Annotated in this window: 199 protein-coding genes, 9 tRNA genes, 1 pseudogene and 1 riboswitch (1 of these 210 cut by a window edge); of the genes and pseudogenes, 125 read left to right on the forward strand and 84 right to left on the reverse strand. The window is 58.7% G+C overall.

The window, feature by feature from the left end; all coding sequences use genetic code 11:
• Window positions 1-171 precede the first annotated feature (171 nt).
• Window positions 172-1143 carry a rhodanese-like domain-containing protein gene (locus tag AC2I9W_RS11630; RefSeq protein ID WP_486410126.1) on the forward strand — a complete coding sequence of 324 codons (972 nt, stop codon included), beginning with the start codon at window positions 172-174 and terminating at the stop codon, window positions 1141-1143.
• A gap of 69 nt (window positions 1144-1212) precedes the next feature.
• Here the strand turns inward: AC2I9W_RS11630 and AC2I9W_RS11635 are convergent, their stop codons facing one another.
• The 5 genes from AC2I9W_RS11635 to hemH form a co-directional block, all read right to left on the reverse strand.
• Window positions 1213-1386, reverse strand: coding sequence for a hypothetical protein (locus AC2I9W_RS11635; RefSeq protein WP_486410127.1), 174 nt, complete (start codon window positions 1384-1386; stop codon window positions 1213-1215).
• A 14-nt stretch (window positions 1387-1400) separates the two neighbouring features.
• A complete protein-coding gene (locus AC2I9W_RS11640) occupies window positions 1401-2498 on the reverse strand; it encodes a YeeE/YedE thiosulfate transporter family protein (RefSeq protein WP_486410128.1) in 1098 nt (365 codons plus the stop codon).
• Between the two features lie 143 nt (window positions 2499-2641).
• Window positions 2642-3598 (reverse strand): sulfurtransferase, encoded by a 957-nt coding sequence (locus AC2I9W_RS11645; protein WP_486410129.1) that lies wholly within the window; start codon window positions 3596-3598, stop codon window positions 2642-2644.
• Between the two features lie 293 nt (window positions 3599-3891).
• On the reverse strand, window positions 3892-4443 hold the full coding sequence (locus AC2I9W_RS11650; protein ID WP_486410130.1) for a hypothetical protein: 552 nt from the start codon (window positions 4441-4443) through the stop codon (window positions 3892-3894).
• Between the two features lie 146 nt (window positions 4444-4589).
• Entirely contained in the window at window positions 4590-5687 is a 1098-nt protein-coding gene (hemH, locus tag AC2I9W_RS11655; protein WP_486410131.1) for a ferrochelatase, read from the reverse strand.
• Window positions 5688-5758: 71 nt separating this feature from the next.
• Between hemH and AC2I9W_RS11660 the strand changes: the two genes are divergently transcribed.
• The 3 genes from AC2I9W_RS11660 to AC2I9W_RS11670 are packed head-to-tail and all read left to right on the forward strand — an operon-like array spanning window position 5759 to window position 7664.
• Window positions 5759-6508: an HAD family hydrolase gene (locus AC2I9W_RS11660; RefSeq protein ID WP_486410132.1), complete on the forward strand. Its 750-nt coding sequence runs from the start codon at window positions 5759-5761 to the stop codon at window positions 6506-6508.
• 45 nt (window positions 6509-6553) lie between these two features.
• Window positions 6554-7402 (forward strand): DUF2189 domain-containing protein, encoded by an 849-nt coding sequence (locus tag AC2I9W_RS11665; protein WP_486410133.1) that lies wholly within the window; start codon window positions 6554-6556, stop codon window positions 7400-7402.
• 46 nt (window positions 7403-7448) lie between these two features.
• Window positions 7449-7664, forward strand: a complete 216-nt coding sequence (locus AC2I9W_RS11670; protein WP_486410134.1) for a DUF2788 domain-containing protein — start codon at window positions 7449-7451, stop codon at window positions 7662-7664.
• A gap of 105 nt (window positions 7665-7769) precedes the next feature.
• Here AC2I9W_RS11670 and AC2I9W_RS11675 read toward each other — a convergent pair whose 3' ends face one another.
• The 4 genes from AC2I9W_RS11675 to hpnC form a co-directional block, all read right to left on the reverse strand.
• The gene (locus tag AC2I9W_RS11675; protein WP_486410135.1) at window positions 7770-8015 is read right to left on the reverse strand and encodes a hypothetical protein; all 246 of its coding nucleotides are present in this window, start codon (window positions 8013-8015) and stop codon (window positions 7770-7772) included.
• Between the two features lie 148 nt (window positions 8016-8163).
• Window positions 8164-9510, reverse strand: a complete 1347-nt coding sequence (hpnE, locus tag AC2I9W_RS11680) for a hydroxysqualene dehydroxylase HpnE (RefSeq protein ID WP_486410136.1) — start codon at window positions 9508-9510, stop codon at window positions 8164-8166.
• A gap of 8 nt (window positions 9511-9518) precedes the next feature.
• Entirely contained in the window at window positions 9519-10358 is an 840-nt protein-coding gene (gene hpnD, locus AC2I9W_RS11685; RefSeq protein ID WP_486410137.1) for a presqualene diphosphate synthase HpnD, read from the reverse strand.
• A 137-nt stretch (window positions 10359-10495) separates the two neighbouring features.
• Window positions 10496-11407 (reverse strand): squalene synthase HpnC, encoded by a 912-nt coding sequence (hpnC, locus tag AC2I9W_RS11690; RefSeq protein WP_486410138.1) that lies wholly within the window; start codon window positions 11405-11407, stop codon window positions 10496-10498.
• A gap of 159 nt (window positions 11408-11566) precedes the next feature.
• Between hpnC and AC2I9W_RS11695 the strand changes: the two genes are divergently transcribed.
• The 13 genes from AC2I9W_RS11695 (at window position 11567) to AC2I9W_RS11755 (ending at window position 25442) form a co-directional block, all read left to right on the forward strand.
• Window positions 11567-12835: an efflux RND transporter periplasmic adaptor subunit gene (locus tag AC2I9W_RS11695; RefSeq protein ID WP_486410139.1), complete on the forward strand. Its 1269-nt coding sequence runs from the start codon at window positions 11567-11569 to the stop codon at window positions 12833-12835.
• Window positions 12832-16041 carry an efflux RND transporter permease subunit gene (locus tag AC2I9W_RS11700; RefSeq protein ID WP_486410140.1) on the forward strand — a complete coding sequence of 1070 codons (3210 nt, stop codon included), beginning with the start codon at window positions 12832-12834 and terminating at the stop codon, window positions 16039-16041. The genes AC2I9W_RS11695 and AC2I9W_RS11700 overlap by 4 nt, the downstream gene beginning before the upstream one ends.
• A gap of 84 nt (window positions 16042-16125) precedes the next feature.
• Window positions 16126-16212, forward strand: a tRNA-Leu gene (locus AC2I9W_RS11705).
• Window positions 16213-16528: 316 nt separating this feature from the next.
• Complete coding sequence (tig, locus tag AC2I9W_RS11710; RefSeq protein WP_486410141.1) at window positions 16529-17839, forward strand: trigger factor; 1311 nt, start codon at window positions 16529-16531, stop codon at window positions 17837-17839.
• Window positions 17840-17975: 136 nt separating this feature from the next.
• Window positions 17976-18584 (forward strand): ATP-dependent Clp endopeptidase proteolytic subunit ClpP, encoded by a 609-nt coding sequence (gene clpP / locus AC2I9W_RS11715; RefSeq protein ID WP_158390613.1) that lies wholly within the window; start codon window positions 17976-17978, stop codon window positions 18582-18584.
• A gap of 176 nt (window positions 18585-18760) precedes the next feature.
• Complete coding sequence (gene clpX, locus AC2I9W_RS11720; protein ID WP_158390615.1) at window positions 18761-20023, forward strand: ATP-dependent Clp protease ATP-binding subunit ClpX; 1263 nt, start codon at window positions 18761-18763, stop codon at window positions 20021-20023.
• Window positions 20024-20172: 149 nt separating this feature from the next.
• Window positions 20173-22587: an endopeptidase La gene (gene lon / locus AC2I9W_RS11725; RefSeq protein ID WP_486410142.1), complete on the forward strand. Its 2415-nt coding sequence runs from the start codon at window positions 20173-20175 to the stop codon at window positions 22585-22587.
• 110 nt (window positions 22588-22697) lie between these two features.
• A tRNA-Gly gene (locus tag AC2I9W_RS11730) sits at window positions 22698-22773 on the forward strand.
• Window positions 22774-22830: 57 nt separating this feature from the next.
• Window positions 22831-22906 (forward strand) — tRNA-Gly (locus AC2I9W_RS11735).
• Window positions 22907-22963: 57 nt separating this feature from the next.
• A tRNA-Gly gene (locus tag AC2I9W_RS11740) sits at window positions 22964-23039 on the forward strand.
• 15 nt (window positions 23040-23054) lie between these two features.
• Window positions 23055-23128: transfer RNA gene (locus AC2I9W_RS11745), tRNA-Cys, on the forward strand.
• Window positions 23129-23538: 410 nt separating this feature from the next.
• Window positions 23539-24339, forward strand: a complete 801-nt coding sequence (locus tag AC2I9W_RS11750) for a MetQ/NlpA family ABC transporter substrate-binding protein (protein ID WP_486410307.1) — start codon at window positions 23539-23541, stop codon at window positions 24337-24339.
• A 5-nt stretch (window positions 24340-24344) separates the two neighbouring features.
• Window positions 24345-25442, forward strand: a complete 1098-nt coding sequence (locus tag AC2I9W_RS11755) for a DUF6817 domain-containing protein (RefSeq protein WP_486410143.1) — start codon at window positions 24345-24347, stop codon at window positions 25440-25442.
• Window positions 25443-25564: 122 nt separating this feature from the next.
• Here AC2I9W_RS11755 and AC2I9W_RS11760 read toward each other — a convergent pair whose 3' ends face one another.
• Window positions 25565-26470, reverse strand: a complete 906-nt coding sequence (locus AC2I9W_RS11760; protein ID WP_486410144.1) for a LysR substrate-binding domain-containing protein — start codon at window positions 26468-26470, stop codon at window positions 25565-25567.
• A gap of 192 nt (window positions 26471-26662) precedes the next feature.
• On the opposite strand from AC2I9W_RS11760, the gene phnD reads away from it, so the two are divergent.
• From phnD to AC2I9W_RS11790, 6 genes are all read left to right on the forward strand, one after another.
• The gene (gene phnD, locus AC2I9W_RS11765) at window positions 26663-27538 is read left to right on the forward strand and encodes a phosphonate ABC transporter substrate-binding protein (RefSeq protein WP_486410145.1); all 876 of its coding nucleotides are present in this window, start codon (window positions 26663-26665) and stop codon (window positions 27536-27538) included.
• Window positions 27535-28392, forward strand: coding sequence for a phosphonate ABC transporter ATP-binding protein (gene phnC, locus AC2I9W_RS11770; RefSeq protein ID WP_486410146.1), 858 nt, complete (start codon window positions 27535-27537; stop codon window positions 28390-28392). Before phnD ends, phnC begins: the two co-directional genes overlap by 4 nt.
• Entirely contained in the window at window positions 28389-29222 is an 834-nt protein-coding gene (gene phnE / locus AC2I9W_RS11775; protein WP_486410147.1) for a phosphonate ABC transporter, permease protein PhnE, read from the forward strand. The genes phnC and phnE overlap by 4 nt, the downstream gene beginning before the upstream one ends.
• Before the next feature lie 137 nt (window positions 29223-29359).
• Window positions 29360-30445 carry an iron-containing alcohol dehydrogenase PsrA gene (psrA, locus tag AC2I9W_RS11780; protein WP_486410308.1) on the forward strand — a complete coding sequence of 362 codons (1086 nt, stop codon included), beginning with the start codon at window positions 29360-29362 and terminating at the stop codon, window positions 30443-30445.
• 105 nt (window positions 30446-30550) lie between these two features.
• Window positions 30551-31438 (forward strand): phosphonoacetaldehyde hydrolase, encoded by an 888-nt coding sequence (phnX, locus tag AC2I9W_RS11785; protein ID WP_486410309.1) that lies wholly within the window; start codon window positions 30551-30553, stop codon window positions 31436-31438.
• A 153-nt stretch (window positions 31439-31591) separates the two neighbouring features.
• Window positions 31592-31846 carry a VF530 family protein gene (locus tag AC2I9W_RS11790; protein ID WP_486410148.1) on the forward strand — a complete coding sequence of 85 codons (255 nt, stop codon included), beginning with the start codon at window positions 31592-31594 and terminating at the stop codon, window positions 31844-31846.
• 26 nt (window positions 31847-31872) lie between these two features.
• Here the strand turns inward: AC2I9W_RS11790 and AC2I9W_RS11795 are convergent, their stop codons facing one another.
• From AC2I9W_RS11795 to AC2I9W_RS11810, 4 genes are all read right to left on the reverse strand, one after another.
• Window positions 31873-32955, reverse strand: a complete 1083-nt coding sequence (locus AC2I9W_RS11795; RefSeq protein WP_486410149.1) for a porin — start codon at window positions 32953-32955, stop codon at window positions 31873-31875.
• 408 nt (window positions 32956-33363) lie between these two features.
• Window positions 33364-34215, reverse strand: coding sequence for an S-formylglutathione hydrolase (fghA, locus tag AC2I9W_RS11800; protein WP_486410150.1), 852 nt, complete (start codon window positions 34213-34215; stop codon window positions 33364-33366).
• Window positions 34216-34458: 243 nt separating this feature from the next.
• A complete protein-coding gene (locus AC2I9W_RS11805; protein ID WP_486410151.1) occupies window positions 34459-35580 on the reverse strand; it encodes an S-(hydroxymethyl)glutathione dehydrogenase/class III alcohol dehydrogenase in 1122 nt (373 codons plus the stop codon).
• 276 nt (window positions 35581-35856) lie between these two features.
• Window positions 35857-36675: a hypothetical protein gene (locus tag AC2I9W_RS11810; RefSeq protein WP_486410152.1), complete on the reverse strand. Its 819-nt coding sequence runs from the start codon at window positions 36673-36675 to the stop codon at window positions 35857-35859.
• Window positions 36676-36845: 170 nt separating this feature from the next.
• On the opposite strand from AC2I9W_RS11810, the gene AC2I9W_RS11815 reads away from it, so the two are divergent.
• The 3 genes from AC2I9W_RS11815 to AC2I9W_RS11825 all read left to right on the forward strand — a co-directional run bounded on the left by AC2I9W_RS11815 (window position 36846) and on the right by AC2I9W_RS11825 (window position 40746).
• Window positions 36846-37868: a GlxA family transcriptional regulator gene (locus AC2I9W_RS11815; RefSeq protein ID WP_486410153.1), complete on the forward strand. Its 1023-nt coding sequence runs from the start codon at window positions 36846-36848 to the stop codon at window positions 37866-37868.
• A gap of 258 nt (window positions 37869-38126) precedes the next feature.
• Window positions 38127-39464 carry a GntP family permease gene (locus tag AC2I9W_RS11820; RefSeq protein WP_486410154.1) on the forward strand — a complete coding sequence of 446 codons (1338 nt, stop codon included), beginning with the start codon at window positions 38127-38129 and terminating at the stop codon, window positions 39462-39464.
• Window positions 39465-39594: 130 nt separating this feature from the next.
• A complete protein-coding gene (locus AC2I9W_RS11825) occupies window positions 39595-40746 on the forward strand; it encodes a glycerate kinase (protein ID WP_486410155.1) in 1152 nt (383 codons plus the stop codon).
• Between the two features lie 87 nt (window positions 40747-40833).
• Here the strand turns inward: AC2I9W_RS11825 and AC2I9W_RS11830 are convergent, their stop codons facing one another.
• From AC2I9W_RS11830 to AC2I9W_RS11870, 9 genes are all read right to left on the reverse strand, one after another.
• Entirely contained in the window at window positions 40834-41286 is a 453-nt protein-coding gene (locus AC2I9W_RS11830) for a helix-turn-helix domain-containing protein (protein ID WP_486410156.1), read from the reverse strand.
• A 49-nt stretch (window positions 41287-41335) separates the two neighbouring features.
• Entirely contained in the window at window positions 41336-42637 is a 1302-nt protein-coding gene (locus tag AC2I9W_RS11835) for a DEAD/DEAH box helicase (RefSeq protein WP_486410157.1), read from the reverse strand.
• 334 nt (window positions 42638-42971) lie between these two features.
• Window positions 42972-44282: a citrate synthase gene (locus AC2I9W_RS11840; RefSeq protein ID WP_486410158.1), complete on the reverse strand. Its 1311-nt coding sequence runs from the start codon at window positions 44280-44282 to the stop codon at window positions 42972-42974.
• A 30-nt stretch (window positions 44283-44312) separates the two neighbouring features.
• A complete protein-coding gene (locus tag AC2I9W_RS11845; RefSeq protein ID WP_158390658.1) occupies window positions 44313-44606 on the reverse strand; it encodes an FAD assembly factor SdhE in 294 nt (97 codons plus the stop codon).
• Complete coding sequence (locus AC2I9W_RS11850) at window positions 44606-45310, reverse strand: succinate dehydrogenase iron-sulfur subunit (RefSeq protein ID WP_158390660.1); 705 nt, start codon at window positions 45308-45310, stop codon at window positions 44606-44608. The genes AC2I9W_RS11845 and AC2I9W_RS11850 overlap by 1 nt, the downstream gene beginning before the upstream one ends.
• Before the next feature lie 27 nt (window positions 45311-45337).
• Window positions 45338-47143 carry a succinate dehydrogenase flavoprotein subunit gene (sdhA, locus tag AC2I9W_RS11855; protein WP_486410159.1) on the reverse strand — a complete coding sequence of 602 codons (1806 nt, stop codon included), beginning with the start codon at window positions 47141-47143 and terminating at the stop codon, window positions 45338-45340.
• Between the two features lie 33 nt (window positions 47144-47176).
• A complete protein-coding gene (sdhD, locus tag AC2I9W_RS11860; RefSeq protein ID WP_486410160.1) occupies window positions 47177-47539 on the reverse strand; it encodes a succinate dehydrogenase, hydrophobic membrane anchor protein in 363 nt (120 codons plus the stop codon).
• A gap of 41 nt (window positions 47540-47580) precedes the next feature.
• Window positions 47581-48006 carry a succinate dehydrogenase, cytochrome b556 subunit gene (gene sdhC / locus AC2I9W_RS11865; RefSeq protein WP_486410161.1) on the reverse strand — a complete coding sequence of 142 codons (426 nt, stop codon included), beginning with the start codon at window positions 48004-48006 and terminating at the stop codon, window positions 47581-47583.
• A 145-nt stretch (window positions 48007-48151) separates the two neighbouring features.
• Window positions 48152-48943, reverse strand: coding sequence for a GntR family transcriptional regulator (locus tag AC2I9W_RS11870; protein WP_486410162.1), 792 nt, complete (start codon window positions 48941-48943; stop codon window positions 48152-48154).
• A gap of 227 nt (window positions 48944-49170) precedes the next feature.
• Between AC2I9W_RS11870 and AC2I9W_RS11875 the strand changes: the two genes are divergently transcribed.
• The 6 genes from AC2I9W_RS11875 to AC2I9W_RS11900 all read left to right on the forward strand — a co-directional run bounded on the left by AC2I9W_RS11875 (window position 49171) and on the right by AC2I9W_RS11900 (window position 58502).
• Window positions 49171-50157, forward strand: coding sequence for a malate dehydrogenase (locus tag AC2I9W_RS11875; RefSeq protein WP_486410163.1), 987 nt, complete (start codon window positions 49171-49173; stop codon window positions 50155-50157).
• A gap of 10 nt (window positions 50158-50167) precedes the next feature.
• Window positions 50168-50971, forward strand: a complete 804-nt coding sequence (gene tam, locus AC2I9W_RS11880; protein WP_486410164.1) for a trans-aconitate 2-methyltransferase — start codon at window positions 50168-50170, stop codon at window positions 50969-50971.
• Window positions 50968-51972, forward strand: a complete 1005-nt coding sequence (locus AC2I9W_RS11885; protein WP_486410165.1) for an HpcH/HpaI aldolase/citrate lyase family protein — start codon at window positions 50968-50970, stop codon at window positions 51970-51972. The genes tam and AC2I9W_RS11885 overlap by 4 nt, the downstream gene beginning before the upstream one ends.
• 30 nt (window positions 51973-52002) lie before the next feature.
• On the forward strand, window positions 52003-52551 hold the full coding sequence (locus tag AC2I9W_RS11890; protein ID WP_158390676.1) for a hypothetical protein: 549 nt from the start codon (window positions 52003-52005) through the stop codon (window positions 52549-52551).
• A 100-nt stretch (window positions 52552-52651) separates the two neighbouring features.
• A complete protein-coding gene (gene acnB, locus AC2I9W_RS11895) occupies window positions 52652-55237 on the forward strand; it encodes a bifunctional aconitate hydratase 2/2-methylisocitrate dehydratase (protein WP_486410166.1) in 2586 nt (861 codons plus the stop codon).
• Window positions 55238-55580: 343 nt separating this feature from the next.
• Entirely contained in the window at window positions 55581-58502 is a 2922-nt protein-coding gene (locus AC2I9W_RS11900) for an aconitate hydratase (RefSeq protein WP_486410167.1), read from the forward strand.
• An 89-nt stretch (window positions 58503-58591) separates the two neighbouring features.
• Here AC2I9W_RS11900 and AC2I9W_RS11905 read toward each other — a convergent pair whose 3' ends face one another.
• Window positions 58592-59383 carry a hypothetical protein gene (locus AC2I9W_RS11905; RefSeq protein WP_486410168.1) on the reverse strand — a complete coding sequence of 264 codons (792 nt, stop codon included), beginning with the start codon at window positions 59381-59383 and terminating at the stop codon, window positions 58592-58594.
• A 212-nt stretch (window positions 59384-59595) separates the two neighbouring features.
• On the opposite strand from AC2I9W_RS11905, the gene AC2I9W_RS11910 reads away from it, so the two are divergent.
• Genes AC2I9W_RS11910 through AC2I9W_RS11920 form a run of 3 tightly spaced genes read left to right on the forward strand, consistent with a single transcriptional unit; the run spans window position 59596 to window position 62385 of the window.
• Entirely contained in the window at window positions 59596-60195 is a 600-nt protein-coding gene (locus AC2I9W_RS11910) for an RNA polymerase sigma factor (protein ID WP_486410169.1), read from the forward strand.
• A 1-nt stretch (window position 60196) separates the two neighbouring features.
• On the forward strand, window positions 60197-60916 hold the full coding sequence (locus AC2I9W_RS11915; RefSeq protein ID WP_486410170.1) for a hypothetical protein: 720 nt from the start codon (window positions 60197-60199) through the stop codon (window positions 60914-60916).
• Window positions 60913-62385 carry a caspase family protein gene (locus tag AC2I9W_RS11920; protein WP_486410171.1) on the forward strand — a complete coding sequence of 491 codons (1473 nt, stop codon included), beginning with the start codon at window positions 60913-60915 and terminating at the stop codon, window positions 62383-62385. The genes AC2I9W_RS11915 and AC2I9W_RS11920 overlap by 4 nt, the downstream gene beginning before the upstream one ends.
• Window positions 62386-62413: 28 nt before the next feature.
• Here AC2I9W_RS11920 and AC2I9W_RS11925 read toward each other — a convergent pair whose 3' ends face one another.
• The 5 genes from AC2I9W_RS11925 to AC2I9W_RS11945 all read right to left on the reverse strand — a co-directional run bounded on the left by AC2I9W_RS11925 (window position 62414) and on the right by AC2I9W_RS11945 (window position 70398).
• A complete protein-coding gene (locus tag AC2I9W_RS11925) occupies window positions 62414-65119 on the reverse strand; it encodes a CHAT domain-containing protein (RefSeq protein ID WP_486410172.1) in 2706 nt (901 codons plus the stop codon).
• A gap of 3 nt (window positions 65120-65122) precedes the next feature.
• Window positions 65123-67306 carry a TonB-dependent receptor plug domain-containing protein gene (locus AC2I9W_RS11930; RefSeq protein ID WP_486410173.1) on the reverse strand — a complete coding sequence of 728 codons (2184 nt, stop codon included), beginning with the start codon at window positions 67304-67306 and terminating at the stop codon, window positions 65123-65125.
• A 479-nt stretch (window positions 67307-67785) separates the two neighbouring features.
• Window positions 67786-68199, reverse strand: a complete 414-nt coding sequence (locus AC2I9W_RS11935; protein ID WP_486410174.1) for a DoxX family protein — start codon at window positions 68197-68199, stop codon at window positions 67786-67788.
• Window positions 68200-68246: 47 nt separating this feature from the next.
• Window positions 68247-69152 (reverse strand): DMT family transporter, encoded by a 906-nt coding sequence (locus AC2I9W_RS11940; protein ID WP_486410175.1) that lies wholly within the window; start codon window positions 69150-69152, stop codon window positions 68247-68249.
• A gap of 298 nt (window positions 69153-69450) precedes the next feature.
• The gene (locus tag AC2I9W_RS11945) at window positions 69451-70398 is read right to left on the reverse strand and encodes a LysR substrate-binding domain-containing protein (protein WP_486410176.1); all 948 of its coding nucleotides are present in this window, start codon (window positions 70396-70398) and stop codon (window positions 69451-69453) included.
• A gap of 219 nt (window positions 70399-70617) precedes the next feature.
• Between AC2I9W_RS11945 and AC2I9W_RS11950 the strand changes: the two genes are divergently transcribed.
• Window positions 70618-71133 (forward strand): hypothetical protein, encoded by a 516-nt coding sequence (locus AC2I9W_RS11950; protein WP_486410177.1) that lies wholly within the window; start codon window positions 70618-70620, stop codon window positions 71131-71133.
• Between the two features lie 84 nt (window positions 71134-71217).
• On the opposite strand, the gene AC2I9W_RS11955 is transcribed toward AC2I9W_RS11950, so the two are convergent.
• The 3 genes from AC2I9W_RS11955 to AC2I9W_RS11965 all read right to left on the reverse strand — a co-directional run bounded on the left by AC2I9W_RS11955 (window position 71218) and on the right by AC2I9W_RS11965 (window position 73789).
• Window positions 71218-72078 (reverse strand): plasmid replication/partition related protein, encoded by an 861-nt coding sequence (locus AC2I9W_RS11955; protein WP_486410178.1) that lies wholly within the window; start codon window positions 72076-72078, stop codon window positions 71218-71220.
• A 157-nt stretch (window positions 72079-72235) separates the two neighbouring features.
• A complete protein-coding gene (trhP, locus tag AC2I9W_RS11960; protein WP_486410179.1) occupies window positions 72236-73603 on the reverse strand; it encodes a prephenate-dependent tRNA uridine(34) hydroxylase TrhP in 1368 nt (455 codons plus the stop codon).
• Window positions 73604-73651: 48 nt separating this feature from the next.
• Entirely contained in the window at window positions 73652-73789 is a 138-nt protein-coding gene (locus AC2I9W_RS11965) for a hypothetical protein (protein ID WP_486410180.1), read from the reverse strand.
• 369 nt (window positions 73790-74158) lie between these two features.
• Here AC2I9W_RS11965 and AC2I9W_RS11970 point away from each other — a divergent pair, with 369 nt between their 5' ends.
• Window positions 74159-75574, forward strand: coding sequence for a DUF1329 domain-containing protein (locus AC2I9W_RS11970; RefSeq protein WP_486410181.1), 1416 nt, complete (start codon window positions 74159-74161; stop codon window positions 75572-75574).
• 118 nt (window positions 75575-75692) lie between these two features.
• Here AC2I9W_RS11970 and tolA read toward each other — a convergent pair whose 3' ends face one another.
• The 9 genes from tolA to AC2I9W_RS12015 all read right to left on the reverse strand — a co-directional run bounded on the left by tolA (window position 75693) and on the right by AC2I9W_RS12015 (window position 82818).
• Window positions 75693-76868, reverse strand: a complete 1176-nt coding sequence (gene tolA / locus AC2I9W_RS11975; protein WP_486410182.1) for a cell envelope integrity protein TolA — start codon at window positions 76866-76868, stop codon at window positions 75693-75695.
• Window positions 76869-76946: 78 nt separating this feature from the next.
• Entirely contained in the window at window positions 76947-77381 is a 435-nt protein-coding gene (locus tag AC2I9W_RS11980) for an ExbD/TolR family protein (RefSeq protein WP_486410183.1), read from the reverse strand.
• A gap of 153 nt (window positions 77382-77534) precedes the next feature.
• A complete protein-coding gene (tolQ, locus tag AC2I9W_RS11985; RefSeq protein ID WP_486410184.1) occupies window positions 77535-78239 on the reverse strand; it encodes a protein TolQ in 705 nt (234 codons plus the stop codon).
• A complete protein-coding gene (ybgC, locus tag AC2I9W_RS11990; protein ID WP_486410310.1) occupies window positions 78236-78652 on the reverse strand; it encodes a tol-pal system-associated acyl-CoA thioesterase in 417 nt (138 codons plus the stop codon). Before ybgC ends, tolQ begins: the two co-directional genes overlap by 4 nt.
• Window positions 78653-78657: 5 nt before the next feature.
• The gene (locus tag AC2I9W_RS11995) at window positions 78658-79851 is read right to left on the reverse strand and encodes a pyridoxal phosphate-dependent aminotransferase (RefSeq protein ID WP_486410185.1); all 1194 of its coding nucleotides are present in this window, start codon (window positions 79849-79851) and stop codon (window positions 78658-78660) included.
• A gap of 188 nt (window positions 79852-80039) precedes the next feature.
• Window positions 80040-80579, reverse strand: a complete 540-nt coding sequence (gene nusB / locus AC2I9W_RS12000) for a transcription antitermination factor NusB (RefSeq protein ID WP_486410186.1) — start codon at window positions 80577-80579, stop codon at window positions 80040-80042.
• Window positions 80572-81045 carry a 6,7-dimethyl-8-ribityllumazine synthase gene (gene ribH / locus AC2I9W_RS12005; protein WP_486410187.1) on the reverse strand — a complete coding sequence of 158 codons (474 nt, stop codon included), beginning with the start codon at window positions 81043-81045 and terminating at the stop codon, window positions 80572-80574. The genes nusB and ribH overlap by 8 nt, the downstream gene beginning before the upstream one ends.
• Before the next feature lie 18 nt (window positions 81046-81063).
• On the reverse strand, window positions 81064-82185 hold the full coding sequence (gene ribBA, locus AC2I9W_RS12010) for a bifunctional 3,4-dihydroxy-2-butanone-4-phosphate synthase/GTP cyclohydrolase II (RefSeq protein ID WP_486410188.1): 1122 nt from the start codon (window positions 82183-82185) through the stop codon (window positions 81064-81066).
• Between the two features lie 333 nt (window positions 82186-82518).
• On the reverse strand, window positions 82519-82818 hold the full coding sequence (locus AC2I9W_RS12015; RefSeq protein ID WP_158390718.1) for a 2Fe-2S iron-sulfur cluster-binding protein: 300 nt from the start codon (window positions 82816-82818) through the stop codon (window positions 82519-82521).
• A 576-nt stretch (window positions 82819-83394) separates the two neighbouring features.
• Here AC2I9W_RS12015 and AC2I9W_RS12020 point away from each other — a divergent pair.
• The 3 genes from AC2I9W_RS12020 (at window position 83395) to AC2I9W_RS12030 (ending at window position 87978) form a co-directional block, all read left to right on the forward strand.
• Entirely contained in the window at window positions 83395-84309 is a 915-nt protein-coding gene (locus AC2I9W_RS12020) for an SDR family NAD(P)-dependent oxidoreductase (protein WP_486410189.1), read from the forward strand.
• A gap of 307 nt (window positions 84310-84616) precedes the next feature.
• Complete coding sequence (gshA, locus tag AC2I9W_RS12025; RefSeq protein WP_486410190.1) at window positions 84617-86143, forward strand: glutamate--cysteine ligase; 1527 nt, start codon at window positions 84617-84619, stop codon at window positions 86141-86143.
• A gap of 173 nt (window positions 86144-86316) precedes the next feature.
• Window positions 86317-87978, forward strand: a complete 1662-nt coding sequence (locus tag AC2I9W_RS12030; protein WP_486410191.1) for a methyl-accepting chemotaxis protein — start codon at window positions 86317-86319, stop codon at window positions 87976-87978.
• A gap of 33 nt (window positions 87979-88011) precedes the next feature.
• Here the strand turns inward: AC2I9W_RS12030 and AC2I9W_RS12035 are convergent, their stop codons facing one another.
• A complete protein-coding gene (locus AC2I9W_RS12035; protein WP_486410192.1) occupies window positions 88012-88230 on the reverse strand; it encodes an oxidoreductase-like domain-containing protein in 219 nt (72 codons plus the stop codon).
• Window positions 88227-88451 (reverse strand): hypothetical protein, encoded by a 225-nt coding sequence (locus AC2I9W_RS12040; RefSeq protein ID WP_486410193.1) that lies wholly within the window; start codon window positions 88449-88451, stop codon window positions 88227-88229. The genes AC2I9W_RS12035 and AC2I9W_RS12040 overlap by 4 nt, the downstream gene beginning before the upstream one ends.
• A gap of 192 nt (window positions 88452-88643) precedes the next feature.
• Between AC2I9W_RS12040 and ylqF the strand changes: the two genes are divergently transcribed.
• The gene (gene ylqF, locus AC2I9W_RS12045) at window positions 88644-89645 is read left to right on the forward strand and encodes a ribosome biogenesis GTPase YlqF (RefSeq protein WP_486410194.1); all 1002 of its coding nucleotides are present in this window, start codon (window positions 88644-88646) and stop codon (window positions 89643-89645) included.
• A gap of 145 nt (window positions 89646-89790) precedes the next feature.
• On the forward strand, window positions 89791-92082 hold the full coding sequence (locus AC2I9W_RS12050; RefSeq protein ID WP_486410195.1) for a putative bifunctional diguanylate cyclase/phosphodiesterase: 2292 nt from the start codon (window positions 89791-89793) through the stop codon (window positions 92080-92082).
• Between the two features lie 68 nt (window positions 92083-92150).
• Here AC2I9W_RS12050 and AC2I9W_RS12055 read toward each other — a convergent pair whose 3' ends face one another.
• Window positions 92151-93350, reverse strand: coding sequence for a M20 aminoacylase family protein (locus AC2I9W_RS12055; RefSeq protein WP_486410196.1), 1200 nt, complete (start codon window positions 93348-93350; stop codon window positions 92151-92153).
• Window positions 93351-93680: 330 nt separating this feature from the next.
• On the opposite strand from AC2I9W_RS12055, the gene AC2I9W_RS12060 reads away from it, so the two are divergent.
• Entirely contained in the window at window positions 93681-94700 is a 1020-nt protein-coding gene (locus AC2I9W_RS12060; RefSeq protein WP_486410197.1) for a DHH family phosphoesterase, read from the forward strand.
• Between the two features lie 130 nt (window positions 94701-94830).
• On the opposite strand, the gene AC2I9W_RS12065 is transcribed toward AC2I9W_RS12060, so the two are convergent.
• Window positions 94831-95589, reverse strand: a complete 759-nt coding sequence (locus AC2I9W_RS12065; RefSeq protein ID WP_486410198.1) for a pseudouridine synthase — start codon at window positions 95587-95589, stop codon at window positions 94831-94833.
• A gap of 268 nt (window positions 95590-95857) precedes the next feature.
• On the opposite strand from AC2I9W_RS12065, the gene rarD reads away from it, so the two are divergent.
• Together rarD and AC2I9W_RS12075 are read left to right on the forward strand one after the other, a co-directional pair.
• Window positions 95858-96748, forward strand: coding sequence for an EamA family transporter RarD (gene rarD / locus AC2I9W_RS12070; protein WP_486410199.1), 891 nt, complete (start codon window positions 95858-95860; stop codon window positions 96746-96748).
• 70 nt (window positions 96749-96818) lie between these two features.
• Window positions 96819-97814, forward strand: coding sequence for a diaminopimelate dehydrogenase (locus AC2I9W_RS12075; protein WP_486410200.1), 996 nt, complete (start codon window positions 96819-96821; stop codon window positions 97812-97814).
• Between the two features lie 104 nt (window positions 97815-97918).
• On the opposite strand, the gene AC2I9W_RS12080 is transcribed toward AC2I9W_RS12075, so the two are convergent.
• The gene (locus AC2I9W_RS12080) at window positions 97919-99166 is read right to left on the reverse strand and encodes an MFS transporter (protein ID WP_486410311.1); all 1248 of its coding nucleotides are present in this window, start codon (window positions 99164-99166) and stop codon (window positions 97919-97921) included.
• A gap of 391 nt (window positions 99167-99557) precedes the next feature.
• Here AC2I9W_RS12080 and AC2I9W_RS12085 point away from each other — a divergent pair, with 391 nt between their 5' ends.
• Entirely contained in the window at window positions 99558-99905 is a 348-nt protein-coding gene (locus tag AC2I9W_RS12085) for a MoaF-related domain-containing protein (protein WP_486410201.1), read from the forward strand.
• Window positions 99906-100293: 388 nt separating this feature from the next.
• On the opposite strand, the gene AC2I9W_RS12090 is transcribed toward AC2I9W_RS12085, so the two are convergent.
• Window positions 100294-101118: an META and DUF4377 domain-containing protein gene (locus AC2I9W_RS12090; RefSeq protein ID WP_486410202.1), complete on the reverse strand. Its 825-nt coding sequence runs from the start codon at window positions 101116-101118 to the stop codon at window positions 100294-100296.
• Window positions 101119-101568: 450 nt separating this feature from the next.
• Between AC2I9W_RS12090 and AC2I9W_RS12095 the strand changes: the two genes are divergently transcribed.
• On the forward strand, window positions 101569-102045 hold the full coding sequence (locus tag AC2I9W_RS12095; protein ID WP_486410203.1) for a DUF2242 domain-containing protein: 477 nt from the start codon (window positions 101569-101571) through the stop codon (window positions 102043-102045).
• 72 nt (window positions 102046-102117) lie between these two features.
• Here AC2I9W_RS12095 and AC2I9W_RS12100 read toward each other — a convergent pair whose 3' ends face one another.
• The 3 genes from AC2I9W_RS12100 to AC2I9W_RS12110 all read right to left on the reverse strand — a co-directional run bounded on the left by AC2I9W_RS12100 (window position 102118) and on the right by AC2I9W_RS12110 (window position 106692).
• Window positions 102118-102990, reverse strand: coding sequence for a peptidoglycan DD-metalloendopeptidase family protein (locus AC2I9W_RS12100; RefSeq protein ID WP_486410204.1), 873 nt, complete (start codon window positions 102988-102990; stop codon window positions 102118-102120).
• 241 nt (window positions 102991-103231) lie between these two features.
• Window positions 103232-104653, reverse strand: coding sequence for a YdgA family protein (locus AC2I9W_RS12105; RefSeq protein WP_486410205.1), 1422 nt, complete (start codon window positions 104651-104653; stop codon window positions 103232-103234).
• 221 nt (window positions 104654-104874) lie between these two features.
• Window positions 104875-106692 (reverse strand): glutamine--tRNA ligase/YqeY domain fusion protein, encoded by a 1818-nt coding sequence (locus AC2I9W_RS12110; protein WP_486410206.1) that lies wholly within the window; start codon window positions 106690-106692, stop codon window positions 104875-104877.
• A 199-nt stretch (window positions 106693-106891) separates the two neighbouring features.
• Here AC2I9W_RS12110 and AC2I9W_RS12115 point away from each other — a divergent pair, with 199 nt between their 5' ends.
• The 5 genes from AC2I9W_RS12115 to AC2I9W_RS12135 all read left to right on the forward strand — a co-directional run bounded on the left by AC2I9W_RS12115 (window position 106892) and on the right by AC2I9W_RS12135 (window position 110168).
• Window positions 106892-107260 (forward strand): hypothetical protein, encoded by a 369-nt coding sequence (locus AC2I9W_RS12115; protein WP_486410207.1) that lies wholly within the window; start codon window positions 106892-106894, stop codon window positions 107258-107260.
• A gap of 118 nt (window positions 107261-107378) precedes the next feature.
• The gene (aroQ, locus tag AC2I9W_RS12120) at window positions 107379-107822 is read left to right on the forward strand and encodes a type II 3-dehydroquinate dehydratase (protein WP_486410208.1); all 444 of its coding nucleotides are present in this window, start codon (window positions 107379-107381) and stop codon (window positions 107820-107822) included.
• Window positions 107816-108766, forward strand: a complete 951-nt coding sequence (locus AC2I9W_RS12125) for an alpha/beta fold hydrolase (protein WP_486410209.1) — start codon at window positions 107816-107818, stop codon at window positions 108764-108766. The genes aroQ and AC2I9W_RS12125 overlap by 7 nt, the downstream gene beginning before the upstream one ends.
• A complete protein-coding gene (arfB, locus tag AC2I9W_RS12130) occupies window positions 108763-109173 on the forward strand; it encodes an alternative ribosome rescue aminoacyl-tRNA hydrolase ArfB (protein WP_486410210.1) in 411 nt (136 codons plus the stop codon). The genes AC2I9W_RS12125 and arfB overlap by 4 nt, the downstream gene beginning before the upstream one ends.
• 302 nt (window positions 109174-109475) lie before the next feature.
• Window positions 109476-110168, forward strand: coding sequence for an alpha/beta hydrolase (locus AC2I9W_RS12135; RefSeq protein WP_486410211.1), 693 nt, complete (start codon window positions 109476-109478; stop codon window positions 110166-110168).
• Here the strand turns inward: AC2I9W_RS12135 and AC2I9W_RS12140 are convergent.
• From AC2I9W_RS12140 to AC2I9W_RS12150, 3 genes are all read right to left on the reverse strand, one after another.
• Complete coding sequence (locus tag AC2I9W_RS12140; protein ID WP_486410212.1) at window positions 110162-110494, reverse strand: DMT family transporter; 333 nt, start codon at window positions 110492-110494, stop codon at window positions 110162-110164. The genes AC2I9W_RS12135 and AC2I9W_RS12140 overlap by 7 nt on opposite strands.
• A gap of 148 nt (window positions 110495-110642) precedes the next feature.
• Window positions 110643-111449 (reverse strand): type I methionyl aminopeptidase, encoded by an 807-nt coding sequence (gene map, locus AC2I9W_RS12145; protein WP_486410213.1) that lies wholly within the window; start codon window positions 111447-111449, stop codon window positions 110643-110645.
• Window positions 111446-111712 carry a ParD-like family protein gene (locus tag AC2I9W_RS12150; protein WP_486410214.1) on the reverse strand — a complete coding sequence of 89 codons (267 nt, stop codon included), beginning with the start codon at window positions 111710-111712 and terminating at the stop codon, window positions 111446-111448. The genes map and AC2I9W_RS12150 overlap by 4 nt, the downstream gene beginning before the upstream one ends.
• A gap of 384 nt (window positions 111713-112096) precedes the next feature.
• Between AC2I9W_RS12150 and AC2I9W_RS12155 the strand changes: the two genes are divergently transcribed.
• Window positions 112097-113473, forward strand: a complete 1377-nt coding sequence (locus AC2I9W_RS12155; RefSeq protein WP_486410215.1) for an NAD(P)/FAD-dependent oxidoreductase — start codon at window positions 112097-112099, stop codon at window positions 113471-113473.
• Between the two features lie 56 nt (window positions 113474-113529).
• Here the strand turns inward: AC2I9W_RS12155 and AC2I9W_RS12160 are convergent, their stop codons facing one another.
• The gene (locus AC2I9W_RS12160) at window positions 113530-115194 is read right to left on the reverse strand and encodes a phospholipase D family protein (protein ID WP_486410216.1); all 1665 of its coding nucleotides are present in this window, start codon (window positions 115192-115194) and stop codon (window positions 113530-113532) included.
• Between the two features lie 118 nt (window positions 115195-115312).
• A complete protein-coding gene (locus tag AC2I9W_RS12165) occupies window positions 115313-116290 on the reverse strand; it encodes an NADPH:quinone oxidoreductase family protein (protein WP_486410217.1) in 978 nt (325 codons plus the stop codon).
• A gap of 125 nt (window positions 116291-116415) precedes the next feature.
• Here AC2I9W_RS12165 and surE point away from each other — a divergent pair, with 125 nt between their 5' ends.
• From surE to AC2I9W_RS12325, 32 genes are all read left to right on the forward strand, one after another.
• Window positions 116416-117201 carry a 5'/3'-nucleotidase SurE gene (surE, locus tag AC2I9W_RS12170; RefSeq protein WP_486410218.1) on the forward strand — a complete coding sequence of 262 codons (786 nt, stop codon included), beginning with the start codon at window positions 116416-116418 and terminating at the stop codon, window positions 117199-117201.
• On the forward strand, window positions 117198-117983 hold the full coding sequence (locus tag AC2I9W_RS12175; protein ID WP_486410219.1) for a protein-L-isoaspartate(D-aspartate) O-methyltransferase: 786 nt from the start codon (window positions 117198-117200) through the stop codon (window positions 117981-117983). Before surE ends, AC2I9W_RS12175 begins: the two co-directional genes overlap by 4 nt.
• A 13-nt stretch (window positions 117984-117996) precedes the next feature.
• A complete protein-coding gene (locus tag AC2I9W_RS12180) occupies window positions 117997-118842 on the forward strand; it encodes a peptidoglycan DD-metalloendopeptidase family protein (RefSeq protein WP_486410220.1) in 846 nt (281 codons plus the stop codon).
• 2 nt (window positions 118843-118844) lie between these two features.
• Window positions 118845-119921, forward strand: a complete 1077-nt coding sequence (locus AC2I9W_RS12185; RefSeq protein ID WP_486410221.1) for an RluA family pseudouridine synthase — start codon at window positions 118845-118847, stop codon at window positions 119919-119921.
• A gap of 99 nt (window positions 119922-120020) precedes the next feature.
• Entirely contained in the window at window positions 120021-121232 is a 1212-nt protein-coding gene (gene scpB, locus AC2I9W_RS12190) for an SMC-Scp complex subunit ScpB (RefSeq protein ID WP_486410222.1), read from the forward strand.
• Complete coding sequence (locus tag AC2I9W_RS12195; protein ID WP_486410223.1) at window positions 121229-122767, forward strand: pseudouridine synthase; 1539 nt, start codon at window positions 121229-121231, stop codon at window positions 122765-122767. The genes scpB and AC2I9W_RS12195 overlap by 4 nt, the downstream gene beginning before the upstream one ends.
• A gap of 122 nt (window positions 122768-122889) precedes the next feature.
• Window positions 122890-123315 carry a nucleoside-diphosphate kinase gene (gene ndk, locus AC2I9W_RS12200; protein WP_486410224.1) on the forward strand — a complete coding sequence of 142 codons (426 nt, stop codon included), beginning with the start codon at window positions 122890-122892 and terminating at the stop codon, window positions 123313-123315.
• A gap of 129 nt (window positions 123316-123444) precedes the next feature.
• Window positions 123445-124566, forward strand: coding sequence for a dual-specificity RNA methyltransferase RlmN (gene rlmN, locus AC2I9W_RS12205; RefSeq protein WP_486410225.1), 1122 nt, complete (start codon window positions 123445-123447; stop codon window positions 124564-124566).
• Between the two features lie 25 nt (window positions 124567-124591).
• On the forward strand, window positions 124592-125443 hold the full coding sequence (gene pilW, locus AC2I9W_RS12210) for a type IV pilus biogenesis/stability protein PilW (RefSeq protein WP_486410226.1): 852 nt from the start codon (window positions 124592-124594) through the stop codon (window positions 125441-125443).
• Complete coding sequence (locus AC2I9W_RS12215; RefSeq protein ID WP_486410227.1) at window positions 125436-126434, forward strand: RodZ domain-containing protein; 999 nt, start codon at window positions 125436-125438, stop codon at window positions 126432-126434. The genes pilW and AC2I9W_RS12215 overlap by 8 nt, the downstream gene beginning before the upstream one ends.
• A gap of 156 nt (window positions 126435-126590) precedes the next feature.
• The gene (gene ispG / locus AC2I9W_RS12220) at window positions 126591-127859 is read left to right on the forward strand and encodes a flavodoxin-dependent (E)-4-hydroxy-3-methylbut-2-enyl-diphosphate synthase (protein ID WP_486410228.1); all 1269 of its coding nucleotides are present in this window, start codon (window positions 126591-126593) and stop codon (window positions 127857-127859) included.
• 235 nt (window positions 127860-128094) lie between these two features.
• The gene (hisS, locus tag AC2I9W_RS12225; protein ID WP_486410312.1) at window positions 128095-129363 is read left to right on the forward strand and encodes a histidine--tRNA ligase; all 1269 of its coding nucleotides are present in this window, start codon (window positions 128095-128097) and stop codon (window positions 129361-129363) included.
• Window positions 129364-129410: 47 nt separating this feature from the next.
• A complete protein-coding gene (locus AC2I9W_RS12230; protein ID WP_486410229.1) occupies window positions 129411-130088 on the forward strand; it encodes a YfgM family protein in 678 nt (225 codons plus the stop codon).
• Between the two features lie 2 nt (window positions 130089-130090).
• Entirely contained in the window at window positions 130091-131266 is a 1176-nt protein-coding gene (gene bamB / locus AC2I9W_RS12235) for an outer membrane protein assembly factor BamB (protein ID WP_486410230.1), read from the forward strand.
• 15 nt (window positions 131267-131281) lie between these two features.
• Entirely contained in the window at window positions 131282-132622 is a 1341-nt protein-coding gene (der, locus tag AC2I9W_RS12240) for a ribosome biogenesis GTPase Der (RefSeq protein ID WP_486410231.1), read from the forward strand.
• A 104-nt stretch (window positions 132623-132726) separates the two neighbouring features.
• Complete coding sequence (hfq, locus tag AC2I9W_RS12245) at window positions 132727-132978, forward strand: RNA chaperone Hfq (RefSeq protein ID WP_486410232.1); 252 nt, start codon at window positions 132727-132729, stop codon at window positions 132976-132978.
• Window positions 132979-133044: 66 nt separating this feature from the next.
• Entirely contained in the window at window positions 133045-134247 is a 1203-nt protein-coding gene (gene hflX, locus AC2I9W_RS12250; RefSeq protein WP_486410233.1) for a GTPase HflX, read from the forward strand.
• 71 nt (window positions 134248-134318) lie between these two features.
• Window positions 134319-135710 carry an FtsH protease activity modulator HflK gene (gene hflK, locus AC2I9W_RS12255; protein ID WP_486410234.1) on the forward strand — a complete coding sequence of 464 codons (1392 nt, stop codon included), beginning with the start codon at window positions 134319-134321 and terminating at the stop codon, window positions 135708-135710.
• A gap of 11 nt (window positions 135711-135721) precedes the next feature.
• Entirely contained in the window at window positions 135722-136612 is an 891-nt protein-coding gene (gene hflC / locus AC2I9W_RS12260) for a protease modulator HflC (protein WP_486410235.1), read from the forward strand.
• A gap of 59 nt (window positions 136613-136671) precedes the next feature.
• A complete protein-coding gene (locus AC2I9W_RS12265; RefSeq protein WP_486410236.1) occupies window positions 136672-136860 on the forward strand; it encodes a DUF2065 domain-containing protein in 189 nt (62 codons plus the stop codon).
• 93 nt (window positions 136861-136953) lie between these two features.
• Entirely contained in the window at window positions 136954-138102 is a 1149-nt protein-coding gene (locus AC2I9W_RS12270) for an ATP phosphoribosyltransferase regulatory subunit (protein WP_486410237.1), read from the forward strand.
• A gap of 37 nt (window positions 138103-138139) precedes the next feature.
• Window positions 138140-139516 (forward strand): adenylosuccinate synthase, encoded by a 1377-nt coding sequence (locus AC2I9W_RS12275; RefSeq protein ID WP_486410238.1) that lies wholly within the window; start codon window positions 138140-138142, stop codon window positions 139514-139516.
• 42 nt (window positions 139517-139558) lie between these two features.
• Window positions 139559-140083, forward strand: a complete 525-nt coding sequence (locus AC2I9W_RS12280) for a phosphoribosyltransferase (protein WP_486410239.1) — start codon at window positions 139559-139561, stop codon at window positions 140081-140083.
• Window positions 140084-140361: 278 nt separating this feature from the next.
• Window positions 140362-141558: a YncE family protein gene (locus AC2I9W_RS12285; protein WP_486410240.1), complete on the forward strand. Its 1197-nt coding sequence runs from the start codon at window positions 140362-140364 to the stop codon at window positions 141556-141558.
• A 26-nt stretch (window positions 141559-141584) separates the two neighbouring features.
• A complete protein-coding gene (locus AC2I9W_RS12290) occupies window positions 141585-142409 on the forward strand; it encodes a polysaccharide deacetylase family protein (RefSeq protein WP_486410241.1) in 825 nt (274 codons plus the stop codon).
• A gap of 20 nt (window positions 142410-142429) precedes the next feature.
• Complete coding sequence (locus AC2I9W_RS12295; RefSeq protein WP_486410242.1) at window positions 142430-143410, forward strand: sterol desaturase family protein; 981 nt, start codon at window positions 142430-142432, stop codon at window positions 143408-143410.
• A gap of 14 nt (window positions 143411-143424) precedes the next feature.
• A complete protein-coding gene (locus AC2I9W_RS12300; RefSeq protein WP_486410313.1) occupies window positions 143425-144309 on the forward strand; it encodes an EI24 domain-containing protein in 885 nt (294 codons plus the stop codon).
• Between the two features lie 317 nt (window positions 144310-144626).
• Window positions 144627-146042, forward strand: coding sequence for a type I glutamate--ammonia ligase (gene glnA / locus AC2I9W_RS12305; RefSeq protein ID WP_158390837.1), 1416 nt, complete (start codon window positions 144627-144629; stop codon window positions 146040-146042).
• A 178-nt stretch (window positions 146043-146220) separates the two neighbouring features.
• The gene (locus AC2I9W_RS12310) at window positions 146221-146739 is read left to right on the forward strand and encodes a hypothetical protein (protein ID WP_486410243.1); all 519 of its coding nucleotides are present in this window, start codon (window positions 146221-146223) and stop codon (window positions 146737-146739) included.
• A gap of 35 nt (window positions 146740-146774) precedes the next feature.
• Window positions 146775-147884 carry a nitrogen regulation protein NR(II) gene (glnL, locus tag AC2I9W_RS12315; RefSeq protein WP_486410244.1) on the forward strand — a complete coding sequence of 370 codons (1110 nt, stop codon included), beginning with the start codon at window positions 146775-146777 and terminating at the stop codon, window positions 147882-147884.
• 46 nt (window positions 147885-147930) lie between these two features.
• Window positions 147931-149457, forward strand: coding sequence for a nitrogen regulation protein NR(I) (gene ntrC, locus AC2I9W_RS12320; protein WP_486410245.1), 1527 nt, complete (start codon window positions 147931-147933; stop codon window positions 149455-149457).
• 226 nt (window positions 149458-149683) lie between these two features.
• Complete coding sequence (locus AC2I9W_RS12325) at window positions 149684-150445, forward strand: hypothetical protein (protein WP_486410246.1); 762 nt, start codon at window positions 149684-149686, stop codon at window positions 150443-150445.
• 12 nt (window positions 150446-150457) lie between these two features.
• On the opposite strand, the gene xth is transcribed toward AC2I9W_RS12325, so the two are convergent.
• The 8 genes from xth to AC2I9W_RS12365 all read right to left on the reverse strand — a co-directional run bounded on the left by xth (window position 150458) and on the right by AC2I9W_RS12365 (window position 158342).
• Entirely contained in the window at window positions 150458-151234 is a 777-nt protein-coding gene (gene xth, locus AC2I9W_RS12330; RefSeq protein ID WP_486410247.1) for an exodeoxyribonuclease III, read from the reverse strand.
• 81 nt (window positions 151235-151315) lie between these two features.
• On the reverse strand, window positions 151316-152398 hold the full coding sequence (locus AC2I9W_RS12335) for a metallophosphoesterase (protein ID WP_486410248.1): 1083 nt from the start codon (window positions 152396-152398) through the stop codon (window positions 151316-151318).
• A gap of 207 nt (window positions 152399-152605) precedes the next feature.
• Window positions 152606-153109, reverse strand: a complete 504-nt coding sequence (locus AC2I9W_RS12340; RefSeq protein ID WP_486410249.1) for a dihydrofolate reductase — start codon at window positions 153107-153109, stop codon at window positions 152606-152608.
• Window positions 153110-153234: 125 nt separating this feature from the next.
• On the reverse strand, window positions 153235-154062 hold the full coding sequence (locus tag AC2I9W_RS12345) for a thymidylate synthase (RefSeq protein WP_486410250.1): 828 nt from the start codon (window positions 154060-154062) through the stop codon (window positions 153235-153237).
• 200 nt (window positions 154063-154262) lie between these two features.
• Window positions 154263-155480 (reverse strand): GGDEF domain-containing protein, encoded by a 1218-nt coding sequence (locus AC2I9W_RS12350; protein ID WP_486410251.1) that lies wholly within the window; start codon window positions 155478-155480, stop codon window positions 154263-154265.
• Window positions 155481-155908: 428 nt separating this feature from the next.
• The gene (locus AC2I9W_RS12355) at window positions 155909-156769 is read right to left on the reverse strand and encodes a sensor histidine kinase (RefSeq protein WP_486410252.1); all 861 of its coding nucleotides are present in this window, start codon (window positions 156767-156769) and stop codon (window positions 155909-155911) included.
• 12 nt (window positions 156770-156781) lie between these two features.
• A complete protein-coding gene (locus AC2I9W_RS12360; RefSeq protein ID WP_486410253.1) occupies window positions 156782-157546 on the reverse strand; it encodes a response regulator transcription factor in 765 nt (254 codons plus the stop codon).
• A 250-nt stretch (window positions 157547-157796) separates the two neighbouring features.
• Window positions 157797-158342 (reverse strand): hypothetical protein, encoded by a 546-nt coding sequence (locus AC2I9W_RS12365; protein ID WP_486410254.1) that lies wholly within the window; start codon window positions 158340-158342, stop codon window positions 157797-157799.
• A 22-nt stretch (window positions 158343-158364) separates the two neighbouring features.
• Between AC2I9W_RS12365 and AC2I9W_RS12370 the strand changes: the two genes are divergently transcribed.
• The 3 genes from AC2I9W_RS12370 (at window position 158365) to AC2I9W_RS12380 (ending at window position 159846) form a co-directional block, all read left to right on the forward strand.
• Window positions 158365-158733: a hypothetical protein gene (locus tag AC2I9W_RS12370; RefSeq protein WP_486410255.1), complete on the forward strand. Its 369-nt coding sequence runs from the start codon at window positions 158365-158367 to the stop codon at window positions 158731-158733.
• 70 nt (window positions 158734-158803) lie between these two features.
• Window positions 158804-159490, forward strand: coding sequence for a hypothetical protein (locus tag AC2I9W_RS12375; RefSeq protein ID WP_486410256.1), 687 nt, complete (start codon window positions 158804-158806; stop codon window positions 159488-159490).
• A 23-nt stretch (window positions 159491-159513) separates the two neighbouring features.
• Window positions 159514-159846 (forward strand): hypothetical protein, encoded by a 333-nt coding sequence (locus AC2I9W_RS12380; protein WP_486410257.1) that lies wholly within the window; start codon window positions 159514-159516, stop codon window positions 159844-159846.
• Between the two features lie 164 nt (window positions 159847-160010).
• Here AC2I9W_RS12380 and AC2I9W_RS12385 read toward each other — a convergent pair whose 3' ends face one another.
• Window positions 160011-161456 (reverse strand): FAD-binding oxidoreductase, encoded by a 1446-nt coding sequence (locus AC2I9W_RS12385; protein ID WP_486410258.1) that lies wholly within the window; start codon window positions 161454-161456, stop codon window positions 160011-160013.
• Between the two features lie 143 nt (window positions 161457-161599).
• Here AC2I9W_RS12385 and AC2I9W_RS12390 point away from each other — a divergent pair, with 143 nt between their 5' ends.
• A complete protein-coding gene (locus AC2I9W_RS12390; RefSeq protein WP_486410259.1) occupies window positions 161600-162559 on the forward strand; it encodes a LysR family transcriptional regulator in 960 nt (319 codons plus the stop codon).
• On the opposite strand, the gene AC2I9W_RS12395 is transcribed toward AC2I9W_RS12390, so the two are convergent.
• Entirely contained in the window at window positions 162531-162962 is a 432-nt protein-coding gene (locus tag AC2I9W_RS12395; protein WP_486410260.1) for a DUF2069 domain-containing protein, read from the reverse strand. The two genes, AC2I9W_RS12390 and AC2I9W_RS12395, sit on opposite strands and share 29 nt — an antisense overlap.
• 743 nt (window positions 162963-163705) lie before the next feature.
• On the opposite strand from AC2I9W_RS12395, the gene AC2I9W_RS12400 reads away from it, so the two are divergent.
• Both AC2I9W_RS12400 and AC2I9W_RS12405 read left to right on the forward strand, forming a co-directional pair.
• Window positions 163706-164962 carry a YihY family inner membrane protein gene (locus tag AC2I9W_RS12400; RefSeq protein WP_486410314.1) on the forward strand — a complete coding sequence of 419 codons (1257 nt, stop codon included), beginning with the start codon at window positions 163706-163708 and terminating at the stop codon, window positions 164960-164962.
• A gap of 217 nt (window positions 164963-165179) precedes the next feature.
• A complete protein-coding gene (locus AC2I9W_RS12405) occupies window positions 165180-167018 on the forward strand; it encodes an AMP-dependent synthetase/ligase (protein ID WP_486410261.1) in 1839 nt (612 codons plus the stop codon).
• A gap of 50 nt (window positions 167019-167068) precedes the next feature.
• On the opposite strand, the gene AC2I9W_RS12410 is transcribed toward AC2I9W_RS12405, so the two are convergent.
• Genes AC2I9W_RS12410 through AC2I9W_RS12420 form a run of 3 tightly spaced genes read right to left on the reverse strand, consistent with a single transcriptional unit; the run spans window position 167069 to window position 167986 of the window.
• Entirely contained in the window at window positions 167069-167425 is a 357-nt protein-coding gene (locus AC2I9W_RS12410) for an Mpo1-like protein (RefSeq protein ID WP_486410262.1), read from the reverse strand.
• Between the two features lie 29 nt (window positions 167426-167454).
• Complete coding sequence (locus AC2I9W_RS12415; protein ID WP_486410263.1) at window positions 167455-167718, reverse strand: hypothetical protein; 264 nt, start codon at window positions 167716-167718, stop codon at window positions 167455-167457.
• A 37-nt stretch (window positions 167719-167755) separates the two neighbouring features.
• Window positions 167756-167986, reverse strand: coding sequence for a hypothetical protein (locus tag AC2I9W_RS12420; protein WP_486410264.1), 231 nt, complete (start codon window positions 167984-167986; stop codon window positions 167756-167758).
• Between the two features lie 11 nt (window positions 167987-167997).
• On the opposite strand from AC2I9W_RS12420, the gene AC2I9W_RS12425 reads away from it, so the two are divergent.
• Window positions 167998-168810, forward strand: a complete 813-nt coding sequence (locus tag AC2I9W_RS12425; RefSeq protein WP_486410265.1) for an alpha/beta fold hydrolase — start codon at window positions 167998-168000, stop codon at window positions 168808-168810.
• Here AC2I9W_RS12425 and AC2I9W_RS12430 read toward each other — a convergent pair.
• From AC2I9W_RS12430 to AC2I9W_RS12445, 4 genes are all read right to left on the reverse strand, one after another.
• Complete coding sequence (locus AC2I9W_RS12430; RefSeq protein ID WP_486410266.1) at window positions 168796-169698, reverse strand: PoNe immunity protein domain-containing protein; 903 nt, start codon at window positions 169696-169698, stop codon at window positions 168796-168798. The two genes, AC2I9W_RS12425 and AC2I9W_RS12430, sit on opposite strands and share 15 nt — an antisense overlap.
• A gap of 17 nt (window positions 169699-169715) precedes the next feature.
• Window positions 169716-170525, reverse strand: coding sequence for an alpha/beta fold hydrolase (locus AC2I9W_RS12435; protein ID WP_486410267.1), 810 nt, complete (start codon window positions 170523-170525; stop codon window positions 169716-169718).
• Window positions 170526-170591: 66 nt separating this feature from the next.
• The gene (locus AC2I9W_RS12440; RefSeq protein WP_486410268.1) at window positions 170592-171014 is read right to left on the reverse strand and encodes a GNAT family acetyltransferase; all 423 of its coding nucleotides are present in this window, start codon (window positions 171012-171014) and stop codon (window positions 170592-170594) included.
• Complete coding sequence (locus tag AC2I9W_RS12445; protein ID WP_486410269.1) at window positions 171014-172312, reverse strand: O-acetylhomoserine aminocarboxypropyltransferase; 1299 nt, start codon at window positions 172310-172312, stop codon at window positions 171014-171016. The genes AC2I9W_RS12440 and AC2I9W_RS12445 overlap by 1 nt, the downstream gene beginning before the upstream one ends.
• A 252-nt stretch (window positions 172313-172564) precedes the next feature.
• On the opposite strand from AC2I9W_RS12445, the gene AC2I9W_RS12450 reads away from it, so the two are divergent.
• The 3 genes from AC2I9W_RS12450 (at window position 172565) to AC2I9W_RS12460 (ending at window position 176154) form a co-directional block, all read left to right on the forward strand.
• Window positions 172565-173017: a CBS domain-containing protein gene (locus AC2I9W_RS12450; protein WP_158390880.1), complete on the forward strand. Its 453-nt coding sequence runs from the start codon at window positions 172565-172567 to the stop codon at window positions 173015-173017.
• Window positions 173018-173167: 150 nt separating this feature from the next.
• Window positions 173168-174265 (forward strand): chorismate synthase, encoded by a 1098-nt coding sequence (gene aroC, locus AC2I9W_RS12455; RefSeq protein WP_486410270.1) that lies wholly within the window; start codon window positions 173168-173170, stop codon window positions 174263-174265.
• A gap of 107 nt (window positions 174266-174372) precedes the next feature.
• Window positions 174373-176154, forward strand: coding sequence for a bifunctional metallophosphatase/5'-nucleotidase (locus tag AC2I9W_RS12460; protein ID WP_486410315.1), 1782 nt, complete (start codon window positions 174373-174375; stop codon window positions 176152-176154).
• 149 nt (window positions 176155-176303) lie between these two features.
• Here AC2I9W_RS12460 and nrdR read toward each other — a convergent pair whose 3' ends face one another.
• The 3 genes from nrdR to AC2I9W_RS12475 all read right to left on the reverse strand — a co-directional run bounded on the left by nrdR (window position 176304) and on the right by AC2I9W_RS12475 (window position 179234).
• Window positions 176304-176789 carry a transcriptional regulator NrdR gene (gene nrdR / locus AC2I9W_RS12465; protein ID WP_158390883.1) on the reverse strand — a complete coding sequence of 162 codons (486 nt, stop codon included), beginning with the start codon at window positions 176787-176789 and terminating at the stop codon, window positions 176304-176306.
• Between the two features lie 32 nt (window positions 176790-176821).
• A complete protein-coding gene (gene glyA, locus AC2I9W_RS12470) occupies window positions 176822-178069 on the reverse strand; it encodes a serine hydroxymethyltransferase (RefSeq protein ID WP_486410271.1) in 1248 nt (415 codons plus the stop codon).
• 33 nt (window positions 178070-178102) lie between these two features.
• Window positions 178103-178255: riboswitch (ZMP/ZTP riboswitch) on the reverse strand.
• Window positions 178256-178367: 112 nt separating this feature from the next.
• Window positions 178368-179234, reverse strand: a complete 867-nt coding sequence (locus tag AC2I9W_RS12475; protein ID WP_486410272.1) for a lytic transglycosylase domain-containing protein — start codon at window positions 179232-179234, stop codon at window positions 178368-178370.
• 875 nt (window positions 179235-180109) lie between these two features.
• Here AC2I9W_RS12475 and AC2I9W_RS12480 point away from each other — a divergent pair.
• The gene (locus AC2I9W_RS12480) at window positions 180110-184012 is read left to right on the forward strand and encodes a DUF748 domain-containing protein (RefSeq protein ID WP_486410273.1); all 3903 of its coding nucleotides are present in this window, start codon (window positions 180110-180112) and stop codon (window positions 184010-184012) included.
• A 215-nt stretch (window positions 184013-184227) separates the two neighbouring features.
• The gene (locus AC2I9W_RS12485; protein WP_486410274.1) at window positions 184228-186888 is read left to right on the forward strand and encodes a DUF349 domain-containing protein; all 2661 of its coding nucleotides are present in this window, start codon (window positions 184228-184230) and stop codon (window positions 186886-186888) included.
• 155 nt (window positions 186889-187043) lie between these two features.
• Here AC2I9W_RS12485 and AC2I9W_RS12490 read toward each other — a convergent pair.
• Window positions 187044-187128, reverse strand: a tRNA-Leu gene (locus AC2I9W_RS12490).
• Window positions 187129-187315: 187 nt separating this feature from the next.
• Here AC2I9W_RS12490 and AC2I9W_RS12495 point away from each other — a divergent pair.
• Window positions 187316-188275 (forward strand): annotated as a pseudogene (locus AC2I9W_RS12495) (IS481 family transposase); the annotation flags it as partial.
• Between the two features lie 61 nt (window positions 188276-188336).
• Here AC2I9W_RS12495 and AC2I9W_RS12500 read toward each other — a convergent pair.
• From AC2I9W_RS12500 to AC2I9W_RS12510, 3 genes are all read right to left on the reverse strand, one after another.
• Window positions 188337-188421: transfer RNA gene (locus tag AC2I9W_RS12500), tRNA-Leu, on the reverse strand.
• Between the two features lie 130 nt (window positions 188422-188551).
• Window positions 188552-188636 (reverse strand) — tRNA-Leu (locus AC2I9W_RS12505).
• Between the two features lie 142 nt (window positions 188637-188778).
• A tRNA-Leu gene (locus AC2I9W_RS12510) sits at window positions 188779-188863 on the reverse strand.
• Between the two features lie 34 nt (window positions 188864-188897).
• On the opposite strand from AC2I9W_RS12510, the gene rnr reads away from it, so the two are divergent.
• Window positions 188898-191549 (forward strand): ribonuclease R, encoded by a 2652-nt coding sequence (gene rnr / locus AC2I9W_RS12515; RefSeq protein ID WP_486410275.1) that lies wholly within the window; start codon window positions 188898-188900, stop codon window positions 191547-191549.
• Between the two features lie 66 nt (window positions 191550-191615).
• On the opposite strand, the gene AC2I9W_RS12520 is transcribed toward rnr, so the two are convergent.
• Together AC2I9W_RS12520 and AC2I9W_RS12525 are read right to left on the reverse strand one after the other, a co-directional pair.
• Complete coding sequence (locus tag AC2I9W_RS12520) at window positions 191616-193208, reverse strand: NAD(P)H-hydrate dehydratase (RefSeq protein WP_486410276.1); 1593 nt, start codon at window positions 193206-193208, stop codon at window positions 191616-191618.
• Window positions 193209-193307: 99 nt separating this feature from the next.
• Window positions 193308-194696 (reverse strand): amidase, encoded by a 1389-nt coding sequence (locus AC2I9W_RS12525; protein WP_486410277.1) that lies wholly within the window; start codon window positions 194694-194696, stop codon window positions 193308-193310.
• A gap of 228 nt (window positions 194697-194924) precedes the next feature.
• Here AC2I9W_RS12525 and rpsB point away from each other — a divergent pair, with 228 nt between their 5' ends.
• The 21 genes from rpsB (at window position 194925) to kdoO (ending at window position 217319) form a co-directional block, all read left to right on the forward strand.
• Complete coding sequence (rpsB, locus tag AC2I9W_RS12530; protein WP_158390891.1) at window positions 194925-195677, forward strand: 30S ribosomal protein S2; 753 nt, start codon at window positions 194925-194927, stop codon at window positions 195675-195677.
• A gap of 108 nt (window positions 195678-195785) precedes the next feature.
• On the forward strand, window positions 195786-196679 hold the full coding sequence (tsf, locus tag AC2I9W_RS12535) for a translation elongation factor Ts (protein ID WP_486410278.1): 894 nt from the start codon (window positions 195786-195788) through the stop codon (window positions 196677-196679).
• Between the two features lie 92 nt (window positions 196680-196771).
• Window positions 196772-197494, forward strand: a complete 723-nt coding sequence (gene pyrH, locus AC2I9W_RS12540; RefSeq protein WP_158390893.1) for a UMP kinase — start codon at window positions 196772-196774, stop codon at window positions 197492-197494.
• A gap of 35 nt (window positions 197495-197529) precedes the next feature.
• Window positions 197530-198090 (forward strand): ribosome recycling factor, encoded by a 561-nt coding sequence (frr, locus tag AC2I9W_RS12545; protein WP_486410279.1) that lies wholly within the window; start codon window positions 197530-197532, stop codon window positions 198088-198090.
• A 23-nt stretch (window positions 198091-198113) separates the two neighbouring features.
• Window positions 198114-198851 (forward strand): polyprenyl diphosphate synthase, encoded by a 738-nt coding sequence (gene uppS, locus AC2I9W_RS12550; RefSeq protein ID WP_486410280.1) that lies wholly within the window; start codon window positions 198114-198116, stop codon window positions 198849-198851.
• 15 nt (window positions 198852-198866) lie between these two features.
• On the forward strand, window positions 198867-199724 hold the full coding sequence (locus tag AC2I9W_RS12555) for a phosphatidate cytidylyltransferase (protein WP_486410281.1): 858 nt from the start codon (window positions 198867-198869) through the stop codon (window positions 199722-199724).
• On the forward strand, window positions 199721-200899 hold the full coding sequence (gene ispC, locus AC2I9W_RS12560; RefSeq protein WP_486410282.1) for a 1-deoxy-D-xylulose-5-phosphate reductoisomerase: 1179 nt from the start codon (window positions 199721-199723) through the stop codon (window positions 200897-200899). The genes AC2I9W_RS12555 and ispC overlap by 4 nt, the downstream gene beginning before the upstream one ends.
• A gap of 102 nt (window positions 200900-201001) precedes the next feature.
• A complete protein-coding gene (gene rseP / locus AC2I9W_RS12565) occupies window positions 201002-202372 on the forward strand; it encodes an RIP metalloprotease RseP (RefSeq protein WP_486410283.1) in 1371 nt (456 codons plus the stop codon).
• Between the two features lie 43 nt (window positions 202373-202415).
• Complete coding sequence (gene bamA / locus AC2I9W_RS12570) at window positions 202416-204731, forward strand: outer membrane protein assembly factor BamA (protein ID WP_486410284.1); 2316 nt, start codon at window positions 202416-202418, stop codon at window positions 204729-204731.
• Complete coding sequence (locus AC2I9W_RS12575) at window positions 204731-205237, forward strand: OmpH/Skp family outer membrane protein (RefSeq protein ID WP_486410285.1); 507 nt, start codon at window positions 204731-204733, stop codon at window positions 205235-205237. Before bamA ends, AC2I9W_RS12575 begins: the two co-directional genes overlap by 1 nt.
• 17 nt (window positions 205238-205254) lie before the next feature.
• The gene (gene lpxD, locus AC2I9W_RS12580) at window positions 205255-206256 is read left to right on the forward strand and encodes a UDP-3-O-(3-hydroxymyristoyl)glucosamine N-acyltransferase (RefSeq protein ID WP_486410286.1); all 1002 of its coding nucleotides are present in this window, start codon (window positions 205255-205257) and stop codon (window positions 206254-206256) included.
• Window positions 206256-206696 carry a 3-hydroxyacyl-ACP dehydratase FabZ gene (gene fabZ, locus AC2I9W_RS12585; protein ID WP_003053425.1) on the forward strand — a complete coding sequence of 147 codons (441 nt, stop codon included), beginning with the start codon at window positions 206256-206258 and terminating at the stop codon, window positions 206694-206696. Before lpxD ends, fabZ begins: the two co-directional genes overlap by 1 nt.
• A gap of 6 nt (window positions 206697-206702) precedes the next feature.
• Window positions 206703-207500: an acyl-ACP--UDP-N-acetylglucosamine O-acyltransferase gene (gene lpxA, locus AC2I9W_RS12590; RefSeq protein ID WP_486410287.1), complete on the forward strand. Its 798-nt coding sequence runs from the start codon at window positions 206703-206705 to the stop codon at window positions 207498-207500.
• A 63-nt stretch (window positions 207501-207563) separates the two neighbouring features.
• Entirely contained in the window at window positions 207564-208760 is a 1197-nt protein-coding gene (lpxB, locus tag AC2I9W_RS12595; RefSeq protein ID WP_486410288.1) for a lipid-A-disaccharide synthase, read from the forward strand.
• Complete coding sequence (rnhB, locus tag AC2I9W_RS12600) at window positions 208723-209454, forward strand: ribonuclease HII (RefSeq protein WP_486410289.1); 732 nt, start codon at window positions 208723-208725, stop codon at window positions 209452-209454. Before lpxB ends, rnhB begins: the two co-directional genes overlap by 38 nt.
• A gap of 141 nt (window positions 209455-209595) precedes the next feature.
• Window positions 209596-210387, forward strand: a complete 792-nt coding sequence (locus tag AC2I9W_RS12605; RefSeq protein WP_486410290.1) for a TrmH family RNA methyltransferase — start codon at window positions 209596-209598, stop codon at window positions 210385-210387.
• Between the two features lie 171 nt (window positions 210388-210558).
• A complete protein-coding gene (gene carA, locus AC2I9W_RS12610) occupies window positions 210559-211731 on the forward strand; it encodes a glutamine-hydrolyzing carbamoyl-phosphate synthase small subunit (protein WP_486410291.1) in 1173 nt (390 codons plus the stop codon).
• Between the two features lie 153 nt (window positions 211732-211884).
• Window positions 211885-215133 (forward strand): carbamoyl-phosphate synthase large subunit, encoded by a 3249-nt coding sequence (gene carB / locus AC2I9W_RS12615; RefSeq protein ID WP_486410292.1) that lies wholly within the window; start codon window positions 211885-211887, stop codon window positions 215131-215133.
• 227 nt (window positions 215134-215360) lie between these two features.
• The gene (greA, locus tag AC2I9W_RS12620) at window positions 215361-215837 is read left to right on the forward strand and encodes a transcription elongation factor GreA (protein ID WP_486410293.1); all 477 of its coding nucleotides are present in this window, start codon (window positions 215361-215363) and stop codon (window positions 215835-215837) included.
• Between the two features lie 131 nt (window positions 215838-215968).
• Window positions 215969-216388, forward strand: a complete 420-nt coding sequence (locus AC2I9W_RS12625) for a DUF4149 domain-containing protein (protein ID WP_486410294.1) — start codon at window positions 215969-215971, stop codon at window positions 216386-216388.
• Window positions 216389-216434: 46 nt separating this feature from the next.
• Complete coding sequence (kdoO, locus tag AC2I9W_RS12630; RefSeq protein WP_486410316.1) at window positions 216435-217319, forward strand: Kdo hydroxylase KdoO; 885 nt, start codon at window positions 216435-216437, stop codon at window positions 217317-217319.
• A gap of 73 nt (window positions 217320-217392) precedes the next feature.
• Here kdoO and AC2I9W_RS12635 read toward each other — a convergent pair whose 3' ends face one another.
• Both AC2I9W_RS12635 and AC2I9W_RS12640 read right to left on the reverse strand, forming a co-directional pair.
• The gene (locus tag AC2I9W_RS12635; protein WP_486410295.1) at window positions 217393-218151 is read right to left on the reverse strand and encodes a glycosyltransferase; all 759 of its coding nucleotides are present in this window, start codon (window positions 218149-218151) and stop codon (window positions 217393-217395) included.
• 60 nt (window positions 218152-218211) lie between these two features.
• The gene (locus AC2I9W_RS12640; RefSeq protein WP_486410296.1) at window positions 218212-218682 is read right to left on the reverse strand and encodes a YhbY family RNA-binding protein; all 471 of its coding nucleotides are present in this window, start codon (window positions 218680-218682) and stop codon (window positions 218212-218214) included.
• 32 nt (window positions 218683-218714) lie between these two features.
• Here AC2I9W_RS12640 and AC2I9W_RS12645 point away from each other — a divergent pair, with 32 nt between their 5' ends.
• The 5 genes from AC2I9W_RS12645 (at window position 218715) to ppk1 (ending at window position 226375) form a co-directional block, all read left to right on the forward strand.
• A complete protein-coding gene (locus AC2I9W_RS12645; RefSeq protein WP_486410297.1) occupies window positions 218715-219377 on the forward strand; it encodes an RlmE family RNA methyltransferase in 663 nt (220 codons plus the stop codon).
• Between the two features lie 247 nt (window positions 219378-219624).
• Window positions 219625-221547: an ATP-dependent zinc metalloprotease FtsH gene (ftsH, locus tag AC2I9W_RS12650; protein ID WP_486410298.1), complete on the forward strand. Its 1923-nt coding sequence runs from the start codon at window positions 219625-219627 to the stop codon at window positions 221545-221547.
• 61 nt (window positions 221548-221608) lie between these two features.
• Window positions 221609-222457 (forward strand): dihydropteroate synthase, encoded by an 849-nt coding sequence (gene folP, locus AC2I9W_RS12655; RefSeq protein ID WP_486410299.1) that lies wholly within the window; start codon window positions 221609-221611, stop codon window positions 222455-222457.
• Window positions 222458-222495: 38 nt separating this feature from the next.
• Complete coding sequence (gene glmM / locus AC2I9W_RS12660; protein WP_486410300.1) at window positions 222496-223830, forward strand: phosphoglucosamine mutase; 1335 nt, start codon at window positions 222496-222498, stop codon at window positions 223828-223830.
• A gap of 478 nt (window positions 223831-224308) precedes the next feature.
• Entirely contained in the window at window positions 224309-226375 is a 2067-nt protein-coding gene (ppk1, locus tag AC2I9W_RS12665; RefSeq protein WP_486410317.1) for a polyphosphate kinase 1, read from the forward strand.
• 211 nt (window positions 226376-226586) lie between these two features.
• Here the strand turns inward: ppk1 and AC2I9W_RS12670 are convergent, their stop codons facing one another.
• Window positions 226587-226636: the 3' portion of a Ppx/GppA phosphatase family protein gene (locus tag AC2I9W_RS12670; protein ID WP_486410301.1), read on the reverse strand. The gene runs 1432 nt beyond the window's last position; only the last 50 of its 1482 coding nucleotides appear in the window; its start codon lies beyond the right edge, outside the window; the stop codon is at window positions 226587-226589.

Below are 226636 nucleotides of genomic sequence, written 5' to 3' on the forward strand. Positions count from 1 at the left end.
CTTTTTTTATGGGCCAGCAGTAGGCTATGTTGTCGTGCATGAAGCCGTCTGTCTCAGTTCAAGCTGCTTTTGTCTGCCTCGGTTTGCAGCACAACAACCTCTGCCTTTCGAGGATGTTTTGTGCTCGCTAGCATCGGAACCCATCCGGGTGCAGGACAAGGGGCAAGACATATGGGCTGGTTGGTGGATCTGATTCGAGAGCATGGCTTTGGCATCGTGTTTCTCAATGTGCTGATTGAGCAGTTGGGGGCCCCTATTCCCGCCTATCCGGTGCTGGTGGTGACGGGTGCGCTGGAGGGAGGCAGCCTGGCGCGGCTGCTTTGGCTGACCGCCATTGCGGTCACGGCAGCCCTGATTGCCGATGTTTTCTGGTATCACGCGGGCAAGACTTATGGGCACCGGGTACTGGGCCGCATCTGCCGCATTTCTCTCTCGCCAGACGCCTGCATTCGCCAGACCGAATCCGTCTATGGCCGCTGGGGTGCCAAGTCCTTGCTGGTGGCCAAGTTTGTGCCAGGCTTTGCATCCATTGCCAGCGCTCTGGCTGGCGTGGTTGGCACGCCGCTGCGCACCTTTGTCTTGTTTGACACCGTGGGCGCGCTGATCTGGGTAGGCTCGGCTGTCTTTCTGGGCTCGCTGTTTTCCTCCACGGTGCAGGACTTGCTGGATGTGCTGACTGCGCTGGGCAAGTGGGGGCTGCTGCTGATCTCGATTGCCTTTGTGGTGTTTGTCGCCCGCAAGTGGTGGCAGCGCCAGCGCGTGGTGCGCTCGCTGAAGATGCCGCGCATTTCCGTGCAGGAGCTCGCGGGCCTGAACGCGCAAGGCATACACCCGACGGTGATTGATGTGCGCGAGCCCATGCTCTATGGCATGGGCCATATTCCGGGAGCGTACTCCTGGGCCCAGCGTCCCGAAAAGGGCAAGCCCGCCTATGACCGCTTGCTGCCGCGCGAGCAGCACCAGCATGGGCTGGTGGTGTATTGCGACTGCCCCAATGAAATATCTGCAGCACGCGTGGCGCGGCAGTTGCAGCGGGCGGGATTCACCAATGTGCGCCCCTTGGTGGGCGGTCTCACGGCTTGGGAAGCGGCAGGGCTGAATGTGGAGGCCCAGCCCGATCAGGTGGTGGATGCCCAGACATGAAAAAGCGGCAAGCCCTGATGGAGCTTGCCGCTTTTTTTGATGGGTGAACGTGAATGGGTTGCTTGCTTCTTATTTGCCGGCCGGCATGGAGCAATGCCCGCCCTGAGCCGCCTGGCCGGAGCCTGCAGCGATCAGCGGCGCTTCAAAGCGCAGATCAATGGCGGGCGAGCTGTGAAAATCCCAGGCCAGAAAAACGACAAGCGCGGTCCAGAACACAGCGCGCAAGGTAGTTTGTGTAGTCATTGCAATTCCCTTGCTCAGAAGCCAAAGTGGCGGCGAATGCGCAGGCCAAAGATGGTGCCCGCGAAGGCCAGCGGCACCCAGATCCAGCCATGGATGGAGCCTGTGGAGATGCCCGAGAGCATGGCGCCCACATTGCAGCCAAAGGCCAGGCGCGAGCTGTAACCCAGCACCAGGCCCGCGACCAACGCGACGATCCACTGCGTGCCAGTCAAGGCCTTGGCAGCCGTGGTCTTGCCAGCCGCAATCCACAGCGCGCCACCCAAAATGCCGATATTGGTAATGCTGGTCACATCCAGCAGCACGGTTTCGTGCAGGCGAGCGGCGTTGCCGGGCTGGCTCCAGAACCAGTTGTTGGCCAGATCGACAGCGCCCGTGGCATTGGCCACCTTGGCGGCCCACAGGCCAAAGCCATAGACCACACCCCAGGGCTGGCCCGCGATGATGAGGTTGAGCGTGGCCAAAATGGCCAGCAGCACGGCGCCCACCAACCACTTGCGTGCCAGCAGCGGCTTGGCTGGGCGGTTGAGCGCGGCATTGGCTTTTTTCACATACAAAGCCACGCCTGCAGCGACCACGGCCAGCGCCGCCAGTGTGGCGATCAGCGCGGGTGCCCAGCCCCATTCGGCGACCAGGCCTACGGGGGCGGTGTTGCCCAGGTCCAGCCACCAGCCCAGGTGCAGACTGCCCAGAAAGCTGCCAATGGCAAACATGGGCAGGATGGCGGTGTTCATGGGAATGCCCATGCCCGCCTTGTACAGCGTGCCGCTGCCGCAGCCGTCCGCAATCTGCATGCACAGGCCAAAGACAAAGGCCCCAACCAGCAGGCTGATGCTGGGTGGGCCGAGCGCTGCCGTCAGCTCAGGGAAGTGGCCAAGCAAAGGCATGGCCAGCGCAGCGGCCAGGGCCAGCAGCAGCAATTGGCCAAAGATGCCGCTGCCGTCTTTTTCCTCAACCAGCATGCGCCAGCCTGTGGTAAAGCCAAAGCGCTTGCCAGCCAGCACAGCACCCAGACCAATGCCCACGGCAAACAGAGCGGCCTGGCGTACAGACACTGACCACAGCAGCCAGCCAAAGAAAACGGCCAGCAGCGCCGTTATGGGAAGTCGTTTCATATTGGTTTTCTTGAATATCTGAACAGCTTCAGTGCGCGATGTTTAAAACGCCCATTCGCTAAGTCAGAGACGCCAAGCAAGCGCCGCCGCGAAGCGAAGGTGACGTCCCCTCAGGGGGAAGGCGCGAAGCGACTCAGGGGGTGTCATTTAAAAGTTTTTTCCCACCACTTCTTGGCATCGTAGGCAAGGGATTCGGCGCGGCCGGGTTGGTTGGCCATGCGCGGCGCATCCTTTTGCTGGGTCCAGTCCACCATGGAGCCAGCGTACAGCTTCACATTGGGCAGGCCCGCCATTTCGGACAGGCCAAACCAGTCGGTCGCCGCCCAGTGGCCAGTGTTGCAAAAGGCCACCATGTCCTGGCCCTGCTGGCGCTGGATTTTTGCGGCAATGTCCTTGGCCTTGCTGGCGTCTACAAACAAGGTGGTGCCGGGCACAAACCACTGGTTGAAGTCCAGCTGCTGGGCGCCGGGCAGCGTGCCCGACACCTTGGCAGCGGGGGCGCGTGTCTTGCCTTGATAGAACGCATCGGGGCGCGAGTCCACCAATGCTGCGTTGGACAGGTCGATGTGCTTGCCCACATCCTGCTGCGTGGCCAGCCAGCTGGCATCGAACGTCGGGGCGTAGGAGCTGGGGGCGATCTGCACCGTGGTCTTGCCCACGGGCTTGCCTGCGGCCTCCCAGGCCTTCATGCCGCCGTTGACGATGGACAGCTCCTTGAGGCCCAGGCTTTTGAGCGTCCAGTACACGCGGGCCATGGCGCCAAAGTCTGTGGCGTCGGCACCGCTGGAAATGACGATGGCGTGCGTCTCTGGCGTCAGACCCAGCGCCTGCACCAGGGCCACCAGCTTGGACTGGTCGGGCAGCTCGCCGGGATTGGTGGCAGGGCCGCGCCATTTGCCGTAAGGGGCGTTGGCGGCCTTGTCGATATGCCCGGCCTCAAAAGACTTGGGGTCGCGGATATCGATCAGGCGAACGTCGGCTTGCTGTAGCAGGGGCTGTAGCTGCTCCGGCGTGAGCAGAGGTTGTGCGGCAAGGGCGCAGCTGCTTGCGCCCAGGCTCAAGCCTAGGCCCAGTGCATAGATGGTCAGAGAGTTTTTCATGGCAGGAGTCGGCGCAGGCCGAGTCGTCAGAGGGCGTGGCTACGCCTGAGGGCTCTATTGTCCGGCCGGATGGCCGCGAGACCAACCAAGAAAAACTTGTCTGCTTATTGCCTGGAGTTATGAAAGATTCTGTTGCTATCTGTGGCAATAAACTCCATTGAAAAGCTTGCAAATGCTTTTGTATCAATCGTTTTCAGCTATTGAAATAGGAGTTTTAAGGGGTGCGGTGTTATCAAGAGCACCGCAATGGGCTGATGCCCATGTGGCTTGTACGGTCGAAAGTGCCAGCCGACTTATTCACCCAGCGTAATTCGTCCGAACTGGGTATCCACCGACGCTTCAATCACCTTGTCGCATAGCACACGCACTTTTTTGGCCTGACCGAATTTCAGCGTAAAAGGCATGTCCACGGGCACCATGACTTTTTGAATATGCGAGTGCTGGCAGTTGCCGCGATTGATTTCCAGATCGTAGATCATGAGTTCGTCGGCTCTTGAGCGGATGACCATGATGTAGTCCGGCTTGCCCGGCGTATACACATGCTCCAGCGTGATCGAGACCGGCTGGCCTTCACCGAACCAGGGCTCGGTGCCGGGCGCGGAATATGGCTCTTCGATGCCGGCGGCTTCACGGGCTGCGGCCTCTGCCTGCCCTCCGGTGACTGGCTCGTCGGGGGCAGGGTGTTCAAACTCAGGCTCTGGCGCACTGGCTGGAGTGGCCTGAGCGATGGTGTCCGTGCCAGCCAGTGCGCCTGTAGACGGGCTAGGCGGTGTTGTTTCCGGCTGGCAAGCTGCAAGAGTGAAGGTAACAGCGGCGGTGAGCCACAAAGAGCGCAGAGCAATCATGAGAAATTTCGAAGACTTGACAAGAAGGCCACAGGCAAAGTGGCCTCAAGAGGGCGAAGGTCTGCCGGGCCATCGCAGGCCCCCAAAAGCGTGAGAAGCCAGAGAAGAGGGGAACTAGCCCTCATGGTTGTTGGCGTAGTCGCTGCTTACTGCCCCGCACCCAAAGCTTTGGCGCGTTCGGCGCGGGCTTTGAGGTTGGCTTCGTCCTCGCGCTGCGTTGGCCAGCCTTGCAGGTGCTGCTGGGCAATGTCGCTGAGGGCGGTGATCCACGGCGCGCTGTCGTTGAGGCAGGCGATGTACTCGAACTGCTGTCCGCCCGCGTGCAAAAAGGCTTCGCGTGCCTCTTGGTTGATCTCTTCCAGCGTTTCCAGGCAGTCGCTGGTAAAGCCGGGGCAGACCACATCGACGCGTTTGGTTCCGCTCTGGGCCATAGCAATTAGGGATGGCTCGGTGTAAGGCTCCAGCCACTTGGCCTTGCCAAAGCGCGACTGAAAGGTGACCAGGTACTGGTCGGCATTGAGCTGAAGTCGCTCGGCCAGCAGGCGTGCCGTTTTGTGGGATTCGCAGTGATAGGGATCGCCAAGGTGCAGGGTGCGCTCGGGCACCCCGTGAAAGCTCATCACCAGCTTCTCGCCCCGGCCATGACCGCGCCAGTGCGCCTCAATGCGCTGAGCCAGCGCTTCGATATAGCCCGCATCATCGTGGTAGCGGTTGACAAAGCGCAGCTCGGGAATGTGACGCTGGGTCTTGGCCCAGTCATAGACGGCATCGAATACGCTGGCCGTGGTCGTGCCCGAGTACTGGGGGTAGAGCGGCAGAACAAGAATGCGCGTCACGCCTTCTTTTTTGAGGGCATCGAGTTGCGCCGCAACAGATGGTTTGCCATAGCGCATGGCCGGCAGCACATGCACGTTATGGCCGCGCTCGCCCAGCCAGCCGCGCAGCAGCGTGGCCTGGCGTGTGGTCCAGTGCAGCAGGGGAGAGCCTTCGGTCTCATCCCACACGGTGGCGTACTTGGCCGCTGACTTGGCAGGGCGGGTGCGCAAAATGATGCCATGCAAAATGGGCCACCAGGCCAGCTTGGGAATCTCGACTACGCGGTCGTCTCCCAGAAACTCTGCGAGATATGGGCGAACGGCTGCTGCAGTGGGCGCATCGGGAGTGCCCAGATTGCACAGCAGAATGCCGGTGCGGGCAGATTGATCGTGACGGAAAGGTGGTTCGGGCACAAAGCGTGAAGGCATGCGCTTATTGTCTCAGCTAAGAGGTAGGTCCAGTATTCCTGAGACTTTGCCGGCCAGCTATTCTTGAGGCCATGCATTTCCAAGAAAGACTTGAATCATCGCTGACTGCCTTGCAGGCGCTGCGTCACAACGGACAGATTCGTGCCATCAGCCTGGACCTTGATGACACCCTGTGGCCTATCTGGCCCACGATTGCCAAGGCCGAGGCCGCTTTGCTGCAATGGCTGCAAGCGCATGCACCTGCCACGGCATTGCACCTGGGAGATACGGTCAAGGTTCGGGCTTTGCGACAGGAGATCGTGAATCTGCGCCCCGACCTTCAAGCTGACTTGAGTGCTCTGCGGCGAGAATCGATCCGGCTGGCCTTGCAAAGAGCGGGAGATGATCCTGCGCTGGCTGAGCCCGCTTTTGATGTGTTCTTTGCGGCACGCCAGCGCGTCGACCTGTTTGAGGATGCCTTGCCAGCGTTGGAGTTTCTCTCGCAGCGCTGGCCTGTAGTGGCCTTGTCCAATGGGAATGCAGATGTGCATGTGGTGGGCATTGGTCAGCACTTCAAGGCCAGCCTGTCGGCTAGTGGCAGCGGAATGGCCAAACCGGAAACCCGTTTTTTTCATGCGGCGGCTGATGCGGCAGGAGTGGCTCCTGAACAGGTGCTGCATATTGGTGACGATGCTGCACTGGATGTCCAGGGAGCCATGGATGCGGGTATGCACGCGGTCTGGCTCAACCGCGGCCAGTTAGCATGGCCTTACGTGGGAGCTGAACCCCACGTCACAGTCGCCAGCCTTTGGCAGTTGTGTCAGGGGCTGGCAGATCGTTGACCGGGACGAGCGCAAGCTTTGCGGGTCAGCGAAAAGGAACAGCCTATGCCTACCTGCCTGTCTGCCCGCTTTCTCAATCCGCCGCCACTGGCTCCAGTGCAAACCATTGGCTGGCGTCAGCCTTTTGTATGGCTGTCCAGAGCTTTTCAGGACATCTCTAACGCTCCGTTAATCAGCCTGGCGCATGGTCTGGCCTTGATCCTGATTGGTGCAGCAATCCTGACCGTGGGGCACAATCGCTTCTGGCTGATGGCTGGAGCCTTGTCAGGCTTTCTGGTCGTAGGGCCACTGGTGGCGACCAGTCTCTATGCCGTAAGTCGGGCACTGGAGCGTGGCGAAGCGGCTGACTGGGGCCTGATAGCCCGCACCTGGACTCAATGGCAAAGCTGCCATGCCACAGGCCAGGGTGGCTACTGGTGCATGGTGAAGTTCGGCACCTTGCTTGCGCTGGCCGCGACGGGCTGGGTGATGGTTTCAGCCTCGCTGATTACCGTGATGTCGCCCGTGCCTGTGCAGACACCTCAGGATTTCATTGCGCATGTGGTGCTGGCAAAAGATGGCCAGTTGTTCATGCAATGGATGGCTTTGGGCAGCTTTCTGGCTGCTCCGATTTTTGCGTCCAGCGTGGTGGCCATGCCGCTGATGCTGGACAGGCGAGTGACCGTGCGCCAGGCCGTGTTGACCAGTTGGTCCGTGGTGCTGGCCAACCCGGGCCCTATGGCCTTGTGGGCGGTGCTGATTGTGATGTTGACTTTGCTGGGCCTTGGCAGCTATTTGCTGGGGCTGGTGCTTGTGATGCCTTTGCTGGGACATGCCAGCTGGCACGCCTATCGAGATCTGGTGGATGCTTCTGCATTCCCCGCAAGAGATGAAGAGATGGCGTCTGCTGCTTGAGCATTGAGCGACCAGGGTCCGGCAAGGCTGTAAGGACCTGGTTGTCGTGATATTCGGTTATACGGAAGAGCAGCTTGCCCACTTTTTCCTGACATGGGGCGTGGGCGCCTTCATCTTGTTCATGGTGTTCATCATCCTGCAGCTAGCGCGCCAGTCCAAGGCAGGCAAGTTCGGCACCTTTGTGATCTTTCTCGGTCTGGGAGTCGGCTTTGTAGGCTACCTGGCCAAGATCATTATTCAGTGGTGGATTGAACGTAATTGATGTCGGTACGCTCCTGCCCCATCTTCATGGGCATGGAAGAGAGGCAGGGGGCGCATTACGCATGTGCACTGATGGACCGGTCAGCTGCTAGGCTGTGAGAGCCGCTTACCGACACCAGCTTATGCCTTGAGAGCTTGCACTTTGCGGCTGGCTGGTCATGAGGCGCTGCCAGGGTGCTGCTTGAGCATGCACCGTACTTTCGGCCTCTTCGTCAGATACCCATGGCACTGAGATGCAGGCCGAGCCGTCAGGAAGGTGCTCATTGGCAGCCATAGATCCCGCACTGCTCAGCAGGTGGCGGCGCGAAATATTCAGAAATTCGCGTGTGGATGGATCAAGTGTGGATGCCATATTGTCTCCGTTGCTTCGTGTTTTATGAGGCTATGCGATTGCTTCGCTAGCCATGGTTGCAACTGTGACTGTCAAACGGCTGTCACACCTGATGCAGTAGGACTATCTGACGATCAGGATTGTCCCTATAGGGTTTCCTATGAGGAGCTCAATTCTGGTCCGCACGGACTAGCCCATCCACGGCCTGCAAGCCGGATCGCACGGCACCTTCCAAGGTGGCGGGATAGGGGCCTGCGATGTAGTCGCCGCAGGCCCAGAGCGAGCGCCCAAGCGCGATGCCGGGGCGCTCTATACCCGGTCTACAGGCGAAGGTGGCGCGCTTTTCCACCACGGTTTGCACGGCCTCAATGTCCTGCCAGCCCAACTGCTTCAAGGCTTGCTCCAGTACCTGCTGCTGCAGTGTTTCGCGGTCTGTGCGGCAGTCGCTGATCACAAAGGCCATCAAGCCTTGTTGATCTTCAGCGGAGGGGTGCAGGTGGCCTCGGTCAAACACAAATTGCGCGGGAGCCTTTTCGCTGGGGTGCAGTGCAGTCCATGGCAGGCCTTGAGCAAGGCGATGGCTGGTGCGGGCATACACCGTGGCAATAGCGGTGTGCTCCAGTGACTGCGCAGTCTGAGCCCAGTCCTGATAGCGCACGCCAATGCGAGCGGGCAGGCGCTCATCTTCGGCAGCTAGCAGAGCCAGGCGTGCAGCCTCTTGTGGCGAGCAGGCCAGCAGCACGGCATCAAAGCGCGACTGCTCTAACTCGGCAGCAATGGCGGTATTGGCGCTGCGCAGCAGCCATTGCTGGCCTTGAGGAATCAGCTCCTGAATGCGGCTTGCCGTGTGCACTGTGTGACCGCGGGCTTGTAGCCACTGGGCGGCAGGCACAGGAAAAAGATCACCCAGGCCGCAGAGAGGCACCAAAAAATGCGAGCCTCCCGTGCCCGCAAACAGAGCGTCTTGCAGCACGCGCAAGAAGATGCTGCCACTGGCTTGCGCGGCGGGCAGGTTGAGGGCGGAGACGCACAGTGGCTCAATGAATTCATCGAACAGGCGCTGTGGCAGGCCGCTGCAGATATCGGCCACCGTGGCGGTGTCTGCGCAGCGAAAGCCTTGCACACGCCAGCGTACGGCGCGCGCCAGTAGAGCGGCGCGTTCGCGCAGCGACCAGCCGCTGGCACTGGCAATGCCTGCCAGTGCATCGAGAGGTGCGGGCAGCTTGGGAAATGAAAGGCCGCTGCCATCGGCATAACGCATGGCCAGTGGCTTGCGCAGCATGGCTTGCTCGGGCTCTATGCCTACGGCGCGCATCAGCCGCAGGCTGTCGGTATAGGCACCAATCAGAATGTGCTGACCGTTGTCGACCACCGTGCCGTCCGCCAGTGCCAGATTGCGGGCACGGCCGCCCAGATGGCGGCTGGCTTCAAAAACCGTGGGGTGATGACCGCTGAGCGAGAGCTGTACTGCGGCGGCCATGCCGGCCCAGCCGCCACCGATGATGGCAACCTTCATGGTCACTTTTACATTCGGCCCAGCGCTTGCATCTTCCACACCAGCCACAGCTTGCGCAGCGGTGTGAGGCTGATGCGCTGGTGCAGCACCTGGAAGTTCTCGGATTCGATCTCGCGCAGCAGCGTGCGGTAGATGCTGGCCATCATCAGGCCGGGCTTTTGGGCGCGGCGGTCTGCTTCGGGCAGCATGGCCAGGGCCTTGTCATAAAGGCCGTGGGCGCGCTCGGCCTGAAAGCGCATCAGGGCGGTGAAGCGCTCGGAGTATTCGCGCTTGTTGATCTCGTGCGCCTTCACATCAAACTGTTGCAGCTCGCTGATGGGCAGGTAGATGCGGCCACGCATGGCGTCTTCGCCCACGTCGCGGATGATGTTGGTCAACTGCAGGGCCTGACCCAGTGTGTGGGCGTATTCGGTGGTGCGCTCGTCGGTCTGGCCGAAGATGCGGGCGGCGACTTCGCCGACCACGCCGGCAACCAGGTGGCAGTAGCGCTGCAAACCGGCATAGTCGAGGTAACGGGTCTGGTCCAGATCCATCTGGCAGCCTTCGATGACTCCTTGCAGGTGACGCTCTTCAATGCCATAGGTCTGGGCATGGGGCATCAGCGCCTGCATCACGGGGTGGGTTGACTGGCCAGCAAAGGCCTTGTGTACCTCGCTCTTCCACCAGGCCAGCTTGGTGGCGGCGACGCCGGGGTCGGTGACCTCATCGACTACATCATCCACTTCGCGGCAGAAAGCATAAAAAGCCGTGATAGCGGCGCGACGCTCCTTGGGCAAAAAGAGGAAGGCGTAATAGAAGCTGCTGCCAGAAGAGGCAGCTTTGTCTTGGACGTACTGATCCGGATTCATAGGGGAAGCATTGTCCCATGGTGCAGGCACTTGGCTGATGCAACCGTGAAATGCGCGGTATGCCTATCATCAAAAGTCTTTCGCTTTTTCAGTATTGATAGCTTGAGGCGCTGGTGTATCAAGGGTTTGAGGCTGTTTTAGCTTAATTTTTTTGAAGCAGACATGCGCCATGCGTTCCAAAGTAGCACGGGGATATCGGCCTTGCCCAGCTTGATGCGCTGGTAGAGGTTGCGGCCTTGCATGGCATCCAGTCTGTCCAGAATGCGCAGTCCCCCTTGAATGACCAGGCGCAACTCCCAGCCCACACGCCCTGGCAACTGGTGCACCAGCGGCGCGCCTTGATTCATCAGGCTGCGGGCTTGGTGATTGAGCTCGGCCAGCAGTGTTTTCAGTGCCGGTGTCAAGGCGCTTGCTTCGGGTTGGATAGCACTGCGTGCAATGTGGTGGCGGGCCAGGTCGGACTCAGTCAGGTAATGGCGCTGACGTGGCAAGTCCTGGCTCAGGTCCTGCCAGAAGTTGATGAGCTGCAGGGCGGTGCAAATGGCGTCGCTTTGCACCAGGGCTCTGGGGCTGACAACGCCATACAGGTGCAGCAGCAGGCGGCCCACGGGGTTGGCCGAGTGACGACAGTAGTCCAGCAACTGGGCCATGTCGGCGTAAGGCGTCTGGGCTGCCGTCATGCGCACGTCCTGCTTGAAGGCACTGAGCAGGTCCGCCAGCAGCGGCTTGGGCAATTGGTGGACCTGCATTTGCACGGCCAGAGGGGCAAAGACCTGAGGCCAGGCCGTATGGGCGAGCATGGTGGCCTCCCCTGCCGTGTTGAGCTGCTCCAGATCTTGGGTATATTGCTGCAGCAGTGTCAGGCGTTGCTCCGGGCTGCAGTCGCCCTCGTCGGCCAGATCATCCGCGGTGCGTGCAAAGTGATAAATGGCGGCGATGGGCGCCCGCAGGCGGGGCGGGCACAGCCAGGAGGCCACGGGAAAGTTCTCGTAATGCGTGATGCTGGCAGGAGTCTGCGAGGCGGTGCTTGCGGTAGGTACTTGGTTCACGGGCCCTATTGTGAACCGGGAGCGGGTGGGCAACGACTCTGGCCGGGGTGAGAGAAAAAGCCCGCATGAAAAATGCACGAGCGTGCACAATCAGCGCTGATTGATGTGCAGCAGCCCGCCGGGTGGCTGTGCTTTTTTAATTTACAAGCCCAGAGCACCATGGCTGTTTTGTCTTCTCGCCGTTTCGCAAATTTGTCTTTCTCGGGGCGCTCGGCTGCGCCCTTGCTGGCGCTGTCTCTTGTGGCGTCGGCCACCTTGCTGGCCGCCTGCTCCAAAAAGGAAGTTGCCCCCGAACCCGTGCGCGCCGTCAAACTGGTGACAGTGGGGCAGGGGCAGATCGAGTCGGCGCAAGAGTACACCGGCGATGTACGGGCCAGGGTGGAATCGCGCCTGGGCTTTCGCGTGGGTGGAAAGCTGACCAAGCGGGAGGTGGAGCTGGGTCAGCATGTCAAGGCGGGGCAAGTGCTGGCACGCCTGGATGCGCGTGACTATCAGCTCAGTGCCGAGGCGGCGCGCGCTCAGGTGAGCTCGGCCACCACACAGCGTGATCTGGCCGAGGCCAATGCCAAGCGCTTTCGCACGCTGCGTGCACAAAACTTCATCAGTGCGGCGGAGATGGAGCGTCATGAGGCCAATCTGAAGGCGGCCCAGGCCACGCTGGATCAGGCCCGGGCGCAGTTGTCGGGTCAATCCAATCAGGAAAACTACACCCAGCTGCTGGCTGATGCCGATGGCGTTGTCACCAGTGTGGATGCCGAGCCGGGCCAGGTCGTGGCCGCAGGTACGCCGGTGGTACGTATTGCGCAAGATGGTGCGCGTGATGCGGTGTTCAGCGTGCCTGAGGACAGGCGCTCAGCGATGAAGCCCGGCCAAAGCGTTCAGGTGCGGTTGTGGTCCGATGAGTCGAAGGTCCTGGCGGGCCGTATCCGTGAAGTGGCCGCCAGCGCAGATCCGGTGACCCGCACCTTTGTGGTCAAGGCGCAGCTAGATGCAACGCCATTGCCAGCTTTGGGCTCTACCGTGCATGTGACGCTGGAGAGCATGAGTGTGGATGGCGGTTCGGTGGGCGCCAAAGTCATCAAGCTGCCGACCACGGCTTTGCGTCAGGAGGGAGGTGGGGGGCAGGGAACAGCCGTCTGGCTCTATGACAAGGACAGCAGCACAGTAAAGATGCAAGCGGTGCAGATTGCCAGTGCGGACGGGAATGAGGCCATCATCGCCTCGGGACTGCAGCCCGGCATGCAGGTGGTGGCCACGGGCGTGCATGTGCTGACAGATGGACAGAAGGTGACGGTTTACCGGGATAAGTATGCCAAACCAGAGAAGGATTTAGCATCAAATCAGCCTCAAACGAATACAGGTAAAGCGCTGATAGCTCCTGAATCAGAAGCATCTCAGCCAGCCGGCTCTGTGGAGGCGGCTCAATGAGCGGCGCGGAGCACAAAAAGGCCACCGGCGCGCATTTCAACCTCTCTCGCTGGGCACTAGATCATGTGGCGCTGACGCGCTACTTCATGGTGGTGCTGATGCTGCTGGGCTTTGCGGCGTTCTTTCAGCTGGGGCAGGACGAAGATCCGCCGTTCACCTTTCGCGCCATGGTCATCAGAACCTACTGGCCCGGTGCCACTGCCGAGCAGGTCGCCCAGCAGGTGACGGACAAGATCGAGCGCACGCTGCAGGAGGTGCCTTATGCCGACAAGATCAGCAGCTACTCCAAGCCTGGTGAGTCGCAGGTCATCTTCCAGCTCAAGGACTACTCGCCGCCTAAAGAGGTTCCTCAGCTTTGGTACACGGTACGCAAAAAAGTAGGGGATATGCGCTACACCCTGCCGCAAGGGGTGCAAGGACCTTTCTTCAATGATGACTTTGGCGATGTCTATGGCGTGATCTATGCGCTGCAGGCCAAGGGCTTTAGCTATGCGGAGCTCAAAACACTGGCCGATGACGTGCGCCAGCAATTGCTGCAGGTGCCTGACGTTGCCAAGGTAGAGCAGTTTGGCGTGCAGGATGAGAAGGTCTATGTGGAGCTCTCGCAGCGAGCCACACAGATGGGGCTGAATCTCAAGCAGGTGCTCGATCAGCTCAACCAGCAAAACGCCGTGGTCTCTGCGGGCACTTTGCAGACGCCTGCCGAAACGATTGCCCTGAGGGTGCAGGGCCAGTTCAACGATCTGGAGCAGTTGCGCGCCATGCCCATCATTGGCCAGGGCGGGGCACAGCTGCGCCTGGGAGATATTGCCGAGGTGCACCGGGGTTATGCCGATCCGGCCAATGTCATGGTGCGTTTTCAAGGTGAGCCCACGCTGGCCTTGGGCGTTTCCATGGTCAAGGGCGGGGACATCATTGCGCTAGGAAAGGCTTTGACGCAGGCGACGGACCGCATTGCCAAAAGCCTGCCTGTGGGGGTGACGCTGAGCAATATGCAAAATCAGCCCAAGGCGGTGGCAGATTCGGTCAGCGAGTTTCTGCATGTGCTGATCGAGGCTGTGGTCGTGGTGCTGGCCGTGAGCTTCTTAAGCCTGGGGCTGCACAAGCGCGAGGGCCAGCATCCGCTGTGGAAGCGCTGGTATATCGACCCTCGCCCGGGTCTGGTGGTGGGCATCACCATCCCTTTGGTGCTGGCGGCCACCTTCTTGGCCATGTGGTACTGGGATATCGGGCTGCACAAGGTGTCGCTGGGCTCGCTCATCATTGCGCTGGGATTGCTCGTGGATGACGCCATCATCGCCGTGGAGATGATGGTGAGAAAGATGGAAGAAGGCTACGACAGGTACAGAGCCGCCACCTTTGCCTACGAAATCACGGCCAAGCCCATGCTGACTGGTACGCTGATTACAGCAGCAGGCTTCTTGCCCATAGGCATGGCCAAGTCCATGACGGGGGAGTACACCTTTGCCATCTTCGCGGTCACGGTGATTGCGCTGGTGCTCAGCTGGTTTGCCTCGGTGTATTTCGTGCCCTATCTGGGCTTGCTGCTGCTGAAAAAACCGCCGCATGCGGCCAAGCTGCCGCCTGAAGTGGCTTCGGGTGAAGTCTCTGCCGAAGAGGCGGGCATCAATACCAATGCCGGTGAGCACGAGCTGTTTGACACCCCTTTCTACAACCGCTTTCGCCGCATGGTGAATTGGTGCGTGCAGCACCGCTGGCTGACGATTGGCGCAACGGTGCTGGTCTTTGTGCTGGGCTTGGCTGGTATGGGCAAGGTGCAGCAGCAGTTCTTCCCGGATTCCAGCCGGCCCGAGGTGTTGATGGATATCTGGTTCCCCGAAGGCACTTCGCTTCAGGCCAACAAAGAGGTGACTTTGCGGGTCGAGCAGCGCATGTTGCAGCTCGAAGGCGTGGAGTCGGTCAGCGAGTGGATTGGCTCGGGCGTGCCGCGTTTTTACCTGCCGCTCGATCAGGTCTTTCCGCAAAACAATGTCTCGCAGTTCATTCTGGTCGCCAAGGACTTGAAAGCGCGCGAGGCGATTCGGAAGATGCTTCCGGCGCTGATGGCCGAGGAATTCCCGGAGGTGCGTGCGCGCTCCAAGCTGCTGCCCAATGGCCCTCCCGTGCAGTATCCGGTGCAGTTCCGGGTTCTGGGCTCTGATCCGGCCAAGCTGCGCAGCTATGCCGATGACGTAAAAAAGCTCATGCAGAGCAGCGCCAATATGCGCGGAGTGAATGACAACTGGAATGAGTCCGTCAAGGTTATCCGTTTGCAGGTCGATCAGGACAAAGCCCGAGCCTTGGGCGTGAGCAGTCAATCCATTGCAGAGGCCACCGGTGCCAGCTTTAGCGGGACTACGGTTGGGCAGTTCAGAGAGGGTGACAAACTCATCGATATCGTGATGCGTGCGCCCAAGCTGGACAGAGATGAGATTACCGATGTGGCAGGTGTCTATGTGACGGCAGCCAGCGGGCAGTCGATTGCGCTGACGCAGATTGCCAAACCTGTCATGGTCTGGGAGCCGGGGGTCATGTGGCGTGAAAAGCGCAACTTCGCGATTACCGTGCAAGGCGATGTACGAGAGGGAATGCAGGGCGCAACGGTGACCAATGAATTGCTGCCGGCTTTGCGCAAGATGGAGGAGGGCTGGCACATGGCCGGTGACAGCGCTTACCGCATTGAGGTGGCTGGCGCAGTGGAAGAAAGCTCCAAGGGGTCGGGCGCCATCGTGGCCGGTATCCCGGTTCTGCTGTTTCTGACCTTCACGCTGCTCATGCTGCAGTTGCGCAGCGTCAGCCGCTCTTTGCTGGTCTTTATTACCGGGCCATTGGGCATTCCGGGAGTGGCGGCGGCTTTGCTATTGCTCAATCGCCCCTTCGGTTTTGTAGCCTTGCTGGGGGTGGTGGCTTTGATGGGCATGATTCAGCGCAATTCGGTGATTTTGATTGACCAGATCGAATCGGGCCGTGCACGCGGGGTGCCAGCCTGGGAGGCGATTGTGGAGGCTGCGGTGCACCGCCTGCGCCCCATTGTCTTGACGGCGGCAGCGGCTGTGTTGGCCATGATCCCGCTCTCGCGCAGCGTGTTCTGGGGGCCTATGGCTGTCGCCATCATGGGCGGGCTGATTGTGGCGACGGTATTGACCCTGCTGGCATTGCCTGCCATGTATGCCGCAGCGTTCAGAATCCGAAAGGAGAGGGCCTGAGCGCGCTTTGTGCGGAAGGCTGCTAATTTGCGGCTAGAATCTGCGTCTTGACCTCAGTAAGCGTAAATTTGCGCATTACTGACCGCGCGGGTGGCGAAATTGGTAGACGCACCAGGTTTAGGTCCTGACGGTGGCAACACCGTGCCGGTTCGAGTCCGGCTCCGCGCACCAGACATTGGTAGCTTCTGCTGCTTAAGGCCCGTAACCTCAATCAGTTACGGGCTTTTTCTTTGCAGCGTTAGCCTATAAAGGCAAACCCCCTGATGTGTGACGACGGAGCCTGCGCAGCGCCTCGTTATAATGGTCGGCTTCGCCTGCTCCTGATTTGAATAAATGCCCAGCGCCAGACGCTGATGCACATGCCGGGGCTGGCTCTGGAAAATTTGTGGTGCCGCATGTCGCCTGATGTGCGCGCACTGTGACTTTGCGCAATACGGTGTGGGTTGCTCGGCAATCTGCACGGTCCTCATCCCTCTTAGGAAAAATCATGGCCGTTAACGTTGAAACTCTTGAAAAGCTCGAGCGCAAGATCACGCTGAGCGTGCCCCTGTCCTCTATCCAGTCCGAAGTGGATGCTCGCCTGAAGAAGGTGGCGCGCACTGTGAAGATGGACGGCTTCCGTCCCGGTAAGGTGCCCATGAGCGTTGTGGCTCAGCGCTATGGCTACTCCGTGCAGTACGAAGTGCTCAACGACAAGGTGGGTGAGGCTTTTGCTGCTGCCGTGAACGAAGCAGATCTGCGCGTTGCAGGCCAGCCCAAGATCACTGAAAAGGAAGGCGCTCCTGAGGGCGAAGCACAATTCGAAGCTGTGTTTGAAGTGATGCCTGAAGTGAAGATTGGCGACTTGGCTGCTGCTGAAGTGGAAAAGCTGGTCGCCAATGTGGACGATGCTGCTATTGACAAGACCGTGGATATTCTGCGTAAGCAGCGCCGCACCTTTGTGGAGCGTGCCGCTGGTGAAGCCGCTGTGGACGGCGACCGCGTGACCGTGGACTTCGAAGGCAAGATCGACGGTGAGACTTTCTCTGGTGGCAAGGCTGAAGACTTCCAGTTCCTGGTCGGAGAAGGCCAGATGCTCAAGGAATTCGAAGACGCAACTCGCGGTATGAAGGCCGGAGAGTCCAAGACTTTCCCTCTGGCTTTCCCTGCCGACTACCACGGCGAAGACGTGGCCGGCAAGACCGCCGACTTCCTCGTGACACTGAAGAAGGTTGAAGCTGCTGAATTGCCCGAAGTCAACGAAGAATTCGTGAAGACTCTGGGCGTGGAAGGCGGCTCCGTGGAAGCCCTGCGCGACGACATCAAGAAGAACCTGGAGCGCGAAGTGAAGTTCCGTGTTCAAGGTCGCAACAAGCAGGCTGTGATGGATGCTCTGGTGTCCGTGTCCGAGCTGGACCTGCCCAAGGCTTCCGTGCAAGCGGAAGTGGGTCGTCTGCTGGAAGGCGCTCGTGCCGAGCTGCAGCAGCGTGGTATCAAGGATGCAGCCAAGGCTGAAATTCCTGAAGACATCTTCCTGCCCCAAGCCGAGCGTCGCGTGCGTCTTGGCCTGGTGGTGGCTGAGCTGGTCAAGGCTAACAATCTGCAAGCTACAACCGAGCAGATCAAGTCTCATGTGGACGAGCTGGCTTCCAGCTACGAAAAGCCTGAAGACGTGGTGCGCTGGTACTTCGGCGACCGCAACCGTCTGGCCGAAGTGGAAGCCGTTGTGATCGAAAACAACGTGACCGAGTTCGTGCTGGGCAAGGCCAAGGTTTCGGAAAAGACAGTGTCCTTCGACGAACTGATGGGCCAGGCCTAATACCTGACCTGTCGCCAGTACATGCCCTACTAGGGCATGTGCGGATAAGTTGAATGGCGGGGCTTGTGCTTTTACGCGCAAGCCCCATTTTCATTTCAGAATGCGGCTACAGTAGGCGCATAGCACTGGAGAAAACATGAGCGCATTGGATACATTGGGTCTGGGCATGGTGCCCATGGTCGTTGAACAGTCGGGTCGCGGTGAGCGCTCCTATGATATTTATTCGCGCCTGCTCAAGGAGCGTGTGATTTTCCTGGTGGGTGAGGTCAATGACCAGACGGCCAATCTGGTGGTGGCGCAGTTGTTGTTCCTGGAAAGTGAAAATCCTGACAAGGACATTTCCTTCTATATCAACTCCCCCGGCGGTAGTGTTTCGGCAGGCATGGCGATTTTTGACACCATGAACTTCATCAAGCCCGATGTGTCTACGCTGTGCACAGGCATGGCTGCCAGCATGGGTGCTTTCCTGTTGTCTGCTGGCGCCAAGGGCAAGCGCTATGCTCTGCCCAATGCTCAGGTCATGATTCACCAGCCTCTGGGTGGTGCACGTGGTCAGGCAACCGAAATCGAAATTCACGCCCGTGAAATTCTCAAGACGCGCGAGCGCTTGAACAAAATTCTGGCAGAGCAGACCGGCCAGCCGCTGGAGCGCATCCAGCGGGACACCGAGCGTGACTATTACCTTTCCGCTGAAGAGGCCAAGGACTATGGCCTGGTTGATCAGGTAATCAGCAAGCGTTCTTGAAATGCATAGCACCACCCCTAGGCTCTGCTTGGGCTAGAGGTTGATTGCATTGAAAAAATTGGGAGTGCTTGATGGACTCCCTACACTTGCTCGGCGGCGTTGGCCCCTGAAAGGCAGCGCCGCCTTGTCTTTGGTTATCATTAATTTTCGTTTTTTCGTAACGAGGCACAGCCCCCATGGCCGATAAAAAAGGCTCTTCCACCGAAAAGAATTTGTATTGCACCTTCTGCGGCAAAAGCCAGCACGAGGTCAAAAAGCTGATCGCCGGCCCGTCCGTGTTCATCTGCGACGAGTGCATCGACTTGTGCAATGAGATCATTCGTGACGAACAGCCTGCTGCTGATGCCAAAGAGGGACGCGGCGATCTGCCTACGCCTGCCGAAATCAAGGCCAATCTCGACAACTATGTGATTGGTCAGGAGCAGGCCAAGCGCACACTGGCCGTGGCGGTCTATAACCACTACAAGCGTCTGAATCACAAAGACAAGGCTGGCAAGGATGATGTGGAGCTGAGCAAGAGCAATATCTTGCTGATTGGCCCCACAGGCTCCGGTAAGACCTTGCTGGCGCAAACGCTGGCGCGTCAGCTCAATGTGCCTTTTGTGATGGCCGATGCCACCACATTGACCGAAGCCGGTTATGTGGGCGAAGACGTTGAAAACATCATCCAGAAGCTGCTGCAAAGCTGTGAGTACGACGTGGAACGTGCGCAGCGCGGCATTGTCTACATTGATGAGATCGACAAGATTTCGCGCAAGTCGGACAACCCCAGCATCACCCGTGACGTATCGGGCGAGGGCGTGCAGCAGGCGTTGCTCAAGCTGATTGAAGGCACGATGGCCAGCATCCCCCCGCAGGGCGGCCGCAAGCATCCCAATCAGGATTTTCTGCAGATCGATACAACGAACATTCTGTTTATCTGTAGCGGTGCGTTTGCAGGGCTGGAAAAAGTCATCGAGAACCGCACGGAGGCGTCCGGTATCGGCTTTGGAGCCACCGTTAAGAGCAAGAAGCAGCGCTCCATCTCCGAGATGTTCCTGGAAATCGAGCCAGAGGATCTGATCAAGTTCGGCATCATCCCTGAACTGGTGGGCCGCATGCCTGTGGTGACTGCATTGGCAGAGCTCAGCGAAGATGCTTTGGTGCAGATTCTGACCGAGCCCAAGAATGCGCTGGTCAAGCAATACAGCAAGCTGCTGGCCATGGAGGGGGTTGAGCTGGAAATTCGCCCCGCAGCTCTGAAGGCCATTGCCCGCAAGGCGCTGGCCCGCAAGACAGGTGCTCGTGGCTTGCGCTCCATCGTTGAGCAATCTCTGATCAGCACCATGTTTGAGCTACCTACCGCTGAAAACGTGGAAAAAGTGGTGGTTGAAGAAGCCACCATTGAAGACGGTAAAGAGCCGTTGCTGGTCTATCGCGAGGCGGCTAAAAAGGCCTGATGCTGCTCTGATGTGCAAAGTACCTTTGAGGGGGCTTTGCCGTTTGAACTCTCAAAGGCAATACCCCTGTTTTAGCAAAACCATTTGCAGGCGGGGGTTGAAATACACCGGTAAGCGGACCATCTTCCGCTGAGAAACCGAGGATATCTATGTCTGGACAAACCCCTTTGCCTTCTACCGAGCTGAACCTGCCACTGTTGCCTTTGCGCGATGTTGTGGTGTTTCCGCACATGGTGATTCCGCTGTTCGTGGGGCGGGCCAAGAGCATCAAGGCTCTGGAACTGGCCATGGAAGGCGACCGCCGCATCATGCTGGTGGCGCAAAAAACGGCCTCCAAGGATGAACCGGCTGCCGAAGATATGTTTGATGTGGGCTGTGTGTCCACTATCTTGCAGATGCTCAAATTACCCGACGGTACCGTGAAGGTGCTGGTCGAGGGGCAGCAGCGTGCGAACGTCAAGCAAGTTGAGGATGAGGACTCTCACTTCACCGCTACAGTGATGCCTGTGGAGCCGGAAGATGGTGCCCATGAGCAAAGCGAAATTGAAGCGCTGCGTCGTGCTGTCACCCAGCAGTTTGATCAGTACGTCAAGCTCAATAAGAAAATTCCTCAGGAAATTCTGACTTCCATCGCCAGCATTGACGATGCAGGTCGCCTGACCGACACCATTGCAGCGCATCTGCCTCTCAAATTGGAGAGCAAGCAAGCAGTGCTGGATTTGGTGGATATCAAGGCCCGTCTGGAAAACCTGTTCGAGCAACTCGAGCGTGAAGTAGATATCCTCAACGTCGACAAGCGCATCCGTGGTCGCGTCAAGCGTCAGATGGAAAAGAACCAGCGCGACTTCTATCTGAATGAGCAGGTCAAGGCCATTCAGAAAGAGTTGGGCGAGGGCGAAGATGGCGCAGACATCGAAGAGATCGAGAAAAAGATCAAGCTCGCCAAGATGCCTGCCGAGGCTCGTAAAAAGGCCGAGGCTGAGCTCAAGAAGCTCAAGCTGATGTCGCCCATGTCGGCTGAAGCATCGGTTGTGCGCAATTACATAGAAGTGCTGACGGGCCTGCCCTGGGCCAAGAAGACCAAGATCAAGCACGACCTGACCAATGCCGAGGAAGTGCTGAACGAAGATCACTTCGGCCTGGAAAAGGTCAAGGACCGTATTCTTGAATATCTTGCCGTGCAGCAGCGCGTGGACAAGGTCAAGGCGCCGATTCTGTGTCTGGTAGGCCCTCCTGGTGTGGGCAAGACCTCGCTGGGGCAATCCATTGCTAAGGCTACGGGCCGCAAGTACGTGCGCATGGCGCTGGGTGGCATGCGTGACGAGGCAGAGATTCGTGGCCACCGCCGCACCTATATCGGAGCCATGCCCGGCAAGGTGCTGCAGAGCCTGGAAAAGGTGGGTACGCGCAATCCTCTGTTCCTGCTTGATGAGATCGACAAGCTGGGCATGGATTTCCGTGGTGATCCATCGAGCGCACTGCTGGAGGTGCTGGACCCCGAGCAGAACAACAAGTTTGGCGACCACTATGTGGAAGTCGACTTTGACTTGTCCGATGTGATGTTTGTGGCGACCTCCAACTCCATGAACATTCCTTCGGCGCTGCTGGACCGTATGGAAGTCATTCGTCTGTCGGGTTACACCGAAGATGAAAAAACCAATATCGCTATCCGATACCTGCTGCCCAAGCAACTCACCAACAACGGTGTGAAGGAAGGCGAGCTGGAGGTGACCGAAGCTGCGATTCGCGACATCGTGCGCTATTACACCCGTGAAGCCGGTGTGCGTTCGCTGGAGCGTGAACTGTCCAAAATCTGCCGCAAGGTGGTCAAGGGTCTGCAGCTCAAGAAGCTGGAACCCAAGGTTGTGGTGTCTGCTGACAACCTGAATGACTATTTGGGTGTGCGCAAGTTCAGCTATGGCCGTGCCGAACATGCCAATCAGGTTGGTCAGGTGGTTGGCCTGGCCTGGACGGAGGTGGGCGGCGATCTGCTGACCATCGAAGCTGCCACTATGCCCGGCAAGGGCGTCATTACACGCACAGGCTCTTTGGGTGATGTGATGAAGGAGTCGGTGGAAGCCGCTCGCACCGTGGTGCGCAGCCGTTCGCGTCTGCTGGGTATCAAGGATGAGGCTTTTGAGAAAAAGGATATCCACGTCCACGTGCCAGATGGTGCAACGCCCAAGGATGGTCCTAGCGCAGGTGCAGCCATGACTACGGCTTTTGTCTCCGCCCTGACAGGTATCCCTGTACGCGCCGATGTCGCAATGACCGGTGAAATCACTCTGCGTGGTGAAGTCACTGCGATTGGTGGCCTCAAGGAAAAGCTGCTGGCAGCTTTGCGTGGCGGCATCAAGACGGTGCTTATTCCTGAAGAGAATGCCAAGGACTTGCAGGACATTCCGGATAACGTGAAGAGTGGCCTGGAGATCGTTCCTGTGAAGTGGATTGATCAGGTTCTCAAGGTGGCGCTGGAGCGTATGCCCGAGCCTTTGCCGGAAGATGCGGTGCCAGCTGTTGCGGCGGAGAATGCGAAGCCGACGGAGGCTGCCATCAAGCATTGACCTGATTTTTTTGAAAATTGTGGCGTTTTTCCTGAGTGGGCTTGGAACTGCGCTACAATTCACTTCATCGCAGCAAACGACGTTGTAGAATGTCAGGCTTCGGTAGATATGCGGGAATAGCTCAGTTGGTAGAGCGATACCTTGCCAAGGTATAGGTCGACGGTTCGAACCCGTTTTCCCGCTCCAGGTTTTCAGAATCTGTAGCAATGCAGGTTCGCATCAGAAAGCGAAAGCTTTTTGAATGCGGGAATAGCTCAGTTGGTAGAGCGATACCTTGCCAAGGTATAGGTCGACGGTTCGAACCCGTTTTCCCGCTCCAGGTTTTTAGAATCTGTAGCAATACAGGTTCGCATCAGAAAGCGAAAGCTTTTTGAATGCGGGAATAGCTCAGTTGGTAGAGCGATACCTTGCCAAGGTATAGGTCGACGGTTCGAACCCGTTTTCCCGCTCCAGGTTTTTGTGATAGCGGCGCGATAGCAAAGCGGTTATGCCCCGGATTGCAAATCCGGTTAGACCAGTTCGACTCTGGTTCGCGCCTCCAGATTTTCTTCGGAAAATCAGCAAAAAGGCCTCCCTTTTGGGAGGCCTTTTTGTTTTGTCTTTGTCCATGAAAGAGATGCCTTGTGCTTCGGCTTGATGCAGTCGATTCTCGGTGCTTGCCTGAGAGCTGCTTCAGGCTCAGCTTGCCAAAGCCATGGGATGACAGCTGTCTCTGAGGGGGTGCAAAACTCTTTAATTGATAGCTTTCAACGCTTGCCTGGAAAGGGCTTAAGCTTATTTTTATTAAATATTTACTGGGCTGAGTGGTCTGGGCTTCTGTTTTGCGATGGGGATAAGCCCCGTGTGCACTGATGGGGCTCGCTTTATGCGTTAAGTTCCAAGCCACTGCCCCTGAGTGTGTACATGCTTTGTGGGCGCATGTTTTCCTGGAATTTGTCTTGAAAGGTGCCCATCGTGCACAAGCGTTTTCTCGTAAAAGCTCTGGCTGCAGCCGCTTTCTTCCCTTTTTCCTTCGTGGCCCAGGCGCAGGATCTGGCTGTGACTATTGGAGTGACGGCCGGCCCTCACGCCCAGATTGCAGAAGTGGCCAAGCAGGTAGCGGCCAAGCAGGGGCTGAAGGTCAAGCTGGTCGAGTTTGGTGACTTCATCCAGCCCAATGCGGCGCTGTCCACCGGCGATATCGATGCCAATATCTACCAGCATCAGCCTTTTCTGGATGCGCAGAACAAGGATAGAGGCTACAAGCTTGTGCCCGTAGCCAAGGCTGTGAACCAGCAAATGGGTGTGTACTCCAAGAAGGTCAAGAATCTGGCCGACCTCAAGAGCGGCGCACGCGTGGGCATTCCCAATGACCCGACCAATGGATCGCGTGCGCTGATGGTGCTGGCCAAGCAGGGCCTGATCACGCTCAAGGCCAATGCCGGTGCACGCGCTTCGGTGCTGGACATCACGGCAAACCCCAAGAAGCTCAAGTTCATCGAGCTGGAAGCCGCCCAGTTGGCTCGTGCGCTGGACGATCTGGACGCTGGTGCGGTCAACAGCAGCTACGCAGTGGCAGCAGGCCTGTCGCCCCAGGCCGATTCGCTGGCACTGGAAGATGTGAACACACCTTATGTGACCGTGCTTATCGTCACGCGCGCCGGTCATGAGCAGCACAAGGGGCTGCCAGCCTTTGTGAAGGCCTACCAGTCGCCTGAGGTCAAAGCCTTTGTCGAAAAGACCTTCAAGGGCGCCTACACAACCGCCTGGTGATGCCCATGACTTTGCCTTTCAATGCATTGCAAGCCGATCTCTTCGAGCGGGCCAAGGCCTTGCTGGATGAGGAATGGCTGAGCCGTGATGCCGATCTGGCGCCGCTGCTGCCCGTGGTCCTGGCCCGCGGCGTGGGCCAGGACTGGCACAAGGCCGGAACGTTTCGCCACCATCTGGTCGGCGTGGCGCGCTCTTTGGCGCTGTGGCAGCAGCCCAGAGAGGTGCGCCTGCTGGGCCTGCTGCACAGCGTGTATGGCAATGCTTTTGTGGACCTGGTCAAGTTCGATGCGAGCAATGAGCGTGAGCATCTGAAAAGCCTGATCGGCGAGCAAGCCGAGCATCTGGTCTATCTGTTTTGCACCATGAGCCGCACCCAGTTCGTGCAAAAGCTGCTGGCTGGCGATATCGCGGCGGATGGCAGCATGCAGATTGAACGCAACGGCCCCGAGCCGCGCCAGAGTCTGACTCTGAGTGCCTATGAAGTGGCCGCGTTTGCAGTTGTCAGCATGGCCGACAGCATGGAGCAGTGGTTCAGCTGGCAGGAAGACATTTACTCGCGTTTTCCCGCCGTGGACAACAGCCGCCAGCAAGCGGTGCACTGGGCTGCTTCGCTGTGGCCTGGCCCCATGCGGCCTAGCAGCCGCATGCTCAGCCAGATCAGCGGTCTGGGTCATGCGCTACAGCACGCTGCGCTCAAAACTCAGCTGCCATTGCCGCCGGTATTTGCCAGCTGCAGTCAGTTGCTCAGTGCGGACAGCGAGGCCGCGGCAGTGGCGCTGTACTGGTCGGTGATTCAGCTCAATCAGCCCCTGGTGGATCTGGATGCGGCTACAGCGACGCTGGAGCAGGCAGTAGCACTCAACCCCTGGGTGGGTGAGCCGCAAATGGTGCTGGCCCAGCTCTACCTCAGTGCAGGCCGCCATGCCGAGGCGGCCCAGGCGGCGGAGAGTGCTTTGCAGTGCTTTAGCTGCTGGGGCAATGCCTGGGACAAGCGTGTGCAATGGGATGCCTGGATGGCCTGGACGCGGATTTTGCGGCAGTCAGCAGAGCAGGGAAGCTGGCCTGCTCGTCTGGATAAGCTCAACAACATGGCTCTGCGCTAGCCGCTAGCGCGTGTTAAAGGCCGAGGTCTTGAAGGATCTCGGCCTTTTTTGTTTGGACGTTTGTTGGGTTGTTGCATGCATCGGCCACAAGAGTTGCTGACAAAAAACCTATTTTGAGGAGTTCAGAGGTTTTGATGCAAAAGCGAGGCCGGACTGACGCTGCTCTCGCTACTGCTTTCAATGGCCTTGAGAAATGAGCCCACCAGCAAGCTCTCGCTGCGCTCTTTCATGCAATAGACATAAGTTGTAGTGCTGGCCGGGTTGCCAGAAATGCGAACGGGTCTGAAGCGTGGGTCTGCAATGAACTCGGCTTCTGACACGGCACCAATGCCCAGGCCGCGGGCCACGGCCTCGCGTATGGCTTCGCGGCTGCCGATTTCTAGCTGAGTACGAGGCTTCACGCCTGCCGCTTGCAGTGCTTTTTCGATGGCTGTTCGGGTGGTGGAGCCTTGCTCACGCAGCAGCAGTGGCAGGCCGTTCAACTCTTCAATGCCTACCTGCTCGCGTCTGGCCAGAGGGTGGTCTACATGGGCAAACAAGATGATGGCGTGGCGGGCGTATTCACGCACCAGCAGCTCGGGGCGTTCATACAGACCGGCCAGTACGGCTACGTCCGTGGTGTAGTTCTCCAAGTCGTGCAGAACCTGCTGAGAGTTGCCCATGCGAATCGACAGCTTCATGCCTGGGTGGCGGGTGCTATAGGCCGCCACCATCTCGATGACATGAAATGGCCCCACGGCTCCGATCTTGAGCTCGCCCTGGTTGAGCTGGCCAGAGTCGCGCAAAAAAAATTCGGTTTCGGACTCCAGCGCCAGCAGCTTTTGTGCCAGTGTCATCAGCTTGTGGCCCGCTTGCGAGAGCGTCATGCGATAGCCCTGGCGGTGAAACAGCTCTATCTGGCTCTGGCGCTCCAGCGTGGCGATCTGACTGGAAATGGTGGGCTGACTTACGCCCAGAGCGCGGGCAGCTGCGCTCAGGCTGCCTTGCTGGGCCACGGCGATAAAGGCTCGGTAACGGGCGGTGCTCATGCAAATCTCATCTCAAGGTTTGATCTATGGAAGCTGTCAAAACTGATTCTGAAGCTTTCACATGACAGTCACATGTCGTCCCTAACATTTGCATCAAAGCACTGCATTGACGGTGCGAAGGCCACAAAAACAGGTGCATTGCAAGACGCAATTCAAGACACACCTGACCATGCATTTGCAAAGGATGACTTCATGACGATGACCCGCAAAACTTGGCTCAAAACCGCAGCCGCCAGCCTGACTCTGGTCGCCACCACTGGCGTGATGGCGCAGCAGCCCACGGAGCTGCGCGTGGGCTTGATTCCCTCCGAAGATGCGCAGGCCATGATGCGCGCCAGCCAGCAGGTGATGGACCAGCTGGCTGCCAAGACCGGCATGAAGGTCAAGCCTTTTGTGGCCAATGACTACAACGGTGTGATCGAGGCCATGCGCTCGGGCAAGATTGATGTGGCTTACTTTGGCCCCTTCTCCTATGTGCTGGCCAGCCAGCTGGCGAATGCCGAGGCCTTTGCCATTCCTGTGGCCAAGAAGTCGGGGCGCAGTGCTTACAACAGCATCATCATCAGCAAAAAAGACAAGGGCCTGAGCACCGTTGCCCAGCTGCAGGGCAAGACCTTTGCCTTTGTCGATCCCAGCTCGGCATCGGGTCACCTGTTTCCCAAGGCGGGGCTCAAGGTCGATGGCATTGATACCGACAAATACTTCTCCCGCGTAATCTTCTCGGGCTCGCATGACGCCAGCATCATGGCCGTGGCCAACGGCAAGGTGGATGCAGCGGCCGTGGCCGATCCCATCTTCCAGACGGCTGTGGCCAAAGGCCATGTGAAGGCGGAAGACTTCCAGATCATCTGGCGCTCCAAGGACATCCCCGAGTCGCCCATGGCCTGGCGCAAGAACCTTGATGAAGCCACCAAGAAAAAAGTGGCGGCTGCTCTGGCCGACATCAAAGGCCTTCCCTGGGGTGACCGTGGCGAGCTGAACGGTTTTGCGCCCACCAACGATCAAGCTTATGACGTGGTGCGCCAGACGGCCAAGGCGCTGAATCTGGACCTGGGGAAGATGAAATGATCACCATCCGCAATCTGCGCAAAAGCTATGGCAGCAACCATGTGCTGCACGGTATCGACATGGATGTGAAGGCCGGCGAGTTTGTGGTGATGCTGGGCCTGTCCGGTGCAGGCAAGTCCACCTTGCTGCGCTGCATGAATGGACTGAACCAGCCCGACAGCGGCACCTTGCAGGTGGGGGATATCAACCTCATGCAAAAGCATTCACGTCGCGAGCTGGCCCGCCATGTGGCCATGGTCTTCCAGCACCACAACCTGGTGCAGCGCCTGTCGGTGCGCAAGAACGTGCTCACAGGGCGGCTGGGGCAGGTGGGGACGCTGGCCTCGGTACTGCAACTGTTCAGGCAAAGTGATATTGATCTGGCCGACGAATGCCTGCAGCGTGTGGGTCTGGCCCACAAGGCCGACGAGCGCACCGAGGCGTTGTCTGGCGGGCAGATGCAGCGCGTGGGCATTGCACGGGCTCTTGCCCAGCAGCCTCAGGTGATTCTGGCTGACGAACCTGTAGCCAGCCTGGACCCCAAGACTGCACGCAGCGTGCTGCAGTACCTGCGCGATGCTACGCGTGAGCTGGGCATTGCTGTGGTCTGCAATCTGCACCAGGTGGATTACGCCAAAGAGTTTGGCGATCGCATCGTCGGCCTGTCCCAAGGGCGCATGGTGTTTGACGGTGTGCCAGCCCAGCTTGATGAGGCCGCACTGAATGCCATCTACAGCCACGAGCCGCAGGCTGCAGGTCACTCTGCCGAGCAGGGCGAAGTGGTGCCGACAGGTGGTGCCGGAGCAGGTCATTGGTTGCCTGGAGCGATGGCGCCCGTGATGACTCCCGTGACTCCCGCAGGAGGTCTGCAATGACTCATACCTTGAAACAAGCAGATCGCTGGCAGTGGACCGCAGGGCGACCTGAAGGCACGGGCGGCTGGCTGGGTTATGCCGCGCTGGCACTGGCCATTGGCTGGGTGCTGCACTGGAGTGCAGGTGGCGCGCAAATGAGCTGGGGTGAGCTGGCTGGCGGCATGCCGCAGATTGCGGACTTTCTGGCGCGCTCCGTACCGCCGGACTGGGAAATTCTGCCGCGCCTGTGGGCTCCTGCGCTGGAGACGATTCAGATCGCCATCTGGGGTACTTTGCTCAGCGTGATTCTGGCATTGCCGCTGGCCTTTATTGCCGCCAGCAATCTGCACAGCTGGCACTGGTTGCGCCGCATCACACGCCAGTTCATGAATGTGGTGCGCAGCATCAACGAGCTGATTCTGGCCCTGGTATTTGTCTCAGCCGTTGGCCTGGGCCCTTTCCCCGGTGTGCTGGCACTGGCTCTGCACGGCATGGGCATGCTGGCCAAGTTCTTTGCCGAGGCGATTGAGGAGATCGACGACGGCCCGCTGCAAGCCTTGCGCAGCGCCGGTGCCAGTCAGTTGCAAGTCATTGCCTTCGGCGTGGTGCCTCAGGTCATCACCGCCTGGATTGCCGTGGTTCTCTACCGCTTCGAGGTCAATCTGCGCTCTGCCACTGTTCTGGGCATGGTGGGGGCGGGCGGTCTGGGCTTTGAGCTGGTCAGCAGCCTCAAGCTGTTCCGCTATCAAGAGACCGCGACCTGCATCATCGTCATCACGGTGATGGTGATTGCGGCCGACATGGCTTCCAACTGGCTGCGCAGCCGCATTCAGCAAGGCGCACGCCACTGATGCCGCCGAGCGACTGAAACAGACCGGCTGAGCACTTGCTGCTCAGTCGTTCGAACTCCTGAAATATGAGCTGTAAGCGCTTGATGGATAAGCGCTTGGGGCTGATTTTGCCCAAAATTCTTTTGAAAGCTACTCCTGTGTGGACTTATCACAACCCCGTGCACATCACTGCTGGCAATGGCAGCCTGAACCAGCTGCCCGCGCTGCTGGCCGGACGCAAGTGTCTGCTGGTCACTTTCCCCGAGGCGCAAACCCTGGGTCTGGTCCAGCGCATGCAAGAAATGCTCGGAGCGCAACTCAAGGGTGTGATCGACTGCATCCAGCCCAACCCTGATGTGCAGTGGCTGGAGTCGCTGTACGAGCAGGTGCAGCGCGATCATGCCGATGTGCCGGTCATCGTTGCACTGGGTGGTGGCAGCGCTATTGATTCGGCCAAGGCTCTGATTTGCGCCACACCCGGCGGGCGCTTTGCCGACCTGCTCGCCGTGCTGAAGCAGGGGGCGCAGCTCGAGCCGGGAATGCACAAAGCCTTGATCGCCATTCCGACGACGGCGGGCACGGGCAGCGAAGTCACGCCCTGGGCCACGATCTGGGATCAGGCCGGGGAGCAAAAGTACTCGCTGCACCAGGCTTGCACCTGGCCCGAGGTCGCCATCATTGACGCAGAGCTGATGGCCAGTCTGCCCGCTGCTGCCACGCTGGCGTCGGGTCTGGATGCACTCTCGCATGCGCTGGAGTCGATCTGGAATGTGAACCGCAATGCGGTCTCCATGGCGCTGGCGGTTCAGTCGGCCCGCCGCACCATGGCCACGCTGCCTGCGCTGATGCAAGACCTGTCCAACGTGCAACTGCGTGCCGACATGGCGCAGGCCGCCTTGCTGGCAGGACTGGCCTTCTCCAACACCAAGACGGCGCTGGCGCATTCTTTGTCCTATGACATCACCTTGCAGCATGGTGTGCCCCATGGCCTGGCCTGCTCATTCAGCCTGCCACTGGTGCTGGAGATGGCACAGGGCGCGGACCCCGTTGCCGATGCGGCGCTGCTCTCCATCTTCGATGCCATGACGGCCGCCGTGGCGATTGAGCGCTTGCAAGGCTTTTTGCAAAGCCTGGGCGTTGCCACCGACCCTGCGCACTACGGCGTGCTGCCCGATGCCTGGCAGGCCATGGTGCAAAAAGCAGCCAGTGGCCCGCGCGGTCGCAACTTCATCCGCTCCCTTTAAACCCAAGCGTCACCACGATGTCTCCCTCTTGTTTGCTGCCATTGCCTGTTCAGAGTCAGGGCAAGACATCTTTCACCTTGTACAACCGTGATCCACTCTCAAGCCATGAACTCCAACGTCAACACCGAAACACAAGCCCTGTCCACAGTGTCCAGCGCCGCTGGGCTCGCAAGTTCCGCCGACTTGTCGCCGCTGCAAGCCGTCATTTTTGACTGGGCCGGTACGCTGGTGGACTTTGGCTCGCTCGCGCCTACACAGATTTTTGTCGAGGCATTTGCTACCTTCGGCATCACCATCACGCTGGAGCAAGCGCGTGGCCCCATGGGTCTGTCCAAGTGGGACCATATCCACCAGTTGCTGCAGGACGAAAGCATTGCAGCGCAGTGGCAGACAGCATTTGGTCGTGCGCCCAGCAATGAAGATGTGGATGCCATCTACGCCCGCTTCATGCCCATGCAGATTGCCAAGGTGGGCGAATTCTCGGCTCCCATAGCAGGCGCGGTACAGACACTGCAATGGCTGCGCGCCAATGGCCTGAAGATTGGCTCTTGCTCGGGCTATCCCCGTGAAGTGCTCAAGCAGCTGCTGCCGCAGGCCGAGGCCGCCGGCGTCAAGCCCGACTATGTGGTGGCGGGTGACGAGCTGGAAGCCGGTGGTCGCCCCGGTCCCTTCATGGCCCTGGCCAATGTGCTGGCGTTGGGCATTGGTGATGTACGTGCCTGTGTGAAGGTGGACGACACCGTGCCCGGCATTGAAGAAGGTCTGCGCGCAGGCATGTGGACCGTGGGTCTGAGCTTGTCGGGCAATGAAGTGGGTTATAGCGTGGCAGAGTTTGCCCAGGCTCCCAGAGAAGAGGTTGATGCCCGCGTGGCCGTAGCCGAAGCCAAACTCAAAAAGGCGGGGGCCCATTACGTGGTGCGCAGCGTGGCCGATCTGCCAGCAGTGCTGGCGCAGATTTCTGCCGATATGCGTGCAGGCAAGATGCCCTTCTGAGCATTGCTGGAGTAGGGGAGAAAAGCCTCAGCCTTTGGGCTGGGGCTTTTTTGATGGTGGGCTCAGCGGTTTCGGTCGATTTTGCTGGGCAGGATGGATTGAACTGCGTGCCACTGGCCGGCAGGCCGTGGACGAATCCGACACAATTCGCCCATGACTTCTCAAGAACAACCGCGCAACCCTCTGCATGGGCTGACGCTGGAGCGCATTCTCACCGACCTGGTCGATTACTACGGCTGGCGCGAGCTGGGACGGCGGGTGCCGGTGCGCTGCTTTACTTCGGACCCCAGCATTTCATCGAGCCTGAAATTTTTGCGCAAGACGCCCTGGGCGCGCGAGAAAGTCGAGCAGCTTTATGTGCAGACCCAGCGCGAATATGAGCGCTCGCAGCAGCGCCGCTCATACTGATTGAGCGTCCTGCCGACGCTGGCCTGTTAGAACTGGTGACGCATGCCCAGGCCCATGGTGCGGAAGCTGTTGAACTGAGCGGCCCAGAGGCCGGGGAGGCTTTGCATGCCGGGGCCACTGTTATCGTGGCCATAGAAGGCATAAACCTTGGTGCGACGGCTCAGGTTGTAGTGGTATGCCAGCAGCCACTGGGTGCTGCTGTATTTTGCGTGCTCGGTGGCGGGCAGGCGGCCATCCATAGCTTCGATGGTGTAGGAGCCTTTTCTGTAACCGATGCTGGCGTGAAAATCTGACGCTCCCGAGACATATTTGCCTGCGATGCGCAGCGTATTGCGGTGGTTGTGACTGCGCTCGATGCCAGGCCAGTTGTCACGGCCTTCGTCGCGCTGGTAGTAGGCACCTAGCGCCCAGACACCGTTGTCATAACTGGCACGCAGAGAGTAGGTCTTGTCCTTGATGCTGTCTCCGTACACATCCCCTTTGAGCTGGCTCTGAGAGTAGCCCAGACCCAGACCCCAGGGCCCCAGGTCATAGCGCAGCCCCAGATCCACCCCGTCGCGGTGCTTGAGGTCGTCGACCCAGACTTTTTTTTCACCAAAACGGTATTGCAGCTCGGCGCTCAGCCCCGCCAGATTGGGTGTGCGATAGGCCAGTACATTGGAGTGAGAGCTGGTGTTGGCGAAGCTGTCCATGGTGGAGCCTGCGTTGTCGTTGTGCCAGCTAATTGCCTGTGCAGTTGCCTCGTACGATGCGCGCTTGAAGGAGCCCAGTCGCAAGGCGCCGAAGCCGCCAGCCAGATTCACCTCGCTGCGGCGCTTGAAGTTGAGAGTGTCATCCGAGCCGTATTGGTCAGCGCCGCTGCCGCTGTCAACATTGATGGCTGACTCCAGCACAAAGCCAGCCTTGAGACCACCGCCCAGATCTTCCTGTCCGCGCAAGCCTAGGTATGAGCCATTGCTGGCCAGGCCCGATGCTTTTTTGCTGCCGTGTTTTTGGTGCTCAACCGAGACGTCGATAAGGCCGTAGAGTGAAACATGGCTCTGTGCCAGCGCTGCGCCTGCGGTGCAGAAGGCAGCCAGTGCCAAAGAAGTACGAGAGATGGCTTTCATGGATTCCTCTGAAGGACTTTGGGGTATGCCGGACGCAGGCGTGAGCGGCGCCAGGAAAAGTACAAAAAGGAATTGTAGAAATTGGATTGTTTTGTAACATTCGTCCCGTTTCGTCGCTTTCAATCTCAGGCTGACTTGGGCAAAGGTGCTTAACGCTGCAGACACCAGCCTGGAGGACATCATGCGCCGTGCAGATCAGGCCTTGTACGGCGCCAAGGCGCAGCAGGGTAGACGTCGGATGTTCATGGACAGCCAGCGCGCAGCTGATCGTGCTCAGCTTTGAGCCTGTCTTGGTACTTGCTCTTTGAGCGCGCCCCTGTGATCGCTTTGAAGCGAGCGCTGCCAAAGCGATATTGAAAAAGGGCACCCTCAGGTGCCCCGGTAACTTCAGCAGATCAGATGCCGGAATCAGGCGCCGAGCTGCTGCGCGTGGTGGCGCAGATGGTCGTCGATAAAGCTCTGAATGAAGTAGTAGCCGTGGTCGTAGCCCGCATGCTGGCGCAGCGTGAGTGGTTGGGCGGCTTTGGCGCAGGCGGCCTCAAAGGCTTCGGGTAGCAGCTGCTTTTCGATCAGGAATTTGTCGGCCAATCCCTGGTCGATCAAGATGCCTGCGGGGTAGGGAGCCGACGTCTGTGCAGCCATCAGCTCGCTGGCGTCATGCTTGGCCCACTCGGCTTTGTCCTCGCCCAGGTAACCTGTGAAAGCCTTTTGGCCCCAAGGGCAGTTGACAGGATTGGTGATCGGCGCGAAAGCAGACACCGACTTGAACTTGCCGGGATGGCGCAGTGCCAGGGTCAGCGCACCATGGCCGCCCATGCTGTGGCCAAAGATGCCCAGGCGCTTCAGATCCACAGGCAGCTTGCTGCCCACCAGGGGCAGCAAGTCGTTGAGGATGTAGCTTTCCATGCGCCAGTGCAGTGCCCAAGGCTTGGTGCTGGCATCCAGATAAAAACCTGCACCTACACCAAAGTCCCAGCTGTCGGCCTCGCCCGCCAGACCTGCACCGCGTGGGCTGGTGTCGGGGCAAATCAGCGCGACGTTCAGCTCGGCCGCCAGACGCTGGGCTCCGGCCTTGATCATGAACGTCTCTTCGGTACAGGTCAGCCCCGCCAGATAGAGCAGCGCAGGAACCTTCTCACCCATGACAGCTTTGGGCGGCAGGTAGACCGAGAACTTCATGTTCAGACCGATCTCACTGGAGAAGTGCTCGTAATAGCGCTGTGCACCGCCAAAGCAGGCGTGGGCGTTCTTGAGTTCCATGGTGGCTACTCCTAAAAGAAAAGCTGCTTGCGCTTATTAATAAAGCGTTTGCAGCAGTTTTGTATCTGAAAACCAATCAAAGCATGCGCAAGCAGCTATGAAATTTAAAGTGCTTAAAACTGGCGCTACCCAAGCCAAGGACAGCGAGCAAGGGGCGCCCCGCAGCGAGGCTGTCGTCCCCCTCCCGTAGCGCGCAGCGCGTAGAGAGAGGGGGAAGGCGCAAAGCGCCTCAGGGGGAGCTAGTTACTCCGCGTCAGCGTAGTTAACAACGCTTCGAATCGACTTGCCTTCGTGCATCAGATCAAACGCTTCGTTGATCTTGGCCAGCCCCATGGTGTGGGTGACAAAGGGTTCGAGCTGGATCTTGCCGCTCATGGCGTCTTCCACCATGCCGGGCAGTTCGCTGCGGCCCTTGACGCCACCAAAGGCAGTGCCCATCCACTTGCGGCCGGTGACCAGCTGGAAGGGGCGGGTAGAGATTTCCTGGCCCGCACCGGCCACGCCGATGATGACCGACTGGCCCCAGCCGCGGTGCGCGCATTCCAGCGCGGCACGCATGACTTGTGTGTTGCCGATGCACTCGAAGCTGTGGTCCACACCCCAGCCCGTCATCTCGACGATGACTTGCTGGATGGGCTTGTCAAAGTCCTTGGGGTTGATGCAGTCGGTCGCACCAAAAGTCTTGGCCAGCTCGAACTTGCTGGGGTTGGTGTCGATGGCGATGATGCGGCCAGCCTTGGCCATCTTGGCACCCTGGATCACAGCCAGGCCGATGCCGCCCAGACCGAACACGGCCACGGTGTCACCTTCTTGCACCTTGGCGGTGTTCTTGACGGCACCCAGGCCGGTGGTCACACCGCAGCCCAGCAGGCAGACCTGCTCGGGGTTGGCGTCGGGGTTGATCTTGGCCAGCGACACAGCGGCCACCACGGTGTATTCAGAGAAGGTGGAGCAGCCCATGTAGTGGTAGATGGGCTCGCCGTTGTAGCTGAAACGGGTGGTGCCGTCGGGCATCACACCCTTGCCCTGCGTGGCGCGCACGGCGGTGCACAGGTTGGTCTTGCCGCTCTTGCAGAACAGGCATTCGCCGCATTCGGCGGTGTAGAGGGGGATGACGTGGTCGCCGGGCTGGACGCTGGTCACGCCTTCGCCCACTTCCACCACAATGCCGGCGCCTTCGTGGCCCAGCACGGCGGGAAAGATGCCTTCGGGGTCATCACCACTCAGGGTAAAGGCATCGGTGTGGCAGACGCCGGTGTGGGTGATCTTGACCAGCACTTCGCCGGCCTTGGGGGGAGCCACGTCGATTTCGACGATTTGCAGAGGTTCTCCGGCTTTGAAGGCTACGGCGGCGCGTGATTTCATGATGGTCTTTCTATGGAAGGCGGGGAGGGCGAGGCACATGGCTGTGCGTCGCTTTGCGAAAGCCCAACTTTAGAGCATGTGGCAGTGCCTATGAATGCGGATGGCCGCAGGGGCGGGTTCGTTGGCCGCAGATCAAGGTGCGAGGCTGGGTTTTAGAGCGGTTAACACAGCCCAGCAAATCGAAGATTTGCGGTTGAGACGAGGCGCGAAGCCGCAGGCAGTACAAAAGTACGACAAGGCGAAGCAACGATGTATCAAGGGCTGTGTGAGCGGGGCTTAGTCTTCGTTGCTGGGCTGCAGCGGCCCCCAGACCTGGGCTTGAGCCTCGGCCGGGCCTGTCTCGGTATAGGCGGGCTTGACCTCGATGGGGCCCTGATGGTTGCACTCCACCACCGCCCACTGGCTGGGCTTGAAGCGTGCGTCAGGCCCGTCGGGCTCGGGCTTGCCAAATTCAGCCACGATGTCGTAGTCGATCAGTGGCACATTGAAGCGCGCCAGCTGGCCTTTTTTGCAGTCGAGGTAAGGGCGGGATGGGTCAAGCACCCAGGCGCCATAGCCGTCATTGACCGTGCCGTCGAAATGAAACACCGGGCTGATGCGCTGGTCGCGGTCCAGCTCCAGTTCATGTCCATTCATCGCAATGGCCCAGACCCCCGCTACCTGCACCGGATGGGCAAAGCGCACCGCATCCAGTCGGTTCATGCGCAGCGGGCGCTGGGGCTCGCCGTTGTCAAAGGCGTCATAGCGGTTGATCAGGCTGCCCTTGGGAATTAGCAGCTCGCCATATTGAAAGTCCTGCGGCAGCACAAACTGCTGGCGGCTTTGGCGGTAGTGGGTCTCCAGCGTGAATTGGCGGTCGAACTCATAGGTCTTGTACAGCAAAAACAAGCCCCAGATGCCACCGGCGGCCACCAGCAGCGCCACCGTGATGGTGCTGGCACGCCAAAAGCGTCGGCGTTGCGCTTTGGGTAGATGGTGATTGCGGGACCGCCAAAGCGCGGCATAGCTCAATAGGCCGACGCCCAGCAACAGGGCCAGAAATGGCGACAGCAGCAGCAAAAGCTGGGGCCAGGAAAATAACGGACCAGGAATCATGAGTTTTTCGCGTTGCAGATCGGGATTCCCCAACTGTAGCGATGGTTGCCTTGTCTCTAGGGAAGGTGAGAGGCACGGTCTGCGTATAGTCGGAGCAATCTGCTGCGGTGTGTTTCATGAAAATGACCTGCAGCGCAATATCCACCTGCGTTTTAAGCTCTCTTTTTGATATGGAACATCGCCACGCTGGTGCCCATCGCATTGATCTGATTGTCTATCCCGGTTTCAAATCGCTGGAAGCCATTGGCCCCATGTCGGTGTTTGATTACGCCAATATTCATCTGCGAGCCCGAGGGCAGCAGGACGGTTATGAAGTGCGCATCACTGCGGCGGAACAAGGCCCTGTTCCATCGGACACGCTGATGACGCTGCAGGCCACGCAGTCTTTGGCGGGCCTGACCGAGCAGGGCACGGGCTGTACGGTCATCGTCGTGGGCTCGCGCCATATCGAGCAGGTGCTCGATAGTTCTGCGCAACTGGTGCAATGGCTCAAGGCGATGGCAGCCCAGGTGCCGCGTCTGATTGCACTGTGCTCGGGCAGCTTTTTTTTGGCGGAGGCCGGCTTACTGGATGGCCGCCGTGCGGCCACGCACTGGAGTGTGGCCAAGACCCTTGCCCAGCGCTATCCGCGTGTGCAGGTGGACGCCGATGCCATTTATGTGCGCGATGACGTCAAGGATGCTGATGGAGAGCGCCAGCTGTGGACTTCGGCGGGAGTGACCGCTGGCATCGACCTGGCGCTGGCGGTGGTGGAGCAGGATTTTGGCCACGCGCTGGCGCTGGAGGTGGCGCGCGATCTGGTGATGTATCTCAAGCGCCCCGGTGGTCAATCACAGTTCAGTGTTCCCCTTGCGGCGCAGTCCACCCAGCACCGCGGAGTACAGGCGGTGCAGCAATGGGTGCTCACTCACATGGATCAGCGCTTGACCCTGGCGCAGATGGCGGAGCAGGCGGCGATGAGCGAGCGGCACTTCCGCCGGGTGTTTCAGCAGGAAACGGGGCAGAGCCCGTCTGCCTTTGTGGAAAACGCCCGGCTGGAGGCCGCCAAGCAGTTGCTGGAGACGCAAAGCCAGTGGCCATTGAAAACGGTGGCTGCGCATATCGGTCTGGGGTCGGAGCAGGCGCTGCGCCATTTGTTTGTCAAAAAACTGGGCATTACTCCGGTGGCCTATCGGGAACGCTTTGGCGATTAGGGCTAGTTTGCTTTAACAGCCATAAAAAGCCGGTTCACAAGGACGGCTTTCTATATATGTGATTGACGCTCATGGGTAAGTGAGCATGCGCATCTGTTGCTGATTGCAACTTCTATAATCGCGACGCCATCGCTGCAGGTGGTTTTGATTCTCTGCGGCGATACACGCGAGAGACCGGTGACTCAGGAGCAGCGCCGACATCTGCCCTCATCGATGCGATGAGCGCGTGTCACGAATTCCAGCTATCTAAAAATTACCATGAGCAGTATTGCTATTTCATCCATTCTGGTGGTCCTCAGCATTGTGGCCATCATCTACCTCACCTCCAAGGTGAAGTTCAGCGTCTTCGGGTCGCTGTTCGCTGTGTCTCTGGCGCTGGCGCTGGGTTCGGGCATGCCGCTGGACAAGGTGATCAATACCTTGAAGAGCAGCTTTGGCAATACGCTTGGCGGCATCTCCTTTATCATTATTTTTGGTGCGGCCATTGCGGTGTGCATGCAAAAAAGCGGCGGTGCCCTGAGCATTGCCAGCCACATTCTGAAACTGGCGGGCAAGGGCAATGCCAAGGCCGCCATGGCATGGACGGGCTTCATCCCCGGCCTGACCATCTTCTGTGACACCGGCTACATCATCCTGAGCGGCATTGCGCGCAGCGTCAGTGCCAACTCCAAGACCTCGATGCCCTTGATTGCGGCCGTCATGGGCTCTTCCCTGTTCGTGGTGCACTGCCTGGTGCCTACCCACCCTGGTGCGCTGGCAGCGGCGACTACGCTGAACGCGAATCTGGGCCTGCTGGTGCTGGCCTCTATCGCTTTTGCCATTCCCGGCATGCTGGCCGCTTATTACTGGGCTGGCCTGATGGACAAGGGCCAGAACTACGCCCCTGCCGAAGCTGATGAAGGTACTGATGAACTGTCGCAGCGCGATCTGCCCAAGTTCTCGCATGCTCTGCTGCCCGTGGTGCTGCCCCTGGTGCTGATTTCGATCTCCACACTGCTGACCACACTGGGCATGAAGGACGGCGCGGCCACCTTCTTCCACTTCCTGGGCAACCCCGTGATGGCTCTGCTGGTGGGCATGCTGTGCGGCATCTGGCTGCTGATGCAGCATGGTGGCAAAAAGGGTGACTTCACCAACGTGCTGGAAGAGGCCATCGTCAAGGCCGGCCCCATTCTGATCATCACCGCTGCTGGCGGCATGTTTGGTGCCGTGATCAAGGAAACCGGTGTGGGCAACGCACTGGGTGAAGTGCTGGGTGGAGCCTCCGTGGGCCTGCTGGTGCCTTTCATCATTGCGGCACTGCTCAAGACTGCGCAGGGCTCCTCCACTGTGGCAGCGCTGACCAGCGCGGCCATCATCGCTCCCAGCATGGCCACGTTTGGCCTGGATTCCGAACTGGGTCGCATGTTCGCCGTGCTGGCCATTGGCGCCGGCTCCATGGTGGCATCGCACGCCAATGACTCCTACTTCTGGGTGGTGACCAAGTTCTCCAACATCGAGATGCAGCAATCGCTGCGCGTGTTCTCCTCCTCGACCATGGTGATGGGGGGGGTGACCTTTGCCTGCATCTGGCTGGCCAGCGCCTTCATGCTGTAAGCCTGCCACCGTTCTTTGCGCTGCACGCATGTCGCTTGTGGTGCATGGCCTGCGGCTTCGAGTCTGACTTTCTCTGTGTAATGAGCAAGGCAAGCGTTCGAAGCCGCAGCCGTTTGCGAAAGCCGAATTCATGAAAATCGTCATTGCCCCCGACTCCTACAAGGAAAGCCTGTCCGCGCTGGAAGTGGCCACGCAGATTGAACTGGGCTTCAAGGAAATCTTCCCCAACGCCCAATATGTCAAAGTGCCCATGGCCGATGGCGGCGAAGGCACGGTGCAGGCCATGGTTGAAGCCACACAGGGCCGCCGCATCGAAGTGGAGGTGACCGACCCGCTGGGCCGGCGCATCACCGGTTTCTATGGCCTGACCGGTAATGGCCAGACCGCCATGATCGAAATGGCGGCAGCCAGCGGTCTGGCTCTGGTGCCCCCGGCGCAGCGCAACCCCAACGTGACGACCAGCTATGGCACGGGCGAGCTGATTACCGCTGCACTTGATGCCGGTGCGCGACATCTGATTCTGGGCATTGGCGGCAGCGCCACCAACGACGCTGGTGCAGGCATGTTGCAGGCGCTAGGTGTCAAGCTGCTGGATGCAAAAGGTGCCGAGCTGGCCCGTGGTGGCGCAGCGCTGGCGCAACTGGCAAGCATTGATGTGACGGCGCTGGATGCCCGTCTGGCTCAGTGTCAGATCGAGGTGGCCTGCGACGTGGACAACCCGCTGACCGGTGAGCGCGGTGCATCGGCCATCTTTGGCCCGCAAAAAGGCGCAACGCCAGAGATGGTGCAGTCGCTGGATGCCGCACTCAAACATTTCGCCAACATCATCCAGAGTGATCTGGGTGTGGATGTCGACGCTGTGGCTGGCGCTGGAGCTGCAGGCGGCATGGGTGCGGCCATGATGGCTTTCTTGAAGGGGCAACTGCGCCCCGGCTGCGAGATCATCGCCAAGGCCGTGGGCTTGGATGAGGTGGTGCGGGACGCCGATCTGGTCATCACTGGCGAAGGTCGCATCGATCACCAGACCATCTTTGGCAAGACACCGCACGGCGTGGCCACGGTGGCCAAGCGCCATGGCAAGCCGGTGATCGGCATTGCGGGCAGCCTGGGTGCGAATGCTCATGTGGTGCATGAGCACGGCCTTGACGCCATCACCAGTGTGCTGGCCAGTATCTGTGATCTGTCGCAGGCCCTGGCAGAGGCAGAGCACAACGTGCGCTCCAGCGCGCGCAATGTGGCGGCCTTGCTGGCCATGGGGCAGGGCCTGGGACTGACGCGCTGACGCTGGAGACAGTCCCCCTGAAAATAAAACCCCGACCAGAAATGGCCGGGGTTTTTTGCAAGCGCTGCAGGACTGGGAGCAAAGAATCTAAACCAGGGGGCTTTTGAAAAAGTCCAGCGCGGCCTTGGCGGCTGCAAAATTGCGCTCGATTTGTTGCTGATGCTCCATGTCGAGGTCAGCCTTGGCCTGCGGCAAGTGTTTTGGTTTGAGGGGTTTTTGTGCGTCAGCCCTTTTGCTGTCAGTGGCTGCTGCTATGGATTTTGCGGATTCCTGCGCCTCAGTCGCATGGGGCAGGAGCCGGGTGAGATCCAGTTCGGGGTTGAGCTGCCACAGGCAGGAAATATAGGTGGCCATGGTGACCGCCGGGTCGCCCCGTTCGACCCTGGCCATGGTGGGCTGAGAAATTCCCAGCCTGGTTGCCCACTGCGCCTGTGTCTCGCCCCGCTGCTTGCGCTCGGTGACGATGCGCTGCGCCAGTTGCTCTATCTGCAAAAGAATGGCGGGAGGAAACTCTGCGGGACTGGTGTTCTGGCGAGGCATGACCTCGATGGTATTTCGGTTTCGCAGTGAGAAAGTGAAAACAGCAGGTTTATGCCGTTGGAGTGTTGCCAGACTGGCTTGCAGCGGCTGCAGCCCGCAGCTTGTCTTTCTTGCTGGGGCGGCGGCCCTTGATGCCGCCATTGCCGTCTTGAGCCACCGGCGGGGGCGGCACTTCTTCGGTGGGCTCAAAACCTTCGAGCTGCTCCAGTGCGATGTCTAACTGGTTGCGTTTGCAGATCAGCTTCCAGTGCGCCGTGTCTGCAGGCATGACAAAAGTAATAGCTGCACCCGCATGTCCGGCGCGGCCTGTGCGGCCAATTCTATGAATATAGTCGGCGGGCGAGCGCGGCAGGTCGTAGTTGATGACGGTGGGCAGCTGTGCAATATCGATGCCGCGAGCGGCCAGATCGGTGGTGATCAGCAACTGCCAGCGCTTGGCCTTGAACTGGTCGAGCACATCCTTGCGCGCACCCTGGCTCATGTCGCCGTGGAAGGTGGTGGCATAGATGCCAGCTTTGTAGAGCTTGTCGGCCAGCATTTCGGCGGTGTGGCGCTTGGCCACAAAGACCAGGGCCCGTTCCCACTCGGGCTGGTCTTCGCCATCTTTGACGAGCTGGCGCAGCAACTGGGTGCGGCGCGTGCTGTCCACGGCAATGGCGCGCTGGCTGATATTTTCGGGGCTGGATGAATGTTCGGCCTCAGCGCCTGCATCGACTTGCACGCGCACAGGGTCTTGCAGCATTTGGGCCGCCAGTGCTTCCACGTTCTGCGGGAAGGTAGCCGAGAACAGCAGGGTCTGGCGCTTGGCGGGCAGCAGGGCAAGCACGCGGTTCAGTTCTTCGGCAAAGCCTTGGTCGAGCAGACGGTCGGCTTCATCCAGCACCAGCTGCTGCACGGTATTCAGGCGCACGGCATTGCTGTCCACCAGATCCAGCAGGCGACCCGGAGTAGCCACCAAAAAGTCGGCGCTGCCGCGCAACTGCATCATCTGCGGGTTGATGGAAACACCGCCGTACACCACCCGGCTGCGGGGTTGATCGTGCAGCTTGCGCGTGAGGTCGCTCAGGCTCTCGTGCACCTGCTGGGCCAGCTCGCGAGTGGGCACCAGGATTAGGGTGGACAGAGGGCGCACAAAGCCAGAGTGAGAGCGCTTTTGCGCCATCCAGCGCTGCAGCAGCGGCAGCAAATAGGCCATGGTCTTGCCCGAGCCCGTGGGCGCACAAGCCCAGAGGTCGCGTCCGGCCAGCACGGCAGGGATGGCCTGAGCCTGGATCGGCGTGGCATCACGCAGGCCCAGATCAAGAGTGGCATCCAGAAGCTCGGCGCGCAGGCCTAGGGGGGCAAAAGACATAAAAGATTCAACCGTCAATAGCGTTGTGCAGGAGGCGCATTGTGCGGGAATTGCCGCGTCGCAGCGAGGCGCAGGGACAAGGCCTGCGACTTGCCGATGAAGAAGGGCGCAGTGAGCGCTGCAGGAGAAGGCTTTGCCTGCTATTGATAAAAGAGCTGCTTGCGCTTGTTAAGTAAAGATTTAAGGTAATAAACAGTCTGAAATCACTGCTTGGAAGGCGCTATGCGCTTTTGTTTTGATAGCTATCGCTATCTATTAAAAAAAGCCCGCAGGCTTTGCAGTCTGCGGGCTTTTGTCACCTCCAGACCCGGTAAGCCGGGCCTGAATGCATCGATTAACGCTCAGCGATAGGCTTGACGTCGCGCGACACGGAGCCGGTGAACAGCTGGCGAGGACGGCCGATCTTGTACTCGGGGTCAGCCATTTGTTCGTTCAGTTGAGCGATCCAGCCCACGGTACGGGCCAGGGCAAAGATGCCGGTGAACAGGTTCACAGGAATGCCGATGGCGCGCTGAACGATGCCGGAGTAGAAGTCCACGTTGGGGTAGAGCTTGCGCTGGACGAAATAGTCGTCTTCCAGAGCAATCTTTTCCAGCTTCTTGGCCAGAGCGAACATGGGGTCGTTTTCCAGGCCCAGCTCGGACAGGATTTCGTTGCAGGTTTCCTGCATCAGCTTGGCGCGGGGGTCGTAGTTCTTGTAGACGCGGTGGCCAAAGCCCATCAGCTTGACGCCGCTGGTCTTGTCCTTGACCTGCTCCATGAACTCGCCGACCTTGGCGATGCCGCCGTTGGCCTGGATGTTCTCCAGCATGTTCAGGCAGGCTTCGTTGGCGCCACCGTGGGCAGGGCCCCACAGGCAGGCCACACCAGCGGAGATGGCGGCGAAGGGGTTGGTGCCCGACGAGCCGCACAGACGCACCGTGGATGTGGAGGCGTTTTGCTCGTGGTCTGCGTGCAGGATGAAGATGCGGTCCAGAGCGCGCTCAACCACGGGGTTGACCTTGTACTCTTCGCAAGGGTTGCCGAACATCATGCGCATGAAGTTGCCTGCATACGACAGATCGTTCTTGGGGTACATGTAGGGCTGGCCCAGACCGTACTTGTATGCCATGGCGACCAGCGTAGGCATCTTGGCGATCAGGCGGATCGCGGCGATGTTGCGGTGCTCGGGGTTGGTGATGTCGGTGCTGTCGTGATAGAAGGCCGACATGCCGCCCACCAGGCCGGTCAGCACAGCCATGGGGTGTGCATCGCGGCGGAAGCCACGCAGGAAGAACTGCATCTGCTCGTTGACCATGGTGTGCTGGGTCACGGTCTCTTCAAACTTGGCCTTTTCGGCTTCGTTGGGCAGCTCGCCGTACAGCAGCAGGTAGCAGGTTTCCAGGAAGTTGCAGTTCTTGGCCAGTTGTTCGATGGGGTAGCCGCGGTACAGCAGCTCGCCCTTGTCGCCATCGATGTAGGTGATGGCGGATTGGCAGGCAGCGGTAGAGAGGAAGCCTGGGTCGTACGTGAACATGCCTGTTTGGGCATAGAGCTTGCGGATGTCGATCACATCCGGGCCGATGCTGCCCTGGTAAACGGGCATCTCCACACTGGGTGCACCATTGCTGAAAGACAGCGTTGCTTTGTTGTCAGCGAGTTTCATTTCCAAACTTCCTTCTCTAGTTTGCCTAGCCTACTGGGGACAGTTACCGGGCTGGCGCTTGCGCACCATCTCCAGTACTTCCCTGACTTCTTGGGTATCGAGTTGTCCTTCTGGCTCCTTGCGGCGCAAGAAGAGATCCATCAGGTCGTTGTCTGCCAGATCCATCAAGGCAGACAGGCCAGTCGCGTGTCTCCGCGTGAGCTGGCTTCCGTAGGTGGCGAAGAACTGCTCGATGAACAGATCGTTCTCAACCAGCCCACGGCGGCTGCGCCACCTCAGCAGGTCGCGCTCACGTTCTTCGAGCAGAGTATTCGTCATCAGCATCAGACGGTTCGACGAACCATCAGCTCCTTGATCTTGCCAATGGCTGCAGTGGGGTTCAGGTGCTTGGGGCACACGTCCACGCAGTTCATGATGGTGTGGCAGCGGAAGAGGCGGTACGGATCTTCCAAGTTATCAAGGCGCTCGCCCGTGGCCGTGTCGCGGCTGTCCGCGATGAAGCGGTATGCCTGCAGCAGGCCGGCCGGGCCCACGAACTTGTCGGGGTTCCACCAGAACGAGGGGCAGCTGGTGGAGCAGCTGGCGCACAGAATGCACTCGTACAGGCCGTTGAGCTCTTCGCGCTCTTCGGGCGACTGCAGGCGCTCCTTGCTGGGGGCGGCATAGATGTCGCTTTGCAGGTAGGGCTTGATCGAGTGGTACTGCTTGAAGAACTGCGTCATGTCCACGATCAGGTCGCGGATCACGGGCAGGCCGGGCAGGGGCTTGAGAACGATGTCGCCCTTGAGGGTGTTCATGTTCGTCAGGCAGGCCAGACCGTTCTTGCCGTTGATGTTCATGGCGTCAGAGCCGCACACGCCTTCACGGCAGGAGCGACGGAAGGCGATGGAGGGGTCCATGGCCTTGAGCTTGACCAGTGCGTCCAGCAGCATGCGTTCGTGGCCGTCCAGCTCCACTTGCACGGTTTGCATGTAGGGCTTGGCGTCCACATCGGGATCGTAGCGGTAGATTTTGAATGTGCGCTTCATGTTGATCTTCTCTCGTGGGCTGCTGGATTAGAACGTACGAACCTTGGGGGGGATGCTGTCCACCGTCAGAGGCTTCATGTTCACGGGCTTGTAGGTCAAGCTGTTGGTGGCGCTGTGCCACAGGGTGTGCTTGAGCCATTCCTTGTCGTTGCGACCCAGCGGGAATTCGGCGTGGTCGGCAGGGTGCTCGTAGTCGTACACGGTGTGTGCACCACGGCATTCCTTGCGGGCAGCGGCCGAGGTCATGGTGGCTTGTGCCACTTCGATCAGGTTGTCCACTTCCAGCGCTTCCATGCGGGCGGTATTCCAGACCTTGGACTTGTCCTTCAGGGTCACGGAGCCGACCTTTTCACGCAGAGCATTGATCTTGACCACGCCTTCATCCATGCCCTTTTGGGTACGGAACACGCCGGCGTGCTGCTGCATGCTGGCGCGGATTTCGCCGGCCAGATCCTGGGCGTAGATACCTTCCTTGGAATTGTCCAGCTGGTTCAGGCGCTCCAGAGTGCGGTCTGCGCCATCGGCAGGCAGGTCCTGGAATTCACCGTAGCCGCCCACGAACTGAACAATGTGCTTGCCAGCCGACTTGCCAAAGACCAGCAGGTCCAGCAGCGAGTTCGTGCCCAGGCGGTTGGCGCCGTGCACGGACACGGCAGCGCATTCACCCACGGCGTAGAGGCCGTTGACCACGTTGTTCTTCTCGCCATCCCAGGACACGACCTGGCCGTGGATGTTGGTGGGGATGCCACCCATCTGGTAGTGGATGGTGGGAACCACGGGGATGGGTTCCTTGGTGATGTCCACGTTGGCAAAGTTGTGGCCGATCTCTTCCACCGAAGGCAGGCGCTTGCGGATGGTGTCGGCACCCAGGTGGTCCAACTTCATCAGGATGTAGTCCTTGTTGGGACCGCAGCCGCGACCTTCCTTGATTTCCTGGTCCATGGAGCGCGAGACGAAGTCGCGTGGAGCCAGGTCCTTCAGGGTAGGCGCGTAACGCTCCATGAAGCGCTCGCCTTCGCTATTCAAAAGAATAGCGCCTTCGCCGCGGCAGCCTTCGGTCAGCAGCACGCCGGCACCGGCCACGCCAGTGGGGTGGAACTGCCAGAACTCCAGGTCCTGCAGAGGAATGCCGGCGCGAGCGGCCATGCCCAGGCCGTCACCGGTGTTGATGAAGGCGTTGGTCGAAGCCTGGAAGATGCGGCCTGCACCGCCGGTCGCCAGCAGCACTGCCTTGGCGTGCAGCTCGTACAGATCACCAGTTTCCAGTTCGATCGCGGTGACACCCACGACATCGCCTTGTTGGTTGCGAATCAGGTCCAGAGCCATCCACTCCACGAAGAAATTGGTCTTGGACTTGACGTTTTGCTGGTACAGCGTGTGCAGCATGGCGTGACCGGTACGGTCAGCTGCAGCACAGGCGCGCTGCACGGGCTTTTCACCATAGTTGGCGGTATGGCCGCCGAAAGGACGCTGATAGATGGTGCCGTCGGCATTGCGGTCAAACGGCATGCCGAAGTGTTCCAGCTCCACCACAACCTTGGGGGCTTCACGGCACATGAATTCCACGGCGTCCTGGTCGGACAGCCAGTCGCCGCCCTTAATGGTGTCGTAGAAGTGATAGTGCCAGTTGTCTTCCGACATATTGCCCAGCGAGGCGGACACGCCACCTTGGGCGGCCACGGTGTGCGAGCGGGTGGGGAAAACCTTGGACAGCGAGGCGACCGACAGACCGGCACGCGACAGTTCCAGCGCAGCGCGCAGGCCGGAGCCGCCGGCACCGACGATCACGACGTCAAACTTGCGCTTGGTGATATTTGCTTTGGAGTAGCTCATTCTTAACCTTCAATCGTGGAGACTGTGTCTCGATCAGAGACGCCACAGAACCTGGATGCCCCAGCCGATGCAGCCCACCAGCCAGACGATGGTGACCACTTGCAAAGAGAGGCGCAGAGCGACAGACTTGACGTAGTCCATCCAGATGTCACGCACACCGATCCAGGCGTGCCAGCCCAGCGCCACGAACAGGGCCAGGGTCAGAAACTTCATCCACTGGGGGGCAAAAATGCCAGCCCACATTTCGTAGCCCACGGGGCCACCCATGAAGAAGCGCACCAGCAGCACAACGGTATACAGGGCCATCAGGACGGCTGTGGAGCGTTGGGCCAGAAAGTCGCGAGTGCCATAGTGCGCACCGACAACAGTGCGCTTGGAGCCGTAATTCACGGACATGCTTGTTTCCTTATCGTGAGGTGTTATTGGCCGCGGGCTGCTTAGAACAGGCCAAACAGCTTTGCGCCCAGAACCACGGTCAGAGCAACGCTGATGACCAGTGTGACAACGGCGGTGGACTTGCCTGTCTGCTTGTTCACGGCGTGATGGTTGATGTCCATCACCAGGTGACGCACGCCAGCGCAGAAGTGGTGCAGATAGGCCCAGATCAGAGCCAGGCAGACAAGCTTGGCAAACCAGCCAAATTGACCTGCAAACACCGAGGTAAAGGAGTCAAACGAAATTTCCGACGAAATCGACTTGTCGAACATCCAGATGATGAAGGGCAAGAGGAGCGCCATCAGCAATCCGCTGATGCGGTGCAGGATGGACACAATACCTGCCAGGGGCAGGCGGTAGGTCGGTAGATCCGTGAAGAAGTTGATATTGCGGAACTCTGGCCGCTGTTTTGCTTTTTGCTCTGTCATGGCAGGGTACTTTCGTGGATGTAACTGCGTTGTAATCGCTAGTGCGAAGCGACACAAAATTCTATTGCAATGCAGCAGAATCCGTTAGTCCAAATTGCTTAGCGTTGATTGGGAATTGGCGCAATCAACACTTTTCCGGAGGGATTCAGTTCAACGCATTGCGGTAATGGTGGGTGTCGGTGCGGTACAAACCGCGTCGTAACTCCATGGGAACATCGTTATAGGTGTAAGCCGTGCGCTCTACGCTCAGCAATGGGGTCGTGCTGGGGATGTTCAGCAACTGAGCTTGTTCGGCATCGGGCAAAACAGCGCGAATCTTTTCATCGGCACGCACCATGCGCACGCCGTAGTCGAGCTCGAACATGGCGTAGGTGGGCCCTTGGTAACTGGACATCTGCTCGGCAGTCAGGCCCTTGAAGGCATTTCCAGGTAGCCAGATGTCTTCCAAAATAGTCGGGATTCCAGCAAAAGACAGGGTGCGGCGCACATGCATCACTGCGTCTCCGGTGCGCAGCGCAAGAGAGCGGGCCACTTCGGCAGGTGCGCGCAGGCGGCGGCATTCAAGAATGTGGCGCTCGGCACGGCCTTCGCCTTGAAGGTCACCTGCGTCGGGGCGCAGGTTCAGGAAGCGGTATTGCACTTGCTGTGCAGCGTGAGTGGCCACAAATGTGCCCTTGCCTTGGCGGCGCATGACTAGGTTTTCTGCGGCCAGCTCATCGATGGCCTTGCGCACCGTGCCCTGACTCACTTTGAAGCGCGCTGCCAGTTCCATTTCACTGGGTATCAGCTCTCCGGGACGCCATTCACCTGCCTCCAGGCTTTGCAGAATCAGTCCCTTGATCTGCTGGTACAGAGGGCTGAAGGCCGGGGTGGAGACGCCGGCGCCACCGCTATGGTTGGCTGGATTGTCCGGGGCTGTGTTGTGAGGGGTTGACATAGTAAATCTTGAAGGTGTTGCCTCCGCGATGCGAAACACAAAACGGTCATTTGACTCTGGTTGCTATATGCGGATCATATCTTATATAAGACATAAGACAAATTGACCGGGATTTGATTTCAGCAGTACACTTGCCGCATGTTTGCGGAGCTTGGGCTACTAGTGGTTACGCTAGTGCCGACAGGCACCTCTAACATCCCACTTTTTTCCAATATTGGAGTCTCACCATGAGCAAGAAGCCCGTCCGTGTCGCCGTTACCGGCGCAGCTGGCCAAATCGGTTACGCCCTGCTGTTTCGCATCGCCTCTGGCGAAATGCTGGGTAAGGATCAACCCGTTATTCTGCAACTGCTGGAAATCCCCGACGAAAAGGCTCAAAACGCTCTGAAGGGCGTGATCATGGAGCTGGAAGACTGTGCTTTCCCCTTGCTGGCTGGTATCGAAGCTCATTCCGACCCCATGACCGCCTTCAAGGACACAGACTACGCTTTGCTGGTTGGTGCCCGTCCTCGTGGCCCCGGCATGGAGCGTGCTGACCTGCTGGCCGCCAACGCCCAGATCTTCACCACCCAGGGCAAGGCTCTGAACGCCGTGGCTTCGCGCAATGTCAAGGTTCTGGTTGTGGGCAACCCTGCCAACACCAATGCCTACATTGCCATGAAGTCGGCACCTGATCTGCCTGCCAAGAACTTCACCGCCATGCTGCGTCTGGACCACAATCGCGCTGCTTCCCAGCTGGCTGCCAAGGCGAACTTCGCTGTGGGCGATATCAAGCACCTGACCGTGTGGGGCAACCACTCTCCCACCATGTATGCGGACTACCGTTTCGCTACTGTGGACGGCAAGTCGGTCAAGGAAATGATCAACGACCAAGCGTGGAACAAGGACGTGTTCCTGCCCACGGTTGGCAAGCGTGGCGCCGCCATCATTGCTGCTCGTGGCCTGTCCTCGGCTGCTTCGGCTGCCAACGCTGCCATTGACCACATGCGCGACTGGGCCCTGGGCTCCAACGGCGAATGGGTCACCATGGGCGTGCCTTCCAACGGCGAGTACGGCATTCCTGCTGGCATCGTGTTCGGCTTCCCCGTCACTACAGCCAACGGCGAATACAAGATCGTCGAAGGCCTGGAAATCGACGCTTTCTCGCAAGAGTGCATCGACAAGACCCTGGCTGAGCTGCAAGGCGAGCAAGACGGCGTCAAGCACCTGCTGTAATTAGGCGCCTATGCAAGACTGGAATCCTGCGCTGTATCTGCGCTTTGCAAACGAGCGCACGCGCCCGGCTGCAGAGTTGCTGGCACGGGTGCCAGACTTGCAACCGGCTCGCCGCCCCCACATTGTGGATCTGGGCTGCGGGCCGGGTAACTCTACCGAATTGCTGGTGGAACGTTTCCCGGATGCCGATGTCCTGGGCATCGACAACTCCGAAGCCATGCTGGACGTTGCGCGCAAACAGTTGCCGCAGGCCCGGTTTGAGGCTGCAGATATTGCCTCCTGGTCACCTGCCGAAGGTGGGCCAGCACCTGATTTGATTTATGCCAATGCCTCCATCCAGTGGGTGGGCGAGCATGAGGCCCTGATTCCTCGTCTGTTGTCGCTGTTGGCCCCTGGTGGCGTGCTGGCGATTCAGATGCCTGATAACCGTCAGGAACCCTCGCACCGAAACATGCGTGAAATTGCGCAGCTGCCCCAGTTTGTGAGGCACATCGGTGACGCGAGCAAGGTAAGAAACGATATTTTGCCCATTGGGGTGTATTACGACTTGCTGGCGGCCCCCGCCAATGAGGTTGCCAGCGTGGATGTGTGGCACACCGTCTACCAGCATCCCATGGAGTCGGCATCCGCGATTGTGCAGTGGCTGCGCGGCACAGGTCTCAAGCCCTTTGTGGAAGGCCTGTCGCAGGAGCTGCAGACAGAGTTTTTGACGGAATACCAGCGCCGCATTGATGCGGCCTATCCCGAGCGAGCGGACGGCAAGCGTCTGCTGGCTTTCCCCCGACTTTTCATGGTGGCTCAGCGCAAGTCATGACGAAAGAAATGGTTCACCCCGCAACTGTGCTGCTGGACGCCCAGGGTGGCGCCACACGCCTTACCGTGTGTGATCACTACAGCGGTGTAGAAGTGCGCATGCGCAAAAGCCTGCAATTGCAGGCCGAGATGATGGCCGAGTTCGGCACCTGCGTGTTTGATGTCACGCTCGACTGCGAGGATGGCGCGCCTGTGGGCCATGAAGCCGAGCACGCCCGTCTGGTGATGGAGCTGGCGAACTCCGCAGCGCCCGGTGCCCGTGTCGCAGCCCGCGTGCATGCGGTGGACCACGCGCATTTCCAGGCGGATATGGACATCATCGCCGGTGGTGCGGCGGGCAAGCTCTGCCACATCATGATTCCCAAAGTGGAATCGGTCGATGACGTGATTTTTGCTGAAAAAGCTCTGCAGCGCGCTACAGATAAGCGCGTGCCGCTACATGTTTTGATTGAGTCGCCTGCCGCTGTGCAGCAGGCCTTCGAGATCGCGGCGCACCCTGCAGTGCAGAGCATCTCGTTCGGGCTGATGGACTTTGTCTCGGCCCACGGTGGAGCCATTCCCGCATCGGCCATGACGGCGCAAGGCCAGTTCGAGCATCCCTTGGTCGTGCGCGCCAAGCTGGAAATTGCCGCCGCCTGCCATGCCCACGGCAAGGTGCCGTCGCACTGCGTGGTCACAGAATTCAAAAATCCTGAGGCTTTGGAGGCTTGCGCGCAAAAAGCCTCGCGAGAGCTCGGCTACACACGCATGTGGAGCATTCATCCTGACCAGATTCGACCGATTTTGCGAGCTTTTTCGCCCGCAGAGGACGAAGTGAAGCAGGCAGCACAAATACTTACTGCTGCGGCGGTGCAGAATTGGGCGCCCATCAGTTTTGGTGGTGTACTACACGACCGCGCCAGCTACCGCTATTTCTGGCAGTTGCTTGAGCGCGCTCATCAGACGGGGCAGGCCTTGCCGGTTGATGTGCAACCCTGGTTTGCCTTGGCTCCAACCCATTGAACTCATAACAAGTCTGCAGGAGCTATTCCTATGAAGACCCTGATCGCTACTTTGATGATTGCCCTTCCTCTGGTCGCAGTCAGCCACACGGCTGCCGCCCAGACATCCTCCAAGGCCAAGGCTGCGGCAACCAAGAAGGCCCCTGCCAAAAAAGCGCCAGCCAAAAAAGGCAAGGCCGCTGCTGCTGCGGCCGCCGGAGTTGGCGCTGCTGCTGTAGCCGCGGCTGCCGTCCCGCTGGGTGCGCAAGAGCTGGCTGTGGCCGAGCGTGTGCACAAGGGCCGTATTCCCTGCGAGCTGGGCGCTTACGTGAACGTGAACGCCGATGCTGCCAACCCCGGTTACTTCATCGTGGACGGCCGTGGCTTCAAGTACCACATGTCGCCTGTGGCAACGACCACCGGCACCGTGCGCCTGGAAGACAAGGCCGCCGGTGCGGTCTGGCTGCAGATCGCCAACAAGTCCATGCTGATGAACCAGAAGGCGGGTCAGCGTCTGGCCGACGAGTGCATGGCACCTGAGCAACAGCAAGTGGCAGAAGCCATTCGCAAAAACCCACCTCCTAGCCTGCTGGGCAACTGATCCAGCAAGGCTCAGAGATGCTGCTGCCTCGCACTCAGCGGCATCTGCGTGATTCGCGCCTCAATGCGCAGCCTTTTTCAAAAACCATTGGAGAGAACCCATGTTGAAAGCCTATCGTGACCATGTGGCAGAACGTGCCGCACTGGGCATCCCACCGCTGCCTCTGGATGCCAAGCAGGTCGCTGAGCTGATCGAGCTGATCAAGAACCCGCCCGCCGGCGAAGAAGAGTTTCTGCTGGATCTGCTGACCCACCGCGTGCCACCCGGAGTGGACGACGCGGCCAAGGTCAAGGCTTCCTTCCTGGCTGCCGTCGCTCACGGCGACCTGAGCGTGGCGCTGATCTCCAAGTCCAAGGCCACCGAGCTGCTGGGCACCATGGTGGGCGGCTACAACGTTCACTCTCTGATCGAGCTGCTGGACGATGCCGAAGTCGCTGGCGTGGCTGCTGACGCGCTGAAGAAGACACTGCTGATGTTCGACTTCTTCAACGACGTGGCAGACAAGGCCAAGGCCGGCAACGCCAAGGCCAAGGAAGTGATGCAAAGCTGGGCGGATGCCGAGTGGTTCACTTCGCGCCCCAAGGTCGAAGAAAAGATCACCGTCACCGTCTTCAAGGTGCCTGGCGAAACCAATACCGACGACCTGTCGCCCGCTCCCGACGCCTGGAGCCGTCCCGACATTCCTCTGCACTACCTGGCCATGCTCAAGAACACGCGTGCTGACGCGGCGTTCAAGCCTGAAGAAGACGGCAAGCGCGGCCCCATGAAGTTCATCGAAGACCTGAAGGCCAAGGGCCACATGGTTGCCTACGTGGGTGACGTGGTCGGTACCGGTTCTTCGCGCAAGTCCGCCACCAACTCCATCATCTGGGCCACCGGCATGGACATTCCCTTTGTGCCTAACAAGCGCTTTGGTGGTGTGACCCTGGGCGGCAAGATCGCTCCTATCTTCTTCAACACGCAAGAAGACTCCGGCGCGCTGCCTATCGAAGTCGATGTGTCCAAGCTGGAAATGGGTGACGTGATCGACGTCTACCCCTACGCTGGAAAGATCGAAAAGAACGGTGAAACCGTCGCTAACTTCCAGCTGAAGTCTGACGTGCTGCTGGACGAAGTGCAAGCTGGTGGCCGTATCAACCTGATCATCGGTCGTTCGCTCACTGCCAAGGCTCGTGAAGCCCTGGGTCTGCCCGCATCCACTGCTTTCCGTCTGCCCCAGGCTCCTGCAGAGTCCAATGCCGGTTTCACGCTCGCCCAAAAGATGGTGGGCCGTGCCTGCGGTCTGCCTGAAGGCCAGGGCGTGCGCCCCGGTACTTACTGCGAACCTCGCATGACCACCGTGGGTTCCCAAGACACTACCGGCCCCATGACCCGTGATGAGCTGAAGGACCTGGCTTGCCTGGGCTTCTCGGCCGACATGGTGATGCAGTCCTTCTGCCACACAGCCGCTTACCCCAAGCCTGTGGACGTGAAGACCCACCGTGAACTGCCTGATTTCATCAGCAACCGTGGCGGCGTGGCCCTGCGTCCTGGTGACGGTGTGATCCACAGCTGGCTCAACCGTCTGCTGCTGCCCGATACCGTAGGTACCGGCGGTGACTCGCACACCCGTTTCCCTATCGGTATCTCCTTCCCAGCAGGCTCGGGTCTGGTGGCTTTCGGGGCTGCGACGGGCGTGATGCCTCTGGACATGCCTGAGTCCATCCTGGTGCGCTTCAAGGGTCAAATGCAGCCTGGCGTGACCCTGCGCGACCTGGTGCACGCCATTCCTCTGTACGCCATCAAGCAAGGTCTGCTGACCGTTGCCAAGGCCGGCAAGATCAACGAATTTTCGGGTCGCATCCTGGAAATCGAAGGTCTGCCAGACCTGAAGGTCGAGCAAGCATTCGAGCTGTCCGACGCCTCTGCCGAGCGTTCTGCCGCCGGTTGCACGATCAAGCTCAATCCTGAGCCGATCAAGGAATACCTGACTTCGAACATCGTTCTGATGAAGAACATGATCGCCGACGGTTACCAGGACGCCAAGACGCTGCAGCGCCGCATTGAGAAGGTCGAAGCCTGGCTGGCCCAGCCCGACCTGATGGAAGCCGACAAAAACGCCGAGTACGCCCACATCATCGAAATTGATCTGGCCGACATCACGGAACCTATCGTCTGCTGCCCCAACGACCCTGATGACGCCAAGTTCCTGTCCGACGTGGCCGGCACCAAGATCGATGAAGCCTTCATCGGCTCTTGCATGACCAACATCGGTCACTTCCGCGCCGCAGCCAAGCTGCTGGGCGGCCAGCGTGACATCCCCGTCAAGCTGTGGGTGGCTCCTCCCACCAAGATGGATCAGAACGAGCTGATCAAGGAAGGCCACTATTCGGCTTTCGGCACCGCCGGTGCGCGTACCGAAATGCCCGGCTGCTCGCTGTGCATGGGTAACCAGGCTCAGGTGCGTGAAGGTGCGACCGTGATCTCGACTTCCACCCGTAACTTCCCCAACCGCCTGGGCAAGAACACGCAAGTGTTCCTGGGCTCGGCCGAGCTGGCAGCCATCGCTTCGCGTCTGGGCTACCTGCCTTCCAAGGAAGAGTACCTGAAGGAAATGGGCGTGATCGATGCCGACAAGGCCTCCGTCTACCGCTACATGAACTTCAACGAAATCGCTGAGTACGCTGAAGTGGCCGCCAAGGTTTAATCAAGCCTCATGAGTCAGCCGGATTGCTCCGGCCTCTCATGCCAAAAGCCCGTGCATTCTTTGCGCGGGCTTTTTTATTGCCTTTGTTTTGATAGCTGGGAGCGCTCAGGAATCAATACTTTCAGGCTAAAAAGTGTCTGAGGTTCTTTATTGACAGGCGCAATGCGCTATTGTTTTTATAGATTTGTATGTTCATGCACTGCCATGAAAAAGGCGCAGAAAGGCCGACGGGCACAGCGTGTATGGATGAAAGTATTCCGTCCCACATCACGCAGTCAGCGCTTATGTGCACAATGCAAGAGAACAAGTGCTTCCCTGTGTCTCATTGATGGAGAGTCTCACGATGCCTCATGCTTTTGCTAAAACGCTGAAGTCTTTTGAAACCGAAGATGGCAAGAAAGGAAAGTTCTATTCCTTGCCAGCGCTGGCCAAGCAATTTCCTGAAATCAAGCGGCTGCCGGTATCCATTCGGATTGTTCTCGAATCTGTGCTGCGCAACTGCGATGGCCAGAAGATCACCGAAGAACATGTGGCGCAGCTGGCGCGCTGGCAGCCTAGGGCAGAGCGTGTAGAGGAAATTCCATTTGTCGTCTCGCGCGTGGTGCTGCAGGACTTTACGGGCGTGCCCCTGCTGGCCGATCTAGCCGCCATGCGCAGCACCGCCGCCAAGCTGGGCAAGAAGCCCAAGTCCATTGAGCCGCTGGTGCCCGTGGACCTGGTGGTCGATCACTCCATCATGGTCGATTACTTCGGCACCAAGAAGGCGCTGGACCTGAACATGAAGCTGGAATTTCAGCGCAACCAGGAGCGCTATCAGTTCATGAAATGGGGCATGCAGGCCTTTGATACCTTTGGCGTGGTGCCGCCGGGCTTTGGCATTGTTCACCAGGTCAACCTGGAGTATCTGGCGCGCGGCGTGCACAAGACCAAGGGGGGCAAGGACGGTGATGTTTACTACCCCGACACCCTGGTCGGCACCGACAGCCACACCACCATGATCAACGGCATTGGCGTGGTGGCCTGGGGTGTGGGCGGCATCGAGGCCGAAGCGGCCATGTTGGGCCAGCCCGTGTACTTCCTCACGCCCGACGTGGTGGGCTTTGAGCTCACAGGGCAGCTGCGCGAAGGTGTGACGGCGACCGACCTGGTGCTCACCGTCACGGAAATCCTGCGCAAGGAAAAAGTGGTTGGCAAGTTTGTCGAGTTCTTTGGGGAAGGCACGCGCAGTCTGTCGCTGCCCGACCGCGCCACCATCGGCAATATGGCGCCCGAATATGGGGCGACCATGGGCTTCTTCCCGGTCGATGAAAAGACCATCGAGTACTTCAAGGGCACGGGCCGTACCAAGAGCGAGATTCAGGCCTTCGAAGCCTATTTCAAGGCCCAGAACCTGTTTGGGGTCCCCAAGGCGGGCGAGATCGATTACTCGCAGGTGGTCAAACTCGACTTGGGCAAGGTGGCCCCCAGCCTGGCCGGGCCCAAACGCCCGCAGGACCGCATCGAAATCGGCCATGTGGCCGGGCAGTTTGATGAGCTGTTCAGCGCTCCTGTGGCACAAAATGGCTTCAACCTGCCCGCCGACCAACTGACGCGCCGTCATCTGGTGACGCCTGATAGTCCCGAAGCCTTGCAGCCAGAGAGCAAGCCGCTGCCCACCGATGCCGAGCGCAACAAGGCCGAGATGGTGAGTAATACGCCCAAGACTGGCAAGGCCGAAGCCAGTGCCATTGCCGCAGAGGCCAGCCAGGCGGTAAAGCCCCGAGAAAAGAGCTTTGATATCGGCAGCGGCGATGTGCTGATTGCGGCCATCACCAGCTGCACCAACACTTCCAACCCCAGCGTCATGCTGGCGGCAGGCCTGCTGGCCAAAAAGGCGGTGGAGGCTGGCCTCAAGGTCAAACCGCATATCAAGACCTCGCTGGCCCCAGGCTCGCGCCTGGTCACGAAGTATCTGAGCGAAGCGGGTCTACTGCCCTATCTGGAAAAACTGGGCTTTGCGTTGGCCGGCTATGGCTGCACCACCTGCATCGGCAATGCGGGTGATCTCACCCCCGAGATCAATGCCACCATCACGCAGAACAACCTGGTCTGCGCTGCCGTGCTCTCGGGCAACCGCAACTTCGAGGCGCGCATTCACCCCAATATCAAGGCCAACTTTCTGGCCAGCCCTCCGTTGGTGGTTGCCTATGCGATAGCGGGCACGGTACGCAAGGACCTGATGACCGAGCCGGTGGGCCAGGGCAAGGGGGGCAAGGACGTGTATCTGGGCGACATCTGGCCCAGTAGCGAGGAGATACAAGCCCTGATCAAGTTCGCCATGAACGGCAAGGCGTTCCGTAGCAACTACGAGCAAGTGGCCAGCGAGCCGGGCAAGCTCTGGGAAAAAATCCAGGGCGTGACGGGGTCTACCTACACTTGGCCTCAGAGCACCTATATCGCCGAGCCGCCATTTTTTGCCGATTTTGCTCTGGAATTGAAAGCGCCTGGCGCAGGTGAACCAAGCGTTGCAGCTGAAAAAAGCTCAAACGCCTATGCCGTGCATGGGGCCCGCATCATGGCTTTGTTCGGGGATTCCATCACCACCGATCACATTTCACCCGCAGGCTCTATCAAAGAGACATCGCCCGCTGGAAAGTGGCTGCTTGAGCACGGAGTGCAAAAGGCCGATTTCAACAGTTATGGTTCGCGCCGGGGCAACCATGAGGTGATGATGCGTGGCACTTTTGCCAACGTGCGCATCAAGAATCTGATAATTCCGGCTGCGGCCGATGGATCTCGCGAGGAGGGCGGTTTGACGCTCTACCGCGACGATCACGGCAAGAGCGAAAAAATGGCGATTTACGACGCCGCCATGAAGTACCAGGCAGCAGGCCGGGCCACCGTGGTGCTGGCGGGTGAGGAGTACGGCACGGGGTCCAGCCGCGACTGGGCGGCCAAGGGGACGCAACTGCTGGGCATCAAGGCCGTGGTGGCACGCAGCTTCGAGCGCATTCACCGCTCCAATCTGGTGGGCATGGGTGTCTTGCCGCTGCAATTCAAAGGCAAGGACAGCTGGCAAAGTCTGGGTCTGACGGGCGAAGAGTTCATCGACGTGATTCCTGCCGAAGACCTGGCGCCACAAAGCGATGCCGAGCTGATCATCACAAGGCCTGATGGCAGCAAGCAGTCGGTGACAGTCAAGCTGCGTATCGATACGCCGATCGAGGTGGACTACTACCGCCATGGCGGCATCCTGCCTTATGTGCTGAGACAGCTGCTGAGCTGATGGCTCTGAGTCGCCCATCAAAAAACCGTGCTTTCAGGGCACGGTTTTTTATGGGCGGTTGGCGTGGTTTCACCAACCATTAGAAGGTATTACTTGGCTGGGCCAGAAATAGACACGGTTTGTGCTGTTTCACCATTTTCGGAGTCTTTCAAAATGATGATTTTGTAGCCATTCACCATGTAGGCAGCACCCCACATGGTGAAGCCGGGCTCGGGAGACCAGCCCTTGGCGCTGAACAGCTGTGCTGTGTCGACGACCATGCCCTCTGAGGATTTAACGCTGCCATCGGCGGCCACAATGAATGCTGCGGTATCGCCATTGATGCCCTCGATTCCGCAGGAGAACTCATCATAAGAGCCAGCCATTTCGGCCAGGCTGGCTGGCTTGGTTGCTGCTGCGCTGACGGCGATATTGGTGTATTTGTCCCAAGTGCCAGCGCAAGCCATCAGCACCGCTTCATCTGCAAAGAACTTGCTGCGAGCTGTTGGCAGTGTGCCGCTCCAGGTTGCGTTATTGCCTCCATCATTCGAGCTCAATTTGATGTCGCCGAGGTCAATGCTCCAAATGGTGGCATCGCCATAGCGTTGACCATTCAGGGTCATCACAGAATGATCTTGCTTATGCAGCGTATAGGTGACGGGAGCGACCTTGTCGCCGTACTGGCTCTTTGTGGTGGCGTCCTCAGCCACTGTCTTTTCGCTCGAGGGCGTGAACTTCGGGCTGTTGTCCGAACCACTGCCGCTGTTGCTGCCACCACCAGGCTGTTCGGTGCTGGGCTTTTTGTCGCCGTCACTACCACCACCACCGCAAGCGGCCAGCATGGAAGCGCAAGCAATGGCAATCGAAATCTGAGCCAGTTTGGCGGTAAAAGTCTGCTGCATTGGTTTTCTCCTATTGTGGGTCATCAAAATGCCGCTGCCTGAGAATCAAGCTCATTTCAAAGAAATGTGCGGTTACCCCCTTATTCGTTGGCAGGCTCACAAAGGTTCAAACTTTTTGACACATTCTTTGCATTTGCTGTGTGTGTCTTACGCTCCACTGTGGTTAACGGCTATGATTGCCGCAGTTATTTTTGTTACCCCTAGATTTAAATATGGTCATGGAGCGTTCTCGGTCGGTGCAAGATTTATTGCATGCCATGCATCTAGGGGATCAAAAGGCATTACGCACTGTCTGGCAGCAATGGGCTGGCAAGGTTCAGGCCTTTGTTCACATGCAATTGGCAATATGCGGAGATGAAGCAGTAATGCTTTCGCAAGAAGTAACCGCTGACGTCTTTCACGATATTTGGACCGACCCTTTGCGTTATGACGGGCGCGTTGCCTTTAATACATGGCTATATACGCTGGCGCGAAACAAAGCGGTGGATTGCCGGCGAAGCTGGCAGCGCCGAGTGCAGGTGGAGCAGGCTGCAGGTGATGATGATTTCACTTCAGTGACCGATGACACGCCAGGCCCTGAAGAGCGGCTCAATGCTGCTCAGGATAAAAAAGCCGTGCTGTATTGCCTGATGCGTTTACGTAACCCCCTGCAGCGAGAGGCTCTGATGCTCTGGGCGGTGGAAGACATGCCCTTGGTCGATATTGCACAGACGCAGCAATGTCCTGAAAACACCGTCAAGACCCGTTTGTTTCATGGACGCAAGAATCTGCGCACCTGCCTGCAGCAATGGCTGAGGCTGGAGGTGAACTGAAATGACTGCCTATCAAAACTCAGAGCCAAGCTCGCAGGAGCAAGAGCGTTTTGACAGTGAACTGCCTGCCTGGCTTGCGGGTCAGCTCAGTGACGATTCTGCTGCCTGGATGGAAGATATGCAGGCTAAGCATAAGACGCTTGCTTTGCAGGCGTTGTGGCTCAGAGACGCGCGTGCAGCCATTCGAGATGAGGCTGCCAGCCAGAACACGGATGCAGCATGGGCGTTGCTGGAAAAGCGTATGCAGGCCGATAGTTTTGTGCAGCCAGTATCGCCACGACCCAGCAAAGAGGCTGCTGCACGCGAGCCCAAGGTTGCGCGCTGGCTGCAATGGTTGCTGGGGCATCCTGGCTGGGCCAATGCAGCTGCGGCAATGGCCGTAGTGCTGGTGGTGGGGCAGGCCGCGTGGATTGCGGCTGGGCCGGGCTCAGGCCAGCCTGTGGTTGAGGCGGATGCCGATACACCAGCCTGGCGCTCGCTGGATTTGGATGATCTTCAAGCCAGCGGTGTACGCATTCAGCTGCGACTGAAGGCGCAGAGTCTGAGCACTGACCTGACCACCATTGCCCGCGACTTGAGCGCTGATGTACCTGCAGCGTGGCTGGCACAAGCCGATGGCTCGTGGCTGTTGCAGCTAGGGGGCAAAAATGCCGATGCACAGGTGTTGCTGGCCAAGCTCAAGGCGCACCCGCAAGTGGAGCAAGCACAGCTGCTGCCATGAAGCGTAGAGCCTTGTTGCAAGCAGGGGGCGCTGCCAGTGTGTCCCTGCAGAGTTTTTTGCTTCAGGCTGCGCAGGCACCGCGCCGCCATGCATTGCTGATTGGCGTCAGCGCTTTGCTCAATCAGCCGCGGCGCTTCTGGCTGAAGGGGCCGGTCAATGATGTGGTGCTGGTGCGGCAATCTTTGCAGGCGCATGGCTTCAAACCCGCTGACATCAAGACACTGGCCGACAACGCCATGGCGCAGCCTGCTGCTTTGCCTGATGCGCACATGCCCTCGCGCGCAAGCATTCTCAAAGCCTTTGCAGATCTGCGCCAGCGCATTCGCCCCGGTGATGCCGTGATGCTGTACTGGTCAGGCCATGCTGTGCGTGCGCCAGGGCCGAAAAAAGCGGCGGCGGAGGTAGATGGTAGAAGCACTTTTTTGCTGGCCTCAGATGCTGTGCGTCAGTCAGGTTTAGACGGCTGGCCCTTGCGCGGAGCCGTGGCCGATGCCGAACTGGGTGCGGCGATTGATGATTTTCTGGCGCTGGGTGCACATGTGTTTACCGTCATGGACGTGTGCTATGCCTCATCGGCCACGCGCTCAGTGACTGAAGATGTGCAGTGGCGCGGGCTGAGAGTGAGTGAGCTGGAAGAGCTGGAGGAAAGCCGCAGGCCTGCAAGCAATCATTCGGGCGATGCCTTGCCCGCTGTATTACCGCCGGCAAGGCCGCGGCCTGCGGGGTTTGTGGGCCTTTATGCCTGTGATGACATGCAGCGCACGCCGGAGTGGACGCTGAACGGCCAGCCGCAAGGCGTATTCACCTATGCGATGGTGCAGGCACTGACGAGTGCTGCAGCGGCGGAGCGTTACTCATCGCTGGCTCAGCGTACGCTGGATTTGCATGCACAGCTGGCACGCAGTGGGCCGGTGGCGCAGTCTCAATGGCCTTCGCCTGTGTTTGAGGGCAGCTTGCAGGCACCGCTGTGGACTCGGGCGAGCCTGCCAGGCTGGAGCAAACCTGCATCGCTCGCCAACCACGGGCAGTCATGGAGCTTGCCAGCCGGTCTGCAACTGCTGCTGACGGTGCAAGAGCCAAGCAAGCCCATCAATCGCATGGATCTGGTAAAGCTGGCGGCTGGGCGACAGTTTCTGGGGCAACTGGCTTTAGGGACGCGGTTTGATTTGCAGCTCGTCAACTCGGCTGCGCAGGCCTTGTATGTGCGCATTTTTTACGAAAGCAGCCAAGGCCGCTGGCAAGCGCTTTACCCCGAGCGTGCAGCTGACGCTGCCCTGCTGCCGCAGGGACTTCCGGGTCGCCCGGCCAGCTGGCAAAAAACACTGCTGATCAACCAGCCAGAGAAGCGGCCTGAGTCATTGATCTGGGTGGTGGCACCGGCAGACTCCAGGCGCTGGATTGAAGATGCCTCAGCCGTCTTGCCCAGCCACTCCTGGCAGATGGAGCTGGGCTGGCAGTCGGTGAAGTAGCTTTGATTGGTATGGCGTGTAAAGGCTCTTACTGCGCCGCAGCCAGCAGCACAAAGCCGCTCCAGTAATACGGGTGGGCCAGCGTGTCACCGCTGCCGTGGGTTGTGCTGGTAACAAGGCCCCGGGTCTGGGCCTGAGAAGCTTTGCCTTCAGACGACAGCAGTGCCAGCTGAGCAGCGCGCAGAGCCTGGGCATGTGGCATGCCCTGGGTCAGAGCGCTGTAGAAGGCGTGCATCAGCTCCTGTGTTCCCTCATCTGCCACGGCCCACAGGCTGGCCAGGACATTGCGTGCGCCGCGTGCCTGCGCCATCCAGGCCAGGCTGTCCACGGCCAAGCCTTGCTCTGAAGGGCCTGATGGCAAAGCGGTTTCGCAGGCGGAGAGGGTCAGCAGATCCAGCCCGTCAAAGCGAAAGCTGGGATCGTTGAGTTCGCCCAGCGTCAGCAACTGCCCATTGCCCAGATACAGGCCCGATGCCTGGCCATTGCCCGGCAGCAGTCGGAAGTGGCTGGCCAGATGCACCACCTTGCGCGACTGCAAGGCTGCTCGCAGGCTGTCGGCGGTGAAGGCATCATCTTGGCTCGCATCGTGCTCAATGCCGCTGGTGGTGGCCAACTGGGCCAGTCCATTAATTTCTTCCCTCACCTTGGGCAGGGGGGGTAAATCTGCGGCAGCGCGGCTTGAGCTTTGCAGGCTCCAGCCTTTGCGGGTCAACGCCGTCTTTGGTACAGGGTTGACTTCCGCGCTGGCGGTGACGCCTGTGTCTTGCGGTAGTGCATAGGATTCGCCCAGCCAATGCTGACCATCATGCAATGCGGCCATGGGCAGGTAGCGCAGCGCTCCTTCAAGATGCACGCGCACTTCAGGGGCCTGCCCGGCGGCAGCCTCAGGCATGGGTTGCGGCAGCCACTGCATCAGCGGTTGCCACAGCTGGCGGTAGAGCTTCTGGGCCTGAGCTTGTGGGTTGCTGCCGGGCTGCTGCAGCTCGCGTCGCAGCAGGGCAATGTCTTGCGTCAGCTGCTTTTGCGCGAGTGGCAGGCGCAGATGCTGCTCAGGCTGGTGGCCGCGGCGGATGACCACATAAATATGCTCATGGGCGGGCAGATACCGCACCTCAGTCTGATTGGCGGCCAGCGTACTCAGGCGGGTCGCGGGTGCTTGATTGGTGGAGGATTCAGGCAGGCGCTGATCCAGAATCTTTGCAGCTTGGGCCAGTGTTTTTGGCAGCTGTTTGCTATTGTTTTCTCTGTCGAGCCAGGCTGCCTGCAGCGAGGTCTGCAGCGGCTGGATGGCTGCGTCGTGGGCTTGTTCGGCAGGGGTGAACTCCAGCGCGCTTTGCGTGGATTGATAGCTGCGAACCAGTCGGTGATAGCTTTGCTCGCGGGCCAGTGTCAGGGCTTTTTCGGCCTCTGCAAAGCGCTGGTATTGCAGCAGCCATTCGGCCAAGTCCTCATACATGGCGCCACCAGCGCGCAGTATGGATTCATATTGATTGGTAGGAAGATTCTTGGCGTTGCGCAGCAGGCGTTGCTGTGCATTGATGGCCTGCTTGGTGTAGTAAATCGCTTCGGGATAGCGCTCCCGGTCGGCCATGGTCTCACCAATGATTTTGGGTGCCACCCATTGCCAGTGGTCAATTTGCCGGGCGATGCCGATGGCCCAGGCCTGCGCCGCGGCCAGTCCAGCTTCCGCATAGCGCTCCTGTCTGCCAAAGTTCTCAGCCTGCTGCAAAAACAGATAGGCGTGACCATCGCTGCCCGCGCCGCGCAGCTTGATCTCTTGCGCTATCAGGCGCTGAAACTGCTTGTCATCGGTTTTGGGGCCGGTCATGCACTGGGCTACGGCTCGGTTCACACCTTCCATATCTCGAAATTCCGGGCGCTTGCTCATGGCCTTGGCCTGTGCGCACCAGTGCTGGTATTCCTTGCTCAGCTTCAGGTGCTTGGTCAGGTACATCAGGTGATAGACGTTCCAGGCAGCATGGTGCGGGTCGTTTTTCAGTCCGGGCATCAGCTCTTTGGACATTCGCAGAGCCAGTTCTGGCTCGCCCATGGACCCCGCCAGACTGGCGCGCTGAAAGCGAAAGCTGCGGCACAGGTCTTCCACACAGCGCTTCAGTGGCTGGGGTAGCTGTGGCTCCAGTTCATTAGCCAGTTGCAGCGCCAGTGGGTAGTTGCCCACGGTAATGGCGTCGTACATGCGCAAATACAGCAGCCACTGGGTGCTGCGGTGGCTCGGCCCCAGCGCCTGCAGTGCAACGGCGTAACTCTGGTCGCGGCTGGCATCGCGCTGCTCTTTCTGGGCTTGCGCATCGTACAGATTGGCTTGCATATGCAGCGCAAGAGCGTAAGCCTGGCCATGGTCTGGCGTTGCAGCCTGCTCCCACTGCTGCTTTAGTTTTGAGAGCGCCTCTCGCAATATGGGAGAGCCTTGTAGCGGTTTTTTATCATGGATGAGAACCGCAGCCTGAAACACCCCGAAGAGCGGCATGCTGTCGGGGTCACGCTCTTGCTCTAACTGGTGCACCAGTGTTCGCAGCGCTGCGAAATCGCCCTTGTCGTGCAGGTCTGCAAGGCGGTTTCGCTGTGCGATGGTAATGGCCGGGCGTTTAGTTGCTGCAGCTGCAGCCGTCGCGCGGGCTTCTTCGGCTGACGAGGCAGGCACCATCGCAGACGCCAGCAGCCCTACCGTGATCCAGAGACTTGCAAGGCGTTTGATGTGAGGCACCTGCTTCATGGCTTAGAAGTCCTTTTCCAGCATGATGGCTGCAGACCAGAAGCGCTTGGCGCGAATCTGCATGGTCTGGGCGACGACTTCGGGTTCATAGACTTCGCCGCGAGGAACGGGGTAGTAGGTCGAGCGCCAGTCATTACCCAGGCCTGATAGCTGCGCGCGCAGGCGAGTGCTGCTGTCCAGCTTCCACATGCTGTTCAGGTGCAGATTCGCCATGGGCTTGATCTTGGCCCACATTTCAGGGTTTACACGGGACTTGTAGCCAGCCTCAAGGCGCAGCGTGGCACCCATGCGGTCGGGCAGCGGGCCTGCGCCCCGGGTGTTGACATCAAAGCCCAGGTCCAGCGTCGCGGGCGTCTGGCCCATGAGTCTTGAGGGAGAGGCCTGACCTGTGACGCGAGACTGGGTCAGGGTCAGGTCGGCACGCAGGCTGACGGGCAAGCCGTACGACTTTGGCAGGTCATAGCGCACGCCGGTTTCCAGACCCCAGATGCGAGTTTTGCCACGGTTGACAGGTGTCAGCATCCAGCGCTCTTGCATCATTCCATTCCAACCTTCAGCGAGGTAGGAGGTCAGCTCCTTGGTCAGACCATTGGAGATATCGCGGGCAAACACGTTGGCGCGGAACTGGCCCGCATTGCGTTCACCCTGCATGAGCGTCTGGCTGAATCCCAGTTCCAGGCCGACTGCCGTTTCGTTGCGAAGATAGGGGTTGCCGCCCAGATCCGGCTGAGTGAAATTGCCGTCACGCTCGCGTACATAGGCACTCAGGTCACTGAATTTTGGGGCGCGATAAGTCTTGGCCAGTTGCAGGTACCAGCGCTGCAGGGTATTGGGGCTGTAGCCAATATTGAGGGAAGGCAGCCACAGGTTTTGAGTGCGGCGGTCCAGTTCGGACTCGGCAGGAGGCGTCAGCGCAATACGTTCATGACGCAGGCCAGCCTCAACGTTCCACTGTGCAGAAGGCGACCAGTTGAACTGGGTGAAAGCCGCACTGGTATTGCGCTTGAGCTTGTCGTCAAAGCTCTCGGCTTCTTCAAAATACGTGGTGTTGCTGCGCTCGGTGCGGTACTGGGCACCCAGCATCACACGAGTGGCCGCATTGAGCGGCTGTGTCCACTTGAAGCCTGTGTGATAGTCGCGCTGGCGGTGGTGGCTGAGTTCGTCGCTACCGCCTATAAAGCCGCCTTCCAGAGTGCGAAATTGATAGCTTTCGTGGCTGCCCTGCTGCCTGCTGCCGGCTTCGGCCTGGAATGCACCTCCGCCTTGTAACTGGTGATCCCAGCGTAGCGTAGGCATGAAGCTCCAGGAGGGAGATGCACTTTCTTTGGCCTGCCAGCGTGAGCGGTAGATGTCTATGTAGTCATAGGCCGGTGCTTCTGTGATCTGGCGAAAATCACCTTCTGTGCTGCGCTTTTCCGGCAGGATCTCAGCGGTCCATGACAGGCCGATGCGATCTTGCCTTGTGGGGCGCAATGCCACTTCGCCTGCCAGTACGGCCTGGGTCGTGCGCACCAGACTTTTTTCGCCGCTGTAGCTGTTGGCGAAGGCTTCGTCGCCAACGTATACCTTGTGGTCGTGCGCCAGTGAATCGATTTTCTTCTCACCATTCGCTACCGATGCATTGAGTTGCCATTCCAGCTGCTCGGAGCGCCCGCCTGTTGCCAGTGCTGCCTGATGATGAAACGCACCGCGTGGCGAGAAGCTGGCGCGGACGCTGGCTTTGCGCTCTACCGGGCCAGTGGCCTGGCGGGTAATGATACGAATGGTGCCCGCAATACCTGCGCCGCTATCGGCGGCAGATGCACCGCGCACAATTTCCACCCGCTCGATCATCTCCATGCTGATGCCTTCCAGCATTGAGCCACCATCGAGTGCGCCGACTTGCTGGCCATTGAGCAGCACCTGCGTATAGCCCTCGCCCATGCCGCGCAGCGAGATAAACCCTTGGGAGTCCACGCTCACGCCGGGTTGACGGCGGAGGAATTCGTCCAGACTGCCATCGCCTTCATTGGTCAGCGCAGAACGGTCATAGGCCGTGGTTAGCGTATCGAGTACAGACTCGTGTTGTCCAAAAACTTTGACTTCAGGAAGCTCAGCGGCCTGAGCCATAGAGCCAGCCAGAATGGAGAGAACTGCGCTCAGCTGCAGTGATAAGCGGGAGAGAGGGTAAGCGGGAGTGAAGTGCACGATGGATAAATGCGGGTTACAAAAAAGTGCATCGCAAGCCGGGCTATGCGATGCACTCTGGAGAAACTGAAACGATTGATCTGTGCTGAATCTATGGCGTGGATTTATCTTTGATAACCCAATATCGCTAGAGATTCATGCTATGTAGGCAGGTACTTAATGTTTGTAACTTTGAGTAATCCGAATAATTCTATGAGTGGAGATTTGATTTTTGATATCCAGCATCTAAATTTATTGAACTTTTTTGAGATTCGTTATCTTTGGCCTATAGATTGATTTCATAAATTCCAAGATTTATGAAAGTGTGCGCAAACATATTCAGTGTTGAAAATTGACTTGGATCATTTATTGGGGCAAATGAATATTTGCTTTGAAATAAAACGATGGATTCGATGTGCTTGCGCCAATGTGAAGGTTGGGCACAACAAAAAGGGGCACCAATCGGTGCCCCTTTGCAGTAAATAGACGATGCGTGCTGTTTACCCAAGCAAAGTCGCTTTGCGTTTCATGCTGGCCAGTGCTGCCGCTACAGCCAGCCCGCCGATGACGCTGACATGGTCTTGGACCAGCGCTTTTTCCAGAAAGGCGACCATGCCTTCCATTTCCCAGAAACGGTGGGCCAGGGGAATGGTAGATAGCGTAAAGACTGCCAGAGCGCCAGCTCCCAGCCAGGCCCAGCGGCTGGCGGTGATGATGGCCAGAGAGCCCAGCAGTTGCACCGCAATGGTTGCCACTGCGAACAAGGCTGTGGGGCGCAGCCCGAAATGCTCCATCTCTGCCATGGCTCCGGCAAAGTCAAAGACTTTGTTCAGCCCGCTCCACCAGAAGATATAGGTCAGCACAGCAGTTGCCAGGGTGTAGTAGATGCGCGATTGCAGCAGGGTGTTGAGCATGGTGATCTTCTTGCAGTGTTGAATGGATGGGCGGTTGGGGGCAGTACTCAGTGGGCAGCGCTTCCGCTGGCTTTGGCCTTGGCGGGGTGCGCATGCTTGTGGGCATGAGCATGGGGCTTGGCAGAGCCTCGCTGGCTGAGCATCAGGCCGCCCATCACCAAAGCTGCGCCCACCAGTTGCAAGTTGCTGGGTTGCACGCCTTTGACCAGTGCATCAAGCACAAAGGCGGTCACAGGGGTCAGCAGCATGAAGGGGGCCACGGCCACGGCACCGGCGCGCTCAATCGCGCCAAACCACAGGGCGAAGGGGACAGCAGTGAGTGCCACAGCCAGCAGAACCAGACCCAGGATGTTGCTGTTGCTCAGGCCAGAAGGCAGGTCTTGCATGACCAGGGCCACCACGGCCAGTTCCACACCGGCAATCAGCAGCTGCCAGCCGGTAAAGCCCAGCAAAGGCATACGAGGGGCGCCCCACTTGTTGAGCATCACACCGCCAGCGGCGATGGAGAGCATGCTGCCCACGGCGGCGGCAATGCCGATGGAGTCCAGCACGGCGGAGCTGGTAAGCACCACCAGCGAAACGCCCAGTGCACCCAGAATCACAGCGGCAATCTTGATCATGGGGGGCTTTGCACCCAGCACGCCCCAGGCGATGAAGATCACCGCCAGTGGCGTCAGCGCCTGAAAGGTGGCTGCAACACCACCGGGCAGGCGGGTGGCGGCGACAAAGAACAGGCTGAAGAACAGACCGGCGTTCAAGGTGCCCAGAACCAGCAGGCGGGTCCACCAGGCGCGTTCAGGCACGCAGCGGACGATGGCCAGCAGCACCAAAGCACCGCCCAGAGCGCGGAAGGCGGCAAGGAACAAAGGATTGGGGGGCAGCCAGGAGGTGGTCAGAACATAGGTAAAGCCCCAGAGGATGGCGGCTGCGGCGGCTGAGAGTTTTGCGTTCATGGCTTGTTCTTCGTTCAAAGAGAAAGCAAGTGCCAGAGGTCTTGCTTGAATCAGGAATGACTCAAATTTATGAGGATTGAGACATGCTGAGTAGCCGGCAAAATTTGTTATCAGCGTTCTATAAGTGGAACGATATAGCTATTTGTCGTTTGTTGAGATCTGCCATAGCAAGCGCAATTGCATTGCTTGTGAGGGAGTCAGATGCGCCAAAAAACACAAAAGCCATCCGCAGATGGCTTTTTCGCCGCAAAGGCTCAATGGATCGCGGCGCAAGCGCTTATGACTCGCAGCCTATGACTCAGGGGTTGAGTTCGCCCTCATCCCCAATCGGGGCGGACAGTGGGTGGATGCTGGAAGGCGCAAATTCCTGCCCCAGAAAATCCAGCAGCGCCCGCACCGAAGGCAGCAGGCCGCGGCGCGAGGGAAAGACTGCATGCACCAGCCCGGCACGGGGCTTCCAGCCCGGGGCAATGTCCAGCAGGCGGCCGGCGCGGAGGTCGTCCTGTACAAACATGGCCGGCATCTGCACCACGCCCACGCCATGCAGTGCTGCATGCAGCAGGGCACGGCGGTCTTCGCAGACCAGGCGCGGCTGATAGGCAATCTCGCGCATTTCGCCCTTGGCGTTTTGCAGCAGCCAGCTGGGGTTGCGCTGGCTGGGCGTGTCGCTGACGCTGGGCCAGTCGCTCAGTGCTTCCAGCTCTGGCATGCCGCCCATGGATTGCACCAGCTGCGGGCTGGCCACCAGATGCTGCGTGCTCTCGCCCAGCACTTTCATGACCAGGCCGCTGTCCTCCAGCGGCGGAAAGCGCACGCGCAGCGCTACGTCAACCCCCTCGCGGATCACGTCCACACGGCGGTTGGTGCTCTCAAGATGCAGTTGCACGCGCGGGTGCAACACCATGAAGCGGGCCAGCATCTCGCCGATCTGGTAGTCCAGCAGTGCATGGGGGCAGCTCAGGCGCACCAGCCCTTGGGGCTCGACCTGGGTGCGGTCAATGACTTCCTGGGCGGACTCTGCTTCCACCAGCATGGCCAGGCAGCGTTGGTAGTACTCCGTGCCGATGTCGGTGACGGCAAAGCGGCGGCTAGATCGCTGTATGAGGCGTACGCCCAGATCTTCCTCCAGCAGCGCAATGCGTCGACTGAGCTTGGATTTGGGAATGCCCAGCTTGCGCCCGGCCGGGGCAAAGCCGCTGTGATCTACCACCTGAACAAAGTAGTACAGATCATTGAGGTCACGCATGGGTTGGAGGTCCTGAGTCAACGGTAAGCCCCAAGTCTGCCTGAACCTCGGCGGGTCAGCGCTGTGGCGAGGGTACTTGCAGATATTTCGCTTCAGAGGCTTGTCAAAAAGTTTGAACCTGATGCAAAGCCGATACGAAAAAGAGAACGGAAAGCAGCACTGCTTCAAGTTTTACCGCAACGGTCACGCAATCACGCAATTCATCGAAGGAGACAAACCATGGCTCAATCTTTCTGGCAGGCGTTTCACGCCGTATTGGCTCGCGAGAGCCTGACCGCCGTCGCCTTGTGCGGCCTGTGCGCACCCGCAGTCTGGGCGCAGGAGGTGGTGCCAGCGCTGCAGATCACGCCCCACCAGATCATGCAAGTGGTCGTAGGTGCTGAAGACGGGCAAACCTATGTGATGAGTACCTTGCAGCCATTGAGCTCGGATGTGGTGCTGGTCACGCCTGCCATGGCTCAGGCGGCCAAGCCATTTTCCGTGGTGCACAGTACTTTTACGCCGGTGGAGAGCCTGTCACAAGTACCGGCCAACCGTGCGCGGGAGGGCGGCAAGCTGGTGTTGGCGCCCGGCGTCAAGGAAGTGCAGGCGCATTCCTTCAACACGGTGTACGAAGTGATTTACCAGCACGACGGTCGCTGGATGGCGGTGGAGACAAACCAGGCTCCGGAAAACGGCCAGCTGATGCTGACGGATTCGGTCAAAAAGGCATCGCGCACGCTCTGGGCTTCATGAGCATCGCGCCAATCTTGGCAGGCAACAAAAAAGGCGAGACAGATGTCTCGCCTTTTTGCATGGGGCTTCTGGCTGGAGGCTGGATCAGCCTTGCTCGGCCAGCAGCTCCTGCAGGGTCTTGACCTGCATGCGCAGGCGCTCGTTTTCGGCCTCCAGCTCGGTCACGCGGGCTTGCAGCTCTTCGGCGCTGGCTGCGGGCGCAGCGTCTGCCGATTCTTCGGCTGCAGGCTTTTCGGCCTTGGGCTTTTTCTTGGCATCGCGCACGCGCTTGGCGGCTTGCTTGAGGCCATTGGCGCCTTCGGCGGCGACGGCCTGTTGCTCTTCCATGGGCAGGGTGGCGACCACGGCAGCGGCGTTTAGCGACAGCTCGCCGGCCTTGACGGCGGCGACCACTTCGGGGGCGGCCTTTTCCTGAATCGTCTCGATCATCTTGACCTGACCGGCCGACAGGCGGGCAGCGCGGGCCAGCGCTTCACGGGTGTCCAGCGCATCGTCAGGTACTTTGGCTACGCTGGCCAGGGCCTGGGCAACAGCCGGGTCGGTCTCGCCTTCCCAGGGAGCCTCTTCGCTCGCGGGCTGGGCGGCCTTGGCAGCGTTCACGGCGGCAGCGGCTGCGGCACGGCGCTCGGCAATGATTTCGCGCTTGCGCAGGGCCAGCACGCCGCGCTGGAAGTCGGACACTGAGCGGCGGCCCAGGTGCTGGTCGATCATCCACAGGTGCACATCGTCCATGTTCTTGAACTGCGTGGCCTGCACGGTGTTGAAGGGCAGGCCGTGCTTTTGGCAGATGCCGTAGCGGTTGTGGCCGTCAATGAGCAGGTCGCCCCAGACGACCAGAGAGTCGCGGCAGCCTTCGGCGAGGATGCTGCGCTCCAGCGCTTCGTGCTCGTCGGGAGTCAGGGGGTCGATATAGGCCTTGAGGCCTTCGTCAATGCGAAGTTCCATGGTGTTTGTTCTTCAAATTGAGGAGCTGCTGGCGCTTGCTGTCATTGGTTTTCAGCATGAATTCAATATAAATTCAAGAGAGGGCGCGCGGAAGCAGCTATAAAAAAAGAGCAACGCCCCAGCGTATGGGGCGTTGGAAAAGCAAAGTTGACCGAGCTTACAGCAGGCGCGAAATCAGCGCACCTTCGACCGGGCCTTCCAGCGGAATGCGCACGCGCACAGGGTTGCCCTGGGCGACTTCCACGGGCTGGCCTTCAAGGTTGAACATCTTCTCGAGCTTGACCTGGCGGTTGCCCTGGGGGTGAATCACTTCGATGGTGTCGCCCACCGCAAAGCGGTTCATGGTTTCAATCTCGGCCATGCCGTCGGCATAACCGCGCACCGCGCCCACAAAGTGGCTGCGCTGCAGCACGCTGTGACCAGTTTCGTAGTTCTGGTAATCGTTGGCGGGGCGGCGCTCGAGCAGACCGCCGGTGTAGCCGCGATTGGCCAGACCTTCCAGCTCGGTAATCAGATTCGGGTTGAAGGGGCGACCGGCCACGGCATCGTCAATGGCGCGGCGGTAGGTCTGGGCCGTGCGGGCCACGTAGTACAGGCTCTTGGTGCGGCCTTCGATCTTGAGCGAGTCCACGCCGATCTTGGTCAGGCGCTCTACGTGCTCCACGGCGCGCAGGTCCTTGGAGTTCATGATGTAGGTGCCATGCTCATCTTCCATGATGGGCATCATCTCGCCAGGACGGCCTTTTTCCTCCAGCAGGTAGATGGCATCGGCCTTGGGGTGGCGCTTCTGGTCGCCGCAGGTGCTGGTGAACTGGTTGTCCAGGTCGTTCTTGGCGTCTTCAAAGTTGAAGCCCTTGTCCATGGCCACGCCCAGCGCTTCGCCGGTGTTGGGGTCTACTTGCGCATCGTGCGTCTTGTACTCCCAGCGGCAGGCGTTGGTGCAAGTGCCCTGGTTGGGGTCACGGCGGTTGAAGTAGCCCGACAGCAGGCAGCGGCCCGAGTAAGCAATACACAGCGCGCCGTGCACGAAGACTTCAATCTCCATGTCGGGGCACTCGTTGCGGATTTTTTCGATCTCGTCCAGCGACAACTCGCGCGACAGGATGATGCGCGAGACGCCCATCTTCTGCCAGAACTTCACGGTGGCCGAGTTGGTGGTGTTGGCCTGCACGGACAGGTGAATTTCCTGCTCGGGCCACTTCTCCTTGACCATCATGATGAGGCCGGGGTCGGCCATGATCATGGCGTCGGGCTTCATCGCAATGATGGGCTCAATGTCGCGGATATAGGTGCGCACCTTGTCGTTGTGCGCAATCAGATTGCTGGTCAGAAAGAACTTCTTGCCGCGCGCATGCGCCTCGGCAATGCCCTGGCCGATCTGCTCCAGGCGGAATTCATTGTTGCGAGCGCGCAGGCTGTAGCGCGGCTGGCCGGCGTAGACAGCGTCGGCACCAAAGTCGTAGGCGGCACGCATCTTGTCGAGCGAGCCGGCAGGCAGCAGAAGTTCAGGGGCTTTGAGGGTCATGATCCCCGTATTGTCCAGCAACATGCTTTTCACTGCGAGTTGCTAAGGCTACGCAGCCTGCAGCAACTGGCGCTTCGCCCAGTCACCCGACAGCGGCAGGGCCACCACGCCGGTGGCGGTTTCGTGGCGCTGCACTGCGACCAGTGGCAGTACGGGGTGCCCACGCCTTGGCACACCAGCTGGCACAGCCCCTCGAAATACTGCAGCTGGGCCTGGGTGTGAAGCAGACTGTCGTTGATTTTGAAGGCCTGCTTTTGCGGCAATTGCTGCAGAGCCGACTCACGCGCCAAGCTGACCCTGTTCTCGTGCAACAGCACTCCTGCAGCTTCAGCGCAATCGGCAGGTGTTGGGTGTTTACCTGTGTGCCTGAACATTCAGGTGGGCTTAAACCTTGATGAATATTGGCTTGGGGGAATGCGCCTAGTTCATTCAGACGATGGGTTGGACTATTCCGAATCCAAGAATGAATTGACTGTCATCAGGGCACAGACAACGGCCTGCCCGGTGACAGCTGGCTGCTGCCACGCCGCAGCACATTTCATCAACAGGGTGCAAATGCCTCAGTGCAGGCTGGGCAAAGGAGACAGGCAAGATGGGGATACAGAAAATCGTGATTCCTGTGATGGCGGGCCTGATGAGTGGTCTGATGGGGGGGCTGCCACAGCCAAGGCAACGCCGGAGGAGCTGGAGAAACTGGGCAAGTCCTTGACCTGCGTGGGGGCCGAGAAGGCCGGCACCGCCAGCGGCGTGCCCGAGTTCACGGGGAAGTGGCTGGGCACACCGCCAGGCATCAATTACCCGCCGCATGAGGGCAAGCATCCGGTAGACCCTTATGCCAGCGAGAAGCCGCTGTTCACCATCACGGCCGAGAACATGGGGCAATATGCAGACAAGCTGACCGAAGGGCAGAAGGCCTTGTTCAAAGCCCATCCCAAAACGTACCGCATGCCGGTCTACACGGGGCACAGAGACTTCCGCTATCCGGATTTTGTCTGTGAGGCTGCCCGCAAAAATGCCCAGGATGCCGTGATGAATAGCGATGGCATGGGCGTCACGGGGGTGAAGGGATCCATGCCCTTTCCGCTGCCCAAGTCTGGGTTGGAGCTCGCGTTTAACAACCTGCTGCCATTTCGGGCGCATACGGAACACACTTTGCGCGATAGCGCCAATGTCCTGGTTGATGGCTCCATCGTCTGGGGGCGTGCAGACAACTATGCCTATGCCGCCATTTATGAGCCCAAGGAAGCGGGCAAGCCGCTGGAGGGGTTGATGTCGCAGGGTATGAATCGCACTTTGCTGCCAGAGCGGGATAAAGGGGGTGTCAACGTCAATGCGGAGCCGGTGGACTTTGGCAAAAACAAGCGTTTGGCCTGGAGTTACGACCCCGGCACGCGCCGTGTGCGCCAGGTGCCGGACTTCGGCTTCGATTCGCCCATGCCTGGCACCGGTGGCAAGATGACGATTGACTCTGACCGGCTTTTCAATGGCTCGCCCGAGCGGTACAACTGGAAAAGCCTTGGCAAGAGAGAGATCTATATTCCCGCCAATGCGTACAAGATTCACGGAAGCGGCGTGAAATACGCCGACTTGCTCAAGCCCGGTCATGAAAACCCGGACTTCACCCGCTATGAGCTGCGCCGTGTCTGGGTCGTGGAGGCAACCCTGAAAGAGGGGTACCGACATCTCTACGGAAAACGTGTTCTTTTTCTGGATGAAGACACAGGGCAGGCGGTCATGAGTGACTATTACGACACCAGAGGCCAGCTCTGGCAGCAGGCTGCCGTGCATTACTATTACGCTTTTGATGCACAGCTCTGGCATGCCGGCACCAGCTTCTATCACGACTTGTTGTCGGGTTCTTACGTGGCCTACAACCTGTTTCAGGAGCGTCCGCTGGGGCCCATTCTCAACAAGGGAGACTTGAACGCTTCCATGTTCACGCCTGCGGCAGCGCGCAACGCGGGTAATTGAGTCCCTCGCATCAAAACAAAGGGCTTGAAGGTTTTTAGCCTTCAAGCCCTTTGCTGTATTTCGCAAGCAGCTATGTTTTTCATAGCTGCTTGCCCGGAGGGGAATCCCTGTGAGTCCCTTAGTCCTGGGGCCTGAAGCCGATGACCAAGTCGGATGGCACCTTGCCGTCGATATCTCGCGGCAGCTTGTCAGTCTTGTGCAGAGCGCGAACCACGGCTTCATCCCAGGCCGCGTTGCCGCTGGACTTGGAGATCGTGGCACTGGTGATGGTGCCGTCCGGCGCCGTGCGCACGCGCACTTCGGCACGCGGGTTGCCGCTGAGCGCATCGGGGTAGACGATGTTGGGCTTGACGCGCGCTGCCACCTTGGCGGCGTAGCCAGCCGATGGCCCACCGCTGGCGCTGCTGCCGGCGCCGCCGGTTCTGCTGCCGCCGGCACCACTGCGATCGCTGCCGCCTGAGCCGCCCGCGCTACCTGCCAGCCCTTGCAGGCGTGCCAGCTCGGCCTTGCGACGGTCGTCAGCCGCTTTGGCGTCCTTAGCGGCTTTTTCCTTGGCAGCCTTTTCTTTGGCCTCCTTGGCGGCTTTGTCTTTCTCGGCCTTCTCTTTGGCTGCCTTTTCCTTGGCGGCTTTTTCTTTTTCCGCTTTTTCCTTTTCAAGCTTGTCGGCTTTTTCCTTGGCAGCCTTCTCGGCCTTTTCCTGCTTCTCGCGCTCCAGCTTTTCCTTGCGGTCCTTTTCTGCTTTTTCCGCCTTTTGCTTGTCCAGCTTGTCTTGGTGCGCCTTTTCAGCCTTCTCCTTTTCCACCTTGTCCTTGCGCTCTTTTTCCTTGCGCTCTTTTTCCTTGCGCTCTTTTTCCTTGCGCTCTTTTTCGCGCTCCTTCTCTCGTTGCTCCCGGGCCTCTTGCTCTGCCTTTTCCTTCTTCAATTGCTCTTGTTTTTTCTTTTTGGCAAGGGCGATCTCAGCCTCGTGCTCATCGTCATGGGCTTGAGTCTTGGGGGCGGGCGCTGGCACCGGTGCCACCACGGGCTCTGGCGGAGGAGGTGGAGGTGGAGGCTCAGGAGTCGGCTCTGGTGTTGGGTCGGGAGGTGGAAGAGGTGTCACGGCTGCGGCCGCAGGAGCAGAGCTGCTCCAGACCTCGGCTTCGACCATGGCTTCATCGGCTTCTTTGGGGGGGCGCACTGTCCACAGCAGGGCAGCAATCAGCAGCCCGTGCGCGGCCAGGGCGAGCGACCAGGAACGCGCCAGGCCTTTGGGGCGGGGCGGTGCAAACTGATCGCGATCTTGCTGGTTAGGCATGGTGTGTGGTGGTCTGTGCGGGCTGAGCCTTCAGCGCTTCAAAAAGGCTGCGTGCGGCAGAGCGTCCTGAAAATGAAATCAATGACTGGAAGATGAGACAACGCCAAAAGCAATGCGTTTGACGCCGGACTGGGACAAGGTGCTGTGCGCCTTCATGACGTCATCAAAGGGCAGGCCCTTGTCCGCGAGGATTTGGATGGCACTGTCTTCGCCCTGACCTTCTTGCCAGGATTGGGCCAGGCCCTTGAGATCATCGAGCTTGATAGTCTGGGTGTTAGGGCCGTTTCGGAACTGGATGCTGCCATCCTTGTCCAGCATCACGTAGGCAATGTTTTTGGTGGGTGGGCGCGAGGACTTGCCTGCACTTGGCACATTGATGGAGCCGGGCGTGAGCATGGGCGCTGTCACCATGAAGATGATGAGTAGCACCAGCATCACGTCGATGAAGGGCACCATATTGATTTCGTTGACGGTGCGGCGATTGCGACCACCGCGTGAACTCATGGCTGGCATGGAGTGCACTCCTTACAAATAGTTTGCTCAGCGCGCAGCAGATGCGGCTGGGCAAGGCTCGAGTCGGAGACACCAAGCAAGAGTCGCGCCGTAGCGAGGGCGTCATTCAACTTCGAGGTGGATGGCGCGAAGCGACTCTGCGGGTGCTTCATTTCAGTGACCGGAGGCAGAGCTGCTGGCTGTTGCGCCGACATTGCGCTGCAAGATGTTGGAGAACTCTTCGATGAAGGTCTCTTCTTGGCTGGCAATGCGGTCGATGTTGTGGGCGTAGCGGTTGTAGGCGGTCACGGCAGGAATGGCGGCAAACAGACCCATGGCGGTGGCCACCAGAGCCTCGGCAATGCCGGGGGCCACGGTGGCCAGCGTGATCTGCTCCATATTGGCAAAGCCGGTGAAAGCGTGCATCACGCCCCAGACGGTGCCAAACAGACCCACATAAGGCGAGACCGAAGCCACGGTGCCCAGAAAGGACAGGCCAGATTCGATCTCGTCGAGTTCACGCTGGAAGCTGGCGCGCATGGCACGGCGCGTGCCGTCCATCAGCGTGGCGACATCGCCGATACGGCGCTCACGCAGCTTCTGGTATTCGCGCATGCCGCTGGCAAAAATGCGCTCCATGGGGCCGCCATTCTTGGCGTTATGTGCCGCTGAGGCATAGAGGTCGTTGAGGCTGGTGCCCGACCAGAAATCCTGCTCGAAATTGTCGTTGAGCGCGCGCACGCGCTTGAGCGTCTGCGCCTTGCGGAGAATGGTGGCCCAGCTGGCAATCGATGCGACCACCAGGATCAGCATGACCAGTTGCACCACCCAGCTGGCCTGCATGATGAGGCTGAGGATGGACATGTCTTGGGAGTTCATGAAAGTTGCTCCAGGATATGGTTTGGAATTCTCGTGGGGCGCATGGTCTGTCCATCCACCCAGCCAATGCGAATGCTGCCTTCGCACAAAAGCGTAGGCCCATTGGCTTGAGGGTCAGCATTGACCAGCAGTGCCTGCTGCGCAATTGTGAGCGAAGCTCGGCCAGAACTTTGCAGCTTTGCAGTAACAATCAGTTGGTCATCCAGCCGGGCCGGGCGTTGATATTCAAGTTGCGCAGACGTTACGACAAAGATACCGCCCGTTTGTTCCCGCAGCTTTTGCTGGGCGATACCCAGCGAACGCAACCACTCGGTGCGGGCGCGTTCGAAAAACTTGAGGTAGTTGGCGTAGAACACGACGCCGCCGGCGTCGGTGTCTTCCCAGTACACCCGTATTGGAAACTCAAAAGCCATGGTCATCAGCCCAGTAATTTGCGCAGACGCGCAATCGCTTCTTGCAACTGTTCCATGGAGTTGGCTGTTGAGAAACGCACGTAGTTGGCCGTTTCGGCCTGACCAAAGTCGCGGCCGGGGGTGATGGCCAAGTGGGCTTGATCGACCAGCGCATAGGCAAAGTCCCAACTCCCCTTGACACCCAGCTTGTCAGCCGCAGCGCGGCAGTCGGCCCAGGCGTAGAAAGCACCATCGGGTTTGACGGGCACGGGCAGGCCCACGGACTCCAGCGCCGGAATGAAGTAGTCGCGGCGGGCCTTGAACTCGGCGCGGCGGCGTTCGTATTCGGCAATGCTCTCGGGCTCGAAGCAGGCCAGGGCCGCATATTGCGACACAGTGCTGGCGCAGATGAAAAGGTGCTGGGCCAGCATCTCGATGGGGGCGACCAGTGACTCCGGTACGACCATCCAGCCCAGGCGCCAGCCCGTCATATTGAAGTACTTGCTGAAGCTGTTGATGGAGATGATGTCATCGCCCAGCTCCAGAGCCGATTGGCCAAAGGCCTCGTCATGCGACAGGCCCAGATAGATTTCATCGACGATGGTCAGGCCGCCCTTGGCGCGCACGACGTCGTGGATGCGGCGCAGCTCATCGGGAGCAATCGAAGTGCCTGTGGGGTTGGAGGGCGAGGCCAGCATCACGCCGCGTGTTCGCTCGCCCCAGGCCGCTTCGACCTTGGCGGCGCTGAGCTGAAAGCGCTCGGCTGCCGACGAAGGAATCAGCACCGGCTTGCCTTCGGCGGCCGAGACAAAGTGGCGGTTGCAGGGGTAGCTGGGGTCGGGCATCAGCACCTCGTCGCCCTCATCGATCAGTGCCAGGCAGGCCAGTTGCAAAGCGGCCGAGGCACCGGCGGTGATGATGATGCGGCGCGCAGGCACATTGATGCCAAAACGGCTGGCGTACCAGGCGCTGATGCGCTCGCGCAGCTCGGGCAGGCCAGGTGCCTGGGTGTATTGGGTGCGTCCGTCGCGAATGGCGCGCTCTGCAGCTTGCTGCACCAGAGGCGGCGCACTGAAGTCGGGCTCACCAATGTTCAGGTAGATCATGGGTGAGCCGCTGGCGCTGGACTGGCGGGCCACTTCCTGTGCGTGTTTGGCCATTTCCATGACGTAGAAAGGCTCGATGCGCTGGGCGCGGCGGGAAAGCTCAATAACGGACATGGATGGAGAAGCTCTTTCAAACAATCAATCAGCGGCGTGCTTGTGGGCGACGGGCACAGCACCCATAAAAAAACTGCAACCAGCCAGCGGATGCACGATAGCACCCGCGGCCCTGTTGCAGTGTTTGCATTGACTATGCATGTGGCAGCGACAGGGCCGTGCAGGCACGGCTCTGCTGCACCAGGCTTTTAGCTGGCAGACTTGCTGGCGCGGTCGTGCGTCACTTCGGCAGCGCGCAGCTCCGGGGCCAGACCGTTGAGCACGGCGTTCACATACTTGTGGCCGTCAGTGCCGCCAAATTCCTTGGCCAGCTCGATGCACTCGTTGAGCACCACGCGCCAGGGCACATCAGGGCAGTTCTGGAACTCATACACGCCAATCCACATGCAGGCATGTTCGATGGGCGAGATTTCGGCCAGGCCACGATCGAGCTTGGGCGTGATCAGTGCGTCCAGTGCTGCTTCATTTTCCACGCAGCCTCGCAGCAGTGCGTCGTAATGCACCACGTCGGCTTTGTGAAAGCCAGCCAGGTCGCGTGTGAAGCGGTCGATTTCCAGCACTTCGTTGCGGCCCACAATGTGCTGATACAGGCCTTGCAGCGCGAACTCACGTGCGCGGCTGCGGTTGGACTTGGAGCCTGCCTTGCGTGCGCCGGTGCTGGTCAGACCGGTGCGGCTTTGGCGAGGGGGTCGGCTTGAAGCCGACGAGCTGGATTGTTCGTCACTCATGATCGTCGTAGGAGTTGAGCAGATTGGCCATTTCCACGGCGACCTGAGCGGCATCGCGCCCCTTCTCGACCTGGCGGGCAATGGCTTGCTCCATGTTTTCTGTGGTGATGATCGCGTTGGCGATCGGCAGGCGGTAGTCCAGGGACAGACGAGTCACGCCTGCGCCCGATTCATTGGCTACCAGCTCGAAGTGGTATGTCTCCCCACGGATGATGCAGCCCAGCGCCACCAGGGCGTCGTACTGATCGGTGTCAGCCAGTGTCTGCAGGGCCACGGGCACTTCCAGTGCGCCGGGGACCGTGACATGGTCGATGTTCTCGTTCTTCACGCCCAGCGCCAGCAGCTCGTCACGGCAAGAGGCAAACAGGGTGTTGGTAATGCTTTCATTGAAGCGTGCTTGCACGATGCCGATCTTCAGATCAGCGCCGTTCATGTTCTGGCCTTGGCCTTTTTCTGCGTTCTGCATGCTTGGTATTCCGTCTCTTTATTGTTTGGGGATGTAGCCCGTGATCTCCAGGCCATAACCGGCCATGCTGGGCATGCGGCGGGGTTGGCCCATGAGCTGCATTTTGCCCACACCCAGCTCGCGCAGAATCTGTGCGCCCACACCGTAGGTGCGCAGATCCATGCGGCCACGTTCGGGGGCCTGGGCCGAGCGGGCCTTGCCTTCGAACTGGGCCAGCAATTGATCGCCCGACTCGCTGCAGTTAAGCAGCACGGCCACGCCCTGGCCGTTGTCGGCGATGTATTTGAGACTTTCATCCAGGCACCACGAGTGCTGGTTGCGGCCCACTTCCAGCACGTCCAGCACGGACAGAGGCTCGTGCACACGCACGGGAACAATGGTGCCGGCCTGCCATTCACCCTTGACTAGTGCCAGGTGCACGGAGCCGCTGGGCACGTCACGGAAGGCATGGGCGATGAATTCGCCGTGGGCGGTCTGCATGGTGCGGCTGCCGGCCTTTTGTAGCAGCGATTCATTGCGGCTGCGGTATTCGATCAGGTCGGCAATGGTGCCGATCTTGATGCCATGCTCGGCGCAGAACAGCTGCAGATCGGGCAGGCGGGCCATGGTGCCGTCGTCCTTCATGATCTCGCAGATCACGGCTGAAGGCGAGCAGCCAGCCAGCGCGGCCAGATCGCAGCCAGCTTCTGTATGACCGGCACGCATCAGCACGCCGCCATCTACAGCCTGCAGCGGAAAGACATGGCCGGGTTGCACCAGATCGGTGGGCTGGCTGTCCTTGTTGACCGCAACCTGAATGGTGCGGGCACGGTCGGCGGCAGAGATGCCGGTGGTCACGCCTTCGGCGGCTTCGATGGAGATGGTGAACGCTGTGCTGTACACCGTGCCGTTGCGCGCTGCCATGGGCGGGAGCTTGAGAAATTCGCAGCGCTCGCGTGTCAGCGTCAGGCAGATCAGGCCGCGGCCGAACTTGGCCATGAAGTTGATGGCTTCGGGCGTGACATGGTCGGATGCCAGAACCAGGTCGCCTTCGTTTTCGCGGTCTTCCTCATCAACGAGAACGACCATGCGGCCAGCACGCATTTCCGCCACGATGTCTTCGACGGGCGAGATGGGCACGGGTTGGAGGGAGCTGTTCATGGATTGCCTTCTTGGACGTGATCTTGGTGCGATGCAAGCAGTCAGGGCTGGCGCAGGACACGCACCAGTAAGGCATTGCCAGCGCCTAAGAAGAGGCAATGGCAGGACTTCCAAAGAACGTGTGACGCGGTGAGCCGCTGTCTGCAAGGCAAGGCCTTGCGTAAAGCGCCCATTCTATTGCAGTGCGGGCTTTGCTTGCGGCAGTTAGCCCTGAAACCATGATCCAGTGCAAAGCGCTAAGGTTAGAGCTAGCGCGATGCACCTCAGAGGCAGCAAGCAAGAGCTGCCTTGCGGCGATGCTGCCGTCCCCTATGGGTGAAGCGGAGCAGCCGCTCAGGGGGCATCCTTTAGCACCACGTCGCTATCTGGATAAGCGCAGCAGGGCAGCACATAGCCCTCGGCCTTTTCTTCGGCAGTCAGGCCCGGCCAGTCAATCTCATAGTGCACGTTGCCCGAAACCAGCTGGCCCAGGCATGTGCGGCAAGTGCCGTTGCGGCAGGAGCTGGGCCAGTCCACGCCGCCGCTCTCCAGCGAGTCCAGCAGCGGTTGGTCAGCCCAAGCATCGACCTGGTGGCCGCTGGGCTCGCACTTGGCAATGAAAAACGGAGGGGCGAAAGCAGAGTCGTTGGACATGGATCAGACAAGGCAAGCATGCAAAACCCGTGTTTGTAGCCGGTTTGCCAAGGCCGTGGGTAGACCAAGGATTGCCTTGTTTTTCATCAATTGTTTTTTAGCTATTTGAAATCAATGGCTTAAGTGACTTATGCCGAAGGTTGTGGGAGTTGTTCACAAGGATGTGCAGCGCAGGGATGAATAACTGGTTTGGCTTTCCGAAACGACTGACTAAAAAACAAGCAGTTTTAAAAATATTTTTTATATCAATGGTTTAAGTGCTTGTTGCAGAAGCTATTCAAGCTTGTCCACAAGCTTGTTGCGCAGAAATGGGGACAACTGTGCAAAAGCGCAGAGCCATCAATGATCGCTATGAATAGAGAAGCGCATGGCGATGGTTATGCAATGATTTCATTGAAGTTTTTCTCTGAAATCAAGTTAGGTTGAGTGCTATGCGCTTCTGTAATAAGAGCGAATGAATAAGAGACTACAGAGTTACCCGAGGACAGTCGCCAAAGATACGCTGCACTGCAACATGCTCTCGTACATTGCAAAAACACAGAAGACAACTGCATCAACCAACAGGAGCAAGACAGCATGGCAATCGACTTTCAAGGCCGCGTGGCCATCGTGACGGGTGCAGGCGGCGGACTGGGGCGCTTGCATGCGCTGGCGCTGGCGCAGCGTGGAGCCAAGGTGGTGGTCAACGATCTGGGTGGTGCGGTCGATGGCTCGGGCGGCTCGGCCACAGCCGCGCAAAAGGTGGTCGATGAAATCCGTGCGGCGGGCGGCGAGGCGATGGCCAATGCGGCGTCGGTGACCGACTTTGACGCCGTGCAGGCCATGGTGCAGCAGGCCGTCGATACCTGGGGCCGGGTGGACATTCTGGTCAACAACGCCGGCATTTTGCGCGACAAGAGCTTTGCCAAGATGGACATGGCGGACTTTCGCCTGGTCGTCGATGTGCACCTGATGGGCTCGGCCAACTGCTGCAAGGCCGTGTGGCCGCATATGCAGGCCCAGAACTATGGTCGCATCGTGATGACGACCTCGTCCACGGGCCTCTACGGCAATTTCGGCCAGGCCAACTATGGCGCGGCCAAGTTGGCCCAGGTGGGCCTGATGCAGACGCTGGCCATCGAAGGGGCCAAACACAATATCCGGGTCAACGCGCTGGCCCCCACGGCGGCCACACGCATGACAGCAGGGCTGCTGCCCGAGCCTGTGCTCGAAGCCCTAAAGCCCGAAGCCGTGGTGCCCGCCATGCTGGTGCTGGCTCATGAAAGCGCACCCACACGCACCATCCTCTGTGCAGGCGCGGGCGGTTTTGAGGCCGCTCATATCACCATGACTGAAGGCCTGTATCTGGGCATGGGCGATGCCGTGCCCGAGGAGCTGGCTGCACGACTGGCGGAAGTCACGGCCCGCGAAGGTGATCAGGTGCCGGGCAGTGGTTCGGTACAAGGCCAGGTGGAGGTAGACAAGGCGATGAAGGCCCATGGCCATGGATGAAAGTGCATCAATTTGAGGTGGCTGCAAGCCATCAAGAGGATGCAAATCACGAATAGCACAGCTGAAAAAAGCCCTCTGCAGAGGGCTTTTTCTGTGTTGGAGTGAGCATGCGCTTGGCGTGTTTTGCGCATCAAGCTGACAGTTTTCTGGCAAAGCGCACAGCTTGCCGTTGCTCAACAGGTCGAAAAACGTGGTTAAGCGGCCAGCTCACATCGCGTCTGGGCTTGTTTCTCTATGATTCGCCGATCTGGGCGCGATCGGGCAGACGAAGTTTGTCGTCAGCGTCTTCACCAAGAAGGTAAGAACAATGAAGACATCGCAGGCCGCCATCCACATGCCCTCAGCCGACAGGCTGTTGGGTATTCGCCGCGGCATCGAGAAAGAGGGGCTGCGCGCACTGGCAACAGGCTCGCTGGCCTTGACGCCGCATCCGGCCGAGCTGGGCTCGGCCCTCACACATCCGCACATCACCACCGACTACAGCGAGTCTCAGCTCGAACTCATCACCGGCGCACGTCTGGGTGTGCAAGAGTGCTTGGACGAGCTGACCGAAGTTCATCAGTTTGTGCTGCGTAACCTCAGCGAAAGCGGCGAGCTGATGTGGAACTCCAGCATGCCCTGCCGTCTGCCCACGGATGAAACCATTCCGCTGGGGCGCTATGGCAGCTCGCACTCGGGCCGCTCCAAGAGCGTGTACCGCATGGGCCTGGGCCACCGCTATGGCCGCCGCATGCAGACCATCTCGGGCATCCACTACAACTGGTCGCTGCCCGGTGTCAGCAGCGATGAATACTTTGCGCTGATTCGCAACTTCCGCCGCAATGCCTTTGTGCTGCTGTATCTGTATGGCGCATCGCCCGCGCTGTGTCCCTGCTTTGTTGAGGGGCGCGAGCACCGCTTGCAGGCGCTGGGCGATGGCAAGCGTGCGCTGTACCTGCCTTATGCCACCTCGCTGCGCATGGGCCGACTAGGCTACCAGAGCGATGCACAGTCCAGCATCAACGTCAGCTACAACGGGCTGGATGGCTATGCCGATTCGCTGCATGAGGCGCTGACGCGTCCCTATCCTGCCTACGAGCAGCTGGGCGTGCGCAACCCCGGTGGTGATTACAACCAGCTGGGCACGGGGCTACTGCAGATCGAGAACGAGTTCTACGGCACCATCCGCCCCAAGCGCACCGTGAAAAGCGGTGAGCGTCCGTTGCACGCATTGCGTGAGCGCGGGGTGGAGTATGTGGAAGTGCGCCTGATGGACATCGATCCGTATGAAACGGTGGGCATTGCCCCGGCCACCATGCGCATGATTGATGTCTTCTTGCTGCACTGTCTGTACAGCGAAAGCCCGCAAGATACACCGCAGGAAATTGCCGACCTCAAGCACAACCAGCACCTGGCTGCAGAGCAGGGCCGCGAGCCAGGTTTGAAGCTGGTGCGCAATGGCCAGCAAGTGCTGCTGACCGACTGGGCGCAGGAAGTGCTGGAGCAGTGCCGCCCCTATGCCCAGGCGCTGGATGCCGCGCATAGCAGCAGCGATTACACCGCTGCGCTGGAGCAGGCTCTGGCCCGCGTGCAGAACCCGCAGACCACGCCTTCGGCCCATGTGCTGCAGGAGTTGACGGGCGACTATGACAACCACTTTATCGACTTCATGACCACGCAGTCTGCCAAGGCCCGCGATGCCTTGCTGGCCATGCCATGGACGGCCGAGCAGCAGGCTCGCTTTGAGCAGATGAGCCAGGAGTCGGTGGCCGAGCAGCGTCGCATTGAGGCGGCGGATACGCTGAGCTTTGAAGAGTGGCGCCAGCGTTACATGGACCCAGCAGCCTTGCTGTAAGTCCCAGGTCTTCTTTAAAGACTATCGTTTTTGATAGCTGAAAGCGCTTGTGGCATATGGGCTACAGGCGCTTTTTATTGCTAATCATGACACTGTCACAGTGCTGTCATCTGTGTTTCATATCGTAACGGTCAACGGGGCGCAGCGCCCCGTGCTTGATCGGCGGTGTGTTCATGTTGTTGAAGAAATTCCAGAACCTTTCGGTGGCCCGCAAGATGTGGGTTCTGTTCCTGGGGCTGTTGTTGTGCAATGTGCTGGTGGCAGGAGGCTTGTTCAGCTATTTGCGGAATGTGGAGCAGCGCGTCAGCACGGCGGTGCAGGCAACAGACAAGCGCATCAATCTTGCGCTGCGCTGGCAGGCACTGACGCTGCAAAGCGTGGAGGCGGCGCTGGCCAGCGTGTTTTCGTCCGAAAAGCATTTGATAGCCCATCTCTCGCAAAAGGCGCGTGCCCTGATGCAACAGGCTGCCAGCCTGCAGCAGCAAGTGCAGGCCGAGGCGCGTGAGGAGACTGATCGCAACGGCCTGGCCCGGGTGGAGGCAGAGCGCAAAGCCGTGCTCGGTATCTACGAGCAGGCTTATCAGGCGCGTGACCTGGGCAAGGCCTGGGAGGCGCAAAAGCTGGTCGATGAGCAGCTGATTCCAGCTGCGCAACGTTATGTGCAGGCGCAAGATGGGTTGATTGATGTTCAGCAAAGGCAGCGCCTGGAGGCGGAGCAGCAGGGGGGTGAGCAGACCCGCATTGCCAAGCGCATGGCATTGGCAGTTGGCCTGTTCGTGGCGCTGGCGGGCGCCTTGCTGTCATTGGCCACGATTCGCTCCATCACGACTCCCCTGGGCCAGGCCGTGCAACTGGCGCAGACCATTTCCGCCGGCAATCTCAGCGAAGCCCCGCCAGCAGAGCAGCAGGCTCGCAGCGATGAGCTGGGGCTGCTCATGCAGTCGTTGGCATTGATGACGCGTCAGTTGCGCACCCTGGTGGGAGAGGTGCAGGGCGGCGTGGAGGCAGTGGCCGCCACATCCAGCCAGATGGCACAGGACAATAACGAACTGTCAGAGCGCACGGCCCAGGCCACGGCGCAGCTCAAGGCCACCGTGAGCAGCATTGAAAGCATGGTCACGCTGGTCACCCGCTCGGCCGATAGCGCCAGCCATGCCGATCAAAGTGCGCGCAGCGTCGCCGAGGCAGCGGCCGGTGGCGGCAGCGTGGTGCAGGAGGTGGTGCGCAATATGGAGCAGATGGCGCAAAGCAGTCAGCAGGTGGCGGCCATTGTGGGAGTGATAGACGGGGTTGCCTTTCAGGCCAATATCCTGGCGCTCAATGCCGCGGTGGAGGCGGCGCGGGCCGGGCCACAAGGCCGCGGCTTTGCCGTGGTGGCGGCCGAGGTGCGCGAGCTGGCCCAGCGCAGTGCCGAGGCGGCCAAGCAGATTCGCCAGCTCATGGAGCATTCCAGCCAGCAGATGAAGTCGGGCCAGGCGCTGGCGCTGCAAGCCGGTCAGCGCATGGATCACATCGTGCGTGATGTGCGCACGGTCAGCGGCCTGATCGCCTCGATCACCGAGGCGGAACAGGCGCAGAACCAGGGTATTGCCCAGATCAGCGAGGCGGTGCAGGCACTCGATCACATGACCAGCCAGAACGCAGGCCTGGTGGCAGAGTCCAGTGCGGCGGCGCACAATCTGTTTCAGCAGGCGCAAAGGCTGGAGTCGGGGGTGGGACGCTTTCGCCTCAGTCCGGCGCTTGGTGGCAGCAGGCAGCTTTTGCCAGTTGCTATGAAAAAAGAACCGCTACCCATTGCTGCATCTGCGCTGCAGGGCGAAACATCCTCAATTTGAAAGAGGGATGATGAAAAAGGGGTGAGCCAGGCTTCAGACGCAGGCCAGCGCCTGCTGTGCATCTTCCAGCCAGAAGCTCAGCGCGTCGTAATAGCCTTCCCAGACGCAGCCATTGCAGCCGCGCCCGCAGCAACTGCTGGGCTCTGGCGGAGGATTGCGCAGTTGTATACCTGCATCAGCGGCGCGGCCCTGCCATAGCGCAATCTGGCTGCGAGCCTGTGTCAGCGGCTGCAGCAATGCGGTATTGATCATTTCTTCAAGCGCAGCCACAGGTGCTGGCCGATAAAGGCCAGGCCGAGCACCAGCGCAAACCAGCCCACGATATGGGACTGGGCAAACAGCTGGGCAATGCCGCTGTCGGGCTTGAAGACCGGGGCCAGCAAGATGATCAGGCCTATGAGTGCAATCGTCAGGCCCTTGATGAGAACTTCATTGCGGGATTTGGACTTTTGAGGGGCAGAAGGCAGGGGCATAACAGGGCGCACAGGTCAGAAAATCAGAGGGCGATTATCCTCGGGTTGCTTCGCCAAGGGGGCGGTGGCCGTGTATTCAGCCCGGCTGCGCTGCCGCAGAGCCGTTGCACAAAGGCATGAGCACATGCTGCAATAGCCACGCCCCAGCTATATGGCGCTACTGATTCCACCCAATAAGAAAGAAAACTCCTTATGGCCATCCAATGGTTCCCCGGTCACATGCACCTGACGCGTCAGGCCATCATGGAGCGCATCAAGGAAATCGATGTGGTCATCGAGGTTCTGGACGCGCGCCTGCCCGGCTCCAGTGCCAATCCGCTGCTGCAGGAGATGACGGGCCACAAGCCACGCCTGAAGATTCTCAACAAGCAGGATATGGCCGATCCTGCACGGACCAAGGACTGGATGGACTGGTACAACGCTCAGAGCGAGACACGCGCGATCGCGCTGGATGCTTCGGAGGCAGCCCCGACCAAACGCCTGATCGAGCAGTGCAAGCTGCTGGCGCCTAATCGCGGAGGCATGGCCAAGCCCATGCGCGTGCTGATCTGTGGCGTGCCCAATGTGGGTAAATCGACGCTGATCAACTCCATGAGCAGCAAGACCCAGGCCAAGACCGGCAATGAGGCGGGTGTGACCAAGCTGGAGCAGCGCATTGTGCTGGCGGACGACTTCTACCTTTGGGATACGCCCGGCATGCTGTGGCCGCGCATCATCGTTGAAAAAAGTGGTTACAACCTGGCGGCCAGCGGTGCCGTAGGTCGCAATGCTTACGACGAAGAGCTGGTGGCGCTGGAGCTGCTGCTGTATCTGCAAAAGAACTATGCATCCATGCTGGAGGCGCGTTACAAGCTGGGCATTGATGCGCAGGAAATTGCTGCTTTGCACGACGATGAGCTGCTGACGCTGATTGGTAAAAAACGCGGTGCCGTCATGAGTGGCGGCCGTGTGAATCTGCAAAAGGCAGCCGAGCTGGTGCTGACGGACTTTCGCGATGTCAGCATTGGCCGCATCACGCTGGAGACCCCGGCCGAGTTCGAAGTCTGGCTGGCCGAGGGGCAGCAAAAGGATGCCGAGCGCCAAGCCAAGAAAGATGCCCAAGCCAAGGCCCGAAAGAGCGCACGCCGCCAGCAGCCGCAGGCGGGGGCGGCGACGGATTCCAAATCAGCCAAGGCAGTGAAGCCCCGCGCCTGAGCTGAATCTGAGGCACAGGGCTGATGCGCGTGAGAGTGCATGCTCTTGCGTGCCGATTGACGTCTGTGTCTCATGTTGTCTGGCTTGAAGGATGAGCCGCCAGCCTCTAGCATTCATTACTTTCATTGAATGCCAGAGGGCTTGCATGCAGCGCCATTTCGTCGAGGCTAGATACCGACTTCCCATGCGGCGCATGGTGTGGCTGGGCTGCCTTTGGATGCTGGGCCTGGCCCTTTTGATGCTGCTGGCAGCCATACTGGGCCCTGTCATTGACACCCCTGGCCTGATTCTCACTGCCACCATGGCACTGCTTCAACTGGGATGCATGGCGCTGGCCCGCTGTGGCCTGTGGGGCTGGATGTTGCGCAGCTTTGTCTGGGGCAACTGGCTGTTGGCGATTTTGTTTGTAGGCCATGCCGGAGGTCTCTACACACCAGCGGTGATTGCCTTGCCGGTTTGGCTGGTGGTGACTATCTGGGCTCAGGGGACGCGGGCTGCCTTGTTGATGCTGGGGGCATCTCTGGCTGCATTGGCACTGTCTTGGTGGCAGCTTGGCGTTATGCCCGTTCCTGCGGAACGGCAGGCTACGGCTTCTCTCATGGCCATGATCTACGTGCCGGGCATGATGGTGCTGGGGCTTCTGGTGAGCTTGCAGGCTCGCCTGAGTCTGGGGCGGCGCGTACAGAAAGGGCAGGAGATGCTTGCTTCTCTGGAAGCCAGTCAGAACGAGTTGCGCAAGTTCTACCGTGCCGTGGAGCAAAGCCCTGTAAGCATTGTCATTACCAACCCAGAACTGAAGGTTGAGTACGTCAACGAGGCCTTCCTCGCACGCACGGGCTATGTGCGTGAGCAGGTGCTGGGCCAGTCCACGGAGCTGGTATCGACCATGGGGCTCGATCGTGCGCATAGGCAGCGGGCGCTGACGCAACTGGCGGCAGGTATGCTGTGGCGTGGTGAGATGACCAACCGTGGGTGCAATGGCGAGCCGCTGCGCGAGGCGGTACTGGTGGCGCCGATTCGCACGCCCCAGGGGGAGGTGGTCAATTATGTGGAACTCAAGCGCGACCTGTCCGAGCAGATACTGGCCGAGCGTCGCATCCACGACCTCGTCTATCTGGATGCTTTGACGGGCCTGCCCAACCGCCACTCCCTGAATTTGCATTTGCGTGAGCTGGCTCTAACTCAGAAGGAGGCCCACCACGGGCTGCTGCTGCTGGATGTGGACCGGTTTTCCGTTTTCAATGACGTTCACGGCGTCAAGCACAGCGATGAACTGGTGCAAGCATTGAGTGCTCGCTTGGTTGAAAAGCTGCCCGATGATGTTTGGATTGCCCGTATAGCCGCAGCGGAATTTGCGATTGTTTTTGATTGCTTGAGTCACAGCCGAGAAGGCGTCGAGCAGCAACTGCTGCTGTATGCGCAGAGCTTGAAGAAAGCGGTGCAAAAGCCTTTCAGCCTTAACAGCTGGGAGCAAACCGAACTGGTCAGCTGCTGCATGGGCGGTGTGGTGCTGGAGCCTGCATCGAGCGGCGGTGATGGCTCTGAGGTGCTGCGCTTTGCCAGCGTGGCCTTGCATGAGGCCAAACAGCAGGGGCCCGGCAGTGTGTGTTTGTTTGAGCCCCGTATGGCCGAGGATCTGGACCGCCGGCTGCGCATTGCCAGGGACTTGCACAATGGCATTCCGCTGGGGGAGCTGCGTCTGTATCTGCAGACCCAGACCGATGTTCGTGGGCGCTGTGTGGGAGCGGAGGTATTGGTGCGCTGGCAGCATCCGCGCTGGGGGCTGGTCAGTCCTGCCGAATTCATTCCCGTCGCGGAAGAGTCCGAGCTGATTGTCCGGCTGGGTGACTGGGTGCTGCGCCAGGCTTGCCAGTTGCTGGCCATGCCAGAGATGGTCGAGCGCGGCCTCAGGCTTTCGGTGAACGTCAGCGCTCTGCAGCTAGGGCATGAGGACTTCATGGCCACGCTGGAGCAGGTGCTGCGGGAAACGGGTGCTCGCCCGAATCAGCTGACGCTGGAGATCACCGAGCGAACGGCGGTAAGAGACCTCGATCTTGCGCGCCAGCGTATAGAGCAATTGGGCCGTATGGGGATGGAGACTTCGCTGGATGACTTCGGCACTGGCTACTCCAGCATGTATAGCTTGCAGCATTTGCCGATTCATGAACTCAAGATCGATCAAAGCTTTGTGCGCTCCAGCCATCATTCCGGCAAGACGGCGGCCTTGGTGGAGGCCATGCTGCTGATGGCGCGGCGCCTTCAGCTGCGTGTCGTGGCCGAAGGGGTGGAGTTTCCCGAGCAGGTGTCGCAGCTGGCGCAGTGGAACCCGGACATTGTGCTGCAGGGCATGTTGCTGGGAAAACCTGTGCCGCAGCAGCAGTGGATGGCCGAGGTGCTGGGCATGACAGCAGAAGACGGCTATTCAGGGGAAGATTAAGCATCAAAAAAGCCCATAACCATTGCTGGTCATGGGCTGGCAGCTATGAATAGCGTAGTTCTTGACGCTTAAGCGGCGGGCTGCTCGAAGTAGCGACGAGCCAGCAGATCCCAGAACCTGGAGCCGCGGCCGATATTGTCGTCGTTGAAGTCGTAAGCCGGGTTGTGCAGGCTCACACCGGGCTGGCCGTTGGCAGGGCCGTTGCCGATCCAGCCATAGGCACCGGGCACAGCTTCCAGCATGAAGCCGAAGTCCTCGGCCGTCATGGCGGGCAGCACGTCGTCATGGGCATTGGCGTCGCCCACCACTTCGCGCATCACGGCAGCCATGAACTTGGCTTCCTTGGCATGGTTGGTGGTGTTGGGGTAGGCACCGGGGCGCAGCGTGAACTCGGCCTGGCACAGGTGGGCCGCAGCGACATGGCTGCTGATGCGCTTGATGCCTTCGACAAACATCTCGCGCGTTTCCTTCTTCAGGGTGCGCACGGTGCCGGCGATGATGGCCTCGTCGGGAATGATGTTCTCCACCGTGCCGCTGGTGATCTTGCCCACGGTGAGTACGGCAGAGTCCAATGGGTCGGTGCTGCGCGAGACCAGGGTCTGCAGCTGGCTGACGATGGCGCAGGCCACGGGAATCGGGTCCAGCGTGGTGTGGGGCATGGCCGCGTGGCCGCCCTTGCCGATGACCTTGATCTGAAAGCGCAGGGTGGAGGCCATGATGGGGCCCACGCGCACGGCCATCTGGCCGGCGGGCAGCGAAGGCCAGTTGTGCAGGGCAAACACGGCTTCGCAGGGGAATTGCTCGAACAGACCGTCATCCATCATGGCCTTGGCGCCAGCGCCGCCTTCTTCACCGGGCTGGAAGATCAGGTGCACCGTGCCGTCAAAGTCATTGTGCTGCGCCAGTGTGGTGGCCGCGCCCAGCAGCATGGTGGTGTGGCCGTCATGGCCGCAGGCGTGCATGCGGCCCTTGTTCTGGCTGATGTGCTCGAAGGTGTTGATTTCCGTGACGGGCAGGGCATCCATGTCGGCGCGGATGCCGATGCTGCGGCCGGGGTTGTCCTTGCTGCGGCCCTTGCCGTAAATGCTGGCGACAACGCCAGTCTGGCCTAGGCCGCGATGCACCTTGAGGCCCAAGGCGGTGAGGTATGCGGCGACCTTGTCGCCAGTGCGGTGCTCTTCGTACTTGAGCTCAGGGTTGGCGTGCAGATCGCGACGGAAGCTGAGCAGGGTGCCGAGGTGAGGAGTGATGTCGGGTGTAGATCGCATACAGGGGCCGCGGAGCACCCAGCGCTTTAACTGTCGTGGCAGGAAAGCCTTGCGGACCTGCCGGTGACCGCAGCATTTCAATAGCAAGACCCCCATCATAGGCGTATGCGAAGGCAGGGGACTTAGGTAGATACCGAAATCAGGGATTTCAACGCTTGTGTTAACTGAGCAAAAAGCAAGCAGTGACTCACAAAAGTATGGGGTGGAGAGTCGCCAAGGGATAAGGAGCAAGGCAGACTGACTAAAGCCAGAGCAGGCAAATGCAGGGGCAGCGCCTGACAATGCCCTGCCTGCGTCGTTGGGCGCGGCAAGCGGCGAAAATACGGCCCTATGACCGCACAGAACGCCAAAATTTCCCTGTTCCAGCAGTTGCTGGTGCGTCCCGATCGCAACGATCCCAACCCCCTCATCCTCTATCATGGCCGCCGCTGTCCCGATGGTTTTGGCGCGGCGCTGGCTGCCTGGCTGTTCTATGAAGGTCAGGCGGAGTTTCGCGGGCTGGATCACGGCGAGATCCAGACGGCCGATGACCTGGGTGATCTGGCAGGTCGCGCTGTCTATGTGCTTGACTTTGCTTTTGAGCCCGTGCTGATGGCTGAAATCGAGTCGCGTGTCGCCAAACTGGTGGTGCTGGATCACCACAAGAGCGCGGCTGAAAAACTCAGCGGCTACCAGTGCCAGTGCGGCGTGGTGCACTTTGATATGAATAAATCCGGCGCGCGACTGGCTTGGGAGTTCTTCCACCCTGAAAAGCCTGTGCCCGGCCTGATTCGCTACATCGAGGATCGCGATATCTGGAAATGGGCGTTCCCCGAAAGCGCGGCCTTTCTGGCTGCGCTGGACATGGAGCCGGTGCGCACGTTCGAGCGCTGGGCCGAAATTGCCGCCTTCACGCCCGAGCAGGAGACGGTGTACATGGCCCGTGGCGGAGCCATGGACGAGAAGTTCCAGAAGCTCTGCGCCGATATTGCCGATGGCGCCCAGGTGCTGGTCTTCAACGGCCAGCAGGGCCTGATGGTCAACTGTCCCGGCATGTTCCACAGCCAGGTGGGTGACCTGCTGGCGCGCCAAAGCGGCAGCTTTGCGCTGATGTGGCATGCCAATCACAAGGGGACCAAGGTGGGCCTGCGCTCGCGCTCGGAATTCAACTGCATTCCGCTGGCTGAGAGTTTTGGCGGTGGTGGCCATGCCCAGGCCTGTGGCTTCAAGATGCCCAATGAGCGTCTGGTCGAGCTGCTGCAGGGCGAGCTCAAGGCCGATCCCGAAGCTCAGTATGAATTCGTCGCTGCGCCCACACTGACGTTTGACGAAGAAGGTAAGTGGGTTCGCGAGACGCCCAAGTCGGCATAAGAGCTTGCTTGTGGCTTCGAGTTAGCTCGGATGCTGGCAATAAAAGGAGCAGGTAGCGCTCTGCAGTCTTGAGTTTCAGATGGTTTTGTATCTGAAATCAAGGATTGACAAGCGCTCGTAGCTCCTTTTTTTATGCCAGAGCCTGCCAGCCTGGAAGTGCCAGCAATCTTTGCCAGTCCTGCGCTTCCTGCAGTTCGGGAAGGGCTGTCCAGTCCGCCTCAAAGCGCAGAGGTGTGCGGCTCATGGGATGGGCAATCTCCAGCGACTGGGCATGCAGCCACAGGCGCTGCAGGCCCAGGCGCTGGGCCCACCAGCGATTCAGCGGCCCTTTGCCGTGCGTCGCATCGCCAATGATGGGGTGGGCCACATGCTTCAAATGGCGGCGAATCTGGTGCCGGCGGCCTGTGGTGGGCAGGGCCTGAACCAGGCTGATGCGGGTTTCGGGGTGGCGACCGTCATAGCTCTCGGGCCAGGACAGGCGCGCCAGGCAAAGCAGGCGGGTGTGGGCTTCCTGCACCGGAGCATCTTCGGCTGCGTCGTCGGGCTTGAGCGCGTGATCCACCTCGACCGCGTCAGGCAGCCAGCCACGCACCAGAGCCCGATATTCCTTGCGCGTTTCATGCGCGGCAAAGCTGGCCGCCAGAGCGTGAGCCGCTTCCTTGTGCAGGGCCATCACCAGCACGCCACAAGTGCCCTTGTCCAGCCGGTGCACGGGCCAGACATGCTGGCCCAGCTGATCGCGCAGCGCCTGCATGACAAACCGGGTTTCATGGGCATCCAGCCCTGTGCGATGCACCAGCCAGCCGGCAGGTTTGTAGACCGCCACCAGATGTTCGTCCTGCCAGAGGATCTGCAAAGGAGGATGGGTGATCTGAGGGGATTCAGGCATTGGTGCAGCGGAGGGCGGAGGGGTAAACAAGAGAGGGCATAGGCCGGGCGAGCCGCACTCTACCCCAGCTCCAGATTTTCCGTACATGTACCTGACATTCCAGGTGCCCAGGGTTGGCATGGCCGCTCTGCCGCACGTCGCGGAGGGCGTTCACGGACAATAAAGCCTCTGGTTTGCAGCACTCATAAATGGCTGCATTGCTTCCTTATTCATAGCTTCTAGCGCTTTATGCATAAGCGCTAGAGGCTGTTTTTATTGTTTTTTCGTGATGTTCAAGGGCGTTCTCGTCTCGGTTTTGGCGTCCTTTCTGTTCGCTTGCCTTTATTACCTCTCTCCCTTTCTGGTTCCTCTGGACGGTGAACAGATCTTTGGCTGGCGCGTGCTGGTTACGCTTCCCTTCACCACAGTCTTGCTGTTTGCGCGCAAGGAAGTGGCTGCCGTGCGCGCATTGCTGATGCGCGCCATGAAGCAGCCTCGATTGGGGGGCTTATTGCTGCTGAGCGCTGCGCTGCTGGGTGTGCAGCTATGGATTTTCATGTGGGCCCCTATGAACGGAGCGGCGCTGCCGGTGTCGCTGGGCTATTTCTTGCTGCCGCTGGTGATGGTGATAGCTGGGCGTTTGCTGTTTGCCGAACGGCTGACGATGGGGCAGATGACCGCCACGCTGGTTGCTGGGGCGGGCGTGGCGCATGAGTTTTGGCAGGCTGGCGGAATGTCCTGGGAGACCTGGGTGGTTGCGCTGGGCTACACGGCCTATTTTTCGCTGCGCCGCTGGCTGAAGACCGATACCCTGGCCGGTCATTGGGTGGATATGGTTTTGCTGCTGCCTGTGGCGCTGGGCTTTACTTTGCGTGGCCCCAATAGCTGGTCACTGGTGGCGCAGCATTCCGAGCTTTGGATGTTGCTGGCGCTGCTGGGCGTTGTCAGTGCCGTGGCGCTGGCGCTGTACATGATTGCCAGCCGCTGGCTGCCTCTGGGGCTGTTCGGGCTGCTGTCCTATGTGGAGCCTGCACTGCTGGTGGCGGTGGCCTGGCTGCTGGGCGAGAGCATTGCGCCGCAGCAGGTGATGACGTATGCGCTGATTTTTGTGGCCGTAGGCCTGCTAATCGTCGATGGCATCTGGCATTTATGGCGCTTGCGTTCACACAGAGTGCACTGAGGGCGATTAAGGATGCGTGCTCTAACAAGGCAATAATTGCTGCTTTGTCTCTTTGAAGGAATTGCTCGTCATGGCATCGACCCCATCCCCTATCCGCGTTGGCATTGTCGGTTACGGCAATCTGGGGCGCGGCGTGGAAGCCGCAGTCGCCAAGAACCCCGATATGCAACTGACGGGTATTTACACTCGCCGCGATCCCACCCAGCTCAAGCCTTTGCACGCTGGCACCCCTGTCTACGCCATGGATGATTTGCTGTCGCACAAAGGCCAGGTCGATGTGCTGGTCCTGTGCGGCGGCTCCAAGGACGACCTGCCCAAGCAGACTCCTGAGCTGGCTGCTCACTTCAATCTGGTGGACAGCTTTGACACCCATGCCCGCATCCCCGAGCACTTTGCCAATGTGGACAAGGCTGCTCAGGGCGGCCAGTGCACGGCGCTGATCTCGGCCGGCTGGGACCCCGGCATGTTCTCCATCAACCGCGTGATGGGCGAAGCCCTGCTGCCCGACGGCGCGACCTACACCTTCTGGGGCAAGGGCCTGAGCCAGGGCCACTCCGACGCGATTCGCCGCGTCGAAGGCGTGGCGGGCGGCGTGCAGTACACCATTCCCGTGGAAGAAGCCGTCAACAAGGTGCGCTCCGGTGTGCGCCCCGAGCTGAGCACGCGCGAAAAGCACCAGCGTGACTGCTATGTGGTGCTCAAGGAAGGTGCGGATGCAGAAGCCGTGCGCCGGACCATTGTGGAAATGCCCCACTATTTTGACCAGTACGACACCACCGTGAACTTCATCACGGCCGAAGAACTGGCCCGCGACCACGCTGCCATGCCTCACGGCGGTTTTGTGATCCGCAGCGGCAACACCAGCGCAGAGAACAAGCAAGTCATCGAATACCGCCTGCAACTGGACAGCAACCCCGAGTTCACCTCCAGTGTGCTGGTAGCCTATGCCCGTGCCGTGCACCGCATGGCCCAGGCCGGTCAGCACGGCTGCAAGACCGTGTTTGATGTGGCCCCTGGCATGCTGTCGCCCAAGAGCGCTGCCGAGCTGCGCGCCGAGCTGCTGTAAACCTTCAGCGCCTCATGCAAAAAGCCTCATCAGTTTGATGAGGCTTTTTTTTTGAGTCAAATATGCCTGAAGTGCATGTATATCAAGCGCTGTTAGCTATCAAATCAGGAATTTTCGCCGCCATTTTTTCCGGTGCCCACACGCTCCGCGTCTTCCAGTCGATCCACATCGCGCAGCGGCTTGAACAGTGACATCCAGCCGCCCACTACGCCCAGCGTGCACAAGCTGCCCACAATGGCGGCGGGCACCGCGCCCAGCCAGGCGGCGCTGCTGCCTGCACGGAACTCGCCTAGTTCGTTGGATGAGCCAATGAACAGCATGTTTACGGCATTGACGCGGCCGCGCATGAAGTCTGGCGTGGAGAACTGCACCAGAGCGCTGCGAATGTAGACGCTGACCATATCGGCAGCACCCGCCACGGCCAGCATCAGCATGGACAGCACAAACCAGTGCGAAAGCGCAAACACCAGATTGGCCAGGCCGAAGACGGCCACGGCCGCAAACATCACCTTGCCAACGCGGCGCTTGATGGGGCGCGAGGCCAGCCACAGACCCATGCAGACTTCGCCCACGGCCATGGACGAGCGCAGCAGACCCAGGCCCTCGGGGCCGACCTTGAGGACTTCATGCGCATAGACGGGAAGCAGAGCCACCACGCCGCCCAGTAACACGGCAAACAGGTCGAGCGAGATGGTGCCCAGAATAATGGGGTGAGTGCGCATGAAGTGCAGCCCTTCGCCAAAGCGCTTCCACATGGTGCTATGTGCATCGGCAATGGCTTGGGGACTGGCAAAGCGCACGGGCACCTGACTGAGCAGAGCCGCCCCGACAAGCAAGGCAAGCCCGCACACCGCATATGTCAGCACGCCCCCACCGAGTGCATAGAGCAGGCCGCCCAGCACGGGAGCTGTAATGGCCGAGATACGCATCAGCATGCTGTTGGTGGCCAGGGCCTTGGCCAGTTGCTCACGGGCCACGATCTGCGGCAGCAGGCTTTGCAGGGCTGGCCCGCTGAAGGCGCGGCTGCAACCAAACAGCACCAGCACGGCATAAATCCCGTGCACATTGTGTGCGCCGTTCTGGGCCATCAACCAGAGCAGCCCCGAGCACACTGCAGCCACCAGCCAGCTCATGCCGAGCAGACGTTTGCGGCTCATGCGATCGCTGAGATCGCCTGCGGGAATCAACAGTCCCGCCATGGGCAGAAACTGCGCCAGCCCCACATAGGCCAGGGACAGCGGATCACGTGTGATGTCGTACACCTGCCAGGCCACCACCACGGCCTGCATTTGCTGCGCAAACATGGCCAGCATGCGTGCCAGTACAAAGTGAATGAACGCCGGGTCTTTCAGAGGAGGGCGAGTCGGTGGCTGAGTGTTTGGGCTTGCAGAGCAAGAGGAAGCGAGCTGAGACAAGATAAGTTCCGTGAAGCAGCAGTGGAGCTTGCGTGCCGGGATGGGTTACACGCGGATCCAGCTAAGAGTCTGGCTGCCGAGTATGAGCGATGGAGCTGAATGCCGAGCGCCTGCTTTGCGATAGTGCGGCTGCCGTGCGTGCTATGCGAAGCCGGCAAAGAAAGAGCCATGAAACACCGCAGCAAACGTGCTGGTTTTGTCAAAAAATGTTCACCGACGATGGCATGCGCTTCTTTCCCACAAGGAAAGGACGGGTGTCGATTCACCATAGCTTCATGCAAATAGTTTGGCGTTGTGCATAGCGACGCTTTCACTCAAGGAGCTCATCATGTCCATGCTTTCGATGCAATACGCAGGAACTCTTTTGGGGCGGGATGCAGTGATTGAATTTCCTGACAGCAAGGCGGAAGTGCGTTACACGGCCAATGGGCAGATGCGCTGGCGTGTCGTGGATTCTCTGGGCCATGTCTCGGAAGGTTGCGAAAAACTCGGCTATCTGCAGCTGAGCGATCATCTGCATTTTTTGAACTGGATCGAGAAAACCGGCTTCACGGTCAGCCAGGTCATCGATTCGGCCAAAGGCACGGTGCAGGCGTTCTGGTCATATGCTGATGATCAGTGCGATACAGGCCACCGCTCCTCCATGTTCGTGGAAGGGCGCTTTCAACTGCGCTGAATGGTTTCGTGTGTGAGGACTGTGTCTCTCCTCTCTTGCCGGCATCCCAAGGGTGCCGGCTTTTTTATCTGTGAAACATCAATGAGACAGGCAGTCATTGCATATTTTTTGATCGCTTTGCCTGAATCCAGTACCTGTGCGGGTTTGCAGCGTTTCCCTGTGGGTTGTCCACAGGCAGCTCCACAGTTGATGGGCATAAAGCGGTGATTGCAGTGGTCGCAAGCATGTCTATGAATATGTTTTCTAACTGTTTGTTGTAGAAGACATTTTTGTGCGAAGCAAGGCGCAGCTTTCTGCTGCAAAGCCGTGAAACATTCTTGATGTTCCAAAACTTGAGGCAATAAAAATAGCCGGCTCGATGCCGGCTTTTTTATATCAGAGGGCAAATTTACTTGCGCTTGTCGACGATGGCAGTGGACACCACCATGTCCAGTACATAGGCATAGCTCGATGCATCGGCAGGAACGTTCTTGCGCTTGAAGCGGTTGATGCGAAGAATATTGCTCACGCCGGCTTCATGCTTGTAGCCCTGGATCTCGTCGTAGAAGTTCTCCCATTGACCCGTATAGGTCTTGACACCGTTATCAGCGTAGCGAATTTCACGCACTTGCAGACACTGGTAATCCTTGGCAACGCCATTGCTGCAGGTTTTACGCTCAGGGGCTACTTCAAGAAAGATGCGTTCGGGCGCACTGCCGTACTGTGTCTGTGCGGTGGGGTTGCCGTTGAGCTGCCAGCGGGTGCCGTCGATGAACTGCAGTGTCAGACGAGGCTGCTCTTCGGTGTTTCCTCCCAGTTGAACATTCCACTGTTTGGCGGTGGGCAGAATACGAGCGACTTTTTGCTCCAGCATCATCAGCTGACTGTCATTGCATGCGCGCAAGGTGCTCATGCCACGTTGCAAATTCAGGCGCTGGCCTTCGACGCTATAGGGCGATGAGATGGTGTTGCACAGGTTTTTGACGACAACGCGCTGCTCCACAAAATCCAGCTCGATAGGAGCCTGGCTGGAGCTGAGAAACCAGGACTGGTCTTCATTGCCCGCAGGGTTAAAAGCTTGCTGAAGCTTCCAGTGGTAAGCCGTCAGAGAGGTGGCATCGCCGGCCGGGCCAGTAGGGCCGGGCTTGGCTGCTCCGCCGCCGCTAGAGGTGCCGCAGGCTGCCAGAGTCATGGATGCAACGAGAGGAAGGCACCAGGTCCAACGAAAAGTCATAAAGCGTCCTTGAAGATATGAGCAAGGTTTGAGAAAAGCGATGGCAAATGGCGTCCACGCTATCAGTTCTGTGCTGACCATATCAGCTTCTGCGACTGGCTCACGAGCTTTCGAAGGCGAAAGAAGCCATATTTGTGCGCCAGAAGGCGAAAGTGTCAGCAGGTGCTGCTCCATGAAAATGGAAAAAGGCTGTCGTCACACAAACTTGCGCGCATCACGCAAGAGGCCTTGTGAAGTCTCTGTAAAGATAGAAAAAATCCGTGTAGGCGATATGCTGATTCCCCGAGGGGAAGTTTGTCGGGTGCTACTCTTGACGCAAATGGTTTGCGAATGGCGTAGCTAGGGTGTCAAGGAGGTTATGTGCGATCAGCGAATGCTGCTTTGTTGGCAAAAAGTGCAGTGCGGTTGGTATGGGGTGGGGTATTGGCAGGTGTTCTGAGTGCTTGCTCTATGACCAAGGCTTCTCATACCCCTTTGGAGGAAACTTTCGATTCCAGCGCCACATTCTCTCGGGGTTTTGATGCCACGCCTGCGCAGACTTGTGAAGCTGCTCGGCGAGCTTTGCTCAGTCAGGGGTATATCGCCACGGCCAGAACGAATGAGTTGATCGAGGGGCGCAAGAACTTCCAGCCCAATGTCGAAACCAATCTGGAAATCAATTTCCGCGTAGTCTGTGTGCCGCAAAGCTCGGATGGCAAGGTCAGCCTGGGCTTTGTGACCGCGCTGCAAGATCGCTACACGATCAAGAAAAGCGCCAACTCTGCCAGTGTGGGGGTGAGTGCTCTAGGATCCTTGTCCTTGCCGTTTTCGTCCAGCAGTGAATCACTGGTCAAGGTGGGCAGTGAAACGATCTCCAAACGCAGCTTTTATGACAGCTTTTTCGAGCTGCTTGAAAATTATCTGCAGCAAGACAAGGAAGCGCCATAACGCAGTATTAAGCGGTCGAGATTCATAAAAAAAGCGGCGAGTGAGGCCGCTTTTTGTTTCTATGCCTCTGTTTTAGAGGAACAGCGCTGGGTCTACCATGGTGCGATTGAGCATCACGCCCCAGTGCAGGTGCGGCCCCGTCACACGCCCTGTCGCGCCTACTTTGCAAAAAGCATCTCCTGTCTGCAGCCGGTCGCCGAGCTTGCAGTCGATCTGGCTCAGGTGGCAATACATGGACAGCAAGCCGCCTCCATGGTCCAGCCAAACAGTGCCGCCATTAAAAAAATAATCGCCAATATCAATGACTTTTCCGGGGAGTGGGGAGCGCACTGGAGTACCGGTTGCGGCCGCAATGTCCATGCCGCTGTGTGGATTGCGGGGCTGTCCGTTGAAGATGCGGCGCAGCCCAAAAGAGCTGGAGCGGCGTCCCGGCACAGGGACACGCATTTGCAGGCTACCCAGCGCAGGAGGCTCGCTGAGAGTCGCCATGACCGTCTTTTGATGGGCGGCTTCGCGTTCGTAGCGTGCGTTGTCTTCGGGGGAGAGGTCTACGGTCTTCGGTGAGACCTTGAGGCGCTGCTCTACATATTTTTTAGTTTGAACAATGAAGCGCTTTTGCTGTGACTGGCCGTCGATTTCAACGGGCAGGCTGTATTCGCCAGGAGCGGTGGCCAGAGGAAGGCCGATCAAAGCAGTCCATTCAATCATGTCGCCGGTCACAAGCACTGGGGCTTCGTTAAAACGCAGGCGCGGACGCTCGGGGGATGGACCTAACGAAAGACGTGCAATGCCGCCAGGGACTCGGCTGTCTTGTGGCCAGACGTGGCTATCGGCACCAGCAGGGGTAGCCCAGCTGGGAATGCTGGCAAGGCCGGTTGCCATGCCCAAAGACTGAAGGAGTTTGCGCCTGTCGAAAGTGCTGTGGAAAGTCATGGTTTTAGGCATCAAAAAGGCTTCTAGACTATATGTATCAAGCGCTTTAAGTTACTAGAACCATAGCATGAATTGACAGTCATGAGCTTTGATGCGCGCGAGCCTTGCGCCAGGCTCATGCGAATGAACGTGTCTCGCAGCACACGCGGTATGGACGTGTGCTGCAGAGGCGCAGCTAGCGCATGATCAAAAAGACAATGACCAGCACCAGGATCAATATGGCGAGAACGGTCAGCATCCAGGTTGCAAGGCCTTATTCCAGCGCTTCGCCCATCAGCACTGCGGATCCTTCGGGGTTGAGTGGCTTGCCATTGACGTGGAACTCACCCTTTGTAAAGGCAATATCAGTGCGCATTTTTCCATCCTGCTCGGCAAAAATCCCTTGCTCTGTGAGCATTTCAAGACTGGCCTGAGCTTGCACTTTGGCCGCTTCTTCAAGGTCTTCGCTGCTGTAGTCGCCATCACCTTCGAAAGCAGCCAGCAAGCTGGAGCGCTTGCGAGAAAGCAGCATGTTTTCCATGAAGGGCTTTGGCATATCGGCCTTGAGGCTGACCTTCAGGTCCTGCATCAGGTTGCCCATGGTTTGGCCATCGCCCAGATATTGAATCGCGGCCGAAAACTCACTCACTCCGTCGGGCGTGCGCATGGACAGACGTTTGAACTCGATCTCAGGGTGACGGGCCAGTGCTTGCGTCAGTGACTTGAGCATGTTGGTGCGCAGGTCAAGCGTGGACTCGTCATCGGAGCGAGCTTCGTCGGACTCCTCATCGCTTGAGCCAAGCAGCGGATTATTGCGCTTGCTCATTTCCATGACCTGGTTGATCCAGTTGGTATCGATATTGTTGAAGGCCATGTCCAGCACCAGATCGTCGGCCTGCTTGTCTTCTAGCTTGGCCGTTTTGATGCTTGTTTTCAAAGACATCTGAACGACATCCCCTTGGAGAACGGTGTCTGAATCCATGGAGATCTCTGCAAACTGGCTGGAAGAGGTCTTGCCTTCCTCCTCCTGTTTGGAGGCTGCAATCTTGGCAATCGTCATCGCAAAGGGGCCGGTCCAAAATTTCTGGCCCTGAGGCTGCTTGACGTCAAAGCGCATCTCGGCTTTGTCCAGGCTCACACTGCCTTCTTCATCCTTAAATTGCAGGCCGGCGAAATGAGCATTTCCTTTCGCGGCTTTCATATCCGCTGGCATGTCCCAGATGACTTTCATGCCGCCCCAGTTCATCTCGCTGTCCTTGAACTGTGTGTTGACGGCTGGCGAAGTCATCACGCTGGTGCTGGCGCGGCTCCACCCGACCTTGGTTTCGACCTCCAGAGGTGAGCGGCCATTGAGAGCGGTCTTCAGCGCGGGATCGGTGTCGTCTGGAAGATTGAAGCGAGTATGGATTTCTGCAGCATGGCCCATAGGCAAGGGGCCGTGGTTGATTTTGTGCTCTGCGGTGAACTGTACGGGGTCACTGCTGTTGTTCAGGGTCCAGATGGTTTTTGCTGTGGAAGAGAAGGCCCCGCGCTCATAGCTGGCGATCTGGATCTTGACGCCGTGCTCTTCCCCTTTGGCAAGCCCTTCGGTGAAGCTTTGCTGCAGCTTTGTGCCCATGTAGTAGCTAGTGCCCAATGTGCCTGCCACGATGACGGCGATGGCTGCCGCAATTCCTGCGCCTGCTTTCTTATTCATTACGTTCCTTGGATGGTTTCAAACTCTTTTGGCCATCAATATTTTTAGATGGCGTTATTCAGTGATCTAAAAGAAAAACGAGAGCTTATAGAGGGATATCAGTGCGGAAGTTGATGCATATTGCTGGTATCTGCTCAAAGTACTGAAGGTACTGCATAAATGAGTGCAAACAAAAAAAGGCTGCCGAAAAACGGCAGCCTTTGATGGCTCAGGACGGGGTACTACTTGCCCCAGCTGTCCTTGAGACCGGTAATCTTGTTGAACACCGGCTTGTCTGTCGTGTGATCGTGACGGTCTGCCACAAAGTAGCCAAAGCGCTCGAACTGGAACTTGTCATCAGGCTGTGCGACCTTGAGCGAAGGCTCGACATAAGCGGTCACGACCTTGAGACTGTCGGGGTTCAGCAGGGTCAGGAAGTCCTTGCCACCGGCATCAGGCTGGGGATCGGTGAACAGGCGGTCATACATGCGCACTTCCGCTTGCACGCCATCGGCCACACCCACCCATGTGATGGCGGCCTTGACCTTGACGCTGTCGGCACCAGGAGTGCCGCTCTTGGTGTCGGGCACCACAGTGGCAAGGACTTTGCTCACATTGCCATCTGCATCCTTTTCGGCGCCCGTGCACTCGATCACATAGCCGCCTTTGAGGCGCACCTTGTTGCCGGGAAAGAGGCGCTTATAGCCCTTGGGCGGCACTTCTGCAAAGTCTTCGCGCTCGATCCAGACCTCGCGACCCAGAGTGAAGTGGCGCTCGGGCACTGCTTCACCTTCCGCTGCGTGAGGCAGGGCAGGCAAAGAGCATTGCTCCAGGTGATCGGCATTGCCAAAAACTTCGGCCCAGTTGGTGAGCTCAAGTTTGACCGGGTCCAGCACCACCATGGCGCGGTGTGCCTTGCTTTCCAGGTCTTCTCGGAGGCAGCCGTCCAGCGTGCCGTAGTCGATCCAGGCGTAGTCCTTGGTCACACCAATGCGTTCGCAGAAGTTACGGATGGATGCCGGTGTGTAGCCACGACGGCGCAGGCCGACCACGGTAGGCATGCGGGGGTCATCCCAGCCGGTGACAAAGTTGTTGTCCACCAGATGCTTGAGCTTGCGCTTGCTGGTGATGACATAGGTCAGGTTCAAGCGCGAGAACTCGTACTGACGAGGCTGAGGCGCATCGATCAGGCCGCCTTCGCGCAGGTGATTCAGCAGCCAGTCGTAGAAGGGACGCTGGTCTTCAAACTCCAGCGTGCATATGGAGTGGGTGATGTGCTCGTAGGCATCCTCAATGGGGTGCGCAAAGGTATACATCGGGTAGATGCACCACTGGTTGCCGGTGTTGTGGTGCTCGGCATGGCGCACGCGGTAGATGGCTGGGTCGCGCAGATTGATATTGGGCGCAGCCATGTCGATCTTGGCGCGCAGCACGGCGGCGCCATCGGGCAGCTTGCCCTCCTTCATGTCGGCAAAGCGCTGCAGGTTTTCGGCCACGGAGCGGTCGCGGAAGGGACTGTTCACGCCGGGGCGAGTGAAGTCGCCGCGATTGGTTTTCATGTCCTCGGCAGACTGCTCGTCCACATAGGCCAGACCTTGCTCGATCAGGTAGACCGCGCAGCGGTGCATGAATTCGAAGTAGTTACTGGCAAAGTAGAGGTTCTCGTGACCATCTGCATCCTTCCAGTCAAAGCCCAGCCATTTGACAGCATCAATGATGCCGTCCACGTATTCCTGATCTTCTTTTTCAGGGTTGGTGTCGTCAAAGCGCAGGTGGCAGACGCCGCCAAAGTCGCGTGCCAGACCGAAGTTCAGGCAGATAGACTTGGCATGACCGACGTGCAGGTAGCCATTGGGCTCCGGCGGAAAGCGGGTGCGAATCTTGGCTTCATCCACCTGGCCGCTCTGGTGATGCTGGGCATCGCCGGGCGTGCCACCCCAGTGACGGGAGGCATAAGTGCCCTTGTCCAGATCCGATTCAATAATCTGGCGCAGGAAGTTGGTGGGCTTGACCGCTTCGGGAGCGGCGTTGTGGGATTTGGAGGCGTCAGCAGAGCTCATCGCAGCATTTTAGGCTGGCTGTCATGACCTCATATTGTCCTGCGGACACTGCTGTTTTGCAGGATGTGCATTTGGACACAATCTTTTTGAGGAACTATGCCATCCTGACAGGAGTCTGAAACGTTAGAAGCCAAGGCGGCTTGAGCGCATGTGCTCGTTGGCTCGCTCAATGAATTTCATCCATAGAGGAGAGATTGTGATGTACGGAAGCACTTCCCCCCGCGTAGCCCGCTGGCTGGCCATGGGTTCATTGGCTGTTGCAGGCCTGATGGCAGCAGCGGGTGCACATGCCCATGGCGGCGTCAGCTTCTCCGTTGGTATTGGTGTGCCAGGCGTGGCTGTGGGTGTTGGTGCTCCTGTCTATGCCACACCATATATGGCTCCGGCTCCGGTCTATGTGCCCCCGCGTCCTGTTTACTATGCGCCGCCTGCACCTGTGTATTACGCTCCGCCGCCCCCGGTGTACCGGCCCGCTCCTGTAATGGTGGTGCCGGGACCAGGCTATTACCGAGGAGGGCCGCGCTGGCATGGACATCGACACCATCACCACCACCACCATCGTCGGTAATGCGCGTGAACAATCGTGCTCCACTTAACGGCTGCTCTTGCAGCCGTTTTTTATGCCTGCATGCAGGGCTCTGCAATCGCATAATCCGGAGCAGTCATAACAACAGGAGTGCTTTCCCGTGAAAACCGTTTATGTCCTCAATGGTCCCAATCTCAATTTGCTGGGGATGCGTGAGCCGGCTATTTACGGCTCTGCGACGTTGGCAGATGTGCAGAAGCTTTGTGAAGATGCTTGCACGCGCCACGGCCTCAGCCTGGAGTTCCGACAAAGCAACCATGAAGGGCAACTGGTGGACTGGATTCACGAAGCCGGCCGTCTGCACGCACAGGGGCAATTGCAGGCATTGGTCCTCAATGCTGCTGCTTACACCCATACCAGTGTGGCTATTCTCGATGCCGTCAAGGGAACGGCTGTGCCGTTGGTGGAGCTGCATATCAGCAATGTTCATGCGCGTGAAAGCTTTAGGCACCACTCCTACCTGTCGGCCACGGCGCGGGCTGTGATGTGTGGTTTTGGCGTGGCTGGCTACGGCTTGGCCATTGATGCGGTGGCCCAGTGGTGAGCGTGGCTGCGGAACAGGCCTGTTCGCTAGAGCAGGTATCGCATGAGCTGGGGATTGCCGTGCCGCCTGCGATTGCCCGCTTGAAAGCGCAGGCGCAGCGTGTGCAGACTCGCCTTGGCTCAGAAGCCGACAGCGGAGCCATGGTCTGGCATGGCTGGCAGCCTCCTGAAGGTGTTGTGCGCAAGGGTTTGCCACTGGTAATGCTGCATGGTGGCAGCGGAAGCTGGACGCATTGGCTGCGCGTGATTGAGCCGTTGACCGAGGCTGGATATACCCTGTGGCTGGCCGACTTGCCCGGTTTCGGCGAGTCCGATCGTGTGCCTGGCGGCATGGATGTGGATACGTTGCTGCAGCCTCTGGCTTGTGGCATTGAGCAGTTGCTGGGTAATGTGGGTGAAGGGGCGAATACCGGGCCCGTCTGTGACTTGGTGGGCTTTTCTTTTGGCGGCATGGCGGCTGGTCTGCTGGCTGCGGAGTTTCCAGAGCTGGTGCAGCGTCTGCTTGTGGTGGGCGCTCCCGGCATGGGGATGACCGAGGGTCGAACCGTGCGCTTGCTGGGATGGCGGCACTTGGAGGGCCAGCAGGCGCAGATGCGTGCCCATCATCACAATATTGCGGCTCTCATGCTGCATGACGAGAGCCTGATTGATGACGAGACGCTGGCGCTGCATGCACTCAATGTCGCTCGCGATCGCTTGCCGCGCAGAAGGCTGTCACGCACCGATGTGCTGAGCCAGGCTCTGGCTCACATCAAACTACCAGTTGCAGCTATTTACGGCGAGCACGACCCACTGTATGAGGGGCGTCTTGACGAGTTGCAGAGCCTGATGCGCAGCAAGTGCTCCGGTGTATTGCATTGGCAGGTCATGGCTGGTGCGGGGCACTGGGCACAGCATGAAAACCCAGCAGCCTTTTGCGTTGCATTGCAGCGGGCTCTGCCATGAGCAATCCTCTGGTTTTTGAGTTGACCGAGGATGACGTGCAGTGGAGTGCTGTGCGCTCGCAGGGGCCGGGAGGGCAGAACGTCAACAAGGTTGCCAGTGCCGTGCATTTGCGCTTTGACATCCGGGCTTCGCGTTTGCCGGCCGATGTTCAGCAGCGCCTGCTGTCGCTGGGCGATTCGCGTATCTCGACCGAAGGTGTGCTTGTCATCAAGGCGCAGAAATACCGCACGCAGGAACACAATCTGTGGGATGGCTTGGAGCGCCTGAATGCACTGGTAGCCACTGTGGCTCTTCCTCCCAAACCACGCAAGGCAACCAAGCCAACCTGGGGCTCGCAGCAAAGGCGCTTGCAAAGCAAGAGCTTGCGCTCGGGCGTCAAGGCACTGAGGGCAAGAGTGCTCGATTGAGCGCGGGCGTGCGATCTCGAAACAGTGTCTTAAAAACCATCAAAGCTCAAATAATAGGAGCACATGGTGCTTGTTAATACTTGTTTTTAGATGGTTTTTGAGATGAAAACAAGAGATGGCTGGCGCTAAATGCTCTTTTTTTGATGATTTTGCGAATTTTCGGTTGTTGTTACAAGCACTGTATGACGTGTGCCGGCGGGTCTGCGCTATATTGATTTGATAGCTATAAGCGCAGAATACAAAAGCGCTACAGCCTGTTTTTTCAAAATTTATTCCATATCAAGCTGCCTTCGGAGTGTGTCATGAACACCTTGCCTTTGACTTATCTGGAGCGACCCGCGCAAGCCGTAGCCGGTCAGCAGACCTGGCTGCTGGTGCTGATGCATGGAGTGGGAAGCAATGAGCAGGACCTGTTTGGACTGGCTCCCTATGTCCCACCTCAGTTCCATGTACTCAGTCTGCGTGCACCTTTTGCCATGGGCATGGGTGCCTATGCTTGGTTCCAGTTCACGGTAGATGCTGATGGCACGCGCCATATCAATGTGCCTCAGGAGCAGCAGGCGCGAATCCTGGTGCAGCAGACGGTGGAGACCGCCGCCTCGCAACTGGGCATTCCGCCAGAACGCATTGTGCTGGGTGGCTTTAGTCAGGGCGGCATCATGGCACTGAGCCAGTTGCTGACCCAGCCACAGTCCTTGCGTGGGGTGGTGGTCTGGCATAGCCGTTTGCTGCCCGAGATTGCATCGCTGCATGCGCCTGCTGCGGCTTTTGCAGGCAAGTCGGCTTGGGTCAGTCACGGCAGTTATGACAATGTGATCCCTTTGACCAGTGCGCATGCTGTGCGTGACCGCCTTGCAGCACTGCCTCTGCAACTGAGCTATCACGAGTATCCAGGCGCTCATGAAATCCGCCCTGAGGAGTTGCGAGCGAGCATGCAGTGGTTGCAGGACTTGACGGTATCTGCGAATGACTTTGGCGACGAATCCGATCAGTGACCCGCAGTGCTCGAGAACAGATTGATCACAAGGACGCCGCCCACAATCATGGCCATGCCAGCCAGAGCCGGGGCATCGAGCTTCTGGCCTTGCCAGAAATAGGCAACTGCAGTCACCAACACGATGCCGACACCGGACCAGATGGCATAGGCCACGCCAGTCGGTACGGTTCGCAGCGTCAATGACAGCAGATAAAAGGAAATGGAATAGCCGGTGAGAGCGATGGCGGTAGGAGGTAGTTTGGTGAAGCCGTCCGAGCGAGCCAGAAACGACGTGGCAATCACTTCGCAGATGATGGCCAGCCCCAGGTACAGGTAATTTGTCATGGTGGTGACTGTAGAACCTGTTGGGGCAGCCGCAGCCTGATCGATATGCAAAGCCCTATGCGCATTTGGCGCAGCCTTGTCAAAGGCTGCAGGCTGTGCGAACAGGTGATGCGTCAAAATGGCCCCCACAGCCTGTGGGTTCGGTTGCTTAGATAGCCGGGTAGTCGCCCGTGCCTTCTGGCCAGGCGGTCAATACATCAAAGCCGGTTTCGGTGACCACGACCATATGCTCCCACTGTGCAGAAAGAGCCTTGTCATTGGTGATGACCGTCCAGCCATCGGACAGCTCGCGTGTGGCAGCCTTGCCTGCGTTGAGCATGGGCTCAATGGTAAAGATCATGCCGGGCTGCAGCACCAGCCCCTGGCCGGGGGTGCCGTAGTGCAGCACCTGTGGCTCGTCGTGGTAGACCTTGCCAATGCCGTGACCGCAATAGTCGCGCACGATAGAAAAGCGCTCGCGCTGGGCTACTGACTGAATGGCGTGCCCCACATCGCCCAGTGTGGCGCCTGGCTTGACAGCATGAATGCCAGCGACCAGCGCCTCATAAGTCGTATTGACCAGACGCCTGGCCAGATTGCTGGGCTGGCCGACGTAGTACATGCGGCTCGTGTCCCCTATCCAGCCTTCGGGTGTTGTCACAGCAACGTCTACGTTGACGATGTCTCCCTCCTTGAGGATTTGCCCTGCGTCCGGTATCCCGTGGCAGACCACGTGGTTCACGGAAGTGCACACCGTTTTGGGAAAGCCGTAGTAGCCCACGTTGGTCGGTACGCATTTCAGCTCGTTGACGATGTAGTCGTGGCAGAGCTTGTCCAGGTGTTCGGTGCTGACGCCGGGCTGGACATGAGGTGTCAGCATGGCCAGCACTTTGGCAGCCAGACCCCCAGCCTTGCGAGAGAGGTAAATATCGGATGCGTCGTTGATGGGGACGACTTTTTGCTTGCCGCGCTTCATTGCAGGCCTCCTGACAAACGTTCGGTGCGAGGGCGGCGAATGCTGCGATCGACTTCAAAACCGGGCTCTGCCTGTGCAACCAGACTCTGGGCCTCTTGCAAGAGCAGGGCGCAAATGCCCTCGTAATTGAGCTGAGGGTGATGCTCTGCTAGTTGGCCTACACGCAGCCAATGCTCGACTTGGGCGTTAATGGAACGACCCAGGGCCGCACTGGAAACACGAATCTGGTCGTGCAAGTGATCTGAAATTTTGACGATTCCCATGCGGAGGGATCATAGGTGGAATATATGTTTCATATATTGACAAAAGAAAAATTCATGGTTGCGACAGCGGTTTTGTAATGCATTGGCAAGCGTCTCTTGCTCAAGTGCTTTTCGAGCCTTTTAGAAATGCAAGGCAGTGAATAAATTGATAGCTAACCAGCAATGTGTGGCAATGGTATTGGCCTCTTTTTGTAAGACCAAGGCAATACATGGGTGCTCAGACTTGCGTTCGTACGGTACAAGTCTTATAAAAGATATATTTTAGCTGTTTAGTCCTTAACCCTATTGGTTTTCTTGCTATAAAAATTGAAGAACAATCAATGCGAGCCAGACAAGCGAAGTGATCTGGCATTTCGTCAATTCAGGCGTATGGTAGGGGCGTTCATGGAAATTGCAGGCAATCAAGCAGAGCGGAGCGAGCAGCTCTTACCGCAGGAGCAAGAGAAGGGGCATGCGCTGCCTCGTCAGGCTCGAAACGGGGGCGCGCGGATTGTGGTTGTGGGGGGCGGCGTTGCCGGGCTGGAAGTGGCGACTGCATTTGGCAAGCTCAAAAGCACATGTGTGGATACCGTGACGCTGGTGGACAGTGACTCCGCCCATGTCTGGAAGCCCATGCTGCACACCATTGCGGCTGGTACTAGGGATCTGGCACAGCAGCAGACTACCTATCTGGCCCAAGCTGCAGACGCCAAATTTGCCTATCAGCCTGGCGAGATGTGTGGCTTGGATCGAGAAGCGCACGAAATATTGCTGGCTCCTATCCACGCTCCTGATGGTCGTGTCCTTGTGGCTGGCAGGCGCTTGCCTTATGACAAGCTGGTTATTGCTGTAGGCAGTGGGGCCAATGACTTTGGAACGCCGGGAGTGAATGAGCATTGCTTCATGATCGATTCCCGCCGCAAGGCGGATGCCTTCAATCAGGAAATACGCTTGCGCATGCTGCGGTGCATGACCAGCGGTGAGCAACTCCAGGTTGCCATTGTGGGTGGTGGTGCCACAGGGGTGGAGTTGGCCGCTGAGCTTGTGCAGTTGGCAGAAAGTGCTCGGGCTTATGGCGTGCTGGGGGCGGCAGCGAAGTTTCGCATTGTGCTGATTGAGGCTGGCTTGCGTTTGCTGCCCAGCTTTCCGGAAGAGATATCGGAAGCGACTCGCGTGCGCCTGCAGGCGCTCGGTGTCTCGGTTGTGCTGGGAGGGCGTGTCAGCCGTGCAACGACTGAAGGCTTTGAATTGGCTAATGGTGAGCTCATCCCTGCAGGCTTAAGAGTCTGGGCAGCAGGTGTGAAAGCTCCGGAATTCCTGACGCAACTGGGCTTGCAGACCACGCGCAGCAATCAACTCCTGGTCAATGACGAGATGCAGACCAGTGATCCGGATATTTATGCGCTGGGCGATTGCGCAAGCTACACCTTGCCGGGTCATGAGGTGCCTTTGCCTCCTACGGCTCAGGTGGCACATCAGCAGGCCCGTTATTTGATTGAGACCTTGCCTCATGTGCTGGAACGTCCGGGGGCCAAGTCCGTGGGGTTTGCCTACAGAGACTTCGGTGCGCTGGTGTCGCTTGCGCATTACGACGCCTATGGTTCTCTGGGCAAGTTCGGCCTGTTCAATGGTGGTGTGATCCGGGGGCGGTTGGCCATGCTCAGTCACATCATGCTGTACCGATCACACCAGGCACGCATTTACGGCTTTTGGCGCGGCGGTCTGCTCTGGCTGATTGATCTGATGAATGCGCGACTGAGGCCGTCGATTCGACTGGACTGAAGTGAACTCAAGAAGGCTGCGGGCGTCACAGCCTTCCGTCCATGGGCTATGGGCTGTCAGAGCAGACCTTCGATGGGGAGCCAGCTCATGATGCGAACCATCAATCTCTTGAACCAACTCGTACCAGGGTCTGTGTCAAAGCGCTGGATTTCATGGGGGGCTTGCGGGTTCTGACCAGTCCAGGTCAGCCTGTTGCTTTCATTAAGCTCGACCTTGTAGGCCATTAGCGGCAGGTGCTTGTCCAGGTTTTGTGAGATCTGCTGGCTCAGCTCGGGGTCTTTGATGACGACCCCCATTTCGGTATTGATGACGGCCGAGCGTGGATCGAAATTGAATGAGCCGACAAACAGGCGCTGGCCATCAATGGCAAAAGTCTTGGCGTGCAGGCTGGCGCCTGAGCTGCCGGGAGTGGAATTGGCACCGCTGCCGCTCAACGCTGCTGGCGAAGGCGAATTGCGACGGGGCTGCTGGGGAGTCGAGGCGGACCGGGCTGCCTTGGGGCGCAGTTCAATCTGGCTGCGCATTTCATAAAGCTCTACGCCAGTTTTCAGCAAGGGCTTGCGGTACTTTTCATAGCCTGCATGGACTGCGACGACATCGGTGGCTTCAAGGCTGTTGGTCAGAATGCGTACGCGTATGCCTTGCTGACGCAATTTGCCAAAAGCATCGACCCCTGTTTGTGTGGGTACGAAATAGGGGGAAACCACCTCCAAAAGCTGATGCGGCTCACCGATGACTGGTGTTAGCTGGGAGAGCATCAGGTCTTCAGGGCGTGCATGACGCAGTACCTTGGCAGGGTCGTCGCTGACCAGTGAGGTCTCAGCCCATTGCATGGGCAGGTTTCCTGCCAGCAGGTCGGTGCTGAAGCGGCTGTTGTGCACGGCTTCGGCATAAGCCTGGGATTCTGAGCGCTGAACATCCGTACGAAGGCCCTCATAGACTTTTTCCTTGGCCTGCTGGGGCATGTCGGGAAGCAGGCTGGAAGTCGAATATGCCGACGGACTGTTCCAGTAGCGGTCGAAATCGGCCGCGATCTCTTTGACGACACTTCCTGCGGCCACCACGTCAAGATCAGCAAACAGTACGCCGTCGGTGGCGGCAAAGTACTCATCGCCAATATTGCGCCCGCCAACGATAGAGATCGTGGAATCGGCGGTATAGCTTTTGTTGTGCATGCGCCGCTGAGTTCGCGCGAAGTCAGTCAGGTAGCCAATGGCTTTGGGCGTGCGCAACACAAAGGGGTTGAACAAACGTACTTCGATATTGGGGTGCTGATCCAGAGCGGACAAGATGGCGTCCATGCCACTGGTGCCGCCATCGTCCAGAAGCAGGCGTACACGCACGTCGCGGTCGGCTGCGTGCAGCAACTCGTTGAGCAGAAGGTGGCCCGTGGTGTCGTTGCGCCAGATGTAGTACTGAACGTCCAGTGTGCGCTCTGCTGTGCGGGCCAGCAGGGCGCGAGCGGCATAGGCATCATGGGCATCCGCCAGCATATGAATGCCACTTTTTCCTGGATGCTGTTGTTGCAGAGGCTCCAGGGCTTGTCCCAGGCGGGTTTGCAGAGCCTGCTCGCTGCTCAAGGCGTGCGATGAAGGACGATCCGTTTGAGGGGGAAGGCTGCAGGCGCTCAGCGCCAGGCTCAGCAGGGCAGCCCACAGCAAGCGCTTTGTTGATGGCTGCTGCTGTGAGGGTGCGGAGCGGGAAGCCAGTATCTGTTGCATGGCAGGAGTATGCCGCAGTGCTTTGGCGAACTGAGGGCGCGCTCCATTGCCTTGAGCGGCTTGCTTTGCCCTGAGTTGACGGGTGTGTAGAGGCGCTTGTCAGCCCGTCAGGAGGTCTTTAGGTGTTGACCAGTACCAGCTTGCCCTGCACCTGGCGTGAGCCCATGCGCTCATAGGCGGCGAACAGCTCGCTCATGGGCATGGTGCGGTCGATCACAGGCTTGATCTTGCCCTGTGCGTACCATTGGGCCAGCTCCTGCATCATGGCCGCGTTGTTCTGTGGCTCGCGCTTGGCGAAGTCGCCCCAGAACACGCCGACCAGTGAGGCACCCTTGAGCAGCGGCAGATTCAGCGGCAGCGAGGGAATGGGGCCGGAGGCAAAGCCGATCACCAGATAGCGACCGCGCCAGGCGATCGAGCGAAACGCGGGCTCGGCAAAATCACCACCCACGGGGTCGTAGATCACATCGGGGCCTTTGCCATCGGTGGCGGCCTTGATGGCTTCGCGCAGATCTCCCTGGCTGTAGTTGATTGTGGCGTCCGCTCCTTGTTTCTTGCACAGCGCGCATTTTTCGTCGCTCGATGCGGCGGCAATCACGCGGGCACCGGCGGCCTTGGCAATCTGGATGGCAGCCGTGCCCACACCGCCTGCTGCGCCCAGCACCAGCACAGTCTCGCCCGCCTTGAGCTGGGCGCGGTCGATCAGCGCATGGTGGCTGGTGGCATAGGTCATGATGAAGGCTGCGGCATCTACAAACGGAAAATTGCCTGGAAGCGGCATGCACATTGCGGCAGGTGCTAGCGTATGGGTAGCAAAGCCGCCTGTGCCCGAAAGGCAGGCCACAGGCTGGCCCACCTTGAGATGCTCGATCCCTTCGCCCACGGCCTGTACTACGCCCGCGTATTCCGAGCCGGGCACAAAGGGCAGAGGGGGCTTGATCTGGTACTTGTTCTGCACGATCAGCAGGTCGGGAAAGTTCAGGCTGGCGGCCTTGACCTCCAGCAGTACCTGGCCGGGGCCTGGCTGGGGTGTGGGCTGCTCGGTCCATTGCAGGGTCTCGACCCCGGTTGGGGTGGTGCAAAGCCATGCATGCATATCGTGTCTCCGGATCTTCTGAGTGTGAGATGGGGGATGGAATTGTCCAGCCGATGATAGAAGTGTGGTGCGAATGCAGCGTGTCTCTGTTGTGACCTTGGAGCCGCCTACAATCCGCCTCATCCATGAAGATTCTTATTTGCAATGACGACGGCTTTCAGGCCCCCGGTATCGTGGCTTTGCACGATGCGCTGCGCACCGTGGCGGACGTGGAGGTGGTGGCTCCCGAGCACAACAACAGTGCCAAGTCGAACGCTTTGACGCTCAATGCGCCACTGTATGTGCACAAGGCCTATAACGGCTTTCGCTATGTGAACGGCACGCCCGCCGACTGCGTGCATATTGCGCTGACGGGCTTGCTGGGCTACCGGCCTGATCTGGTGGTCTCGGGCATCAATAACGGCGCCAATATGGGTGACGACACGATTTACTCGGGCACCGTTGGCGCTGCCATGGAAGGCTATCTTTTTGGCATTCCGTCGATTGCCTTCTCGCAGGTCGACAAAGGCTGGGCCGAGCTGGAGGCTGCAGCGGCCACCGCGCGCCAGATGGTGCAGGACATGCAAAGCCAGCAGTTGATTGGTGCTTTGCCTTGGCTGTTGAATGTGAATATTCCCAATATGCCGCTGGATGCACTCAAGAGCGTCAAGCTGTGCCGTCTGGGGCGGCGTCACTCGGCTGAGCAGGCCGTGGTGCAGCAAAGCCCGCGTGGTGAGACCATGTACTGGATCGGCAGCGCGGGCGCGGCCAAGGATGATTCCGAAGGCACGGACTTTCATGCCACGGCCCATGGTCATGTGGCCATGACGCCGCTGAAGGTCGATTTGACCGATCATGAAAACCTCGGTTACTGGGCTCAGACTGCCAGCAAGCTGATGGGGCAGGTTGAAAAACAGGCGGCAGCATCGTGAGTGAGCGTCGTTCGCCCCAGGTGCCTGGCTGGATTGCGCGTTCCGTTCAGACGGGAATGGGCGCTGCTCGTTCGCCCCAGGCCCCTCGGTCTATCAATCCGCTTCGCGTGGCTGCTGCGCCAGCGGGGGTCGGGCTGGACTCTTCGACCGTGAGAGCCCGCATGGCTCAGCGCATTGGTGCTTCAGGCGTGAAAAATGCTGCGGTGCTACAGGCAATGGCTACGGTGGAGCGCCACCGCTTCGTCGATAGTGCCCTAGTCAATCAGGCGTATGAAGACACGAGTTTGCCCATTGGTCTAGGGCAGACCATCTCCAAGCCCAGTGTGGTGGCTCGCATGATTGAGCTGCTGCTAGATAGTGATGCTGCCCGTAGCGGACAGGGGCGTGTGCTGGAGGTCGGCACGGGCTGCGGCTATCAGGCGGCTGTCTTGTCCATGGTGACCAAAGAGGTTTATTCGATAGAACGTTTGCGTGGATTGCATGAAAAGGCGCGAGCCAATCTGCGTCCCATGCGCCTGTCCAATGTGCACCTGATCCTTGGGGATGGTATGGCGGGCTTCGCGACCGGAGCTCCTTACGCTGGCATTATTTCTGCAGCTGGCGGTGACGCAGTTCCGCTGCAGTGGTGTGAGCAGCTGGCTGTGGGAGGACGACTGGTCGCGCCGGTGGTGGTGGGAGCAGGCAAGCAGGCTCTGCTGGTGATTGACAAGAGTTCACACGGGTTTACGCAGACAGTTTTGGAAGCAGTCAACTTTGTCCCTCTAAAATCGGGGATCGCCTAGAAGGGAATAGCTTATGTTGGTATCGCGAAGTCTTGGTGCATTGGGAACGGCTGTGCTGGCGGGTGTCATCCTGGCCGGTTGCTCTACCCAAGCAAACAGGGCTCCTGTGGAGGATCGCGGACAGTCGGCCTCCTCATCGTCCACTGTGGACGTCAAATCGCTGCCTGGTGCAGAAAACGCGGGCAAGCCAGGTTACTACACCATCAAGCCCGGTGACACGCTGATCAGAGTCGGCCTCGAACATGGTCAGAGCTGGAAAGACATTGCTCGCTGGAGCAATCTGGACAATCCGAATGTGATCGAAGTCGGTCAGGTGGTGCGCGTAGTGCCACCAGGACGTGATGCATCCGTCGGCTCGAGCGGCTCCGGACGCGCCGTGGCTCCTGTGGTGGTGGGCAGCGGAAGTACGGCGGCGACGACAGCGCCGGCAGCTACTGCAGCGCCTGTGCCATCGACACCGGCGACTACTACGCCTGTGGCCAAGGGTGCAGACGATGTGAATTTCATCTGGCCAGCCAGCGGTTCTCTGATTGCTGGTTTTGACGAAGCGCGCAACAAGGGTTACGACATCGCTGGAAAGGCCGGTGACCCCGTGGTTGCAGCGGCTGATGGTCGCGTTGTGTATGCAGGTGCAGGCCTGCGTGGCTACGGCAACCTGATCATCCTCAAGCACAACAACACCTATCTGACGGCCTATGCCCACAACCAGTCGCTGCTGGTCAAGGAAGATCAATCGGTGAAAAAGGGCCAGAAGATTGCCGAGATGGGCAGCACCGACGCCGACCGCGTCAAGCTGCACTTTGAAGTGCGTCGCCAGGGCAAGCCTGTTGACCCATCGCGTTACCTGCCTTCGCGCTGAGCATGGCTGGACAACGTAAACAAGCCTCTCAAGCCCCTGCCCTGCAGGGGCTTGTGTCTTCTGAGGCGCAGAGCATGACAGATACCGCTGAATCCAGCTGGGACGAGTCGGCCGAAGACGCTGTTGGCGGACCAGAGGTCGAGCAGCGCGAGCTGAGTGTCACAGCCGAGCTTCACGGCCAGCGTGCCGACAAGGCGCTGGCGCAGGGCGTGTCAGAGTTCTCGCGCAGCTATCTGCAGCAACTGCTGGCCGATGGAGCAGTCACCCTCAACGGAAAGGTGCTGGTCAAGCCCTCGGCCAAGGTGGCTGTGGGCGACAAGCTCTGCGTGGAAATGCGGCCCACCCAGCAATCCATGGCCTTCCAGCCCGAAGCCATGGATTTGCAGGTGGTCTATGAAGACGACGATCTGCTGGTCATCAACAAGCCTGCGGGTCTGGTGGTGCACCCCGCGCCAGGTAACTGGACGGGTACGCTGCTTAACGGCCTGCTGGCGCGCGACGAAAAAGCGCGCCAGGTGCCGCGTGCGGGCATTGTTCATCGGCTGGACAAGGACACCAGCGGCCTCATGGTGGTGGCGCGCAACCGCAGCACCATGGATGCGCTTATCAAAATGATTGCGGCGCGTGATGTGAGTCGTCAGTACCTGGCCATTGCTCACAAGGACTGGGGTGCACGCAAGCACCGCGAAGTCAGCGCACCCATTGGCCGCGACCCGCGCAACCGCCTGCGCATGGCCGTGGTGGACCTGAGTCTGCACCCCGGCAAGGCCGCACAGACGGACTTTGATCTGCTGGATGGTGACGCAACGCATAGCCTGGTGCGCTGCACGCTGCACACGGGCCGCACGCACCAGATTCGCGTGCACATGGCATCGCTGGGGCACCCGCTGATTGCCGATGCGTTGTATGGCGGCCATCCCGAAGGGGGGCTGGAGCGTCAGGCGCTGCATGCATTCAGGCTGGCTTTTGAGCATCCTGTGACGAAACAGCCGATGGTTCACTACGCGCCATTGCCGCAAGACATGGCTGCAGCACTGGATTTATGGGGTCTGCGTTACAATCTGCCCGAAAGCCTCTGACCATCACTCGCATGGCAACTCTGGGGCGCTTCCCTCACTTCTTAGAATCTGGCGTCCCACCACACTTGGTGCGACAGCCGCTCCCGAAACGCTGCGCCCATGAATACGGTAGATGCCAAGCGGGTTCTTGAAACAGCATTGATTTGTGCACCGCAGCCTGCGACGCTGCGGGAACTGCGCTCACTTTTTGATGATGTGCTGGGCTCGGATACGATCAAGGATTTGCTGCTGGACTTGCAAAAGGACTGGGCCCTCAAGGGCGTGGAACTGGTGCAGGTGGCTTCGGGCTGGCGTTTTCAAAGCCGCCCCGAAATGCGTGTGTATCTGGATAAGCTGCACCCCGAAAAGCCGCCCAAGTACACGCGTGCAACGCTGGAGACGCTGGCCATCATTGCCTACCGTCAGCCGGTCACGCGGGGTGATATCGAGGACATTCGCGGCGTGACCGTGAACAGCCTGATCATCAAGCAGCTTGAAGACCGGGGCTGGATTGAAGTCATTGGCCACCGGGAAACCGTGGGCCGTCCGGCCTTGTTTGCTACCACTCGCCAGTTTCTCGATGATCTGGGGCTGCAGTCGCTGGATCAGCTGCCCATGCTGGAAGAAACCCAGGCCCAGCAAAGCCTGTTCAAGGCGCTGGATGGGGAAGAGGGCGAAGCGGTTGAAGGCGCAGAAGCAGGCGAGGGTGTGGAAGTGGATGCACAGGTGCAAGCTGGCGAAGCCTCTGCCGACGAGCAAGATGCCGAGGCTGCTGAAGTTGTGCAGACTGAAGCTGAATTTGTACAGTCTGTTGTTGCAGAAGCAGCGGCAGAACAAGTGGCTGAATCAGAGCTGCCTGCATTTGAGGCGAGCGCTGCAGACTTGCTGACGCAGCCAGAGTTGCTTGCAGCAGCTGAAGAGCTTGAGTCTGCGCAGGGTGCAGCGCGAGAACTTGCCGAAGAGTTTGAGTTAAATGCGGTTCAAACGCAGGATGAGCAAGCGCAACCAGCTATCGAAAGCATAGAGCTGGAGCCGCAGGAAACGAAGGTGGAAGCGGGGCCAGAGCCAGCTGTCAAACCGGCTAGCAAACCGAGGCCCAAGCCTTCAGCGCTGGCTAAAGCCAAAGAGGCAGAGTCCAAGCCGGCAGCCAATAAAACAGGTCGCGCCGAATGGGTGGGGCTCAAGGCGTTTCTCGAAGATGACTACGGTGACGAAGAGGACGAGACCGTACAGGACAAGAACAATTCGCTGGCAGTCGATGACGATGTGCCAGCCCATGATCGAACTGTGGAGGATGACGATGGCGTCATCCCCGAAGGAAAACCGGAATGAACAACGAGACATCGAACCCGATGCCAGAGTCCGCAGCTGCTTCGCCAGAAGCCGAGCCGGCCAAAAAAGTACGCAAGCCCCGCGTGGCCAAGCCCAAGGACGCATCAGCGAGCAAGCCTGCACCCGTGCGCAAGCAGGGGGTGAAAAAGACCCAGGCTGCTGAAGCCAAGCTGGCTCGCAAGCATGCAGAAGAAGCCCGTGCCGAAGCCGCGCAAGCTGCAGCAGAGCAGGGCGCGGAAGCCATCGCTGATGATGCTGCAGATTTAGTAGCTGACGGCGCAGACGTACAAAGTGCTGCGCCCCAAAAAGACTCCAAGTCCTCCAAAGGTCAGAACATCGACTTTGCCGATGTGATCTCGGGCGACTTCGACGACGAAGAAGAAAACGGCAGCGCCATGCCCGCCAAGCGTGTGCTGGCCCCACAAGTCGATTCGCCGAAGCTGCACAAAGTGCTGGCCCAGGCCGGCATGGGCTCGCGTTTGGAGATGGAACAGTTGATTCTCGAAGGCCGTATCTCGGTCAACAACGAACCCGCTCACGTCGGCCAGCGCATTCAGTTTGGCGACATCGTCAAGGTCAACGGCCAGCCCATCCGCTTCCGTATCGATCCACCGCCCGCACGCGTGATTGCCTATCACAAGCCTGTAGGCGAAGTGGTGACTCACGACGATCCGCAAAACCGCCCCACCGTGTTCCGCAAGCTGCCTAAGCTGCAGCACGGCAAATGGCAATCGGTCGGCCGTCTGGATCTGAACACCGAAGGTCTGCTTCTGTTCACCAGCTCGGGTGAGCTGGCAAATTCGCTGATGCACCCCCGTTTCGGTCTGGAGCGTGAATATGCGGCCCGCGTGCTGGGCGCGCTGAGCAAGGAAGAAAAGCAGCGTCTGCTGGATGGTGTGCAGCTTGAAGACGGTGAAGCCAGCTTTGGCACGGTGGAAGACGGCGGTGGCGAAGGAGCCAATTGCTGGTACCGCGTGACCATTTCTGAAGGCCGCAACCGCGAAGTGCGACGCATGTTCGAGGCTGTGGGCCATGCGGTCAGCCGCCTGATCCGTATTCGTTACGGCGCCATGATGCTGCCGCGTGGCCTCAAGCGCGGCGCATGGGTGGAGCTCGATCAGGCTGATATCCAAGCCTTGATGTCGGCTGCCGGCGTCAAAGAGCGCTCTCCCGTCGAGCGCAGCAATGCCGGTTCTCGCGGAGCAAATAACCGAGGCAACCGCAGCAATGCGGCTCGTGGCGGTGCGCGAGGCAACGGACTTGGGGCTGCGTCTCAAGGTCGCCGCGAAGGCGGTGGTCAGCGCCGCGGTGAGTGGGATGGCAATCGTCCAGCACCCAGTGGCATCTTCGGTCAGAACCCTCGCGACGGTCAGCGCGGCAACAAGGGGGGCAACCGCTCTGGTGGGAGTGCTGCTCAGCCCGATCCCATGCGCACCTCGGTGGGCTATATCGGCAGCGACAGCCTTTCGCGCGCCCGACAGAACGCCAAGCGCCGCCCTGGAGGCGGCGGTGGAGGTCGTCGCGGCGGCCGCTAAAGCGTCTGCTGTCAGTATTTCAGTGCAGCCCGGCCTACAAGGTCTCTGGCAGCACCGCTAAAATCAACCGTTTTGCTCTTTTGGCAAAAAACCATAGTAACCCTGATTAGGAATTAATCATCATGGCTATCGAACGTACCCTCTCCATCATCAAGCCCGACGCAGTTGCCAAGAACGTGATCGGCCAAATCTACGCCCGCTTCGAAGCTGCTGGCCTGAAGATCGTGGCTGCCAAGCTGGTGCACCTGTCGCGTCAAGAAGCCGAGCAGTTCTACGCGGTCCACAAGGAGCGTCCTTTCTTCAAGGATCTGGTTGACTTCATGGTCTCCGGTCCCGTGATGATCCAGGCTCTGGAAGGCGAAAACGCCATCCTGAAAAACCGCGAACTGATGGGCGCTACCGATCCTAAGAAGGCAGAGAAGGGCACCATCCGCGCCGACTTCGCCGACAGCATCGACGCCAACGCCGTGCACGGCTCTGACGCTGCTGAAACTGCTGCTGTGGAAGTTGCCTTCTTCTTCCCCGGCATGAACGTGTACTCGCGTTAATTCCACGCTCGCTTTACAGCATGCATTCGCTGATGCCTGTGCCGCGCTATTGCGGGGCCGGTGTCAGCGAAGAGATGCTGGCCACGGCGTGGCAACACCCGTTCACAAGACGCCTCGCCACTTGCCGATATGACGACTAATTTGCTTGATTTTGACCTCGAAGGACTGACCGCTTATTGCGAGCAGCTCGGGGAGAAGCGTTTCCGTGCGACGCAGCTGTTCCGCTGGATTCACCAGCGTGGCGCATCCGACTTTGATCAGATGACTGATCTGGCCAAGTCCTTGCGCGAAAAGCTCAAAAGCCGGGCCCATATCACCGCACTGCCTGTGGTGACCGAGCATGTCTCGGCCGACGGCACCGTGAAGTGGCTGTTCGATGTGGGTGACGGCAATGCCGTTGAATCCGTTTTTATTCCTGAGGACGACCGCGGCACGTTGTGTGTTTCGTCCCAGGCCGGTTGTGCGGTGGGCTGCCGCTTTTGCTCGACGGGGCATCAGGGCTTTAGCCGCAATCTGACCACAGGCGAAATCCTCGCCCAGCTGTGGTTTGCCGAACATTCGCTGCGCAAGCGCTTTGGCACCGATGAGCGCGTCATCTCCAACGTGGTGATGATGGGTATGGGCGAGCCGCTGCAGAACTACAGTGCCCTGGTTCCTGCGCTCAAGGTCATGTTGGATGACCACGGCTATGGCATGTCGCGCCGCCGCGTGACGGTGTCCACCTCGGGTGTTGTGCCCATGATGGATCGCCTGTCGCAGGACTGCGCCGTGGCGTTGGCGGTGTCGCTGCACGCACCTAATGATCCGCTGCGCGACAACCTGGTGCCGCTAAACAAGAAGTATCCGATTGCCGAGTTGCTGGATGCCTGCGTTCGCTATCTGGACTTCGCGCCGCGCGACTTTCTGACTTTTGAATATTGCATGCTCGACGGCGTCAATGACCAGCCGGAGCATGCGCGCCAGCTGATAGAGTTGGTGCGCGCGCGTGGCGATGGCAAGAGCTGGTGCAAGTTCAACTTGATCCCGTTCAACCCTTTCCCGGCTTCGGGGCTGCTGCGCTCGCCTTCGGCACGAGTGACGGAGTTTGCCTCCATCCTCAGCAACGCCGGCATTGTGACCACGGTGCGCAAAACCCGTGGCGACGATATCGATGCAGCCTGCGGACAGCTGGCCGGAGATGTGAAAGACAGAACGCGTGCTGCCGAGCGTATGGCCAAGCAGCGCACCATCCCGCTCAAGCAGGTGTCTTGACGGAGCTTTGAATAAAGGACGGTATATGAGGGCAGTGGCACAGCGACTGGTTGAACAACATTGGGGTCGGTGGGCCCAGTGGGGAGTGCCGGTTGCGGTCGCTGCACTTGTGGGCTGCACCTCGACCACGACCACCACCACGTCCTCTACGTCAGTGCCCCAGGCCGCTGTCGTTGGCACCACGGCCAATCAAGTGGCAGATGCCAGCCGGCGCGCACAGATTCGGCTGGAGCTGGCTGCCAATTATTTCCAGGCGGGTCGTCTGGAAGTGGCCATGGATGAAGTCGGCCAAGCTTTGGCTGCCAAACCAGACTACGCGGACGCCTACGGCTTGCTGGGTCTGATCCTCATGCAGAACCGCGACTGGGCTCAGGCCGAGATCGCCATGCGCAAGGCCGTAGACCTCAATCCGCGCGATGGAAATCAGATTCATAACTATGGCTGGATGCAGTGCCAGCAAAAGCATTTCGATCTGGCCCAGCAGTGGTTTGACCGGGCTTTGCAGGCACCGGGCTACCGTGAGCAGCCCAAGACGCTGTTGGCTAAAGGCATGTGCTACCAGCAGCAAGGGCAGCTGGATGCGGCCTACCAGAACATGTTTCGCGCCTACGAAATGGATGTGAGCAATCCGGCTGCGGGCTACAACCTCGCGAACGTACTTTGGCTCAAGGGTGATCTGAAAAAAGCCCAGTTCTACATTCGTCGCTTGAATAACAATAGCAACCAGGCCAGTGCTGAAAGCCTCTGGCTGGGAATCAAGATCGACAAAGCATTGCATGACGACATCGGAGTGCGTCAGCAGGCGGATCAATTGCGCGAGCGCTTTCCGCAATCGCGCCAGTGGTTAGCCTATGAGCGCGGAGCCTTCAATGAGTGAGAGTGCAGTGGAAGAGAAAACGATGCAAAGCGAAGAGCTTGAGCCAGTCCAGGCGCAGACGACAGCCGGGACGCTGCTGCGACAAGCGCGAGAAGCGGCGCGCATGCAGCTGCCAGTGATGGCCGCCACTTTGAAGGTGCCTCAGCACAAGCTGGAAGCGCTGGAGGCGGATGACTATGCCGCCTTTCCCGATCATGTCTTCATGCGCGCTCTGGCCATGAGCATGTGCCGCTCGCTGCATATCGATGCCGAGCCGGTTCTGGCTTTGCTGCCGCATCGCGAAATCAAGAGTTTGGCTGGCAAGGGCGCTGGTATCAATGAAGCCGTGAAAGTGCGCAGCAACTTCAAGGGTGCGGGCACGCCCCTGGATTCTGGCAGCAATGGCACGCGCAAAATTGTGGCTGGCGTGCTGGTGTTGCTGGCGGCTGCAGCCGCCGTTTATTTTGTGCCTTTTCATCAGCCTGCGGACAACGCAGGAGGGAGCGCTGTGCCGGTAGCGGTGCACGAGCAGGCCGGCGACGCGGTGCAAGAGAGTGCCTTGGTGGCCCAGCCTGCTGCCCAGGTGACGGAAAGTGTGGAGACTCCTTTGGGCTCGGCTGCTGCAGTGAATGGTCCGCCGACGGACTCTGTACCCGCTGCGCCGGCTGAAGGTACTGCTTCGCTGGCCTCCTCTGGCGCAGCAGTTGCAGCGCCTGATTCTGGCGCTCAGGCAGCCACTGCCGCTACGGATGCTGTGGCCTCTGCAAGTACTGCAGCAGGTTTGCTGGTGCTGAAGGTCAATACCGGCCAGTCCTGGGTCAAGGTCAAGGATGGAGCAGGCAAAGTGGTCTTGGAAAAGACGCTGAACAAGGATGAAACTGCGACTGCCGAAGGCCAGTTGCCTCTGTCGGTGATTGTGGGCAACGCCAAGGGAACGCAGGTGACAGTACGTGGCGAACCCCTCGATATCTCGAACACACGTGACAACGTGGCGCGTTTCGAAGTGAAGTGATGAAGCACCCCCTGAGCGGCTTCGCCGCTTCCTCCTCTCTCTACGCGCTGCGCGCTAGGGGTGGGGAACGACAGCCTCGGTGCGGGGCGGCCCTTCCTCGCTGTCTCTTGCTGAAGGCTGCGCTGGTTTTGTAAGCAGCGCTTGGATAATTGAAATATGACAGTGCAAGATTCTGAAAAGGCGATTGCCATCGCCAGCCCGCTGCCGCGCAAATCGCGTCAGGCCCGGGTGGTGTGGCGCAACAACGTGGTCACCGTGGGTGGCGACGCGCCCGTGCGCGTGCAGTCCATGACCAATACCGACACCGTGGATGCCGTGGAAACGGCCATCCAGGTGCGCCAGCTGGCCCAGGCCGGCTCGGAGATGGTGCGTATCACCGTCAACACGCCCGAAGCCGCAGCCGCCGTGCCCTATATCCGCGAGCAGCTCGACAAGATGGGCGAGTACGTGCCTCTGGTGGGTGACTTCCACTACAACGGTCACCGCCTGCTGACGGATTACCCCGACTGCGCTCAGGCGCTGTCCAAGTACCGCATCAACCCCGGCAACGTGGGCAAGGGCGATAAAAAGGACAAGCAGTTCGGCCAGATGATCGAGATTGCTGCTAAGTACGACAAGGCCGTGCGCATCGGTGTGAACTGGGGCTCGCTCGACCAGGAAATCATGGCCGAGCTGATGGATCAAAACAGCAAGCGCGCCCACCCCTGGGATACGCGCCAAGTCATGTACGAGGCGCTGATCACCTCGGCCATTACCTCGGCCGAGCTGGCCAAGAACATCGGCCTTAACCCCGACAACATCATTCTGTCCTGCAAGGTCAGCGGTGTGCAGGATTTGATTTCTGTCTACCGCGAGCTGGCGCGTCGCTGCGATTACGCGCTGCACCTGGGGCTGACCGAGGCTGGCATGGGCACCAAGGGTACGGTGGCATCGACCGCTGCATTGTCAGTGCTGCTGCAAGAAGGTATTGGCGACACGATTCGTGTCTCGCTCACGCCTCAGCCCGGCGAAGCACGCACGCAGGAAGTCGTGGTGGCTTCCGAAATTTTGCAGGCTCTGGGGCTGCGCGTGTTCGTGCCCAGCGTCACGGCCTGCCCGGGCTGTGGCCGCACCACCAGCACCACCTTTCAGGAGCTGGCCAAGAAGATCGACGACTTTCTGCGCGGTGAAATGCCGGTGTGGCGTACTCAGTACCCAGGCGTGGAAGCGATGAAAGTGGCCGTGATGGGCTGCATCGTCAACGGCCCCGGTGAGAGCAAGCATGCCGACATCGGTATCAGCCTGCCCGGCAATGGCGAAGCGCCTGCGGCACCGGTGTTCATCGATGGTGAAAAAGCCCTGACGCTGCGGGGCGAGCATATCGCCGAAGAGTTTCAGGGGCTGGTGCTGGACTATGTGCAGCGTCGCTACGGTCAGAAAGCCTGAGCGCTGGTTGCATCTATAGCGGCCCGAAATGTGGGTGGTCATTGCGCTTGCTGGCACAATGCCAGCGAGCCAAGACATTGGAATTGATAGCTGCTTGCGCACTATCTGTATGGATTTGAATAAGGTTTCTAGGTGAAGAGCATAGTTGCCAAGCGCAGTATGCTCTTGTTTTGCTAGCGGCCTCAAGGTGAGATTTCACGTGGCAAAGAACGACAAACTGACCGCCGTCAAAGGCATGAACGATATCCTCCCGCCCGACTCGGCGCGCTGGGAGTGGTTCGAAGACAAGGTGCGCAATCTCATGGGCCGCTTTGCCTATCGCAATATCCGCACGCCCATTGTCGAGCCCACAGCCCTGTTTGTGCGCGGCCTGGGTGAGGTGACCGATATCGTCGAGAAGGAGATGTACTCCTTCGAAGACAAGCTCAACGGTGAACACCTGACGCTGCGTCCCGAAGGCACGGCCGGCGTGGTGCGGTCGGTGGTGGAAAACAATCTGCTGTACGAAGGCGGCAAGCGCCTGTTCTACATCGGCCAGATGTTCCGTCACGAGCGACCCCAGCGTGGTCGCTATCGCCAGTTTCATCAGGTGGGCGTGGAAGCCATGGGTTTTGCCGGCCCCGAGCTGGATGCCGAGGTGATCCTGCTGGCCGCGCAGCTCTGGAAAGAACTGGGCATCGACGGCGTACGCCTGGAGCTCAACAGCCTGGGCCAGCCCGACGAGCGCAAGGCGCACCGCGAGGCATTGATTGCCTACTTTGAGCAACACACCGATGTGATGGATGAGGAGGCCAAGCGCCGCATGTACAGCAACCCGCTGCGCGTGCTGGACACCAAGAACCCTGCGATGCAGGAGATGGTGAACGCCGCGCCCAAGCTGATGGATTATTTGGGCGATGCTTCCAAGGCTCACCTGAAAGCCGTGCAGGACATTCTGGACGCCAACGATGTGGCCTGGAGCCTGAACCCGCGCCTGGTGCGCGGCATGGACTACTACAACCTCACGGTGTTCGAGTTCATTACCGACAAGCTGGGATCGCAAGGCACCATCTGTGGCGGCGGTCGTTATGACTACCTGATCGAGGAAATCGGTGGCAAGCCCGCACCGGCCGTGGGCTGGGGTATGGGTGTCGAGCGCGTGCTCGAAGTGCTCAAGGAAATCGGTGCCGAAGTGCCGCTGCCCGCCGCCGATGTCTACGCCATTATTCCCGATGCTTCGGCACTGCCTCAGGTCTTCAAGACCGTACAGCAGCTGCGCGCCGCCGGTGTGGCCGTGCAGATGCACGCTGCGGCTGGCGGCTCTGCCGAGGGCATGGGCTCGATGAAATCCCAGTTCAAAAAGGCCGATGGTTCGGGCGCACGCTTTGCCCTGATCTTTGGCGCTGACGAGCTGGCCCAAGGCAAGGTGACGGTGAAGTCGCTGCGCGATGGAGAAGGCCAGCAGGTGCTGCAGGCGCTGGGCGATGTGGCCCAGTGGGCCGACAGCCTAAAATCGTCGGTCTGATTCCGCCTCTCGTTTTCCGACCCGTGTTCCATTCAATCTAAGTAGCCATGGCAAACCATTTCGATCTTGAAGAACAAGAGCAAATCGAGCAGCTCAAGCATTTCTGGAGTTCCTGGGGAACCTTGATCACCAGTGTTCTGTTGGTCGTCTTTTTGGGGCTGGCTGGCTGGAATGGCTGGCAGTACTGGCAAAAACGCCAGGCTGTTCAGGCTTCGGCACTGGAGTTCGCTGTCGATGAGGCGCTGACAGCCAAGGATGCAGGCCGTGCAGACCAGGCGTTTGAAGAGCTCAAGGAAAAATACGCCGGCACGCATCAGGCGGCTCAGGCTGCTTTGCTGATGGCCAAGGCCTCGGTAGAGGCTGGCAAGCTTGACGATGCCAAGGCTCAGTTGAGCTGGGTGGCGGAAAAGGGTGATGAGAGCTTCAAGGCTCTGGCTCGTCTTCGCCTGTCGTCCGTGCTCGAGCAGCAGAAGAACTATGACGAAGGCCTGAAGGTGTTGGAGGCAGCCATGCCTGAGTCGTTTGCAGCCTTGCAGGCAGACCGTCGTGGTGACTTGTACGCAGCTTTGGACAAGAAATCTGAAGCCATTGCGCAATACCAGACTGCCTTCAAGGCGCTGGACAAGGATCTGGACTATCGTCACCTGGTGGAATTCAAGCTCAATGCGCTGGGTGTGGCTCCTGAAACGGTAGCCCTGGTGAAGACAACGCCGACGGAGAACTAATCTTGAAGACTTTTGCCCATCAAGTGAAATCCGCTGCACCCGCAGCGCAATCTGCAGCCCGAGCGCTGATGCTGACGGTCGTGGCGGCATCGCTGGCCGCTTGCTCGATGTTCGGCGGCAAGGACAAGCCCAAGCCTCTGGATCTGGGGCCTAATCCGGGCAAGATCGCTGTGCATCAGGCTTGGTCGGTCAAACTGGGCGCTGCAGTGCCTCTGGCCATGCCGGCTCTGGTTCAAGGCAATACCGTTACCGTGGTAACCAAGGATGGCAGCGTGACCACGCTGGATGGCAGCACAGGCAGCCAGGTGGGTAAATTTAGTGCAGGTGAGCCGCTGACCACGGGCGTTGGTAGTGATGGGCAGCGTACGGCGGTAGTTACGCGCAGCAACCAGCTCATGGTGTTTTCCGAAGGCAAGCAGCTGTGGAAGAGCCATTTGACCGCTGCTGTCTATACGCCGCCTTTAGTGGCCGGTGGTCGTGTGTTTGTGATGGCAGCTGACCGATCCTTGGCTGCGTACGATGCCATTACGGGGCGTGAGTTGTGGTCGGTTGAAGGCCCCAGCAATGAACCGCTTATTTTGCGCCAGCCCGGCGTTTTGCAGGCCGTTGGTAATAATCTGGTCGTAGGTGTCTCGGGCCGTTTGGCAGGTGTGGATCCTGATAACGGAGCCGTTCGCTGGATGGCGCCCTTGGCAGCTCCGCGTGGTACCAATGATGTGGAGCGACTGGTGGATTTGGTCGGGCCTGTCAGTCGGGTGGACAGCAGCATTTGCGCACGAGCCTTCCAGGCCACTGTGGGGTGCGTGGATGTGAGCACGGCCAATGTGCGCTGGACTCAGACTGCCAAGGGCAGTGAAGGCGTAGCGGGTGACGAGCAAGCCGTGTTTGGCGCCGAAGGCAATGGCACGGTTCAGGCGTGGAGCCGAGCAGATGGTCAACGACTGTGGTCCATCGACAAGCTGCAGTACCGCAAGCTGACCGCGCCGCTGGTGCTGGGCCGCTCGGTGGTGCTGGCTGATGATTTGGGGACTGTGCACATGCTGTCGCGCGAAGATGGCTCTGCATTGGCCCGTTTGCAAACTGACAAGGCGGGAGTCGCCACTGTGCCGGTTGTGGCTGCCAATACTCTGGTGGTCGTTAGCCGTAGCGGAACGGTGTATGGCTTCAAGCCTGATTGATAGATTGTTTTTGGAATGAAGCCAGTTATTGCCCTGGTAGGGCGCCCGAATGTGGGCAAGTCGACGCTGTTCAACCGGCTCACGAAGTCGAGGGATGCCATCGTCGCCGACTTTGCAGGGCTGACGCGTGATCGTCACTATGGTCAAGGTCGTCAGGGCAAGCACGAGTACATCGTTATTGATACCGGAGGCTTTGAGCCTGATGCATCACGTGGCATCTTCAAGGAGATGGCCAAGCAGACGCAGCAGGCAGTGGCTGAAGCCGATGTCGTGATCTTTGTGTTGGATGCCCGCGCGGGTTTGTCTGGGCAGGATCACGAAATCGGCAAATACTTGCGTCGCTTGGGCAAGCCTACCGTGCTGGTGGCCAACAAGGCCGAAGGCATGAAGGACGGTGTGCAGCTGACCGAGTTCTATGAGTTGGGACTGGGTGAAGTCATGCCGGTTTCTGCGGCTCATGGACAAGGTGTGCGCAGTCTGGTGGATGCCGCTCTTGGTCTGCTGAATTTGCCCGAGACCGAGGACGAGGCTTTTGGTGAAGAGGATCAAAAGCCGGTGCGCTTGGCAGTGGCGGGGCGCCCTAATGCTGGTAAATCCACATTGATCAACACCTGGCTGGGTGAAGAGCGCCTGGTGGCATTCGACATGCCGGGGACTACGCGTGACGCGATCACTGTTCCTTTTGAGCGTAATGGTCAGAAGTTTGAGCTGATCGATACCGCTGGCCTGCGCCGCAAGGGCAAGGTGTTTGAGGCCATCGAAAAGTTTTCGGTGGTCAAGACGCTGCAGGCGATTGAGGGTGCCAATGTGGTGGTGTTGCTGATTGATGCCACACAAGGGGTGACGGATCAGGATGCGCACATCGCTGGCTACATTCTGGAGAGTGGCCGTTCGGTGGTCCTGGGGATTAACAAATGGGATGCGGTTGACGACTACCAGCGCCAGATGCTGGAGCGCTCTATCGAGACACGTCTGTCATTTCTGAAGTTCGCTCCTTTGCATTTCATCTCTGCGCAAAAGCGTCAGGGTTTGGAGCCTTTGTGGAAGTCCATCATTCAGGCGCATCGTGCTGCGACCTGCAAGATGCCTACGCCAGTGCTGACGCGCATCTTGCTGGAAGCCTTGCAATTTCAGACACCCAAGAAGGTGGGGGCTTACCGTCCTAAGATGCGCTACGCCCATCAAGGCGGTATGAATCCTCCGATTATCGTGATCCACGGCAATTCATTGGATCTGGTTACCGATGCCTACAAACGTTTTCTAGAAGGGCGCTTTCGCAAGGAGTTCAATCTTGTCGGAACCCCGTTGCGCATCGACTTGAAAACCTCCCATAATCCTTACGCCGACAAGGATTAATAGCGGGTTTTCATAGGTCAAGGGAAAACCCTTTTCAAGGTTTTTCTCGCCTCCTGTGGTAACGTGTCGATTTACAACAACACTCTTCGAACACGGAGAATATCGTGAGCAATAAAGGTCAACTCCTCCAAGATCCGTTCCTGAACGCACTGCGTCGTGAACATGTGCCTGTTTCCATTTATCTGGTGAACGGTATCAAGCTGCAAGGCCAAATCGAGTCGTTTGACCAATATGTGGTGCTGCTGCGCAACACCGTGACACAAATGGTTTACAAGCACGCCATTTCCACCATCGTTCCCGGCCGCGCCGTGAACTTCTCGGCCGCTCCTGCGGCAGACGGCGACGCTGCTGCCTAAGCTTTTGCGTCCATGCATGCCACGCCGGTTGATTCGGCGTGGCTTATTACCTTACGGGACAGGTATTTGAGTTCTGAATCCTTTGAGCGTTCCGCGTCGGCGCCAGTGTTGCTGGTCGGCGTGGATTTTGGCGTTCCCCATTTTGACGATGAGCTGGAAGAGTTGGGCCTTTTGGTTCAGACTGCTGGCTTGCAACCTGTAGCGCGTTTGATCTGCAAGCGCAAAGCTCCCGATCCCGCTTTGTTTGTAGGCAGCGGTAAGGCGGATGAGATCCGCATGCTGGCTCAGATGCATGGGGCCAAAGAGGTCTGGTTCGACCAGGCTCTGAGTCCTGCTCAGCAGCGCAATCTGGAGCGCCATATCCAGATGCCGGTCAATGATCGGACCATGCTGATCCTGGAGATCTTTGCTCAGCGTGCACGTAGCCACGAAGGCAAGTTGCAGGTTGAGTTGGCTCGCTTGCAGTACATCAGTACGCGCCTAGTGCGGCGCTGGAGTCACCTTGAGCGTCAGGCCGGTGGTATTGGTGGTCGCGGTGGACCTGGAGAAAAGCAGATTGAGCTGGATCGCCGCATGATTGACGAGGCCATCAAGCGCACCAAGGAGCGACTGAAAAAGGTCAAGAAGCAGCGTGCGACACAGCGTCGCCAGCGCTCGCGCCGGGATGTTTTCAATATTTCGCTGGTTGGTTACACCAATGCTGGCAAATCCACGCTGTTCAATGCCATGGTGAAGGCGCGAGCCTACGCTGCGGACCAGCTGTTTGCTACCTTGGATACGACCACCCGGCAAATGTATTTGACGGACGCCGAGGAGTCGGTTTCTCTGTCGGATACCGTCGGCTTTATTCGCGACTTGCCGCACGGTCTGGTGGATGCTTTCCAGGCCACCTTGCAGGAGGCCATTGATGCCGATCTGCTACTGCATGTCGTGGATGCATCGAATCCCGGCTTCCCGGAACAAATTCAACAAGTTCAAAAAGTTCTGGGTGAAATCGGGGCCGATGATGTGCCTCAGATTCTGGTCTTCAACAAGCTGGATGCCATTGAGCCCGAGCGTCAACCTGCTGCATTGCAGGATACGTACGAGCTGGATGGTGTTGCAGTGCCTCGCGTGTTTGTCAGTGCTCGTTCCGGGCAGGGGCTGGCACAGCTGCGGCAGTTGTTGGCTGACCGGGTTTTGCAGGTACGAGAAGAGGCGGCACGCGAAGCGGTTGAGGGGCAGGATCATGTATCCTGGATGTCCCCTGACAGCGACGCGCAATACTAGGGGCTTGTGCCCCTATTGGGCACAATGCTTGCCATGGTCCATGTCTTTTTGAAAACGCAGAGACGTCTCGCATGAATTTTTCACAACGCGTACATCGCCTGGCGGTGTTGCCGCAACGCATTCGCGGGATGTTCAACTTGAACGACCCGCGCTGGGGGCGTGGCGACAATAACAATGATGAGGGTGCCAAGCCTGAAAGCTCTGGCTCCGAAGGAGAGCGCCCTATGCCTCCTCCTGCTCCGGAGCAGCGTCCTCGTCCTTCTTCTTCCTCGCAGCAAGGTCAACCGCCTGATTTGGAAGAGGTATGGCGGGATCTCAACCGCAAGCTCTCAGGCTTGTTTGGCGGAGGCTCGGGCAATGGCCGAGGTGTGCCGCCTAGCCGTGGTGGAGGCCAGCCGACAGAACCCTTCAATCCGGGCAAGGGCGTCTTCCTGATTGCTGGTGTGGCTGTGCTGATCTGGCTGGGTACCGGATTCTTTATCGTGCAGGAAGGCCAGCAGGCCGTCATAACGCAATTCGGTAAATACAAGAGCACCGTTGGCGCTGGCTTCAACTGGCGTCTGCCTTACCCGTTGCAAAAGCATGAGTTGGTCTATGTTTCGCAAATCCGCTCTGTGGATGTGGGCAGCGACAACATTGTGCGTAGCACCGGTTTGCGTGAATCGGCCATGCTGACTGAAGACGAAAACATCGTCGAAATCAAGTTTGCTGTGCAGTACCGTCTTAATGACGCACGTGCATGGTTGTTTGAAAGCCGCAGTCCTTCAGAGGCCGTGATTCAGGTTGCTGAATCTGCTGTGCGGGAGGTGGTCGGCAAGATGCGCATGGACACTGCTCTGGCAGAAGAGCGCGATCAGATTGCTCCGCGTGTCCGTGACCTGATGCAGTCCATTTTGGATCGCTACAAGGTGGGCGTTGAAGTCGTGGGCATCAACATGCAGCAAGGTGGTGTGCGGCCACCCGAGCAGGTGCAGGCTTCGTTCGATGATGTGCTCAAGGCTGGTCAGGAGCGTGAGCGTGCCAAGAATGAAGCTCAGGCTTATGCTAATGATGTGGTGCCACGTGCCTCGGGTACTGCCGCTCGCCTGGCTGAAGAGGCGCAGGCCTATAAATCCAAGATTGTGGCCCAGGCACAAGGTGATGCCGGACGCTTCAGCTCGCTGTACGCCGAGTATCAGAAGGCGCCTCAAGTCACCAGAGACCGTCTTTACATCGATGCCATGCAGCAGGTATATACCAACGTGACCAAGGTCATGGTGGAGTCGCGTCAAGGCTCGAATCTGCTGTATTTGCCTTTGGACAAGATCATGCAGAACGTGGGTGGTCATGTCGCAGCGCCTGCAGCATCTGGCGATGCAGCAGCGAATACCGCAGCGCCTGCGGCCAATGTGCGCTTAGCACCCAACCCCGCAGGTGACGCCCGTAGCCGCGATGCGCGCAGCCGTGACCGCGACGCACGCTAGGAGACAACGCAGTGAATCGAATTGGATTTTTTGTCACCAGCATTCTCGTGGTGCTGGCCTTACTGAGCTCCACCCTGTTTGTGGTAGATCAGCGTCAGTTTGGTGTGGTCTATGCTCTGGGGCAGATCAAGGAAGTGATTACCGAGCCAGGTCTTAACTTCAAGTGGCCGCCGCCTTTCCAGAACGTGCGCTACATCGACAAGCGACTGCTGACGCTCGATAGCACAGACACCGAGCCCATGCTCACTGCTGAAAAGCAGCGCGTGGTCATCGACTGGTATGTGCGTTGGCGCATTTCCGAGCCATCGGAATACATCCGCAACGTGGGCCTGGATGAGTCCGCTGGTGCCATGCAGCTCAATCGAGTGGTGCGAAACGCCTTCCAGGAAGAAATCAACCGCCGCACCGTGCGCGAATTGCTGTCTTCCAAGCGTGAAACGCTGATGGCCGATGTCAAGCGTGAGGTGCTGGAGGCGGTGCGTGGTGCCAAGCCCTGGGGCGTGGATATTGTGGACGTGCGTATCACCCGCGTGGACTACGCCGAGACCATTACCGAGTCCGTCTATCGCCGCATGGAGGCCGAGCGTAAGCGCGTAGCCAACGAGTTGCGCTCTACCGGTGCTGCTGAAGGCGAAAAGATTCGCGCCGAGGCCGATCGTCAGCGTGACATCACCATTGCCAACGCCTACCGTGATGCCCAGAAGATCAAGGGTGAGGGCGATGCCGAGGCGGCGCGTGTCTATGCCGATGCCTTTGGTAAGGATCCGCAGTTTGCGCAGTTCTATCGCAGCCTGGACGCCTACAAGGAGAGCTTCTCCAAGAAGAGTGATGTGCTGGTGCTGGACCCCTCGCAAACCGATTTCTTCAAGGCATATCGCAGCGGTGGATCTGCTGGCAAATAAGCGCTGATTGCGATAAACACAATGGCCCCTTGAGGGCCATTGTTTATTGGGGGATGGTTATGGATTGGATGGGTTCTCTGGGGCTGGCCATGGGGTTGCTGCTGGTGATAGAGGGGATGCTGCCCTTGCTGGCTCCACAGCGGTGGCGGCGTCTTTTCACGCAGCTGTTGGCGCTCAAGGATGGGCAACTGCGCTTTTGCGGCCTGCTCTGTATCGCAGCAGGGCTCATCACGCTGGCACTGCTGTAAATACCGTCGATACTGGCTAGGCCTTAGCGGTCAAATTGGGCGGAGTCGGCAAAGCCGGTAGAATCGCATTTTTAACAGCCTCCCCATTTCTCCATGTCCGCTTGGGTCCTGCCGGATCACATTGCCGATGTTTTGCCTTCCGAGGCACGGCACATCGAAGAATTGCGTCGAGGACTGCTCGATACTGCGCGCAGCTATGGCTATGAGCTTGTCATGCCACCCATGCTGGAGTATCTGGAGTCCTTGTTGACGGGTACAGGCGAAGCTCTTGCCCTTCAAACTTCCAAACTGATTGATCAGCTCTCTGGTCGCACCATGGGTCTGCGCGCCGATATGACGCAGCAAGTCGCCCGTATTGATGCGCACCTGCTCAATCGCAAGGGTGTCACCCGTCTGTGCTATTGCGGCCCCGTCGTTCATGCCCGCCCTGACCGCCCCCGTGCGACGCGCGAACCCTTCCAGTTCGGTGCTGAGCTTTACGGTCATGAAGGCCTGGAGGCTGATCTCGAAGCTCTGCATCTGGCGCTGGATTGCCTCAAGGGCGCGGGTGTCAAGGACATCATCGTGGACCTGGCGGATGTGCGCATTGTGCGCAGCTTGCTGGCAGGCGTGATGGCGGATGAGCAAGTGCTGCGCAACGTGCATGCGGCTCTGGCCTCCAAGGATGCAACCGAGCTGGACGCCCTGACCACCAATTTCCCCGAAGCCTCGCGCGAAGGCCTGATGGCGCTGCTGCAGCTGTATGGCGGCATGGAAGTGCTTGACAAGGCGGAAAAGGCTCTGGAGCGCACAGCTGGTGTGCGCGATGTGCTATCCCATTTGCGTTGGCTGGTGGGTCGGCTGGACGGTGTGAGGGTCAGCTTCGACCTGGCCGACCTGCGAGGCTACTCTTACTACAGCGGCACGCGCTTTGCGATTTACGTACCCGGAGGCAGCGATGCCTTGGTGCGCGGTGGCCGCTATGACGAAGTGGGAGCCGTGTTCGGGCGCAATCGTCCTGCTGCCGGCTTCAGTCTGGATATCAAACAACTGGTGGCAGTCGTGCCCGAGCGTCCGCTCAAGGCTGCCATTCGCGCTCCCTGGGGTGATGACGAGCAGGTGGCAGCGGCCATCTCCGCATTGCGCCAGCAGGGTGAAACGGTGGTCTGCGTGCTGCCAGGGCATGGAAGTGAAGTGGACGAGTTCCATTGCGACCGAGAGCTTGTCAATGTTGATGGGCAGTGGGTCGTGCGGGCCATTTAAGGCATTTGACTAATTCTTCGATTTATCGGATTGGAATATGAATACATCCAAAGGTCGCAATGTGGTTGTTGTCGGAACCCAGTGGGGTGACGAGGGCAAGGGTAAGCTGGTCGACTGGTTGACCGAAAGCGCCAATGGCGTTGTACGTTTCCAAGGTGGTCACAACGCTGGCCACACGTTGGTGATCAACGGCGTCAAGACAGCCTTGCACCTGATTCCCAGCGGCATCATGCGTCCCGGTGTGAAGTGCTACATCGGCAACGGTGTGGTGCTGGCGGTGGGCAAGCTGTTTGAAGAAATCGAAGGTCTGGAAAAGGCTGGCGTGCAAGTGCGTGACCGCCTGCGCGTCTCCGAGGCCTGCCCTCTGATTTTGCCTTTCCACGTGGCTCTGGACATGGGCCGCGAAGCCGCCCGTGAAAAGGGTGGCGTGCAGAAGATCGGCACCACCGGCAAGGGTATCGGCCCTGCGTACGAAGACAAGATTGCGCGCCGCGCCCTGCGCGTGCAGGACCTGAAGCACCCCGAGCGCTTTGCAGCCAAGCTGCGCGAGCTGCTGAACCTGCACAACCATATCCTGGTGAACGTGCTGGGTTCCAAGAACTTCGACTTCGGCGCCGGTCTGGCCCGCTACATGAAGGACGGCGAGATCCAGTTCGACGCGGTGTACGACGAAGCCATGCGCCACGCCGAGCTGCTCAAGCCCATGATCGCCGACGTTTCGCGTGAGCTGAACGAAGTGCATGCCCAGGGCGGCAACCTGCTGTTCGAAGGCGCACAAGGCACGCTGCTGGACGTGGACCACGGTACCTACCCCTATGTGACTTCGTCCAACTGCGTGGCCGGCAACGCTGCTGCAGGCGCAGGCGTGGGCCCCGGCATGCTGCACTACATCCTGGGCATCACCAAGGCGTACTGCACCCGTGTGGGCGGCGGCCCATTCCCTACCGAGCTGGACTGGGAAAAGGAAGGCACTCCTGGCTACATCATGTCTACCGTGGGTGCTGAAAAGGGCGTGACTACTGGCCGCTCGCGACGCTGCGGCTGGTTTGATGCCGCGCTGCTCAAGCGCTCGGCCCAGATCAACGGCCTGTCTGGTCTGTGCATCACCAAGCTGGACGTGCTGGACGGCATCGAAGAGCTGCAACTGTGTGTGGGCTACGAGCTGGACGGTGAAAAGATCGACCTGCTGCCCCTGGGCGCGGACGATATCGAGCGCTGCAAGCCCATCTATGAATCCATCCCCGGCTGGACAGACTCTACTGTGGGCGTGACCGAGTACGACAAGCTGCCTTTGAACGCACGTCGCTACCTGGACCGCATTCAGGAAGTGACCGGCGTGCCTATCGCCATGGTTTCGACCAGCCCTGACCGCGATCACACGATTCTGATGCACAACCCCTACAGCGCTGCATAAGCAGGGCCTAGGTTTCACTGAACTATCAAAGGAACTGTGCCCATGTTGACAGAAGACGGTAAGCACCTGTATGTGAGCTACGACGAGTACCACGGTCTCATCGAAAAGCTCGCGGTCAAGATTCACCAGTCCGGCTGGGAATTCGACACCATCCTGTGCCTGGCACGCGGTGGTCTGCGTCCCGGCGACATCCTGAGCCGTATTTTTGACAAGCCTTTGGCCATCATGTCCACCAGCTCTTACCGCGCCGAAGCCGGTACAGTGCAGGGCCATCTGGACATCGGCCGCTTCATCGCGACTCCCAAGGGCGATATCTCCGGTCGTGTGCTACTGGTCGATGACCTGGCCGACTCGGGCGCTACGCTCAAGGCCGTGATCGCCATGCTCAAGACCAACTACGCTCCGATCACCGAGCTGCGCAGCGCTGTGATCTGGACCAAGGGTGTGTCGACTTTCGAGCCCGACTACTCGGTGGACTATCTGGCGACGAACCCCTGGATTCACCAGCCTTTTGAAGGCTACGACACGCTGGACGCTGAAAAACTCGCGGAAAAGTGGAAGGTCTGAGCCTCTGGCCAGATCTGACAAAAAAGGAGCCCTCTGGGGCTCCTTTTTTTGCAGGAGCATGATGTTCATGAAAAGTGAGCATCATCCGCCCTCCAGTCATGGGCTTCAGATCGTTTTGAGGCTGAATTCCATGATTGGAGTGCGGACCAAGCTCCTTTTTTGATTACTAGTCTTGAGGTGAGCGGTGTCGGCAAATGGCGATGACCGCGGCATCAAGACAGGTCTGAATAACGGGTCAACGGATATTGGTGGAGGCCGCTGTGGCGCGGCTACACTGCATGGATTCTGAGAAGGTGGTGGTTGTGGGACGTCTTACTATTGGGCGCACTGGCGCCGCTGTGGCATTGATTGCGGGTATGGGTGCGGTGGTCTGGCTGGGCGCTTCTGCGCTGCCGGGATTCAAGTCTGAGGCACCGGAACCAACAGGGAGCGCAGCGCCTGCTGCGGCAGTCGTATCAAGCCCGGCCCAGCCTGCAGAGCCACCCGTGATCGCGAAATCCCCGCTCTCACAGGCGGAGTCTCCTGCCGTCATGCCCGCCCATGCCGCGCGTGCCGTGCAAGGCCCGACGCCTGTTTTTGTGCTCAATTCGCTGGATGCTTCCATCAGCGTGATCGACCCGCAGACATGGACGGAGCAGTCGCGCATTCCCACGGGCAAGGAACCGCACCACCTGTATCTGACGCCTGACGAGAAATCATTGGTGGTCGCGAATGCGCTGGGGGACTCGCTGACGTTGATCGATCCGCGCACAGGGGCCGTGCAGCGTGTGATCCGCGATATCGTCGATCCCTACCATCTGCGCTTTTCACCCGATATGAAATGGTTCATCACGGCGGCCAATCGCTTGAACCATATTGACTTCTATCGCTGGGATGAGGCTACGCAGACGCCCACACTGGTCAAGCGTGTCTCCACGGGCAAGACCCCCAGCCATTTGTTCATCGATGCGCAAAGCAAGACGCTGTACTCCACCATGCAAGACAGCGATGCCCTGGTGGCCATCGACATTGCCACCCAGACCATCAAGGCGCGCGTGCCGACCGGCCCCATGCCAGCAGATGTCTATGGCAGCCCCGATGGCAGCAAACTGTTTGTCGGACTGACCGGCGGTGATGGTGTGGAGGTCTTCGATATCACGGGTGCCGAACCTCGCAGCCTGGGTCAGATCAAGACGGCAGCGGGTGCACACGCTTTCCGTGCTGCGGGCGATGACCGTCATTTGTATGTGAGCAATCGCGTGGCCAACACCATCAGCAAGATCGATATGGTCAGCAGCCAGGTCGTTGCCAACTATCCAGCACCGGGTGGCCCGGACTGCATGGACGTTTCTGCCGATGGCCGCTACATCTTTGTGGCTTCGCGCTGGGCGCGCAAGCTGTCTGTGATCGACACGGTGGAGAAGAAGGTGGTCAATCAGGTCAACGTGGGCAAGTCGCCTCACGGGGTATGGACGCTCGCTCACGCCGCACGCTGAAACTACAGGTGACTTAGGAGAAGCGGATGCTGAGACGTCAATTTATGCTGGCGGGAGCTGGAGTCGCTGCTCCTGTGCTGGCTGCGGCCGCTGAAGCAGCAAAAAACATAGCTGTCGGTGAATGTGCCAAGCCGCTTTACCTGACTTTTGATACCGGGCACATGGGCATTGCTCAGTTCGTGGCTCAGGTGCTGCAAAAGCACAAAGTACCCGTCACTTTCTTTGCGGCCAACGAGGCGACGAAAGAGGGCGCAAGCAGTCTGGGCGACTTTTGGGCTCCCTGGTGGAAGGCCCGAGCAGATGAAGGCCATCAGCTGGCATCGCACACCTATGACCATATGTACTGGCAGGCCGATATTCGCGACAAGGCGACGGGGCAGGTCACACATTTCAAGGTCAGGCCCTCAGCCGGGCCGCGTGCGGGACAGAGCTTTGTGGTGTCTGCCGATGAGTACCGGCAAGAGATTGCACGCGCGTCCCGGCGCCTGCAGCAGATCACAGGGCACAAGCCGTTGCCTTTGTACCGTGCTCCGGGTGGCAAGACCTCGCCCGCACTGATCGCAGCAGCGCAGCAAGGGGGCTATCAGCATGTGGGCTGGGCGCCTGCAGGCTTTTTGGGTGATGAGCTGCCCAGTGAGAAATATCCCAACGAGCGCTTGCTGGCCCAGGCGCTGAAAAATATTCGCAGTGGCGATATCTTGCTGGCCCACTTGGGCATCTGGTCACGCAAGGAGCCCTGGGCTCCTGCAGTGCTGGAGCCGTTGATTACAGGCTTGTTGGGCAAAGGCTTCTGTTTTCGCACGCTGGCAGAGCACCCTGAATATCAGAGCTGGATTGCGCAGCACCGTTAAGGGCTGTTGAGGAGTAATTTGTGGACTGGTTAGTGCAGATGTTCGGACAAGTGCAGCAAAGCCTGTTTGAGGGGGTGGTCCAGCCATTTCTGTTTCACTTCGGCATGGCCAACCTGCTAGAGGATGGCTATGCAGCTACCGGCTGGCTGCTGGTGGGCTTGGTGCAAATCGCCATCATGGTGGCTGTCATTGTGCCGCTGCAACGTTGGCGGCCGGTGGAGCCCGTGGTGGATCGGCAAGCCATTCGCGTGGATATTCTCTACACGCTGATTCATCGACTGGGACTGTTTCGGCTGGGGCTGTTCTTTACGGTGGATCCGATGTGGAATGCCCTCATGGGCAAGCTCCATGTCTGGGGCATGCCGGGCTTTCACATCGACGACCTCTGGCCTGGAGTGACGGATAACGCCTGGATCAGCCTGTTGCTTTATCTGATCGTTTTTGATCTGGTGGAGTACTGGATTCACCGAGGGCAGCATGGCCTGGCCTGGTGGTGGAAGCTGCATGCCGTGCACCACTCACAGCGGCAGATGACGGTGTGGAGTGACAACCGCAATCATCTGCTGGATGACCTTATTCATGACTCCATCATCGTGCTGGTGGCTCAGCTGATTGGCGTAGCTCCAGGGCAGTTTGTGGCCATCGTGGCGCTGACCCAGCTCAGCGAGAGCTTTCAGCATGCCAATGTACGCATCTGGTTTGGTTGGCTGGGGGAGAGGCTCTGGGTTAGTCCTCGCTTCCATCGACGTCATCACGCCATTGGCATCGGCCATGAACCCATGGCGCCGGTGCGCAACAAAAAAGTACATGGCAACAATTTCGGCGTGCTTCTGCCTTGGTGGGACATGCTGTTTGGCACGGCCAACTTTGATCTGCGCTATGACCCGACAGGCATTCGCGACCAGGTGCAGCCCAATGCCAAAGGCCAGTTGCGTGATTACGGACGGGGCTTCTGGGCACAACAGTGGCTGGCTGTCCTACGGCTGATGGGTCGCGCATAAACCAATCCTTGAGTATGCTTGCCAGCATGAGCTTGTTACTTGATTCTTTCTGGCGTGCTCTTGCGTATTGCCTGCACAAGCGGGTCATTGTCTGGTCACTGCTGCCCTTGCTGACCATGGCCTTGATGGCTTGGCTGCTGGGCTATTTTTTCTGGGCTGATGCAGTCCTCAAGGTGCAGAGCCTATTGGAAGGAGTGGGCTGGCTGCACTCGATCTGGGTGTGGTTGCAGCAGCATGGGGTCGGCTATGCCTCCGAGGTGGTGGCCTCTATCCTGGTGGTCTTGGGGGCAATGCCTGTACTGGTCGTCTTTGTGCTCCTGCTGGTGAGTCTGTTCATGGCTCCCGTGTTGACACAGCTGGTGGCGGAAAAGCGCTTCCCGCGGTTGGAAAGAAAACAAGGCGGTTCTACTTTGGCCAGTCTGGTCTGGTCTGGAGGCTCGACTTTAATTGCCTTGGTGGCCTTGCTGGTGACCTTGCCTCTTTGGGTCTTCCCGCCGTTGATGCTGGTGGCGGCTCCGCTGATCTGGGGCTGGTTGACCTATCGCGTCATGGCTTTTGATGCTTTGTCTGAACATGCCAGCAAGGAGGAACGCCGAAGCCTGTTTGCCCGCCACCGCATCACGCTGATATTGATGGGCGTCATCTGTGGCTATCTGGGAGCGGCTCCCGGCATTGTCTGGGTTTCAGGGTTGTTGTTCTTGGCCGCTTTCTGGATTCTGGTGCCGATTGCCATCTGGATCTATGCCCTCGTATTTGCATTCTCTGCATTGTGGTTTGCGCATTTTTGCCTGGCTGCGCTGGAGCAAATGAGAGCACAGACTCCTCCTTTGCCAGTGGATCCCAAGGTTCCATTCGCTCCTGAGGCCGAAAGCTCTACTTCGCTGTCGCGCAAGCCTTAGCCGTATTTCTTGGCCGCATTTGGCCTGGCGCACATGCACCAAAACAGACTTCATCAAAAAATGCACCAACTCGGTGCATTTTTTTCACCAAAATGGTGCACTCAATAGAGGGTTGTGACAGTGAGACAATAAGAGCCTCTTTATTGCAGTTGATGGGCACGGCTTCGTGCATGACTTATGCCTCTTGCTGAATATGCTGTGTTCACAGGGCGGGCCAATCGTAGATTGCTCTTTATGCCACTTTTAGCAAGTTGGCATGCAAACTGCTAAGTACTAATTATCCTTTTTTGATCAGCCAAGTTGGCAGGAGAGATCTGATGGCGAAGACCGTTGCAGACGTGATGCAGATGGTGCAAGACAACGAAGTCAAGTTCGTTGACCTGCGCTTTACCGATACCCGCGGCAAGGAGCAGCACGTGACTGTGCCTGTGTCGCACTTCGACGAAGACAAGTTCACCTCGGGCCATGCCTTTGACGGATCCTCCATGGCAGGCTGGAAGGGCATTGAAGCCTCGGACATGCAACTCATGCCCGACCCCAGCACGGCCAAGATCGACCCGTTTTTTGAAGAAACCACGCTGTTCCTGCAGTGCGATGTGATCGAGCCAGGTGATGGTAAGGCCTATGACCGTGACCCGCGCTCCATCGCCAAGCGCGCTGAAGCCTATCTGAAGGCGTCTGGCTTGGGTGATACCGCTTTCTTCGGTCCTGAGCCCGAGTTCTTTATCTTCGATGGCGTGCGCTGGAGCACGGAAGAGCACAACCCCTTCTTCGACATCCAAGAGTACGAAGCACCTTGGAGCACGGGCGCAATGTTTGACGGTGGCAACCGTGGCCACCGAAACCGCACCAAGGGTGGCTACTTTCCCGTGCCTCCTGTTGACAGCACACAAGATATGCGCGCAGAGATGTCGCTGCTGCTGGAGTCGCTGGGCATTCCTGTTGAAGTGTTCCACCACGAAGTGGGCGGTGCAGGTCAGAACGAACTGGGCACCCGCTTCTCGACGCTGGTCGAGCGTGCGGACTGGACGCAAGTACAAAAGTACGTGATCTGGAACGTGGCCAACAGCTATGGCAAGACTGCGACTTTCATGCCCAAGCCTTACGCTGGCGACAACGGCTCCGGCATGCACGTGCACCAGTCCGTGTGGAAGGACGGCAAGAACCTGTTCGCCGGCGACGGCTATGCCGGTCTGTCCGACTTCGCGCTGTACTACATCGGCGGCATCATCAAGCACGCCCGCGCCCTGAACGCCATCACCAACCCTGGCACCAACAGCTATAAGCGTCTGGTCCCTGGCTTTGAAGCGCCCGTGAAGCTGGCTTACTCGGCCAAGAACCGCTCTGCTTCCATTCGTATTCCTTACGTGAGCAACCCCAAGGGCCGCCGCGTGGAAGCACGCTTCCCCGATCCACTGATGAACCCCTACCTGGGCTTCGCAGCGCTGCTGATGGCGGGTCTGGACGGCGTGGAAAACAAGATCCATCCCGGCGAAGCTGCGACCAAGGACCTGTACCACCTGCCTCCCGAGGAAGACAAGCTGGTGCCCACCGTCTGCCACAGCCTGGATCAGGCTCTGGAAGCTCTGGACGCCGACCGCGCCTTCCTGACCAAGGGGGGGGTGTTCAGCGACTCCATGATTGACGCCTACATTGAGTTGAAGATGGGTGAAGTGACTCGCCTGCGCCAGGCAGTGCATCCTGTTGAATACGATATGTACTATTCGCTGTAAAGCGAGAATGTCAAAAGGCGGCGCAAGCCGCCTTTTTTGTGTCCTGAGCGTGCTTGAGGTACCTCAGCAAAGGAACCAAACGGTTCGATGGCAATCAAGTAGTCAATAAAACTTGCAAGCTTGGAGCGATACTCGTGATGTCGCGGACTTGCACTCATCGTCTGCTTGAGAGGACTGAATGAAAAATTTTTATGTGTTGTCGTTGCTGGTTGTTGCCTCCGGAGTGAGCTCTGCTCAGGAAGTGATTTACCGCTGCGGCAATGAATACACCAACAACGTCTCGCAGGCGAAGGCCAAAGGGTGCAAGCCGGTCGACGGCAGTGGCGTGACGGTGATTCATGGAACACGCTCTTCGGCAGCCAGCTCCGGCCAGGCTGCCACCACCCCGGTGAAACCAAGATCTACCAACAGCTCTACTGCTGCACCGGCGCCTGTACGCAGCGACAATGCCGCGCAGAAGGCCAGGGACTCCGATGCCCGTGCTATTTTGCAAAGTGAGCTGAACAAGGCCCAGGCAAGGCTGAATGAGCTGAAGGCTGAGTACAACGATGGCAACCCGGTGCGCACCGCTTTGGAGTTGCGCAATCCTCAGGGCTACCCGGAGCGGGTGGCTGCTCTCAAGGCTGATATCACCCGCCAGGAAGCCGATGTTGCCGGCATCAAGCGCGAACTGGACCGGCTGCCTGCCGCTAACTGACGCGGTCCTGGGGGCCGCGCATTCTGGACTATTGCATGAGCTTTGCAGCTGCCCCATCTCCCGCTCTTGTCCTCACTGATTTGGACTGGGCAGATGCCCAGGGCTATCGCTCACTGGACTGGCTTTGCACGCTGATTGCTGTGCTGGATGAGCATGGCTCGGTGCGTTTTGTGAATGCCGCACTGGAAAATGCTTTGGGGCAATCTCGCCGGACCTTGAGCGGAAGTGACTTCGCCGCATGTTTTGTGGAGCCAGCCTTGCTGGACAAGGCGCTCAGCGGGGCGCGCTCGAATGATTTTGCAGCTCTTCGCTTCGAGGCCAGTCTATTGCGTCTTGGTCAGGACGCATTGCCTATCCACGCAGCGGTTTCTTTGGCCGAAAAGGCGGGCCATGTCATGGTGGAGATGTGGCCGCTGGAGCAGCAGGCCCGTCAGGACCGCGAAGAGCGCATCCGTGAGCAGGCCCAGGCGAACAAGGAGCTGATTCGCAATCTGGCGCACGAAATCAAAAATCCGCTAGGCGGTATTCGCGGCGCCGCACAGTTGCTGCAGATGGATCTGGAGACGCCGGAGCTGACGGAATACACGACAGTGATCATTCATGAGGCGGATCGCCTGCAGGCGCTGGTGGACAGGCTGCTCGCACCACACCGCCAACCTCATGAGGTCGGAGACGTCAATATCCATGAAGTCTGCGAGAGGGTGCGCTCCTTGGTGCTGATCGAGCACCCTCAAGGCCTCAAGATCACGCGCGACTATGACATCTCCATTCCCGAATTTCGCGGTGACAGTGCCCAGCTGATCCAGGCTTTGCTCAATATTGTTCAGAACGCAGCCCAGGCACTGGGGCAGCGTATTGCAGACGGTGATGCAGAAATCATTTTGAGGACACGAGTGGCCAGACAGGTGACTTTGGGGCGAGAGCGCCACAGACTGGCACTGGAATTGCATGTCATTGATAACGGAGCAGGCGTGCCCGATGTCATCAAGGAGCGAATTTTCTATCCTCTGGTGTCTGGGCGAGATGGTGGATCCGGTTTGGGGCTGACGCTGGCGCAGACCTTTGTGCAGCGTCATCATGGACTGATCGAGTGTGAGAGTCAGCCGGGGAGGACGGATTTCCGGATTCTGATTCCTCTGCCATAAAGCCTGCCAACATCAATATGCAGAAAAAGGAAAGGGTGTTGCACGAATGAAGCCAATCTGGATTGTGGACGACGACCCTTCCATTCGCTTTGTGCTGGAAAAGGCACTGGGGCGAGAAGGCTGGCCCATTCGCAGCTTTACGCAGGCGCGTGATGTACTCAAGGCCCTGGCGGATGTAGACAGCAGCGATCCGGCAAGGCAAGCCCCCCAAGTGCTGGTCAGCGATATCCGCATGCCAGGAGGCTCGGGCCTTGAATTGCTGGAGCAGGTCAGAGCCCAGCAGCCTGGCCTGCCCATGATCATCATGACGGCGTATTCGGATCTGGACAGTGCTGTCTCGGCTTTCCAGCGCGGAGCATTTGAATACCTGCCCAAGCCCTTTGATGTGCCCAAGGCAGTGGAGCTCATACGGCGCGCCGTGGAGGAAAGCCAGCGTGAGGAGGTGGTCGATATACAGGCACCTGTGCAAGCAGAAATGTTGGGGCAGGCTCTTGCCATGCAGGATGTGTTTCGCGCCATTGGCAGGTTGAGCCAGAGCCAGGTGACGGTGCTCATTACCGGAGAGTCTGGTGCAGGCAAGGAACTGGTGGCGCGGGCACTGCACAAGCACTCTCCCGTTGCAGGAGGGCCGTTTGTTGCTATCAATACCGCAGCTATCCCAAAGGATCTGCTGGAGTCCGAACTCTTCGGGCACGAGCGCGGTGCTTTTACCGGAGCACAGACCCAGCGCCGCGGACGGTTTGAGCAGGCCGAAGGCGGAACGTTGTTTCTCGATGAAATCGGTGACATGCCGTTCGAGCTGCAAACGCGTCTGCTGCGCGTGCTCTCCGACGGACATTTCTACCGGGTGGGCGGGCATCAGGCCGTCAAGGCCCATGTGCGGGTGATTGCAGCGACGCACCAGGATCTGGAGTTGCGTGTCAAGGATGGAGTCTTTCGTGAAGACCTGTTTCACCGCTTGAACGTCATTCGTTTGCGCTTGCCGGCATTGCGTGAGCGCAGGGAAGATATCCCTATGCTGACCCAGCACTTTTTGCAGCAAAGCGCACGTCAGCTCGGGGTGGAGCCCAAGCGGATGAGCACCATTGCCATGGAGCGGCTTCAGACTTTCAGCTTTCCAGGAAATGTGCGCCAGCTGGAAAACATCTGTCACTGGCTCACGGTAATGGCGCCCGCTCAGCAAATTGCACTCAAGGACTTGCCGCCAGAAGTCCTCAAGGAGGAGGCTGCACCGGAGGCCGCGGTGGAAAAGGGTGCATTGGGGCGGGCCGAGGCAATTGCCAGCACGGACTCGGCGGCATACGCTCATGCTCCTGTCTTGTCGAATGACACTCCCTCATCGTCCGAAGCCTGGCTGGAAGGCCTTGGCAAACAGGCGCAGGAGCTATTGGTGCAAGGCCATCACGATGTCTGGGATCAGCTGACGCATCAATTCGAAGCGCAGTTGCTGCGCACGGCATTGGCCGCCACGCATGGGAGACGGGTAGAGGCAGCAAGTCGCTTGGGCATTGGCCGAAACACGATTACCCGCAAGCTGCAAGAGCTTGGGCTGGAGAATGAAAACTTCGACTGAAAGCCTGGAGTGCCTGCTCACGCTTGGCTTCTTGGTTTTTCCTACAGCATGCACTCATGTCCGATGACGTGGGGGAAGGTTCCAGTGATGAAAAATCACCGGTTTGTCGTTTGCTGTACCCCCTGCCTTGGCTGTGTCTCTGTTGCCTTTTTCCGTTGTACAAGTCTCGAGCCTTGCTTGCTCAGGGGAGAGCGCGCTTTCTGACTTCACTGCCCACAGCGTCCACATGCCGGAAGCAGAAGTGCTGTTCTGGCGTGGCTGCTATATGTTGCAGCCTTACTTTGTTCCGGGGCGGGGTTTCGACCAGTATGAGCCTGCATATGAGCTGGGCTGGCAAGCTGCTATTCATAGTCGTAGGCGTGTCTCAGAGCCCGGGTCGGACTTTGATGCACTGGAGCTGCAGCTGCGCTTGCTATGGCCGCATCGCCAAGCAGCCAGCCTGCTGGACTGGGCTCAGGTCAGAGGGGCAGCTCACGCTGCCTGGCTGCGTGCTGTCGATGCTCGCCAGTCAGCGGCTCTCTGGCCTGAACTTTGGGGCAAGGCTGAAAAGCGGCGCATTGCCCACGTCTTGAGAGCGAGCCGGCAGTTCACTCGCATCACCCAGATATTCCTGGACAGTGCTCAGCCTGGCATGGCGGTGGATGCCTTGCGCCGTTTTGCGCAAGAGTCAGGCAGGTTAGAGCATGAGCTGGAGGCCTTGCTGGAGAGCGGTGGCGAATCCGGTCGCCCCTCTTTTGTGGATGGCAGAACAATCCTGCAATGGCTGCGGCAAGCTTGGGAAGCAAGCAGCTTGCGCGCAGCCTCTGCACGCTCATGGGGTGAAGTCTTGCAGCGCCTTCAGCTCTGGCTTGAGCGCACCGAGCGTGCCGCTCAGGAGTCGAGCTTACCAGCACCGGTTCTCAGGCTTCTCAAGCACCATGCGATGGTGCTGCGGGGCTATGCACAGGCTTTGCGCTGGCTGGGCCTGCCTAGTGATAGTGATGTGTGACCGCAGGGCTTGTCAGCCCAGGGTGACGGTGACAGGGGCGTGATCGCTGGGCTGCTTGTTCTTGCGAGGAGCACGGTCCACGCTGCAGGCGCTGACACTGCCTTTGAGCGCTTCGCTGACCAGAATGTGGTCGATGCGCAGGCCCCGGTTTTTTTGAAAGCCCAGCATGCGGTAGTCCCACCACGAAAAGCTTTTTTCGGGCTGCTCGAACATGCGAAAAGCATCGGTTAAGCCCAGCTGCAGCAGCTTCTGAAAGTGGTCGCGCTCTTCGACGGTGTGATGAATGCTGTCTTTGAGTCCGACGGGATCGTAGGAGTCCCGGTCTTCGGGAGCGACGTTGAAGTCACCTACCAGTATCAGGCGTGGATGCAGAGCCATTTGCTCCTTGACCCAGTCGTGCAGCGCCTGCAGCCAGCGCATCTTGTAGGCAAATTTTTCCGAACCCGGCTCCTGCCCATTCACAAAGTAGCCGTTGATCAGGCGTATTTCGCCGCTGGGGGAGTCTATGGTGGTGGCAATGATGCGGGCTTGCTCGTCGTCAAGGCCGGGGATGTTGCGAACCACATCGCGGCCGGTATCGCGCGTAATCCAAGCCACGCCGTTATAGGTTTTCTGGCCATGACTGACGGCCTTGTAGCCGGCCTCTTCAAAAGCCATGTGCGGGAACTTGTCGTCGGTGAGCTTGAGCTCCTGCAAGCCCAGGGCGTCCACAGGATTGGCTTGCAGCCAGTCCAGCACCTGAGGCAGTCGCACGGACAGGGAGTTTACATTCCACGTTGCAATTTTCATTTCAAAATCCTTTATTCATGAGAGCAGGCGCTGATGCGAAAACCAGGCCAAGGCCAGGCGCGCACTTCCAAGACGTCTGCCTTAGTCGTGCACTTGGGCAGGCTGCTCAAAATTCTCCGAGGCCGCCTGAGTGCCGTCGTCAAAGACCAGTACGCGCTCGGGCCAGCGCATGGCAGCCAGTTTGCTGCGTTGTTCGGGGTCGTTGCCGCGCAGGCGATCTAGCCAGCGGGCACCTACGGAGTAGTCCACGCAGAAGACGTTGCCGCGCAGGCCATGCCAGGACAGCGGCGGGGTGCCGCCAAACAGGTTCTCGAATTGAGAGCCATGTGCCGGAGCATCGGCAAGGTGCAGACGACGCCAGTAGTGACCAACGATGACCGCGGGGGCCTCGTCATAGCCATTCCACCAGCCCACGCGCTCGACAAAGCGCCATTTCCCGCCTGCGTAAAAAGGGTTGCGGCATTCGCGCTCCACACCGGCTGTCAGAACCTTGAGCGGGTTGACCATGGCCTTGCCCAGCTCGTTTTCGCTATGCGCAGGCATGAAGGGCGGCTCGTACCTGTGGTCTTCCAGGCTGTGCGGCCAACTGCGCTTTTCCTCACGCATGCGCTGCGCCACACACTGGGCAACAGATTTTTCTTTGGCGAGGTTCTCAAAGTGGTCGTACGAGGCTCGCGCGCTGCCGCTTGGCAACTGGCGGATCATGGCGATCTGTTCAGGGCGCCAGGCTGCGTGCACGACGCGCAAGTCTTCGCGCTCTAGGGCGATGGGCAATTGGGACAGGCACTCCAGCATGGCCGGTGTTTGCTCTGCCGGCATGCGGGCGAAGGGGGCGTACTTGGGCTGGTCGGAGTCAACACGGCTGTCGAAGAACCAGCCTGAGCCGTCCTTGGGGTCTTCGCGCAGCAGGTTGATCTCATGGTTGCCTAAAACGGCATGGGCCTTGCCGCAGACCAGCATGGCACTCACCAGTGCCAGAACGGAAGGGCTGTCGGGCCCTCGGTCGCAGAAATCACCAACAAACACCAGGCGTCGCCCTTCGGGGTGGTTGCCCTCCAGGTCGTAGCCCAGATGGCCCAGCAGTTGTACCAGGGCGGAGTATTCGCCATGGATGTCACCCACGATATCGAGGGAACCAGAGGGCAGGGACTGGACTAGGCTCATGGTGAGAAGGTCAGGCTTGCGGGTTGAAGTCGGAGGGCGATGACTGGGGTGCTGTCATGCAATGGGCAAAGGACGATGCCGCCATTGTTGCAATGCAGCACCCGATGGGCAAGCGCCAGGATGGCACGGCTGGGTCGCTTTCAAGTCAGTGGCCGGTGGTGCTGCCATGGTCGCGGCAAAGCGCCAGAAAGTGGCAAAACGCAGTAGTCAAGCAAGGCGCTCAAAGCGCACAAAACTGTAGGCCAGCCCTTTGGAAGAGACATGCTCGCTACGGCGCACCACCTTCCACTCGGCCCCCAGCTCTGGGGCAAAAGCATCGCCCTCATACTCTTGGCCGATTTCAGTGACTTCCACGACATCGGCCAGCGGCAGGGCCTGGGCGTAGATCTGGGCACCGCCCATGACCCAGACATCGGACGACAGCTTTTGCGCCAGCTCCAGAGCCGCCTCCAGGCTGCTGGCGCGTACCACCTGCTCAGAGGCGGGCTCGGGCTGCCAGTCAGGCTGGCGCGTGACGACGACATTGGTGCGGCCGGGCAGCGGGCGAAAGCGTACGGGCAATGAGTCCCAGGTCTTGCGCCCCATGACAACAGCGCAGCCTTGCGTCATTTCCTTGAAGTGGGCCAGATCCTCTGGCAGGTGCCAGGGCATGGTGTTGTCTTTGCCGATGACGCCATTGGCGGCCCGGGCGTAGATAAGTTGAATGGCCATACAGCTATCAATATAGAAGCTATTTGCGCTTGGTAGTCAAAGATTTCAGATAAAAAATATATTGAAATCAATGCGGGTCAAGCGCAGTCAGCTTTGATTTTTATAGTGCTAGAAAAGCGGCAAGCTTAAACCGCGACCGGCGCCTTGATGCCGGCATGGTGCTGATAGTCCAGCACTTCAAAGTCTTCGTACTCGTAATCGAAGATGGATTCGGGCTTGCGCTTGATATTCAGCGTCGGGTAGGCAAAGGGCTGGCGCGCCAGCTGGGTCTTTACCTGCTCGAAGTGGTTGTTGTAGATGTGGCAATCGCCGCCCGTCCAGATGAAGTCGCCCACTTCCAGATCGCACTGCTGGGCCAGCATATGGGTCAGCAAGGCATAGCTGGCAATGTTGAAGGGCACGCCAAGGAAGATATCGGCGCTGCGCTGATAGAGCTGGCAGCTGAGCTTGCCGTCGGCGACATAGAACTGGAAGAAGGCGTGGCAGGGCATGAGCGCCATCTGGTCCAGGTCGGCCACGTTCCAGGCGCTGACGATGATGCGGCGGCTGTCAGGGTTGTTTTTCAGGGTTTTGACGACTTCGGCAATCTGGTCGATATGCGTGCCGTCGGCTTTGGGCCAGCTGCGCCACTGCACGCCGTACACGGGTCCCAGGCTGCCGTCTTCGCGTGCCCACTCATCCCAGATGGTGCAGCCGCGCTCTTGCAGCCACTTCACATTGCTGTCGCCGCGCAGAAACCACAGAAGCTCGTTGATGATGGACTTCAGGTGCACCTTTTTGGTGGTGATCAGCGGAAAACCTTCACTCAGGTCGAAGCGCATCTGGTAGCCGAACACGCTGCGCGTGCCCGTGCCTGTGCGGTCTGTCTTGGAGACACCGTTCTCATACACATGGCGCATAAAGGCTTCATATTGACAGCGCACGGGGCGCAGAGCGGAGGTAGATGAGTTCATGGCGTGCTGCAGTCCTGGCAACGTGCACCAAAGCGCCGTTGCTCTTGAGATCTTGAGAGGGGTGTGGCCAGAGGCCACGATAACTGAAGTGTGCCATGGAGCCGCCCATTCGGTGAGCATGCAGGCAATGACCTTGAGGTCTTGAGCTGACCCAAAAAAGGGAGAGTATTGGCTTTAAGAGCTGTGTGACAAGAGTCGCGTCATGCCAGTAATGCCATGACGTGCTGTGCCGGCTTTGTTTGCTCAAAGCTGATGTCTGGGTAGAAGCGGCCTTCTACATGCGCACGATTGCGCCCTGCATTTTTTGCGCTGTAAAGCAGCTGGTCGGCCTGCTTGATTGCACCTTCGAGGTGGTGAGAAGTCTCCACGGAGGCGATGCCAAAGCTCAGCGTCAGCGCCGTATTCTTGGGCAGAACTTCATGGTCAAGACATAGCTCCTGGGCAATTCGGTCGGCCACTTGCTCGGCGCCCTGTAAATCGATCTTGGTCAGCAAGATCACAAACTCCTCGCCTCCAAAACGAGCAAGCAGATCTTCGTCACGCACAGCATCTTTCATGGTGCTGGCGACAAGTCGTAGCACCTCGTCGCCTTTGGGGTGTCCCCAGGTGTCGTTGATGTGTTTGAAGTGATCAATGTCGCAGGCCAGAACCGCCATAGGGTACAGGCGCGGGTCGGATAGGCGCTGTTGCGCCATTTCATGAAAGGCTCGGCGGTTCAGAATTTGGGTCAGTGCATCCGTGTCTCGCTCAATGCGCAACCGGACTACTGTTTCTCTGATGATGGCTGCTAGGACTAGGACGGTAAAAAACAGTGCAAAGAACAGAATACTCATGAGTGTCGTCATCCAGTAAGTGGAGTTCACGTACATGGCATCGTCCAAGCCGTTTTCTCCCAACAACTCCACCAGCATAGGGCGCAGCATCGTAAAAAAAACATAGGCCACGTAGCTTCCCAGAAGGGTCCGATCTAGCCAATCGCGGGTCAGGCTCTTCTGGATGGCAACAGGCACCGGCAGAAAAATAATCAAGGCAGCGCCGATGTTGAAAAAATACAGGCGCCCTTCAGGGTTGTGAGCCACCTTGGAAAAATAATACAGCGACGCCATGGTTACTCCGAATAAGATCCCTGCGGCCAAAGGGTAGGAGGGAACCTGGCGACGCTCTGAGAAGCTTTTGGAAAGGCTATAAGCGCCGAGCAAAAACAGCGAATTAACGAGCACGACGTAATGGTTGAGAACTTCAAACTTCAATACGCTGCGTAGGCTGATGGACACGGCCGTCAGTACAAAGGATGCGCTGAGCCAGAGCAGGAAGCGCTGTTGCCGCTGTGTCGCCCAGCAGACCACTAGTACGGCCGCCAGGAAAAGCAAAGCAAGTGACGGCATCAGCACATAGATGTAATCGTTGCTGGTATGCATACATGGCAGCCTTTTGACTAAGTGGTGACCAACAGAGAGGCCCAACTTGCCATATCTTCTGTGTGCTCAAAGCTTCAAGTGATCCGGTTGCGGATGTGTTGCTAACCGTTGGTATCAGGAGTTAACAACTTCCTGCGAATAGTAGCAATCTTGAATCAGACTTTTTATTGTGAAAATAGGTTATCTTTCATTTTGTTACGTGTGAGTTGGTTGTAACCCTTAACCTAAATAGGTGAAAAACGAGTGTTCTTGATGAAGGTCATGCCTTTCAATTTCAAAATTGATAGTGGGAGCTTGAGGAATGAGTGGCAGTGGCCTCAACTAACCGCGCTGCAAACCACGAACTGGAAGCTGCACAACACGGTCTTCAGACCTGTGACTCACTGTCAATTAGACTAGGGAGTCTTTATGAAAAAATCTTTGTAAAACTACACCTTACTTAAGTCCTGCTCTCTCCAACGTATCAGTATCCGTGTCCCTTGGTTTTTTTTAGATTGAATTTTTAAATTGGCACCAATATCTTGCATACGCGAAAACATATTTTTTAAACCATGACCGACTTGTGATGGGTCATTCAATTTTTTTTTCACATCGAAACCACATCCATTATCTTCAATGCTCAAAAACCAGTCCCATTCACGATTTTGACGTATACCGGAGTTGCAAGGGTGAAGTGCAACCCATATTTCGCTAGCTTGGGAGTGCTCCAAGGTATTGCAAAGGCTGATTTGAAAGACTTTGAGTATTTGCTGCGCGGCATGACCTTTGGGTAAGGATAAAGAAGTTGGTGTACCGATGCCTAGCTCTGGATCACTGACAGACCAGTGCAGCAGTATGCCCTTGTGCGCCAGAGAGGGAGAAAGCCGGTGGCGTAGCATAGCCATTTGTGTGCTCAGACAGGCTTCTTGATAATCCAAAGAGTCAACAATGAGGCGTAAATCTAGTAGCGAATGCTCAAGCAGATCTATTGCTGGATGGTGTCGAAGCGGAGGCTTATTTTCCAGAAGCGAGATAGCTTGCAGCAACTGAAATCCTAAAGAGTCATGTAGTTCAGCGGCAATTCTTGCTTGTTCTTTTTTGATCTCTTTTTTTGATGTGCTCTTGGAAGGTTTTTCTTCTTGAAATAAATTCTTGCTCAGGATGACAACGCCAACAATAGAAAGTGTTAAGCTGGTAGCAAGAAGGTATATATTTTCTTTTTGATCAAAAAATAAAATAAGAAAAAATAGTGCTGAAGATTGGGTCAGGATAAAAGAATTTTTCCAACTGATTTTTTCTAGGGTCAGCATAAAAATTCCTGTTCACAATATTCCTATTAGTGATGCAGTTCTTACTGCATGTGCTTTTGAATGAACTTGAAGTTTTTGGTATATGTTTTTGATATGAGTAGAAACTGTTGATGTGCTTATTTTTAGGGAAAGAGATATTTCGTTGTTGCTGTATCCACACGCAATTAACTTGATGATTTCAACTTCTCTGCAGGATAATCTCTCTTCGGCTGCAGAGGTTTTTTGGTGAGATTTAAAAAAAACATCTGATTTGATTTTGGAGAGAATTTTTTTTGCTAAGGATGGAGTAATGGATGCACCTCCGTTGGCCACTTGAAGAACAGCCTGTGCATAGTCCCCAAACCAAGAGTTTTTTAAAAGAAAGCCTTGGGCGCCATGAGAGAAGGCTTGAAATAGTCGATCTTCTCTTTCCGTAATGGAAATAATAATGCTTAGAACATTTGGGAGATTTTCATTCACGAAATCGAGGAGGTCGATTCCATCGCCATCTCCTAAATTGAGGTCAAGTAACAAAATATCGAAATGTTTTTGACAGATATGTTTTTTCGCGTCGCGCAGACTGGGGGACTCTCCGATGAACAAAGTTCGGGGGTCTCTCATCAAGTCCTGAGCGATCACGCGTCTGATGTGACAGTCATCGTCGACCACGAAGACCCTGACAGGACTTTCTCTCTGCCCAATCATGCTTTCAGGCCACATCTGGGGCTGAAGAGTGGGCGGAGACTCTTTCAATGAGCTGAAGTTTTCAGTCTGACTTTTTGTTGCATTTGAAAACATTTTTCACTCCAGGTGAAATATTCATTTCATTTGTTAAGTATTTTGCATAGATGAAAAAGTTTTCATAAATTAAACACAAAACAAACAGTTTTTAAATTAATTTTTGCTATTGATTAATAATTTTCAATAGTGTTTTATTTTGTTGCTTGTTATCTTGGTTTGTGTTTCTTTTGGCGTATTTATTTACAAAATAAAACGCTGTGTTTTTAACTGTAGAAAGTGTTTGTTTTCATAGTGCCAAAATCATTGTTTAAGAGGATGGTCTCGGTTTTTGACTGTGATGTTTGAGCGTGAAAACAGAAAGGTGATTGAGGTATTTCTCATTTGACACACCCTGATGACACTGGCGCTGACCGAACACAGCTTCAGTGTCAGTTTGTCCTTGAAGCTGCTGTCGGTTACGGATGGTGGGCCTGCAAGTAAGACGCAAGCCTTCTGTTGCCTCAACTTTCTCAGATGACTGAGAGCTGGCTTTCAAAGGAACGACCATGAAAAAATCTCTGATTGGTATGGCAGTGATTGCTTTGGCTGGTGTGGCTTCTGCTGCCGCGAGCGGTGTCAGCATTGCTGCAACGTCGACCTCGACGAATGCATCTTCGGGCACGATGTCTTCGGCTTCCAGTTCGGGTAATGGCAGTGCGCTGAGCATGAACAGCGCAAGCTCTGGGGCTTCGGCAACTGCTGCGGCAGGTGGTACTTCTGGAGCTGTGCCTGGGTTTGCTGCAGGCGGAGCTGTTGCGGGCGGTACTGCAAACACCACGGGAACGGTTAAAAGTCTTGCTTTGACTTCGGGCAATGGGAACGCGGCAGGTGGCGCTGTGACCAATGCCAATGCCAACTCCGGCGCGATTGCGGGCTACGGCTCTAGTGCTCCGGGGGCTTCTGTCAGTGGCTGGGCAGGTGGAACGGCCCAGTCGAAGACCAATAACGCTGCTGCAACAGCGGCTGGCCCTGGTGGTGGAGGGGCTTACGTGACCAATACTTCTGGAACGCAGTCGCAATACGGTGCCACATCTCTGGCTGCATCAACTCCGTTTGGTGCCGGGACGCATACCAGCTCAGGGGCCAGCTCTACGGGCAGCAGCGTCTATCAGAACGCTATCGTCTCAGGTAATGCCGTTGGCTGGGGCAATGGCGGCGGGACTTCAGGAACGGCGGTTGCAGGTTCAGAAGCTAACGCGCATTGAAAGCAACTCCATCGCTGTAGTGTTTGTCCGGGCCTCATGAGGACGAGGCTCAGGTAATGAGGAGGTCATTATGAAAACCGTACTAGGCTTACTGGGGTTTGCCATGGCCATGAGCAGCATGGCGCAATCATCGGACAGCAGCTCCCAGAGTTCGGCAAACACTTCAGCGGTGGGTAATCAGCAGTCGATTACTTTTGTGACACCGCCGGACAGTCGTTCCAGTCAGTCTGTGGACAGTCGTTCGGCTCAGACGATCACCAGCACGGGAACCAGTACTGAAAACATTAACTACGTTACCAGCGGTACAAGCAAAAACATTGTGGAATACACCGGCAGCTACACAATGAAAAATGTGCCCAGCGTGAACGGTCCGAATCTGACCACCAGCAACGACACCTGTATGGGCAGCAGCAGCGGCAGTGCCAATGGACCGGGCTTTGGTTTCAGCATTGGAACTACTTGGAGTGACGAGCATTGCAAGCGGCTGAAAATGAGCAGAGAGCTCTGGAACAAGGGGATGAAAGCTGCCTCTTTGGCCATGGACTGCATGGATGAGGCAGCTCGTATGGCTCTGGAGATCACGGGAACCAAATGCCCTCAATCTATGACGGCAGAAGAGCGCATCAACAACTATGGGCCTGATGCCTCTGCTCAAGCGGCTTACGTGCCTGCTCAGCGCCAGACAGTGGGCTCATCCGAGGCGAGCGCAACGCCGGTCTCTGATGGTAGAAATCTTTCCGCGTACTACCCCAATTGAATCTGGAGTCTGAGGAGGCAGTCATGTACAAGCTAGCTACTTTGATAAGCATTGCTGTCATCTGTCAGAGCACTCTTGCCGCGCCTGCGCCGATACAAGTCAATGAGCCGTTACAAATCAAGCGCAAGCTGCTTGGCAGTGGTGAGCCAGGGCAGCCGGGGATAGAGCAGGCCCAACCCGTGGGGGACTTTGGCGTCTGGCATGTGCCGCAGTATTTACCGGGCTACCCGAGTGCCGCAACAATCTGGCCTCGGGTCATTTCGGTGAAATGTAGAAGTGGCCAGTGCGAAGGCTATGCCATCACGCCTGAAATGGGGCCGGGCGAATATCTTTTCTTTGCGCCCTCGTCGGATTGATGAGGGCTGTTCTGACCCAGGCATTGGGTCGTCTACCTCTGGAGCGGGGAAGCTGGCTTGAAACTGATGGGCAACAGAACTCAATCAGAGCCTCAGCAGCAGACTCAAAGTGAGCTGCTGAGGAAGCCTTGAGCTATTCCGCGCTCTGTACGCGCATTATTAGCTCAGTCTGCCTTGCTGCCATCGTGCTGGAACATCACTGCGGGGTTCATGATGTTCTGAGGGTCCAGTGCTCGCTTGATGCTGCGCATCATCTCTAGAGCCACAGGCGATTTGTACTTTTGAAGCTTGTCGGCCTTGAGCGCGCCCACACCATGCTCGGCTGAGAAAGAACCGCCAAACTCGGCCACGGCTTCATAGACCAGGTGGTTGACCAGCGCTTCCTTCTCGCGCAGAAACTGCTTGCCATCCTGACCTTCGGGAACTTGCACGTTGTAGTGCAGATTGCCGTCGCCCAGATGGCCGAAGTTGACGAGGCGCACGCCAAGAATCTCGCGCTTGAGTATCGCGTCGGCATGTTCCACAAACGCGGGGATGCGCGAGGCAGCAATCGAGATATCGTGCTTGATGTTCAGCCCTTCTTCGGCCTGGGCCAGAGGAATGCTTTCACGGATATGCCACAGCTCATGGGCTTGGCTCAGGCTCTCGGCCACCACAGCGTTGACCACGCAGCCGTCTTCAAAAGCCAGCTCCAGCAGGTGCTCAAAGCGCAGACGGGCATGTTGCTCGGATTCGCTGTCGCTGTTTTCCAGCAGCACGCAGTAGGGCGCTTCATCGCCCATATCGGCGAACGGCACGCGTAGCTGCGGCATGTGCTTGACCACCAGGCTCAGCGCAAACTGCCCCATCACTTCAAAACCGGTCAGACCCGCACCAAGATGCTGGTGCGCCAGGCCTAGCAGGCGCACGGCCGCTTCCATGCTGGGCACGGCGGCAAAAGCGGTGAGTTGTGCCGCAGGCTGGGGGAACAGCTTCATGGTCGCGGCGGTGATGATGCCGAGCGTCCCTTCGCTGCCGATAAACAGGTTACGCAGGTCATAGCCAGTGTTGTCCTTGCGCAGGCCTTTGAGGCCATCCCAGACTTCGCCCTGCGGTGTGACGACTTCCAGACCCAGGCACAACTCACGCGTATTTCCATAGCGCACAACCTGCGTCCCGCCTGCGTTGGTGCCCAAATTGCCTCCGATGGTGCAACTGCCTTCGGCGGCCAGAGACAAGGGGAACAGCAGGCCTTGCTGGTTTGCTACCTCTTGCAAGTTCTGCAAGATGCAGCCGGCTTCGACGGTAAAGGTCAGGTTGTCCTTGTCGATATGGCGCACGGCGTTCAGGCGCGTCAGGTTCAGCACGATTTGCTGGCCGCTGTTGTCAGGGGTGGAGCCAACGGACAATCCGGTGTTACCACCCTGGGGCACGATTTGCACGCCTGCCGCAGCGCAGGCTTTGACCACGGCGGCCACTTCGGCGGTATTGCCGGGCCGCACCACAGCCAGTGCCTTGCCATGCACGCGCTTGCGCCAGTCTTGCTCGTAGGCGGTCAAATCGCCCTCGGTCAGAACATGGGTGGCACCAACGATCTGGCGCAGGGAATCAAGCAGGGCAGTGGAAGTCATGGCTGGCAGGCCGCTTTGGCGGCGGCTGGAAGAGAAAACAGGGGCATCCTAAGCCCACAGGCGCGCTGCAGGCTTGGAAAACCACGAAGCCTCAAGCGTAGAACATGGCAGACTTCGGAACAATCGAAATAAATTAATTTGTTATGCCGGTTTTTCCGAATAATGTCAGCCTGCGCCAGTTGCGTGCCTTTGATGAGGTGGCGCGTCAGGGTGCATTCGCGCCTGCGGCCCGAGAACTGTGCCTGACGCAATCTGCCTTGTCCGAATCTATTCGCCAACTGGAGGAGGCTCTGGGATTGCGGCTGTTTGACCGTACTACGCGCACTGTGGGGCTGACTGCTGCCGGTGAGGCGTTTTTGCTGGATGTGCGTCAAGCCTTTGAGACGCTGGAGCAAGGCTTTCAGAACCTGAATGACCTGGCTGCACTGCGTCGCGGCAAGGTGCGGATTGCGGCAGCGCCTTCAATCTTGGCGGTATTGCTGCTGCCGGTGCTGCCAGCGTTGCGTGTGCGGCACCCTGGCATTGAAGTGGACCTGATTGAAGACAGCGCCGAAGGCATTGCCCAGCGCGTGCAGGCGGGCAGCGTGGATTTTGGGGTGGGCGCAGAGTACCCGGCAGGCGCAGAGGTGCAGACTCGGCCCTTGGTCAGTGACAGTTTGGGGCTGGTTGCCAGATCCGACGAGCCTTTGCTGCGGTCTGAGCGATTGGTAGCTGCCGATTTGGCGCATCTTCCCTTTGTGGGCTTGACCACAGATACCGCCATCAGTCAGTTACTGGCCGCAGCACAGGGCATGCCGCAAAACGTGCTGCAGACGCCACTGCGCCTGTCGAATCCTCAGTTGTTGTTTGAAGCCGTGGGGTTGGGGCTGGGCGTGAGCATCGTCCCAGCGCTGACGGCGCGACATCCATCACTGGGGTGGGCGGGAAATTTGCGCTTTCGCTTGCTGGATGAGCCGCGCATTTTGCGCCGCACGCTGTTGATTCAGCGCCCGCGCCGCGCACTGTCACCGGCTGCGCAGCTGCTGTTTGAGGCGTTGGCAGCACAGGTGCAAACGCTGGCGCAGTTTGAAGGTATTACCCCTGATGAAGGATTGCTGCTTTGAAGGCTTTCTGACGCAGGCGCACATGTGCGGTGCAGGCGACGAAGAGCACGATGCACAATGCGACTTCACCCAGGGCCAGCCAGCGGCTGGGGGCAGGGTCACCCCATGCGCGCACCACGCCTTCGGTGAAGTACAGCCACACCAGCAGGCTGAGCCAGCGATAGGTGTACATGCGGCGCTTGAGCAGGCCAATCACGGCGAAGGCCAGTGGCAAGGCTTTGATGAACAGCCAGCTGCCGCCCTCACGCAAGGGGGCTAGCCATAGCTCCCAGGCCATGCACAGAACAATCAGTGCGAGCAGGCTGCCTACGGCCAGCCAGCGGGTGGCGGCAACATCGGAGCCGGGCTGCTGGATTGGTGAGCAAGTGTTTTCGGCGGCTTGGGGCGAGAAGGCGTCGGTCATAGCAGTGGCATCATATCGGGCATGGCAGCTCTCTTTGAATACGCTCGTTTGGTTTTGCGCCCGGTGCTTGATATGGCGCAGTGCTGGGACTCCTTTGGCTTGGAACAAGGAGTGCAGTCATGAACAAAAATGAGCGCGCTGGGTTTTGGGCTGCGCTGGAGGGCAAGCGTCCACAGACTCAAGCGCACACCCAGATGCAGACCCCAGCGCAGGCGCAAGAAATGCAAAGCACTAGGACGGCTGGGTTTTTTTCTCATGGCCTGAATAGGAGTGCTGCTGAGGCAAGGCCTGAGTCACTGGAGAGCCGTCAGGAGCCTAGTCTGGACAGCGAACCAGAGTTTGCCTTGACCGAACAAGAGTCGAGGGCAGGGGGGGGACTGGGTGATCCTAGTAGTGACGCACCAACAGTGCGCGCCCTGGCACCTGAAGTTGAGATTGTCGGGAAGGAAAAGTCGAGGCCAGCCGCCCAAGCTGCGGCCTCTGCCTCTGCTTTCAGTGCGGCGGCTCAGGGCTGGAATAGCTATTCCAAGCCAAATATTCCTCAAGCGCATATAGATAAAGCGGAGGGGGCTTCTTTTTCAGTAGTCAATGCGCCTGATGTTGGCCCTACCGAACAGACTCATTACCCGCGACCCGGCACAGCGAAGCTCGACAAGGTCAAGGCCGCAGCCGAGGCTTGCAAAGAGTGGGCATCCCGTATTCCCAAGCCTCAGGTGCCCACTGGGCCGGAACTCAAGGCGGCGATGCACCGCAAAAGCCGCCGCTTGAACCAGCGGTTGCGTACTTTCCCCTGGCGCAACACCGGTCAGGTTTTGCTGGCCCGCTTCAAGGAAGACCGGTTGGGCGTGACGGCCAGCAGCCTGACCTTCACCTCATTGCTGGCGCTGGTGCCATTTTTTACCGTGGCGCTGGCCTTGTTCACGGCGTTTCCGATTTTCGGCAAGGTGCAGCAGGTGCTGGAGCGCTGGCTGATGGACAGCCTGATCCCTGAAACCATTGCGCGTCAAGTGTTGGGCTATCTTACTCAGTTCGCTTCCAAGGCGAGTCAGTTGGGGCTGGTTGGCTTTTCCATTCTCATCATCACTGCTGTGATGCTGATCCTGACGATTGATCGGACGCTCAACAACATCTGGCGCGTGCGCCAACTGCGCCCGCTAGGCCAGCGGGTGCTGATTTACTGGGCGGCCATCACGCTGGGGCCGCTGTTGCTGGGCCTGAGCCTGGTGCTGTCGTCTTATGTGATGTCCGCCTCCAAAGGACTGGTCAATGCGCTGCCCGGCAGCCTGCGATTTGTATTTGATTCCATAGAGTTCATGGTGCTGGCTGCGGGCATGGCGGGGCTGTACCACTATGTGCCCAATACGCCGGTGCGCTGGCGCCATGCGCTGGCTGGCGGTGTGTTTGTGGCTGTCTTCATGGAGGTCGCCAAGAAGGTGCTGGGGCTGTATCTGTCCTCCGTGCCCACGTACTCGGTGATCTATGGGGCCTTTGCCACGCTGCCCATCTTGCTGATCTGGATGTATGTGGCCTGGAGCATTGTGCTGATGGGTGCTTTGGTGACGGCCTACCTGCCAACCGTTCTGACTGGCGTTGAGCGGATGACGGGCCACCGGGGCTGGCAGTTTGAACTGGCGGTAGAGGTCCTGCAATGCTTGACCAAGGAGCGCAACCTGCCGCACAAGGGCCTTTATGTATACCAACTCTCACGCCGCCTGCGTGTCGAGGCGGCTCAGATACAGCCCGTGCTCCAAACCCTGGCGCAAATGGATTGGGTCGGCGCTGTGCAGCCACCTGATGCCTATGCCTCGCTGGAGAGCACGGAGCCTCGCTATGTATTGCTGGTAGACCCGCAGATCACGCTGGTCAAGCCTTTGGTGGAGAGCTTGCTGATTCAGTCTTGCGGGGCTGTACAACCCCTGTGGCAGCGCGCACAGCTGGACACCATGAACATGGCCGAGTTGATTGCTGTGCCTGTTGCTGATATTCATAGAGATGGATAAATGACGGAAATCTATGAATATCCAGAGTGTTAAGCTAGATATTTGATAGCGAGTGCGCGCTTTCTGGAAAGGCGTCGCACAATCCTCTCGTCATTCAACCGCCCGCTGTGCCAGAGCCTCCAACAGGCCTGGCCTTCGGGCGAATTTCATTTCTGCCTACAAGCGTTGTCGGAGCCTGACTCTAGGCTACGCCTTGTTGTATTTTTTACGGACGCTCATGAGCCAATCTGTCTCCCAACCCTGGCAGCAGCGCAGCCTGGCCCACATGCTGCAAGCACGCGTGTCTGCGACACCTGACTTGCCCGCCTATCGTGAATCCATTGGCAAAGACCAGCCCTGGACCCAGCTGAGCTGGGCGCAGGCTGGTGCATCCATTCAGCAGTTCCGTGCGGCATTGCAGCAAAGCGGGCTTCGGCATGGCGAACGCGTGGGTATCTGGTTGCCCAATAGCATCAATGCCATGTGTGCCGATCAGGCTGTGCTGCAAATGGGGGCCATCGCTGTGCCGGTACACACCACCGACAACCCCTCCAGCATTGCCTATATTTTTGACAATGCCGAAATCAGTTTGCTGGTGCTGGGCAGCGTGAGTCAGTGGCAGCGCTTGCAAGCCACGGGGTACGCCATGGCCAACCTCCACACCGTAGTGGTGGCAGAGCCTGTGCCAGCCCATACCGCAGACCAGGGCCAGCCCCGCGTGCTGGCGCTGGCCGACTGGCTGCAAGAAGGTGCGGCCATGGCGCAGCAGCCGGCGCCTGCCTTGCCTCAACCCGAGGATGTAGCAGCCATCGTCTATACCTCGGGCACCACCGGAAAGCCCAAGGGAGTGATGCTCACCCACGCCAATGTGATGGCTGATGTCTCTGCCTTTGCGCAGCGTGTGCAGCCGCGCGAGGATGATCGCTTTCTCTCCTTCCTGCCGCTCTCGCATACCTTCGAGCGCACGGTGGGCTATTACCTGGCCATTGCCAGTGGTGCCTGTACCGCTTATGCACGCTCGGCAGCCTTGCTGATGCAGGATATGCAGACTGAAAAACCCACCATACTGGTCTGTGTGCCACGTATCTATGAGCGTGTGCACGCCAAGATGCTTGAGAAAATTCTGGCGGGCCCGCCATCCGAGCGTGAGGCCTTTGAAGCTGCCGTGGAGTGGGGGTGGGCCAACTTTTGTGCCCGCCAGGACATCATGGACTTGCACAAACATGAGGCCTCGCTGATCGGCACGCCTGCTCCCGCAGCCCATGCCGTGCTTAGCGAGCAGATTGCCCAGACGTTCGGAGGCTGTGTGCGCATGGCGATTACGGGCGGAGCTGCCATGCCGCAAAGTACGGCCAAGGCATTTTTGGCACTGGGTGTACCGCTGCTGCAAGGCTATGGCATGACGGAAACTACGCCCGTGATCTCGGTTGTGACGCTGGACAGCAATGACCCCGCTACCGTAGGAGCTCCATTGGCTGGAGTGGAGGTGCGCATTGGTGAGCAGCATGAGCTGCAGGTGCGTGGCCCCATCGTGATGAAGGGCTACTGGGGCCGGCCACAAGAGACGGCCAAGGCGTTTACCGAAGACGGCTGGTTGCGCACAGGCGATCAGGCAGAGCTGGTCAAGGGGCGTATTCGCCTGCTGGGGCGCCTCAAGGAAATTATTGTCACCTCTACCGGAGAGAAGGTCTCGCCCGCAGACCTGGAGCAGTCCTTGCTGGCCGACCCGCTGATTGATCAGATCATGGTGCTGGGCGATCACCGTCCCTACGTCAGTGCAATAGCTGTGCTCAATGCGGAACACTGGCCATTGTTCGCTGCAGAAAATGGCTGGGATGCGGCAGACCCTGAGACCTTGCGCCAGCCTGCGGTGGTGCAGGCCATGCTCAAGCGACTGCAGGCTTTAAGCACTGACTTCCCCAGTTATGCCCAGCCGCGCGCCTTGCTGCTGACACTGGAGCCATGGAGCGTGGAGAACCAGTTGCTAACGCCCACCATGAAGGTCAAGCGCAAGCCAATTTTGGATTATTACGATGACGAAATTGAGAGCATCTACGGCAATCGCCGTATAGGTTAAGAGCCTTTTTCATTGCAAAAACGGACCTTGGGTCCGTTTTTTGTGGGCTTCTACATCTTGATGCGGCCCAGCAAGATATCGCGCCACATCATCCAGTCGCCTAGAAAGCTGTAGAGCGGGCGCTTGAAGCTGGCTGGTTTGTTCTTCTCAAAGCCAAAGTGCCCCACCCAGGCAAAGGCATAGCCGCACAGCAAGGCCGCTAGCAAGTACCACCAGTGGCCGGTGACAACCAGCGCCAGCAAAAACACCAGCGACAGACTGGTGCCCACAAAATGCAGACGGCGGCAGGTGGCATTGCTGTGCTCGCCCAGATAGAAGGGATAAAACGCGGCAAAGCTCTTGAACAGGCGCGGATCCACCGAAGTCAGCGGTGTGTCGTCGGTCGCGCAATGGGTGTTCTGGGTCATGGCAAGCTCCGGTGCATGTGATAGCAGTTTTAGAACGTGTTGACGATCTCTACGCAACCGCGTTGGGTTTCAATCGGGATGCGTTCGAAGCGATGGTTCGCCGCTTGCACCGGGGTCAAGCAAGGCCCAGCGCGCAGAAATCGCTCGATTGAGCCCCAACCCTTCGGGACAGAGACTTTGCGGGCGGTCTGCGGCGTTGCAAATCCTCGCAATAGCATGGCTATTGCTGCGGTGTTGCGCCTTGCATCCCATCCCGCAAAGCCGCTGTCGCGGCGCGAGGAGATCGTCAACACGTTCTTATAGTGCGGGCGCCGTCCTCGGGCCAGCGGGTTAGTCTGCAAGAGCGGTCTGTTTGGAAAGCTGCGTCACCCGAACGACAGACTTTGCCGAGCTGGAATGCACACAATCGACCAGATCAAGCCCTGTCTTGCGCCCTTGTCCACCCTTGTCAGGCTTGGCGCTGAAAGAGAACGCTTCACCTTGATGCTGTCGCCTCTTGACGCTTGACGCTTGACTCTTGTGAAAGCGTGTCGTTTGCGCCCATTTTTGCATTGCTGTCATCTGAAAACTCCATGTCTGACAAACCTAGCCCTGCTTTTGCGATCCACGTCAGTGACGTTCGTGTGCCCACGGCGCAGGGTAATCTTCATGTCAGGCGCTGGCAGCCAGACAAGGGCGGCGACAAAGCCCCGCTGGTCTTGTTGCACGACTCTCTGGGGAGTGTGGATTTATGGCGTGACTTTCCTTTGCAGTTGGCGGCAGCTACCGGCCGTGAAGTCATTGCTTATGACCGCTTGGGTTTTGGCCAGTCAGATCCTCATCCGGGGCAGCTTGTGCCTTGTTTTGTGGAGGACGAGGTACAAGCGGGCTTTGCACCCTTGCACCGGGCTCTTGCATTGAGAGACTTTGTCGTGCTGGGCCATAGCGTGGGCGGCGGTATGGCCGCCATGGTGGCCGCCGCTTACGCCAGTCAATGCAGGGCGCTGGTCACGGAGTCGGCCCAGAGCTTTGTGGAGGATCGCACACTGCAGGGCATCAGAGTGGCGCGCGACAGCTTTGCCCAGGCCGGCCAGCTGCAGCGCTTGGCCCGCTATCACGCAGACAAGGCTGCATGGGTGCTATCGGCCTGGGTCGATACCTGGCTCAGCGAGCCTTTTGCCCATTACCGGCTGGAGGCAGCTTTGAAGCTGGTACGGTGCCCGGTACTGGTCATCCATGGGGAGATGGATGAGTTCGGCTCTCTGGTGCATCCTGAGAACATCTGCACCTGGGCGCAAGGCCCGTGCGAGGTGGAAATCATTGCGGGCGGTGGCCATGTGCCGCACCGGGAGCAGCCTGAGCGCATCACGAAGCGAATTACCCGTTTTCTGTCAGCGATTGCCTGATTCGTCCGCGCTGAGCTCTGTTTGCGCTATGCGCGACCGCGCATAGTCCACCAGGTCGGCCGGGTAGTGTGAATCGGCGCGTAGCGCGCTGTCATCCCAGCCATACAGCACGGCCAGCGCGCCCACTTCCAGCGCCCAGTAGCCCGTGCCCAGCCATTGGCCGCCTTTTTTCTGCTGCTTAGGCGAGAGTTTGAGAAACTCCGTGTACTGGTTTTGCAGATAGGGCCGCAACGGGTCAGGCAGCGCTTCGAGCTGTTCGAAAAAGGGCTTCATGGCGCCATAAGGGCGCTTGTGAAACAACTCCTCGCTGACCTCTTGCAACTGCAGTCCCCCTGCGCACAGATAATCCAGCAACTGGTCGGTATCAAAGGCCAGCACATGTTCATCGATCGCCGGTACATCGTCCTGAGCATCCAGCAAGGTGGCCAGCGACAGCAGGGTCACGGCCGTCGCGTAGTCGCCAGTGCGGGTGTTGACGGGAGCGCCTACGCCATAGTCTTCGCCCGTTTCCTGCGCCATGCTGACACGGGCATGCTCTGCCACCGCTGCGGCATCAATCCAGAAGGCAGCCACTTCCTGGTAGATGGGGCGCAGCACATCGCCGCTCAGACCCAGGTCAATGCCGTAGATCAGCAGCCAGCGTGCCTGCTCGCCAACTTCCTTCCACTTCCAGTAGTTCTCCAGCGCGGCATGGGCCTTGAAGCTTTGCGGCGCCTTGTAGCCGTCGCTGCTGGCAAAGCGTTTGAGCGCGCCTAGCGCTTCCTTCCAGTCGGCTTTTTTGTCGCTCAGATGGAGATTGCGCCGGGGCTGCAGGCCCGTCAGTGGAATCTTGGCCCATTCGGCGCAGGCGGTGGCCAGTTGGCCGTGGTGCTGGAAAGTTTCGCTCATGGCACAAGCTTAATCGCTCACGCACCGAGAAAATCGCGAATCGCAAACAACGTCTCGTCGGGCGACTCTGTCATCTGGTTGTGGCCGTTGGGAATCATCTGGACCTTCACCGACTTGCCTGCGGCCTTGGCGGCGTCGATCAAGCCCTTGGCGGCCTTGGGCGGCGTCATCTGGTCTTGCTCGCCCAGCACAAACAGCACGGGGGCCGTGATCTGGGTCATGGCTGCCTCGCCACCTGCATAGCTGTCGCAGGCCGTGAAGCCGGTGTGCAGCAGATTGGTGTCGGTATTGCTGGCCAGCACGCGGCGGCCTAAGGCCATGCCGGCGCCAAACACCCAGCTGCCTGCGCCATTGGGCGGCGACAGCGTGGCGCGCGAGAAGGTGTTGACCATGGCGATGGCTTTGTCGGGGGTATTCATCGCCATCTCCAGCAGCGCGGGCGACACCTTCATGGGGAAGGCTGTGCCCACCAGCACCAGATGGCTGATGCGTTCCTGGAAGGTGGCGGCAGCTTCCATGGCGATCAGGCTGCCCCAGCTGTGGCCGATCAGGGCGGCCTTTTGCAGACCCGCCGCATTCATCAACTGGCCGATGAAGGCCGCCGCCTCTTCCACCGTTTTTGGAGCTGCGCCACCACTCTTGCAGTGGCCGGGCAGGTCGATGGCCAGCACGTTCCAGCCGTGGTTGGCCATGTAGCGGCTTTGCAGCGCCCAGACGCTGTGGTCGCATAGCACGCCGTGAATAAAGATGGCGGTGGGCTGGGCCGCGTCGAACGCCTTGCCGCCGGTATAGGCGTAGATGTCTGCGTTGTGTACTTTAAAAAACATAGCGGTCTCCGCAATATAGATAAGCGCCAGAGGCTGTTTTTATATAAATCTTATGGGCTGGACGTTTCAATGATCGGCAATCAGCCGTTTGCCCAGACTCATCGTTTTATCGTCGGCGTAGCCCAGGCTTTCATAGAAGGCGATCACTGCCTCATTGCCAGCGCGCACCTGCAAATTCAGCTTGGGGCAGCCAAGTTGAGTCAATGCCTGTTCTGCCTGCTGCATCAAGCGGCGCGCATGGCCTTGACGTTGTTGCGAAGGGTGCACGGCCAGGTAATTGATCCAGCCGCGGTGGCCGTCATAGCCCACCATGATGGTTGCCATCAACTGGCCGCTGGCGTCTGTGCCGACCCAAAAGAGCTCGGGTGACACGCTGCATTTGCGGCCAATGTCTTTGTACGGATCGTTCCAAGGGCGGGTCAGGCCGCAGTCATTCCATAGCTGTACGACGGCTTCTGTGTCTGCTTGGGTAAAGGTGCGGGTGTCCATCAAGCGGCTTTCTCCGCCACTTTCAGTGCGCGCTTGAGGTCGTCGATCAGGTCGTCAGCGTCTTCCAGACCAATCGACAAACGAATCGTGCCCTGGCCAATGCCAGCTTGTGCCAGCGCCTCGTCGCTCATGCGGAAGTGCGTGGTGCTGGCGGGGTGGATCACCAGCGAGCGGCAGTCACCCACATTGGCCAGATGGCTGAAGACCTTGAGCGTCTCGATGAACTTCTTGCCCTGGTTACGCGTGCCTGCAATGTCAAAGCTGAACACGGAGCCCGCGCCGCGTGGCAGCAGTTTCTGGGCCAGTTCATAGGACGAATGCGTCTCCAGCATGGGGTGGCCCACGCGGCTGACCAGCGGGTGGCTGGCCAAGAATTGAACGACCTTCTCGGTGTTCTTCATGTGGCGTTCCATGCGCAGCGGCAGCGTCTCTATGCCTTGCAAAATCAGCCATGCGCTGTGCGGGCTCATGCAGGCGCCAAAGTCGCGCAGGCCTTCGCGGCGGGCGCGCAGCAGGAAGGCGCCGGTGGTGGATTCTTCGCTGAACACCATGTTGTGGAAGCCGTCGTAGGGCTGGGTCAGCTCGGGGAAGCGCCCCGATTTTTCCCAGTCAAAACTGCCGCCATCGACCACGATGCCGCCAATGACCGTGCCGTGGCCGGACAGAAACTTGGTGGCCGAGTGGTAAACGATGTCTGCACCGTGTTCAAACGGCTTGATGAGCCAGGGCGAGGTGAGGGTGGAATCGACCAGCAGCGGCACGCCGGCGTCATGCGCAATCGCCGACACAGTGGGAATGTCCAGCACATCCAGACCGGGGTTGCCCACGGTCTCGCCAAAGAACAGCTTGGTATTGGGGCGCACGGCAGCTTTCCAGCCGTCGATGTCGCCGGGCTTCACAAACGTGGTCTCAATGCCAAAGCGCGCGAGCGTGTAGTGCAGCAGGTTTTGCGATCCGCCATAAAGGGCGGTGCTGGCCACGATATGGCTGCCCGCGCCCATCAAGGTGGCAATGCTCAGGTGCAGTGCGGCCTGGCCGCTTGCTACGGCAATGGCGCCAACGCCGCCCTCCAGCGCAGAGACGCGCTGCTCCAGCACCGCATTGGTGGGGTTGCTGATGCGGCTGTAGACATGGCCGGGGCGCTCCAGATTGAAGAGGCTGGCCGCGTGGTCGCTGGATTCAAAGACGAAGGAGGTCGTCAAATGGATGGGCACGGCGCGCGCGCCGGTGGCGGGGTCGGGCTGTGCGCCTGCGTGCAGGCTCAGGGTGTCAAAGCCGGGGTCTGAGTAACCGGGCATGTTGTGTCTCCATCAACGGTTTTGTCGGGTGGCTGTCGCCGCTGCGATGGCCGTTCGTATTTGTGAATGACGAAAAGACGATTGTTTGTGTAAAAAATCATCTGATTCGTCATTGCTTTCGTTCTTCTGGGTGCAGTCCATTGTGGGCTATATTTGTGCACGCACTCGCATTCTGCGCACCGCGATAGCGCACGTGCTGACACGTGCAGGACAAAAGCGGCCAGAGTGCAAAACAGACCTCGGAGAACAGCAATGAAAGTAAGTGACATCCTGCGCGTCAAAGGCAATACCCTCTATACGGTGTCGCCCGACGAAAGCCTGGCCGCGGCGGTGCAGGTGATGTCGGACAAAGACATCGGCTCTTTGGTCGTCATGGAGCACGGCGATGTGGTGGGTATGCTCACCTTCCGTGAAGTGATTCAGGGCTTTGTCAAGAGCGGCGGAGTGGAAGCCATCTCCGTGCGCGGCGCCATGGACGATGCGCCCATGACCTGCACCATGGAAACCGATATGGACGAAGTGCGCCGCATGATGCTGGACCGCCACGCCCGCTATATGCCGGTGATGGACAAGCGCATGCTGATGGGCGTGATCTCGCTGTACGACGTGGCCAAGGCCGTGGTGGACAGCCAAAATTTCGAGAACCGCATGCTCAAGGCCTATATCCGCGACTGGCCCGAAGGTGAACGTCAGGGCGCTGAATAAGTCTGCGACCCTTCTCGACACCAGCCCCGCATGATGCGGGGTTTGTTTTTTGGAGTTTGGGGTGCATGGGCGTCTGGAGGGCGTTGCGATGGCAGCAGTGCTCTTGAAGCAGTACTGAGCAGCAGTCGTCACAGGCATAATCGACAGCCTATGAGCGGCAATACCTTCGGCACAATTTTCACGGTTACCAATTTTGGTGAATCCCACGGTCCGGCCATTGGCTGTGTGATTGACGGCTGCCCTCCGGGCATGGAGCTGAGCGAGGCTGATATCCAGTTCGACCTGGACCGCCGCCGCCCTGGCACCAGCAAGTTTGTGACCCAGCGCAACGAGCCTGATCAGGTCGAAATCCTGTCTGGCGTGTACGAAGGCAAGACCACGGGCACGCCGATTGCATTGTTGATTCGCAATACCGACCAGCGCAGCAAGGACTACTCCAACATCGCGCAGAGCTTCCGTCCCGGCCATGCTGACTATGCCTACTTCCAGAAATACGGCATTCGCGATCCGCGCGGCGGTGGGCGTTCCTCGGCCCGTTTGACAGCGCCCACGGTGGCCGCGGGTGCTGTGGCCAAGAAGTGGCTCAAGGAAAAGTTTGGCACCGAGTTCCACGCCTGCATGACGCAAGTGGGCGAGCTGTCCCTGCCTTTTGAGAGCTGGGAGCATGTGCCCAACAACCCGTTTTTCGCGCCTGTGGCCGATGTGAGCCGCTATGAGGAATACATGGAGCAGCTGCGCAAGAGTGGCGACTCCTGCGGCGCAGCGCTGCGTGTGAGTGCCTCGAACATGCCCGTCGGCTTGGGTCAGCCTCTGTACGACCGCCTGGACGCCGATATTGCCTACGCCATGATGGGTCTGAACGCCGTCAAGGCCGTAGAAATTGGCGCGGGCTTTGACAGCGTGGCCCAGCGCGGCACTACGCATGGTGATTCGCTCAGCCCCGAAGGTTTTCGCAGCAATAACGCGGGCGGCATTGTGGGCGGCATCAGCACCGGCCAGGATCTGGAAGTGCGCATCGGTATCAAGCCCACAAGCTCCATCATCACGCCGCGCGAGTCGATTGATGTGCATGGCAACAGCACCGAAGTCATCACCAAGGGCCGTCACGACCCCTGCGTGGGCATTCGCGCGGCACCCATTGCCGAGGCGCTGCTGGCGCTGGTGGTGATGGACCACGCGCTGCGCCACCGCGCCCAGTGTGGCGATGTGGATTCGGGGCTCAAGCCCATTGCTGCATCGGCGGCCTGACCAGCAATCTGACATCATGCTGCCCGCGTTCTGCGGTACAACCACGGCTCAGGAGAGTTCCGATGGTTGCAGCAATTTCTCAAAAACCTCAACGCCAGCCCCGCGCCATGTCGCCGGGCTGGCGCTGTGCTTTGCAGGGCGCGGCGGCTGCGGTGATGGCGCTGGGCTTGGCGGGCTGTGGCGGGGGCAGCGCCGTGCGCCCGACCAGCATGGATATCACTCTGCTGGGCTTTAATGACTTTCACGGCAATCTGGAGCCGCCCAAACAGGCGGTGATCGCGCAAGACGAGCGAGGCGGCAATGTGGCGGTGCCCGCCGGCGGAGCCGCCTATATGGCTCAGGCCATTGCCGAGCGCCGCGCGGCCAACCGCCATGTGGCTGTGGTCACTGCGGGAGACATGATCGGGGCATCGCCCATTGTCTCTTCGCTGTTTCTGGATGAGCCCACGATTGAGGCGCTGAACCTCATGCAGGTGGACTTTGCGGCCACCGGCAATCACGAATATGACCAAGGCGCAGACGAGTTGCTGCGCATGCAGGGCGGTGGCTGCGAGAAGTTCACAGTCAAGGAGCCTTGCCAGATCAGCAAGCCCTTCAAGGGGGCGGATTTTCAATATCTGGCGGCCAATACGATTCGTGATGACGGCAAGCCCCTGTTCCCCGCCACGGGCGTGAAGTTCTTTGAGCAGGACGGTCTGCGCATCGGTGTAGGCTTTATCGGGATGACGCTCAAGAATACGCCGCACATGGTGCGGCCCAGCGGGGTCAAGGGCCTGACGTTTACCAGCGAGGCGCTGACGGCCAACGCGCTGATTCCGCAATTGCGCGCCCAGGGCGCTGACGTGATTGTGGTGCTGGTACACGAGGGCGGGGCTGCCACTTCGGGCCTGCAGGAAGACAGCTGCCAGGGCTTGTCGGGCGATATCGTGCCTATTCTGGAGCAGCTATCGAGCGAGGTGGATGTGGTGGTCTCTGGCCACACCCACCGCTCCTATATTTGCGACTACGCCAAGGTCAATGCGAAAAAGCCGTTCCTGCTGACCAGCGCAGGCCTGTATGGCACCTTGCTGACGGAAATCAAGCTTACTGTGGATGCGAAAACGCGCCACGTGTCCAGCAAGTCGGCGCGACAGCACATTGTGCAGGGCGAGGCCTTTACCAGTGGCATGACCACCGTGGCGCTGCAGCCCAGCTTTCCCGTTTATCAACCCGATGCGGCCGTTGCTCAATTGGTCGAGCGCTATAAGGCCGCTGCACAGCCGCTTTCTGCCGCAACGATAGGGCGCCTGGCTGGCGTGGCCAGCCGCGCTCCGCTGGCCAATGGCGAAAGCGTGATGGGCCGCATCATTGCCGATGCGCTGCTGGCGGCCACGCAAGACGCGGCGGCAGGTGGTGCCGAGCTGGCCTTTATGAACTCAGGCGGCGTGCGTGCCGATCTGGCGCCTGCAGCCGATGGCAGTGTGACCTACGGGCAGCTGTTCAGCGTGCAGCCCTTTGGCAATACGCTCATGGTGATGAGCCTGACGGGCGAGCAGATTCGCCAGGTGCTGGAGCAGCAGTTCAACAGCGGCACCAACACGGTCGATGCGCCGCGCATTCTGCAGGTCTCGCAGGGCTTCACTTACCGCTTTGATCGCAGCCAGCCTGCGGGCCAGCGGGTGAGCGAGATGCGTTTGAACGGCCAGTTGCTCGATACTGCGCGCAGCTATCGCGTGGGACTGCAAAGCTATCTGGGCACGGGCGGCGACAACTTTAGTGTCTTTACGCAAGGAACAGATTTGGTGGGCGGTTCGCTGGACCTGGATGCGCTGGTGGACTATGTGCGTGCGCAAAGCCAGCAGCAGCCCATGCTGCTCCCACTACAGGAGCGTATTGCGCGCGTTTACTAAGGGTTTCAGATATAAATTGATCTGAAATAGATAAGTGGCAAGCGGTGCATGCTCATTATTCATGAGCGTGTCATCAACTTGTATGGCAGAGAACAGAGCAAAAAACAAAGCCACCCGAGGGTGGCTTTGTGCTGTCATGAGGCTCAATTTCAATGAGGTTCCGTTTTGGGCTTGGCCCGGGACTTGGGGCTGCGCACCTCATCCATGATGCTTTTGAAGTCGTCTACATCCTCGAAGCTGCGGTACACGCTGGCAAAGCGGATATAGCCCACCTTGTCCAGGCCTTTGAGCTCATCCATCACCAGCTCACCAAGGCGGCTGGAATCGATTTCGCGCTGGCCTGAGTTGAGCAAACGGTCTTCGATGCGGTCAATGGCCTCGTCGATCAGCGCCGTGCTCACAGGGCGCTTGCGCAGCGCGATCTGGAAAGAGCCTTGCAGCTTGGCGCGCTCGTACTCGATGCGCCTGCCGTCCTTTTTGACAATGGTCGGCAGGCTGACTTCGGGGCGCTCATAGGTGGTGAAGCGCTTGTCGCAACCGCCGCAGCGGCGGCGGCGACGGATGAAGCCCCCATCTTCGGACTCGCGGGTTTCGACCACTTGCGTATCCGGGTTGCTGCAAAAAGGGCACTTCATGGTCGATCCGCGTAGCCGTCTAACCTGCCTGCTTACTTGCTGTAAACGGGGAACTTGGCCGTCAGAGCCTGCACCTTGGCGCGCACGGCGGCCAGGTTGGCTTCGTCTTCAGGCTTGTCCAGCACGTCAGCCACCAGGTTGGCAGTGATGCGGGCTTCTTCTTCGCCGAAACCACGGGTGGTCATGGCAGGAGTGCCGATGCGGATACCGCTGGTCACGAAAGGCTTTTCGGGGTCGTTGGGGATGGCGTTCTTGTTCACAGTGATGTGAGCCAGACCCAGAGCGGCTTCAGCAGCCTTGCCCGTGATGCCCTTGGCGCGCAGGTCCACCAGCATGACGTGGCTTTCAGTGCGGCCGGAGACGATGCGCAGACCGCGCTCGGTCAGGGTTTCGGCGAACACCTTGGCGTTCTTCACGACTTGCTCTTGGTAAGCCTTGAACTCGGGAGTCAGGGCTTCCTTGAACGCGACAGCCTTACCAGCGATCACGTGCATCAGAGGGCCGCCTTGCAGGCCGGGGAAGATGGCGCTGTTGATGGCCTTCTCGTGCTCAGCCTTCATCAGGATCACGCCGCCACGGGGGCCGCGCAGGCTCTTGTGGGTGGTGGTGGTGACCACGTCAGCGTGGGGCACGGGGTTGGGGTACACGCCAGCAGCGATCAGACCGGCGTAGTGAGCCATGTCCACCCAGAAGATGGCGCCGACTTCCTTGGCGATCTTGGCAAAGCGCTCGAAATCGATGCGCAGAGCGTAGGCAGAAGCGCCAGCCACGATGATGCGGGGCTTGTGCTCGCGAGCCAGCTCTTCCAGCTTGTCGTAGTCGATGGCTTCGTCAGCGTTCAGGCCGTAGGAAACAGCCTTGAACCACTTGCCGGACATGTTCAGTGCCATGCCGTGGGTCAGGTGACCCCCTTCGGCCAGGCTCATGCCCAGAATGGTGTCGCCGGGCTTGGCAAAAGCCATCAGCACAGCCTGGTTGGCTTGGGAGCCGGAATTGGGTTGCACGTTGGCGGCTTCAGCGCCAAAGATTTGTTTGATGCGGTCGATGGCCAGCTGCTCGACCACGTCCACGTGCTCGCAGCCACCGTAGTAGCGCTTGCCTGGGTAGCCTTCGGCGTACTTGTTGGTCAGCTGGGAGCCCTGGGCTTCCATCACGGCGGGCGAGCAGTAGTTCTCGCTGGCGATCAGCTCGATGTGCTCTTGCTGACGATGGTTTTCAGCCTCAATGGCAGCAAACAGTTCGGGGTCGACTTTAGCGACGGTATCGGTGCGTTGAAACATGGCAGTCCTGTGAACTAGAAATTCCCTTGAAGCAAGGGCTGCCCAGGCGAACGGCTGAAACGCTTGCAGGTCTCAAACGTCGACCTTGGGCGGTACGCTCCCCGGTGGTTCACAGACCTTGCAGTCTGCCGGATTCCACGTCAGCGGCAGAGGTTTCTGCGCCTATCGCCAGTTGCGTACACCCGTTAGTGTAGCTGAGCTGACCTAGGTCAGATGCCTGGGTCGACTTTTCCTGCAAAGTGGCATCAGGAATAAAAAAGCTGGCCAAAGCCAGCTTGAAAAATGGCAAATGTGGAACTTACAGGCGGGAGTCTGCTACCACCACCTGATCTGCATGAGAGACCTTGGTGGACTCGGTGCTGATAGCGGACTTGCTGTCGGCTGTGACGGTGTTGGTGGTTACCACGGGGGTGGCGCGCAGGCCGGCTCCTTGGCGCAAGCGCTGGTGCTCTGCCAGGACCTTGGCTGCATAGCCGCCGTCGCTGGGCAGGTTGGCTGCCCCGACGTAGTAACGCAGACCGCCTTCAATGGAGCCAGCGCGTGCAATGCATTCCTTGAGCACCTTGACACCGACCTTGAGGTTGGTGACAGGATCAAAGGCAGCATGCTGACCACCGAAGCTTTCGTACTTGTCGGTATGGACCTTGGTCATGACCTGCATCAGGCCTTGTGCGCCGACCGGGCTTTGTGCAAAGGGGTTGAAGCTGGATTCAATGGCCATGATGGCCAGAATCAGTGTGGGGTCCAGCTTGTTGGCTTTGCCCTGTGCATAGGCCTCGCTGACCAGAGCGGCAATGGGCTCGGGTGCAACGCGGTATTTTTTGCTGAGCCAATAGGCCACAGCCGCCTGCTCCTTGGGCAGGTTCTGCGGGTTGACTGCAGTTGCCCGATCGCTGGCAGCAATGAGGTGAGAGGAAACAGCGGATATCTCTGTCTCTTCGTCAGCCACGGCAATGGCGGTCGCAGGCAGTCGGTTGTCAAGCCACTCGCGCAGCTCGGTCGCACCGGCCAGACGCAGGTCCGGACGGGAGATCAAAATCAAGGCCGAAATGGCCACGGCCAAGCCCAGGAGGGCGAAACCGTTGTGGGTAAGAGCAAGAAAACCGTGAGCCGTTTGATGGCCCAACGTTCGCGCAGAGGCGATTAATTTTCCTGACGCTGGCATAGCTTGTCCTTTCTTGGCTATCGCCCGAGGTGGTACCGGTTCAATCACACGGTGCAACCAGGGCAACACGCCGATGAGGTTTGCTGCGGGCCGATTAAAAAGCGCCAGGGAGGCGCTTGTCGGTCTGCTCAGTCGTGAGGCAGCGAAAACGAAAAACGCTCATTTCGAGCGCTGGCGGATTCTAGAAGCCCCCTAAATACAGAGTCAATACTATAGAAATATATTTTTAGAATTTTAAATAATATAAAAACTGTATGTATATACAGCTTGCTTGCAAAATAGCAGCAAAAGATCACGCTTTCAATAGGTGTACACGCTCACATCGTTTTATTTGTCATGAAGATGAAATAAAGCGCAAAAAAGCTGGAAACCCTACAAAAGCAAAGATATAGTGAATCTGCCTGCACGTTGCAGGTGCTTGCCAAAGGAAAGGAAAAGCAAACTCCGCCATGGCCTTTGATTTCACTGGCTGTTGGCACTTGCTCTTTATCTTCGCTTGAGGCCAAAAAAGGAAGCAATCATTGCTTCCCGCGGAAAGGACCATACCCTCCTTGATCCGCGAAGACGGCCCGGTCTGGTACCGGCCGTAAAGCCCGGAAGCTGGTTTTGCCACTTCCGGGCTTTGTCGTTCATGGGACATGCATGGGCATGAGGTAGTAGTGGATTGTTTGCATTTTTTCTGGCATCGCCCTCGAATTCATGTCTGTCATGGCGCAAACTTCCCAAGAAGATTCCTGGGTGCTCTATCTATATACAGAGCACTGGCCAGATGCTCCCAAGAGGACTCTTGCTACAGTTGCCTTCTGGTGCCCTGTGAACTCAGGTTTTGAAAGCCGAGGGAGGCTTTCAGCTTTCGCCCCCAATAAGAATTGCTCATGTCTTTGCTCACATCGAATCGCTGGCTACGTCGGCTGATCTGGTCGGTTTCTGGTCTTTTGCTGTTATGGCTGCTGTTATGGGCGCTGGTTCCTTCCATTGCCAAGAGTCAGTTGCAAAAGCACGGCTCTGAAAAGCTGGGGCGAGGAGTACATGTGGGCAAGGTGGAGTTTTCCCCTTGGACGATGGCAGTCACCTTGCATGACTTGGTGATTGATAAAGCTATAAAAAATATAGCTGATGGCGCAGGTGTGCAAAGCGCTGGAGTCTCAAAAGACTTGAAATATGCAGCCGAGCCTCAGTTGGAGATCAAGCGCATTCTGATCAATCTCAGCGCGCAGTCTTTGTTTCGGTTGGCGCCTGTGCTCGATGCGATAGAGCTGGATGGGCCGGTAGTGCGACTGACTCAGCATTCCATGGGAAGACTCGATATTGACGATGTGATCGCCAAGTTTGGCGAGACAAAGAATGAAGAGCCGTCCAAGCCTCTGAGCTTTGCGCTCTACAACATCGCTTTGCGTGATGGACGCATTGAGCTCAATGACGAGTCGGTGCAGCAAAAGCATGAGCTCAAAGATTTGCAGTTGAGCATTCCGTTTATCAGCAACCTGGCTTCCAAGCGTGAAGTCAAGGTGCAACCGCATCTGTCGTTTGATCTCAATGGCAGCAAATTCGATACCTCTGGAGAAAGTACCCCATTCACAGATGGTCGCCAGACAGCAATGACCCTCAAGTGGGATCACATTGATCTGACGCCGTATCTTGGCTATGTGCCAGCCAGCGTTCCGATACAGCCTCGATCAGGCGTGCTGGATACGGACTTGCAGATTCGTTTTGAAGATCAAGAGCAGGCGGTGGTGAGCATTAGTGGCAAGCTGGCTTTGAGTGATGTGGCGTTGCAGGATAGCCAAGGGAATCCTTTGTTGGGTTTTGAGGCGCTGGAGTTGCAACTCAACAATGTGAAGCCCTTGCAAAGCCAAATAACACTGGAGTCGGTGCGCTGGGTCAAGCCTGAAATTCATGCCAGTCGCAATGCTCAAGGGGTTATCAACTGGTTGGGGCTAAATGTGCCTGCAGGTACAGGCGGTGAGTCCACTGCGAAGGCGGAAGTCGAAGCTGTGGAGGAGGGGGCTGCTAAACCTCTGGATGAGGCACCTGCCAATGCCGGAGCTGAGAAATCCTCTCCAGCCTTGGCGCTTAGCCTGCAGCAGCTTGATGTTGAAGGGGGTATCGTGCACTGGCGGGATGAGGGCGCCGGGGCCGCAGTGGCGCAGTTGACCATGGCACCTTTGGCAGTACAGATCAAGAGTGTCACGTGGCCCATGAATGAGCCCTTGCAACTGCTGGCGACGACAGGCCTGAATGAGGGAGGTAAAGCCCAGCCCGAGAAGCTTGCGCAACTGAAAGTGGAGGGTGAGGCCACAGTCAAGAGCGGCAAGCTTCAACTGACACTGGAGCAATTGCCATTGCAATGGGTGCGCCCCTATATAGAAGGGCACTTCAAGCCTGAATTGAGTGCCATGCTTAACTCTGGCGCAGAGCTGTCCTGGGATGAAGCTGGCATTAAGGCCAGGGTGGCTGAGCTGACTGCAGACGGGGTGCAGGTCAAGGACAAGCAAGCGCCCATCAATGTCGAGCAAATCAAGCTCAGTGGTGTGGATGTGGATTTGGCGGCCCGGCAAGTACTGGTAGATGGCATTACGGTGCAAAAGCCTCGCTTGGCTGCGCAGCGCGATGCACAGGGACGCTGGATGTATGAGCGCTGGCTGCCGGCAGCCTCTGGCGGAGGAAGGGTCGTAAAGCAGCCTGGAAAGACTGAGCCAAGCCAGCCATGGTCCATCAAACTGGCGTCAATCGCGGTGGACGGCGGGGCGGTGCAGTTGCGTGATGCGGCACCCGCTCAGGGGCAGAATGCGCCGCCCGTACAGCTGGATGTGAATGCTCTGAAGGTGCGGCTGGGAGCGCTGGAGCCATTGGCAGCCAAGGCGGCACCGACGCCGCTGGAAGTGGCTGCGCAAATCGTGGCAGGTCGCCGCGTGCAGGCGGGCAGTTTGCACTTCAAAGGGCAGTTCGGCTTGACTCCGCTTTCTGCCAGCGGTCAGTTGCTGGCCAAGGCTTTGCCATTGCATGCTTTTGAGCCTTATTTCGGGCACAAGCTCAATGTTGATCTTGTGCGGGCGGATGGCGGATTCAAGGGCAAGCTCCAGTACTTGGCACATGCCAAGGGGCCGCAACTGGCTGTGCAGGGCGATGTGGAGTTGAGCGATCTGCGCGTGCGCTCCACTCTGGCGGCTCCCGTCAAAGAGGAGGCGGACAAGCCTCATACGGCAAAAGGCGCATTGACGGCTGTGCTTAACGACTCCACGGCGGACCGTGCCAAAGCGATGGCTGCGAAAACGGGTCTGGGGCTGGGGGATGACTTGCTGGCCTGGAAGACGCTGGCCGTTCGCGGTCTCGATTTGAGCATGAAGCCAGCGCAACCACTGCGAGTCAGCGTGCGTGAAACAGCGCTGAGCGACTTCTTTGCGCGTGTCATCGTGCAGCGCAATGGCCGGATCAACTTGCAGGACATCGTCAAGAGCGAAACGTCCGAGCAGTCGGTGGCCCAGAACGAGCAAGCCAATGCTCAGGCACAGGACGGCGAAGCGCCAGAGGTAGACAAGGTGCAAGAGCCTGTCACGCCCGAGGCAAGCGGCCCCGCCCCCATCATCAAGGTGGGACCTGTCACTCTGACGGGGGGCAAGGTTCAATTCTCGGATTACTTCATTCAGCCCAACTACTCGGCCGATCTGAGTGAGCTGAAAGGGCGTCTGAGTGCCTTCTCTTCCGAGGCCCCGCAAGGAGGCGAAGGGCTACAGATGGCGGATCTGGAAATCAAGGGCAAGGCGCAGGGCACCGCCACGCTGGACATCAGCGGCAAGGTGAATCCGCTTGCCAAGCCGCTGGCGCTGGACGTGCGCGCCCAGATGAATGACCTGGAGCTGTCGCCGCTGTCGCCATATTCCATCAAATATGCGGGCTACGGCATTGAGCGCGGCAAGCTCTACATGGATGTCAACTACAAGGTGCAACCTGATGGCCAGCTCACGGCATCGAACAAGCTGGTACTGCGTCAGCTGACCTTTGGCGAGAAAGTGGAAGGTGCGCCAGCCTCGTTGCCCGTCAAGCTGGCAGTGGCACTGCTCTCTGACCGCAATGGTGTGATTGACTTGGATGTGCCACTCAGCGGCTCACTCAATGACCCACAGTTCCGTCTGGCCCCTATTGTCTTCAAGGTCATTGGCAACATCATCATGAAGGCTGTGACAGCACCTTTTGCTTTGCTGTCCGGCGCTTTCTCCGGTGGCGACGAGACGGGAGGGGTGGCGTTTGCACCTGGTAGTGCCAAGCTGGATGAAAAGGCCAAGGAGCAGCTGGCCAAAATCGTCAAGGCACTCAATGATCGGCCCGCCCTTAAGATGACGGTGGTGGGGGAGTCACGCGTGGCAGAGGACAAGGAAGCCTGGAAGCTTGCCGAGCTGGATCGGTTGATGCTTGCCCAGAAGCGCCGCAATCTCATCCGTGAAGGCAAGAGCGGTGATCAGGTGACGGACTTCAGCGAAGCCGAGCGACCAGCCTTGCTCAAGGCGGTTTATAGCCGCGCCGATATCAAAAAGCCCCGCAATATGGTCGGAATGGCCAAGGAGTTGTCGGCAGAGCAAATGACCGCTTTGCTGGTCGCTGGCATAACTGTGCCGGATGACGCCATGCGTGAGCTGGCATTGGCTCGTGGTGTGGCGGTGCGCGACTATCTGGCTACTCAGCAATTGCCATTGGAGCGTCTTTTTCTGGGGGCTCCAAAGATGGATGTGCCCGATAAAGACTGGACTCCGCGTGCCCAGCTGAGCCTGTCTGCACAATGATCGAAACAGTACGAAATCCGCGGCGATTTCGCATTTTTTGGCTTGCCTTTAAATAAAGGCGAAAATACCGGTTTTCCCAGGCACCCCTGTGCCTGGGCTTGCGCTTGGAAAGTCTGCCCTCATGTGGGTTGGCACAGGTCGGCGGCAACATGGATTGCGGCGGCTGCCAAGCATTTTCTGACCCCTACATGACATCTATTTCTCTTAGCAGCACCATGTCTGATGCATCTGAAGTGACCCCGGCCTCTGCCAAGAATTCTGAGCAACATCCTTTGGATGCATTGACGGGTGGTGCTTTCTCCGCCGAGACCTCGGGCGATCGCGCCGCTCGCATCCGTGATTGGCTGGCTACTCATCCCTCGGTTGAGCAGCTCCAGGACGTTCACAAGGAGCTGAGCAAGGGCGACAAGAGCGCCGCCCGTGCCGTTCGTGAACGTCTCGACGAAATCCGTCGCACCGAAAATCAGGAAAAAATTTCCGTGGAATGGGCTGAAAAGGCCCAAGCATTGCTGGCCGCGACTCCTTTTGATGCAGCCGCAGCCGCAGCTTGGCAGCGTGAAGCCGCCAAAGCCGGTGCTGCGCTGTCGCGCGAGCCTTTGTCGCAGTTCAAGGCCCAAATGGTTGAGCGCATCAAGGCTGTGGAAGACCTACAACACCGCACCCAGGTGCAGCGCGAAGTGGCATTGCTGCTGGCTCAGCGTATCGAAGTGCTGTCGACCAAGTCCTGGAAGGATGCCAAGGCTGCGCTCGAAGCTCTGGGGGCTGATGTGGTTCGCTGGCAAGAGCAGGCCAAGGAGCTGACAGGCGACGCCAGCTGGAGCAGTGTGGACGGCCGTTTTCCTCCGCAATTGGAAGCCGCATCTGCGCAACTGATGCTGGTTTGGGATGCCTTCCAGTCTGCCTTGGCACTGACCGAAACCGCTGCTGTCGATGAAGCAGCGCCACTGCCCACTGTGCCTGTTTGGGCCGATGAAATTCGTGTGGCTCGCGGTCTTCCTCCTGAGGCAGCTCATGCAGAAGCTGCGATCAAGCCTGCAGCAGCACGCGCTGCAACTGCTGGTCGTGGCAAGGCTAGCCCCGAGCAAGTCGAAGCTGCCAAGGCGGGCTTGGGTCAGGCACTGCAGATATTGAAGACGGAGATTGAGGCTGGCAAAAGCAAGGCAGGCTCCGAAGCAGTGCAGGCTATGCGTGCAGCGATCAAGACCCATGGCCGCTTTGTGGATGAAGCTCTGGTGCATGAAGTGCACGAAGCGCTGCTGGCGGCGGGGGAAGCCGAAGGTTGGCTGCGCGAACAAGCAGACAAGCTGCGCGAAGAACTGGTCGCCAAGGCGGAAGCCCTGCTAAATCGCCCTGAAGGTCAGGCTCTGGGTGGTCGCAAGATTCAAGAAGCCTTGCGCAGCCTGCGCGAACAGTGGAAGAGCGCTGACCAAGGCGCTGCTGCCAACCATGCGCTGTGGAAGAAATTTGATGAAGCTTGTAACGCTGCCTACAAGGTGGTTGAGTCTTGGCACGACAAGATTCGTCAGGACAGCAACCAGGCCAAGGCGCAGCGTCTGGCACTGATTGAGGAAATCAAGTCGTGGGCTGCGGATAACGCCGCTAGCCAGGATTGGAAGGCCATGCTGCGCGCTCTGCGCCAGTTTGGTGAGCGCTGGCGCGAAAGCGGTCACATTGGTGAAAAGCTTTTTGCAGAATTGCAGCCCTTGTTCAAACAGGCTATGGCTGCTGCTGAAGCGCCTTTGCAGGCTGCGCAAAAGGCCAGCCTGGAGCGTCGCCATGCCATGATCGATGAGGCCACGGCTCTGGGTGCAGCGCCAAGCCTGCGTATCGATGCCGTGAAGGCCTTGCAACAGCGTTGGCAGGCGGAAGCCCAGGTCGTGCCTCTGGATCGCAAGCACGAGCAAAAGCTGTGGGATGCTTTCCGCAAGCCCCTTGATGAAGCGTTCAATCGCAAGAGCGTGGAGCGTGGCGGTCGCAGTCAGGTGGCAGTGGAGCTGTCGGAGCACGATCGTCGTGTGCTCGAGGCCTCCAAGGCTGTGGAGGTGGCCAATGCCAGTGGTGACGCCCAGAAGATTCGAACCGCTCTGAGCGAGTTGGAAGCGGCTCTGAAGGCTCAGCCTGTCGCTGAGAAAAATGATGAAAATCAGGCTCAAACCCAGGGTGGAAAAGCGCAAGCAGCTACTGAAACAGAAGCAGCTGAAGCTCCGGTGGCTGCCAAGCCTGCACGCCCTGTGGTGGCTGTGCGCGGCGATGATCGTCCCGGAATGAAGAAGGAGGCTGCTGGAACTGCAGGCCGCCCTGGTGATCGCAAGGATGGCTCGCGTGGCCGCGATGCCGGTCGTGGCGATCGCCCAGGCCGTGATGGCAATCGGGACATGGGGCGTGGCCGTCGTGAGTTTGTGCGTGAAGAGCGTGGACCGCGTCTGGCAGATCCTGCCTTTCGGGCTCAGCGTGATGCGGTGGAGCATGCCCAGGAAGCCTTGCGCAAGCTTGCGGCTCAGGCCCACGGCGAAGCCCTGACCCAGCTCCTAGGTGCCTGGCAGGCGCGTGACTCCGCGCAAATGCCTTCTGCCCAGCAACTGGGTGGCAAGGTGACTACGCCTGTGCGCTCTTCGTGGATGGCCGCCATCGCAGCAGAACCCAAGGGCAATGCTGCCGAGGCGCTGCTTCGTCTGGAAATGGCAGCCGATGTGCACACACCTGCAGATCAGCTGGCTGCTCGCCGTGCTCTGCAGTTGCAGATGCTGACCCGTCGTAACGATCCATCGCCTCAGCAGACTTGGGGTCAGGACGTTGCCACAGTGCTGGCCAGTGCAGGCGACGAAGCTTCGGCACGTCGCCTGCAGGCTGCACTCAAGCAGCTGCTGCGTAAGTAAATCAAGCGCTTGCAGCTATCAAAAAGGGAGTCTCAGGACTCCCTTTTTTGCGCACATCAAATAGAAGTGCGAGGAGAGCTTAAATGCATAAAGCAGAAACGCATAAAGCAGAAACGAAAAAACCGCTGCATATACATGCAGCGGTTTTTTGTATTTGGTGCCCAGAAGAGGACTCGAACCTCCACGGAGTTACCCGCTAGTACCTGAAACTAGTGCGTCTACCAATTCCGCCACCTGGGCATTTCAGAGTGATCGAATTATATAGCAGCTGGCGCAGTGTTGGCGCGAGATGGCGATGTTTTTGTCAAAAGAGTAGGTGTCGGGACCTGGACGATTGGCTGCTTAAAAACAAGCGTCCGTTACTGCAGGGCCTAGAGGTCCTGCAAGCAGTTCTGGCAACATGGCAAGTCTGTGCCAAGGAGTTGCCATGCTGATTGCTCTTCATAGGAGCGCCGCGACCACACCAGCCACCCGCTTGGCATTGCAGCAAGCTGGCGTTACAGATCGAGAGTTGGCCCAGCAAGACGGCATTCGCATAGGTACCGTGCGCAAGTGGCGCAACAGAGTCTCGGTGCATGACGCCAGCCACACGGCCCACCGCCTGTAAACGACACTCAATGCAGGGCAAGAAGAGCTGGTTATTTATCTGCGCAGCCATTTGCTGCTGCCACTGGATGACTTGTTGGCGGTGGTGCGAGAATTCATTGAGCCTGCCATGAGCCGTTCTGCGCTGGACCGTCTGCTGCGCAGGCGGTGACACTCCAGGTTGCCCGTGCAGCCTCAGCCTGAAGGCGAGCACCAACCCTTCAAGGCGTATGAGCCTGGCTATGTGCATGTGGATGTGAAGTACCTGCCCCAGATGCAAGATGAGGACAAGCGCCGCTATGTCTTTGTTGCCACCGATCGGGCCACACGCTGGGTGTTCATTGATATCAAGCAGCACAAGACGGCAGCATCTGCCAAAGCCTTCTTGGCTGCCGTACGCAAAGCTGCAGCGTTCAAGATCCACACCATCCTCACCGACAACGGCAAAGAGTTTACAGACCGATTGTTTGGAAGCCGCACTCGTCAGCCCTCAGGCGAGCACGAATTCGACCAGCTATGCAAAGCATTGGGGATAGAGCATCGACTGACCAAACCCAAGACGCCGCAGACCAACGGTATGGTAGAGAGCTTCAATGGCCGCCTGAGCCAGGTACTGCACTCGCACCACTTCAACAGCGCAGAGGATTTGGAGAAGACACTGCACAGGTTTGTCTGGCTGTAAAACCACCACCTGCCGCAAAAGGCACTGGGGCACGAAGCCCCAGCCCAAGCACTCAAAAAATGGAAGATGAAAGCGCCTGATTTATTCGTCAAGAACGTGCGCAATCATCCGGGACCCGACAAGTGGGTTAGGGAGGAAAACGAAAAAGCCGCTGCATTTGCATGCAACGGCTTTTTGTATTTGGTGCCCAGAAGAGGACTCGAACCTCCACGGAGTTACCCGCTAGTACCTGAAACTAGTGCGTCTACCAATTCCGCCACCTGGGCATTTCAGAGTGATCGAATTATATAGCAGTTGGCGCAGTGTTGGCGCGAGATGGCGACGTTTTCCTCAAAAGAGCAGATGATGGGGGAAACGAAAAAGCCGCTGCATATACATGCAACGGCTTTTTGTATTTGGTGCCCAGAAGAGGACTCGAACCTCCACGGAGTTACCCGCTAGTACCTGAAACTAGTGCGTCTACCAATTCCGCCACCTGGGCTTTCAGGGAAGTTTCGTATTCTACTGCAATTCTTTGCAACGAATCTGAATCTTCAATTTTTCTAAGATGCCGTAGGACTTTGCAACATTCCTTGTGGAATGTTGTCCAAGTTTGCTGCAACCAGGCTGGTTGTCGTTAAACTTGGTGCCCAGGAGAGGACTCGAACCTCCACGGAGTTACCCGCTAGTACCTGAAACTAGTGCGTCTACCAATTCCGCCACCTGGGCATCTCAGGAAAGACATAGATTGTATATCAAGAAAATGAACCCTAGCGCAAAAGTTGCCGATATGAACGAAGAAATTTTGGGCACTGTGCAGGGCCACCGCGACGGACATGGCTTTGTCATCCGCGACGATGGTGAGCGTGACATCTACCTCCCCCCCAACGAAATGCGGGCAGTGCTGCACAAGGATAAGGTCCAGGTGCGCATCGCACGCCATGACCACCGTGGTCGACCAGAAGGGCGTGTGGTGGAAATCGTGGAGCGTCCTGATCAGCCCATCATTGGCCGATTTTTGCAAGAAAGCGGTGTGTGGCTTGTTGCCCCTGAGGACAAGCGCTATGGCCAGGACATCCTGATTCCATCGAATGCGACGGGGGCGGCACAGCTCGGTCAGATCGTAGTGGTTGAGCTGACGGAGGCTCCGGCACTGTTTGGCCAGCCCGTAGGGCGCATTACCGAGGTGCTCGGTGAGGTGGATGACCCAGGTATGGAAATTGAGATTGCAGTGCGCAAATATGGCGTGCCGCACATTTTTTCCGAGGCGTGTCTGGAGCAAGCCAAGGCATTGCCTGAGACAGTCCGTGCGGCTGATTACAAGAATCGCATTGATTTGACGGACATACCGCTGGCGACCATCGACGGCGAAGACGCTCGCGACTTTGATGATGCGGTGTATTGCGAGCCGGCCAAGATCGGGCGTAGCAAGGGTTGGCGTTTGCTGGTGGCGATTGCCGATGTGAGTCATTACGTGACCACGGGCAGCGCTATTGATGTGGACGCCTACGATCGCGCCACCAGTGTGTATTTCCCGCGCCGAGTGATTCCCATGCTGCCGGAAAAGCTCAGCAATGGCCTGTGTTCGCTGAATCCGGATGTGGATCGCCTGTGCATGGTCTGCGACATGCTGATCACGGCGCAAGGTGAGATTCACGCCTATCAGTTCTACCCGGCAGTCATGCACAGCCATGCGCGCTTCACTTATACCGAAGTGGCTGCGATTCTGGCCAATACGCGTGGCCCGGAGGCAGCGAAGCGCAAGGATCGCGTTCAGGATCTCTTGAATCTGCATGGTGTCTTTCAGTCCCTGCTCAAGGCGCGTGAGGCACGTGGGGCGGTGGACTTCGAGACGACCGAGACACAAATTGTCTGTGACGACAACGGGCGGATTGAAAAAATCGTGCCGCGCACTCGCAATGATGCGCACAAGCTGATTGAAGAGGCCATGCTGGCGGCCAACGTCTGCAGTGCAGACTTCATTGAGCAAAGCGGGCAGTTGGGCTTGTTCCGTGTACACGACAAGCCGTCGCTGGAGAAGCAGGAGATTTTGCGCAACTACCTCAAGGCCATGGGCGTGGGCATGAGCATCAGCGAGAACCCCACGACCAAGGAGTTCCAGCAGATTGCCAGCGCGACTAAGGAGCGCCCTGATGCACAGCAGATCCACACCATGCTGCTGCGCTCCATGATGCAGGCCTTCTATACCCCTGAGGGCTCGGGCCACTTCGGCTTGGCGTTTGAGGCTTACACCCACTTCACCAGTCCGATTCGACGCTATCCCGATTTGCTGGTGCACCGCGTCATCAAGGCCGAACTGAATGGCACGCATTACAAGCTGCCTGCTTTGCCAACGCCGGGCGAGGCAGAGGCAAAGATGGCCAAGCGCCTGGCTTCGCGCGTGGTCGAGCCCGGACAAAAGCCACGCAAGCGCTCGGCGGCCAAGGAATTCCAGGCGTGGGAGGCGGCAGGTCTGCACTGCAGCGCCAATGAGCGCCGTGCCGATGAGGCCAGTCGTGATGTGGAAGCCTGGCTCAAGTGCAAATACATGCGTGAGCACCTGGGTGAGGAGTTCGCAGGCACGGTGTCTGCAGTCACGACCTTTGGTGTCTTCGTGACGCTGGATGCGATGTACGTCGAAGGTTTGGTGCATATCACCGAGCTCGGTGGTGATTACTTCCGCTTTGATGAGGCGCGCCAGGAGTTGCGTGGTGAGCGCTCCGGTGTCCGCTACAGCATTGGAGCAAGGGTGCGGGTGCAGGTCAGCCGGGTGGACCTTGATGGGCGGCGTATTGACTTTCGTCTGGTTCGCGATGGTGAAGATGGCTTGATGCCGGCGGCTCGCGGTGGGCGTGGCCAGGGCAAGGATGATGGTCGTGGTCGCCGGGAGGGGCGCGAATCCCGCGAGGAGCATGGCAATGCAGGGTATGCCGATAAATGGAGCCGTCGTGATGCCAAGGCGAGTCGTGCGCAGCGCAATTCGGCCTCTTCTGCTGCTTCTTCTGAGTCCCCCAAGAGCAAGCAGGCCCGCAAGGCGGCCAAAAAGGCTATGCTCAAAAGCGTGAATCTGGCGGCCTTGGAGGCGGAGTATGCGCAAGAGCGCAGCAGCGTGCCCGAGCCTGAGCCCAAGCAGCAGGCTGAACCGGCGGCATTGGCCGAGTTGCCCAAGCCGCGTAAGCCGGCGGCGAAGAAGAAGGTGGCGGCCTTGCTGTCCCCTGACACTCAGGGTCAACCTGCCGTGAAGACTATTCCTGCCCCAGTGGTGCCAGCGGCACCAAAGGCGGTAGCCAAGCCTGCCACGAAGACCGTGCCCAAGGCGAAGAAAGTGGTGGCAAAAAAGCCAGCGATGAAGACAGCCACTCGTGTCAAGACCGCGCCAGCCACCAAAACATCCAAGCGCAAGACCGAGTCTTGAGTGCTTTTTAATTGATAGCTGAATGGCCTTTCCTGGTAACGGGAAAAGCCATTTTTTTTATGAGAACTATTTCCGGTTTTCGCCCAGGCGAAGTGCCAAGGCTCTGGCGCTGAATGGGCGATCTGCAGGCCAGGTGTCGGCGGCATGTCCGTGGCGGAGTGCGCCCTGTATGGCAGCGCAGTCCCTGCTCAAGCCCTGGGCCCATAAGGCTCCTATCAGGCCGGCTAGTACATCGCCTGTGCCGCCAGTGGCCAGGCGGGCATTGCCAGTGGCATTGATCCAGACTTGCCGTTCTGGGTTGGCAATCACCGTGCCAGAGCCTTTCAGGAGCGCTGTGCACTGAAATTCTTCAGCCAGCTGTAGCCCGGCTTGTACGCGGTTGGCTTGAATAGAGGAAGTATCGGTCTTCAGTAGGCGCGCTGCTTCCAGGGGGTGAGGAGTCAGGATGGTGCTCAGTTTTTGCTGGCTGCGCTGACGTAGCTGCTGTGCCAGAGAAGGGCTGGTGGCTATGGCATTGAGCGCGTCGGCGTCCAAAACCAGCTGCGGTGTTTGCTCCAGTAGTTGGGGAAGCCACTCTTGTACGAGTTCGCCGCCGCCGCAGCCGCAAACCACGGTGGATTGACTCCAGTCCTGTGCTGCCGGGCGGCGCAGCATGATTTCTGGCCATGGGGCGGTGCCCTGCGGCGCACTCTCATCAAGCAAGGCCAGCATGACGCGGCCGGCCCCGGCATGAAGTGCTGCCAGTGCGGCCAGCCAGGCGGCTCCCGTCATAGAGATGCCGTTTCTGCTCAGGCCTTGGCCGCCGAGCACGGCCACATCGCCAAAACTTCCTTTGTGGCTGCTGTGAAGGCGAGGTGCCCTCTGGCTGCGGCTGTTGACGCTCAAGTGCGCCCAAGGTGCTGTGTTGGCTCCTGCTGCAAAGGCCGGTGAGGCTGGATTGATGTCGGCAATGCCGCACCCCAGGTCGTCCCACCAGACTTGACCGCAGGCATCGCGGCCTTCGCCAGTGAAGAGCCCGGCTTGCAGTGTCAGCAAAGCCAGCGTGTGGCGCTGGGAATGTTGCGTGTTGCGAGGACTGGTAAAACCGTCCAGATACTGGCCCGTGTCGGCATCAAGCCCGGAGGCGATGTCTACGCACAGCACGGCGCAAGCGCATTGCTGAACCTGGCTCAGCAACTGGATCAGGCGCTGGTCTGTAGCGCGTGGCTTGCCGGAGGTGTGCGCACCAATGCCGAGCAGTGCATCAATGCATAAATCCTGGGGGCTGAGGTCGTTCGGGCACTCATTGAGCCATCGCACTCCCGCCTGTCTAGCCTTTTCGCGTGACTTCTGTGCGTCGAGTGGCAATTGCTCTGGCTGACATACTTCGCTGACCAAAATTTGTGCGTGAGGCAATGCCGCAGTGAGCAGGGCAGCTGCTTCGAAGCCGTCGCCTCCATTGTTGCCTGGGCCGCAGGCAATCCAGATGCGCTGGGCGTGCGGGGCGATAGCCATGGCTAGTTTTGCAATGGACTTGCCTGCGCGCTCCATCAAGATGTGGGGCGGCAGGCAGTGGATGTTCATCTGCTCAATCTGGCGTGTTGACGTAGTGCTGAATAGTGGCCAGCCATGAGCAGCGAAGGCGGCAGGGGGCGGAGTGGCAGAGGTGATATGCAGCATGCTCTGAGGATAGTCTCAGCTTGCATGGCTGAGTTTTTTTTGAATGATTTTGTGCTTTAGCCCAATGCCTGTAAGCGCCTGCAGCTATAAAAAATGAAGTCAAACGTGAAGCAATGCAGCTTCTATGCTGGCACTGATGTTCAAAATGGTGTCGTCGTGCAATGCTGCGTGCCAGATCATCAGTCCCATGGGGAGTTCGTCAGGTGTGTGGCAGGGCAGGGACAGGGCGCAGCCATCTAGCATGTTGACTACGCTGGTGTTGCGCAGCAGCAGTCCATTGACGCGGAAAAACTCTTCATCGCGTTGTTGGTCGGCTGCAGGGTCGATGCCGTTGGCTGGAGCGACAGAAGCAATGGTGGGGGCTGTGATCGGGGTGGTGGGAGAGAGCAGGGCGTCATAGCCGGCAATGGCGCTTTCCATCTTTGCAATCCAGCTTTGGCGCGCGGCCAGCAGATCCAGGTAGTCGGCGGCGCTCATGCTGGCACCTCGCTCTATGCGTGAACGCACACGTGGGTCGTAGAGGGCTGCCTTGTCGGGGTCTTGCAGGTATTTGCGGTGCCAGGCGTAGCTCTCGGTGGGAGAGAAGCCGCCAATAACATTGATCCTGTCCAGCTCTTCGAGCTCTGGCAGGTCAATCCATTCAATCTGGGCGCCTGCCGCCTCCAAGTAGGCAATGCTGCGCTCGAAAGAGACTTTGACTGCGGCTTCTGCCTGATCGAAAAAGAGAGTGCGCGGCACTGCGAGACGGAATTGACCCAGGCCGCGCTCATCCTTGCTGACTTGACGGTCGGCCAGTATTTCATGCAGCAGCACTGCATCACGCACGCTGCGAGTGATGGCGCAGGCGGTATCAAGGGTTGGGGAGAGCGGGACTGCCCCTTCAGTGGAAACCAGGCGGGCTGTGCTTTTGAAGCCCACCAGACCGTTGAGCGCAGCGGGAATGCGGATGGAGCCTCCGGTGTCCGAGCCCAGGGCTGCCCAGGCTGCGCCACTGGCTACGGATACTGCTGCCCCTGAAGAGGAGCCGCCAGGAATGCGCGCAGGCTGGGTGGGTGCGAGCTGAGGATTGGCTGGGTGACGGGCGTCCAGTGCGGCAGGCGTTCCGAAATGAGGATTGACGCCTACGCCGGAGAAGGCGAACTCCACCATGTGGGTACGACCAATAATGGCGGCACCCGCAGCGCGCAGGCGGGCGACGGTTGTGGCGTCAGTGCTGGCAGCGGGGGCATCCTGCAGAAGACGGGAGCTGGCGGCACTGGTGGTGTTCTTGGTATCGAACAAGTCTTTGACGGAAATGGCCAATCCAGCCAGCGCAGTGGTTTTTGGGGTCTCGGCTGCAGCCCAGCGAGCTTCATCGAAAAAAGTGCTGCTAAAAACGTGAGAGCACAAAGGGCTTTGCGCAGCAGCAATGCTCATTTGCATGAGGTTGGAGGCGCTTTGGCGGCCTTCGCGAATCTCGTGCGCTGCATGGGTGAGGTCGAATTGCATGGCAGTGTGCTAAAATTTTGCGGCTTTGCTAAGGGTTGGTCCGAGAGGATTGACTTTGAAAGGCGCTGAAGGTGATGGCTGCAACGAATTTTTCGTCGTAGTCCCAGTTTTGGGGCTGGCAAGGTAAATACAAACCGGCCTATTCAAGGTGTTGTCTCTACTTCTCTCTTAAGAGAGTGGTCGCAATCATTGGGCCGGATTTTAGACCCAACCTTTGAGGTAATTAACATGGCAGTAACAATGCGCGAGATGCTGGAAGCCGGCGTCCACTTTGGTCACCAAACTCGTTTCTGGAATCCCAAGATGGCTCCGTTCATCTTCGGTGCTCGTAACAAGATCCACATCATCAACCTGGAAAAGACTCTGCCGATGTTCCAGGAAGCCCAGAAGTTCGCCAAGCAGCTGACTGCCAACGGCGGCACCATCCTGATGGTGGGTACAAAGCGTCAAGCTCGTGAGCTGGTGGCTGAAGAAGCCAAGCGCGCAGGCGTGCCCTTCGTCGACCAGCGCTGGCTGGGCGGCATGCTGACCAACTTCAAGACCGTCAAGACCTCCATCAAGCGTCTGAAGGATATGAAGGCTCAGCAAGAAGCGGGTCTGGAATCCATGTCCAAGAAGGAACAGCTGATGTTCTCTCGTGAACTGGAAAAGCTGGAAAAGGATATCGGCGGTATTCAGGATATGAACGCCCTGCCCGACGCTATCTTCGTGATCGACGTGGGCTTCCACAAGATTGCTATCGCTGAAGCCAAGAAGCTGGGTATTCCTCTGGTTGGCGTGGTTGACTCCAACCACAACCCCGAAGGCATCGACTACGTGATTCCTGGTAACGACGACTCCGCCAAGGCTGTGCAACTGTACGCCCAAGGCATTGCCGACGCGATTCTGGAAGGCCGTGAAGCTCGTCTGAACGACGTGGTCAAGGCTGCCGCTGGTGAAGACGGCGACGAATTCGTGGAAGTGGAAGAGTCCGCCGCCTAAGCGAAGTCCGGCTGCGCGACCGCATCGCGAGAAAAAGCGGGGCTCTGAGTAGCCCCGTTTTTTTAGCCGGAATCCTGTAACCAATCGAACTGATATTGGAGAAATACGATGGCAATTACTGCAAGCATGGTCGCTGAACTGCGCGCCAAGACCGACGCCCCCATGATGGAATGCAAGAAGGCTCTGACTGAAGCCGGTGGCGATATGGCCAAGGCCGAAGAGCTGCTGCGTGTCAAGCTGGGTACCAAGGCTGGTAAGGCTGCATCCCGCGTGACTGCTGAAGGCGTTGTGGCTGCTTTCATCGAAGGCGACAAGGGCGGCCTGGTGGAAGTCAACAGCGAAACCGACTTCGTGTCCAAGAACGACAGCTTCATGGCCATGGCAAACGCTGCTGCCAAGCTGGTGGCTCTGAACAACCCTGCTGACCTGGACGCTCTGGGTGCTCTGGCTTACGAGCAAGACGGCTACGGCCCCACTCTGGAGGACGTGCGCAAGGGCCTGATCGGCAAGATCGGCGAAAACATGTCCTTCCGCCGCTTCAAGGCTTTCAACAATGCTGGTCTGGCCGCCTATGTGCACGGTAGCCGCATTGGTGTGGTTGTTGAGTTCGACGGCGACGCTGCTGCTGCTAAGGACGTGGCAATGCACGTGGCTGCCATGAAGCCCGTGGCTGTGACTTCCGCTGACGTGCCTGCCGAGCTGATCGCCAAGGAGCGTTCCGTGGCTGAAGCCAAGGCTGCTGAGTCCGGCAAGCCTGCTGACATCGTCGCCAAGATGGTGGAAGGCTCCGTGCAGAAGTTCCTGAAGGAAGTTTCCCTGGCTGACCAGGTCTTCGTGAAGGCTGCTGACGGCAAGCAAACCGTGGCTCAGATGCTCAAGGCAGCCAACACCAATGTGAAGGCATTCACCATGTTCGTGGTGGGTGAAGGCATTGAGAAGAAGGCTGACGACTTTGCGGCCGAAGTGGCTGCTCAGATGGCAGCTGCCAAGACTGGCGCTTAAATCTAAGCTCCAACAACAATCGCGGCCTTGAGCCGCGATTGATTTATTCCCCTCTCTTTTTCGTATTTATTTAACTTCCCCGGAGAAACACCATGTCCAACGCCATTCCAGCCCACAAGCGTATCTTGCTCAAGCTGTCGGGGGAGGCGTTAATGGGTGATGACCAGTTCGGCATCAACCGTGCAACGATTGAGCGCATGGTGGCTGAGATCGTGGAAGTGACCAAGGTGGGTGTGCAGGTCGCCGTGGTGATCGGTGGCGGCAATATCTTCCGTGGGGTGGCTGGCGGATCCGCTGGCATGGATCGCGCTACGGCCGATTACATGGGCATGCTGGCCACGGTGATGAATTCGCTGGCTCTGGCGGATGCCATGGACAAGCAAGGTCTGACGGCACGCGTGATGTCTGCTATCGGTATTGAGCAGGTGGTGGAGCCCTATGTGCGCCCCAAAGCGCTGCAGTATCTGGAAGAGGGTAAGGTTGTGGTGTTTGCTGCGGGTACAGGCAACCCCTTCTTCACCACGGATACGGCCGCAGCTCTGCGCGGCGCAGAAATTGGTGCTGAAGTCGTGCTCAAGGCTACCAAAGTAGACGGTGTGTACACGGCTGATCCTGTCAAGGACCCCTCAGCCACTCGTTATGACAAGCTGGCTTTTGATGAAGCCATTTCGCGCAATCTGGGCATCATGGATGCCACAGCGTTTGCTCTGTGCCGCGACCAGAAGCTGCCGATCCGTGTGTTCTCCATCGTGAAGCCAGGGGCACTGAAGCGCGTGGTCATGGGTGAAGACGAAGGCACTCTGGTGTACGCTTGAGCGTTTGCCGACATTGCCAGCAAAGGAACAAGAACATGACGATCGCTGAAATCAAGAACAATATTGAAACCAAGATGGGCCAGTCCCTCGAGGCGTTGAAGCACAACCTGTCTCGTGTGCGTACGGGCCGTGCCAATCCTGCACTGCTGGATGCCATTCATGTTGAATACTATGGCTCCATGGTTCCCTTGTCCCAGGTGGCCAATGTCTCCCTGCTGGACTCTCGCACTATCAGCGTGCAGCCCTGGGAAAAGAACATGGCTGCCAAGGTGGAGAAGGCCATCCGCGAAAGCGATCTGGGCCTGAACCCCGCCTCCATGGGTGACCTGATTCGCGTACCCATGCCTCCCATGAGCGAGGAGCGTCGCAAGGAAATGACCAAGCTGGCGCGTAACGAAGGTGAAAACGCCAAGATTGCGATCCGCAACCTGCGTCGTGACGCCAATGAAAGCGTGAAGCGCTTGGTTAAGGAAAAGGAAGCCTCTGAAGATGATCAGAAGCGCTCTGAAGCCGAAATCCAGAAGCTGACTGACAAGCACATTGCTGAAGTCGATACGCTGGTGGCTGCCAAGGAACAGGACATCATGGCAGTCTGAGTCTTGCTAAAGGACTTGCACTTTTGACATTCAAGAAAAACGGCGCGGTTCCGCGCCATATCGCCGTCATCATGGACGGCAATGGACGCTGGGCCAAGCGCCGGCTGCTTCCGCGTATTGCGGGCCATAAGCAGGGTGTGGAGTCTTTGCGCCGCTGTGCTCGAGCTTGCGTCGAGCGTGGCGTGCAGGTACTCACAGTGTTTGCATTTTCTTCTGAGAACTGGAACAGGCCTCAGGAAGAGGTTTCCGGTCTCATGAGTCTGCTGGCCAATGCCTTGGCCAAGGAAGTGGCTCAGCTCAGTCGGGATGGCGTGCGCCTGTACTTTGTCGGAGACCGCCAAGGCCTGAGCGACAAGGTTCGCGATGGCTTGGCCGAGGCGGAACGCATCACGGCTCATAACACGAGACTGGTTCTGAACGTGTGCTTCAACTATGGTGGGCGCTGGGATATTGCCCAGGCTGCGCAGAAGCTGGTTGCTCAGGGGCTGGAGCTGACTCCGGAGAACCTCGACAAGGCCATGGCCCTACAACATGTGCCTGATCCTGATCTGATGATTCGCACAGGCGGTGAAACCCGAATCAGCAACTTCTTGCTTTGGCAGGCGGCATACACTGAATTGTTCTTCAGCGATGCTCTCTGGCCTGACTTTGACGAGGCAGCGCTGGATGAGGCCATCGCCGTGTTTGGTGGTAGAGAACGCCGCTTTGGCCAGACTTCTGAGCAGATCCAAACATCATCCGTCGTCACTTTGACGGCATAACCCACAAGAGGTGCCATGCTCAAGCAGCGCGTCATTACCGCCTTGATTTTGCTGGCAATTTTGCTGCCAGCGTTGTTCTATACAGGAAGCACAGTGCCGTTTGCAGCGCTGATGCTGCTGTTCATGGCGGCTGGCGCCTGGGAGTGGGGGAGGCTCAACGGCTTTGCTCAGGCGGGCTCGATAGGCCTGGGGGCTCTTTGCACATTCTTGTGTGCTGCTTCTTGGTGGGCTGGCTGGCTGGATCAGTCCTTATCTACCGTTTGGCTGATCGCTGGCTCTTTGTGGGTGCTCGGTGGCGTATTGCTCTTGCGTGCCGGAGTGGCTGGCTGGCCGCATATTCCTTCTGCGGTTCGCTTGATCGGCGGCGTGCTTGCCTTGTGGTTGGCCTGGATGGCAGTGGTGCAGGCACGTAATATCGGCATCAATTTCCTGCTGTCGGTGCTGGTGCTGGTCTGGGTTGCGGACATCTTCGCCTACTTTGCGGGCCGCACATTTGGCCTCAAGTTCACCAAGAGCAAGCTGGCACCATCCATCAGCCCCGGCAAAAGCTGGGAAGGTGTCTGGGGGGGTATGGCAGGTGTTGTCGTGCTGGCCTTGGTTTGGAGCTGGGCAGATCGCCACTACGGCTCCAGTGTCTCAAGTTTCTATACGGTGCTGCAGTCGCGCGGAACATGGTTTCTGTTGCTGGCGGCAGTGTTTATGGCTGCGATGAGTGTGGTGGGCGACCTGGTCGAATCCCTCATCAAGCGCAGCGTTGGTGTCAAGGACAGCAGCGGCTTGCTGCCCGGCCATGGTGGTGTTTTGGATCGCATTGATGCTCTCCTGCCCACACTGCCGTTGGCAATGATGCTCTCATCCTTTGTGCATCCATGAAGCAAAAAATCACGGTTCTGGGTTCAACCGGTTCCATCGGAACCAATACCCTGGATGTGGTGGCGCGCCACCTCGATCAATATGAAATCTTTGCACTGAGTGCATCCACGCAAGTGGATCTCATGCTCAAGCAATGCGCGCAGTTCACACCAAAATTTGCCGTGATGGCCAGTGCGCCCCATGCGCAGCAGCTGGCAGAAAAGTTGAAGCAAAATGGGCTTCAAACGCAGGTGCTGCAAGCGCAAGATGCTCTTGAAATCATAGCTTCTCACCCTGATGTCGATGCCGTCATGGGCGCGATCGTGGGTGCGGCCGGCCTGGCACCATGCTTGGCTGCCGCCAAGGCGGGCAAGCGCTTGCTGTTGGCCAACAAGGAGGCGTTGGTTGTTGGCGGTGCGCTGTTCATGAACACCGTCAAACGTCATGGCGCTACGCTGCTGCCTATCGATAGCGAGCACTCGGCCATCTTCCAGTGCCTGCCTGAAGACAGCAGTACCTGGGCGCAGCGCGTTGACTCCCTGCTGCTGACCGCATCGGGCGGCCCATTCCGTCAGCGCGATCCGGCGACCCTATCCGAGATCACGCCAGAGCAGGCTTGCACACATCCCAATTTTTCCATGGGGCGCAAGATTTCCGTGGACTCGGCCACCATGATGAACAAGGCGCTGGAGGTCATTGAGGCGCGCTGGCTGTTCGACATGCCGCCAGAGAAAATCAAGGTGGTGATCCATCCGCAGCAGATCGTGCACTCCATGGTGCAGTTCAAGGATTCTTCTGTGCTGGCACAGCTGGGTACGCCTGATATGCGCGTGCCAATTGCCTGCGGCCTGGCCTGGCCCGAGCGCATCGCCAGTGGTGCGCCTTTGCTCGATTTCGCACAACTGGCTGCGCTGACCTTTGAGGAAGCGGATGCCAAGCGTTTCCCGGGGCTGCACCTGTCCTGGCAGGCTCTGCGTGCTCCTGAGGGAACAACTGCGGTGCTTAACGCAGCGAATGAGGTGGCTGTTGCTGCATTTCTGGAGCGTCGCCTGTCGTTTGACCGGATTCATGCGGTCAACTTGCAGACGCTTGAGACGGTGCAGCCTGACGCTGTGGCCAGTGTCGAGGACTTGATGGAGCTGGATGCACGTGCCCGTGAGCAAGCAGAGCGCGTTGCAGCGCAGTGGCAGCGCTGAGTGAAGCGAGCGCAGAGCAGTTTTAGATTAATCTTTCAGCGTGCTCGTTGAGCACGCTGCTGCAGTTGCTTTTCAAGTGCGGATGAGAATAAAGGAGTTCAAGTGTTGCTGACGGTTGTGGCTTTCATCGTGGCGCTTGGTGTCCTGATCGCTGTGCATGAGTGGGGACACTATCGTGTTGCCGTGGCCTGTGGTGTCAAGGTTCTTCGATATTCCGTGGGCTTTGGTAAGCCCTTGCTGCGCTGGGTGAGCAAGAAGTCGGGAACGGAGTATGTGATCGCTGCATTGCCGCTGGGTGGCTATGTGCGCATGCTCGACGAGCGTGAAGGACCTGTGAGCCCGGAAGAAAAGCATCTGGCCTTCAATAACCAGCCTTTGCGCTCTCGCGCTGCCATTGTGGCTGCAGGGCCGGTGGCGAATCTGGTGCTGGCGATTGCCTTGCTGGCTCTGGTGAACTGGATAGGTTCCAGCGAGCCAGCTGCGCGGCTGGCTGCACCGCCCGCTGGTAGCTTGATGCAGAAAGCGGGTGTGCAGAGCGGTGATTGGGTGCAGCGTGCCTCAGTGGCTGATCAGGAGTGGCAAACTGTACGTGCACTGGGAGACCTGCGCTGGCTGGTGACGACAGCTGCCATTGAGGGTGAATCACTGAAGCTGGAAGTGGCGGGGCAGGTCAATGGTGCCTCGCGGGTTGTGTCATTGGATCTGGCACCACTGCAGCAAAAAGAACCGGACGCAGCATTCTTTGAAAAAGTAGGCCTGCAAGGGGCCTGGAGCCGTCCCGTCATTGAAGAAGTGGTTGCTGGCGGCCCGGCAGAAAAGGCGGGGCTGCAAAAAGGTGATGTCTTGCTGAGCATTGATGGCCAGGCTGCGCTGGACGGAGCTCAGGCCCGAGCCATGGTTCGAGCGGCTGGCGCGAGCGGGGCTGTGCACGAGCAAGTCTGGATGGTGCAAAGGGCGGGTCAGCGATTGACATTGGCCGTACTCCCTGAAATGTTGCCAGCCCAAGGGGGACAGGCTGCTGCGGCGCGAGTGAATGCGTTTATTGGCAGCCAGCCAGAGATGGTGCTGGTGCGCCGAGGATTTCTGGATGGCTTGAGTGCAGGCGTGCAAAAGACCTGGGAGCTGTCTTCCATGACGCTGCGCATGATGGGGCGAATGCTGATTGGGCAAGCCTCACTCAAAAATATCAGCGGCCCTTTGACGATTGCGGATTACGCAGGCAAATCTGCCAGCATGGGTCTGGTGCAGTATTTGTCATTTCTGGCGCTCATCAGCATCAGTCTGGGCGTACTCAACCTGCTACCATTGCCCGTTCTCGATGGTGGGCACCTGATGTATTATCTTTGGGAAGGTCTGACGGGGCGCAGCGTCCCGGATATCTGGGCTGAAAGGCTGCAGCGCGCAGGCGTGGCAGTCATCCTGCTAATGATGTCAGTCGCCTTTTTCAACGATGTCAACCGGCTCTGGGGCTAATTTTTACCGCTACGGTAGGCCGCATTCGCGGCCATTTCCACTCATGAAAAAACATTTCAATCGCTTGGGTATGCGCTCTGCAACTGCCCTGGCTGCTATGGTTTTAGCTGCGCAGGCGGCATGGGCGCTGGAGCCCTTCAAGGTTCAAGATATTCGCGTCGAGGGTTTGCAGCGAGTGGAGCCCGGTACGGTTTTCGCCTCCATGCCTTTGCGTGTGGGAGACGACTACAACGACGAGAAGGGTGCTGCAGCTATTCGTTCGCTGTTTGCACTGGGGCTGTTCAAGGACGTGCGCCTTGAGGCCAATGGCAATGTGCTGGTGGTTGTGGTTGAAGAGCGTCCTACCATTGCCGAAGTGAACTTCGCGGGCACCAAGGAATTTGACAAGGACACCTTGCTCAAAGCCATGCGTGACGTGGGTCTGGCCGATGGCCGTCCGTTTGACAAGGCGCTGGCAGACCGAGCAGAGCAGGAACTCAAGCGTCAGTACATCAACCGCAGCCTGTATGGCGCGGAGGTGGTGACTACGGTGACGCCTATCGAGCGCAATCGCGTGAATCTGACTTTCACCGTTTCAGAAGGTGAGCCTGCCAAGATCAACGAAATCCACATTGTGGGCAACAAGGCGTTCAAGGAGTCGACGCTCAAGGATTTGTTCGACCAAGACACCGGCAACTGGATGAGCTGGTATACCAAGTCGGACCGCTATGCGCGCAACAAGCTCAATGCGGACCTTGAGGTTCTTCGCTCTTACTACCTGCAGCGCGGCTATCTGGAGTTCCGGGTGGAATCGACTCAGGTGGCGATTTCTCCAGACAAGCAAAATATTGGCCTGACTGTGAATATTCACGAAGGCGAGCAATTTGTAGTCTCTGGCGTGAAGCTGGAAGGTAATTACCTGGATCGTGATGACGAGTTCAAGTCACTGGTCAAGATCAAACCCGGTGAGCCGTACAACGCAGACCAAGTTTCTGAAACCGTAAAGGCTTTTACTGACTATTACAGTAACTTCGGCTTTGCCTTTGCCAAGGTGGAAGCGGTTCCAGAAATCGATCGTGCAAACAATCGCGTGGCGATTGTGCTGCAGGCCCAGCCATCGCGCCGTGCTTATGTGCGCCGCATCAGTGTCAGTGGCAATAACAAGACTCGCGATGAAGTGATTCGCCGTGAGTTCCGTCAGTTTGAAGCGTCCTGGTATGACGGCCAGAAGATCAAGCTCTCGCGTGACCGCGTTGACCGTCTGGGCTTTTTCACTCAGGTGGACATTGAAACTCAGGAAGTTCCAGGCTCTCCCGATCAGGTTGACCTGATGATTAACGTGGTTGAAAAGCCCACAGGCTCTATCCAGCTGGGTGCAGGCTTCTCCAGTGCGGAAAAAGTTTCTTTGTCCTTTGGCATCAAGCAGGAGAACGTTTTTGGCTCCGGTAATTACTTGGGCCTGGACGTCAACACCAGCAAGTACAACCGCACGATGGTGATGTCGACAACGAATCCGTATTTCACGGATACAGGTATTTCTCGCACTTACGATCTGTATTACAGAACGACTCGTCCTTACTATGACGATGCTGCCTACAAGATCATTACCAAGGGTGCCAGCGTGCGTTTTGGTGTACCTTTCAGTGAGGTCGATACCATTTTCTTTGGCGCAGGCGTTGAAGGTAATGAAATCAAGCCTGGCAGCTATATGCCTGCCATTTACAACGAGTATTGCGGTGGTCTGCCGGGAGAGAACCTGGGTTGCTCCAAGACAGGTGTTCCTCTGACTCTGGGATGGTCTCGCGACAATCGAGATAGCGCACTTGCACCTAATGCGGGTCGTTATCAGCGCGTGAATCTGGAAGCCTCTTTCATGAGCGATATGCGCTATGCCAAGGCCAACTATCAGATTCAGCAATATATTCCGCTGAACAAGAAGTACACGATTGCACTGAATGGTGAGCTGGGCTGGGGCAAGGGACTGGGTGGTAATCCATACCCGATCTTCAAAAACTTCTATTCGGGTGGCCTGGGCTCCGTGCGTGGCTTTGAACAAGGCTCTTTGGGACGCCGTGACACCGTCAATCCCAACCTGGCTCTTGGCGGTACGCGCAAGCTGACGTTGAATGGCGAGTTCATGGTGCCATTCCCTGGTGCTGGTAACGACAGAACCCTGCGTTTGTTCGGTTTTGTGGACGTGGGTAATGTATGGGCGGAAGGTAAAAGCATGGAGCTGAGTTCCTTGCGTGCCTCCACGGGTATCGGTATTAGCTGGATTTCGCCGCTGGGTCCTTTGCGTTTGGCTTATGCTCAGCCAATCCGCAAGGAAACCGGCGATAGAATCCAAAAACTGCAATTCCAAATCGGAACATCTTTCTAATGAAATCTCTTTCTAGCCATCTTTCTCTGGCTGTGCTGCTGGGCGCAATGGCCGTCTCTGCGCATGCACAGGAATTCAAGGCCGGTTTTGTGAACACGGATCGTATTTTCCGTGAAGCATCCGCTGCCAAGGCTGCCCAAGCCAAGCTTGAGCAGGAGTTTTCTAAGCGTGAAAAGGATTTGGTCGATCAGGGCAACTCCTTGAAGAGCGCTTCGGACAAATTCGAGCGTGAAGCCACCACGATGTCCGAGAGCCAGCGTGCTTCTCGTCAGCGTCAGCTGGTGGAGCAGGATCGTGAATTCCAGCGCAAGCGCCGTGAATTCCAGGAGGACCTGAATGCACGCAAGAACGAAGAGCTGGCCGCAGTGCTGGACCGCGCCAACAAGGTGGTCAAGCAAGTGGCTGAGTCCGAAAAGTACGACGTGATCCTGCAAGAAGCTGTGTATATCAACCCCAAATTTGATATTACAGACAAGGTCATCAAGAGCCTGAACGGCGCAAAGTAATCCCGAAGGATACTTTTGTGAGCGTTCTATTGGGACAGATTCTCGATGCGCTCGGTGGAGAACTGGTTGGTGGGGTGCGCGAGATGCCTATTTCGCGCATTGCTCCGCTGGACTCTGCGAGCCACGGTGATCTGAGCTTTCTCAGCAACCCCCGTTATCGCCAGCAACTGGCCGCCTCACAGGCGGCCTGTGTCATTGTGGCGCCGGCGATGCGTGATGAGGCAGTAGAGCGTGGTGCCTGCATCGTCACGGCTGATCCCTATGCCTACTTTGCGCGTGCCACGCAGTGGTGGAAAGTCCATCAGCAAGGTGAGCGCCCTCGTGGCGTGCACTCTAGTGCGGTGGTGGATCCCTCTGCCAAGGTGCATGAGAGTGCCTACATCGGGCCGCAATGTGTGGTGGATGCTGGTGCTGTGATTGGTGCGGATACCGTGCTCAAGTCGCGTGTCACTATCAGCCAGGGCTGTGTCGTGGGCGAGCGCTGCATCATTCACCCTGGCGTGGTGATCGGTGCGGATGGCTTTGGCTTTGCTCCGTCGGCAGGTCAGTGGGAAAAGATCGAGCAGCTGGGTGCGGTACGTATTGGCAATGATGTGGAAATCGGCGCCAACACCTGTGTGGATCGCGGGGCACTTGATGACACCATCATTGAAGATGGCGTCAAGATCGATAATCTTGTGCAGATTGCCCACAATGTGCACATTGGCGCGCATACGGTGATTGCCGGCAACACCGGTATCGCGGGCAGTGCGCGCATCGGCAAGCGCTGCCAGATTGGTGGCGCGGCCAATATTCTTGGGCATTTGACGATTGCGGACGGCACGGTGATCTCGCCGACCTCCATGGTCACTCGTTCCTTGCCGAAGGCAGGTTTTTATACAGGCATCTTTCCGCTGCAAGAAAACGAGCAATGGGAAAAGAACGCTGCAACCTTCAGGCAGTTGTACACGCTTCGTGAGCGCGTCAAAAAGCTTGAACAAGCGCTGGCTGAGGGCCGGCAAAGCAACAACGGAAATTGATGATGGATATTCAAGAAATTCTCAAGCAACTGCCTCACCGCTATCCCTTTCTTCTGGTGGATCGCGTGCTGGAGCTTGAGCGCAACACACGCATCAAGGCCATCAAGAACGTCACTTTCAACGAGCCGTTCTTCACCGGGCACTTCCCCGGTCGTCCCGTCATGCCCGGCGTGCTGATTCTTGAAGCTCTGGCGCAGGCCGCAGGTCTGCTGGCTTTTGATGCCATGGGCCAGGTGCCCGATGAAAACAATATCTACTACTTCGTAGGTATCGATTCCGCACGTTTCAAGCGCCCCGTGGTGCCTGGAGACCAGCTGGCTCTGGAGATCACCATCGACCGCGTGCGTGGCGGCATCTGGAAGTTCAATGCCGTGGCCAGCGTGGACGGCGAAGTAGCCGCAGAAGCCCAGCTGATGTGCACTATGCGCCACGTGGGATAAGCATTGATGGCGGCTGAGAGCTTGATTCATCCCACCGCCGTGGTGGACCCTGCGGCCCAGCTGGACACCACGGTGTCCGTTGGGCCGTACGCCGTGATCGGCCCCAAGGTTCGCATTGGTGCGGGCACCAAGGTAGGCCCGCATTGCGTGATCGAGGGTGAGACCACCATCGGCTGCGATAACCACATCTTCCAGTTTGCGTCGCTGGGTGCGCAGCCCCAGGACAAGAAGTACGCGGGCGAGCCCACGCGTCTGGTGATAGGTAATCGCAACACGGTGCGTGAGTTCTGCACCTTCAACACCGGCACCTCTCAGGACCGTGGCGAGACCACCATTGGCGATGACAACTGGATCATGGCCTATGTCCACATCGCGCACGACTGCGTGGTGGCCAACAACACCACGCTGGCCAATAACACCACGCTGGCAGGCCATGTGCATGTGGGCGACTGGGTGACGATTGGCGGCCTGACCGGTGTGTTGCAGCGCATGCGCATTGGCGCGCACGCCATGGTGGGTTTTCAGGCCCATGTGAACAAGGATGTGCCGCCTTTCATGACGGTGGACGGCAACCCGTTGGCCGCGCGCAGCGTGAACCTGATCGGTCTGAAGCGCCGTGGTTTCTCGGACGCGCGCATTGCTGCCGTGCGAGAAATGCACAAGCTGCTGTACCGCCAAGGCTTGACGCTGGAGCAGGCGATTGCTGCCATGGATGTGGTCAAGATGGCAACGCCTGAAGCCGCTCAGGATGTGGACTTCATGCAGTCCTTTCTGTCATCGGCCACTAACGGCATTACGCGTTGATTCTGCTTTTTGATAGCAGCTTGCGCTGAACCCTTCTAGGTTTGAGACGTGAATAGCCCTGAAATGCTTACAAAGCAAGCGCAGCCTGCTGCAGATTCCGTAGTGCCCCGCATCGCCATGGTGGCGGGCGAGGCCTCGGGCGATCTGCTGGCTTCGCTGCTGCTCGATGGTCTTCGTCAGCGCTGGCCTGATGCCACGTCGATGGGCATTGGAGGCGACAAGATGCAGCAGCGCGGATTTGATGCGTGGTGGCAATCCGAGCGCCTGGCCGTGCACGGCTACAGCTGGGAAGTGCTAGCCCGCGTAGCCGAGCTGCTGGGCATTCGCAAAAAACTGCGTCAGCGCCTGATTGCGCACCCACCATCGGTCTTTGTGGGCGTGGACGCGCCAGACTTCAATCTGGGCCTGGAAACCTCGCTGCGCGAGGCAGGTGTCAAGACCGTGCACTTTGTCTGCCCTTCCATCTGGGCCTGGCGTGCCGACCGCGTGGAAAAAATCCGCAGGGCGGCTGACCATGTGCTGTGCATCTTTCCGTTCGAGCCCGAATTGCTGGCCCAGCATGGCATTGACGCGACCTACGTGGGCCACCCGCTGGCCCAGGTGATTCCGCTGCACCCAGACCGTGCTGCTGCACGTGCTCGATTGGGCTTGCCAGAAGAGGGCCTGGTGCTGGCTTTGCTGCCCGGCAGCCGCCGCTCGGAAGTACGCTATATCGCTTCAGGCTTTTTCAAGGCTGCAGCGCTGGTGCTGAAAGCGCTGCCAGCTACCAAAATCGTAGTGCCTGCCGTACCTTCATTGTTTGACGAAGTGCAGCGCATTGCTGCAGAGGCGGGCATGCAGGACCGCTGCCTGATCGTCAAAGGTCAGTCGCACGATGTGCTGGCGGCCTGTGATTGCACGCTGATTGCCAGCGGCACGGCCACCCTGGAGGCCGCGCTGTACAAGCGCCCCATGGTCATCAGCTACAGCATGCACCCCTGGAGCTGGCGTTTGATGCAGCGCAAGCAATTGCAGCCCTGGGTGGGGCTGCCCAATATTTTGTGCGGCGATTTTGTCGTGCCTGAGCTGCTGCAGGATGCGGCAACGCCCGAGGCACTGGCGCAAGCCGCACTGGGCTGGCTGCGTGCCAGCCAGGATTCTCCTGCCACCATTGAAGCGCTGGTTGAGCGCTTCACCGCGCTACACCACGAACTGCGCCGAGATACTGCCGAACTGGCTGCCCATGCGATCGAAAAAATCATTGCCACCCCCGCTGCTTGAGCAAGAGAGCCTGCCCTGGCATCCGCCCGGGCTGGTTGCAGGGGTGGATGAAGCAGGGCGTGGCCCGCTGGCAGGCCCCGTTGTGGCGGCGGCCGTCATCCTGGATGACATGAAGCCCATCACCGGGCTTAACGACTCCAAAAAACTCACGGCCAACCGCCGTGAGGTGCTGTACGACGAAATTCGTGCCAAGGCGCTGTGCTTTTGCATAGCGCAGGCCTCGGTGCAGGAGATTGATGAAATCAACATCCTCAAAGCCACCATGCTGGCCATGCGCCGTGCGGTGATGGGTTTGCGCCTCAAGCCTGTGCTGGTGCTGGTGGATGGCAATCAGCTGCCGCAGCTCGACGTGCAGGCCGAGGCCATTGTCAAAGGCGACTCGCTGGTGCAGGCGATCTCGGCCGCGTCGATTCTGGCCAAGGTTACGCGCGACCGCTGGTGCGAGCGGCTGGATGCCCAATACCCGCAGTACGGCTTCGCTGGCCACAAGGGCTATGGCACTGCGGCGCACCTGCAAGCTTTGCGCACTTACGGGGCGACGGCTGAGCATCGCCGTTCGTTCTCGCCCGTGGCCCGGGTGCTACAAGCCGGGCAGGTGTGCGAAGGTGTTGCGGCCCAGCCCGTGCTGTGCGAAACCGGCTTGTCCGGCGTGACCTCCACCTTGATGATGTCGCAGGCTTCGCTGTACGCGTGACCGACTGGTTGAGCTCAGTCGGGCTGCATGGATGACCTATTCCTGAGTGCAGCGCAAAGCTGGTTTCAGCGTTTATCTTCTTGTTTCAAGCTCGGTAGGTAGGTGCTTGCCGGGTTTTTGTTTTTCTACCCAGAGGTTGACATGGCTGCACGCCCCCAGGTCACAGACATTCATTCGCGCGACAACGCTTTCGTCAAAGAGCTGCGCCGCCTGTCGCAAGACAGCACGGCCTACCGCAAGCAAGGCCAGGTCTGGCTGGAAGGCGACCACCTGTGCCGCGCCGCGCTGGCGCGTGGCCTGGCGCCCAAAGTAGCGGTGTTTGCAGAGTCTTTTTGGCCCAAGGCCCCTGAGGAATGGGTGCAGTCAGCCAGCAAAGTCATAGTGCTGGCCGATGCGCTGTTCGATGAAGTCAGCTCTCTGGAGTCGCCCGCCCGCATGGGTTATGTGATGGACTGGGACTCTGGTGTGCAGGCCCAGGTTGGCGTGGCCACCGTGGTGTTGGACCGTGTACAGGATGCCGGCAATGTGGGCAGCATCTTGCGCAGCGCCTCGGCCTTTGGCTTCAAGCAAATCGTGGCACTCAAGGGCACGGCTGCGTTGTGGAGCCAGAAAGTGCTGCGTGCTGGCATGGGTGCGCACTTTGGCCTGCATCTGGTGGAGGCCGCCTCGGTCGATGATGTGCAGGCGCTGCAAGTGCCGCTGATAGTGACCAGTTCTCATCAGGGGACATTGATTCACGAAGCCGATCTGCCCTGGCCTTGTGCCTGGGCCATGGGGCATGAAGGGCAGGGCGTGTGCGATGCGCTGATGGCCATGGCTCAGTACAGAATCAGCATTGCGCAGCCGGGAGGTGAGGAGTCACTCAACGTGGGAGCGGCGGCTGCGATTTGCCTGCATGCAAGCAGTGCAAGCATGCTCAGGCGTAGAGGGTAATCCCGCAGCATTTCACAAGGCTGAGGTTGGCCGCGCTTATAATGAGCGGCTTTCAAGCATTCCTTCATACGCCTAGCGACGCTACCTCGCCATTCCCTGCAGACAAAAAGTTCCAGCACGCATGCCGGGGCTTCGTTGGGCGTAACCGCAATTAAAAAACCGGAGAACCCAGTGCTTTTGTCTCTCAAGGGAAACTTCCCATCCGCCATTCTGGCGCTCGCAGACGGCACGGTCTTTATTGGCAACTCAATTGGTGCGCAAGGCATCACTGTGGGTGAAGTTGTTTTCAACACCTCACTGACCGGCTACCAGGAAATCATCACCGACCCCAGCTATTGCCAGCAGATCGTGACGCTCACGTATCCGCACATCGGCAACTGCGGCGTCAATCCTGAAGACGTCGAAGCCGACAAGGTCCATGCAGCGGGCCTGGTCATCAAAGACCTGCCTTTGCTGGCAAGCAATTTCCGCAGCACCCACACCTTGTCCGAGTACCTGCAGGCCAACAACACCGTCGCCATTTCCAGCATCGACACCCGCAAGCTGACGCGCCTGCTGCGCGACAAGGGCGCGCAAAACGGCGCTATCTTGGGTTTGGCTGCTGGTGAAGAGCCGACCCAGGCCAAGATCGATGAAGCTTTGGCAGCCGCCAAGGCCGCGCCCAGCATGAAAGGCATGGATCTGGCGCAAGTGGTGTCGACCGACAAGGCCTACCAGTGGACCGAAACCGAGTGGAAGCTCGGCGAAGGCTTTGGCAAGCTGCAGTCGCCCAAGTTCAAGGTTGTGGCGTATGACTTCGGTGTCAAGCGCAACATCTTGCGCATGCTGGCTGAGCGTGGTTGCGATGTGACCGTGGTTCCTGCCAAGACGCCCGCCAAGGATGTGCTGGCCATGAATCCCGATGGTGTGTTCCTGTCCAACGGCCCTGGCGACCCTGCACCTTGCGACTACGCTATCGCTGCTGTGCAAGAAGTCATGGCCGCCAAGAAGCCCGTGTTCGGCATCTGCCTGGGTCACCAGATCATGGCCTTGGCATCGGGTGCGCAAACCTTCAAGATGCAAAACAGCCACCACGGTGCCAACCACCCCGTGAAGGATCTGGATACTGGACGCGTCAGCATCACCAGCCAGAATCACGGTTTTGCAGTGGACATGGAGACATTGCCTGCCAATGTGCGTGCCACGCATGTGAGCCTGTTTGACGGTACGCTGCAAGGCTTGGAGCGTACCGATGTGCCCGCATTCTGCTTCCAGGGTCACCCCGAGGCATCGTCCGGACCGAACGACGTCAGTGGGCTGTTTGACCGTTTCATCGGCATGATGGAACAACACAAAAAGGCTTGAGTCCGTGCTTTCACTGCTGGCCATGGCGCGGCGGTGAAGCTCTGAACCAGACTTGAACCCATTGCAAATGCATCGCATCGTGGCCCCAAGGCCAGAAGGTGCGCAGACACAGCACTGACACCTTCAACGATAGCGATTCACAAGGCGAGCTCTATGCCAAAACGTACAGATTTAAAAAGCATTTTGATTATTGGTGCCGGTCCCATTGTGATCGGCCAAGCCTGTGAGTTTGACTACTCCGGTGTGCAGGCCTGCAAGGCCCTGCGTGAAGAAGGCTACAAGGTCATTCTGATCAACAGCAACCCCGCCACGATCATGACCGACCCCGCGACTGCGGACGTCACCTACATCGAGCCCATCACCTGGCAGACGGTCGAGAAGATCATTGCCAAGGAGCGTCCTGACGCGATTTTGCCTACCATGGGTGGCCAGACCGCGCTGAACTGCGCGCTGGACCTGTGGAAGCACGGCGTGCTGGACAAGTACAAGGTCGAGCTGATCGGCGCCAAGCCGGAAGCCATCGACAAGGCCGAAGACCGCCTGAAGTTCAAGGACGCCATGACCAAGATTGGTCTGGGTTCTGCACGCTCGGGCATCGCCCACAGCATGGATGAGGCCTGGGAAGTGCAAAAGAGCGTGGGCTTCCCCACTGTGATTCGCCCCAGCTTCACGCTGGGTGGCACGGGCGGCGGCATTGCCTACAACTCGGAAGAGTTCGAGACGATTTGCAAGCGCGGCCTGGAAGCTTCTCCTACCAACGAGCTGCTGATCGAAGAGTCGCTGCTGGGTTGGAAAGAGTACGAGATGGAAGTGGTGCGCGACAAGGCGGACAACTGCATCATCATCTGCTCGATCGAGAACCTGGACCCCATGGGCGTGCACACCGGTGACTCCATCACCGTGGCTCCTGCACAGACCATGACCGACAAGGAATACCAGATCATGCGCGATGCCTCCCTGGCAGTGCTGCGTGAAATTGGTGTGGACACGGGCGGCTCCAACGTGCAGTTCTCGGTGAACCCCAAGGACGGTCGCATGATCGTCATTGAGATGAACCCCCGCGTCTCGCGCTCTTCGGCGCTGGCTTCCAAGGCCACGGGCTTTCCCATCGCCAAGATCGCAGCCAAGCTGGCTGTGGGCTTTACGCTGGATGAACTCAAGAACGAAATCACCGGTGGCAAGACCCCCGCTTCGTTCGAGCCTTCGATCGACTATGTGGTCACCAAGATCCCACGTTTTGCGTTCGAAAAGTTCCCTGCTGCCGACAACCGCCTGACCACGCAGATGAAGTCTGTGGGTGAGGTGATGGCCATTGGTCGCACCTTCCAGGAATCCTTCCAGAAGGCCCTGCGCGGTCTGGAAGTGGGCGTGGACGGCATGAACGAAAAGACCCAGGATCGCGAAATCCTGGAAAAGGAACTGGGCGAGCCCGGTCCCGACCGCATCTGGTATGTGGGTGACGCTTTCGCTGCCGGCTGGACGCTGGACGAAGTGCACAACATCACCAAGATCGACAAGTGGTTCCTGGTGCAGATCGAAGAGATCATCAAGATCGAGCTGGATCTGGACAAGCTGTACGCCGAAAAGGGTGAGCAGGCACTGGCTGCCATCGATGCTGCAACTCTGCGTATCCTGAAGCAAAAGGGCTTCTCGGACCGCCGTCTGGCCAAGCTGCTGCACACCACCGACAAGGCAGTGCGCGAAGCACGCAAGGCACTGAAGGTGCGTCCCGTGTTCAAGCGCGTGGACACCTGCGCGGGTGAGTTTGCCTCCAGCACCGCCTACATGTATTCGACTTACGACGAAGAGTGCGAAGCCGTACCTTCGGACAAGAAGAAGATCATGGTGCTGGGCGGTGGCCCCAACCGTATCGGCCAGGGCATCGAGTTTGACTACTGCTGCGTGCACGCCGCCATGGCCATGCGCGAAGATGGTTATGAAACCATCATGGTCAACTGCAACCCCGAGACCGTCTCGACCGACTACGACACCTCTGACCGCCTGTACTTCGAGCCGCTGACGCTGGAAGACGTGCTGGAGATCGTGGACGTGGAGCAGCCCCATGGCGTGATCGTGCAGTACGGCGGCCAGACGCCTTTGAAGCTGGCCTTGGGCCTGGAAGCTGAAGGTGTGAAGATCATCGGTACCTCGCCCGACTCGATTGACGCTGCAGAAGACCGCGAGCGCTTCCAGAAGCTGCTCAACGAACTCAACCTGCTGCAGCCACCCAACGCCACAGCCCGTACCGAAGAAGAAGCGCTGCAACACGCTGCTTCCATCGGCTACCCGCTGGTGGTGCGCCCCTCCTACGTGCTGGGCGGTCGTGCGATGGAAATCGTGCACGAGCAGCGTGATCTGGAGCGCTACATGCGCGAAGCCGTCAAGGTCTCCAATGACTCGCCCGTGCTGCTGGACCACTTCCTGTCCAACGCCATCGAGTGTGACGTGGACTGCGTGCGTGACCGCGAAGGCAAGGTCTTCATCGGCGGCGTGATGGAGCACATCGAGCAAGCTGGCGTGCACTCCGGTGACTCCGCCTGCTCGCTGCCCCCTTACTACCTCAAGCCCGAGACCGTGGCCGAGATCAAGCGCCAGACCGCTGAAATGGCCCATGGTCTGAACGTGGTGGGCCTGATGAACGTGCAGTTCGCCATTCAGGAGCGTGACGGCAAGGACGTGATCTACGTGCTGGAAGTGAACCCCCGCGCCTCGCGTACCGTGCCCTTCGTCTCCAAGGCGACAGGCATCCAGCTGGCCAAGGTGGCTGCACGCTGCATGGTCGGTGATACGCTGGCCGAGCAGGGCATCACCAAGGAAGTCACTCCTCCTTACTTCAGCGTCAAGGAAGCCGTGTTCCCGTTCGTGAAGTTCCCCGGTGTGGACACCATCCTCGGCCCCGAGATGAAGTCCACCGGTGAAGTCATGGGTGTGGGCAAGACCTTTGGCGAAGCCTTTGTGAAGAGCCAGATGGGTGCCGGAGTGCATCTGCCTGAGTCCGGCAAGGTGTTCCTGTCCGTAAAGAACGCCGACAAGGTGCGCGCCGTGGCTGTGGCCAAGGAGCTGGTGGCCATGGGCTACACGCTGTGCGCTACCCGCGGCACTGCTGCAGCTCTGGAAGCAGCCGGCCTGAGCGTGCAAGCAGTCAACAAGGTGGCCGAGGGCCGTCCTCACATCGTGGACATGATCAAGAATGGCGAAATCGCCATGGTCATCAACACCGTGGAAGACCGTCGCAACGCCATCGCCGACTCGCGCCAGATCCGTACCAGCGCTTTGCTGGCCCGCGTGACCACCTTCACCACCGCTTTTGGTGCGGAAGCCGCTGTCGAAGGCATGAAGGCCATGCGTGGCAACCTGGATGTGTACTCGGTGCAGGAGCTGCACGCTCAGCTGCAGCCCTGATCGTCAAGGCTGACCCGCCGCTGACCGCAAGCTCAGCCGGGTTTTACCGAGTTTTTGTCGATTCAAACGCGGCATAATCATCGGTAATGTTTTTGAACCGCCGCGCGGCAACGTGCGGCGGTTTGCTTTTGGGGCGCAGGCCCCTGTTTGACGTTGTGTCGGCCAGGGTCTGTGCGAGAAGTGTCGCGCGGTTGCGCGGCGTTTGCTGAATTTGTGGAGACTTTGATATGGCCACCATCCCAATTACCAAGCGCGGAGCAGAAAAGCTCAAGATCGAGCTGCAACGTCTGAAGACCGTGGAGCGTCCCGCCGTCATTCAGGCGATTGCCGAAGCGCGTGCCCAGGGTGACCTGAGTGAAAACGCCGAATACGAGTCGGCCAAAGAACAGCAGGGCTTTATTGAAGGCCGTATTGCAGAGATCGAAGGCAAGCTGTCTGCTGCGCAGATCATTGACCCCACAGAGCTGGATGCAGGGGGGCGCGTGGTGTTTGGCACCACGGTCGATCTGGAAGATGAAGACAGCGGCGCTGCCGTGACCTACCAGATCGTGGGTGAAGACGAGGCGGACCTCAAGCACGGTCTGATCAATGTCTCTAGCCCCATCGCCCGTGCGCTGATCGGCAAGGAAGAGGGCGACACGGCCGTGGTGCAGGCGCCCGGTGGTGAGCGTCGGTACGAAATCGTGGGCGTGAAGTACATCTAAGCACCCCTGAGGCGCTGGGCGCCTTCCCCTCTCTCGATGCGTCGCATCGGGAGGGGACGATGCCTTCGCCGCGAGGCGGCTTTTGCTCGGCATCAGTGATACCAGGTGGCGAGCGCTACAGATAAAGCACTATGTTTGAACGCTTACCCTTCTTTTTTGCAGCTCTGTGGTGGGGCAGCTTGAGTGCCATCGGCTTTGTGGCTGTGCCCATGCTGTTTGCCAATTTGCCTGCGCCTGCCATGGCCGGGTTTATGGCGGCCAAGCTGTTTGCAGCGCAGACATGGATTTCTATAGCATGCTGCGCGCTTCTGCTGGTGTTTTCAAAGCGAAAACATGCTGAAAAGATTGAGCAGTGGGCGCAAGCAGCTATCGGTTTTGTGATTGCCGGCATGCTGCTGGCCCTGCTGGTGCAGTACGGCGTCTCGCCCAAGATCGTGGCGCGGGAGAACTTGAAGCTTTGGCACAGCGTGGGCACGGGCATGTACGCGCTGCAGTGGATTTGCGCGGCCGTTGTTTTGTGGCGCCTGACGGGTAGTCGCAAGCAGGCTTGATCCAGCCCAAGCCCGCTCAAGGGACGGGGAGTAAACTGCCATGGTCATGGAATCTCAAATCGTAAAAATCGACGCGACCGATTGGCGTAATGTCCAGGGCCGCGATGAATGGACTGCGGCGCTTGAAGCCGGCAAGGTGCTTTATTTCCCGCAACTGACTTTTCAGCTCAGTGAGCAGGAAAAAACGCTGCTGCGCCCCGATGTGCGCGATCCCAAGACACGCAATATCAGCCTCAATGTCGATGGCTCGATCAAAGGCGTGGCGGGAGATCAAGCCACGCAGCAGCAGGTGGCGGCCATGGTCAAGCGCTTTCGTGACCAGGCCACGGCGCTGATTGCGGGCCTGTTCTCGGCCTATATGCCCGTGGTGCGCATGGCGCCCACTAGCTATCGCCCCTCGCAGGTAGAAACGCGTGCCCAGTCCTGGCGTGCCGATGACAAGCGCATGCATGTGGATGCGTTTCCCTCGCGCCCCAACTATGGCGAGCGCATTTTGCGCGTCTTCACCAATGTGAACCCCGACGGGCAGCCGCGCGTGTGGCGCGTGGGCGAGCCGTTCACCGATGTCGCCAAGCGTTTTGTGCCGCGCGCAAAGCCCTACAGCGCCTGGCAGGCCAAGATGCTGGAGTTGCTGCATGTGACCAAGTCCTATCGCAGCGAATATGACCATCTGATGCTGCAGTTGCACGATGGCATGAAGGGCGATATGGACTATCAGCAAAACGCGCCGCAAGAGACAGTGCCGTTTGCCGCTGGATCGACCTGGGTGTGCTTTTCAGACCAGGCGGTGCATGCGGTGATGTCGGGTCAGTACATGCTGGAGCAGACGCTGTTTCTGCCGCCCGGCAGCGAATACAACCCTGCGGCCAGCCCGCTGTCCATTCTTTCCCGCATGAAGGGGCATCCGCTGGTAGATGCCAAATACCGATAACTGCTTGCAGCGGGCCACAAAAAAAGCGTTGACCATAAGGTTCAACGCCTTTTGCTTTTGGAGGCTCTGGTGATCAGCCCCAAGCCTTTTCGATCCACTTGGCGGGCTCGATGTGGCGGAAACGTTTGTTGCGGCGGCCTTCCAGTGCGTCGGGTGGGTTCACTTCGCCGTGGAAGATCACGATGCGTGCGTCTGCAGGCGGCACCGGCTCCTTCCAGTAATTGGTCGGCCACATGGGAATGCAGTAGTACTTGAAGCTGGGGCACCACTCGGCAGGCCAGTAGTCCAGCTTGCCCTGCTTGTGCAGGAAGTGCGACAGGTATTCCTGCTCGTTGCGATACTTGGCTCGCATGGCTTCGGTGTTGGCGCGAAAGTAGTCAAGCACATCCGCATGTGCTCCCAACTTGAAACGGTAGACCGATGAGTTGCCGACAATGCGCTCGCCAAAACGCCAAAAGCGTGGGTAATCGTGAATGATGCGAAATTCGCCCGGCAGCGTGAAGAACTCATCGAGGCTGCCCACAATCACCACATCCAGGTCCAGGAACAATGCCTGGCCCTTGAGGCCATGCAGGTCGCGCTCAAAGGTGGTGAGCTTTTTCCAGGCTCCATCGCGCTGGCCAGGGGCCAGGTGAATATTGAGGTCTGGAATGGGCAGGCATTCCACTTCAGGGCGAACCCCTTCAGAGCTGTCAGTCAGGCAGACAAAGCGAAAATCTCCGCTGAGATGGCGGCGCACCATGGCATAGAGACGGTTGACGTACTCCGGGCCGTATTTGGTGCCCCATTTCATACAAAGAATGTGGCGTTGCTGCTGTGTGGTCTGAACCATGTCTTGGCGGTCTCAGCGAAGAAAAAAGGCAAATAGGAAGGCTGGCAAAAGGGCGGGAGATCAGTCCTTGCGGCCCTTCTTGACAGATTTTTGCTTGGGCTTGGCGCGCTTGATCTGGCCGCCGGCCGTCAGGCGCTGGTTGCCCAGCACGCGCAGTTGCTTGACTTCGGGCTTAGCTCCGGCACGGCCGAACTTGAGCACTTTGACATCACGAGGGCCGGGCATGCGGTCTTCGCTGTGAGTGCGCTCTTTTTCGGGAATGGGTCGCCACAGCACCAGCAGCTTGCCGATGTGCTGGATGGGAGCAGCATTGAGCTCATCGCAAAGTTGTTGATAAATTTGCTCGCGGGCTGCGCGGTCGTCGCCAAAGACGCGGACCTTGATCAGACCATGGGCATTGAGTGCAGCGTCCACTTCCTTCTGAACGGAAGCGGTCAGGCCATCGCCACCAATGAGGACAACGGGGTCCAGATGGTGGGCTTCGGCGCGGTGTTCCCGGCGCTCTGCGGGAGTTAATTCAATTTGGGGCATACCCGTATTATCAAGGCTGCGAGAATTCAGGCATGAAAACCAAAACCAAAAGCAAGAAGGTCAATAAGAATTGGCTGCACGATCACGTCAATGACCCGTATGTGAAGGCTGCTCAAAAGGACGGCTATCGTGCACGCGCGGCCTACAAGCTCAAGGAAATTGATGAATCTCTCAAGCTGATCCAGCCGGGGTATACCGTGGTGGACCTGGGATGCGCTCCAGGTGCCTGGAGTCAGTATGTGCGCCGTCGTCTGTCGCCTCATGGCGCTGCAGTGGGGGAGCTCAATGGTCGCATCATCTCGCTGGATCTGTTGCCCATGGAGCCCATAGAGGGCGTGCACTACATTCAGGGCGACTTCCGGGAAGAATCGGTGCTGGCCCAGCTGGAAGAGGCGATGGGTGGCGGCAAGGCCGATGTAGTGGTATCTGATATGGCCCCCAATCTGTCGGGCCATGGTGCCACGGACGGGGCGCGGGTCGCGGTGCTCATCGAGATGGCGGTTGACTTTGCTATCAACAACATGAAGCAGGACGGCACGCTGGTGGTCAAGCTGTTTCACGGCAGTGGCTATAACGAGCTTGTGGATTTGTTCAAGCAGACCTTCAAGGTGGTCAAGCCGATCAAGCCCAAGGCTTCGCGGGATCGATCCGCCGAAATTTTCCTGATCGGTATGGGCTTGAAATCACTGGCCTGATGCTGTTCTGGCACTGGCATAGGGACATTTGACCTCATGCTTTACTGTAGAAAGCCAGCCAAACTGATAGCGCAAAGCGCTGATAAAACAGTGGCTTAGAGGCTGTTAGGAACGGTCTATGACGTTGCCTATGGTTGCCATAGGGGGAAATAGCCGTCATAAGTGCTTGAAACACCTAAAATGAACCTCAACTAGGTCCAGAGTCCCCTTTGGGCCTTTATGTCTGAATATTCCTTTGGAGCCCCGCTTGAACAATCAGTGGTTTTCAAAAGTCGCCGTCTGGCTGGTCATCGCCATGGTGCTGTTTACGGTGTTCAAACAGTTTGACACCCGAGGCGCTGGCGGTGCCTCTCATGTCGGCTACTCGGAATTCCTGGAGCAGGTGCGCAACAATCGCATCAAGAGCGCAACCATTCAGGAAGGTGCTGGAGGCACGGAAGTGGTCGCCACCACCACCGATGATCGCAAGATCCGCACCACTGCGACCTATCTGGATCGTGGCTTGGTTGGCGATCTCATCAACAACAACGTCAAGTTTGACGTCAAGCCCCGTGAAGAAGGCTCGTTGCTCATGACGCTGCTCGTGAGCTGGGGCCCCATGCTGCTGCTGATCGGCGTATGGGTGTACTTCATGCGCCAGATGCAGGGCGGTGGCAAGGGCGGTGCATTCAGCTTTGGCAAGTCCAAGGCGCGCATGCTCGACGAGAATAGCAACACCGTTACCTTTGCTGATGTGGCGGGTGCGGATGAAGCCAAGGAAGAGGTCAAGGAAGTCGTGGACTTCCTCAAGGACCCCAACAAGTTCCAGAAGCTCGGCGGACGTATTCCTCGTGGACTGTTGCTGGTTGGCCCTCCCGGTACCGGTAAGACCCTGCTGGCTAAGTCCATCGCGGGCGAAGCCAAGGTTCCTTTCTTCTCCATCTCTGGCTCCGACTTCGTGGAAATGTTCGTCGGCGTGGGTGCGGCCCGTGTGCGCGACATGTTCGAGAACGCCAAAAAGAATGCACCTTGCATCATCTTCATCGACGAAATTGATGCTGTCGGTCGCCAGCGCGGTGCCGGCATGGGCGGTGGCAATGACGAGCGTGAGCAGACCCTGAACCAGATGCTGGTCGAGATGGATGGTTTCGAGACCAACCTCGGTGTGATCGTCGTGGCAGCGACCAACCGTCCAGACATTCTGGATGCTGCCTTGCTGCGCCCGGGGCGCTTTGACCGTCAGGTCTATGTGACGCTGCCCGATATCCGTGGTCGCGAGCAGATCCTGAACGTGCACATGCGCAAGATTCCCGTCGGCCAAGACGTGAATCCGGCCATCATTGCACGTGGTACGCCCGGCATGTCTGGCGCTGACTTGGCCAACCTGTGCAACGAAGCTGCTTTGATGGCTGCACGCCGCAATGCGCGCACTGTCGAAATGCAGGACTTCGAGAAGGCCAAGGACAAGATCATCATGGGCCCCGAGCGCAAGACCATGGTCATGCCCGAGGAAGAGCGTCGCAACACGGCTTACCACGAGGCAGGCCACGCCTTGATCGGCAAGCTGCTGCCCAAGTGCGATCCGGTGCACAAGGTCACCATCATCCCGCGCGGTCGTGCACTGGGTGTGACCATGAGCCTGCCAGAGAAGGATCGTTACTCCTACGACAAGGAGTACATGCTCAATCAGATTGCCATGCTGTTTGGTGGCCGTATCGCCGAAGAAGTGTTCATGAACCAGATGACGACTGGCGCATCGAATGACTTTGAGCGCGCCACGCAGATTGCACGTGACATGGTGACGCGCTACGGCATGAGCGATGCGCTGGGTACCATGGTCTACTCCGAGCAGGAGGGCGAGCCCTTCCTGGGTCGTACTTTTAGCCGTGGCGCCAACTTGTCAGAGTCCACTATGCAAAAGGTGGACGATGAGGTGCGTCGCATCATTGACGAGCAGTACGCACTCGCTCGCAAGTTGATTGAAGACAACAGCGACAAAATGCATGCCATGGCCAAGGCCATGCTCGATTGGGAAACCATCGATGCTGAGCAATTGGATGACATCATGGCCGGCAAGGAGCCCCGTCCTCCCAAGGATTGGACGCCTCGCAACCCTCCTTCATCGGATGGTGGTAACTCGTCAGGCGGCACACCAGCTGCCAGTGCAGACCCTGCACCGACAGCTGCTTAAAATAGCTTGCATATGACAAAAGGTCCTTAGGGACCTTTTGTTTTTTCATGATTGGACTTTTATGTCGCCACAGTGGCAAACCTCGCGCTTTCTTTTGCAGCTGGACAAGCCCCAGGTCATGGGGATTGTGAATGTGACGCCAGATTCCTTTTCGGATGGCGGCAAGCATGCAGGTGTGTCTTTGGCCATGGAGCATGCGGAGCTGCTGCTCAGGCAAGGTGCGCATATTCTGGATATAGGGGGTGAGTCCACCAGGCCTGGCTCACCTGCAGTAGGGCTGGAAGAAGAGCTGGCACGGGTGCTGCCCGTAGTGCGTGAAGCCGTGAAACTGGGCGTGCCAATTTCCATCGACACCTACAAGGCCGAGGTGATGGCGGCTTCGTTGGATCTTGGGGCGGACATCATCAATGACATCTGGGCATTGCGTCAGCCCGGTACATTCGAGGTGGTGAGCAGGCATGGTGACTGCGGCGTCTGCCTGATGCACATGCACAGGACCCCTCAGGATATGCACTTGGATCACATGCAGGGTGATGCAGCCTTGCAGGTTCGAGATTTCTTATGGCAGATCACCCAGCCTTTGATGGCGGCAGGCGTTGCTCGCTCGCGCATTGTCTGGGATTACGGGATTGGCTTTGGAAAAAGCGTGGCACAAAATTTTGCTTTGCTTGCGAATCAACAGGCATTGCTGGAACTAGACTTTCCGCTGCTGGCCGGGTGGTCGCGCAAGGGATCTTTGGGACAAGTCTCAGGCTTGCCGGTTGACGAGCGCATGGTGCCCAGTGTGGCTGCGGCTTTGCTGGCAGTCGAGCGCGGTGCGAGGGTTGTGCGTGTGCATGATGTCAAAGAGACAGTGGCTGCACTGGCAGTCTGGCAGGCGATGCATGATGCGCAAGCGCCTCATGCCTGATGACAGAGTATTGAATCTAAAAAAAGGACAGCGAGAAAATGGCACGACAGTATTTCGGCACCGATGGGATTCGCGGCACGGTGGGCAAGTCCCCCATCACGCCTGACTTTGCTCTGCGTTTGGCGCATGCGGTGGGGCGTGTGCTGCGCCGCACGCAAGAGCGTCCTTTGGTCCTGATTGGCAAAGACACTCGTATTTCAGGCTACATGCTCGAGAGTGCGCTGGAGTCAGGCTTTAACTCTGCAGGCGTGGATGTCATGCTGCTCGGACCTCTGCCCACACCGGGCGTTGCCTATCTGACGCGGGCCCAGCGTGCCAGTCTGGGTGTGGTGATCAGTGCCAGCCACAATCCGTTTTATGACAATGGCATCAAGTTTTTCAGCGCAGAAGGCACCAAGTTGTCAGACGCCTGGGAAGAGGATGTCGAGGCAGCGCTCAAGGAAGACCCTGTTTGGGTAGATTCCGCCTCTTTGGGCAAAGCACAGCGGCTGTCCGATGCCGCTGGTCGCTATATCGAGTTCTGCAAGAGCACCTTTGATCACAGCCTGACTTTGCGTGGCCTGAAGATCGTGGTGGATGCCGCGCATGGTGCGGCCTATCAGATCGCTCCCAAGGTGTTCCATGAGCTGGGAGCCAATGTCGTGGCTATTGGCTGCACGCCAGACGGTCTCAATATCAACGAGGGAGTAGGTGCCACTCATCCCGAAGCGCTGGTGCGCGCCGTGCGTGCTAATAATGCGGATTACGGTGTGGCGCTGGATGGCGATGCCGACCGCTTGCAGCTCGTTGATGCGCAAGGGCGTCTCTACAACGGTGATGAGCTGCTTTATCTGATGGCGGCAGATCGTCTGGCCCATGGAGAGGCTGTACCTGGTGTCGCTGGCACCCTGATGACCAATATGGCCGTTGAGCAAGCGCTCAAGCAGCGTGGTGTGGGTTTTGTGCGCGCCAAAGTGGGTGATCGCTATGTTCTGGAGGCCCTGCATGCCAACGGCTGGCAGCTGGGGGGTGAAGGCTCAGGGCATTTGCTGGCTCTGGACAAGCACACCACGGGCGATGGTCTGGTCAGTGCGCTGCAAGTGCTGCAAGCCTGCGTGCGCTCCCAGAAAACCATTGCGCAGTGGCTGGAGCCAGTGACACTGTTCCCCCAAGTCATGATCAATGTGCGCCTGCAGCCGGGGCAGGATTGGAAGAGCAATGCCAAGCTGCCGCTGGAGCAGGCCGAGGTTGAGAAGCAACTGGGCAGTGATGGCCGGGTGCTGATTCGCCCCAGTGGTACGGAGCCGCTGGTGCGTGTCATGGTGGAAGCCAAAGATGCCGCCGTGGCAAGCAATTGCGCCGAGCGTCTGGCCGAAATCGTCAGAGCCAGCTGAGCCGCGGCAAGATTCTGTGACAGTCATTGCTGTGAAGTGAAGCCTGTCACTGAGACGTCATTGAATTGACACAAATACTGGGCAGACTCAGAACATGCCCTGATGGGCGTTTCAAGCTTTTGTAGCTGCTGATATGTCCCAAACCGTACCTGGTCCTGACTCACTATCTTCTGTAACCACCTCTGAGCTCCTTGTTCAAAAAGCTGCAGCCGCCAGCGCTGCGCAAAGCCGCAGCGTGCTCAAGACCTTGTCTCTTGATGTGGCTCAGGCAGGTCCCGCCTCTTTGGGGCTGGCTTCCAAGGCGCTGCCTGTTGCCGCTGTGGCAGCTCGGGAAAGTCGGCGAATAAAAGTTGCACAAACAAAAACAGCCGGGCACGATGAGGTGCCCGCTGCTGTTTCTGAGGAGCCTGTGTCATCGCCTTCTTCCACCCCCAAAGCGCCGCGCCGACGCCGCGTTCATCGTAAACCCGAGGTCGTCATGCCGGTTGCGGCCGAGCCGGCCCTGGAGCTGCTGGACCGTGATCAAAGCATTTTGCTCTTCAACGAGCGTGTGCTGAGCTGGGCCGAGCGTGAGGATGTGCCGCTGCTCGAACGCCTGCGCTACCTGTGTATCGTTTCCTCCAATCTGGACGAGTGGTTTGAGGTGCGCAGTGCCCCTCATGTTTCGGCGGCCAAGGTGGGGGACGAGCAAGGACAATACTCCCGCAGCAGCTTCGAGCGACTCATGGCCACGGCCCATGCGCTGGTCAACAAGCAGTACCAGCTCTACAACCAGTCCCTGATTCCTGCCTTTGACAAGCACGCGATCCGGCTTGTCTCTCATGGCGAGCGCAGCGCGGCCCAGCGCAAGTGGGTGCGCGAATACTTCTTGCGTGAAGTTCAGCCCTTGCTGATGCCCGTAGGGCTTGACCCGTCCCATCCATTCCCTCAGGTGGCCAACAAGGCACTGAACTTCATCGTGCGGCTCAATGGCGTGGATGCTTTCGGGCGCGCCAATGAGGTGGCCATCGTCAAGGTGCCGCGCGCCTTGCCGCGTCTGATTCGCCTGCCTCAGAAAATCTCGGGCAAGCAAAAGCTGTTTGTCAGTATCTCCAGCGTGGTCAGAGCCCATCTGGCCGAGCTCTTTCCGGGACGTGAAGTTGCCGAGTTCTCGCAGTTTCGCGTCACCCGCCACTCCGATCTGGCGGTCGATGAAGACGATGTGGTGGACCTGCGCATGGCGCTGCGTCAGGGCCTGCACCACCGCCATTACGGCCAGGCGGTGCGCCTGGAGGTGTCATCGTCATGCTCGGCAGTGCTCTCCGATCTGCTGCTCGAGCAATACGACCTGCCGGCCAAAGCCTTGTTCCGTGTCAAGGGGCCGGTCAATCTGGTGCGTCAGATGCAGCTGATCGACCTGGTGGATGACCCGGCTTTGCTGTTTCCCAAATGGAAGCCGGCCTGGCCCAAGCAGCTGGTTCCAGGGCGCTCCATCCTGGCGCAGATGCGCAAGAGCGACATCATCATTCACCAGCCCTTCGAGAGCTTTGACGGCGTGCTGGAGCTGCTGCGCGAGGCCGTGAACGATCCGCAGGTGCTGGCCATCAAGCAGACCATTTATCGCACGGGCACTGACTCCGAGATCATGAACCTGCTGGCCGAAGCGGTGAGCCGCGGCAAGGAGGTGCTGGCCGTGCTGGAGCTCAAGGCGCGCTTTGATGAAGAGGCAAACATTAACTGGGCCGAGAAGCTGGAATCGCTGGGCGTGCAGGTCGTCTACGGTGTGGTGGGCCTGAAGACGCATGCCAAGATGCTGCTGATCACACGGCGTGAAAAGCGCCTGAACCAGCTCAAGCGCTACGGCCATCTGTCCACGGGCAACTACAACGCCCGCAGTGCGCGCCTGTATACCGACATCAGCCAACTGACTTGCGACGATGAAATCACGGCCGATATGGATGCCGTGTTCCGTCATCTCTCCAGCCACAACACCCTGCCCAAGCTGCAAAAGCTGGTCATGGCGCCTTTCCATCTGCAAAACCGCATGCTGGCGCTGATTGGCCAGGTGGCTGCAGCCGCAGACAAGGGGGAGAAGGCGCGCATGGTGCTCAAGATGAATGCGCTGACCGATGAGCCTCTGATACGGGCGCTGGTGGATGCCGGACGCAAGGGTGCCAAGATCGATCTGATCGTGCGGGGTGCCTGCATGCTGCCGGCACAGCGACCGGGCGTGACGGACAACATTCGTGTGCGCTCCATCATCGGGCGCTTTCTGGAGCACTCTCGCGTCTTCTACTTTGCCTGGGGTCAGGAGGAAGAGCTGTTGCTGTCCAGCGCCGACTGGATGAATCGCAACATGCTCAGCCGCGTGGAGCTGGCTTGGCCAGTCGTGGACAAAAAGCTGCGCCAGCGCGTGATTGATGAGTGCCTGGTCGCTTATCTGGGGGACGACCGCAATGCCTGGATGCTTGGAGCTTCTGGCGAGTACCAAAAGCCGGTGCGGCCTCTGGAGGGCAAGGGGGCGCAGCAGGCCCTGATGCTGCGCTATGGCGGTAAAAACGCCTGAAAGATGTATTGAAAAGATGAGCTGCTAGCGCATTTCAATCAATGATTTCAGCTATTTTTATATCTGAAATCATTGATTGAAATGCGATTGCAGCTATGGTTTTTGCAAAGGCGCACACCGCACTGCCGGTTGAGCCTTAAGGCTGCACACGGAAAAGGGACTGCAAATGCAGTCCCTTTGGCTTTTTTGAGGGCCCCGAGGGGTGTGCAACTCAGCGCAGCTGTAGCTTGAGGCTCCATTCTGTTTTGCTCCAGGCGGCTG

The sequence above is a fragment of the Comamonas sp. FUJ_7 genome, from assembly GCF_057369555.1.

What these genes read in the sequence shown, in the direction of transcription:
- AC2I9W_RS11630 (WP_486410126.1), top strand. Translation starts at nt 172, where the DNA reads ATGGGCTGGTTGGTGGATCTGATTCGAGAGCATGGCTTTGGCATCGTG.
- AC2I9W_RS11635 (WP_486410127.1), bottom strand. Translation starts at nt 1,386, where the DNA reads ATGACTACACAAACTACCTTGCGCGCTGTGTTCTGGACCGCGCTTGTC.
- AC2I9W_RS11640 (WP_486410128.1), bottom strand. Translation starts at nt 2,498, where the DNA reads ATGAAACGACTTCCCATAACGGCGCTGCTGGCCGTTTTCTTTGGCTGG.
- AC2I9W_RS11645 (WP_486410129.1), bottom strand. Translation starts at nt 3,598, where the DNA reads ATGAAAAACTCTCTGACCATCTATGCACTGGGCCTAGGCTTGAGCCTG.
- AC2I9W_RS11650 (WP_486410130.1), bottom strand. Translation starts at nt 4,443, where the DNA reads ATGATTGCTCTGCGCTCTTTGTGGCTCACCGCCGCTGTTACCTTCACT.
- hemH (WP_486410131.1), bottom strand. Translation starts at nt 5,687, where the DNA reads ATGCCTTCACGCTTTGTGCCCGAACCACCTTTCCGTCACGATCAATCT.
- AC2I9W_RS11660 (WP_486410132.1), top strand. Translation starts at nt 5,759, where the DNA reads ATGCATTTCCAAGAAAGACTTGAATCATCGCTGACTGCCTTGCAGGCG.
- AC2I9W_RS11665 (WP_486410133.1), top strand. Translation starts at nt 6,554, where the DNA reads ATGCCTACCTGCCTGTCTGCCCGCTTTCTCAATCCGCCGCCACTGGCT.
- AC2I9W_RS11675 (WP_486410135.1), bottom strand. Translation starts at nt 8,015, where the DNA reads ATGGCATCCACACTTGATCCATCCACACGCGAATTTCTGAATATTTCG.
- hpnE (WP_486410136.1), bottom strand. Translation starts at nt 9,510, where the DNA reads ATGAAGGTTGCCATCATCGGTGGCGGCTGGGCCGGCATGGCCGCCGCA.
- hpnD (WP_486410137.1), bottom strand. Translation starts at nt 10,358, where the DNA reads ATGAATCCGGATCAGTACGTCCAAGACAAAGCTGCCTCTTCTGGCAGC.
- AC2I9W_RS11695 (WP_486410139.1), top strand. Translation starts at nt 11,567, where the DNA reads ATGGCTGTTTTGTCTTCTCGCCGTTTCGCAAATTTGTCTTTCTCGGGG.
- AC2I9W_RS11700 (WP_486410140.1), top strand. Translation starts at nt 12,832, where the DNA reads ATGAGCGGCGCGGAGCACAAAAAGGCCACCGGCGCGCATTTCAACCTC.
- tig (WP_486410141.1), top strand. Translation starts at nt 16,529, where the DNA reads ATGGCCGTTAACGTTGAAACTCTTGAAAAGCTCGAGCGCAAGATCACG.
- clpP (WP_158390613.1), top strand. Translation starts at nt 17,976, where the DNA reads ATGAGCGCATTGGATACATTGGGTCTGGGCATGGTGCCCATGGTCGTT.
- clpX (WP_158390615.1), top strand. Translation starts at nt 18,761, where the DNA reads ATGGCCGATAAAAAAGGCTCTTCCACCGAAAAGAATTTGTATTGCACC.
- lon (WP_486410142.1), top strand. Translation starts at nt 20,173, where the DNA reads ATGTCTGGACAAACCCCTTTGCCTTCTACCGAGCTGAACCTGCCACTG.
- AC2I9W_RS11755 (WP_486410143.1), top strand. Translation starts at nt 24,345, where the DNA reads ATGACTTTGCCTTTCAATGCATTGCAAGCCGATCTCTTCGAGCGGGCC.
- AC2I9W_RS11760 (WP_486410144.1), bottom strand. Translation starts at nt 26,470, where the DNA reads ATGAGCACCGCCCGTTACCGAGCCTTTATCGCCGTGGCCCAGCAAGGC.
- phnD (WP_486410145.1), top strand. Translation starts at nt 26,663, where the DNA reads ATGACGATGACCCGCAAAACTTGGCTCAAAACCGCAGCCGCCAGCCTG.
- phnC (WP_486410146.1), top strand. Translation starts at nt 27,535, where the DNA reads ATGATCACCATCCGCAATCTGCGCAAAAGCTATGGCAGCAACCATGTG.
- phnE (WP_486410147.1), top strand. Translation starts at nt 28,389, where the DNA reads ATGACTCATACCTTGAAACAAGCAGATCGCTGGCAGTGGACCGCAGGG.
- phnX (WP_486410309.1), top strand. Translation starts at nt 30,551, where the DNA reads ATGAACTCCAACGTCAACACCGAAACACAAGCCCTGTCCACAGTGTCC.
- AC2I9W_RS11790 (WP_486410148.1), top strand. Translation starts at nt 31,592, where the DNA reads ATGACTTCTCAAGAACAACCGCGCAACCCTCTGCATGGGCTGACGCTG.
- AC2I9W_RS11795 (WP_486410149.1), bottom strand. Translation starts at nt 32,955, where the DNA reads ATGAAAGCCATCTCTCGTACTTCTTTGGCACTGGCTGCCTTCTGCACC.
- fghA (WP_486410150.1), bottom strand. Translation starts at nt 34,215, where the DNA reads ATGGAACTCAAGAACGCCCACGCCTGCTTTGGCGGTGCACAGCGCTAT.
- AC2I9W_RS11805 (WP_486410151.1), bottom strand. Translation starts at nt 35,580, where the DNA reads ATGAAATCACGCGCCGCCGTAGCCTTCAAAGCCGGAGAACCTCTGCAA.
- AC2I9W_RS11810 (WP_486410152.1), bottom strand. Translation starts at nt 36,675, where the DNA reads ATGATTCCTGGTCCGTTATTTTCCTGGCCCCAGCTTTTGCTGCTGCTG.
- AC2I9W_RS11815 (WP_486410153.1), top strand. Translation starts at nt 36,846, where the DNA reads ATGGAACATCGCCACGCTGGTGCCCATCGCATTGATCTGATTGTCTAT.
- AC2I9W_RS11820 (WP_486410154.1), top strand. Translation starts at nt 38,127, where the DNA reads ATGAGCAGTATTGCTATTTCATCCATTCTGGTGGTCCTCAGCATTGTG.
- AC2I9W_RS11825 (WP_486410155.1), top strand. Translation starts at nt 39,595, where the DNA reads ATGAAAATCGTCATTGCCCCCGACTCCTACAAGGAAAGCCTGTCCGCG.
- AC2I9W_RS11830 (WP_486410156.1), bottom strand. Translation starts at nt 41,286, where the DNA reads ATGCCTCGCCAGAACACCAGTCCCGCAGAGTTTCCTCCCGCCATTCTT.
- AC2I9W_RS11835 (WP_486410157.1), bottom strand. Translation starts at nt 42,637, where the DNA reads ATGTCTTTTGCCCCCCTAGGCCTGCGCGCCGAGCTTCTGGATGCCACT.
- AC2I9W_RS11840 (WP_486410158.1), bottom strand. Translation starts at nt 44,282, where the DNA reads ATGAAACTCGCTGACAACAAAGCAACGCTGTCTTTCAGCAATGGTGCA.
- AC2I9W_RS11845 (WP_158390658.1), bottom strand. Translation starts at nt 44,606, where the DNA reads ATGCTGATGACGAATACTCTGCTCGAAGAACGTGAGCGCGACCTGCTG.
- AC2I9W_RS11850 (WP_158390660.1), bottom strand. Translation starts at nt 45,310, where the DNA reads ATGAAGCGCACATTCAAAATCTACCGCTACGATCCCGATGTGGACGCC.
- sdhA (WP_486410159.1), bottom strand. Translation starts at nt 47,143, where the DNA reads ATGAGCTACTCCAAAGCAAATATCACCAAGCGCAAGTTTGACGTCGTG.
- sdhD (WP_486410160.1), bottom strand. Translation starts at nt 47,539, where the DNA reads ATGTCCGTGAATTACGGCTCCAAGCGCACTGTTGTCGGTGCGCACTAT.
- sdhC (WP_486410161.1), bottom strand. Translation starts at nt 48,006, where the DNA reads ATGACAGAGCAAAAAGCAAAACAGCGGCCAGAGTTCCGCAATATCAAC.
- AC2I9W_RS11870 (WP_486410162.1), bottom strand. Translation starts at nt 48,943, where the DNA reads ATGTCAACCCCTCACAACACAGCCCCGGACAATCCAGCCAACCATAGC.
- AC2I9W_RS11875 (WP_486410163.1), top strand. Translation starts at nt 49,171, where the DNA reads ATGAGCAAGAAGCCCGTCCGTGTCGCCGTTACCGGCGCAGCTGGCCAA.
- tam (WP_486410164.1), top strand. Translation starts at nt 50,168, where the DNA reads ATGCAAGACTGGAATCCTGCGCTGTATCTGCGCTTTGCAAACGAGCGC.
- AC2I9W_RS11885 (WP_486410165.1), top strand. Translation starts at nt 50,968, where the DNA reads ATGACGAAAGAAATGGTTCACCCCGCAACTGTGCTGCTGGACGCCCAG.
- AC2I9W_RS11890 (WP_158390676.1), top strand. Translation starts at nt 52,003, where the DNA reads ATGAAGACCCTGATCGCTACTTTGATGATTGCCCTTCCTCTGGTCGCA.
- acnB (WP_486410166.1), top strand. Translation starts at nt 52,652, where the DNA reads ATGTTGAAAGCCTATCGTGACCATGTGGCAGAACGTGCCGCACTGGGC.
- AC2I9W_RS11900 (WP_486410167.1), top strand. Translation starts at nt 55,581, where the DNA reads ATGCCTCATGCTTTTGCTAAAACGCTGAAGTCTTTTGAAACCGAAGAT.
- AC2I9W_RS11905 (WP_486410168.1), bottom strand. Translation starts at nt 59,383, where the DNA reads ATGCAGCAGACTTTTACCGCCAAACTGGCTCAGATTTCGATTGCCATT.
- AC2I9W_RS11910 (WP_486410169.1), top strand. Translation starts at nt 59,596, where the DNA reads ATGGTCATGGAGCGTTCTCGGTCGGTGCAAGATTTATTGCATGCCATG.
- AC2I9W_RS11915 (WP_486410170.1), top strand. Translation starts at nt 60,197, where the DNA reads ATGACTGCCTATCAAAACTCAGAGCCAAGCTCGCAGGAGCAAGAGCGT.
- AC2I9W_RS11920 (WP_486410171.1), top strand. Translation starts at nt 60,913, where the DNA reads ATGAAGCGTAGAGCCTTGTTGCAAGCAGGGGGCGCTGCCAGTGTGTCC.
- AC2I9W_RS11925 (WP_486410172.1), bottom strand. Translation starts at nt 65,119, where the DNA reads ATGAAGCAGGTGCCTCACATCAAACGCCTTGCAAGTCTCTGGATCACG.
- AC2I9W_RS11935 (WP_486410174.1), bottom strand. Translation starts at nt 68,199, where the DNA reads ATGCTCAACACCCTGCTGCAATCGCGCATCTACTACACCCTGGCAACT.
- AC2I9W_RS11940 (WP_486410175.1), bottom strand. Translation starts at nt 69,152, where the DNA reads ATGAACGCAAAACTCTCAGCCGCCGCAGCCGCCATCCTCTGGGGCTTT.
- AC2I9W_RS11945 (WP_486410176.1), bottom strand. Translation starts at nt 70,398, where the DNA reads ATGCGTGACCTCAATGATCTGTACTACTTTGTTCAGGTGGTAGATCAC.
- AC2I9W_RS11950 (WP_486410177.1), top strand. Translation starts at nt 70,618, where the DNA reads ATGGCTCAATCTTTCTGGCAGGCGTTTCACGCCGTATTGGCTCGCGAG.
- AC2I9W_RS11955 (WP_486410178.1), bottom strand. Translation starts at nt 72,078, where the DNA reads ATGGAACTTCGCATTGACGAAGGCCTCAAGGCCTATATCGACCCCCTG.
- trhP (WP_486410179.1), bottom strand. Translation starts at nt 73,603, where the DNA reads ATGACCCTCAAAGCCCCTGAACTTCTGCTGCCTGCCGGCTCGCTCGAC.
- AC2I9W_RS11970 (WP_486410181.1), top strand. Translation starts at nt 74,159, where the DNA reads ATGCCTCAGTGCAGGCTGGGCAAAGGAGACAGGCAAGATGGGGATACA.
- tolA (WP_486410182.1), bottom strand. Translation starts at nt 76,868, where the DNA reads ATGCCTAACCAGCAAGATCGCGATCAGTTTGCACCGCCCCGCCCCAAA.
- AC2I9W_RS11980 (WP_486410183.1), bottom strand. Translation starts at nt 77,381, where the DNA reads ATGCCAGCCATGAGTTCACGCGGTGGTCGCAATCGCCGCACCGTCAAC.
- tolQ (WP_486410184.1), bottom strand. Translation starts at nt 78,239, where the DNA reads ATGAACTCCCAAGACATGTCCATCCTCAGCCTCATCATGCAGGCCAGC.
- ybgC (WP_486410310.1), bottom strand. Translation starts at nt 78,652, where the DNA reads ATGGCTTTTGAGTTTCCAATACGGGTGTACTGGGAAGACACCGACGCC.
- AC2I9W_RS11995 (WP_486410185.1), bottom strand. Translation starts at nt 79,851, where the DNA reads ATGTCCGTTATTGAGCTTTCCCGCCGCGCCCAGCGCATCGAGCCTTTC.
- nusB (WP_486410186.1), bottom strand. Translation starts at nt 80,579, where the DNA reads ATGAGTGACGAACAATCCAGCTCGTCGGCTTCAAGCCGACCCCCTCGC.
- ribH (WP_486410187.1), bottom strand. Translation starts at nt 81,045, where the DNA reads ATGCAGAACGCAGAAAAAGGCCAAGGCCAGAACATGAACGGCGCTGAT.
- ribBA (WP_486410188.1), bottom strand. Translation starts at nt 82,185, where the DNA reads ATGAACAGCTCCCTCCAACCCGTGCCCATCTCGCCCGTCGAAGACATC.
- AC2I9W_RS12015 (WP_158390718.1), bottom strand. Translation starts at nt 82,818, where the DNA reads ATGTCCAACGACTCTGCTTTCGCCCCTCCGTTTTTCATTGCCAAGTGC.
- AC2I9W_RS12020 (WP_486410189.1), top strand. Translation starts at nt 83,395, where the DNA reads ATGGCAATCGACTTTCAAGGCCGCGTGGCCATCGTGACGGGTGCAGGC.
- gshA (WP_486410190.1), top strand. Translation starts at nt 84,617, where the DNA reads ATGAAGACATCGCAGGCCGCCATCCACATGCCCTCAGCCGACAGGCTG.
- AC2I9W_RS12030 (WP_486410191.1), top strand. Translation starts at nt 86,317, where the DNA reads ATGTTGTTGAAGAAATTCCAGAACCTTTCGGTGGCCCGCAAGATGTGG.
- AC2I9W_RS12035 (WP_486410192.1), bottom strand. Translation starts at nt 88,230, where the DNA reads ATGATCAATACCGCATTGCTGCAGCCGCTGACACAGGCTCGCAGCCAG.
- AC2I9W_RS12040 (WP_486410193.1), bottom strand. Translation starts at nt 88,451, where the DNA reads ATGCCCCTGCCTTCTGCCCCTCAAAAGTCCAAATCCCGCAATGAAGTT.
- ylqF (WP_486410194.1), top strand. Translation starts at nt 88,644, where the DNA reads ATGGCCATCCAATGGTTCCCCGGTCACATGCACCTGACGCGTCAGGCC.
- AC2I9W_RS12050 (WP_486410195.1), top strand. Translation starts at nt 89,791, where the DNA reads ATGCAGCGCCATTTCGTCGAGGCTAGATACCGACTTCCCATGCGGCGC.
- AC2I9W_RS12055 (WP_486410196.1), bottom strand. Translation starts at nt 93,350, where the DNA reads ATGCGATCTACACCCGACATCACTCCTCACCTCGGCACCCTGCTCAGC.
- AC2I9W_RS12060 (WP_486410197.1), top strand. Translation starts at nt 93,681, where the DNA reads ATGACCGCACAGAACGCCAAAATTTCCCTGTTCCAGCAGTTGCTGGTG.
- AC2I9W_RS12065 (WP_486410198.1), bottom strand. Translation starts at nt 95,589, where the DNA reads ATGCCTGAATCCCCTCAGATCACCCATCCTCCTTTGCAGATCCTCTGG.
- rarD (WP_486410199.1), top strand. Translation starts at nt 95,858, where the DNA reads ATGTTCAAGGGCGTTCTCGTCTCGGTTTTGGCGTCCTTTCTGTTCGCT.
- AC2I9W_RS12075 (WP_486410200.1), top strand. Translation starts at nt 96,819, where the DNA reads ATGGCATCGACCCCATCCCCTATCCGCGTTGGCATTGTCGGTTACGGC.
- AC2I9W_RS12085 (WP_486410201.1), top strand. Translation starts at nt 99,558, where the DNA reads ATGTCCATGCTTTCGATGCAATACGCAGGAACTCTTTTGGGGCGGGAT.
- AC2I9W_RS12090 (WP_486410202.1), bottom strand. Translation starts at nt 101,118, where the DNA reads ATGACTTTTCGTTGGACCTGGTGCCTTCCTCTCGTTGCATCCATGACT.
- AC2I9W_RS12095 (WP_486410203.1), top strand. Translation starts at nt 101,569, where the DNA reads ATGACCAAGGCTTCTCATACCCCTTTGGAGGAAACTTTCGATTCCAGC.
- AC2I9W_RS12100 (WP_486410204.1), bottom strand. Translation starts at nt 102,990, where the DNA reads ATGCCTAAAACCATGACTTTCCACAGCACTTTCGACAGGCGCAAACTC.
- AC2I9W_RS12105 (WP_486410205.1), bottom strand. Translation starts at nt 104,653, where the DNA reads ATGAATAAGAAAGCAGGCGCAGGAATTGCGGCAGCCATCGCCGTCATC.
- AC2I9W_RS12110 (WP_486410206.1), bottom strand. Translation starts at nt 106,692, where the DNA reads ATGAGCTCTGCTGACGCCTCCAAATCCCACAACGCCGCTCCCGAAGCG.
- AC2I9W_RS12115 (WP_486410207.1), top strand. Translation starts at nt 106,892, where the DNA reads ATGTACGGAAGCACTTCCCCCCGCGTAGCCCGCTGGCTGGCCATGGGT.
- arfB (WP_486410210.1), top strand. Translation starts at nt 108,763, where the DNA reads ATGAGCAATCCTCTGGTTTTTGAGTTGACCGAGGATGACGTGCAGTGG.
- AC2I9W_RS12135 (WP_486410211.1), top strand. Translation starts at nt 109,476, where the DNA reads ATGAACACCTTGCCTTTGACTTATCTGGAGCGACCCGCGCAAGCCGTA.
- AC2I9W_RS12140 (WP_486410212.1), bottom strand. Translation starts at nt 110,494, where the DNA reads ATGACAAATTACCTGTACCTGGGGCTGGCCATCATCTGCGAAGTGATT.
- map (WP_486410213.1), bottom strand. Translation starts at nt 111,449, where the DNA reads ATGAAGCGCGGCAAGCAAAAAGTCGTCCCCATCAACGACGCATCCGAT.
- AC2I9W_RS12150 (WP_486410214.1), bottom strand. Translation starts at nt 111,712, where the DNA reads ATGGGAATCGTCAAAATTTCAGATCACTTGCACGACCAGATTCGTGTT.
- AC2I9W_RS12155 (WP_486410215.1), top strand. Translation starts at nt 112,097, where the DNA reads ATGGAAATTGCAGGCAATCAAGCAGAGCGGAGCGAGCAGCTCTTACCG.
- AC2I9W_RS12160 (WP_486410216.1), bottom strand. Translation starts at nt 115,194, where the DNA reads ATGCAACAGATACTGGCTTCCCGCTCCGCACCCTCACAGCAGCAGCCA.
- AC2I9W_RS12165 (WP_486410217.1), bottom strand. Translation starts at nt 116,290, where the DNA reads ATGCATGCATGGCTTTGCACCACCCCAACCGGGGTCGAGACCCTGCAA.
- surE (WP_486410218.1), top strand. Translation starts at nt 116,416, where the DNA reads ATGAAGATTCTTATTTGCAATGACGACGGCTTTCAGGCCCCCGGTATC.
- AC2I9W_RS12180 (WP_486410220.1), top strand. Translation starts at nt 117,997, where the DNA reads ATGTTGGTATCGCGAAGTCTTGGTGCATTGGGAACGGCTGTGCTGGCG.
- AC2I9W_RS12185 (WP_486410221.1), top strand. Translation starts at nt 118,845, where the DNA reads ATGGCTGGACAACGTAAACAAGCCTCTCAAGCCCCTGCCCTGCAGGGG.
- scpB (WP_486410222.1), top strand. Translation starts at nt 120,021, where the DNA reads ATGAATACGGTAGATGCCAAGCGGGTTCTTGAAACAGCATTGATTTGT.
- AC2I9W_RS12195 (WP_486410223.1), top strand. Translation starts at nt 121,229, where the DNA reads ATGAACAACGAGACATCGAACCCGATGCCAGAGTCCGCAGCTGCTTCG.
- ndk (WP_486410224.1), top strand. Translation starts at nt 122,890, where the DNA reads ATGGCTATCGAACGTACCCTCTCCATCATCAAGCCCGACGCAGTTGCC.
- rlmN (WP_486410225.1), top strand. Translation starts at nt 123,445, where the DNA reads ATGACGACTAATTTGCTTGATTTTGACCTCGAAGGACTGACCGCTTAT.
- pilW (WP_486410226.1), top strand. Translation starts at nt 124,592, where the DNA reads ATGAGGGCAGTGGCACAGCGACTGGTTGAACAACATTGGGGTCGGTGG.
- AC2I9W_RS12215 (WP_486410227.1), top strand. Translation starts at nt 125,436, where the DNA reads ATGAGTGAGAGTGCAGTGGAAGAGAAAACGATGCAAAGCGAAGAGCTT.
- ispG (WP_486410228.1), top strand. Translation starts at nt 126,591, where the DNA reads ATGACAGTGCAAGATTCTGAAAAGGCGATTGCCATCGCCAGCCCGCTG.
- hisS (WP_486410312.1), top strand. Translation starts at nt 128,095, where the DNA reads ATGAACGATATCCTCCCGCCCGACTCGGCGCGCTGGGAGTGGTTCGAA.
- AC2I9W_RS12230 (WP_486410229.1), top strand. Translation starts at nt 129,411, where the DNA reads ATGGCAAACCATTTCGATCTTGAAGAACAAGAGCAAATCGAGCAGCTC.
- der (WP_486410231.1), top strand. Translation starts at nt 131,282, where the DNA reads ATGAAGCCAGTTATTGCCCTGGTAGGGCGCCCGAATGTGGGCAAGTCG.
- hflK (WP_486410234.1), top strand. Translation starts at nt 134,319, where the DNA reads ATGAATTTTTCACAACGCGTACATCGCCTGGCGGTGTTGCCGCAACGC.
- AC2I9W_RS12265 (WP_486410236.1), top strand. Translation starts at nt 136,672, where the DNA reads ATGGATTGGATGGGTTCTCTGGGGCTGGCCATGGGGTTGCTGCTGGTG.
- AC2I9W_RS12270 (WP_486410237.1), top strand. Translation starts at nt 136,954, where the DNA reads ATGTCCGCTTGGGTCCTGCCGGATCACATTGCCGATGTTTTGCCTTCC.
- AC2I9W_RS12275 (WP_486410238.1), top strand. Translation starts at nt 138,140, where the DNA reads ATGAATACATCCAAAGGTCGCAATGTGGTTGTTGTCGGAACCCAGTGG.
- AC2I9W_RS12280 (WP_486410239.1), top strand. Translation starts at nt 139,559, where the DNA reads ATGTTGACAGAAGACGGTAAGCACCTGTATGTGAGCTACGACGAGTAC.
- AC2I9W_RS12285 (WP_486410240.1), top strand. Translation starts at nt 140,362, where the DNA reads ATGGATTCTGAGAAGGTGGTGGTTGTGGGACGTCTTACTATTGGGCGC.
- AC2I9W_RS12290 (WP_486410241.1), top strand. Translation starts at nt 141,585, where the DNA reads ATGCTGAGACGTCAATTTATGCTGGCGGGAGCTGGAGTCGCTGCTCCT.
- AC2I9W_RS12300 (WP_486410313.1), top strand. Translation starts at nt 143,425, where the DNA reads ATGCTTGCCAGCATGAGCTTGTTACTTGATTCTTTCTGGCGTGCTCTT.
- glnA (WP_158390837.1), top strand. Translation starts at nt 144,627, where the DNA reads ATGGCGAAGACCGTTGCAGACGTGATGCAGATGGTGCAAGACAACGAA.
- AC2I9W_RS12310 (WP_486410243.1), top strand. Translation starts at nt 146,221, where the DNA reads ATGAAAAATTTTTATGTGTTGTCGTTGCTGGTTGTTGCCTCCGGAGTG.
- glnL (WP_486410244.1), top strand. Translation starts at nt 146,775, where the DNA reads ATGAGCTTTGCAGCTGCCCCATCTCCCGCTCTTGTCCTCACTGATTTG.
- ntrC (WP_486410245.1), top strand. Translation starts at nt 147,931, where the DNA reads ATGAAGCCAATCTGGATTGTGGACGACGACCCTTCCATTCGCTTTGTG.
- AC2I9W_RS12325 (WP_486410246.1), top strand. Translation starts at nt 149,684, where the DNA reads ATGCCGGAAGCAGAAGTGCTGTTCTGGCGTGGCTGCTATATGTTGCAG.
- xth (WP_486410247.1), bottom strand. Translation starts at nt 151,234, where the DNA reads ATGAAAATTGCAACGTGGAATGTAAACTCCCTGTCCGTGCGACTGCCT.
- AC2I9W_RS12335 (WP_486410248.1), bottom strand. Translation starts at nt 152,398, where the DNA reads ATGAGCCTAGTCCAGTCCCTGCCCTCTGGTTCCCTCGATATCGTGGGT.
- AC2I9W_RS12340 (WP_486410249.1), bottom strand. Translation starts at nt 153,109, where the DNA reads ATGGCCATTCAACTTATCTACGCCCGGGCCGCCAATGGCGTCATCGGC.
- AC2I9W_RS12345 (WP_486410250.1), bottom strand. Translation starts at nt 154,062, where the DNA reads ATGAACTCATCTACCTCCGCTCTGCGCCCCGTGCGCTGTCAATATGAA.
- AC2I9W_RS12350 (WP_486410251.1), bottom strand. Translation starts at nt 155,480, where the DNA reads ATGCATACCAGCAACGATTACATCTATGTGCTGATGCCGTCACTTGCT.
- AC2I9W_RS12355 (WP_486410252.1), bottom strand. Translation starts at nt 156,769, where the DNA reads ATGCTGACCCTAGAAAAAATCAGTTGGAAAAATTCTTTTATCCTGACC.
- AC2I9W_RS12360 (WP_486410253.1), bottom strand. Translation starts at nt 157,546, where the DNA reads ATGTTTTCAAATGCAACAAAAAGTCAGACTGAAAACTTCAGCTCATTG.
- AC2I9W_RS12375 (WP_486410256.1), top strand. Translation starts at nt 158,804, where the DNA reads ATGAAAACCGTACTAGGCTTACTGGGGTTTGCCATGGCCATGAGCAGC.
- AC2I9W_RS12380 (WP_486410257.1), top strand. Translation starts at nt 159,514, where the DNA reads ATGTACAAGCTAGCTACTTTGATAAGCATTGCTGTCATCTGTCAGAGC.
- AC2I9W_RS12385 (WP_486410258.1), bottom strand. Translation starts at nt 161,456, where the DNA reads ATGACTTCCACTGCCCTGCTTGATTCCCTGCGCCAGATCGTTGGTGCC.
- AC2I9W_RS12390 (WP_486410259.1), top strand. Translation starts at nt 161,600, where the DNA reads ATGCCGGTTTTTCCGAATAATGTCAGCCTGCGCCAGTTGCGTGCCTTT.
- AC2I9W_RS12395 (WP_486410260.1), bottom strand. Translation starts at nt 162,962, where the DNA reads ATGACCGACGCCTTCTCGCCCCAAGCCGCCGAAAACACTTGCTCACCA.
- AC2I9W_RS12400 (WP_486410314.1), top strand. Translation starts at nt 163,706, where the DNA reads ATGCACCGCAAAAGCCGCCGCTTGAACCAGCGGTTGCGTACTTTCCCC.
- AC2I9W_RS12405 (WP_486410261.1), top strand. Translation starts at nt 165,180, where the DNA reads ATGAGCCAATCTGTCTCCCAACCCTGGCAGCAGCGCAGCCTGGCCCAC.
- AC2I9W_RS12410 (WP_486410262.1), bottom strand. Translation starts at nt 167,425, where the DNA reads ATGACCCAGAACACCCATTGCGCGACCGACGACACACCGCTGACTTCG.
- AC2I9W_RS12420 (WP_486410264.1), bottom strand. Translation starts at nt 167,986, where the DNA reads ATGACAGCAATGCAAAAATGGGCGCAAACGACACGCTTTCACAAGAGT.
- AC2I9W_RS12425 (WP_486410265.1), top strand. Translation starts at nt 167,998, where the DNA reads ATGTCTGACAAACCTAGCCCTGCTTTTGCGATCCACGTCAGTGACGTT.
- AC2I9W_RS12430 (WP_486410266.1), bottom strand. Translation starts at nt 169,698, where the DNA reads ATGAGCGAAACTTTCCAGCACCACGGCCAACTGGCCACCGCCTGCGCC.
- AC2I9W_RS12435 (WP_486410267.1), bottom strand. Translation starts at nt 170,525, where the DNA reads ATGTTTTTTAAAGTACACAACGCAGACATCTACGCCTATACCGGCGGC.
- AC2I9W_RS12440 (WP_486410268.1), bottom strand. Translation starts at nt 171,014, where the DNA reads ATGGACACCCGCACCTTTACCCAAGCAGACACAGAAGCCGTCGTACAG.
- AC2I9W_RS12445 (WP_486410269.1), bottom strand. Translation starts at nt 172,312, where the DNA reads ATGCCCGGTTACTCAGACCCCGGCTTTGACACCCTGAGCCTGCACGCA.
- AC2I9W_RS12450 (WP_158390880.1), top strand. Translation starts at nt 172,565, where the DNA reads ATGAAAGTAAGTGACATCCTGCGCGTCAAAGGCAATACCCTCTATACG.
- aroC (WP_486410270.1), top strand. Translation starts at nt 173,168, where the DNA reads ATGAGCGGCAATACCTTCGGCACAATTTTCACGGTTACCAATTTTGGT.
- AC2I9W_RS12460 (WP_486410315.1), top strand. Translation starts at nt 174,373, where the DNA reads ATGTCGCCGGGCTGGCGCTGTGCTTTGCAGGGCGCGGCGGCTGCGGTG.
- nrdR (WP_158390883.1), bottom strand. Translation starts at nt 176,789, where the DNA reads ATGAAGTGCCCTTTTTGCAGCAACCCGGATACGCAAGTGGTCGAAACC.
- glyA (WP_486410271.1), bottom strand. Translation starts at nt 178,069, where the DNA reads ATGTTTCAACGCACCGATACCGTCGCTAAAGTCGACCCCGAACTGTTT.
- AC2I9W_RS12475 (WP_486410272.1), bottom strand. Translation starts at nt 179,234, where the DNA reads ATGCCAGCGTCAGGAAAATTAATCGCCTCTGCGCGAACGTTGGGCCAT.
- AC2I9W_RS12480 (WP_486410273.1), top strand. Translation starts at nt 180,110, where the DNA reads ATGTCTTTGCTCACATCGAATCGCTGGCTACGTCGGCTGATCTGGTCG.
- AC2I9W_RS12485 (WP_486410274.1), top strand. Translation starts at nt 184,228, where the DNA reads ATGTCTGATGCATCTGAAGTGACCCCGGCCTCTGCCAAGAATTCTGAG.
- rnr (WP_486410275.1), top strand. Translation starts at nt 188,898, where the DNA reads ATGAACCCTAGCGCAAAAGTTGCCGATATGAACGAAGAAATTTTGGGC.
- AC2I9W_RS12520 (WP_486410276.1), bottom strand. Translation starts at nt 193,208, where the DNA reads ATGCTGCATATCACCTCTGCCACTCCGCCCCCTGCCGCCTTCGCTGCT.
- AC2I9W_RS12525 (WP_486410277.1), bottom strand. Translation starts at nt 194,696, where the DNA reads ATGCAATTCGACCTCACCCATGCAGCGCACGAGATTCGCGAAGGCCGC.
- rpsB (WP_158390891.1), top strand. Translation starts at nt 194,925, where the DNA reads ATGGCAGTAACAATGCGCGAGATGCTGGAAGCCGGCGTCCACTTTGGT.
- tsf (WP_486410278.1), top strand. Translation starts at nt 195,786, where the DNA reads ATGGCAATTACTGCAAGCATGGTCGCTGAACTGCGCGCCAAGACCGAC.
- pyrH (WP_158390893.1), top strand. Translation starts at nt 196,772, where the DNA reads ATGTCCAACGCCATTCCAGCCCACAAGCGTATCTTGCTCAAGCTGTCG.
- frr (WP_486410279.1), top strand. Translation starts at nt 197,530, where the DNA reads ATGACGATCGCTGAAATCAAGAACAATATTGAAACCAAGATGGGCCAG.
- AC2I9W_RS12555 (WP_486410281.1), top strand. Translation starts at nt 198,867, where the DNA reads ATGCTCAAGCAGCGCGTCATTACCGCCTTGATTTTGCTGGCAATTTTG.
- ispC (WP_486410282.1), top strand. Translation starts at nt 199,721, where the DNA reads ATGAAGCAAAAAATCACGGTTCTGGGTTCAACCGGTTCCATCGGAACC.
- bamA (WP_486410284.1), top strand. Translation starts at nt 202,416, where the DNA reads ATGAAAAAACATTTCAATCGCTTGGGTATGCGCTCTGCAACTGCCCTG.
- AC2I9W_RS12575 (WP_486410285.1), top strand. Translation starts at nt 204,731, where the DNA reads ATGAAATCTCTTTCTAGCCATCTTTCTCTGGCTGTGCTGCTGGGCGCA.
- fabZ (WP_003053425.1), top strand. Translation starts at nt 206,256, where the DNA reads ATGATGGATATTCAAGAAATTCTCAAGCAACTGCCTCACCGCTATCCC.
- lpxA (WP_486410287.1), top strand. Translation starts at nt 206,703, where the DNA reads ATGGCGGCTGAGAGCTTGATTCATCCCACCGCCGTGGTGGACCCTGCG.
- lpxB (WP_486410288.1), top strand. Translation starts at nt 207,564, where the DNA reads ATGCTTACAAAGCAAGCGCAGCCTGCTGCAGATTCCGTAGTGCCCCGC.
- rnhB (WP_486410289.1), top strand. Translation starts at nt 208,723, where the DNA reads ATGCGATCGAAAAAATCATTGCCACCCCCGCTGCTTGAGCAAGAGAGC.
- AC2I9W_RS12605 (WP_486410290.1), top strand. Translation starts at nt 209,596, where the DNA reads ATGGCTGCACGCCCCCAGGTCACAGACATTCATTCGCGCGACAACGCT.
- carB (WP_486410292.1), top strand. Translation starts at nt 211,885, where the DNA reads ATGCCAAAACGTACAGATTTAAAAAGCATTTTGATTATTGGTGCCGGT.
- greA (WP_486410293.1), top strand. Translation starts at nt 215,361, where the DNA reads ATGGCCACCATCCCAATTACCAAGCGCGGAGCAGAAAAGCTCAAGATC.
- AC2I9W_RS12625 (WP_486410294.1), top strand. Translation starts at nt 215,969, where the DNA reads ATGTTTGAACGCTTACCCTTCTTTTTTGCAGCTCTGTGGTGGGGCAGC.
- kdoO (WP_486410316.1), top strand. Translation starts at nt 216,435, where the DNA reads ATGGAATCTCAAATCGTAAAAATCGACGCGACCGATTGGCGTAATGTC.
- AC2I9W_RS12635 (WP_486410295.1), bottom strand. Translation starts at nt 218,151, where the DNA reads ATGGTTCAGACCACACAGCAGCAACGCCACATTCTTTGTATGAAATGG.
- AC2I9W_RS12640 (WP_486410296.1), bottom strand. Translation starts at nt 218,682, where the DNA reads ATGCCCCAAATTGAATTAACTCCCGCAGAGCGCCGGGAACACCGCGCC.
- AC2I9W_RS12645 (WP_486410297.1), top strand. Translation starts at nt 218,715, where the DNA reads ATGAAAACCAAAACCAAAAGCAAGAAGGTCAATAAGAATTGGCTGCAC.
- folP (WP_486410299.1), top strand. Translation starts at nt 221,609, where the DNA reads ATGTCGCCACAGTGGCAAACCTCGCGCTTTCTTTTGCAGCTGGACAAG.
- glmM (WP_486410300.1), top strand. Translation starts at nt 222,496, where the DNA reads ATGGCACGACAGTATTTCGGCACCGATGGGATTCGCGGCACGGTGGGC.
- ppk1 (WP_486410317.1), top strand. Translation starts at nt 224,309, where the DNA reads ATGCCGGTTGCGGCCGAGCCGGCCCTGGAGCTGCTGGACCGTGATCAA.